This window comes from Koromonas humicola, assembly GCF_059726255.1.
Map to the genome: position 1 here is coordinate 575745 of NZ_AP040873.1, position 230686 is coordinate 806430.

The 230686-nt window shown below is 56.8% G+C and carries 200 protein-coding genes and 2 tRNA genes (2 of these 202 only partly in view); 128 read left to right on the forward strand and 74 right to left on the reverse strand.

The features are described from left to right. The 3 genes from sufC to sufT form a co-directional block, all read left to right on the forward strand. Window positions 1–761: the 3' portion of a Fe-S cluster assembly ATPase SufC gene (sufC, locus tag AC6IZD_RS02565; protein WP_497786114.1), read on the forward strand. Its footprint begins 4 nt before the window's first position; only the last 761 of its 765 coding nucleotides appear in the window; the start codon falls outside the window, past its left edge; it ends in the stop codon at window positions 759–761. A gap of 156 nt (window positions 762–917) precedes the next feature. Beyond that, on the forward strand, window positions 918–2270 hold the full coding sequence (gene sufD / locus AC6IZD_RS02570) for a Fe-S cluster assembly protein SufD (RefSeq protein ID WP_497786115.1): 1353 nt from the start codon (window positions 918–920) through the stop codon (window positions 2268–2270). Window positions 2271–2274: 4 nt separating this feature from the next. Beyond that, complete coding sequence (gene sufT, locus AC6IZD_RS02575) at window positions 2275–2859, forward strand: putative Fe-S cluster assembly protein SufT (protein ID WP_497786116.1); 585 nt, start codon at window positions 2275–2277, stop codon at window positions 2857–2859. Window positions 2860–3095: 236 nt separating this feature from the next. Here sufT and AC6IZD_RS02580 read toward each other — a convergent pair whose 3' ends face one another. The 6 genes from AC6IZD_RS02580 to AC6IZD_RS02605 all read right to left on the reverse strand — a co-directional run bounded on the left by AC6IZD_RS02580 (window position 3096) and on the right by AC6IZD_RS02605 (window position 8498). Continuing rightward, window positions 3096–3518 (reverse strand): hypothetical protein, encoded by a 423-nt coding sequence (locus AC6IZD_RS02580; protein WP_497786117.1) that lies wholly within the window; start codon window positions 3516–3518, stop codon window positions 3096–3098. Window positions 3519–3636: 118 nt separating this feature from the next. Then, complete coding sequence (locus AC6IZD_RS02585) at window positions 3637–4089, reverse strand: SufE family protein (RefSeq protein ID WP_497786118.1); 453 nt, start codon at window positions 4087–4089, stop codon at window positions 3637–3639. Continuing rightward, window positions 4073–4972: a sulfurtransferase gene (locus AC6IZD_RS02590; RefSeq protein WP_497786119.1), complete on the reverse strand. Its 900-nt coding sequence runs from the start codon at window positions 4970–4972 to the stop codon at window positions 4073–4075. The genes AC6IZD_RS02585 and AC6IZD_RS02590 overlap by 17 nt, the downstream gene beginning before the upstream one ends. Window positions 4973–5129: 157 nt before the next feature. Beyond that, the gene (locus AC6IZD_RS02595) at window positions 5130–6767 is read right to left on the reverse strand and encodes a tetratricopeptide repeat protein (RefSeq protein ID WP_497786120.1); all 1638 of its coding nucleotides are present in this window, start codon (window positions 6765–6767) and stop codon (window positions 5130–5132) included. A gap of 122 nt (window positions 6768–6889) precedes the next feature. Then, window positions 6890–7357, reverse strand: a complete 468-nt coding sequence (locus AC6IZD_RS02600; RefSeq protein ID WP_497786121.1) for a hypothetical protein — start codon at window positions 7355–7357, stop codon at window positions 6890–6892. A gap of 178 nt (window positions 7358–7535) precedes the next feature. Further along, a complete protein-coding gene (locus AC6IZD_RS02605; protein WP_497786122.1) occupies window positions 7536–8498 on the reverse strand; it encodes a LysR family transcriptional regulator in 963 nt (320 codons plus the stop codon). 111 nt (window positions 8499–8609) lie between these two features. Between AC6IZD_RS02605 and AC6IZD_RS02610 the strand changes: the two genes are divergently transcribed. Genes AC6IZD_RS02610 through leuD form a run of 4 tightly spaced genes read left to right on the forward strand, consistent with a single transcriptional unit; the run spans window position 8610 to window position 13006 of the window. Continuing rightward, on the forward strand, window positions 8610–9821 hold the full coding sequence (locus AC6IZD_RS02610; protein ID WP_497786123.1) for a 2-isopropylmalate synthase: 1212 nt from the start codon (window positions 8610–8612) through the stop codon (window positions 9819–9821). Next, window positions 9818–10966, forward strand: coding sequence for a 3-isopropylmalate dehydrogenase (leuB, locus tag AC6IZD_RS02615; RefSeq protein ID WP_497786124.1), 1149 nt, complete (start codon window positions 9818–9820; stop codon window positions 10964–10966). Before AC6IZD_RS02610 ends, leuB begins: the two co-directional genes overlap by 4 nt. Before the next feature lie 10 nt (window positions 10967–10976). Then, complete coding sequence (leuC, locus tag AC6IZD_RS02620) at window positions 10977–12407, forward strand: 3-isopropylmalate dehydratase large subunit (protein ID WP_497786125.1); 1431 nt, start codon at window positions 10977–10979, stop codon at window positions 12405–12407. 14 nt (window positions 12408–12421) lie between these two features. Further along, the gene (gene leuD / locus AC6IZD_RS02625) at window positions 12422–13006 is read left to right on the forward strand and encodes a 3-isopropylmalate dehydratase small subunit (protein WP_497786126.1); all 585 of its coding nucleotides are present in this window, start codon (window positions 12422–12424) and stop codon (window positions 13004–13006) included. A gap of 355 nt (window positions 13007–13361) precedes the next feature. Here leuD and AC6IZD_RS02630 read toward each other — a convergent pair whose 3' ends face one another. After that, window positions 13362–15869, reverse strand: coding sequence for a glycoside hydrolase family 3 C-terminal domain-containing protein (locus AC6IZD_RS02630; protein ID WP_497786127.1), 2508 nt, complete (start codon window positions 15867–15869; stop codon window positions 13362–13364). A gap of 229 nt (window positions 15870–16098) precedes the next feature. Here AC6IZD_RS02630 and AC6IZD_RS02635 point away from each other — a divergent pair, with 229 nt between their 5' ends. After that, window positions 16099–18327, forward strand: coding sequence for a winged helix-turn-helix domain-containing protein (locus AC6IZD_RS02635; protein ID WP_497786128.1), 2229 nt, complete (start codon window positions 16099–16101; stop codon window positions 18325–18327). 215 nt (window positions 18328–18542) lie between these two features. Here AC6IZD_RS02635 and AC6IZD_RS02640 read toward each other — a convergent pair whose 3' ends face one another. The 3 genes from AC6IZD_RS02640 to AC6IZD_RS02650 form a co-directional block, all read right to left on the reverse strand. After that, complete coding sequence (locus AC6IZD_RS02640) at window positions 18543–19466, reverse strand: hypothetical protein (protein WP_497786129.1); 924 nt, start codon at window positions 19464–19466, stop codon at window positions 18543–18545. 70 nt (window positions 19467–19536) lie between these two features. After that, entirely contained in the window at window positions 19537–21231 is a 1695-nt protein-coding gene (locus AC6IZD_RS02645; RefSeq protein WP_497786130.1) for an AMP-binding protein, read from the reverse strand. A 173-nt stretch (window positions 21232–21404) separates the two neighbouring features. Continuing rightward, complete coding sequence (locus AC6IZD_RS02650; protein ID WP_497786131.1) at window positions 21405–21839, reverse strand: DoxX family protein; 435 nt, start codon at window positions 21837–21839, stop codon at window positions 21405–21407. 35 nt (window positions 21840–21874) lie between these two features. Between AC6IZD_RS02650 and AC6IZD_RS02655 the strand changes: the two genes are divergently transcribed. Further along, window positions 21875–23107: a BaiN/RdsA family NAD(P)/FAD-dependent oxidoreductase gene (locus AC6IZD_RS02655; protein WP_497786132.1), complete on the forward strand. Its 1233-nt coding sequence runs from the start codon at window positions 21875–21877 to the stop codon at window positions 23105–23107. Here the strand turns inward: AC6IZD_RS02655 and AC6IZD_RS02660 are convergent. Beyond that, a complete protein-coding gene (locus AC6IZD_RS02660) occupies window positions 23104–23502 on the reverse strand; it encodes a vitamin K epoxide reductase family protein (RefSeq protein ID WP_497786133.1) in 399 nt (132 codons plus the stop codon). The genes AC6IZD_RS02655 and AC6IZD_RS02660 overlap by 4 nt on opposite strands. Before the next feature lie 379 nt (window positions 23503–23881). On the opposite strand from AC6IZD_RS02660, the gene trxA reads away from it, so the two are divergent. Both trxA and AC6IZD_RS02670 read left to right on the forward strand, forming a co-directional pair. Beyond that, on the forward strand, window positions 23882–24211 hold the full coding sequence (gene trxA, locus AC6IZD_RS02665) for a thioredoxin (protein WP_497786134.1): 330 nt from the start codon (window positions 23882–23884) through the stop codon (window positions 24209–24211). 150 nt (window positions 24212–24361) lie between these two features. Further along, window positions 24362–27061: a PAS domain S-box protein gene (locus AC6IZD_RS02670; protein WP_497786135.1), complete on the forward strand. Its 2700-nt coding sequence runs from the start codon at window positions 24362–24364 to the stop codon at window positions 27059–27061. 7 nt (window positions 27062–27068) lie between these two features. Here the strand turns inward: AC6IZD_RS02670 and lexA are convergent, their stop codons facing one another. Next, window positions 27069–27692: a transcriptional repressor LexA gene (gene lexA, locus AC6IZD_RS02675; protein WP_497786136.1), complete on the reverse strand. Its 624-nt coding sequence runs from the start codon at window positions 27690–27692 to the stop codon at window positions 27069–27071. Window positions 27693–27857: 165 nt separating this feature from the next. Here lexA and AC6IZD_RS02680 point away from each other — a divergent pair, with 165 nt between their 5' ends. The 4 genes from AC6IZD_RS02680 to AC6IZD_RS02695 all read left to right on the forward strand — a co-directional run bounded on the left by AC6IZD_RS02680 (window position 27858) and on the right by AC6IZD_RS02695 (window position 32775). Then, window positions 27858–30323 (forward strand): tetratricopeptide repeat protein, encoded by a 2466-nt coding sequence (locus tag AC6IZD_RS02680; RefSeq protein ID WP_497786137.1) that lies wholly within the window; start codon window positions 27858–27860, stop codon window positions 30321–30323. An 80-nt stretch (window positions 30324–30403) separates the two neighbouring features. Next, window positions 30404–31858, forward strand: coding sequence for a class I adenylate-forming enzyme family protein (locus AC6IZD_RS02685; protein WP_497786138.1), 1455 nt, complete (start codon window positions 30404–30406; stop codon window positions 31856–31858). 123 nt (window positions 31859–31981) lie between these two features. After that, a complete protein-coding gene (locus tag AC6IZD_RS02690) occupies window positions 31982–32182 on the forward strand; it encodes a hypothetical protein (RefSeq protein WP_497786139.1) in 201 nt (66 codons plus the stop codon). 182 nt (window positions 32183–32364) lie between these two features. Beyond that, window positions 32365–32775 carry an Ig-like domain-containing protein gene (locus AC6IZD_RS02695; protein ID WP_497786140.1) on the forward strand — a complete coding sequence of 137 codons (411 nt, stop codon included), beginning with the start codon at window positions 32365–32367 and terminating at the stop codon, window positions 32773–32775. 65 nt (window positions 32776–32840) lie between these two features. Here the strand turns inward: AC6IZD_RS02695 and uvrA are convergent, their stop codons facing one another. Beyond that, window positions 32841–35633: an excinuclease ABC subunit UvrA gene (gene uvrA / locus AC6IZD_RS02700; RefSeq protein ID WP_497786141.1), complete on the reverse strand. Its 2793-nt coding sequence runs from the start codon at window positions 35631–35633 to the stop codon at window positions 32841–32843. A 364-nt stretch (window positions 35634–35997) separates the two neighbouring features. On the opposite strand from uvrA, the gene AC6IZD_RS02705 reads away from it, so the two are divergent. Further along, entirely contained in the window at window positions 35998–36171 is a 174-nt protein-coding gene (locus AC6IZD_RS02705) for a hypothetical protein (RefSeq protein WP_497786142.1), read from the forward strand. Window positions 36172–36262: 91 nt separating this feature from the next. Here the strand turns inward: AC6IZD_RS02705 and AC6IZD_RS02710 are convergent, their stop codons facing one another. Then, the gene (locus AC6IZD_RS02710; RefSeq protein WP_497786143.1) at window positions 36263–37108 is read right to left on the reverse strand and encodes a hypothetical protein; all 846 of its coding nucleotides are present in this window, start codon (window positions 37106–37108) and stop codon (window positions 36263–36265) included. Between the two features lie 259 nt (window positions 37109–37367). On the opposite strand from AC6IZD_RS02710, the gene AC6IZD_RS02715 reads away from it, so the two are divergent. From AC6IZD_RS02715 to AC6IZD_RS02730, 4 genes are all read left to right on the forward strand, one after another. Continuing rightward, window positions 37368–38375 carry a hypothetical protein gene (locus AC6IZD_RS02715; RefSeq protein ID WP_497786144.1) on the forward strand — a complete coding sequence of 336 codons (1008 nt, stop codon included), beginning with the start codon at window positions 37368–37370 and terminating at the stop codon, window positions 38373–38375. A 175-nt stretch (window positions 38376–38550) separates the two neighbouring features. Continuing rightward, entirely contained in the window at window positions 38551–38700 is a 150-nt protein-coding gene (locus tag AC6IZD_RS02720; RefSeq protein WP_497786145.1) for a hypothetical protein, read from the forward strand. A gap of 141 nt (window positions 38701–38841) precedes the next feature. After that, window positions 38842–39228, forward strand: coding sequence for a response regulator (locus AC6IZD_RS02725; RefSeq protein ID WP_497786146.1), 387 nt, complete (start codon window positions 38842–38844; stop codon window positions 39226–39228). Window positions 39229–39395: 167 nt separating this feature from the next. After that, window positions 39396–40532 (forward strand): helix-turn-helix transcriptional regulator, encoded by a 1137-nt coding sequence (locus AC6IZD_RS02730; RefSeq protein WP_497786147.1) that lies wholly within the window; start codon window positions 39396–39398, stop codon window positions 40530–40532. Window positions 40533–40705: 173 nt separating this feature from the next. On the opposite strand, the gene tsaD is transcribed toward AC6IZD_RS02730, so the two are convergent. After that, on the reverse strand, window positions 40706–41848 hold the full coding sequence (tsaD, locus tag AC6IZD_RS02735; protein WP_497786148.1) for a tRNA (adenosine(37)-N6)-threonylcarbamoyltransferase complex transferase subunit TsaD: 1143 nt from the start codon (window positions 41846–41848) through the stop codon (window positions 40706–40708). Here tsaD and AC6IZD_RS02740 point away from each other — a divergent pair. The 4 genes from AC6IZD_RS02740 (at window position 41848) to AC6IZD_RS02755 (ending at window position 45366) form a co-directional block, all read left to right on the forward strand. After that, complete coding sequence (locus tag AC6IZD_RS02740; RefSeq protein ID WP_497786149.1) at window positions 41848–43257, forward strand: CCA tRNA nucleotidyltransferase; 1410 nt, start codon at window positions 41848–41850, stop codon at window positions 43255–43257. The two genes, tsaD and AC6IZD_RS02740, sit on opposite strands and share 1 nt — an antisense overlap. Before the next feature lie 123 nt (window positions 43258–43380). Further along, window positions 43381–43545, forward strand: coding sequence for a hypothetical protein (locus AC6IZD_RS02745; RefSeq protein WP_497786150.1), 165 nt, complete (start codon window positions 43381–43383; stop codon window positions 43543–43545). Window positions 43546–43718: 173 nt separating this feature from the next. After that, a complete protein-coding gene (locus tag AC6IZD_RS02750; protein WP_497786151.1) occupies window positions 43719–44126 on the forward strand; it encodes a hypothetical protein in 408 nt (135 codons plus the stop codon). Window positions 44127–44571: 445 nt separating this feature from the next. Continuing rightward, window positions 44572–45366 (forward strand): ABC transporter ATP-binding protein, encoded by a 795-nt coding sequence (locus AC6IZD_RS02755; RefSeq protein WP_497786152.1) that lies wholly within the window; start codon window positions 44572–44574, stop codon window positions 45364–45366. Here AC6IZD_RS02755 and AC6IZD_RS02760 read toward each other — a convergent pair whose 3' ends face one another. Continuing rightward, on the reverse strand, window positions 45367–46089 hold the full coding sequence (locus tag AC6IZD_RS02760; protein ID WP_497786153.1) for a hypothetical protein: 723 nt from the start codon (window positions 46087–46089) through the stop codon (window positions 45367–45369). A 149-nt stretch (window positions 46090–46238) separates the two neighbouring features. Here AC6IZD_RS02760 and AC6IZD_RS02765 point away from each other — a divergent pair, with 149 nt between their 5' ends. From AC6IZD_RS02765 to gatA, 3 genes are read left to right on the forward strand one after another with little or no spacing between them, the layout of a single operon-like run. Beyond that, the gene (locus AC6IZD_RS02765) at window positions 46239–46502 is read left to right on the forward strand and encodes a DciA family protein (RefSeq protein WP_497786154.1); all 264 of its coding nucleotides are present in this window, start codon (window positions 46239–46241) and stop codon (window positions 46500–46502) included. Next, window positions 46499–46825, forward strand: coding sequence for an Asp-tRNA(Asn)/Glu-tRNA(Gln) amidotransferase subunit GatC (gene gatC / locus AC6IZD_RS02770; RefSeq protein WP_497786155.1), 327 nt, complete (start codon window positions 46499–46501; stop codon window positions 46823–46825). The genes AC6IZD_RS02765 and gatC overlap by 4 nt, the downstream gene beginning before the upstream one ends. 12 nt (window positions 46826–46837) lie before the next feature. After that, window positions 46838–48271: an Asp-tRNA(Asn)/Glu-tRNA(Gln) amidotransferase subunit GatA gene (gene gatA / locus AC6IZD_RS02775; RefSeq protein WP_497786156.1), complete on the forward strand. Its 1434-nt coding sequence runs from the start codon at window positions 46838–46840 to the stop codon at window positions 48269–48271. A gap of 47 nt (window positions 48272–48318) precedes the next feature. Here gatA and AC6IZD_RS02780 read toward each other — a convergent pair whose 3' ends face one another. The 3 genes from AC6IZD_RS02780 to AC6IZD_RS02790 all read right to left on the reverse strand — a co-directional run bounded on the left by AC6IZD_RS02780 (window position 48319) and on the right by AC6IZD_RS02790 (window position 52864). Next, window positions 48319–49887: a DHA2 family efflux MFS transporter permease subunit gene (locus AC6IZD_RS02780; RefSeq protein ID WP_497786157.1), complete on the reverse strand. Its 1569-nt coding sequence runs from the start codon at window positions 49885–49887 to the stop codon at window positions 48319–48321. A gap of 91 nt (window positions 49888–49978) precedes the next feature. Next, on the reverse strand, window positions 49979–52057 hold the full coding sequence (locus AC6IZD_RS02785; RefSeq protein ID WP_497786158.1) for a mechanosensitive ion channel family protein: 2079 nt from the start codon (window positions 52055–52057) through the stop codon (window positions 49979–49981). Between the two features lie 162 nt (window positions 52058–52219). Further along, window positions 52220–52864 (reverse strand): trimeric intracellular cation channel family protein, encoded by a 645-nt coding sequence (locus AC6IZD_RS02790; RefSeq protein WP_497786159.1) that lies wholly within the window; start codon window positions 52862–52864, stop codon window positions 52220–52222. Between the two features lie 119 nt (window positions 52865–52983). On the opposite strand from AC6IZD_RS02790, the gene cysE reads away from it, so the two are divergent. From cysE to AC6IZD_RS02810, 4 genes are all read left to right on the forward strand, one after another. Next, entirely contained in the window at window positions 52984–53739 is a 756-nt protein-coding gene (cysE, locus tag AC6IZD_RS02795) for a serine O-acetyltransferase (RefSeq protein WP_497786160.1), read from the forward strand. A 58-nt stretch (window positions 53740–53797) separates the two neighbouring features. Further along, window positions 53798–53871, forward strand: a tRNA-Cys gene (locus AC6IZD_RS02800). Between the two features lie 21 nt (window positions 53872–53892). Next, the gene (locus AC6IZD_RS02805; protein WP_497786161.1) at window positions 53893–54948 is read left to right on the forward strand and encodes a family 1 glycosylhydrolase; all 1056 of its coding nucleotides are present in this window, start codon (window positions 53893–53895) and stop codon (window positions 54946–54948) included. Next, complete coding sequence (locus AC6IZD_RS02810) at window positions 54912–55226, forward strand: family 1 glycosylhydrolase (RefSeq protein ID WP_497786162.1); 315 nt, start codon at window positions 54912–54914, stop codon at window positions 55224–55226. Before AC6IZD_RS02805 ends, AC6IZD_RS02810 begins: the two co-directional genes overlap by 37 nt. A 6-nt stretch (window positions 55227–55232) precedes the next feature. On the opposite strand, the gene AC6IZD_RS02815 is transcribed toward AC6IZD_RS02810, so the two are convergent. Further along, window positions 55233–55940, reverse strand: coding sequence for a glycosyltransferase (locus AC6IZD_RS02815; RefSeq protein ID WP_497787550.1), 708 nt, complete (start codon window positions 55938–55940; stop codon window positions 55233–55235). After that, a complete protein-coding gene (locus AC6IZD_RS02820) occupies window positions 55828–56637 on the reverse strand; it encodes a UDP-2,3-diacylglucosamine diphosphatase (protein WP_497786163.1) in 810 nt (269 codons plus the stop codon). The genes AC6IZD_RS02815 and AC6IZD_RS02820 overlap by 113 nt, the downstream gene beginning before the upstream one ends. A gap of 44 nt (window positions 56638–56681) precedes the next feature. Between AC6IZD_RS02820 and AC6IZD_RS02825 the strand changes: the two genes are divergently transcribed. The 14 genes from AC6IZD_RS02825 (at window position 56682) to AC6IZD_RS02890 (ending at window position 71316) form a co-directional block, all read left to right on the forward strand. Continuing rightward, window positions 56682–57629 (forward strand): LysR family transcriptional regulator, encoded by a 948-nt coding sequence (locus AC6IZD_RS02825; RefSeq protein WP_497786164.1) that lies wholly within the window; start codon window positions 56682–56684, stop codon window positions 57627–57629. 8 nt (window positions 57630–57637) lie between these two features. After that, a complete protein-coding gene (locus AC6IZD_RS02830; protein WP_497786165.1) occupies window positions 57638–58027 on the forward strand; it encodes a c-type cytochrome in 390 nt (129 codons plus the stop codon). Window positions 58028–58198: 171 nt separating this feature from the next. Continuing rightward, a complete protein-coding gene (gene trpD, locus AC6IZD_RS02835; RefSeq protein WP_497786166.1) occupies window positions 58199–59341 on the forward strand; it encodes an anthranilate phosphoribosyltransferase in 1143 nt (380 codons plus the stop codon). Then, complete coding sequence (gene trpC, locus AC6IZD_RS02840; protein ID WP_497786167.1) at window positions 59338–60153, forward strand: indole-3-glycerol phosphate synthase TrpC; 816 nt, start codon at window positions 59338–59340, stop codon at window positions 60151–60153. The genes trpD and trpC overlap by 4 nt, the downstream gene beginning before the upstream one ends. Further along, complete coding sequence (locus tag AC6IZD_RS02845; protein ID WP_497786168.1) at window positions 60150–60803, forward strand: phosphoribosylanthranilate isomerase; 654 nt, start codon at window positions 60150–60152, stop codon at window positions 60801–60803. Before trpC ends, AC6IZD_RS02845 begins: the two co-directional genes overlap by 4 nt. Then, window positions 60800–62020 (forward strand): tryptophan synthase subunit beta, encoded by a 1221-nt coding sequence (gene trpB, locus AC6IZD_RS02850; protein WP_497786169.1) that lies wholly within the window; start codon window positions 60800–60802, stop codon window positions 62018–62020. Before AC6IZD_RS02845 ends, trpB begins: the two co-directional genes overlap by 4 nt. Beyond that, window positions 62017–62820 (forward strand): tryptophan synthase subunit alpha, encoded by an 804-nt coding sequence (gene trpA / locus AC6IZD_RS02855; RefSeq protein WP_497786170.1) that lies wholly within the window; start codon window positions 62017–62019, stop codon window positions 62818–62820. Before trpB ends, trpA begins: the two co-directional genes overlap by 4 nt. 4 nt (window positions 62821–62824) lie before the next feature. After that, the gene (aroF, locus tag AC6IZD_RS02860) at window positions 62825–63889 is read left to right on the forward strand and encodes a 3-deoxy-7-phosphoheptulonate synthase (RefSeq protein ID WP_497786171.1); all 1065 of its coding nucleotides are present in this window, start codon (window positions 62825–62827) and stop codon (window positions 63887–63889) included. Next, window positions 63886–65394, forward strand: a complete 1509-nt coding sequence (locus tag AC6IZD_RS02865; protein ID WP_497786172.1) for an anthranilate synthase component I family protein — start codon at window positions 63886–63888, stop codon at window positions 65392–65394. The genes aroF and AC6IZD_RS02865 overlap by 4 nt, the downstream gene beginning before the upstream one ends. 12 nt (window positions 65395–65406) lie before the next feature. Further along, window positions 65407–65994: an anthranilate synthase component II gene (locus tag AC6IZD_RS02870; protein WP_497786173.1), complete on the forward strand. Its 588-nt coding sequence runs from the start codon at window positions 65407–65409 to the stop codon at window positions 65992–65994. A gap of 66 nt (window positions 65995–66060) precedes the next feature. Further along, window positions 66061–66684: a BON domain-containing protein gene (locus AC6IZD_RS02875; RefSeq protein WP_497786174.1), complete on the forward strand. Its 624-nt coding sequence runs from the start codon at window positions 66061–66063 to the stop codon at window positions 66682–66684. A gap of 304 nt (window positions 66685–66988) precedes the next feature. Continuing rightward, window positions 66989–68809: a bifunctional lysophospholipid acyltransferase family protein/GNAT family N-acetyltransferase gene (locus AC6IZD_RS02880; protein ID WP_497786175.1), complete on the forward strand. Its 1821-nt coding sequence runs from the start codon at window positions 66989–66991 to the stop codon at window positions 68807–68809. A 132-nt stretch (window positions 68810–68941) separates the two neighbouring features. Then, window positions 68942–69802, forward strand: coding sequence for a CHAD domain-containing protein (locus tag AC6IZD_RS02885; RefSeq protein WP_497786176.1), 861 nt, complete (start codon window positions 68942–68944; stop codon window positions 69800–69802). Further along, on the forward strand, window positions 69802–71316 hold the full coding sequence (locus AC6IZD_RS02890) for a Ppx/GppA phosphatase family protein (protein ID WP_497786177.1): 1515 nt from the start codon (window positions 69802–69804) through the stop codon (window positions 71314–71316). The genes AC6IZD_RS02885 and AC6IZD_RS02890 overlap by 1 nt, the downstream gene beginning before the upstream one ends. Here the strand turns inward: AC6IZD_RS02890 and sixA are convergent. Together sixA and ppk1 are read right to left on the reverse strand one after the other, a co-directional pair. Then, window positions 71274–71798, reverse strand: coding sequence for a phosphohistidine phosphatase SixA (gene sixA, locus AC6IZD_RS02895; RefSeq protein WP_497786178.1), 525 nt, complete (start codon window positions 71796–71798; stop codon window positions 71274–71276). The two genes, AC6IZD_RS02890 and sixA, sit on opposite strands and share 43 nt — an antisense overlap. Before the next feature lie 26 nt (window positions 71799–71824). After that, entirely contained in the window at window positions 71825–73978 is a 2154-nt protein-coding gene (gene ppk1, locus AC6IZD_RS02900; protein WP_497786179.1) for a polyphosphate kinase 1, read from the reverse strand. Window positions 73979–74213: 235 nt separating this feature from the next. On the opposite strand from ppk1, the gene AC6IZD_RS02905 reads away from it, so the two are divergent. The 3 genes from AC6IZD_RS02905 to AC6IZD_RS02915 all read left to right on the forward strand — a co-directional run bounded on the left by AC6IZD_RS02905 (window position 74214) and on the right by AC6IZD_RS02915 (window position 77625). After that, window positions 74214–74540 (forward strand): hypothetical protein, encoded by a 327-nt coding sequence (locus AC6IZD_RS02905; protein WP_497786180.1) that lies wholly within the window; start codon window positions 74214–74216, stop codon window positions 74538–74540. A 167-nt stretch (window positions 74541–74707) separates the two neighbouring features. Continuing rightward, complete coding sequence (locus AC6IZD_RS02910; RefSeq protein WP_497786181.1) at window positions 74708–77215, forward strand: carboxypeptidase regulatory-like domain-containing protein; 2508 nt, start codon at window positions 74708–74710, stop codon at window positions 77213–77215. Between the two features lie 92 nt (window positions 77216–77307). Continuing rightward, window positions 77308–77625 carry a helix-turn-helix domain-containing protein gene (locus AC6IZD_RS02915; protein ID WP_497786182.1) on the forward strand — a complete coding sequence of 106 codons (318 nt, stop codon included), beginning with the start codon at window positions 77308–77310 and terminating at the stop codon, window positions 77623–77625. 26 nt (window positions 77626–77651) lie between these two features. Here the strand turns inward: AC6IZD_RS02915 and AC6IZD_RS02920 are convergent, their stop codons facing one another. The 3 genes from AC6IZD_RS02920 to cbiM are packed head-to-tail and all read right to left on the reverse strand — an operon-like array spanning window position 77652 to window position 80421. Next, window positions 77652–78503, reverse strand: a complete 852-nt coding sequence (locus tag AC6IZD_RS02920) for an energy-coupling factor ABC transporter ATP-binding protein (RefSeq protein ID WP_497786183.1) — start codon at window positions 78501–78503, stop codon at window positions 77652–77654. A gap of 2 nt (window positions 78504–78505) precedes the next feature. Further along, window positions 78506–79315, reverse strand: a complete 810-nt coding sequence (gene cbiQ / locus AC6IZD_RS02925; protein ID WP_497786184.1) for a cobalt ECF transporter T component CbiQ — start codon at window positions 79313–79315, stop codon at window positions 78506–78508. Continuing rightward, window positions 79312–80421, reverse strand: a complete 1110-nt coding sequence (cbiM, locus tag AC6IZD_RS02930) for a cobalt transporter CbiM (RefSeq protein WP_497786185.1) — start codon at window positions 80419–80421, stop codon at window positions 79312–79314. The genes cbiQ and cbiM overlap by 4 nt, the downstream gene beginning before the upstream one ends. Window positions 80422–80498: 77 nt before the next feature. Here cbiM and AC6IZD_RS02935 point away from each other — a divergent pair, with 77 nt between their 5' ends. Beyond that, the gene (locus AC6IZD_RS02935; protein WP_497786186.1) at window positions 80499–80795 is read left to right on the forward strand and encodes a hypothetical protein; all 297 of its coding nucleotides are present in this window, start codon (window positions 80499–80501) and stop codon (window positions 80793–80795) included. A 108-nt stretch (window positions 80796–80903) separates the two neighbouring features. On the opposite strand, the gene AC6IZD_RS02940 is transcribed toward AC6IZD_RS02935, so the two are convergent. Both AC6IZD_RS02940 and AC6IZD_RS02945 read right to left on the reverse strand, forming a co-directional pair. Further along, entirely contained in the window at window positions 80904–81485 is a 582-nt protein-coding gene (locus AC6IZD_RS02940) for a hemerythrin domain-containing protein (RefSeq protein ID WP_497786187.1), read from the reverse strand. 122 nt (window positions 81486–81607) lie between these two features. Then, the gene (locus AC6IZD_RS02945) at window positions 81608–81958 is read right to left on the reverse strand and encodes a cupin domain-containing protein (protein WP_497786188.1); all 351 of its coding nucleotides are present in this window, start codon (window positions 81956–81958) and stop codon (window positions 81608–81610) included. A gap of 724 nt (window positions 81959–82682) precedes the next feature. Between AC6IZD_RS02945 and AC6IZD_RS02950 the strand changes: the two genes are divergently transcribed. The 3 genes from AC6IZD_RS02950 to AC6IZD_RS02960 all read left to right on the forward strand — a co-directional run bounded on the left by AC6IZD_RS02950 (window position 82683) and on the right by AC6IZD_RS02960 (window position 84673). Further along, entirely contained in the window at window positions 82683–83042 is a 360-nt protein-coding gene (locus AC6IZD_RS02950) for a hypothetical protein (protein ID WP_497786189.1), read from the forward strand. Beyond that, window positions 83006–83470 carry a hypothetical protein gene (locus AC6IZD_RS02955; RefSeq protein ID WP_497786190.1) on the forward strand — a complete coding sequence of 155 codons (465 nt, stop codon included), beginning with the start codon at window positions 83006–83008 and terminating at the stop codon, window positions 83468–83470. Before AC6IZD_RS02950 ends, AC6IZD_RS02955 begins: the two co-directional genes overlap by 37 nt. A gap of 105 nt (window positions 83471–83575) precedes the next feature. Continuing rightward, window positions 83576–84673 (forward strand): pyridoxal phosphate-dependent aminotransferase, encoded by a 1098-nt coding sequence (locus AC6IZD_RS02960; protein ID WP_497786191.1) that lies wholly within the window; start codon window positions 83576–83578, stop codon window positions 84671–84673. 58 nt (window positions 84674–84731) lie between these two features. Here the strand turns inward: AC6IZD_RS02960 and AC6IZD_RS02965 are convergent, their stop codons facing one another. The 3 genes from AC6IZD_RS02965 to AC6IZD_RS02975 all read right to left on the reverse strand — a co-directional run bounded on the left by AC6IZD_RS02965 (window position 84732) and on the right by AC6IZD_RS02975 (window position 86681). Beyond that, the gene (locus tag AC6IZD_RS02965) at window positions 84732–84950 is read right to left on the reverse strand and encodes a hypothetical protein (protein WP_497786192.1); all 219 of its coding nucleotides are present in this window, start codon (window positions 84948–84950) and stop codon (window positions 84732–84734) included. Between the two features lie 160 nt (window positions 84951–85110). After that, complete coding sequence (locus AC6IZD_RS02970) at window positions 85111–85488, reverse strand: response regulator (protein ID WP_497786193.1); 378 nt, start codon at window positions 85486–85488, stop codon at window positions 85111–85113. Window positions 85489–85973: 485 nt separating this feature from the next. Further along, the gene (locus tag AC6IZD_RS02975) at window positions 85974–86681 is read right to left on the reverse strand and encodes a DUF4410 domain-containing protein (RefSeq protein ID WP_497786194.1); all 708 of its coding nucleotides are present in this window, start codon (window positions 86679–86681) and stop codon (window positions 85974–85976) included. A gap of 408 nt (window positions 86682–87089) precedes the next feature. Here AC6IZD_RS02975 and AC6IZD_RS02980 point away from each other — a divergent pair, with 408 nt between their 5' ends. From AC6IZD_RS02980 to AC6IZD_RS02995, 4 genes are all read left to right on the forward strand, one after another. Then, window positions 87090–88439, forward strand: a complete 1350-nt coding sequence (locus AC6IZD_RS02980) for an amidohydrolase family protein (protein ID WP_497786195.1) — start codon at window positions 87090–87092, stop codon at window positions 88437–88439. A gap of 215 nt (window positions 88440–88654) precedes the next feature. Then, window positions 88655–89014, forward strand: a complete 360-nt coding sequence (locus AC6IZD_RS02985) for an STAS domain-containing protein (RefSeq protein WP_497786196.1) — start codon at window positions 88655–88657, stop codon at window positions 89012–89014. Window positions 89015–89305: 291 nt separating this feature from the next. Beyond that, window positions 89306–90121, forward strand: a complete 816-nt coding sequence (locus AC6IZD_RS02990) for an MBL fold metallo-hydrolase (RefSeq protein WP_497786197.1) — start codon at window positions 89306–89308, stop codon at window positions 90119–90121. Window positions 90122–90127: 6 nt separating this feature from the next. Further along, window positions 90128–90568 carry a hypothetical protein gene (locus AC6IZD_RS02995; protein WP_497786198.1) on the forward strand — a complete coding sequence of 147 codons (441 nt, stop codon included), beginning with the start codon at window positions 90128–90130 and terminating at the stop codon, window positions 90566–90568. 146 nt (window positions 90569–90714) lie between these two features. Here AC6IZD_RS02995 and AC6IZD_RS03000 read toward each other — a convergent pair whose 3' ends face one another. Further along, window positions 90715–91770 (reverse strand): dihydroorotate dehydrogenase, encoded by a 1056-nt coding sequence (locus tag AC6IZD_RS03000; protein WP_497786199.1) that lies wholly within the window; start codon window positions 91768–91770, stop codon window positions 90715–90717. 9 nt (window positions 91771–91779) lie between these two features. Continuing rightward, complete coding sequence (locus AC6IZD_RS03005; RefSeq protein WP_497786200.1) at window positions 91780–93420, reverse strand: alkaline phosphatase family protein; 1641 nt, start codon at window positions 93418–93420, stop codon at window positions 91780–91782. A gap of 84 nt (window positions 93421–93504) precedes the next feature. Here AC6IZD_RS03005 and AC6IZD_RS03010 point away from each other — a divergent pair, with 84 nt between their 5' ends. From AC6IZD_RS03010 to AC6IZD_RS03030, 5 genes are all read left to right on the forward strand, one after another. Continuing rightward, a complete protein-coding gene (locus tag AC6IZD_RS03010; RefSeq protein ID WP_497786201.1) occupies window positions 93505–93951 on the forward strand; it encodes a DinB family protein in 447 nt (148 codons plus the stop codon). A gap of 203 nt (window positions 93952–94154) precedes the next feature. Further along, window positions 94155–95510, forward strand: coding sequence for a serine--tRNA ligase (gene serS, locus AC6IZD_RS03015; RefSeq protein ID WP_497786202.1), 1356 nt, complete (start codon window positions 94155–94157; stop codon window positions 95508–95510). A gap of 37 nt (window positions 95511–95547) precedes the next feature. Next, entirely contained in the window at window positions 95548–95919 is a 372-nt protein-coding gene (locus AC6IZD_RS03020) for a hypothetical protein (protein ID WP_497786203.1), read from the forward strand. 12 nt (window positions 95920–95931) lie between these two features. After that, window positions 95932–96621, forward strand: coding sequence for a LolA family protein (locus AC6IZD_RS03025; RefSeq protein WP_497786204.1), 690 nt, complete (start codon window positions 95932–95934; stop codon window positions 96619–96621). A gap of 170 nt (window positions 96622–96791) precedes the next feature. Then, window positions 96792–97022: a hypothetical protein gene (locus AC6IZD_RS03030; RefSeq protein ID WP_497786205.1), complete on the forward strand. Its 231-nt coding sequence runs from the start codon at window positions 96792–96794 to the stop codon at window positions 97020–97022. A 19-nt stretch (window positions 97023–97041) separates the two neighbouring features. Here AC6IZD_RS03030 and AC6IZD_RS03035 read toward each other — a convergent pair whose 3' ends face one another. Further along, on the reverse strand, window positions 97042–98454 hold the full coding sequence (locus AC6IZD_RS03035) for an ArnT family glycosyltransferase (protein WP_497786206.1): 1413 nt from the start codon (window positions 98452–98454) through the stop codon (window positions 97042–97044). Window positions 98455–98575: 121 nt separating this feature from the next. Here AC6IZD_RS03035 and AC6IZD_RS03040 point away from each other — a divergent pair, with 121 nt between their 5' ends. The 3 genes from AC6IZD_RS03040 to AC6IZD_RS03050 all read left to right on the forward strand — a co-directional run bounded on the left by AC6IZD_RS03040 (window position 98576) and on the right by AC6IZD_RS03050 (window position 103617). Beyond that, window positions 98576–102034, forward strand: a complete 3459-nt coding sequence (locus AC6IZD_RS03040) for a trifunctional glycoside hydrolase family 18/polysaccharide deacetylase/glycosyltransferase family 2 protein (protein ID WP_497786207.1) — start codon at window positions 98576–98578, stop codon at window positions 102032–102034. A 102-nt stretch (window positions 102035–102136) separates the two neighbouring features. Then, window positions 102137–102883, forward strand: coding sequence for a ribonuclease HII (gene rnhB, locus AC6IZD_RS03045; protein WP_497786208.1), 747 nt, complete (start codon window positions 102137–102139; stop codon window positions 102881–102883). Continuing rightward, the gene (locus AC6IZD_RS03050) at window positions 102877–103617 is read left to right on the forward strand and encodes a PIG-L deacetylase family protein (protein ID WP_497786209.1); all 741 of its coding nucleotides are present in this window, start codon (window positions 102877–102879) and stop codon (window positions 103615–103617) included. The genes rnhB and AC6IZD_RS03050 overlap by 7 nt, the downstream gene beginning before the upstream one ends. Before the next feature lie 11 nt (window positions 103618–103628). Here the strand turns inward: AC6IZD_RS03050 and AC6IZD_RS03055 are convergent, their stop codons facing one another. The 4 genes from AC6IZD_RS03055 to AC6IZD_RS03070 form a co-directional block, all read right to left on the reverse strand. Next, on the reverse strand, window positions 103629–104435 hold the full coding sequence (locus AC6IZD_RS03055; protein ID WP_497786210.1) for a hypothetical protein: 807 nt from the start codon (window positions 104433–104435) through the stop codon (window positions 103629–103631). A gap of 103 nt (window positions 104436–104538) precedes the next feature. Continuing rightward, window positions 104539–105897 (reverse strand): signal recognition particle protein, encoded by a 1359-nt coding sequence (gene ffh / locus AC6IZD_RS03060; RefSeq protein ID WP_497786211.1) that lies wholly within the window; start codon window positions 105895–105897, stop codon window positions 104539–104541. An 89-nt stretch (window positions 105898–105986) separates the two neighbouring features. Then, the gene (locus tag AC6IZD_RS03065) at window positions 105987–106409 is read right to left on the reverse strand and encodes a hypothetical protein (RefSeq protein WP_497786212.1); all 423 of its coding nucleotides are present in this window, start codon (window positions 106407–106409) and stop codon (window positions 105987–105989) included. A gap of 245 nt (window positions 106410–106654) precedes the next feature. Then, entirely contained in the window at window positions 106655–107665 is a 1011-nt protein-coding gene (locus AC6IZD_RS03070) for a histone deacetylase family protein (RefSeq protein ID WP_497786213.1), read from the reverse strand. Window positions 107666–108151: 486 nt separating this feature from the next. Here AC6IZD_RS03070 and AC6IZD_RS03075 point away from each other — a divergent pair, with 486 nt between their 5' ends. From AC6IZD_RS03075 to AC6IZD_RS03100, 6 genes are all read left to right on the forward strand, one after another. Continuing rightward, window positions 108152–109237: an efflux RND transporter periplasmic adaptor subunit gene (locus AC6IZD_RS03075; RefSeq protein WP_497786214.1), complete on the forward strand. Its 1086-nt coding sequence runs from the start codon at window positions 108152–108154 to the stop codon at window positions 109235–109237. Between the two features lie 14 nt (window positions 109238–109251). Further along, the gene (locus tag AC6IZD_RS03080; RefSeq protein WP_497786215.1) at window positions 109252–112383 is read left to right on the forward strand and encodes an efflux RND transporter permease subunit; all 3132 of its coding nucleotides are present in this window, start codon (window positions 109252–109254) and stop codon (window positions 112381–112383) included. Window positions 112384–112518: 135 nt separating this feature from the next. Continuing rightward, complete coding sequence (locus AC6IZD_RS03085) at window positions 112519–113364, forward strand: hypothetical protein (protein ID WP_497786216.1); 846 nt, start codon at window positions 112519–112521, stop codon at window positions 113362–113364. Window positions 113365–113417: 53 nt separating this feature from the next. Then, window positions 113418–113494 (forward strand) — tRNA-Pro (locus tag AC6IZD_RS03090). 157 nt (window positions 113495–113651) lie between these two features. Next, window positions 113652–115136 (forward strand): methyl-accepting chemotaxis protein, encoded by a 1485-nt coding sequence (locus AC6IZD_RS03095; protein ID WP_497786217.1) that lies wholly within the window; start codon window positions 113652–113654, stop codon window positions 115134–115136. Between the two features lie 157 nt (window positions 115137–115293). Then, on the forward strand, window positions 115294–115878 hold the full coding sequence (locus tag AC6IZD_RS03100) for a DinB family protein (protein WP_497786218.1): 585 nt from the start codon (window positions 115294–115296) through the stop codon (window positions 115876–115878). A 12-nt stretch (window positions 115879–115890) separates the two neighbouring features. Here the strand turns inward: AC6IZD_RS03100 and AC6IZD_RS03105 are convergent, their stop codons facing one another. Next, a complete protein-coding gene (locus tag AC6IZD_RS03105; protein WP_497786219.1) occupies window positions 115891–116847 on the reverse strand; it encodes a HEAT repeat domain-containing protein in 957 nt (318 codons plus the stop codon). A 317-nt stretch (window positions 116848–117164) separates the two neighbouring features. On the opposite strand from AC6IZD_RS03105, the gene AC6IZD_RS03110 reads away from it, so the two are divergent. Then, window positions 117165–119513 carry a PAS domain S-box protein gene (locus AC6IZD_RS03110; protein ID WP_497786220.1) on the forward strand — a complete coding sequence of 783 codons (2349 nt, stop codon included), beginning with the start codon at window positions 117165–117167 and terminating at the stop codon, window positions 119511–119513. 15 nt (window positions 119514–119528) lie between these two features. On the opposite strand, the gene AC6IZD_RS03115 is transcribed toward AC6IZD_RS03110, so the two are convergent. Next, window positions 119529–120059, reverse strand: a complete 531-nt coding sequence (locus tag AC6IZD_RS03115; RefSeq protein WP_497786221.1) for a peroxiredoxin — start codon at window positions 120057–120059, stop codon at window positions 119529–119531. A 159-nt stretch (window positions 120060–120218) separates the two neighbouring features. Between AC6IZD_RS03115 and AC6IZD_RS03120 the strand changes: the two genes are divergently transcribed. The 4 genes from AC6IZD_RS03120 (at window position 120219) to AC6IZD_RS03135 (ending at window position 124898) form a co-directional block, all read left to right on the forward strand. After that, entirely contained in the window at window positions 120219–121424 is a 1206-nt protein-coding gene (locus AC6IZD_RS03120) for a glycoside hydrolase family 5 protein (protein WP_497786222.1), read from the forward strand. A gap of 350 nt (window positions 121425–121774) precedes the next feature. Continuing rightward, window positions 121775–123040, forward strand: a complete 1266-nt coding sequence (locus AC6IZD_RS03125; RefSeq protein WP_497786223.1) for an ornithine cyclodeaminase, nickel-pincer nucleotide-dependent — start codon at window positions 121775–121777, stop codon at window positions 123038–123040. Between the two features lie 92 nt (window positions 123041–123132). Beyond that, window positions 123133–123378 carry a hypothetical protein gene (locus AC6IZD_RS03130; RefSeq protein ID WP_497786224.1) on the forward strand — a complete coding sequence of 82 codons (246 nt, stop codon included), beginning with the start codon at window positions 123133–123135 and terminating at the stop codon, window positions 123376–123378. A 260-nt stretch (window positions 123379–123638) separates the two neighbouring features. Next, window positions 123639–124898 (forward strand): Kelch repeat-containing protein, encoded by a 1260-nt coding sequence (locus AC6IZD_RS03135; RefSeq protein ID WP_497786225.1) that lies wholly within the window; start codon window positions 123639–123641, stop codon window positions 124896–124898. A 51-nt stretch (window positions 124899–124949) separates the two neighbouring features. Here AC6IZD_RS03135 and AC6IZD_RS03140 read toward each other — a convergent pair whose 3' ends face one another. Together AC6IZD_RS03140 and AC6IZD_RS03145 are read right to left on the reverse strand one after the other, a co-directional pair. Next, window positions 124950–125675: an LrgB family protein gene (locus tag AC6IZD_RS03140; RefSeq protein WP_497786226.1), complete on the reverse strand. Its 726-nt coding sequence runs from the start codon at window positions 125673–125675 to the stop codon at window positions 124950–124952. After that, a complete protein-coding gene (locus tag AC6IZD_RS03145; RefSeq protein ID WP_497786227.1) occupies window positions 125668–126018 on the reverse strand; it encodes a CidA/LrgA family protein in 351 nt (116 codons plus the stop codon). Before AC6IZD_RS03145 ends, AC6IZD_RS03140 begins: the two co-directional genes overlap by 8 nt. Before the next feature lie 166 nt (window positions 126019–126184). Between AC6IZD_RS03145 and AC6IZD_RS03150 the strand changes: the two genes are divergently transcribed. Then, window positions 126185–127126, forward strand: a complete 942-nt coding sequence (locus tag AC6IZD_RS03150) for a branched-chain amino acid transaminase (protein ID WP_497786228.1) — start codon at window positions 126185–126187, stop codon at window positions 127124–127126. A gap of 51 nt (window positions 127127–127177) precedes the next feature. Here the strand turns inward: AC6IZD_RS03150 and AC6IZD_RS03155 are convergent, their stop codons facing one another. Together AC6IZD_RS03155 and AC6IZD_RS03160 are read right to left on the reverse strand one after the other, a co-directional pair. Beyond that, window positions 127178–128647, reverse strand: a complete 1470-nt coding sequence (locus tag AC6IZD_RS03155; RefSeq protein WP_497786229.1) for a cytochrome P450 — start codon at window positions 128645–128647, stop codon at window positions 127178–127180. 28 nt (window positions 128648–128675) lie between these two features. Next, a complete protein-coding gene (locus AC6IZD_RS03160; RefSeq protein ID WP_497786230.1) occupies window positions 128676–129053 on the reverse strand; it encodes a hypothetical protein in 378 nt (125 codons plus the stop codon). A gap of 234 nt (window positions 129054–129287) precedes the next feature. Here AC6IZD_RS03160 and AC6IZD_RS03165 point away from each other — a divergent pair, with 234 nt between their 5' ends. The 4 genes from AC6IZD_RS03165 (at window position 129288) to AC6IZD_RS03180 (ending at window position 132421) form a co-directional block, all read left to right on the forward strand. Further along, window positions 129288–130409 carry a type IV pilus twitching motility protein PilT gene (locus AC6IZD_RS03165; RefSeq protein WP_497786231.1) on the forward strand — a complete coding sequence of 374 codons (1122 nt, stop codon included), beginning with the start codon at window positions 129288–129290 and terminating at the stop codon, window positions 130407–130409. A gap of 130 nt (window positions 130410–130539) precedes the next feature. After that, on the forward strand, window positions 130540–131019 hold the full coding sequence (locus AC6IZD_RS03170) for an outer membrane beta-barrel protein (RefSeq protein ID WP_497786232.1): 480 nt from the start codon (window positions 130540–130542) through the stop codon (window positions 131017–131019). A gap of 95 nt (window positions 131020–131114) precedes the next feature. After that, window positions 131115–131687 (forward strand): regulatory protein RecX, encoded by a 573-nt coding sequence (locus tag AC6IZD_RS03175; RefSeq protein WP_497786233.1) that lies wholly within the window; start codon window positions 131115–131117, stop codon window positions 131685–131687. Further along, window positions 131684–132421: a DNA-3-methyladenine glycosylase family protein gene (locus AC6IZD_RS03180; RefSeq protein WP_497786234.1), complete on the forward strand. Its 738-nt coding sequence runs from the start codon at window positions 131684–131686 to the stop codon at window positions 132419–132421. The genes AC6IZD_RS03175 and AC6IZD_RS03180 overlap by 4 nt, the downstream gene beginning before the upstream one ends. A 16-nt stretch (window positions 132422–132437) precedes the next feature. Here AC6IZD_RS03180 and AC6IZD_RS03185 read toward each other — a convergent pair whose 3' ends face one another. Then, window positions 132438–132833, reverse strand: coding sequence for a hypothetical protein (locus tag AC6IZD_RS03185; protein ID WP_497786235.1), 396 nt, complete (start codon window positions 132831–132833; stop codon window positions 132438–132440). Window positions 132834–132857: 24 nt separating this feature from the next. Next, entirely contained in the window at window positions 132858–133694 is an 837-nt protein-coding gene (locus AC6IZD_RS03190) for a PilZ domain-containing protein (RefSeq protein WP_497786236.1), read from the reverse strand. A gap of 243 nt (window positions 133695–133937) precedes the next feature. Here AC6IZD_RS03190 and alaS point away from each other — a divergent pair, with 243 nt between their 5' ends. The 3 genes from alaS to AC6IZD_RS03205 all read left to right on the forward strand — a co-directional run bounded on the left by alaS (window position 133938) and on the right by AC6IZD_RS03205 (window position 140151). After that, window positions 133938–136640, forward strand: a complete 2703-nt coding sequence (alaS, locus tag AC6IZD_RS03195; RefSeq protein WP_497786237.1) for an alanine--tRNA ligase — start codon at window positions 133938–133940, stop codon at window positions 136638–136640. 299 nt (window positions 136641–136939) lie between these two features. Next, window positions 136940–137854, forward strand: coding sequence for a lytic transglycosylase domain-containing protein (locus AC6IZD_RS03200; RefSeq protein WP_497786238.1), 915 nt, complete (start codon window positions 136940–136942; stop codon window positions 137852–137854). 38 nt (window positions 137855–137892) lie between these two features. Next, window positions 137893–140151, forward strand: a complete 2259-nt coding sequence (locus tag AC6IZD_RS03205; RefSeq protein WP_497786239.1) for an N-acetylmuramoyl-L-alanine amidase — start codon at window positions 137893–137895, stop codon at window positions 140149–140151. Window positions 140152–140221: 70 nt separating this feature from the next. Here AC6IZD_RS03205 and rpsU read toward each other — a convergent pair whose 3' ends face one another. Continuing rightward, on the reverse strand, window positions 140222–140422 hold the full coding sequence (gene rpsU, locus AC6IZD_RS03210; protein ID WP_497786240.1) for a 30S ribosomal protein S21: 201 nt from the start codon (window positions 140420–140422) through the stop codon (window positions 140222–140224). A 242-nt stretch (window positions 140423–140664) separates the two neighbouring features. Here rpsU and AC6IZD_RS03215 point away from each other — a divergent pair, with 242 nt between their 5' ends. Next, entirely contained in the window at window positions 140665–142071 is a 1407-nt protein-coding gene (locus tag AC6IZD_RS03215; RefSeq protein WP_497786241.1) for a 3-hydroxybutyrate oligomer hydrolase family protein, read from the forward strand. 330 nt (window positions 142072–142401) lie between these two features. Here AC6IZD_RS03215 and AC6IZD_RS03220 read toward each other — a convergent pair whose 3' ends face one another. Continuing rightward, window positions 142402–143490 (reverse strand): DUF6599 family protein, encoded by a 1089-nt coding sequence (locus tag AC6IZD_RS03220; RefSeq protein WP_497786242.1) that lies wholly within the window; start codon window positions 143488–143490, stop codon window positions 142402–142404. A 192-nt stretch (window positions 143491–143682) separates the two neighbouring features. Here AC6IZD_RS03220 and AC6IZD_RS03225 point away from each other — a divergent pair, with 192 nt between their 5' ends. From AC6IZD_RS03225 to AC6IZD_RS03255, 7 genes are all read left to right on the forward strand, one after another. Next, a complete protein-coding gene (locus AC6IZD_RS03225; RefSeq protein WP_497786243.1) occupies window positions 143683–145311 on the forward strand; it encodes an ABC-F family ATP-binding cassette domain-containing protein in 1629 nt (542 codons plus the stop codon). Between the two features lie 251 nt (window positions 145312–145562). Continuing rightward, on the forward strand, window positions 145563–149381 hold the full coding sequence (locus AC6IZD_RS03230; protein WP_497786244.1) for an alpha-amylase family protein: 3819 nt from the start codon (window positions 145563–145565) through the stop codon (window positions 149379–149381). A gap of 222 nt (window positions 149382–149603) precedes the next feature. Further along, on the forward strand, window positions 149604–151331 hold the full coding sequence (locus AC6IZD_RS03235) for a succinate dehydrogenase/fumarate reductase flavoprotein subunit (protein ID WP_497786245.1): 1728 nt from the start codon (window positions 149604–149606) through the stop codon (window positions 151329–151331). Window positions 151332–151367: 36 nt separating this feature from the next. Continuing rightward, window positions 151368–151805 carry a succinate dehydrogenase/fumarate reductase transmembrane subunit gene (locus AC6IZD_RS03240; protein WP_497786246.1) on the forward strand — a complete coding sequence of 146 codons (438 nt, stop codon included), beginning with the start codon at window positions 151368–151370 and terminating at the stop codon, window positions 151803–151805. Window positions 151806–151817: 12 nt separating this feature from the next. Beyond that, entirely contained in the window at window positions 151818–152213 is a 396-nt protein-coding gene (locus AC6IZD_RS03245; RefSeq protein ID WP_497786247.1) for a succinate dehydrogenase/fumarate reductase transmembrane subunit, read from the forward strand. A gap of 2 nt (window positions 152214–152215) precedes the next feature. Then, entirely contained in the window at window positions 152216–153070 is an 855-nt protein-coding gene (locus tag AC6IZD_RS03250; protein WP_497786248.1) for a succinate dehydrogenase/fumarate reductase iron-sulfur subunit, read from the forward strand. Window positions 153071–153160: 90 nt separating this feature from the next. Then, window positions 153161–153655, forward strand: coding sequence for a MogA/MoaB family molybdenum cofactor biosynthesis protein (locus AC6IZD_RS03255; protein ID WP_497786249.1), 495 nt, complete (start codon window positions 153161–153163; stop codon window positions 153653–153655). A 26-nt stretch (window positions 153656–153681) separates the two neighbouring features. Here the strand turns inward: AC6IZD_RS03255 and AC6IZD_RS03260 are convergent, their stop codons facing one another. Together AC6IZD_RS03260 and AC6IZD_RS03265 are read right to left on the reverse strand one after the other, a co-directional pair. After that, complete coding sequence (locus tag AC6IZD_RS03260; protein WP_497786250.1) at window positions 153682–154569, reverse strand: hypothetical protein; 888 nt, start codon at window positions 154567–154569, stop codon at window positions 153682–153684. 26 nt (window positions 154570–154595) lie between these two features. After that, the gene (locus AC6IZD_RS03265; protein ID WP_497786251.1) at window positions 154596–156527 is read right to left on the reverse strand and encodes a M1 family metallopeptidase; all 1932 of its coding nucleotides are present in this window, start codon (window positions 156525–156527) and stop codon (window positions 154596–154598) included. An 85-nt stretch (window positions 156528–156612) separates the two neighbouring features. Here AC6IZD_RS03265 and ruvC point away from each other — a divergent pair, with 85 nt between their 5' ends. From ruvC to AC6IZD_RS03280, 3 genes are all read left to right on the forward strand, one after another. Then, window positions 156613–157116 (forward strand): crossover junction endodeoxyribonuclease RuvC, encoded by a 504-nt coding sequence (gene ruvC, locus AC6IZD_RS03270; RefSeq protein ID WP_497786252.1) that lies wholly within the window; start codon window positions 156613–156615, stop codon window positions 157114–157116. Continuing rightward, on the forward strand, window positions 157109–157804 hold the full coding sequence (locus tag AC6IZD_RS03275) for a hypothetical protein (RefSeq protein ID WP_497786253.1): 696 nt from the start codon (window positions 157109–157111) through the stop codon (window positions 157802–157804). The genes ruvC and AC6IZD_RS03275 overlap by 8 nt, the downstream gene beginning before the upstream one ends. Window positions 157805–157872: 68 nt before the next feature. After that, complete coding sequence (locus AC6IZD_RS03280; protein ID WP_497786254.1) at window positions 157873–159579, forward strand: DUF6600 domain-containing protein; 1707 nt, start codon at window positions 157873–157875, stop codon at window positions 159577–159579. A 73-nt stretch (window positions 159580–159652) separates the two neighbouring features. Here AC6IZD_RS03280 and amrB read toward each other — a convergent pair whose 3' ends face one another. Both amrB and rsmA read right to left on the reverse strand, forming a co-directional pair. Continuing rightward, entirely contained in the window at window positions 159653–160465 is an 813-nt protein-coding gene (gene amrB, locus AC6IZD_RS03285; protein WP_497786255.1) for an AmmeMemoRadiSam system protein B, read from the reverse strand. Window positions 160466–160476: 11 nt separating this feature from the next. After that, complete coding sequence (rsmA, locus tag AC6IZD_RS03290; RefSeq protein ID WP_497787551.1) at window positions 160477–161364, reverse strand: 16S rRNA (adenine(1518)-N(6)/adenine(1519)-N(6))-dimethyltransferase RsmA; 888 nt, start codon at window positions 161362–161364, stop codon at window positions 160477–160479. 67 nt (window positions 161365–161431) lie between these two features. Between rsmA and glgA the strand changes: the two genes are divergently transcribed. Next, window positions 161432–162886 (forward strand): glycogen synthase GlgA, encoded by a 1455-nt coding sequence (gene glgA / locus AC6IZD_RS03295; RefSeq protein ID WP_497786256.1) that lies wholly within the window; start codon window positions 161432–161434, stop codon window positions 162884–162886. A gap of 169 nt (window positions 162887–163055) precedes the next feature. Here the strand turns inward: glgA and AC6IZD_RS03300 are convergent, their stop codons facing one another. Together AC6IZD_RS03300 and AC6IZD_RS03305 are read right to left on the reverse strand one after the other, a co-directional pair. After that, window positions 163056–163445: a hypothetical protein gene (locus AC6IZD_RS03300; RefSeq protein ID WP_497786257.1), complete on the reverse strand. Its 390-nt coding sequence runs from the start codon at window positions 163443–163445 to the stop codon at window positions 163056–163058. A gap of 204 nt (window positions 163446–163649) precedes the next feature. Further along, window positions 163650–165011: an APC family permease gene (locus AC6IZD_RS03305; protein ID WP_497786258.1), complete on the reverse strand. Its 1362-nt coding sequence runs from the start codon at window positions 165009–165011 to the stop codon at window positions 163650–163652. Window positions 165012–165066: 55 nt separating this feature from the next. On the opposite strand from AC6IZD_RS03305, the gene AC6IZD_RS03310 reads away from it, so the two are divergent. Beyond that, the gene (locus tag AC6IZD_RS03310; RefSeq protein ID WP_497786259.1) at window positions 165067–165996 is read left to right on the forward strand and encodes an N-acetylglucosamine kinase; all 930 of its coding nucleotides are present in this window, start codon (window positions 165067–165069) and stop codon (window positions 165994–165996) included. A 148-nt stretch (window positions 165997–166144) separates the two neighbouring features. Here the strand turns inward: AC6IZD_RS03310 and AC6IZD_RS03315 are convergent, their stop codons facing one another. From AC6IZD_RS03315 to uvrC, 3 genes are all read right to left on the reverse strand, one after another. Continuing rightward, a complete protein-coding gene (locus tag AC6IZD_RS03315; protein WP_497786260.1) occupies window positions 166145–166639 on the reverse strand; it encodes a zinc ribbon domain-containing protein in 495 nt (164 codons plus the stop codon). 505 nt (window positions 166640–167144) lie between these two features. Continuing rightward, window positions 167145–167741, reverse strand: a complete 597-nt coding sequence (locus tag AC6IZD_RS03320) for an RNA polymerase sigma factor (RefSeq protein WP_497786261.1) — start codon at window positions 167739–167741, stop codon at window positions 167145–167147. 174 nt (window positions 167742–167915) lie between these two features. After that, complete coding sequence (uvrC, locus tag AC6IZD_RS03325; protein WP_497786262.1) at window positions 167916–169736, reverse strand: excinuclease ABC subunit UvrC; 1821 nt, start codon at window positions 169734–169736, stop codon at window positions 167916–167918. 242 nt (window positions 169737–169978) lie between these two features. Here uvrC and AC6IZD_RS03330 point away from each other — a divergent pair, with 242 nt between their 5' ends. After that, window positions 169979–170752 (forward strand): OmpA family protein, encoded by a 774-nt coding sequence (locus AC6IZD_RS03330; RefSeq protein WP_497786263.1) that lies wholly within the window; start codon window positions 169979–169981, stop codon window positions 170750–170752. Window positions 170753–170899: 147 nt separating this feature from the next. Here AC6IZD_RS03330 and thiS read toward each other — a convergent pair whose 3' ends face one another. Further along, window positions 170900–171103, reverse strand: a complete 204-nt coding sequence (gene thiS / locus AC6IZD_RS03335; protein ID WP_497786264.1) for a sulfur carrier protein ThiS — start codon at window positions 171101–171103, stop codon at window positions 170900–170902. Window positions 171104–171294: 191 nt separating this feature from the next. On the opposite strand from thiS, the gene AC6IZD_RS03340 reads away from it, so the two are divergent. From AC6IZD_RS03340 to AC6IZD_RS03350, 3 genes are all read left to right on the forward strand, one after another. Continuing rightward, entirely contained in the window at window positions 171295–171858 is a 564-nt protein-coding gene (locus AC6IZD_RS03340) for a MerR family transcriptional regulator (RefSeq protein WP_497786265.1), read from the forward strand. A gap of 38 nt (window positions 171859–171896) precedes the next feature. Next, window positions 171897–172160 carry a hypothetical protein gene (locus tag AC6IZD_RS03345; RefSeq protein ID WP_497786266.1) on the forward strand — a complete coding sequence of 88 codons (264 nt, stop codon included), beginning with the start codon at window positions 171897–171899 and terminating at the stop codon, window positions 172158–172160. Between the two features lie 219 nt (window positions 172161–172379). Beyond that, entirely contained in the window at window positions 172380–174218 is a 1839-nt protein-coding gene (locus AC6IZD_RS03350; RefSeq protein ID WP_497786267.1) for an amidase, read from the forward strand. A gap of 222 nt (window positions 174219–174440) precedes the next feature. Here AC6IZD_RS03350 and AC6IZD_RS03355 read toward each other — a convergent pair whose 3' ends face one another. After that, entirely contained in the window at window positions 174441–175013 is a 573-nt protein-coding gene (locus tag AC6IZD_RS03355) for a DUF2911 domain-containing protein (RefSeq protein ID WP_497786268.1), read from the reverse strand. Window positions 175014–175265: 252 nt separating this feature from the next. Between AC6IZD_RS03355 and AC6IZD_RS03360 the strand changes: the two genes are divergently transcribed. Genes AC6IZD_RS03360 through AC6IZD_RS03390 form a run of 7 tightly spaced genes read left to right on the forward strand, consistent with a single transcriptional unit; the run spans window position 175266 to window position 190396 of the window. Further along, complete coding sequence (locus tag AC6IZD_RS03360) at window positions 175266–177194, forward strand: hypothetical protein (RefSeq protein ID WP_497786269.1); 1929 nt, start codon at window positions 175266–175268, stop codon at window positions 177192–177194. Beyond that, window positions 177191–179554 (forward strand): VIT domain-containing protein, encoded by a 2364-nt coding sequence (locus AC6IZD_RS03365; RefSeq protein ID WP_497786270.1) that lies wholly within the window; start codon window positions 177191–177193, stop codon window positions 179552–179554. Before AC6IZD_RS03360 ends, AC6IZD_RS03365 begins: the two co-directional genes overlap by 4 nt. Further along, a complete protein-coding gene (locus AC6IZD_RS03370) occupies window positions 179538–181232 on the forward strand; it encodes a tetratricopeptide repeat protein (protein WP_497786271.1) in 1695 nt (564 codons plus the stop codon). Before AC6IZD_RS03365 ends, AC6IZD_RS03370 begins: the two co-directional genes overlap by 17 nt. Next, window positions 181208–186805: a tetratricopeptide repeat protein gene (locus AC6IZD_RS03375; protein WP_497786272.1), complete on the forward strand. Its 5598-nt coding sequence runs from the start codon at window positions 181208–181210 to the stop codon at window positions 186803–186805. The genes AC6IZD_RS03370 and AC6IZD_RS03375 overlap by 25 nt, the downstream gene beginning before the upstream one ends. Further along, the gene (locus AC6IZD_RS03380; RefSeq protein ID WP_497786273.1) at window positions 186802–188508 is read left to right on the forward strand and encodes a hypothetical protein; all 1707 of its coding nucleotides are present in this window, start codon (window positions 186802–186804) and stop codon (window positions 188506–188508) included. Before AC6IZD_RS03375 ends, AC6IZD_RS03380 begins: the two co-directional genes overlap by 4 nt. After that, the gene (locus AC6IZD_RS03385; RefSeq protein ID WP_497786274.1) at window positions 188505–189344 is read left to right on the forward strand and encodes a penicillin-binding transpeptidase domain-containing protein; all 840 of its coding nucleotides are present in this window, start codon (window positions 188505–188507) and stop codon (window positions 189342–189344) included. The genes AC6IZD_RS03380 and AC6IZD_RS03385 overlap by 4 nt, the downstream gene beginning before the upstream one ends. Continuing rightward, a complete protein-coding gene (locus AC6IZD_RS03390) occupies window positions 189341–190396 on the forward strand; it encodes a SpoIID/LytB domain-containing protein (RefSeq protein WP_497786275.1) in 1056 nt (351 codons plus the stop codon). Before AC6IZD_RS03385 ends, AC6IZD_RS03390 begins: the two co-directional genes overlap by 4 nt. A 60-nt stretch (window positions 190397–190456) precedes the next feature. Here the strand turns inward: AC6IZD_RS03390 and AC6IZD_RS03395 are convergent, their stop codons facing one another. After that, window positions 190457–193147, reverse strand: a complete 2691-nt coding sequence (locus tag AC6IZD_RS03395) for a S9 family peptidase (RefSeq protein WP_497786276.1) — start codon at window positions 193145–193147, stop codon at window positions 190457–190459. A 231-nt stretch (window positions 193148–193378) separates the two neighbouring features. Here AC6IZD_RS03395 and AC6IZD_RS03400 point away from each other — a divergent pair, with 231 nt between their 5' ends. The 4 genes from AC6IZD_RS03400 (at window position 193379) to mgrA (ending at window position 196619) form a co-directional block, all read left to right on the forward strand. Further along, window positions 193379–194170, forward strand: a complete 792-nt coding sequence (locus AC6IZD_RS03400; RefSeq protein WP_497786277.1) for a TPM domain-containing protein — start codon at window positions 193379–193381, stop codon at window positions 194168–194170. A 13-nt stretch (window positions 194171–194183) separates the two neighbouring features. Beyond that, window positions 194184–194921: a hypothetical protein gene (locus tag AC6IZD_RS03405; protein ID WP_497786278.1), complete on the forward strand. Its 738-nt coding sequence runs from the start codon at window positions 194184–194186 to the stop codon at window positions 194919–194921. 33 nt (window positions 194922–194954) lie between these two features. After that, a complete protein-coding gene (locus AC6IZD_RS03410) occupies window positions 194955–195560 on the forward strand; it encodes a LemA family protein (RefSeq protein WP_497786279.1) in 606 nt (201 codons plus the stop codon). Window positions 195561–195632: 72 nt separating this feature from the next. Further along, window positions 195633–196619 carry an L-glyceraldehyde 3-phosphate reductase gene (gene mgrA, locus AC6IZD_RS03415; RefSeq protein ID WP_497786280.1) on the forward strand — a complete coding sequence of 329 codons (987 nt, stop codon included), beginning with the start codon at window positions 195633–195635 and terminating at the stop codon, window positions 196617–196619. A 5-nt stretch (window positions 196620–196624) separates the two neighbouring features. Here the strand turns inward: mgrA and AC6IZD_RS03420 are convergent, their stop codons facing one another. Further along, window positions 196625–199207 carry an AMP-binding protein gene (locus tag AC6IZD_RS03420; RefSeq protein ID WP_497786281.1) on the reverse strand — a complete coding sequence of 861 codons (2583 nt, stop codon included), beginning with the start codon at window positions 199205–199207 and terminating at the stop codon, window positions 196625–196627. A 35-nt stretch (window positions 199208–199242) separates the two neighbouring features. Further along, a complete protein-coding gene (locus AC6IZD_RS03425) occupies window positions 199243–199827 on the reverse strand; it encodes an alpha-ketoglutarate-dependent dioxygenase AlkB (protein WP_497786282.1) in 585 nt (194 codons plus the stop codon). Between the two features lie 119 nt (window positions 199828–199946). Here AC6IZD_RS03425 and AC6IZD_RS03430 point away from each other — a divergent pair, with 119 nt between their 5' ends. From AC6IZD_RS03430 to AC6IZD_RS03490, 13 genes are all read left to right on the forward strand, one after another. Continuing rightward, a complete protein-coding gene (locus AC6IZD_RS03430) occupies window positions 199947–200501 on the forward strand; it encodes a hypothetical protein (protein ID WP_497786283.1) in 555 nt (184 codons plus the stop codon). A 36-nt stretch (window positions 200502–200537) separates the two neighbouring features. Further along, complete coding sequence (locus tag AC6IZD_RS03435) at window positions 200538–200840, forward strand: hypothetical protein (RefSeq protein ID WP_497786284.1); 303 nt, start codon at window positions 200538–200540, stop codon at window positions 200838–200840. A gap of 124 nt (window positions 200841–200964) precedes the next feature. After that, entirely contained in the window at window positions 200965–201762 is a 798-nt protein-coding gene (locus tag AC6IZD_RS03440) for an SDR family NAD(P)-dependent oxidoreductase (RefSeq protein WP_497786285.1), read from the forward strand. 108 nt (window positions 201763–201870) lie between these two features. After that, window positions 201871–202695, forward strand: coding sequence for an SIR2 family protein (locus AC6IZD_RS03445; RefSeq protein WP_497786286.1), 825 nt, complete (start codon window positions 201871–201873; stop codon window positions 202693–202695). A gap of 135 nt (window positions 202696–202830) precedes the next feature. Next, complete coding sequence (locus tag AC6IZD_RS03450; protein ID WP_497786287.1) at window positions 202831–204678, forward strand: methanol/ethanol family PQQ-dependent dehydrogenase; 1848 nt, start codon at window positions 202831–202833, stop codon at window positions 204676–204678. Then, on the forward strand, window positions 204659–205459 hold the full coding sequence (locus tag AC6IZD_RS03455; RefSeq protein ID WP_497786288.1) for a quinoprotein dehydrogenase-associated putative ABC transporter substrate-binding protein: 801 nt from the start codon (window positions 204659–204661) through the stop codon (window positions 205457–205459). Before AC6IZD_RS03450 ends, AC6IZD_RS03455 begins: the two co-directional genes overlap by 20 nt. Continuing rightward, window positions 205459–206016, forward strand: coding sequence for a c-type cytochrome (locus tag AC6IZD_RS03460; protein ID WP_497786289.1), 558 nt, complete (start codon window positions 205459–205461; stop codon window positions 206014–206016). Before AC6IZD_RS03455 ends, AC6IZD_RS03460 begins: the two co-directional genes overlap by 1 nt. A gap of 5 nt (window positions 206017–206021) precedes the next feature. Continuing rightward, entirely contained in the window at window positions 206022–207056 is a 1035-nt protein-coding gene (gene coxB, locus AC6IZD_RS03465; RefSeq protein WP_497786290.1) for a cytochrome c oxidase subunit II, read from the forward strand. A 19-nt stretch (window positions 207057–207075) separates the two neighbouring features. After that, a complete protein-coding gene (gene ctaD / locus AC6IZD_RS03470) occupies window positions 207076–208989 on the forward strand; it encodes a cytochrome c oxidase subunit I (RefSeq protein ID WP_497787552.1) in 1914 nt (637 codons plus the stop codon). Between the two features lie 11 nt (window positions 208990–209000). Continuing rightward, window positions 209001–209603 carry a cytochrome c oxidase subunit 3 gene (locus AC6IZD_RS03475; RefSeq protein ID WP_497786291.1) on the forward strand — a complete coding sequence of 201 codons (603 nt, stop codon included), beginning with the start codon at window positions 209001–209003 and terminating at the stop codon, window positions 209601–209603. An 11-nt stretch (window positions 209604–209614) separates the two neighbouring features. Continuing rightward, window positions 209615–209977, forward strand: a complete 363-nt coding sequence (locus AC6IZD_RS03480) for a hypothetical protein (protein WP_497786292.1) — start codon at window positions 209615–209617, stop codon at window positions 209975–209977. After that, on the forward strand, window positions 209977–210912 hold the full coding sequence (locus AC6IZD_RS03485) for a cytochrome c oxidase assembly protein (RefSeq protein WP_497786293.1): 936 nt from the start codon (window positions 209977–209979) through the stop codon (window positions 210910–210912). Before AC6IZD_RS03480 ends, AC6IZD_RS03485 begins: the two co-directional genes overlap by 1 nt. Next, window positions 210905–211291, forward strand: a complete 387-nt coding sequence (locus AC6IZD_RS03490) for a c-type cytochrome (protein ID WP_497786294.1) — start codon at window positions 210905–210907, stop codon at window positions 211289–211291. Before AC6IZD_RS03485 ends, AC6IZD_RS03490 begins: the two co-directional genes overlap by 8 nt. On the opposite strand, the gene AC6IZD_RS03495 is transcribed toward AC6IZD_RS03490, so the two are convergent. The 4 genes from AC6IZD_RS03495 to AC6IZD_RS03510 form a co-directional block, all read right to left on the reverse strand. Continuing rightward, complete coding sequence (locus tag AC6IZD_RS03495; RefSeq protein ID WP_497786295.1) at window positions 211288–211944, reverse strand: outer membrane beta-barrel protein; 657 nt, start codon at window positions 211942–211944, stop codon at window positions 211288–211290. The two genes, AC6IZD_RS03490 and AC6IZD_RS03495, sit on opposite strands and share 4 nt — an antisense overlap. Window positions 211945–211977: 33 nt before the next feature. Next, window positions 211978–212400: a hypothetical protein gene (locus tag AC6IZD_RS03500; protein WP_497786296.1), complete on the reverse strand. Its 423-nt coding sequence runs from the start codon at window positions 212398–212400 to the stop codon at window positions 211978–211980. Window positions 212401–212505: 105 nt separating this feature from the next. After that, entirely contained in the window at window positions 212506–213588 is a 1083-nt protein-coding gene (locus AC6IZD_RS03505) for a PHP domain-containing protein (RefSeq protein WP_497786297.1), read from the reverse strand. A 102-nt stretch (window positions 213589–213690) separates the two neighbouring features. Further along, window positions 213691–215343: a glycoside hydrolase family 2 TIM barrel-domain containing protein gene (locus AC6IZD_RS03510; RefSeq protein ID WP_497786298.1), complete on the reverse strand. Its 1653-nt coding sequence runs from the start codon at window positions 215341–215343 to the stop codon at window positions 213691–213693. Window positions 215344–215604: 261 nt separating this feature from the next. On the opposite strand from AC6IZD_RS03510, the gene AC6IZD_RS03515 reads away from it, so the two are divergent. Next, window positions 215605–218130 (forward strand): beta-glucosidase H, encoded by a 2526-nt coding sequence (locus AC6IZD_RS03515; RefSeq protein ID WP_497786299.1) that lies wholly within the window; start codon window positions 215605–215607, stop codon window positions 218128–218130. A gap of 61 nt (window positions 218131–218191) precedes the next feature. Here the strand turns inward: AC6IZD_RS03515 and AC6IZD_RS03520 are convergent, their stop codons facing one another. Then, complete coding sequence (locus AC6IZD_RS03520) at window positions 218192–220414, reverse strand: beta-glucosidase (RefSeq protein WP_497786300.1); 2223 nt, start codon at window positions 220412–220414, stop codon at window positions 218192–218194. A 153-nt stretch (window positions 220415–220567) separates the two neighbouring features. On the opposite strand from AC6IZD_RS03520, the gene AC6IZD_RS03525 reads away from it, so the two are divergent. Then, a complete protein-coding gene (locus AC6IZD_RS03525; RefSeq protein WP_497786301.1) occupies window positions 220568–221602 on the forward strand; it encodes a Gfo/Idh/MocA family protein in 1035 nt (344 codons plus the stop codon). A gap of 206 nt (window positions 221603–221808) precedes the next feature. Further along, entirely contained in the window at window positions 221809–222564 is a 756-nt protein-coding gene (locus AC6IZD_RS03530) for an energy transducer TonB (RefSeq protein WP_497786302.1), read from the forward strand. A 168-nt stretch (window positions 222565–222732) separates the two neighbouring features. Here AC6IZD_RS03530 and AC6IZD_RS03535 read toward each other — a convergent pair whose 3' ends face one another. From AC6IZD_RS03535 to AC6IZD_RS03565, 7 genes are read right to left on the reverse strand one after another with little or no spacing between them, the layout of a single operon-like run. Beyond that, window positions 222733–222996: a DUF362 domain-containing protein gene (locus AC6IZD_RS03535; protein ID WP_497786303.1), complete on the reverse strand. Its 264-nt coding sequence runs from the start codon at window positions 222994–222996 to the stop codon at window positions 222733–222735. A gap of 55 nt (window positions 222997–223051) precedes the next feature. After that, window positions 223052–224134, reverse strand: a complete 1083-nt coding sequence (locus AC6IZD_RS03540; protein ID WP_497786304.1) for a hydrogenase large subunit — start codon at window positions 224132–224134, stop codon at window positions 223052–223054. Continuing rightward, window positions 224131–224538, reverse strand: coding sequence for an NADH-quinone oxidoreductase subunit C (locus AC6IZD_RS03545; RefSeq protein ID WP_497786305.1), 408 nt, complete (start codon window positions 224536–224538; stop codon window positions 224131–224133). The genes AC6IZD_RS03540 and AC6IZD_RS03545 overlap by 4 nt, the downstream gene beginning before the upstream one ends. Further along, window positions 224535–224921, reverse strand: coding sequence for a 4Fe-4S binding protein (locus AC6IZD_RS03550; RefSeq protein ID WP_497786306.1), 387 nt, complete (start codon window positions 224919–224921; stop codon window positions 224535–224537). Before AC6IZD_RS03550 ends, AC6IZD_RS03545 begins: the two co-directional genes overlap by 4 nt. Next, window positions 224918–225832 (reverse strand): NADH-quinone oxidoreductase subunit H, encoded by a 915-nt coding sequence (locus AC6IZD_RS03555; RefSeq protein ID WP_497786307.1) that lies wholly within the window; start codon window positions 225830–225832, stop codon window positions 224918–224920. The genes AC6IZD_RS03550 and AC6IZD_RS03555 overlap by 4 nt, the downstream gene beginning before the upstream one ends. Then, window positions 225829–226311 (reverse strand): NADH-quinone oxidoreductase subunit B family protein, encoded by a 483-nt coding sequence (locus AC6IZD_RS03560; RefSeq protein WP_497786308.1) that lies wholly within the window; start codon window positions 226309–226311, stop codon window positions 225829–225831. The genes AC6IZD_RS03555 and AC6IZD_RS03560 overlap by 4 nt, the downstream gene beginning before the upstream one ends. Before the next feature lie 23 nt (window positions 226312–226334). Then, complete coding sequence (locus AC6IZD_RS03565; RefSeq protein WP_497786309.1) at window positions 226335–229223, reverse strand: proton-conducting transporter transmembrane domain-containing protein; 2889 nt, start codon at window positions 229221–229223, stop codon at window positions 226335–226337. Between the two features lie 299 nt (window positions 229224–229522). Between AC6IZD_RS03565 and AC6IZD_RS03570 the strand changes: the two genes are divergently transcribed. Next, a protein-coding gene (locus AC6IZD_RS03570; protein WP_497786310.1) for a sigma-54-dependent Fis family transcriptional regulator crosses the window boundary here: on the forward strand, window positions 229523–230686 show its 5' portion. The gene runs 864 nt beyond the window's last position; the window shows 1164 of its 2028 coding nt (coding positions 1–1164); its start codon is at window positions 229523–229525; its stop codon lies beyond the right edge, outside the window.

A 230686-nucleotide genomic window follows, 5' to 3' on the forward strand; every position in this document is an offset into this window, starting at 1 on the left:
CACCACTGCTCGAAATTAAGGACCTGCACGTCAGCGTCGACAATCACGAAATATTGAAGGGTATCAATCTAACGATCAACCCTGGCGAAGTGCACTCCATCATGGGCCCCAACGGCTCCGGAAAGAGCACTCTTGCTCAGGTGCTCTCGCGCCGTGATGCCTACGAGGTCACCTCTGGCGAAGTTCTGCTCAACGGCAAGGACCTGCTCGCCATGAAACCCGAGGAAGCTGCATGGGAAGGCGTCTTCATGGCCTTCCAGTATCCCGTCGAAATTCCCGGCATCAGCAACGCATATTTCCTGCGCTCTGCCGTCAACGCCGTGCGCAAAGCTCGCGGCCAGCAGGAAATGTCTGCCATGGAATTCATTCCCATGTTTCGCGAAAAGCTCGCTCTGCTTGAGATGGACGATCGCCTCATGAATCGTTCTGTCAACGAAGGCTTCTCCGGCGGCGAAAAGAAGCGCAACGAAATTCTCCAAATGGCTGTTCTCGAACCCCGCCTCGCAATCCTCGACGAGACCGACTCCGGACTCGACATCGACGCCCTGCGCATTGTCGCTAAGGGTGTAAATGCAATGCGTGGTGGCGAGCGTTCCATGATCGTCGTCACTCACTACCAGCGCCTGCTCAACTACATCGTCCCCGACTTCGTTCACGTCCTCATGGATGGACGCATCGTTCGCTCCGGTGGTAAGGAACTCGCGCTTGAACTTGAAGAGACCGGCTATGGCTCCATCGAACCCAGCCACTCCGCCGCCTAGAGCGGTTTCGGGTGCCCACCTTCGACGCGCGTTTTGCGTTGCAACGGTGGGAGAAAGCCAACGCGGGTGCCCCACCTTCGGCGCGCGGTTTGAGCGCGGCTAAGGTGGGAGAGCAAATAGAGAGCAAAAAGCTGAACCGCTGTAGAAAGGATCGACTTGAGCACAGCACTACAAACGCCACAGAGATATCTGGCTGCATTCAGCGAGTTTGAAAACCGCGCCGCCAGCCACGACCAGTCGTGGCTGCGCCAACTTCGCCGCGAGGCCTTCGCCCGATTCTGCGAAAAAGGGTTTCCGACCACGCATGATGAGGACTGGCGTTTCACCGACGTGTCGCCAGTCTCCAACTCAGAGTTCATTCTCGCTGCTCCTCACGCTGGTGCGGAAGTCAATTTCTCTCCGCACTCCTACCGAGTCCCCGGCGCCGGATGCCAGCTCGTTTTCGTCGATGGATATTTTGCCCCCGAACTATCTCTAATTAGCGAGTCCATTCGCGGCGTTACGGTCCTCGGCCTTGCGAGTGCGTTGCACCGCAAGGAAAAGGCCCTTGTTGAGCAGCACCTCGGCCAATATCTCAATCAGGAGCGCGACAGCTTCTCCGCCCTCAACACCGCGTTCGGAGCCGATGGAGCTTATGTTCACATTGCCCGCGGCGTCGTGGTCGAAGCGCCTATTGCATTGCTCTTCGTCTCCACCCGCCAAACGCCGGGAGTGATGAATCATCCGCGCAACCTCGTTCTTATCGACGAAGACAGCCAAGCCACCATCGTCGAGGAGTACGTCTCCATCGGCAATGGCACCGCATTCTGCAACTCCGTCACCGAGGTCGTCGCCGAAGACAACGCCGTGCTTTCGCACTATCGCATCGAGCGCGAGCAGGCCGGCACTTACAACATCTCGACCCTTCGCTTGCAGCAGGCCCGCAGCGCCAACGTGGATTCCCACTCCGTTCTGCTCGGTGGCGCGCTTGTGCGCAACAACGTGCATCCTGTGCTTGCCGGTGAAGGCGGAGAGTGCCTCATCAACGGCCTGTTCCTCGGAACCGCTACGCAGCATCTCGACAACTACATGCTCGTCGAGCACGACAAGCCGCACTGTGCCAGCCGCCAGTTCTACAACGGCATTCTCGATGACCGCGCCCACGGCGTATTTCACGGACGCATCATCGTGCACAAGGATGCTCAGAAGACCGACGCCAAGCAGACCAATCGCAACCTTCTGCTTTCTGATGATGCGCAGATCGACACCAAGCCTCAGCTTGAAATCTACGCCGACGACGTCAAGTGTACGCACGGCGCCACCATCGGACAGATCGACGAAGAAGCGCTCTTCTACCTTCGTTCACGCGGCGTTGCCGAAACCACGGCGCGCAACCTGCTCCTGCTGGCCTTTGCCGGTGAATGCCTCGATCGCATGAAGGAAGGCCCCGCGCGCGAACACGTTGAGAGACTTGTTAACAAGTACGTGGAGGACATGACCAACCGCGCCAAGCCGGTTCTCGTGAAGTAGTTCTATGTCCACAGAAAATATCAAACTCGCACGCGACACCGAGGCACTGGAAATCCCCAGTGGCGCGCGTCGCGTGCTTCCTTCTGGAATGCTCGTTCGCCTCACGCAGTCGCTCGGCGACAGCTACACCATAGAAGCCGGATACGGTCAGCTATTTCGTGTCGATGGCGAGGACGCGGACGCCCTCGGCATCACACCGCAGCAGCGCACGCAAGATGCGCAGGTCGAGTTCAGCGAAAAAGCTGTCTGGGACACTCTCCGCACCATCTTCGATCCTGAGATTCCGGTCAATGTCGCCGACCTCGGACTCATCTACGCTTGCGACATCACGCCGCTTGGCGATAATCAAAATCGCGTTGACATCAAGATGACGCTCACTGCTCCCGGTTGTGGAATGGCCGATGTTCTTAAGGCCGATGTCGAACGCAAAGTCTCAGCTTTACACGGAGCCAAGGAAGTAAAAGTGGAAGTTGTGTTCGATCCTCCATGGGATCCGAGCCGCATGTCCGACGCTGCCAAGCTTCAGCTCGGATTCGATCTCGACTACTCTCCGCCGCCTTCGCTCCCTATCGTCAATCGCCCCCGATAGCATCGCGCGAACTTTGGGTGCCCCACCTTCAACTCGTTCCTTTCGAGTTTAAGGTGGGGTAGTTGCTCTTGCTCTTGTAGTTGCTTGCTCTTACAGTTTGCTCTTGCTTTTGCAGTTGTTCTTGCGTTTGTCTTTGCTCCTGAGGTGTCATCCTGAACGAAGTGAAGGATGCCCGCACAGCTCAAATATCAACCGCCGTTCACAGTTCCTACCACCTCGTGCGTTGCTTCGCATGACTACTGAGCGTTACTGCACCCCGCTGCCACATGCTTAAAGCTCGACACCGCGAACGATGGCTGCGACCCCGCAGAAGAACTCATCGACCCCGCCTGTCCTGAGGAAGTTCCGCTCGCGGCACTCGAGCCCGAGGCAAGCGTCCCCGTTACTTGGATCGTATGTCCCACGTGAGCCTGCAGACCCGCTGTATCCCCCGTCAAATGCACGGTGCCTGAGCGGTCTGTAAGCGTATAGTTTCCCTCAGATCCAGAGAGGCATCCCTGAACTGTCTTCAGGTCAGAGCTTGTGTTTTCGGTTCTCGTCGTCGTTGTGGTGGTTGAGCTTTGTGAGCTGGTCGAGGCGTTAGGCTGGTTTTGGTCCTGAGCAAATGCCCACATGGCTGAAAGCAGCAGAAGTGAGCAGAGTAGAAGGGTTCGCTTCATCGTCATTCTCCTGAATTAGCGGCGCACTAATCACAGTGGCGACAAAGAACAACGGGGTTGCACCGAACCACATGATTCGGCACAACCCCGCATTCGACTCTGCGACTTGGATTGCGTGTTACTTTGCTGCTGTACTCTGAATCTGCTTCAGTGCGGCCACCCTTACCATGTTCACCATGCCCATCAGTCCGAGCGACTTGCCCATCGAGAGCTCTCGCCCAAAGATCCTGTAGATCACATCGGCCGGGACGGTCGCTATCTCTTCCAACTGCGCGCCGTTCAACGTTTCGCCGAGAATCGCTGCCAGTGCCATCGCCGAAATCCCCTGCGGGTTCTCCACGGCGAAGTCGAACTTTATCGTGTCGGCCGTCGTTCCCGACTCGGCCCACACATATGCTTCCGACTCGCAGCCCGGCACGCGGTTTTCCGCAGGGAACGGCCTCTGCGCAACGTTGGGTGGCACAGGTTTAAATTGCCCAGCTATGTCGATCAGCATCTGAATGCGATCTTGCCGGTCGAGGCTTTCAAGAGTTGAAACCAATCTTTCCAGTTTGTCAGGCCGCAGCTTCATCCCTCGCCTCGGCACTGGGATTTTCTACCGGAACACCCACCAGGTTGCCCCACTCCGTCCAGCTTCCATCGTAGTTCCGCACTTTATTGAATCCGAGCAGATAGCTCAACACAAACCACGTATGGCTGCTACGTTCGCCGATGCGGCAATACGCGATCACGTCGTCATCCGGTCGCAACTTGTTGTCTTCTACGTAGAGCTTGCGCAGTTCCGTTGCGTCCTTAAACGTGCCATCCTCAGTGTTTACTGCGCGGCCCCACGGAATGTTCAGCGCTCCCGGGATATGTCCTCCGCGTAACGCGCCTTCGTTCGGATACTCCGGCATATGCAGCCGTTCTCCGCGGAATTCCTCCGGGCTGCGCACATCCACCATCGGCAAATGCTTCTTCAAGTGTTCCAACGTCTCATCGCGGAAAGCCCTGATCTTTTTGTCATCGCGCTCCTGAGCCGTGTAGTTGCTGCCCGCATACTTCGGAATCTCACGCGTCACCGGACGGCCTTCCTTGATCCATTTCAACCGCCCACCGTCCATAACCTTCGCGTTCGTATGACCAAACAGTTGCAGAACCCAAAACGCGTATGTCGCCCACCAGTTGTTCTTGTCGCCATACAGCACGATCGTCGTATCGCGAGTCGCGCCCATGCGGCGCATCAGTTTTTCGAATGCAGGGCGGCCCAGGTAGTCGCGGCGCACCGGGTCATTCAGGTCGCGTGTCCAGTCGATTTCCACCGCACCCGGTATATGGTCGGAAGCATACAGAAGCGGATCTTCGTTCGATTCAGCCAGACGAATATTGGGATCTTTCAGATGTTGCTCGACCCATTCAGTGGAGACCAGTACATCAGGCTTCGTATATCCGCGCGCTTCAATGTCTTTGCTCATGCCTAACCTCAGAACCGAGTTGAATCCGGTTAAGGTTTGGATGCTCCAACAGGGCCGCAGGAATCAAGTAGCAGGGCCAAGAACCTTTAATTTGTGCACCAATTTGCAAACCTTACGCCTGGAGTTGAGCCGCTAGGCACGTGAGCCCAGTCACCGCTTAGAGAAGGCTGCTGAGGCGTGCTATTACAGATTGCCAGTCATTGGGCTGACGCTGGCGGAAGAGTTTCATCGTGGGATACCACGGGCTGTCATCGCGATCGAGCAACCAGCGCCAGTCCGCCGAGCTGGGCAACAAAAGCCACACAGGAATTCCCAGCGCTCCTGCGAGGTGAGCCGTGGAGTTGTCAATCGTGATGACCAGATCCATCGCAGCCACCTGCGCGGCAAACAAATCCATGTCGCGTAGCTGATCGACTTCGCGATCAACGCAGACCGGAGCTCCTGCCTGCTCTATCTGCGCTTCCAACTCAGCATGATCTCCGTATTGCAGGCTTATCCAGCGAACCCCCTCATGCGCAAACAGAGGTGCCAACACTTGTAGGGCCACCGAGCGGCGGCGTCCTGTTTTCTTGCCCCGAGTCTGCCACGCAATCCCAATTACCCGACGACCATCAGCGTACCTGCTCCGAAAGCTTGCTCTTTTGGCCGCCTCCGCAAAAAGATATGGCGAAGTCGTATTGGCGAAGGATTCCTCCGTGGGTCGAAACAAGCGCGGAAGACTGCCCGTGGGCAGGTGGGCCTCGAAATCGCAGACCACACTCGAGCTGTTCCTAGCAACAATTTCCGCCCCCGCAAAAGATCGCGAGAACAATGGTCGCAAGCGTGAATCGCACTCCACAACGCACCGGTTTCCACCGCGAAGCACCTCTGGAATAAGTCCGGCGAACATGATTTCGTCGCCCACGCCTTGCTCGCCCCACAGAAACAGCTTCCCGTCGAGCTTTTCGCCCGTCCACAAAGGTTGCCGATAGTTGCGGCTGGGAGTTTCATGCGCTTCGCTATTCCAGCGCTTCTCGTACTTCTGCCACCCGCTGGCAAACTTGCCCATGCGCAATTCAGCAAGTCCCATAGAGAACTCCGAATCGTGATAGTCAGGAGCAATTCGCAGGGCAGTAGCAAACTCGTGCAGCGCCACTTCCAGATCGCCTCGATCCGACATCAGATTGCCCAGATTATGGTGAGACGTGGCGTGCAGCGGATTCAGAGACAACGCGTGACGGTAACAGGCTTCGGCCTCGATCTCCTGATCCGTCTCTTGGTAGGCATTGCCGAGGTTGTTGTATGTTTCGGGGTTCGTCGCACAGATTGCGAGAGAACGCTGATAGCTCTCGATAGCTTCGGCGTGCCTCCCCTTGCTTCGAAGGACATTTCCGAGGTTAACCAAGGCCCCAAATGACCCCGGATCCAGAGCGATCGATTGGCGATAAGCATCAATCGCCTCATCCGTTTTTCTGAGCGCGCGGAGTGCATTCCCAAGGTTCAGATAGTACGACGCCCCCGCAGAATATGTGGCAATTGCCTTTCGGATGAGCTCAACCGCTTCCGCATGCCTTCCGCGCTGATGGGCGATCACTCCCAGCAGATGAAGACAGTCGGCGTGACTATCATCGATTTCCAAAATCTTCCGGTAAATGGCTTCTGCCGCTACGACCTGGCCCTGACGATGATGCTCCATTGCTGCGGCCAGCAAGGGCCTGATGAGCGCGGCACACTGCTCTCGCCCGAGGATGCGACCTAAGGCAACACCTAAACTGCTCGTCGATAAATCCGCCGGGGCAGACAAATTCTCGTGCACTCTCTCGAGGCTCCCTGGGCCATTTATGAGATTTCCGTTGGAAATCTAAAACCCGCCACTCTGAATTGCACGGCATATGCCAACGCGCGAGGGTGCCCCATCCTAAACTCGTCTTTTCGAGTTTAGGGTGGGGTTGTTGATTTTGCCTTTCCCGCCGAAGACGAGCGTAGCGATCGCCAGCGTTTGGGCCACTCGCGTTCTAGCTCGTCCAATGCATCTTCAAATCTTGGCCCAGGTTGATAGACATTCTTCTTAGAATCGAATTGATATTTCTGGTACTTCACGCATCGGCTGAGAGCTTGCTGGATGTTGGTGATTTCGTTTTGTGGAAGCGTCACTCGCCCATCTCGGCGGACAGCGTGCAGAAGTTCATCAAATGTGGCTTCTCCGTGATCCCTCAAATGTTCGGTCATCACGTAGTGAACACGGTTCTTAGGTGCCGTACCGATCAACTGTTGGATCTCGCTACGCATTTGCTCGATCTTTTTGCTTGCACGTTCCATCGTCGCCGAGTATTCGTCGATGAACTGGCGCCGTAAGTCTACGAGTTGCTCAACGCTTCGTGGATCTTCTATTTTCTCGTGTGGCATAAGAGTACTTAGACGTGTAACCCAAAGAATCTATCGCACATAGCCCTTCTGCGGCTATCTCGTAACTCCTTCGGCAGTTGCCCTGCCCTAACTCGTAGAATTTCGAGTTTTAGGGCGGATGGTTGTTTTCGCGATACGTGCTAACAGGTTCAGCACTCCAGGTTTCCACCGTCGACGTCTACTTCGCCACGCTCTTTGCCTTAGTCCTGCGCTTTGGTGTGTCCAAATTTTCTGGCTCAAACACGCAACGGTGTTTCGGATCGGCCGCCATCGTGCGACAAACATTCATGAATGCCAAGCCCGCATGCGAAAGCGTTGCCCCCTTTCGAGTCACCAGACGCAGCGTGCGCTCCAGCCTCAATTCGTTCACCGAAACCGCCACCAGTTCGCCGCGTTGCAGTTCGCCCTCGACGCTCATTCTCGGAACTAGTGCCACGCCGTTGCCCATGCGCACAAATTCCTTCACGCTCGACAGGGTCGGAAGCTCCACATCCATGTGCAGTGTCGTCCGTGTGCGCTTGAAAGCATCAATCACTTTCACCCTCAGCGGAGATGGCACATTGTGAGCCACAAACGACTCCGCCCCCAAATCGTGAATGCTCACCTTGTCCGCGTGCGCCAGCGAGTGCCCCGGATACACAACAAACACCAGATCATCTCTATAGAACACCGTCGAGCTGAGTTGTTCGTCCTCGGGCTTGAACGAGAGCACGCCAAACTCCACCTGGTGCATCAGCACGTGCCGTGGGATCTCCGAAGCCAGCGTGCGTTGTACCTGAATCTTGATCGTCGGGTGCATTCGATGGAAGATGTGCAGCGCTGGCAGCAGGCACAACGATGTGAACTCGTTTGCAGCCACCGTCAGCTTGCCTTCGTGCAAGCTTCTCAGCTCTGAGATTGCATCCCGCGCCCGTTCTCTAAGGTTCAGCAACTCCTCGGCATATTCCAGCAGGACTTTTCCTGCGGCGGTCAGTGTGCCGTCTCTCGACGAGCGCTCGAAGACCTTCTCGCCAATCTGCTCTTCAAGTTTTCCTATAGTTTGACTCACGGCCGACTGCGTTCTATGCAGACGCAGTGCTGCTCGCGAGAAACTGCATTCCTGGGCAACGGCTACAAAGGCTTCCAACTGATACAGGTCCATGATTAGGCATCCCGGATGCAAGATAAGTTGTGCTTATTAAATCACAGCTCCTTATGGGGGCGAAAAGAAAAGTAGTTTGACTAATGGCGTTCCGGTGTCAGAAGGTTAGATATGGATCCTGACGTAGTTCCCCCGACCGATCGAATTCTCATATTTGACACGACACTGAGAGACGGAGAACAGTCTCCCGGCTGCAGCATGAACACGGACGAAAAGCTCACCGTGGCTCATCAGCTTGCCCGCCTGGGGGTGGACATCATTGAGAGCGGCTTCCCGGTTGCCTCCCGTGGAGATTTCGAAGCCGTTCAGCGTATCTCCCGCGAAGTCGAAGGCCCGCGCATCGCCGCCCTCGCCCGCTGCAGTCGTAACGACATCGAGGTAGCAGCCGAAGCCCTGAAAGGCGCAGCCAGTTCACGTATCCATACATTTCTCGCCACCAGCGACATTCACCTAACTTACAAACTGAAGATGTCGCGTGCCGACGCCCTGCGCACCGCTCGCGATTGCGTGGCTCAAGCCCGCGAGCTTTGTGAAGACGTGGAGTTCTCGCCCGAGGACGCCACCCGCTCCGATCCTGACTTCATGTGCGAAGTCCTTCAGGCTGCGGTGGATTCCGGCGCAACAACTCTGAACATCCCCGACACGGTCGGCTACACCATGCCAGAAGAATACGGTCGCCTTATCCGCAAGATTCGCGAGACGGTTCAGGGCAACTACATCATTTCCTGCCACTGCCACAACGATCTCGGTATGGGTGTTGCCAACTCTCTTGCTGCCGTGGCCGCCGGAGCGCGCCAAGTCGAATGCACCATCAACGGCATCGGCGAGCGCGCCGGAAACGCTGCCCTTGAAGAGATTGTCATGGCCCTGCACGTCCGCTCAGACGTCCACGGTGTTGACTCAGGCATAGATCGAACCCAGCTCTACCCTGCGAGCCAATTGCTTTCACGCACGCTTGGCTTTGCCGTGCAGCCCAATAAAGCCATCGTGGGCCGCAACGCTTTTGCCCACGAAGCTGGAATCCACCAGCACGGCGTACTGAGCAATCCACTTTGCTACGAGATCATGACGCCCGAGTCCGTGGGCATGCCACCGGATCGCCTTGTCCTGGGCAAGCATTCCGGACGTCACGCGCTCATGCATCGATTTAAGGAACTTGGCCTTGAGGTCACGCCTGCAGAGCTCGATTCGCTCTATACAAGGTTCACTCATCTGGCCGATCGCAAGAAAAAGGTTTACGATCAGGACTTAATCTCGATGGTGTTAACCCATCGTGGCCCGGTGAACCAATCCCGGGATCTAATGGCGGCACAACAACAATGAAACTGAATATTGCAGTTCTTCCCGGGGATGGAGTCGGACCGGAGGTCACAAGCGAAGCTGTACGCGTCCTCCGAGCTGTGTCCGACTTCTGTGGGTACGAGTTCAAGTTTGAGGAAGCTCCCATCGGAGGCGGTGCCGCTGTAGAGTTCGGCTCGCCCTTTCCGGAGCAGACTCGGGAGCGCTGTCTAACCGCCAACGCTGTCCTTCTTGGCGCAGTAGGCGGGCCGCAGTTTGATTCGCTTCCGAACGATCGACGTCCGGAAGCTGGCCTTCTTGCGCTTCGTCGGGACCTAGGCTGTTTCGCCAATCTACGTCCTGCCGTGGCGATTGAATCCATTGCCGACTGCTCGCCTCTTCGCGCCGACCGCATCAAGGGCGCGAACCTGATGATCGTGCGCGAACTGCTCGGCGGGCTTTATTTCGGCGAACCTCGGGCGCTCGATACTGCAAGCAAAAGTGCATACAACACCATGCGCTACAGCGAACAGGAAATCGAACGCGTTGCCCGCATTGCCTTCAAGTTAGCCGAGAACCGCAATAAAAAGGTCACCTCAGTCGATAAGGCCAACGTACTTGAGACCTCGCGTCTCTGGCGTCAGGTTGTCACCCGCGTTGCTACCGAATTCCCCGAAGTCACACTTGAGCACGCACTGGTTGACTCCTTCGCCATGAACGTCATCACTGCGCCGACGCGCTACGACGTTGTGCTTACCGAAAATCTCTTTGGCGACATTCTCTCCGACGAAACCGCTGTCATCGCCGGATCGCTTGGTATGCTGCCTTCTGCCAGCATCGGAGGCAAGGTCGATCTCTACGAGCCCATCCACGGCTCCGCCCCTGACATCGCTGGCAAGGGAATCGCGAACCCCATTGGAGCCATTGCGTCGGTTGCGATGCTTCTTCGCCATACGGCCAAGCTGCATGCCGAAGCCGATTGCGTGGAACTCGCCATCGAACAGGTGCTGAAGTCCGGCATGCGCACTGCCGACCTGCTGCCGCGCGCCGAGAAAGCTCCAGCCACCAGCACCGGAGGCCGCACAGTCGTGAAGGGGAACGTCGCCGCCAGCACCACCGAGATTGGAAAGCGCATCGCCGAACTGACCGTCGAAGCGCTGAATTCACGCATGGCATATTTTGCTGTTTAAGGAATCTGAGTTGAGCACGCAAGCTGCATCACCTAAGAGCCTGTTTGACAAATTGTGGGCCTCGCACGTCGTCTGGCATGAAGAGCCGCAGCCCGCACTTCTATACATCGACTTGCATCTCGTGCACGAAGTCACCTCTCCGCAGGCATTCGAGGGACTTCGCCTCGCGGGACGCAAAGTCCGCCGCACCGATCTCACCTTCGGCACCGTGGATCACAACGTCCCCACAACCAAGGACGAGCGCTTTAACATCCTCGATCCCATCGCCGCGCAGCAAATCAACACCCTGCGCAAGAATTGCGCCGACTTCGGAGTCACTCTTGCCGACGTGGGGTCAGCCGAGCAGGGAATTGTTCACGTCATCGGCCCCGAACTCGGACTCACGCTCCCCGGCAAGACCATCGTCTGCGGCGATAGCCACACCAGCACTCACGGAGCTTTCGGCGCTCTCGCTTTCGGCATCGGCACCAGCGAAGTTGAGCACGTGCTCGCCACGCAAACCCTCCAGCAGAAGCGTCCTAAATCGATGCTTGTGAATGTTAAGGGCGCATTGCCTCCCGGCGTCACCGCCAAGGATCTCGCGCTCGGCATCATTCACCAGATCGGTACCGACGGCGGCACCGGGTACGCCATCGAGTACGCTGGCGAAGCCATCCGCGCGCTCTCCATGGAAGGCCGCATGACGCTCTGCAACATGAGCATCGAGAGCGGAGCCCGCGCCGGAATGGTCGCTCCCGACGAAACAACCTTTGCATATATAAAAGGACGCAAGTACGCACCTACGGGCGACCGCTGGGAGAAAGCCGTCGCCTACTGGCGCACCCTTCCCAGCGACCCCGGAGCCAAATTCGATCGCGGCGTCGACTTCGACGCCTCCACTCTTCAACCGTGGGTCACCTGGGGCACTTCGCCCGGAATGTCGGTCCCCGTCGGCGGCACCGCGCCTCGCCCCGAAGACGGCAAGAGCGAGATCGAAAAGACCGCCATCACCCGCGCTCTCGATTACATGGGAATCAACCCTGGCCAGCCGCTCACCGCTCTTCCCATCGACCGCGTTTTTGTCGGCTCCTGCACCAACGGACGCCTCGACGACCTTCGCGCCGCCGCCAAGGTCATCAAAGGATACAAGGTCAACCCCAACGTTCTCATGATGGTCGTCCCCGGCTCCGAGCAAGTTAAAAAACTCGCCGAGCAGGAAGGCCTCGACCGCATCTTCCGCGAAGCCGGAGCCGAGTGGCGGGAACCCGGTTGCTCCATGTGCCTCGGCATGAACCCCGACATTCTGCAGCCCGGCCAGCGTTGCGCCTCGACCAGCAATCGCAACTTCGAAGGCCGCCAAGGACGTGGCGGACGCACCCATCTCGTCTCGCCTGCCATGGCCGCTGCCGCAGCCGTCACCGGACACTTCACGGACATTCGCGACTGGGATTTCAAGGAGTAAGCAAGATGCAGCCAATGCGCATCCATCGCGGACAGGTCATTCCACTCGACCGCGCGAACATCGACACCGATCAAATCATCCCGAAGCAGTTTCTAAAGCGCATCGAGCGCACCGGCTACGGCCCATTTCTGTTCAATGACTGGCGTTATGAGCAAGACGGGAGCCCGCGCCCCGATTTCATCCTCAACCAGGAACCCTACAAGCGTGGCTCGATCCTGCTGGCCGGAAAGAATTTCGGCTGCGGCTCCTCCCGCGAGCACGCCGCTTGGGCACTGAGCAACTTTGGCATCGCCGTCGTCATCGCGCCCTCGTTCGCCGACATCTTCCATTCCAACGCCGCCAACAACGGACTGCTCACTGTCGCTCTTCCGGAAAGCGCCATGGCCGAGCTCTTCGCCCGCGCCTCCGCGAACCCTAAGTACGAGCTGACGGTAAACGTCGAAACCCTCACCGTTTCCGACGGCAGCGGCTGGAGCCATACCTTCCCGTTAGACTCCTTCCGCCAGCACTGCCTGCTCAACGGTCTCGACCAGATCGGCATCACCGAGCAGAAATCGCAATTCATCCGCGACTACGAAGCTCGCCCCACCCCTTACTAACCAAGAAGAAGTCTCCAGGGCGCCCCCACATCTGCCGTAGTTAGCAGATGTGGGGCTTTTGCTTTTTGCTACCGTGTATAAATCGGGTGCCCCATTCAAGCTCCGCTTGAGTGGGGTAGTTGTTTTTCCTTTTGCTGTTGTAAGTCATCCTGAGCCGAAGGCGAAGGATCCCGGCCACCGCTTAAACCTCAAAAGCTATCTCAGGTCACCTACCCGCCCAACCGGGAGCGCTTTTGACGTAGCTTTTGGTCATGGTTTCGTCCCCAAAAAATACGGCCTGCGATGTTCTGCAGGCCGTGACTCATACATTTCGGATATGAGCCGCAGGGATCAGGAGATTGTTTCCAGCACGTGCTTACTCGCCAAAATTCGTTTCACCTCTGAGCTCGATCTTTTCCGCTGAGCTTCCCACCAGAATGTCGAACTTGCCCGGAGCCACTGTCCATGCCTTCGAGTTCACGTCATAGTAGGAGAAAGCTCGGCGATCCAGTTCCACCTTAACCGTCTTGCTTTCGCCAGCTTTCAGCTCGGTTCGCGCGAAGCCTTTGAGCTCCTTCACCGGACGCTCGACTTTTGCGTGTCCATCGCCCACGTAGATCTGCGCCACTTCCGCTCCATCGCGCTTTCCAATGTTCGTCAGCCTGAAGCTCACCGCCACCCGATCCTTGTCCATCGGCGTCACTTTCAGATCGTCATACTTGAAGCTTGTGTACGACAGTCCATACCCGAAGGGGAACAGCGGCTTGGTCTTCGAGCGGTCGTAATAGCGATACCCGAGGAAGATGCCTTCCTTGTACGCGACTTTCATGCTGTGGTCTTTGTCGTAATAGCTGTCGTGTACGGGATTGTCTTCCCAGCGGCGTTCAAACGACGCAGGCAACTTGCCCGAGGGATTCACTTTTCCGGCAATAACCTCGGCCGTTGCTGTGCCGCTTTCCTGTCCGGCATACCAGCCGTGCAGGATCGCCGAAGCCTTATCGACGAAGGGCGTCATATCCACGTTGCCGCCCGCGTTCACCACGACAATCACGTGCTTGTTGACCGCCATCACTTTTTCGATCAGCTCCCGCTGCTCTGGGCTTAGTTCAAACGGACGATCCGAGCCTTCACCTTCACTCGTTCTGTTAAAGCCAACGCTCAGAATTACCGCATCAGCCGCCTTTGCGGTAGCAACTGCCTTTTCCAGAGAGGCTTTGGCATTTGAAGCAATACCGAACCCAATCTTCGCCGACCCATCGCCTTCGAAGTATTCGACCCGAATCTTGTAGTGGTGTCCGGCTTCGAGTTGCACATCCTTCTTCTTCAGCGTCTCGCCCTGATAGAACCACTGCTCGACCACCAGCTTGTCATCCACGAAGAGTCGGAACCCGTCGTCGCCCTGAATCTGGAACGTGTAGGTTCCATTCGTTTTCGGCGTGAAGTATGTGATCCACCGGGCAGAGAAGTTATCCACCGGCTGCGACTGCGCATAACTACCCTCACCCCAGTCAAAGGCAATCTTCGAATCGATTCTCGTAACTGTGGGTTCGCCCTTCAGTTGCGCGTTGTTGAAGTACGTTCCCGTCGCGCCCGGCTTCTTGCCCTCTGGATCGACCGTCAAGGGCGTTTGCGCAAATACCTCGTCCGTCAACTCGAGTCCGGATGCGTAACTGATCTTTACCTGCTTGCCCATCACCTCGCGCACGCCATCGATCAGGCTCACCGCTTTGAACGGCGTCACCAGTGAGCTACCGCCGCCACCCGTCACTGCCGGATTCGCGTTCGGTCCAATGACGGCAATCGTCTTGTACTTGTTCAACTGCAAGGGCAGGATGCCATCGTTCTTCAGCAGCACGACAGACTCTTCCGCCGCCTTCAGCATCACAGGCTTGGCGTCAACGTTGTTGAGGGGAATCGAGGTATCTTTCTGTGCACGTTCAAAGAAGCCGAATGCCAGCGCCGTCCGCAGAATTCGCAGCACCTTCTCGTCGATCGTGGCCTGAGTGACTTTCCCATTGGCCAGAGCTTCCGTCAGCACCTGCTTATTCATGAACTTGGCGCCAGGCATTTCTATATCCATGCCGCTGTTCGCTGCCGCCACTCCGTCGGTCACGGCGTTCCAGTCGCTCATCACGATTCCCTGGAACCCCCATTGCTTGCGCAGAACTTCTGTGTTCAGGTACGGGTTCTCGGTCGCGTGCAGGCCATTCACCAGGTTGTAGGAATCCATCACGGCGCCAACGTGCGCTTCTTTCACCGAAGCTTCGAAGGCGGGCAGGTAGATCTCGTGCATCGTCCGCTCGTCAATATCCGAGCTGACCTTATACCGTTCCCACTCCTGATTGTTGCCCATGTAGTGCTTGGCCGTGGCGACCACGCCCTGGCTCTGAATTCCTTGAACGGCGGCAACCGCCATCCGTGAAGCGAGGTAGGGGTCTTCACCGAAGTACTCGAAGTTTCTTCCGCACATTGGGGCACGGTAAATGTTCATACCCGGTCCGAGCAGGAAGTGAACGCCTCTAGCTCTGGAGTCCTTGCCCATCATCGCGCCAATCTGCTTTTCCAGCTCCGGATCCCAAGTGGCAGCCACGGCGATCCCCGAAGGATACGCGTTCGCATGGCCGTCGTTGCGCAGGCCCAGCGGGCCGTCGCTCATCTTCAGTTCCGGAACCCCGAGGCGCGGGATGGCCCGGATGTAAAAGTCGTTGAGTCCCCCGATGTAGTCGAGTTTCTCGTCTAAGGTCATCTGCGACAGAATCTTCTGCGCCCGCTGTTCCACCTCCGGCGAGGCAGGTAGTCCTCTTTGTGCAAATGCCACGGAGCCCAGGACGGCTGCCAGGGCGAGTATCGCCAAAGCGAGTGCAGGATAGTTACGTCTTCTCATTTTCAAAATTCCCCTGTGGAGCTGTCCTCATTGAGCGGACATAAATGTCTTTAGGGCTATGCCCATGTTATGAACGTAAATGAGGTGCCGTCCGAAGTCTCTGGAAAGAGCCAAAAGCTTTGCTGATGGTTTCCTGATGTCCCTTTGGCGGTTCCTTAACACTATGTTTTCAGAGCCAAATATCCGGGTATAATGGCCTGCACAGCAAAAGCAGGAAAGAGGGTCCGCCGTGAAGGGCGATTTCCACATCGCAGACTGGGAAGTTCAGCCTCAGTTGAACTGCATCCGGCGTGGGGACCAGATTCACCATCTGGAACCCAAGGTCATGCAGGTCCTGGTCTATCTCGCGGCTCATTCCAATGAGGTGCTGTCCAAGGATCGGCTGATGAGCGCCGTCTGGCCCGACACTTTTGTCGGCGACGACGTTCTCACCCGCAGCATCAGCGAAATTCGCCGTGCCTTTGCCGATGACGCCCGCGCTCCCCGATTTATTCAAACCATTCCCAAAGCTGGATACCGCCTGATAGCTCCAGTGGACATGGCCAGTCAAGCTCCTGTTCCAAACAGTGAAGCTGTCGTGGCTGCCGCCTCAGGTAATGGAACAGCCGCTCCTACTTCGGACACCGTGAGTACCGGTCCGGGCGTATCTGCTTCAACGGCAGCGGGTCCAGGAACAGTGACTCCTAAGGCGCAAAATACTCCGGGTTCCATTCTGTTAAAGAAATACCGCACCGCCGGAATATGGGCGGGGGTACTTGCAGCAGCGGTGTTGGCCGGCGGCGTGGGGTGGCAGATTCTGGCCCCGCATGCGACTCCGCACACTCCAAGTGTGCTGCGCACGATTCCTTTTACCTCATATCCCGGATCTCAGACTCAGCCCGCTTTCTCCCCCGACGGCAATCAAATCGCATTTGTTTGGAACGGGAGCGGCCGAGACAATCTGGACATATATGTAAAGGTTGTTGGAGCCGAAACTCCTCTTCGGCTCACCACCAGTCCTGCTGCCGAGTTCAGCCCCGCGTGGTCGCCCGACGGACGCTACATCGCCTTCATGCGTTATTCCAACAGCGACAAGGGGATATACCTCATCCCCGCGTTGGGCGGAGCCGAACGCAAGCTTTACACGCCGGTCGGAGCCATCGAGTGGGAGCGGGGCTCGCTCTCCTGGTCGCCTGACGGCAAGCGTCTCGTCTTTCCTGATGGCAAGTCGGCGAGTTCTCCGTCTGAAATCTACGTGCTGTCGCTAGAGTCACAGCAGGCCCAAAGAATCTCCGCGCCTCCCGATCACTGGGACGGCGATACCAAGCCGGTGTTTTCGCCAGATGGCAAACACATCGCATTCGTACGTGCCATCGAAGCTGCCATCCGTGACATTTACGTAATGGATCGCGATGGTGCGGACGTGCGCCGAATCACCTTCGACAATCGCGACATCGAGAGCCTCGCCTGGGATGCGAAAGGTGATTCCATCATCTTCTCCTCTGATCGTGGTGGACGTCCTGCCTTGTGGAGAGTCGGAGTGCAGAAGGGTGCGACCCCCGAACGCATCGAAGTTGGCGGAGAAGATGCGAACGGTCCGGCCATCGACCGCAAAGGCCATCGCCTTGCCTACTCGCAGGGCAAATACAACTGGAGCATCATGCGCGTGAACCTTCGCGCGAAAAGCGGAGTCGCCAAGTTGACTCCGCTGCTCTCAAGTACATTGCAGGATTCCTCGCCGCACTACTCTCCCGATGGCAGCCGCATCGCGTTTCAGTCCTGGCGCTCAGGTTTTCAGGAAATCTGGGTCTGCAGCGGGGATGGCACATCGCCAGTAAAGCTCACAAGCTTCGATGGTCCACTCACCGGCAGTCCAAGCTGGTCGCCCGATGGTTCGCGCATCACATTCGACGGTCGGCCTGAAGGCCACAGCCACATCTTCTACATGAGCACCGAAGGCTCGTTGCCCAAGCCATTGACCACCGGCGATGCCAACGACATCGTTCCGAGCTGGTCTTCCGATGGTCGGTGGATCTACTTCGGTTCCAACCGCAGCGGGGCGTGGCAGATCTGGAAGGTGTCGCCCAATGGCGGTGATCCGCAGCAAGTAACGCAAGGCGGAGGCTTCATCGCCAACGAATCGCCTGATGGTCGCTGGGTGTACTACACCAAAACCGATTTGGCCGGACTATGGCGCATTCCTGCGAATGGCGGTCCCGAAGAGAAAGTACTCGACGCTCCCCGACTAGGCTACTGGGGTTATTGGACCCTGACCTCCGATGGCGTCTACTACCTCGACGACAGCAATGCCTTCGTCTTCAAGAATCTGAAGTCGGGAACCACGACGCGCATTCAGCAACTCGACCACGTCCCGCCACCCTTCGCGGGAATCACGATCTCGCCCGATGGCTCGTCACTCCTGTTCACTGACATGACCGAGGCCTCGAGCAACATCACCCTCGTCGAGAATTTCAAGTAACGATCGGCCTTCTCTCCCTTAAAAATCATCCTGAGCGAAGCGAAGGATCCCTGCAATGTGTCTTTCACCACAACCGCTGAAGGTCACGTGCCACGAAATTACCAAGCGCCATCGATGGATTAACCGTCTAGTCACCGACCAACCCGCACAGCGTTACTCACGAGCCAATCCCAGCAAACCATTGCCTTTGGGTTAAAGAAAGGTTCACATGACCATTATCTTTCGAGTGAATGCCTGAGCCGCCCTTGCCGATGCTTCCAGTAGGTGTAAGCGGACGCACAAGCCACCAGTGTTCCGAGCGCGCCCTGCACAAAATCAACTTTCGCGTGATCCGTCGCTAAATGAATCGCCCACAAAACAGGCACCTGCCACAGCTCAACCACTCGCGTGTAGAACGCGCCCAGCAATGACATAGCGGTGTTCATGTAGAAGTAGCCAGTCAGTCCAACCATCGCAACGACCAGCATCACGGCCCACATGGCAGGAGACAGCGTCTGTACGCCACCACGTCCAAGCCCAAGGAATACGCCGCCCAGTGCGCCCCCAACCAGCGCCGGAGCAATCAACCAGAACAGATGCTCCTGCCGTCCCTGTGCGCGCTCCCACACTTTATATGTCGCCGCGCGAGAGCCTAGCGCAATCAGCAAGAACAATATTCCGCGCCCCGCATTCACGACTGTTCCCGGTTCACGTACAGCCTCGGCAGCGAACAACAAGAGCGCTCCTGCCAACACTAGCAGCGTGCGCCGCTCGTAACTGCGGTGCTCGCCGCGTACATAGGCAAGTATCAATGAATCAAGCAGCAGAACTGCCTGGGTGACTCTACCACTCAACATTCCGATCGCACCAAACCATCCAACGAAAGTCAGTCCGCCGGTCACCACCCGCAACATCGCCAACGGCAACGACCGTGGAATCCACTGCTCTCGCCGCGGACGCACAATCAACACCAGCAACGCCAATGCCAGCAGCGAGCGATAGACCAGGATCGTCGCCAGCATCAGGTGCGCTCGCCGCGCCAGCAACTCGATCGACACCGTGATGGCTACTTCGGACGCGACCATGCCGGCCAGGGGAGCATAGCTCCAGAACGCTGGCTTCGTGTTGATTGCCTTATCGATGCGTGTTGCTTCGCTCACACTACGATTCTATCTTGCACAACAAAAATGAGGCGCCGCGGCGCCTCAGAGTAACGTCGTTTGGGAACTGTTATACGGGAATCAATTCCTCGGTGGCGATCTGTCGCATTACGAACTTTTGTACCTTGCCTGTGACCGTCGTCGGGAAAGAATCCACAAACTTGATGTACTTGGGAACCTTGAATCTCGCGATCTTTTCGCGACAGAATGCCTGAATCGCCTCGGCGTCCAGCGTCACTCCCTCGTGCGGAATAATCCATGCCATCACTTCTTCGCCATACTTCTGGCTCGGCACGCCGATCACCTGCACGTCCTTGATTCCCGGATAGGAATAGAGGAACTCCTCAATTTCGCGCGGATAAATGTTCTCTCCGCCGCGAATGATCATCTCCTTCAACCGTCCCGTGATCTTCACGTATCCGTTTTCATCCATGCTGGCCATATCGCCCGAATGCAGCCAGCCGTCCGATTCGATCGTTGCCGCCGTGTTCACCGGATCGTTGTGATAGCCATTCATGACCAGGTATCCGCGAGTGCAGAGTTCGCCATTCTCTCCGAGTGGGACATCTTCTCCCGTGTTCGGATCGATGATCTTCACTTCGGTGTGTGGCAGTGCACGCCCGACGGTTGTGACTTTGCGCTCCAGAGTGTCATCGGTTGTTGTCTGCGTGATGACGGGCGAAGCTTCAGTGAGGCCGTAGCAGATCGTCAACTCCGAGCAGTGCATTTCGCGAATCACTCGCCGCATCAACTCAATAGGGCAGAGCGATCCGGCCATGATTCCCGTGCGGAGCGAGGTGAAGTCGAATTCTTTGAAACGCGGATGCGCGAACTCCGCGATGAACATGGTCGGCACGCCATATAGTCCCGTGCAGCGTTCCTCATGCACAGCCTGCATGGTTGCAAGCGGATCGAAGAAATCAGACGGAATCACCATCGCTGAGCCGTGAGTCAGGCATGCCATGTTGCCCAACACCATGCCGAAGCAGTGGTAGAAGGGAACCGGAATGCAAACTTTGTCGCGATGCGTCAGCTTCATCGAATCACCGATGAACCGGCCGTTATTCGCTACGTTATAGTGGCTCAGTTCTGCGCCTTTGGGCGTGCCGGTTGTCCCGCTGGTGTACTGGATGTTGATGGTGTCATGAGGATCGAGTTCTCGTTCGCGCGCGCGCAGATCAGCGTGGCTCACGCGATCGGCTTGCAACATCATCGTCTTCCAGTTCAGCATTCCTCCCGGAGTGTCTTCTCCGATGAAGACCACTTGCCGAAGGTGTGGCAGTCGCGCCGAGCGCAACTCTCCGGGAGCGCTGAAATCGAGTTCCGGCGCGAGATTCCGAAGGGTTTCGACATAATCGCATTCGCGGAATCCTGCCTGCATTACCAGGCCCTTGCAACTCGACTGCTTCAACACATACTCAAGTTCATGTGCACGGAAGCGAAGATTCATGTTCACTAGCACGACGCCTGCGCGCGCGGTGGCGAACTGCATCAGCACCCATTGAGAAACGTTCGTCGCCCAAATGCCAACCCGATCGCCTTTGCCGAAACCAAGCGCCATCAATCCACGGGCTGTACGCTCGACCTCGGCTTGCAATTCGAACCATGTAAAGCGCAGATTCTCCTGCCGCAGAATGAGCGCCGGAGAATCAGGGTAGTGTTCTGCCATCTGATCGAGGATCTGTCCAATGCAGAGATCCATCAGCGGAGGATAGTCCGGGCCCTTGGAGTAGCTGGTGGTCCGTTGAAGCACAGCTTGAGTCATACATAACTCCGTTTCCCGTATATTTCAGGTACGCATCGCTAATGGTAAACGGAAAGTTCATTCGTGCCGCTTATACTGCCGTGAGTTTTTGAAATACAAACAGAGACCACACTGGTGAAAGTGCGACAGAGTGGATGACCCCATACGTGCTTTTCTTCTGGTCTTAGAGTTGATTACGCGGCGACCTGATCTTCTTCGGACATGAACTCCTTGCTGCTTCCGAGTCGGATGCTTGCTGGCCATGGTTCTTCAACTCCAGCCAGTGCGAGTGCGCCTCCGAGCAGTGCAGCGTTCTTCATGAAATTGATCATGTTGGCCTGTTTGGCTTCCGGAGCTTCGTCGTTCCAGAAGTCGTGCATAACCGGTGAAACCCCAGCAAGGAAAGCAATCACGGCAGCAGCACCCCACTTCGGACGCACTCCAAGCAGCAGACTCACGCCTCCGGCTGTCAGCAATGCTCCCGACCCCAGCACCGCGACCTCAGCCATGGGAACCTTCTTCGATGCAGCATATCCGGCGAGGTTCTTGTACTGTATGAAGTGGTTGATTCCGTTGTAGAAAAAGAATCCTCCATAGATAAGGCGACCTAACGTGAAGGGCAATTTCATGAGTGTTTTCCTCTTCGCGATAGGATTCGTCTCCAATGCCATTTGTTGCAGTCGAGGACGAAAGTGAGATCAGCAGTGCAGAATTTCAGAAAGCTCTTCGTATGAAATACCATTCAGACGTTCTGATCATCGGTGCCGGAGCGGCTGGCCTCATGTGCGCTATCGAAGCCGGTAAACGTGGCCGTTCGGTGACGGTGCTGGAGAACTCGAATCGAGCAGGTCAGAAAATCCTGATCTCAGGCGGAGGGCGCTGCAACTTCACGAATCGTGACGCGACCGCGGCGAACTACCTTTCGACGAATCCTCATTTTGCGAAGTCAGCTCTTGCCCGCTACACGCCGCAGGATTTCATTTCCATGGTGGAGCGACATGGAATTGCATGGCACGAGAAGAAGTTGGGCCAGCTATTCTGCGATCGCAGCGCGCAGGACATTCTTTCCATGCTTGAGTCTGAATGTGTGCGAGTTGGAGTTCGCGTGAAGCTCGCGACAAAGCCCGCAGAGATAGTTCACGACGGCAAGTTCACAGTCGGCAGTTCCGAACATCAGTTCTCGGCCAATGCACTGGTCATTGCCACTGGTGGGCTCTCGATTCCGAAGATGGGAGCCACTCCGTATGGTTATGAAGTGGCGCAGCGCTTTGGAGTCAACGTGATCGAGCCACGTCCAGCATTGGTTGCATTCACCTTGAACGCGCAGGATGCAAAGTGCTTTTGCGACTTGACCGGAGTATCTACCGAAGTGATCGCAAGCGTTGGAAAAGCGCACTTCCGCGAGAAGATGCTCATCACGCATCACGGCTTCAGCGGCCCAGCGATGCTTCAGGCTTCTTCTTACTGGAAGCCGGGCGAGAAAGTTGCAATCGATCTTGCTCCGGGGCAGCAGGTCTTTGCTCATCTGCTCGCCGCAGGAGCAAGGCGAGACGAGACCGCTGCTCTAGCGGCTCTGAAAGGAGTGCTGCCGATCCGATTGGCTGAGCGGTGGCTTGAACTGCATCCTTTCAGTCGTTGGACGAACGCCGCATTCGAAGAAGCCGAGCGGCTGCTGCATCACTTTGATTTCATTCCCGCGGGAACAGAAGGATTCGCAAAGGCCGAGGTCACCGCTGGCGGTGTTGACACGAATGAGCTCTCGGCCAAGACGATGGAGAGTCGCAAGATTACCGGACTCTACTTCGTCGGAGAGGTGGTTGACGTTACAGGCCAGCTAGGAGGCTACAACTTCCAGTGGGCCTGGGCATCGGGATACAGCGCCGGGCAAGCCGTTTAGGCTACCCGGCGTGAACGCACTGCTGCGATGATGGTTGCAATCTCTGTCACGCCAATGATGCAGGCCGAGGTCACACACCAAATGCAGTATGTCTCCAGTACTTTTGCCTCGATGTACGTGAGGTAAATCGAGAATCCGACTGCGCCGGTAGTGAGGACGAGCACGATCCACCAGCGTCGAAGCAAAGCGAACAACGCGATCGCGGCGTAACCCACAATGCCAATGGCTGCCACGGGAACACCTGCAACTTCGGCAAAGGGGCTGTGGTTAACCGCTCCGCAATCCCAGCGATCGTTGATGCTGCAGGGAGAGGGCTCGGTGCGGTAGTGCTCGCGGAGGGCAAAACAAGACACTATGAGTCCAGCGATGGCGAGAATGGCTATGAGGTAACGCATACCCCATTGTAAGCAGAGGGCTTTGCTGGAGGCCAGCTCAAGAATCGGCTACAAAGGTTGCCTGTGGATTTTCGAAACTCGGAGTATCGTTAGTCACCATTAGTCATCGCCAAAGCCCGTTACGGACGATACTTGTCTTCCGTGTTTTTTCAGCAGACAATCACAATGTATTTGAAGAGGTAGCTCCTCGGGGGAGGGGACCTACCAAGGGCGTTCCGGGTTCCGGAGCGCCTCTTCAGTTTCAGGGCGAAAATTCCTGCCTCTCGGGCTTCTGCGTCCAATCCACCGGTCGAGCATCGAATTGAAGTGTTACGATGAACTTTTGGCTGTACTTGCCCCGTACGGCAGAAAGCTTTCGTAAGAGAAACCTGGAGGAACAATGGCAAGCAATGCGATCGTAGAGGTAACCGACACAAATTTCGATCAGGAAGTTCTTAAAAGCGACCAGCCCGTCCTGATTGATTTCTGGGCCACTTGGTGTGGTCCCTGCCGCGCTCTGGCCCCCGTCGTTGATGAGATCGCGAAGTCGTACTTGGGCAAAGTCAAGGTTGCAAAGATGGACGTTGACCGCAACACTGCTACCCCGCAGCGTTATGGCGTGCGCGGAATTCCGACGCTTCTTGTGTTCAAGGGCGGACAGGTGCAGGAACAGATTGTAGGTTACGTTCCAAAGGAAACAATCGAGAAAGCACTCGAAAAGCTTGCCTAGCAGCATTTGCTTTCGTTTCAAGCCCGGCCATGCGCCGGGCTTTCTCGTGTCTGAGTGTTTTGCCTAACAATCTAAGGTGCACATTCGCCTTGTAACTCTCTGGGATCGAATGTACTTTGTATCTATTCTTTTGCTTGGAAATGAAGTCCCATGGCTGTGGACCCTTTTGTGGCAATAAGCAGCGCACCTGTTTTCGGGCTGGACGCTGGAACCCTTTTGGAATCTATGCCTGGTCCCGCATGGGTGGTTGACTGCTCATCGTTCCAGGTAAAGCAACGCAACGCTCAGGCCCTTGCACTTTCGCCCTCCGATGAGTTCCTCTCGGTTTTCCCCGCTGGATTGGATTATGGTCTTATGGGCCGCCTGCGCTCCTCGCAGACGTGCGTGAGCTTCCATTCAGTGCTCGCCGGGGAGCGCGCGAGCCATATCTTCTCCGCCACATTGGTCTCGGGAAGTAACTCAGTTGAACGGCTGGTGCTCGCGCAGGCATCCGCACTGTTTGACGTTCCGTTCCAGTTGACCTTCGATGAACTGCTGGATTCCGCCTTCGATGCGTTGGCGATCCTTGATTGCAATCGGCGGTTCGCACAGGTGAGTCTTAGGTTCCGGGAGCTGTTTGGCTACACAGCCGAGGAAGTCCGTGGCAAGACTCCGGAGATGTTGGTTCCGTCTGGAAGAGAGCACGAGTTCAGGTCGGCGAACGAAATGCTCGATCGTGGTGGCGTGCATCGCCTCGAAACGAAGAGAGTGCGCAAGGATGGCACTCATGTAGAGGTTCTCGTAATCTCACAGCCGATTACGACTGGACGCTTCCGCGGGGGCTTGGTTGTGGTTTACCGCGATTTAACGGAGGTCAACCGCAACACCCGTTACCGCAACCTTCGGTGGGAAGTCACGCGAACACTGGCGAATGCCACATCAGTACAGGAAGCGGCACACGAACTACTCCCCGCACTGAGCCAGACACTTAGTTGGGAAGTTGTCCGTCTGTGGACGTTGCACGATGATGGCTTGAAATGCGTCGATGGATACTCAACGTCCGGTTACTACTGCAGAAAAGAGTTTCCGGTACCAAGGTCCAAATGTGAACTCCGGGCGGAACGAGTGGCTCGAGGAAGGCAGCCGATGTGGCTGGTCGATTCTCAGCCACTTCCATCCTGTACCGCGCGAGAGGCGTGCAGGTTAGGGAATGGCTCGATAGCCTCATTTCCAATCTTTGATAGTCACAACCAGATACTAGGCGTATTCGAGTTGTTATCCCCTGAAATCGTGCATCCTGAACCGGGGTTGCGCGAACTACTAGAAGGTATTTGCGCGAACCTGGGGCAGTTCATTACACGCTGCAAAGCGGAAGCGGCATTGGCTGAAAACGAGGCAAAGTTTCGAACTCTGGCCGAGGTGGCTCCCACCGCGATTTTCATCCACATTGATGGCGACATCGCTTACGCCAACGCAGCATTTGAGTCGCTTACCGGATTTACGCGCAATGAGGTTCTGAATAGCTCGGTATGGCCGCTGTTTCATCCGGAAGACCGCGAAGTGGTGCAGGAGCGCGGCAGGCGAAGGAAACTCGGGTTGGAACCCCAGAAGCACTGGCAGGCGCGCATCGTTCGCAAGGATGGTGAAGTGCGCTGGACTGATTATGCGGCCGCGAGAATCATGCTCGACAATCATCCGGCAGTGCTATGCGCCGTGACGGACGTTACCGAGCAACGAGCACTTGAAATGCAGCTTCGCCAGACCCAGAAGATGGAAGCCATTGGGCGGATGGCCGGAGGAATCGCGCACGACTTCAACAATCTGCTGATGGTGATCGGTTGCTGCAGTGAACTCATCATGCAAGCGCAGGATCTGCCTGATGACGTTCGGAAAGGCGTGGGGGAAATCAATAATGCCTCCGAACGTGCTGCGGCGCTCACTCGCCAGCTCTTAGCGTTTAGTCGCCATCACGTACTCGAACCGCGCATTCTCGATTTGAATGAGACTCTCACCGGTACGGAACTGATTCTTCGTCGTGCAATGGGTGACGACATTCAACTGCACTTCGATCTCGATCCCAGTCTCGGACTGATCCTTGCAGACCCAAGCCAGATCGAACAGGTCGCGATGAACCTCGCTGTGAACGCTCGCGATGCCATGCCCGACGGCGGTCACCTGTACCTCAGGACCTACAGTGTGCATCTTGAACACTCGGTTCCGCAGGCAGGAGACTACGCCGTACTTGCCGTGCAAGATACCGGCATCGGCATGAATCAGGAAATTCAGCAGCACATCTTTGAGCCGTTCTTCACCACAAAGAGCGAGAGCAAGGGTACTGGGCTAGGACTCTCGACCGTGTACGGCATCGCAAAGCAGTCCGGTGGATTTATCACCGTTGACAGTCAGCCGAATTGCGGCGCGACATTCAAGGTATTCTTCCCAATCGCCGCTGGATTGGCGCTTCCGACTAAAGCTCGCGACCAGCATGATGTGCTGCGTCCTCGCTCCGCCACCGTGCTGCTGGTGGAGGATCAGGACGATGTGCGTGCAGTGCTGCATAGCAGTCTCGTCCGCGATGGCTATCTCGTAATGCAAGCCAGCGGCGGGCAGCAGGCGCTGGAGATCAGCGCGGCGTGTGACGGCGAGATCGATTTGCTCGTTACCGATGTTGTGATGTCCGGAATGTCGGGGCGCGAACTGGCCGATGTGCTTACTCAATCTCGGCCGGGGCTCAAGGTGCTATACGTTTCGGGATACAACGAGGACAAGATACTGCAGAAAGGTGTTGTCGAAGGTCAGGCGGAGTTTCTGCAAAAGCCATTCACTCCATCCGTCCTTTGCCGCAAAGTTCGGGAGATCCTTTCGAAGTAGCTGGTCGCTAGTACTTTCTCAAGACTGCGACAACTCTCCCTTGTACCCGGACAGCTTCGGCCGGAACCATTATGGGCTGCATGGTTGCATTCGAAGGCTGAAGCCGAATCTGATCTCCAGCGTGATAGATGCGCTTCAAGGTGGTTTCCGAGCCATTGACGAGCGCCACTACAATCTCGCCTTCGCGTGCCGTCTGCGTCTTCTCGACCAGCACGTAGTCGCCATTCATGATGTGTTCATCCTGCATGCTGTCGCCAGTCACCTGCAGTACGAAAACATCTTTTGCGCGAGTGAAATCCGTGAGTGAGATCGTCTCCGGAGTCTCGACCTGCTCGATTGGGCGGCCTGCGGCGATGCGTCCCACCAACGGCAACTCAACTGGGCTCAGGGCTACCGACTGACGTTCGACGAGAGCTTCGGGCAGGGGCAGCACATCGATGGAGCGGCTGCGATTGAAGTCGCGACGCAGCAGCTTTTTGCTTTCGAGGTTGTTGATGTGCTTGTGCACAGTTGCCAGGGAACTGAGTCCCAGCGCCGCACCGATTTCCTCAAACGACGGAGAGTAGCCGTTGTTCTGTACGAATTCAGCGATGAAGTCGTACATCTGACGCTGTCGCTTGGTTAATGCCATAATCGCAACCTCTCGTGTGCCCACCCACGCAGTCCAATCATTCTGGCGAATAAAAGGCGAAGTGTCAAACGGTCGCCCATGTCTAGTTGGATACCCCTATTTCTTACTATTTCTAAACTAAGGAGATGTGCAGCTATATAGGTTGCAGAATAGAATCGCAAAAAGATGAACGATTCCGCCAAACGCATTGAGCGCGCCGAGAAACTGCTGGAGAAGGGCAAGCCGGAGCTTGCGCTGGCGGAGTATCGCCTCGCCGTCGAACTTGAGCCCGATAACCTTCCCCTGTTACAGAAGGCTGCCGACCTCAGCATCTCACTCGGACAGCTTGGGCTCGCATCCGACATGCTGCGTCGTCTGTTCGCGCAGTTTGTCGAGGGCAAGCAACTCAACAATGCGGCACTGACTTTCCGCAGACTGCAGCGCATGAAGGCTCTGGATCCCGAGATGGTGATCCGATATGCCGAGCTGTGTGTTGCCACCAGCCGAAAAGATGCAGCAGAGGCGTATCGCATCGCGTTCGAGGAATTCCAGCGCTTGGGCGATCCACGTCGCGCTCTGCATTGCATGACGCGCTCTCTCGATCTCGATCCCCGCATGGAGGATTACCGCGAGCACGCCCGTATCTGCGAGGCACTACACGAGCCGGTAATGGCGGCTGATTCGCTGGTGCAGCTCGGCACCATGCTTGAAAAGGCGGGTCAGGACGCATCCGAAATTTACGCCCGGGCGTTCGCCAACAATCCTGAAAACATAGTTGCGCGGCTGGGGCATGGCCGTGCATTGATCGCTCAGAATCGTCCGGCAGAAGCTGTGGCATTGCTGCGCTCGATTGCAACCGTTCCGTCGAGTCCTGAAGAGATTCGCGAATGTTACGCGCTCGCACTGCTCGCAATGGGGCGCGTTGAAGAGGCAGAGCCATTTGCCTGGCGACTGTTCGAGCGCAACCCACAGAAGAACCGGCAAGCTTTTCTCTCGGTCATTGGCGGGCTGGTAGATCTCGACTTTGTTGACCGTGCACTCGCGCTCGCGCGACGTCTCGAGGATTACGAGCGCAAGCAAGGGCAGCTCAGCGAATTCATGAGGAGCCTTGCGCAGCTTGCTGCCGAGCGCAAGCCTCGCATTCGCTTCTTCGAATACCTTGCCGAACTCTACAACAGTGCTAACCGCGAGCTTGATTACTCCCAGATGCTCGCACGACTGTTCGATTTGTATTTCGAGGCAGGGAATTACTCCAAGGCACTTGATGCGTTGGACCGCGCAGTTGACATCGATCCCTACGAAGCCGCGCACAAAGACCGCATGCAGCGCCTCGCAGGACACGCTTCGGAGGAGCGTCTGCAGACTGTGGCGAAGCGTCTCGGTGTTGATCCGCCGGAACTCGTAGCACCTGTTCCGCTGAAAGAAGAAGTTTCTGCTGATGCACCGGCCCCCAAGATTCTCGAAGACATTCTTTTGCAGGCAGAGATATTTCTGCAGTATGGAATGCGCGACAAGGCTGTGCAGAAGATCGAGCAGATCAAGGTGTCATTTCCGGTTGAGACGGAAACGGATCCTCGTATTCGCGAATTATTCGTCAGCGCAGGCTTATCAGCGCCAGCGCCAGCGCCGCGCGAGGAAGCGGTCGAGCAGAGTCGTCCAGCTGATGGAATGGTTCGCGCCGCTGAGGTCAGCCGCATCATTGCTCGCCAGGGCGACCCCCGCTCCGTGCTGGTGACAGCGGTGAATCAGATTGGCGCCAAGTGGCAGTACAGCCGCTGCCTTGCTGCGCTGGCCGTGCCCGGAAAGCCTCCGTCGCTCGTGGTGGAATACTGCTCTCCGGAAGTGGCGAAATCGGAACGCGCAGCAATGGTTCGTTTGCTCGCGATGAGCCAGCGGCTCACGTCCATCGACCCGGTGTTTTCTGCTGCGGACGTGCAAGTGTCAGAGCCGCTTTCGCCAATTCGCAAGGAGCTTGCACGACTCAACATTCATTCGTTCGTGGCTCTCGCGCTGCTCAGTGACGATCAGCCAATCGGTCTCTTGATTGTGCAGCAGTGTGGTGCACGGCGCCGCTGGTCTGTCGACGATCTCGCGCTGCTCCGCTCACTGGCTGATCAGGTTGCGCTTGCCGTGCACGGAGCGCGACTGCGTTCGCTGGTTTCCACCCTCGGCGTTGCCGAAGAAAAAACAGGCCTGCTGAAGCGCTCGTCCTACATTGACGCCGTTGTTGCCGAACTAGGTCGGCAGCGCAGCACAGGTCGTGAATTCTTAAGTACGCTGGCACTGCTTCAGATCACGTCACTCAGTTCCGCAGACAGTGAGCAAACGTTAAACGAGGTGGTCCGCACGTTGCACTCGATCGCGCAGGACCAAGCGATGTTATTCCGCTACGAGAACGACACGATTGCCATGCTGCTGCCTCATCTTGAATTGACGGAAACGGAGTCGCTGCTCAGGCAGTTGCGTGAAGCGTTGGAGCCGGTCGGAATCACGATCACCGCGGGAATTGCCAAGGCTGGACCGTATATGGGCTACGAAGCCGAGGACGCCGCGACGGAGTGGATCAACCGCGTTGCTCGCGCGCTGACTCAGGCCGCAACTCTGCCTGAGCGAACATGCATTCTGCCACCGCAAGCAGCGTTGCTCGCATAAGCACTGTAGTCGCCCGTTCGCTGCGTGCTACACTTACAGCGCGAAACGCCAAGTACTCTGATTTGAAATGAGCAAAAGCAATGCAGACTAGCGCCATTCTCGAGCGCTTCCTTTCCGCTGTTCGCCAATTTCCAGATCGGCCAGCCATCATCGGAACTGAGTATTCGATCACGTTCTCCGAACTGGAGCGGCGTGCAGCGAGCGTCGCGCGTCGCATCACAGAGCGCGTGACGGGGCCGACCCTGGGTATCTTGTACGGCAACACTCCTGAGTTTGCTCCACTGTTCCTCGGCGCACTATGGGCTGGCAAAAGAGTCGCCGTGCTGCCGACGCTAGCTCCTCCACCGCTCCTGAAGATGATGGCGATGGAAACCGGCATCGAGTTGGTGATCACCACCGAAGAGTTTGTGCCGCACCTGATGGGAGTCGGCTTGCAATGCTGGATTGGCGACACTTCGGAGGACATCGAGTCCAGCCAGTTTCCGAAGCAGCCGCATCCCTCCAGTCCAGCCGTTTTTCTTTACACCTCGGGAACCACGGGACGCCCAAAGGCTGTCGCACTCAGCGAAGAAAACATCATCGCCAACATGGATGGCTGCAAACAGGCGACCGGCTTCAATGCCGACCAGGTGATGCTAGCGGTGCTGCCGCTGTTTCACGCCTATGGGCTGACGATCACGACTCTGCTGCCGCTCACAGAGGGCGCTACGGTGGTTGTGCCCGAGCGGTTTATCCCGCGACAGATTTTGCAGTTGATCGAGAAGCACCGCGTCTCTTGCCTGATCGCAGTGCCGGGGCAGTATCGCGTGTTGACCAAGGAACCCACTCCGATCGATGCCAGCTCGCTTTGGCTTTGCATCGCTGGTGCCGAACGTCTCCCGGATCGAGTAGCGCAGGAATTCCATGAACGCTTCGGACACATCCTGGCGCAGGGCTACGGCACGACCGAGCTTTCGCCAGTGGTTTCGTTCAGTCCTCCTGAAAACTATTGCCCCGGTTCAGTCGGAAGGCCCCTGCCGAACATTCAGGTCACGATTCGCGATGAGAATGATGCAGTGCTGCCTGCAGGAGAGGTCGGCGAAGTCTGCGTCGCTGGTCCTTCCGTGATGATGGGCTATCTCGGAGATACGGATGCAACGGCGCGGAAGATTCGAGATGGCGTCCTTCACACGAGCGACAAGGGGTATCTGAACAAGGACGGTTTCCTGTTCCTGATGGGACGCGCCGACGACCTGGTGAAAGTTTCGGGTGAGAAGGTGTATCCGTCAGAGGTCGAGAACGCGCTGGAGACAATCGAAGGCGTGGAAGAAGCAGCAGTCGTCGCGTTTCCGGATGAGAAACACGGATCGCGTCTGCATGCATTCGTACAGCTTCGTCCCGATGCTGCGCTCACCGACGCCGCTCTGCGTGCCGCCTGTCGCAATCTGATGGAGCAGTACAAGATTCCGCGTGCTTTCACCTTTGTCCAACAGATGCCGCGCACGCTTTCCGGCAAGACTGACAAGCGTGCGCTAGCTTCTTCGACCGCAAGTTAGCGACAACTGACTGTTACCAAGGCGCGGACTCGATTCCGCGCCTTAGTTTTGCGATTAGCCCGACCGGCTCCGTGGAACCACTAGCTGTCTGCTTTCGTATAGGTTGCAAGAGGGGCGCTCGCAATGACTTTCTTCCTCTGGCTCATCGTTCTGTTTTTCTGCTGGCCGCTGGCACTGCTGGCTCTCGTGCTATATCCGATTGTTTGGCTGCTCTTGCTACCCTTTCGCATTGTGGGCATTGCCGTTGAAGGCGTTCTTGAACTGATCCGAGCCATCATCTTTCTGCCTGCGCGAGTGCTCGGCGGAGGTCCGCGCCGCTACTGAGATTTTCGGTACTCGCTTTTGTATTGACATCGAGTGCTGATTCAGAGATGCTGATCAGCCGTCAGGGTGCTCCCCCTTCCTTCCACCTCGACAAATCCCAATCGGGTCGGGTTCCTTCAGCTGAAGTTGCAGTCGGTGACTCTTGTTTTTCTGTGTCTTACAGGTTCAGGAGAGGCGCTGCTATGAAGAAAGTTGGGCTGATTTGCTCCTTGGCAATCTTGGTCTTCGCTGTGAGCTGCGGTCATCCTATGACGCTGGTTTCCATCACCGTCTTACCGACATCGGAAACAATTACGGGTACAGGATCGGCTCTTGCCACATTGCCTGTTCAATTCAAGGCCTACGGGAACTTTATTCACCCGCAAGAGGTGGTCGACATCACCAATCAGGTCACGTGGAGCAGTTCAGCTTCAACTGTAGCCACCGTTGATAATGCTGGACTGGTCAGGGCGACCGGGAATGGCAGTTGCGGAACTGTGCTCATCACAGCCACAGCGAATAAAGGTCTGGTTGGTCCCGGAACTTCCGACGTGATCGTGTATGGAACCGCCACGTTCATCGTGAACGATACCAGCAACCCGAACTGCAAATAGGAATCAGCCCTGCGATGGGCGTACCTGTGCGTACGCCCTTTTAAGGCAGAGTGCGTTCTCTGGTCTCAGTGTACTGATGTCGCGGCGAGTGCCTGTCCGGTATAGCTGCGCTTGACCTTGGCGACCTGTTCGGGAGTTCCCTGAGCCACGACTTTGCCGCCGTCCTCGCCGCCATCTGGCCCGAGATCGATGATCCAGTCAGCGTTGCGGATCACGTCGAGATTGTGCTCGATGATCACGATGCTGTTGCCTAGATCGGTGAGTCGATGCAGAACTTCGAGCAGCCGATTTACGTCCTCAAAGTGCAAGCCCGTAGTAGGTTCATCCAGCAGATAGATCGTGCGTCCTGTCTGACGTTTGCTCAGTTCGCGTGCAAGCTTGATGCGCTGTGCCTCGCCGCCGCTTAGCGTGACCGAAGACTGTCCGAGGTGGATGTATCCCAGACCAACATCGACGAGTGTCTGTAGCTTCTGCCGCGCTTGAGGGAAGTTCTCAAGCACGTTCAGCGCGTCCGTGATCGGGGTGTCGAGCAGGTCCGCGATGCTGTAGCCCTTGTACTGCACGGCGAGCGTTTCGCGGTTGTAGCGCTTACCTCCGCACACTTCGCAAAGCACGTACACATCGGGCAGGAAGTTCATTTCGATGCGACGCTCGCCTTCGCCCTGGCATGCCTCGCAGCGTCCGCCTGAAACATTGAACGAGAAGCGCCCAGCCTTGTACCCGCGTTCGCGCGATTCGGGAAGCATGGCGTACAACTCGCGCATTTGTGTGAACACTCCGGTGTAGGTCGCCGGATTGGAGCGTGGAGTGCGACCAATTGGAGACTGGTCGATACGGATCACCTTGTCGACATGCTCTGTACCGCTGATGGTGCGATGTGCGCCGGGTTCCTGTCGTGACTTGTAAAGCTTCTGCGCCAGCGCGGCGTACAGAATGTCATTCACAAGTGTCGATTTACCAGAACCGGAGACACCTGTGACAACGGTCATCACGCCGAGCGGGAAGCTCACGTCGATGTTCTTCAAATTGTGTTCGCGTGCGCCAAGGACTTCAATTACGTGTCCGTTGATTTTGCGGCGCTCAAGGCGAGCGGGAATCACTCTGCGTCCCGAGATGTACTGGCCCGTCAGCGAGTCATCAGCGGTCGCGATCTCTTTTGGAGTTCCTGCGGCGACGAGCTCTCCGCCGAGTTTGCCAGCGCCGGGCCCGAGATCAATGACGTAATCTGCGCGACGAATCGTTTCTTCATCGTGCTCCACGACGAGAACCGTGTTGCCAAGATCGCGCAGTGATTCCAGCGATTGCAGCAGCTTTTCGTTGTCCCGCGCGTGCAAGCCTATGGAAGGCTCGTCGAGTACGTAGAGCACACCGCGCAGCTTTGAACCGATCTGTGTTGCCAGACGGATGCGCTGTCCTTCGCCGCCACTGAGTGTCGAGGCAGAACGGTCGAGCGAAAGATAGCCGAGGCCGACATGGTTCAGGAAGCCGAGTCGTTCGCGAATCTCACCCATGATGCGCCCAGCGATCTTCTGGTCGCGTGCATTCAATTCGATCTTTTCGGCAGCGTCGAGCGCACGACTCACTGGCAGCGAGGTGAAATCGGCGATACTCATGCCGTTCACCTTTACAGCAAGGCTTTCTGGACGCAGTCTTCGACCCTGGCACACTGGGCAAGGCGTGGCTGACATGTACTGCATCAGATACTCGCGGTAGCCCTCGGTAGTAACTTCATCTAGCGTCTGCCTGTGAAACGCGAGAATGCCTTTGAATCCCGAGCGCAGGCGCTTGCCCTGATCGCCATAAAGCAGAAATTGCTGGTGTTCCTCCGGAAGTTGCTCCACGGGAGTGCCAAGGTCGATGCCTTTATCTTCTGCGGCTCGCTTCACCATGGCACGCAATGCCACCGAACTTCCACCGGGCCCGAGGCCGCCGTCAAACAGCGGTTTCGACCAGTCCACGATGACCTTCGCAGGATCAAAATCGAACTTTGAGCCGAGTCCGTTGCATTCTGGGCAGGCACCGTACACGCTATTGAAGCTGAAAGAACGCGGTTCGAGTTGCGCGACGTTTACTCCGCACTCCGGGCATGCCATACGCGAGGAATACAGATGTTCCTCGCCGCCAACTACGCTGACAATCAGCAGTCCCGAGCCGAGCTTCATGGCGACCTCAACCGAATTTGCCAGACGCTTCTCGATTCCTTCCTTTACTAGCAGGCGGTCGACCACAACTTCGATGGTGTGATTGCGGCGCTTGTCGAGCTTGATTTCTTCTTCTGTCGAGCGCAGCTCGCCATCGATACGGGCCCGGGTGAAGCCGTGTTCGGCCAGCTTTTCCAGTTCCTTCGTGAATTCGCCTTTGCGGCCGCGCACGATTGGTGCCAGGAGCATTACTCGCGGCTCCGATCCAGGCTTCGCTCCCTCGGCAAGCTCCATTACCCTCGCCGCGATCTGGTCGGCCGACTGGCGCGTAATCTCCCGTCCGCAATTGGGGCAATGGGGTATACCTACGGAGCTATATAGCAGGCGTAAATAGTCGTAAATCTCGGTAATTGTCCCGATTGTGGATCGCGGGCTGCGGGAGGTAGTCTTTTGTTCAATGGAGATCGCGGGGCTCAGTCCATCGATTGAGTCCACATCCGGTCTTTCCATTTGATCGAGGAACTGCCGGGCGTAGGCAGAGAGAGTCTCGACATAGCGCCGCTGCCCCTCCGCGTAGATCGTGTCAAAGGCCAGCGACGACTTGCCCGAACCGCTAAGCCCGGTAATCACCGTCAGCGTATTGCGTGGAATCTCTACGTTGATGTTTTTCAGATTGTGCTGACGCGCGCCGCGCACGCTGATATTGCGGATTGCCATGATGGTTCCTGCTGAACCCTTCCGCCAGGCCAGCCAGCGCTGCGTTTGGTACAAGGCCCGCCGTAATTGGACGCGGCCACACAGTAGCGCTAAAACCTGTATGCAGATAGTTCGACTCAGGTATCTTATTTGCCAATAGCGCTTCGGGTCAAACCGAGCGCATATTGAACTCTGGATTTCGGCAGCGGAAACCGTCGCTCACTGGAATCCCATTCGAGAACGGCCGATCGTGAATTCGGGTACTTTACGTGTTCAAGATCACAAGCGATCGATTGCAAGAGAGTTAACATTGAATCGTTGGACTACGATTTTCGGTGTTCGCATCTCAAGCAGCTAGTCCAGCATCAACGTTGAAAGGTTCATTGTGTTTTCCTTAATGTCGCTCGTGATGGTCGCCGTAATTGCTCTGTCTGTAGCTGCCGGGGTTGGCCTCGGCTACGCGATCATATTCGGCATCCTCAATGCATTTGATCGAAGCCGCCAGATGGTCAAGGCTGCTCCCGCACAAGTTCTTACTACTAGCTCCGGTAACGACTAACGCGCTCCGACACACGCCGTACACGTATCAGTCGATGGAAAGAAAAGCTCCGCTAACAGGCGGAGCGTTTCCTTTTGGGCCTTAACTCGGCTTATCTCTGCTGATTTCTCTGCTGTTCCAATTGCTGCAATTCCTTGAACAACTGTTCAGGAGTCTTTGGCTGGTTCGGATCCTGCTGCTGTTGTTGCTGCTGCTCCTGTTGCTGAATCTGCGGCTGTTGCGACTGGTCCTGTTGCTGCTGCTGAGGTTGCTGTTGCAGTCCCGGAAACTGCTGCGGTTGCGCCTGGGGCGGTTGTGGCTGCCCCTGCTGGTTCTGGTCGGGATTCTCATCCGGATTTTGCTGCGCGCCGCCATCTTCGAAGCGATCGGGCATACCTTCGTCCGGTTGTTCCTGTGCCGAGTTTGCCGCAGCAGGCGGTGGCTGCGCAGGTGGATTCGCTTCGGCGGTTGTGGTCTGCGGCGTCAGCATCACCTTCGTGATTGAATTGGGCTTTTCTGGAGATCCGAGGATTACGTATCCGTACGGAGTTCCATGCAGCAGGGCAGCAATCACCTGCTCCGGATTTCCTGGGCCCAGTTTCACGGCTACCCGCTCAGTAGGGGAAATGCCTTCAATCGATGCACCCGTAGCGCGGTGAATGCCGTTTAGGACGTCGCTCAGGGTAGAGTTCGGGGCATCAATCGTGAGTAGGCCATCGGCCATGGTGACCGTAGGCCGCACCGGAGCGCTGTTCATCAGGGTTGCAGGAACGGGCGGACTTACTTGTGCGGGTACTTGGGCCGGAGCGGGGCTGGCGGCACTCGGTTTCCGCTTCTTTGCCATTTTCGCCGTGGTTTTCCTTACCTGCGGGGTTGCCTGTGCCGGCGCGGGCTGCTGAGCCCACACGAATCCAGAGAACATCGCAAGTACGCTCGCTAGTGCCAGGGCCTTCTTCATACGACACTCGCTTTCAAGGGGCAAACCTCCCGCCGATTCTACAGCCTTCTCTATTCTGGATGCATCTCGCGGCCTGTTCCCCCTTGCGGAATCGTTTCGTAGGTTCCGGATTCATATTTCACTCAGGCCTGCTGGACTGGGCCGAACATCTGCCCAAGGCACCGGGGCATCTATTCTGCTTAGCTTAAGGCCGTGCTCGCCGATAATATTTTTGTAAGCCGGTACGAGAATAGCTCTAATGCTTGGAAGCGGAGTAAACATGGTTCGCAAATACCTCTCGGGTCTTCTATTCTGCATCGCGGTGTCTCTGCTGTTTTCCAGCGCTGCGTTGGCGCAGGAGTGTTCGCAAGCCAGCGAGATTGAGCCCAAACTGCGCTCATCAATCGATAATGCTGGAATCCAGTTCATTCAGTTCGCTGCCCACGGAGATGTGCAAAGCTTGCGGCAGTACTCGATTCCGTCTTTGGCCGCCGCCTTCGATGGCGTGCAGCAGGCGGTTACGCATGACAAGGGGCAGATCGGAGATCAGGTTTCGATTCGCCGCGAGTATTACCTCGACGCCTCAAAGGCGACAGGACGCCTGCAGCGCGCGGAATTCTTCTGCGGTGTTTATGGCGAAAATGGCCACACCAACTCCAGCGCGAGCTTCGTCATTCCCAATCTCGACCCGGGGCAATATGCTTTCGTGTTGACCAATGTCACCGGCGGCAAAATTCCTTACATGGTCAGCGTGGTCTTGCAGAATGTGCAGGGACAATGGAAACTCGCTGGCTACTATCCAAAACCAGGTATCGTCGCTGGACACGATGCCGTGTGGTATGTGCTGCAAGCGCGTCAATACAAGAAGCAAGGCGAGTTATTGAATGCTTGGTTCTATTACGTTCTGGGATGGGAAATCTATGCGCCGGTGGACTTCATGAGCAGTCTACAACTGGATAAAACTTCGAATGAAATCCAGGCTGCGCGCCCAGCGGGTGTGCCGGTGAATGAACCCGTTCCACTGCAAGGACCGAATGGGAAGACATACATGCTGACGCAGGCATTTGCTGCTCCCGACGACCATGGCGAGCTTTCGCTGGTGGTGAAATATCAGGAACCAGATGTAAGCAATACCGCGCTGGCGTTTCAGGACAACAACGCCGTAATCAAAGCACTCGTTACCAAATACCCCGAACTGCGACATGCTTTTAGCGGAATCGTTGCTCGTGCCACCGCCCCAAGCGGACAGGATTATGGAACGTTGCTCGCCATGAAAGACATCCACTAAATGCCGTTTGGCCGGCATATTCCCAGTGCCGGCCAGATGTACTTTTTCTTGTCTTTCCCCTCTTGACTTCCCATTGGGCCAAGCTAAAATACCCCAACCTACCGCTACGGCGGAGTTTTCCCTTATGCCTCAACCAGAATCGCAGCGCAATGACTTTCAGTCTATGAGTGGTCCCATGAATCAGAAGTGTCGCCATCCTCGCGTGCAAATCGTGGCTCGCGAAGAGGATTCTGAATTTGTCGAGTGCCTTGAATGCCGCGAAGTTTTTGAGAGTAGCGAGTTCAAGGACATGGCAATCGAAGATTCCGCATCTTTTGACGCCTAGTTCCCGGTCTGGAACACTTCCATTTTGGAAAAGGGCCGTTGTGTGTTCCTGCAAGTCCGTGCGCAAAGATTGCAGCGCAAGTATCAAGAAAGTGTTATACATAGACTGCAACCAGGGGGAAGTACCTCTGGTTTGACAGCTATGTCTGCCCAGTCGCCCATCCCGAAGACTGCCTTGGTCGTGGATGACTCCATGCTCATCCGGCACACCGTGTGTCGTTTTCTTGAAGAGCGTGGTTTCATCGTCGAGTCTGCCACCAACGGCGTTGAGGCGCTGGAAGTTCTGAATAATTTCGTGCCTGACATCATCATTACCGACCTTTCTATGCCCCGCATGGGCGGCGCTGAACTGGTCTCGCGAATCAGGCAACTTGACGTGTTTTCGGACACCCCAATCATCGTCCTTGCAGCTAAACGAAGTGCAGGTGAACTGGCGGCTGATATGCCGTCAGGCACCGCTGCGGTTATATTCAAGGATATTGACATTGAGGAGCAGCTAGGCAACGCACTCGATACCACGATCGCTTGATGGCTAAATAGGCGTTCCCCCCAACGCCAAGGCCAGCATTGAGCAGTCTTTTTGCAAGACAGCTGTAGATCGTTTCCGATTGCATATCGGCGTAAGGGCAGTCGTGTTTAAATTTCCTGTACTTGTAGTCACAGCGGTTCTAGGCAGGAGACATTCGGAGTAGCAAGGTGGAAAGTAAAACTTCAGATGTCCCAGAAGTGCTGCTGGATTCTCTGTATGAAGCTTCAAATCGGCCGGAGTTGTGGGAGACGTTTCTCCAACGTGCCATGGAAGTATTCCGCGCCGATACGGCCGCTATCATCTTCCACGACCCGGCAAGTGCGCGGACGGGGATCAAGGTCCACATCGGCATCACGGACGAGATGCGCAGCGATCTTGAACAACTCATGAAGTTCAGTCCATGGATGCGCGAGATCCGCAAATATCAGAGAGAAGGCTGGTATAGCGGCACACCCGAAGATGTTATCTCCATGGAGTCCTTCCGCGAGTCTGCATTCTTCAAAGACATTTTCCGCAAGCACCATATCGAGTGGACGGGGGCGGCGTTCGTCTTCGGTCCAAACGGTTCACTGCGTGGCATGGCTGTCTCCCGGCGTGACCGGCAGTCGCCCTTCAATCAGCATGAAAAGCAAATCCTAAAATCTCTGGTTCCTCATCTGAGACGAGTGTTCAACGTACAGAGGGATGTTAGCTCTCTTCAGGAGCGCAGCACTGCTGCGAATCGTGCACTGGATCTGATTGGGGCCGCCTGCATCACGATGAATGGAAAGCGGCACGTGATGTCCGCGAACCGGCGTGCTCAGGTTCTTCTTTCACGTGGGGATGTTATTAGCGTGAAGGATGGACGGTTGCTTGCAGCCAATTCGGAACAGCAGAACATCCTTGATGCGTGCATCGTACAGGCTTGTTCGATGACAGGTTCAGATAGTACACCATGTGCCGTGACGCTTCCTCGCAAAGATGGAACCTCGTTGTACGTCTCCATCCTTCCGTATCATCCCAGAACATCATTTCTGGAAGATCTGGAGGATACGCCGTCTGCTCTCATCTTCATCACGACGCCGGAGGAGCAGACGGAAGGTGAACATCGGCTCTGGCAGGATATGTTTGGACTTTCTCCGGCAGAGTGCCGCGTCGCCGAAATGATGAAGCAGGGTGCAGAAGTCGGTGAGATCTCGGACGTCCTGAATATCAGGATCAATACGGTGCGCTATTACCAGAAGAGCATCTATCGCAAGACCGGCGTGCCCGGTCAGGCGTTACTGATACGCCTGCTGACTAGACTCCCGTCCAGTGACGCATAAACTGTAGTACCTCCCATTTGGGTGGTATTGGTGTCACCACTTTCGTCCTATATTCATTTTCAGGGCTCATAGGTCTGGCCCACCTCCGGGGGGAGGAGATAGGGTCAGAATGTGTAGATTCCGAGCGGAGGCAGCCGTAAAAAGCTGCCTCCATTCTTTTTGTCCGGAATCTCCTATCGAAGTTGCAGGTTTGCTTCAGCAGATATGTTCAGCGCCGCAAAGTCCTTGGCAAGCCACTTCGGATACGCGGCCGCCGCGATCATCGCTGCATTGTCGGTTGACATAATGCGCGAAGGGAAGTGCACATTCACTCGGTTACGTGCCGCGCGCTGTTCAAAACTCGCCCGCAACGCGCTGTTGGCTGCCACGCCTCCAGTCACCAGCAGAGTCCGCACGCCGTATTCCTCACAAGCTGCCATCGTTCGGTTGGTAAGGTCGCCGACCATTGCGGCCTGAAAACTCGCTATCACGTCGAGTGTCTGCTGATCGCACACGCTACGATAATCCTCATCCGTCGGCTTCGGGATGTTTAGCAACGCAAGCCGCCGTGCCTCGACTGCTTCAAACATGTTGTGCGTTTCTACATATCGCAGGACGGCTGTCTTGATTCCGCTGTAGCTGAAGTCGAATCGCTTGCGATCGTGCTCGACTCGGCCAGCTCGTTTAGACTCATGCCGCGCCTCGTGCTTCAGTTGCGCAAAGGTGAACTTTACCGCCTTGCTGTCGCCCATTTTGGCAAGCCGATCGACGACAGGCCCGCCTGGATATCCCAACCCGAGCAACTTGGCCGTTTTGTCGAACGCCTCTCCGGCGGCATCGTCCCGCGTGTGACCGACGTTTTCGTAGCTCCAGCTATCGCCATGCTGCTCGGCAAGGAACAGATGGGTGTGTCCGCCGCTAACAACCAGTGCAAGCACCGGAAACTTGAGTTCCCCCTGGCCCTTCTGCCGCTGTTCAAGCAGTACGGCGTGAATGTGACCCTCAATGTGGTTCACTGCCACGAGAGGCTTGTCGAGTGCCCACGCCAGTGCCTTGGCGAAGCTCACCCCAGTGAGCAGCGCGCCGGCCAGCCCCGGACCCTTGGTTACGGCGATGGCGTTTATGTCAGCATAGGTTAGCCCCGCCTTTTCCAGTGCCGCGCGGGTCACCGGGACGAGATTGCGCAGGTGCTCGCGGCTTGCCAACTCCGGCACCACGCCGCCGTATGCTGCGTGGATCGGAATCTGCGATGCCACCACGCTTGATACAAGTTCTTCCCCGCCGCGCACAATGGCCGCAGCCGTCTCATCACAGCTACTTTCGATCCCCAGAATCAATGCACTGTTATCCACATCTAAAAGCATACAGAATCACGATCTACAATGTCCTCATGCACCGTCGAGCCGCCCTCGAAGCGATCCGCACTCTCCGCAATCATGGCCACCAGGCACTCTGGGTTGGGGGATGCGTGCGCGATTTGCTGCTGGGCCGCGATCCTGCCGACTATGACGTCGCCACTTCGGCCACCCCGCGCGAGGTGATGCGCATTTTCCCCGAAACCTATGCTGTCGGAGCCCAGTTTGGGGTAGTGCTGGTTCCGCTCAAGGTTCTTGGCGAAAAGGACGGACACGGGCACATCGAAGTCGCTACTTTCCGTTCCGATGGCGCTTATCTCGATGGTCGCCATCCCGACTCGGTGCGCTATACGACTTCTCCGCAGCATGATGTCGAGCGTCGCGATTTCACGATCAACGGATTGCTCCTCGACCCGCTATCGACTGATGCCAACACGCCGCACGGCGAGGTTCTGGACTACGTAGAAGGGCGACGCGACCTTGAGCGCCAGCTTGTAAGAACCATCGGAGATCCTCTGCGACGGTTCACCGAAGACAAACTTCGCATGCTGCGCGCCGTGCGCTTCGCCGCCCGCTTCGGATATGCGATCGAGAAGCCTACGGCTGACGCCATCCGCCAACTCGCTCCGCAGATTCACTCCGTCTCCAGCGAACGCATTCGCGACGAATTGACCAAGATGCTGACTGAGGGCTGCGCTCGACAGGCGTTCCTCATGCTGGACGAAACCGGCTTGCTGCGCGAAGTCCTGCCCGAAGTGACAAGGATGAAAGGAGTTGAGCAGCCGCCGCAATACCATCCTGAGGGCGACGTTTTCGTGCACACCCTATTGCTGCTCGAAGGTCTTCCTGCCAGATGCCCACTGACGCTGGCTTGGGGCGCTCTGCTGCATGACGTGGGTAAGCCTGCCACCTTCCGCCGCGCTCCTGACCGCATTCGCTTCGACGGACACGTCGAAATCGGCGTCCGCATTGCCGACGAGTTGCTCAGCCGCTTGCGCTTCAGCAATCGGGACCGCGAGCAGATTCTTGCGCTGGTCAACAACCACATGCGCTTCGCCGACGTTCGCAAGATGAAGGATTCCACCTTCAAGCGATTCGTCCGCCTCGAAGATTTCGACGAGCACCTGGCGCTGCATCGTCTCGACTGCCTTGCCAGCCACAAGAATCTCGAACTCTATGAGTACACGAAGGAGCGACTCGCTTCGATTCCCGCTGGAGACGTGCGCCCCACGCCGCTCATCAACGGCCACGACCTGATTGCCGCCGGATACCGCCCCGGCCCGCGCTTCGCCGAAATTCTCGCCGCAGTTGAGGACTCGCAACTCGAAGGAACGATCACCACGCGGGAGGATGCGCTGGGGTTGGTGGCGAGTAACTTCCCGCCCGCTTAGCATTCGGCGCTCGAATGGCGTCTGTGAGGTTTTGCAGTTAACCTTGGCCGGTTGAGATGACAGCACTTTACGCGCAGTTTGCGCACACGTCCACGGGGTAGTTGATGATTGCCGAAGATGCTGATGCAGGAGAAGCCTGGGAGACTACTGCTCTCAACTATCGATGTACCGTTATCGCCGTTCACGGAGCCGTGGCGAGTGCTCTACGACATGGAAGGCGAAGAGATAATGTGGTTTGGAGCCGAGATTAAACCGACCGGGGAGATCAACGCCTCCGCAGAGGATTAGCAGGTTGAAGTCTGCTGTCCTCTCTGATTGTTGTTTATATATCGCCATATATCGAAGTATCTCGTGACGGGATACTCGGAGCGAAAGCCCCGTTTTAGTTGACAACGGCTCAACCGATTCTTCATTGTGTGTATTTCTACGAATTTTTACGATGCGCAACGGAGCCAGAACCAATGGAGCCAATCATCTCAATCAGAACAGACCTTTTCGAGCACCGGGAGGTTAGATCCGAGTTCATCAATCCATCCTGCTTCGGCGAAGACTTTGCAGCTTGGCTCAAGCAGAAGTTAGACGGATTACACAGCCGAGGCTTTACGTTCTCCGATTCGATCCAAGAGGATTATGGGTGGGGTTTTTGTGCATCGCACGGTAAGGACCAGTTCTGGGTTGCACTGTCGTATGTCGGTGATGGACCGCAAGAAGAACCTGCGGAGTGGGGCATCACTGTGGCTCGGCCTAGCCTCATTTCTCGGCTACTTCGTGGAGAGGCTTCTCACGCCGCATGGAAGGAACTGCATCGGCATGTAACGGAAATCCTCGAAGCGGAAAACGGCATAGAGATTCTGGAAACACCACGTTAGTTAGCGATTGTTGCTTATATATCGCCAAGTAGCTCACAATCTCGAAACAACGCAGGCGCATCCCAAAACGCATGCGCTCGCTGGCTTTTTACATTGGTGTCGCGCTGTGAGTCTCCGTGTTCGGCTCCACATTCCGCTTCGTCAAGATCCTGGCTGAGGCCGCGCAATCTGGTCAAACTGCGTCCTTCCGGTAGGCCACCGCGTCATGAAATCCGCATCATCTCCTCTAACCCTAAATAGACTAAATGCCACGACTCGTGGCAATTGTCGGACGGATTCCTGTTCAAATATCGCGCAGTAACTCGCTATCCCGTTCTGGTCGCTTGAAGACCAGGAGAGCGTCCGAGGCAAGATTTGCCAAACGGCAAAACTCGGTTTCAAGGTCAGCGCGGCTTCTTCCGGGCGTGAGCCGAGCAGATCACGTTTACAATTGAAATAACCAGAAATGATGACCAACGCCGCTCCTCCCCTCATCGAGCTTCGCAACATCTCGGTCGTCCGCAACGGACGCACGGTATTGCACGATCTCAACCTGAGCATCGGCGATGGCGAGCATGTGGCCATGATGGGACCCAACGGCTCGGGCAAATCGACGCTCATCAAGACCATCACTCGCGAGCTGTACCCGCTCTACGATCCGCAGTCGTCGATAAAGCTCTTCGGACAGGATCGGTGGGACGTTTCCAAGCTGCGTTTTATGCTCGGAATTGTCAGCAACTATGTGGATCCGTTCTACAACCGCTCAGTCACCGGACGCGAAGCCGTCCTGTCGGGATTTTTCAGCAGCGTAGGCATTTCGCGACAACAGACCGTCGAGCCCGAGATGGAGCAGAAGACGGATGAGCTGCTGACATGGCTTGAAATCGCGCATCTCGCCGATCGTGAAGTGAGTCAGATGTCTTCCGGCGAAGTCCGTCGCGTCATGGTCGCCCGCTCGCTCGTGCACAATCCGCGTGCGCTGCTGTTCGATGAACCAAGCAACAGTCTCGACGTTTTCGCGCAAATTGAGCTGCGCCACACAATGAGCAAGCTGGCGCAATCAGGCATCGCACTGCTGCTGATCACGCACTACCTTCCCGACGTAGTGCCGGAAATCGAGCGTGTCATCTTCATGCGTGAGGGCCGGATCATTGCCGACGGTAACAAGGAGGAGCTACTCAATTCCGAACGCATCGGCGAACTTTTTGGCTGTCCGGTGCATGTCACGCGGCAGGACGGGTTCTATCATCTCGTCTCGTAGCTACTCGGCAACAATCATCTCTCCTGGCAGTATCGGACGCGTTCTCGGCAGCGCACCACGATTCGCCGCCATCCCCATCACCAGCAACGTTCCGGCAAATACAACCAGCTTCAGCGCGTTCGTGCCTCGTGTTTGAGGCAGTGTCTGCCACAGCACCAGAAGCAGCGTCTGCGCTGCGGTCACAGCCCACACTGAGCCGTAGAAATATCTGCGCTCGGTGCCCTCTCCCTTTGTTGAAGGCCCAACTCGCGGCAATTTTCCCATGAAGCCCAGCAGCAGAATCGTTGCGCACAGCGGAGCGTAAGCGTAGTGGTAGATCTGCTTCATGTACCACACGCCGGTTGCCACCGAGACGAGGAGGGCAGCGATGTTCAGCAGCGCAAAGCTCAACATGGCGTTCCACGCGAAGGTGTAGCAAACTCGCCGATAGAGCGGGTTCGGCTTGTCTTCATCAAAACGCAGAATGTACGGACGCGGTTCGACTCCCGGCAGCTTTCCGCGTATTCCGGCAATTCCCGTCCCGACCAGCACCGCGATCAGCCAAAGCAGATTCCCGCGCCCAAACCCGCGCGCAAAGAGCGAGAACGTCAACGGCCCGGGCGCAAGGAAGAACACCCAAATCCAAATGGGCCAGTGCGCCAGCCGATAACTCTTCTTGTTGCGCTCACGAATCTTGCGTTGGCCGCAATACTCCACTTTGCCGTGATACTTCATACGCGCCATGCTCGCAGGAGGTCGTTGCGTGCGTCTACCATGGACAATTCGATTCCGAAGCTCAAGCCTTGGGTGCATCACCGAGTGATGCGCGTCAGCATTTTGTTCTCCGCTATAATCAGTAGATGGAGCGGGCTTCCAACACATTGAAGAGCATCATGGTCAAGGCGTTAACGCGTCTGCCCGCTGCCCAATTGCCAGCAGCAGCTTGGGATTTTTCAGCCGGAAACGCCGTTTCGGCCCGCACCCGGGTTCTCGGCTGCGAAAACAAGACGCTCACGGTTGAAGTTCCAGACGCGACCTGGCGATCGCAACTTTACGCGATGACACCGCAGTTCTTGGCGCAACTCAATCAGTTCCTTCCCGTCGAGCGCATTGAATTCAAACTTGCACGCCCGCAGGACGAAAAAAGGAAATCATGAAGGTCACAGATAAAGACGTAGCCTACGTGGCCGATCTGGCCAATCTCGAACTCACTCCCGACGAGAGCACGCGCATGGTCGCCGACCTGAACTCCATCCTGACCTATATCGACAAGCTCAACGAACTCGACACCAGCAACGTCGAGCCCCTTGCCGAAGTGGTTTCGGCCTTCGCTCCGGCTCAACGTGCGGGCAGCGACCGTTTCGCCTACGCACAGCGCGCCGATGTGGTTGTGCCCGGATTGAGCCGCGAAGCCGCGCTCTCCAATGCGCCCGACACAGATGGAACCTGCTTCCGCGTTCCCAAGGTCATTGAGCGCTAAGGGAGAAGATCGATGAATATCAATACACTCACTATCGATGAAGTGCGCTCACTTGTTCAGAGCCGCGAAATTTCTGCCCATGCCCTTGCCGAAGCTCATTACGCTCAGATCGAAAGCCATGACGGGACGATTGGTTCCTTCCTTACGCTGACAAAAGAACGCGCCTTCGCGCAGGCCGAGCACATCGACCAACTCGCTGCAAAGGGTGATCCACTTCCGCCGCTTGCTGGGGTTCCCGTTGGCATCAAGGATGTTCTGATGACTCGCGGCGAGCGCACGACTGCTGGTTCGCGCTTCCTCGACAAGTTCATAGCGCCTTACGATGCCACCGCCGTTGCTAAGCTCGAGGCCGCTGGAGCCGTTTGTCTGGGCAAGCTCAATTGCGACGAATTTGCGATGGGCTCCTCGAATGAAAATTCAGCCTTCCATCCCGTGCGCAATCCGCGAGACACAACTCGCGTCCCAGGAGGCTCTTCGGGTGGTTCCGCGGCAGCCGTTGCAGCCGGGTTTGCCGTTGCAACGCTTGGCTCCGATACTGGTGGGTCCATCCGCCAGCCAGCGGCGTTCTGTGGAGTTGTTGGCCTGTTGCCGACCTACGGACGCGTATCCCGCTACGGCCTTATTGCCTTCGCCAGTTCGCTCGATCACGTTGGCCCATTTGCACGCACGGTGAAGGATTCGGCGACTCTTCTGGACGTCATTGCCGGACGCGATCCGCACGACTCGACATCAGCAGAAGTTCCCGTTCCGAACACGGCGAGCGAGTGTGGCCGCGAAGTGAAGGGGCTGCGTATCGGTATTCCGAAGGAGTATTTCGGCGAAGGGCTCGATCCTGAGATTCGTCAGGCAATTGAGCGCCGCATCGATGGTCTGCGCGCTGCGGGATGCGAGATCGTCAACGTTTCACTGCCGCACACCGAATACGCAATTCCGGTGTACTACATCGTCGCTACCGCCGAAGCCTCGGCCAACCTCGCCCGCTTCGATGGTGTACGCTACACGACGCGTTCGCCGCAAGCCAAGACACTGGCTGATATGTATCGCCGCAGTCGCGATGGAGGCTTCGGAGCCGAGGTCAAGCGTCGCATCCTGCTTGGTACGTACGCCCTGAGTGCAGGCTACTACGATGCCTACTACCTCAAGGCACAGCAGGTTCGCACGCTGTTGACCCGCGACTTCCAGAATGTATTTACAAGTGTCGATGCGATTGTCACCCCGGTGACGCCGACAGTGGCATTCAAGCTGGGAGAGAAGGTCAATGATCCGGTTTCGATGTATCTAAATGACATCTACACGGTGACCGCCAATCTCGTCGGCATTCCTGGAATCTCATTGCCGTGCGGTACCAATCACGAGGGCTTGCCCATCGGAATCCAGATTCTAGGACGTCATTTCGACGAGCCGACGGTTATCCGACTTGCTCATGCCGTGGAGCAACAGCAATAAAAAAGCTCCACACTTTTTAGATGTGGAGCTCTCGATGGTTCAGGCGGTCAGTGTGCAGCACTGACCGCTCCCTTTCTCGCAACAGCTTTCTTCAGGAAGAAAACCAACGGCACACAGGCAAAGCAGACAAAAGCGATGTACTCAAAATCATCGACGTACGCCTGCAATCTCGCCTGCTGCGCTAGAATCCCGTTCACCAGCGCGTAGGCTTTCAGCGGCGATGCACCGATCCTGCCGGTTAGAGACAGGGCCCCATTCAGCAGTTGTTGGAAGGCCGCGCTGGCCGGATCCAGGTGCTTCGAAAGTTCTACCCGATGTAGCTGTTCGTGGCGGGCGACAATCGTGTTTACGACCGAGATTCCAATGGACCCGCCGATGTTGCGCATCAGGTTGAATAGTCCAGCAGCGTTTCCAATTTCCTCGTTGGGCAAACTCGCCATGCTTGTTGACGCCAGCGGCACAAACACCATGCTCGCTCCAAAGCCGCTGAGAACAATCGGCCACAAGAAGCTCCATTGCGAAATGTCGAGGTTCACCTTGGCAAACCATAGGCCGCAACCGCCGAACAGCGCGAAACCAAACGCCAGCAAGTATCGATTGTCGATTCGACTACTGATAAATCCGATCAGCGGCATTGCAACCAGAGAACCCAGTCCTCGCGGACTCACCGCCATTCCGGCGTCGAGAGCGTTGTAGCCCAAGAGCTCCTGGTAGAGCAGTGGAAGCAATGTGATCATGCCGTAGATCACACCGCCAAATAAACCTATGAGCGTCGAGCCGAGCATGAAGTTGCGGTTTGTGAACACGCTCAACTTCACCAGCGGATCGGGTCTCTGCAACTCCCATACGAGGAAGCTGACAAAGCAAATCACAAGAACCGTAACGGCCCAGCGGATCCAGACAGCGCCGAACCAGTCGTCCTCCTGTCCCTTGTCGAGCACAATCTGCAGCGCACCTAACCAAATGGAGAGCAGCCCAAATCCGATCGCGTCGAATCTCCCCGGCTTGGCATTTCGGATGTATTCGGGGTCATGCACGTAACGCATGATCATGTATATGGCAAAAATGCCGACTGGGATGTTGATATAGAAAGCCCACCGCCACGAGTAGGTTTCCGTCAGCCACCCGCCAACCGTCGGCCCCAGCACTGGAGCCACTACGACGCCTAGTCCAAATAGGGCCATTGCCTGCCCGCGCTGGTGTGGAGGGAAGCTTTCGAGCAAGATTGCTTGCGAGAGCGGTTGCAGTGCTCCTCCACCTGCGCCTTGTACGGCGCGCGCTATCAGGATCACCAGCAGACTGTCCGCAGCGCCACAAGCAAAGGAGGAGATCGTAAAGATCACGATGCAAGTGATCAGGAACCGCTTGCGTCCAAAACGCCGCGAAAACCATGAACTTGTCGGCAAGATGATCGCGTTTGCTACCAGATAGCTGGTCAGCACCCAAGTCGCTTCGTCGTTGGTGGCCGAGACCGACCCCGCGATGTAGGGAAGTGCTACGGCTGCGATGGACGTATCCAGCACTTCCATGAACGTGGCCAGCATAACGGCGACTGCCACCAGCCAAGGATTCGAAGCCGGAGTTTCTGGCGTCGGATTCTGAGGACTATCACTCATCTATCTGTTTACTCGATACTTTCTTCGGAATATGGATCAGTGGTAGTGATTAGGCACACCTCGATTCGATCACTCGATTCCCAACCTCGATTCACTTTTGCGCCGGAGCAGGTGTGGCCGGAGTTGCGTCGACGGGCTTGATCGCCGTAAGCCCGCCGCCTACGAGCCGCAGTCTGGGATCTCCTTGGATCGCCTCCAGCAGCGCATGCGTCATGCGGTCGTCAATTTGCGCAGCCTGTGACAGCACTACTGGATAGAGGATCACTATTTCCAGCCCCGTCTCTTCTAACCGCAACCTCACCTGCGGTTCCGTGCTTGCGATGTGAACGGCCAGCGAGCTCTCAAGCACTCGATGCTGCCGGTCCAACTCAGACTTGTATGTCGCATGAACGTGGGACACGGCATCAGAGATGCGCTTTTGCGCCACCGCGTAGTCAACATCGGCGGCCAGTGTCAGCGAAATCTTGCGCCATGCGAAGTTTGAACCTGGTAGCTGTTTGAAGAAATTAGACGTCGGCTGGAACACCACTGAATTCGAGAATACAACAATCCGTCCTGTGGGCCGCGCCTCGCCAGAGGAAGTGTCCAACTCCACGAGATGCAGTCGAATGAGGCCAATGTCCACCACGTCGCCCGTCACCGAGCTGATCTGCACGCGGTCGCCTACCCGAATGCCATACCGTCCGATGAGGAAGAAATACGCTGCCACGCTCAGGATCACGTTTTGTAAAGCCACGGCAATGCCGGCCGTCAGGAATCCTGCAAAGGTCGCCAGAGACCCAATCTCGGTCGAAAGTCCGAAGACCACGATCAGCGTGATGATGAGCGTGACCACAATCCGCCGCAGCAGCAGAAACTGATTGCGTCTCCTCTGCTCCCGGATGTAGCGGAAAATCGCTCGCCGCCAGAGTTCCGATGCAATCCCCACGACGATAATCGCGATCCCGAGAACGCTGACACGGAACAGCAACGCGCGAGCCTCAGCCGTGTACGTCCGCTGTGTCTCACTCCGCCACTCGGCCAGATTGTTGCTTGTGGCGTCGAGCAGAATGTTTGCCTTTCCCAACGGAAGCACGATTGTGGAGAGATGCTTAAAGTCACTGGTCAAAGCATCGATCTCCTTGCGTCGGTCGGCGAGCACCTCGGGGTCGGTTGTTTGGGGCTGCGCCGCCAGTTCATCGCCCTTCTGTATCGTCGCCCTCAACTGCTGCCTGAGCGGCTGGCGAATTCGGTCGAGCGAAGCCCGCAGTTGGTTCGTCGCATTGATCGCATCGCGCTGTGCGTTCAGCTTGCTGGTAAGCGACAGCAGATCGCTCGCCAGCGACACGATACCGGTTTCGGGCTGCCTTGGTTGCTGCTGGGTCGCCTGTGCGGCGACCGGTACGGGAGCAAATGGCATCACTACGGTCGAGTTCGAGTCGTTATCGGCGTTGCTTGCCGTGCCGCTCGGCTTTGTTCCGTCGCCTGTGGTTGCAGGGGCGGCGGATGAACTCGTGGCCCCCGTGCCATTGCTTCGGGGCGCCTGCGATGTACGCGCCGCTCTTTCGAGGGTTCGTTCAGGAGTGCGGTCCATGCGAGCTTCTGGCACATTTCGCTCAAGCTCGTTGATCTTTCCCATGAGCCCGGCGGATGCTCCTGCGGTGGCGAACGCGCTCATGTTCTGCAGAGCTTCAAGCCGCGCTTGTGCGAGTTCCACTTCGCTCTTTTGTTCTGCGATCTGGCTTTGGAGTGTCAGCAGCTTCTTTCCCGTGGCTACTGCAGCTTGTTTCTGAAGCGCGTCGAGGTCGCTAGTGGCTTGCTTGTACCTGTCCTGCGCCTTGGCTACCAGTTGCGGAAGGTTCCGCGAGGCCTGCGTGTTGTCCGTAGGCGTGGTTGCGTCCTTAGGGTTCGCGGCCTGAATTTCCTGCGCTTGGTTGCGAGCGAACTGAAAAATCAGAGAAATGGCCTGCAAACTTGAGCTCTTGTTATAGCTCGTGTAAATCGAGTCGGCAGGATCCTTTGCAATCTGGCCGGGAATCTGCACGCGGCGATACCATTCAATTGACTGATTCAGAAAACTTATAAGAGCTTCACCCGGATCCTGCTGCTGCGCGATTGCAAATCCGATTCCGACTGATAGCAAGGTAAGTGCAGCGATGCGTCTTAGATTTTTCGGTTGGATTATGGGCATGATTGCTTAGCTTTTGACACACTCCGCCTCGAATGAAGATTAACTACGGCGCGAGTTCAATAGTGGCTCACTTGGTTAGATGATCAGAACTGTGAGCCGGTTGTCGTGCTGCTGGTTCGTGCACCCATAGATAGGTTACAGAAGTGTCCATAGATGCGTGCATTAATCCGCACTTCCCATGGGCCGCGTGCGCCAGTCAAATCGTATCGAGAGAATCCGCAGCAGGAAACATGACGTCGTCCCCACAACGGTGCTTGCCGTACGTCCCAAGCCCGTGGCATTGCACAACAAGAATGCCGCGCTGCCAGCCAGCGCCGCGATTGCGTAGAACTGACCGCGTTCGAAGACGCGTGGCGTGCGGCCGCCAAGCACGTCGCGTAGCGAGCCTCCGCCCACGGCTGTCACGAGTCCTAACAGAATGCTCGGCACAACCAGCAGTCCATCGTTCAACGCACGTGTCGTTCCAGCGATTGCAAACAATCCCAGTGCCGCCGCGTCCGTGAAGTCGATGGCTCGGTCCATGCCCGGCCCCATGCGATGTTCAAATGCAGCGGCCACCGCTGCTCCCAGCATTGCGATGGCAATGTAGTAGATCCCCTGAAAAGCCAGCGGAGGACCGTGCTGCAGTATTACGTCGCGTGTGATTCCGCCGCCGAGCGCTGTAACAAATGCGAGTCCGAAGACCCCAATCAGGTCGTACTTGTACCGGGTATCGCGGATTGCCGTAAGCCCACCGCTCAGTGCGCCCACGAATACCCCCAGAAATTCGACCACGAAAAATAGCGTGCCAAGATGCAACAACTTCATACAACTTCTATTATGCAAGACGAGAGTTCCGGAAGCAGAAGTAGACAGTCAGGCCAAAGCCGTAGTTACATAGAATTAGTCAATTAGTTACCAGGCTCTACTGCAACATTGAGGCGCACGTGCTGCGAACCATTCGGGAAGACATTCAATCGGTTCTAGACCGCGATCCGGCGGCGACCGGGGCAATCTCGGTCCTTATGAACTATCCCGGACTGCATGCCGTCTGGATGCACCGAGTGAATCATTTTCTGTGGCGACGAGGCTTCCGCTTCCTAGCGCGTTGTTTTTCTCAGGTCGCTCGCTTCTGGACCGGCATTGAGATCCATCCCGGAGCCACAATCGGCCACCGGTTGTTTATCGATCACGGCATGGGCGTCGTCATTGGCGAAACCTCAATCGTCGGCGACGATGTAACCCTCTACCACGGCGTGACGCTCGGCGGCACCAGCCTTGAGAAGAAGAAGCGACACCCGACCATCGGCAATGGCGTGGTTATTGGTAACACGTCAAGCGTCCTCGGCAACATCGTCATCGGAGATAACTCCCGGGTCGGTGCGGGCTCGGTCGTTCTGCGCGATGTGCCACCCAACTCAACTGTAGTTGGCGTCCCGGCCCACCTCGTTTATCGCGACGGCAAGCGCGTGCTCATCACCGATCCTCACGAGATCCAGGACCCGCTCAGCAATGCTCTAATCGCCTTGGCCAAGGATGTAACCGAACTTCGCGCACGCGTAGATCGCCTTGGAAACATTGCCGAGACTCCGGAGTTTGTGGACGGTTGTGTCGCAGGATTGACTCACGAAGACGCTGAGCGCCAAGAATACCGTAGCGAGTTCGAAAAGAGCGGATTCGCCGATTTTGGCGCAGGCATTTAGGCGCGATTGCGCAGAACCTCCGCTCAAGGTACCATCGAACAATCCTGCCATTGTATGAGGCGCGGTAGCCAAGTGGTAAGGCAGAGGTCTGCAAAACCTCCATCACCGGTTCGACTCCGGTCCGCGCCTCCAATTCTGTGTTCTCATTGATCGATGCTGACGTTTCCTGACGGTTTCCTCTGGGGAGTCTCCACCTCGGCTCATCAGTTTGAGGGCTGCAACGGCCACAACCAGTGGCATGCGTGGGAGCAGGAGGGAAGGATCCGTTCCGGCCACACATGCATTCCCGCCTGCAATTGGTGGAGCAGCGCTGTGCCGGATCTCGATCTCTGCTGCGACCTCGGACTCAACGCCATTCGCATCTCGCTCGATTGGGGACAGCTTGAGCCCGAGCAGGGCCAATGGAACGCCGAGGCCATCAAACGCTATTGCACCCTTCTCCAGCAGATTCGTGCTCGCGGAATGCGTCCCTTTGTCACGCTGCATCACTTCACGCACCCATTGTGGTTCGAGCAACAGGGAGGGTTTGCGGGTAGTGCCAGCATCCTGCCGTTTGTGTCCTATTGCGAGCGCGCCACAAGCGAGTTGGGTGATCTCTGTTCGGATTGGCTTACCTTCAACGAGCCCAACGTTTACGCCATCTTCGGATACATCTTCGGAGAGTTCCCGCCCGGGCTTCGCAATCGGCTTCGGACTGCGGCCTTCGTGCTCTCCAACATGCATCGCGCCCACGCCGAAGCCTACGAGGTCATACGTCGAATCCAGCCCCAAGCTTCAGTCGGAATCACCATTAACTGGACCGAGTTTCAGGCCGCAACCGCCTCGCCAACGGACCGACTGCTTGCCTACGTGTACGACGGCATTTTCAATCGCTCCACGCTGCAATACCTTCTCAACGGCTCTCCGGATTTCCCCTTCGGAACAATCGCGCCCAACGTGCCCGAGGTCATTGGTCGGACTGATCGGCGTCAACGTTTACAACCGTCTTCACGTTTCGCGCGCCATTCGATCAGGCCTCGCTGCGCACTGGAGGAATCTTCGTCCCGCCTGAAGTTCCGCAGGGCGATCCCGGAGTCGAGCTGCCTTACGGTGAAGCCTACCCCGAAGCCATTCTCAGCGCCGCTCGCGAATACTCGAAGCTGCGGGTTCCAATCTATGTCATGGAAAATGGTGTGCCCGACCGTGCTGACCGTATCCGTCCGTGGGTGATCGTGAACACCCTCAAACATATGCATCAGCTCATCTCCGAGGGCGTGGACATCCGTGGGTATTTGCACTGGAGCATCGTGGACAATTTTGAGTGGAATGAAGGATGGGTGTTGCGCTTCGGCCTTTACGAACTCGATCCCGCGACCCAGCTTCGGACACCGCGTCTTAGCGCATCGCTGTATCGAGAAATAGTGCGTGCAAATGGACTCAGCGACGAACAGCTCAGCAGGTTCTCTGAGCCTTCGTCGCCGTCAGCGAGTGCCACACTCCCCTCGTAGCCTTCGCTAAACCTCTTCGGTCCAATAATTCTGATCGCGCAAGAAGTACTGCGGGTTCCAGGTGTTCAGCGCCGTCTTGCAGAACATCTTGGCAATCTGAAAGTGCCCCATCTTCTTGAATCGCCGATTCGATGTATAGATTCGTCCCGGCACAATGCCAAATCTCAGCGGCGATACCTGCTTACTGAGCAGATAATCCTCCGCATACAGCGCACGTTCATCGAATCCGCCCAGCCGATCAAACGTGGCCTTCTCGAACAACATGAACATGCCAGTCGCAAATGGCTTCGTCCACGACGCAACGCGCTGCACCAGGTCGTTCCCGATGTACAACGCTTGATCTAGAATCCCGCCGCCCGAGCACCAAATGTTCGTCGTCGCGCACTGCAACTTGCGACGCTTCATGGTCTCCATTGCACGCCGGAGCAGGGTAGTGTCGCGCAACTCGATATCAGCATCCAGAAAGAGCACATAAGGAGTCGTCGCCAACCTCGCCCCTGCATTCCTGCCCATCGCGGGAAGGCCGCCCGGAATCACCACAATCCGCAGTAGGTCGGCGAACGCCAATGCAGCCGTTTCGGTGCCGTCTGTCGAGTTCGCATCAGCAACGTACACTTTCGTACACGCCAAGAGCGGGTAGTCCTGGTTGCTCAGCGTAAACAGCAGGTTGGGCAAGTTGCGGAATTCGTTCTTGGCTGGGATGACGATCGTCAACTCTGCATTCGTACTCATGGATGCGAACTCCTTCGCTGTCGACCGTGACGTAGGTCGCGTTCGGATTGATCCAGGCCCCTGTGTTGTAGTATTCGACTCCGTCCTGCTTGCACTCTCGCGCAACGTGCGTGTGTCCGCAGAAGACGCGGTCTATTCGCCCCTGCTTCGCATACGCAATCGCTCCGTACGAAACCTTCGTGCACAGCTGCAGCCATCGTGTGTTCATGCGGTCAAGAAAGCGCGAGAAAGCCTTCTGCTCTCCATCGAACTTCTGAATCGCGTAATACAGGTACTCGCCGATTCGGCTCAGCAGCAGGTTGCGCGAAATGAAACGATCGAACTGATGTCCGTGAATTGCCAAGTGCCGCTTTCCCTCGTACTCCCACACGTATCGCTGGTACACGGGAATTCCCACCAGGTGCGACATCACGTTCGACAATCCCTGATCGTGATTTCCTTCGACCCACACGACTTCGGTTTTTCGCTTCGGATTCGACAGCTTTCGGATGTAGGAGAGAAACCGCCAGTGCTCGCCCGTCAGCCGCCGGAAATTCAGATCGGAAAAGATATCGCCCAGCAGGATCAACCGCCGAAACGAGAGCGATTGGATCAGCTCAAGTGCATCCTGCGCCCGGCTTACTTCGGACCCGAGGTGAACATCGGAGATCAGCACCGTGTCGAGCATCTGGATCGACATGGTCTGATTCTGCGCAACTCCGGTTACACCCTGATGAACCGAAGATGAATATCTCGAGAACTTGCCTGGCGCAAAACCGCTGCGAGATCGAGCCGCATGATGTACATTCAACATGTCCCATGCACCGGCTCAACTACCATCACCTGCTCTACTTCTACACCGTGGCACACGAAGGATCGATTGCGCGCGCCAGTTCGCGACTTGGATTGAAGCAGCCCACCGTCAGTGCACAAATTCACGAACTCGAAAAGAAGCTCGGCTGCCAATTGCTTGAGCGCAACGGACGCGGAATTCGCGTTACCACGGCCGGTCGCACCGTCCTGCGCTATGCCGAAAGCATTTTCGCGCTTGGGGATGAACTGCTCGCAAATATCAATGGCCAGCCTGCCCAAACAGTCAAACTCAACGTTGGCGTCAGCTCCTCGCTGCCGCAATCATTGGTTTCGCAGCTCTTGAAGCCTCTGCTTGTTCTCAAGCCGATGCCTGCACTGACCATCACGGAAGGTGCATCCGAAGCACTCGCCTCGCAGCTCTCGTCGCAGTCATTGCAGTTCTTCCTCGACGACTGCCCGCCGCCATCTTCCAGTTCTTTGCACTGTCGTGTTCTGTTGCAGAGCCCTATTGCGGTGTTTGCACCAGCAGCGCTCGCTGCAATGTTGCGCAAGAGCTTCCCGAAGCGGCTCGCGGACGTCCAAACACTTATGTCTTCGAGCGAACCTTTGCGCCGCGAAGCTGAACATTGGCTGGTCACGCGCAAACAGTCGATCAACAAACTTGCCGAGATGCCGCATCCTGAAGAGTTTGCTGCAGAGGCCAATGCTGCCATCTTCGCCCCGGCCGTTCTTGGCGAATCATTGAAGAAATCGCATGCCCTCGTGTCTGTGACTGAGCTTTCCGGCACGCACTGGCGTCTCTACGCAATTACGGAATCCGCAGGCTTCCGACATCCGGCGCTCGCAGCCATCACTCGTGTCGCCAAGGCCCTACATTGAGGAGCGAAATGCGAAAGCTCGGTCTGCATTCATTTGTCTTCGCCACTCTGCTTGCGTCCTTGGTCTCCTGCAAAAGCGGCAACAAAAAAGCCCTGGCCGAAGCGCGCCAGCAAGTAGGCGGCGATCCTACTCGGGGCTCGTTCCTTATCCAGCGCTACGGATGCGGCGGCTGTCATCGCATTCCGGGTGTCATAGGAGCCGCGGGCAAAGCTGCTCCGTCGCTCGAACATCTTTCCAACGAGCCGTACATTTCCGGCAACCTGCCCACCACTCCCGAAAACGTGATGCGCTGGATCGAGTCGCCCCACTCCATTTTGCCGAGAACGAAGATGCCCGAAACCGGAATGAGCCATGCCGATGCTCGCGACATCACGACTTATCTGTGGTCGCTTCGCTAGGGCAAAAGGATTTTTCATTTGACCTCGGCCGTCATCCGTCGTACTCTTTTTTCGTGAGCAAGGTTTCTCCATCCTTCTTTGGTTGCTCCTCCCGTCGATGGTGGTCCTACACCGTCGTGTGCCTCTAGTCCGGGCACTTCTTTTTCTGCTCCTCAAAATTCAAAGCAACTAATGCAGCAACGCATTTGCGTATTGCGCAACCTCTTTAGGACGAACTACATGCAAGCAGGCACATCCAATTTATCGGCCACCCCGGCAATGGCTACTCACTCCGGAGACTTTAGTTCCATCGCGCAGTTGCTCCCCACTCTGCTGGCCTCGCGTGACCTCACCCGCTCCCAGGCCGCGCAACTCGTCAATGCAATGCTGGCCGCCGAAACTCCCGATGCGCAAATCGCCGCAGCCTTCGCCCTCCTGGTCGCCAAAGGCGAAACCTCTGATGAGCTAGCTGGATTTGCCGACGCCCTCTACCAACGCGTGCAGCCCATTGCCATCTCAGCCGATGTGCTCGACACAGCTGGAACTGGCGCGAGTCCGGTAAAGACCTTTAACGTTTCCAGCGCCGCATCGTTCGTCATCGCTGCCGCCGGATGCGAGATCGCCAAGCACGGAGCGCGAGCTTCCACCAGCAAATGCGGCAGCGCTGATGTGCTCACCGCCTTGGGCGTGCGAATCGATTGCGCAACGGCCATCGCCGAGCGATGTTTGCGCGAGTTGGGAATCTGCTTCCTGTTCGCGCCGAAATATCACCCTGCGCTCGCCCGTGTTGCTCCCATCCGCCGTGCTATCGGAATTCGCACTACCTTCAATCTTGTCGGTCCCATGGTCAGTCCCGGACGTGCTCAATATCGCCTGCTCGGCGTAGCCGATGAAGCGCGCATGCCGGTCGTTGCCGGAGCTCTCGCCCGCATCGGCGTTACCCGCGCGTGGGTTCTGCGCGGAGGCGATGGACTCGATGAGATCACCACTGCCTGCCCGACGCGCGTTCTCGAAGTTCATGATGGCCTCATTCGCGAGCTGACTTTCTCGCCCGAAGATTTCGGCATCACCTCGCGCCCAACGAGTGAAGCCAAAGCTGCCACCGTCGAGCAGAACGCCGCTACGGTTCGCGCCATTCTCTCTGGACAGCGCCGCGATGTTGCGCGCGACCTCGTTGTGCTCAATGCCGCTGCCGCTCTGCATGTTCGCACCGGAGACGGTCTCCGCGAATGCGCGGAACGCGCCAAACGTGCAATCGACGACGGCTCCGCCTTGCACAAGCTCGAAGCGCTTGTAGCGATGTCTCAATCCTCCTCGGAAGGGGCCGCCCAGTGAGCGCCGAATTCCTCGAACGCGTGATGGACTCCAAGCGCCGCGAGCTCAGCCTGCTCGGCGACGACATTCGCGAGCAGGTCCGCGAAGAAGCCATAGTTACCCGCCGCGACCATACCCCGCGTTTCCGCCGCGAGCTTCTTGCACACCCCACGGCAATCATCGCCGAGTTCAAGCGCCGCTCGCCTTCAGCCGGAGACATTCAGGCCAGCGCCGATCCGGTTGCCGTGGCAGAAATGTACGAACAGGGCGGGGCGGCAGCGATGTCGGTCCTCACCGAGCCCGATCACTTCCACGGCTCACTTGAAGACCTTCGCCGCGTTGCATCCGCCGTATCGCTTCCGCTACTTCGCAAGGATTTCGCCGTCGATCGCCATCAGGTATTTGAAGCTGCCATCGCCGGGGCCGAAGCCATTCTCGTGATCATCGCAGGGCTTTCCGATACCGAAGCGCTGAAGTTGATGGATGCCGCACACTTTGTCCATCTCGATGCGCTCGTCGAAGTTCACACCGCCACGGAATTCCGCCGCGCTGTCGCTCTCGGAGCCACGCTGATCGGAGTGAACAATCGCAATCTCAAGACGCTCACGGTCGATCTCGATACCTCACTCGAACTAGCTGCGCTCGCACCCGCCGACGTGACATTGGTAGCTGAAAGCGGACTTCGCACTCGCGCCGATATCGAACGACTCCAGGCTGCCGGATACAAGGCGTTCCTCATTGGTGAGACGCTCATGCGTTCTGGCGATACGCTTTCGACCCTTCGCCAATTGCAAGGAACGAAGCCACAGGGAATGGAGCAGCAAGCACGATGACTCCAGTCGAGATCAAAATATGCGGCATTACCCGCGTTGATCATACGCTCGAAGCTGTTTCGCTCGGCGCGTCGATGATCGGGCTGAATTTCTATCCGCACAGTCCTCGCTCGATCACCCTCAAGCAGGCGCAGTACATCGCACGCAGCGTGGACGGGCGCGCCAAGCTCGTTGGCGTATTTGTAGACATGAATACATTGGACGTGCTCGACATCGCTCGCGCGGTGCCGCTCGATGCCGTTCAACTTCATGGCAATGAGTCGCCCGCCTGTTGCGAAGCCATCGCCCGTGAGTTTCCGGTGATTCGCGCCCTCAAGGTCGGACGCACGTTCGACGAAAACAGCGCTGCGCAATATTCCGTCTGTCGGGGTCTGCTGCTCGACACTCCCAGTGCTGGGCACGGTGGATCAGGCGAGAACTTCGATTGGAAGCTTGTCCCCTGGGCAAGCCTGCGCGATATTTCAGGTACCAAAAAGTTATTTTTGGCCGGGGGGCTACACGCCGAGAACGTGGCCCAGGCCATTGCCATTGCACAACCCGATGTAGTCGATGTGTGCAGCGGCGTCGAGTCTTCACGAGGAATCAAGAGCATCAGCAGAATGCGCGAATTTGTTGCGGCCGTCCGCGCCGCAGAGAGGCAACAGCAATGAACGATCACGCAGTGTTGGAGAGCCTGCTAGGCACCTCCGGCGAAGGCTACTTCGGGCCCTATGGCGGCCGCTTTGTAGCGGAAACGCTCATCGAACCACTCGATGAACTCACCGCCTCCTTTTCCGAAGCGCGCCGCGACTCCAGCTTTCAGAACGAATTGAGCAGCCTGCTCGCCGAGTTCAGTGGCCGCCCCACGCCGCTTTATTTCGCCGAGCGCCTCACGAAATATGCTGATGGCGCGCGCATCTTGCTCAAGCGCGAAGATCTCTCGCACACTGGTTCGCACAAGATCAACAATGCGCTCGGACAGGTGCTGCTCGCTCGACGCATGGGCAAGCGCCGCATCATTGCCGAGACCGGCGCTGGCCAGCACGGAGTTGCAACGGCCACGGTCTGCGCGCGGTTTGGCCTTGAGTGCATCGTGTACATGGGTGCCGAAGACATGAAGCGACAGGCCCTCAACGTCTTCCGCATGCGCCTGATGGGTGCCGAAGTTCGCGGGGTCGAAGCCGGTTCGAAGACGTTGAAAGATGCCATCAACGAAGCTCTCCGCGATTGGGTCACCAACGTTCGCGACACTTACTACCTGCTCGGCTCCGCTCTCGGCCCGCATCCCTATCCAACAATGGTGCGCGAGTTCCAACGTGTGATCGGCGACGAAGCCCGTGCACAGGTGCTTGATCGTGAAGGTCGTCTCCCCGATGCGGTCGTGGCCTGCGTCGGCGGCGGATCGAACGCCATCGGTGCTTTCACCGCCTTCGTTCAGGACAAAGACGTTCGCCTCATCGGCGTCGAAGCCGGAGGTCGCGGCGAATCCCTCGGCGATCACGCAGCCCGCTTCCACGGCGGACTTCCTGGCGTTCTTCAGGGAACCTACAGCTACGTTCTTCAGGACGAAGACGGCCAGATCGCTGCAACGCACTCGGTCTCTGCCGGACTCGACTATGCCTCGGTCGGTCCCGAGCACGCGCACCTTCGCGAACTGGGCCGCGCCGAATATGTTTCGCAGAATGACCGCGAAGCTCTCGAAGCCTTCGATCTTCTTTCTCGTCAGGAGGGCATCATTCCTGCCCTCGAATCCTCACACGCCGTCGCTTACGCGGTGAAACTCGCCCGCGAGCTCGGTAAGGATAAATTGATGATTGTGAATCTTTCAGGACGCGGCGACAAAGATGTCGATACAGTCGCCAAGCTCAAGGAAGCTGGTGCCGAATGACGACTCGCTTGCAGCAGGCATTCAAGACCCTTCGTGACAGCGGTCGCAAGGGCGTGATCCCTTACATTACCGCCGGAGATCCCGACCTCGACACCACATACGAGTTGCTCGTTTCAATGGCGCGAGGCGGAGCGCCGGCCATCGAACTCGGCGTGCCCTTCAGCGATCCTGCTGCCGACGGCCCCGTCATCCAGCGTGCCTGTGAGCGCGCCCTCGCCCGTGGGGTTAAGCTGCGCGATGTCATCGAAGTCGCCGCCCGTGCGACTCGAGATTCCGGCGTGCCCATCGTGCTCTTCAGCTATCTGAATCCGTTGCTTCGTCACGGCCTCTCTCAAATGGTAGAAGACTGCGCCAACGCCGGATTGGCCGGAGTGCTTGTCACCGATCTTCCAGCCGAGGTCGCACAGGGATTCTCCCAAGGCTTGCAGCATCGCGGACTCGATCTCGTTTCGCTCGTCGCTCCCACCTCGACCACCGAACGCATCGCGCAAATCGCGCAACACGCTACTGGTTTCCTCTACGCCATTTCGGTTACCGGAGTGACCGGGACGCGCCAGCAGTTGAGCGCCGATGCCTCGGCTCTGCTAGGACGAATCCGTAGCGTGACTGATCTTCCGGTTGCGGTTGGCTTTGGTATCAGCAATCCCGAGCAGGCCCGCGAAGCATGGGCGCAGGGCGCGGACGCCGTAATCGTTGGCTCAGCCATCGTTCGCAAAGTTGAAGAATTCGGAGCTCGCGCTCCTCAGGAAGTCGAACGCTTCGTGCGCGAATTACTTGCTGCACAAGCGGTGGAGGCATAGTCTCATGCTTGTATTGATGAATGTAAATGCGACCGAAGAGCAGACACTGGCAGTCTGCAAGAAAGTCGAACAGCTTGGCTATCGTCCGCACCCGCTGCCCGGAGCCACGCGTTGCGCCATCGGGATCACCGGCAACAAAGGCGCGGTCGAGGCAGATGCGCTCAGCGAACTGCCCGGCGTAGCCGAAGTCATCGCCGTGTCGAAGCCCTACAAGCTTGTCAGCCGCGACATGAAGGCCGAAGACACCATCGTTCGCTTTCCGGATTCCGACGCCACCGTAGGCGGCCCCGAAGTCGCCGTTATGGCTGGCCCCTGTTCGGTTGAAAATCGCGATCAGCTCTTCCGTGTTGCTGAAGCGGTGGCCAAGTCCGGCGCTCGCTTCCTGCGCGGAGGCGCATTCAAGCCGCGCACTTCGCCTTATGCTTTCCAGGGAATGGGCGAAGCAGGACTCGAACTGATGGCCGCCGCCCGGGAAGAGTTCGGCTTGCTCGTTGTCACCGAGGCCGTCGATCCCGAATCGCTCGCGCTCGTTGACCAGTATGCCGACATGATTCAGATTGGCGCACGCAACATGCAGAACTTCGCGCTGCTTAAGCTCGCCGGACGCGCTTCCAAGCCCGTGCTGCTCAAGCGCGGCATGGCCGCCACTCTCGACGAGTTGCTGATGGCCGCCGAATACATCATGAGCGAAGGCAACTACAACGTCGTACTTTGCGAGCGCGGCATCCGCACCTTTGCCGACCACACACGCAACACGCTCGATCTCAGCATCATCCCTGCCGCGCGCAAACTCACGCACCTGCCCATCATCGTCGATCCCAGCCACGCCGCCGGTAAGCGCGACAAGGTTGCACCGCTCGCCCGCGCCGGAGTCGCCGTCGGAGCTGACGGTCTCATCGTCGAAGTCCACTGCGAGCCCGAGAAGGCTCTCTCCGACGGTGCGCAGTCACTCTATCCCGATCAGTTCGCCACGATGGTCGCCGACCTTCGCCGCATCGCCGAAGTCGTCGGACGCACCATGTACGATCCTTTGCACGTCGAAGCATCAGCCGAGGTAGCAGTCCGGTGAGCGCCGTCATTTCTGATTTCGCGGATTTCTGCCGACTTGCCGCCTCAGGCGGATTGGTCGCCGTTACCGAAACGGTTTCGGCTGACTTGCTGACGCCGCTATCGGCCTACCTGCGCATTGCGCAATCCGCCGAGCGCTCGTTCCTTCTCGAGTCCGTCGAAGGTGGCGAGCACCTTGCGCGCTACTCCTTCCTCGGAGCCGGTCCGGCGATGGTTGTTCGAACTTGCAATGGCGTAACCACAGTAGAAGACGCGAACGGCAGCCGCCAGGAATCCGGCACTGCGGTCGATGTCCTTCGCCGCGAGTTTGCCAACGGCCATCTCGCTGCCGCCGAAAGCACTGCGCCCATGGCGGGAGGCTGCGTCGGCTATCTCGGCTATGCTGCCTCTGCTTGGTTCGACGGAGCCATGCAGGCGATTCCCGGATCGGGCGACGAGGCGTGCTTCCTTATCTTCCGCACGGTTCTCGCGTTCGATCACGCACGGCAGCAGATCCAGATTCGTACTCTTGCCGAGGTCGCACCCGGCGCGTCCGAATCGGAGCTTCGCGAAAGGTTCAACGAGGCCACGGCTAAAAATCGCGAAGTCGTTCGCAAGCTCAGCGCTGCGGTCGAAATGCCGCTCAAGACTCTCGCCGTCGCTGGTGCGGGGGAAGCCGACTTCCAGTCCAACTTCGCACGCGTTGAGTTTGAGCGCGCCGTCGCCGAAGGCAAAGAATTGATCTTCGCAGGCGAGTGCTTTCAAATCGTGTTGTCGCAGCGGTTTCACCGCAAGACTCGTGCCAACGCCGTTGCACTCTACCGCGCATTGCGTGCCACCAATCCTTCGCCATACATGTTCCTTCTGAATTTCGGACGCTCACCGCAGGGAGGCGAACGCGCTCTCATCGGAGCTTCGCCCGAAATGCTTGTCCGCTGCCGTGATCGCGAACTCACTTATCGGCCCATCGCTGGCACGCGCGTGCGTGGAATCAATGCTGAAGAGGACGCCTCGCTGGCAGAAGAACTTCTCGCCGACGAGAAGGAGCGAGCCGAACACATGATGCTTGTCGACCTCGGACGCAACGATCTTGGCCGAGTCGCGAGCTATGGGACGGTCAAGGTCAATCGCCTCATGACGGTCGAAAAGTATTCGCATGTCCAGCATCTAGTCACCGAACTGAAAGCCGAACTTCGTCCCGAACTCGATCGCTTCGATGCCCTCGGTGCATGTTTTCCCGCCGGAACCGTCACCGGAGCGCCGAAGATCCGAGCCATGCAGGGCATCGCCGATCTCGAACGCGGGCCACGCGAAGCTTATTCGGGAGCAGTGCTCTACGCTGATTATGCCAACAACCTCGATTCCTGCATCACCATCCGTACCATCGAGCTCTCAGGCGATGAAATCAGCGTGCAGGCCGGTGCCGGAATCGTTGCCGACTCGGTTCCCGCCATGGAATGGGAAGAAACCATCAACAAGTCACGTGCGCTGCGCCGTGCCGTAGCCCTGGCTGAAGTCAACGGCTAGCGGAGAGCTTTTATGTTGCTTGTCATCGACAACTACGATTCGTTCACTTACAACTTGGTCCAGTTCCTTGGCGAACTTGGAGCCGAACCTGTCGTTCGGCGCAACGACCAGATTTCGGTCGAGGAAGTCGCCAATGGCGGCTATCGGGGAGTGGTTATATCTCCTGGCCCCGGCGTGCCTGCCGACGCCGGTATTTCGCTTGATGTAATCCGGCAGCTCGGAGGACGGCTGCCCATTCTAGGTGTCTGCCTCGGGCATCAGGCCATCGGAGAGGCTTTCGGAGGCCGCATCGTTCGCGCTCCGCAGCCCATTCACGGAAAGAGCAGCCGAGTAAAACATGATGGCCGTGGCATATTTGCCGGAGTTCAGGACCGCCTTGAGGTTGCACGTTATCACTCGCTTGTCATCGAGCCCGAAACCTGCCCCTCCGAGCTTGAAATCACAGCCCAAACCTCCGAGGGCATCATCATGGGCGTGCGTCACCGCTCGTTGCCCATTGAGGGCGTGCAGTTCCATCCCGAATCTGTCCTCACCAGCAATGGCATGCAGATTCTTTCCAATTTCGTACAGTTATGCGGTCGTGCCCCCGTTTTGGCATGAATTGATACATCTTTCCTCATTGAATAGCGTTCTATCTAGCAGGGTAAGAAGGAGATAGAACGCTATATGAACAACGGAAAGCTGTGTTTCCTCGCTGTTGCGCTCATGCTGGCAATTCCGGCCTTTGCTGGCCAGCACAAGGATGCAGCGCCCGCCGATGTCACTCCTCAGACTTCGGCGCAGAGCTCGGATGCCATTCCAGCCTTACCGATACACAAGCCTAAAAATCAGCCTGCAAATGAAGAGGACCGCATCGCGCGCGAAGTCCGTCATGAACTGGTCATGCAGCCGTACTACACCATTTGGGACTGGCTCGCCTTCCGCGTGAACGGCAACACCGTTGAGCTGCTCGGCGATGCGAATAGCAACGGGCTTCATGGCGACGCCGTCAGCAGTGTGAAGCACATCGAAGGCGTCGAGAAGGTCGTAGACCACATTCGCGACCTGCCGCCTTCTCCAATGGACGACCGCATCCGTCGCGATGTCGCACGTTCGATATTCGGTTTTGCTGATTTGTCGCGCTATAGCTGGTCGGCTGTGCCTAGCATCCACATTGTTGTGGACGGCGGACGGGTTCGCCTTGAAGGAGTGGTTGACAGCGAACAGGACAGAAATGCTGTCGGTTTGCGTGCCAACCAGGTTCCGGGCGTATTCCAAGTCACCAACAATCTCCGAGTGGTGAAAAGCTAAACTCACTCGAGTGACACTGCTCTAAGCCCCACGTCCCCGTGGGGCTTTTTGTGTGTAATCACATCAGGACCGCTTCAGTTTTTGCCCTCGGATCTCTTCGCCGATCGTCCCTGTCCCAACGTGGAACTCATAAGTGCTGCGACTCCTTGCGTATCCAGTGTTTTCGGGCTAAGGTCGTTGCCGGTCAGGGTTACAGAGCAACACTTTGGGAATGAAGCTCTTTGCCCTACTGTGAACTGATTCACCAAAGATTTACACTGGATTTATAACCCAGCAAGAGATTGGGCGCAGTATTCAACTCAACATGTATCGCGGCACAATGACTGAAACTACTTCGACACCGTTTGCAAACCTCGGGAAGAAAATCCCATGGGCGCGTCCGTTTCTCCCTCTTCGTCGTCTCGATCGCATCTATGCCGGAGCGCTTGCGCGCCCTGATGGCACGCTTTTCGATAACATCCTGCGCGAGATGCAGGTCGAGTACACCGTTAATGATGCAGACCTTAAGCGCGTGCCGACCTCAGGTCCGGCCGTCGTCTTTGCCAATCATCCTTATGGCATGCTCGATGGCCTGCTGATGGGTTCGCTGTTTTTGCGAATCCGCCCTGATGTCAAGATTCTTGCCAATCAGCTCCTTGGGTGCCTCGAAGGACTAGCGCCGCACTTCATCATGGTTGATAACATGATGGGCGAAGGCCACGATTCCGCCAATCGCCGCGGCATCCGCGAAGCGCTCGACTGGCTCCGCCAGGGGCACATGCTGGTTGTCTTTCCCGCCGGAGAAGTCGCTTCCTGGAGCCGTCACCATCGTCGCGTGCTTGACCCACAGTGGAACCGCAACATGGCACGTATCGCGCGCATGGCCAATGCCACGAGTGTTCCGTGCTACATCTCCGGCAAGAACAGCGTAGGCTTCCACCTCGCTGGCATGATCAACCCGCGCCTGCGCACTCTTTTCCTGCCTCACGAGTTGATCAACAAGCGAGGGCGTCGCGTCGAAATCCGTCTTGGCGCACCGGTCGAGGCCGAAACGCTGAAGGCCGTTCACGACGATGACAAAGCCATCGACCTGTTGCGTTGGAACAATTCATTGCTCTCCCTTCGCGACCGCATTGGCTCGCCGCGAACACGCTTCTTCCCGCCACGTTGGCAGCCAAAGCACGCTGTAGCTCCTGCGCAGGACCCGGAAGTGCTTCGACGCGAACTGGCCTCGCTTCCGGCGGAGTCCCTGCTCGTAAGTGCAGGCAAGATGAGTGTTTATGCCCTCAGCTCTCGTCAGGCCCCGCATATCGTTCGCGAACTCGGACGCCTGCGCGAACTCACATTCCGCGCTTCGGGTGAGGGAACGGGCAAGTCGCGCGACCTCGATCGTTTCGACGTCTACTACACTCACCTCGTTCTCTGGAACGAAGAGCGGCAGGAAATCGCCGGAGCCTATCGCATCTGCAACGTGCAGGACGTTGTCCGCCGTTACGGAATGCGTGGCCTCTACACGGCAACTTTGTTCCGTTTCAAGCCGCAGTTTTTCGCCAAAGTCGGACCCGCCATGGAGCTTGGACGCTCATTCGTAGCGCTCGACTACCAGCGCCAGTACGCGCCGCTGCTCATTCTCTGGAAGGGCATCGGTTCCTGGGTCGTTCGTCATCCTGAGACCCCGATTTTGTTCGGAGCTGTCAGCATCAGCGCCGACTACACTCCAGCCTCGCGTGAAGTGCTCACCAGCTATCTGAGCGCGCATTCAGTCGATGCGGAGCTGCTCAAGATGTTGCGGCCCAAGAATCCGCCGCGTTCTGCTGCTGAAGACGTGCACGAGCCAGAAATGTTCGCCCGCGTCTACTCTCTCGACGACATTTCCGACTGGGTCAGCATGTTTGAAAGCGACGGCAAGGGCGTTCCGATTCTCATCAAGCACTACATGAAGCTCGGCGGCAAATTCCTCGGCTTCAACGTCGACGCCAAGTTCTCCAACGTCCTCGACGGATTGCTCATGGTGGATCTGCGCCACGCGAAGCCCGACCTCCTGGCTCGATACTTCGGCAAGGAAGGGTCCGTTGAGTTCCTGCGCATTCACAACGCGCTTCCCGAGCAGAAAGCTGAGGAGCCGGAGCCAGCGCTGGTTCAATAAGTTCTTGCTTTTCTGTGGTACTGTCAGGGCCCATGTTCGCCGCCAGAAATACTCGCGCGGCTGGCATGGGATCTTTTTTGCCCGCCGCTGACGTTGCCGCCGTCCATCGGATTGCGGTATCGTTTTCTCCCTATGGCGGCGAAAGGCGCGACCCAGTTGACTCCCGCTGCACTCTCGGTCGGGCTGCTCACCTTGCTCGACAAAGTCCCTGACCGTGCGAGCGTCAAGAATGTTCATCGCCTCCGCACCACCGTGCGTCGCCTGGAAGCGCAGCTCGAGAACTGCCCCAAGAAAGTCGCCAAAACACTGAAAACTCTGCGCAAGAAAGCCGGGAAGGTACGCGACATTGACGTGCATCTCGGCATACTCGAAACCCCGCTCCTGCCCAAAAAGCAAAGCCGCAATGCGCACAGCGCCAACTCCGATCACGATTTGAAGCTGCAGCAGAAGCTTTGTCGAGTTCTCACTTCAGATCGCAAGCGCCAGTCCCGCTCGTTGCGCCAGCATGTTTTCGACTCTGCGCAATTGATGCGTAAGAAGCTCCCTTCGCTGGCCGATAAAGCCTCGCAGAATGAGCCCACTTTGCAGAATGCTCAGCAACTCTGCGCACGTGCACGGAAGCAATTCCTTCAGTGGACGCATACTGTTCCCAGCGATGAAGCTCGTCTTCACCGACTTCGCATCAATACAAAGATGTTGCGATATTCGCTGGAACCCATGGAGCAGTTCGAAGAGGCATCTGAACTGGCGGAGAAATTCAAACAGGTGCAGGATGCAATCGGCGTGTGGCACGACTGGTCCACACTTCAGCAGATCGCCGCACAGGAGCTGAAGAAATCCGCCGATTCAGAACGTCTCCACGCAGCGCTTCAAGCTGGCACCCGCCGCGAATACCGCAAGGCTCTGCGGGTGACTGAGCACCTGCATGCAGAGCTAGCTCGTCCGGCGCAGCCCGCAGCTCGAACCCTCAAACTAGTGCGTAAGGCGAGCTGATGGCGATCCTGGCCGCCGTAGATATCGGCGCAAACTCCGTTCGTCTCAAGATCGCACGCGTCGTGCGCAAGCACCTCCAGGTGCTGCACGAGGATCGTGAAGTCGTCCGTCTTGGTGAAGCAGTGTTCCGCGGCGGAGCCCTGGACCCTGCGGCTATGGAACAGACCGTGCGCGTTCTCCGCCGCTTCCGCAAAGCTACACAATCCCACGGAGCCACCCAGGTGCGAGTGGTCGCCACCAGCGCCCTTCGCGACGCCAATAACGGACAGGCATTTATTCAGTGGGTTCGCGCCGCAACCGGGTGGCGCGTCGAGGTTGTGAGTGGTGTTGAAGAAGGACGCCTGATTCACCTCGGCGTCATGGCCAACACCCGAATCAGTTCCGGACGCGTTCTGCTCATTGATCTTGGCGGCGGTAGCTGCGAACTCATCGTCTCCTACAAGGGCCAGATCGAGCACATCTACAGCCTGCCCCTCGGAGCCGTGCGCCTCACGCGCGAATTTCTCAAGCACGATCCTCCGACAGAAACCGAACTCGATCAGATGCGAAGCTACATCGGCGAAGAGGTGCGTCGTGTTTGCCACATTCTCACCGAGCACAAGATCAATACGACAATCGCCACCTCCGGCACGCCTGCCGCGTTAAGCGACTTGTGGGCAGCCAGCGAAGGTTCCGCAACCAGTGCCGTGCCGCGCGCGGGTTTGTTGCGCCTCACCAAGAAACTCTCGGCCTTGGATGTCGAGAGGCGCCGCGCTTTGAAGGGCATTGGCATTCGCCGAGCTGAGATTATCGTAGCCGGAGCCCACGTCTTCTCCGAACTGTTCACGCAACTCGATCTCACCAGCTTCCGCTATCTGCCCTATGGATTACGCGATGGCGTCCTCGCCCAAATGGCGGCAGAGGTCGAAGACATCGGGCTCAGCAAGCAAATGGAAAGTGAACGTCAGAACTCGATCATGAATTTTGCCGCTCATTACCAGATCGATCTTCGCTTTGCTCAACACGTTGCTGAGCACGTGCAGCGCTTCTTCAAGGTTCTTGCGCCTGTCCACCACCTGCCGCCCGAATATGCAAGCCTGGTCAACGCCGCGGCTATGCTGCACGAGGTTGGCTCCTTTATCAGCCGCGCAGGACGCCGCCGACACGCGTTCTATATCCTGAGCCATTCCGAACTCCTGGGCTTCACCGTGCGCCAACGACGCTTCATCGCAGCGATTGCGCGGTTTCTCGGCAAATCCAAAATCACGCCGACCAGTCCTGCCGTGCGCGTGCTTGCGCCTGTCGATCGGCTGCTACTTCCTCAAGCTGTGATGTTGTTGCGTTTGGCTCGCGCGGTAGAGCAGGGAAGACGTTCCGCCGTTGTAAGCTTTCGTGCACGCATCGAACCGAAGACAGTACGGCTCACACTTATCACCCGCGCCACCGGAGCCGAGTTGGAACTGTGGGCCTTAGAGCGCGAAGCCAACCAGTTTCAGGAAGCCTTTGGCCGCGCATTGGTCTGCGTAGAACTGTAGGCGGCTTTTAGCAGGCGCGGTGTCACTATCCAGCTCAGCACGCTGCGCTTCGGACCCATCTCCACCCGGGCGACGCTGCCTTTTTTCATTTCGATCGCTTTCTGGTTCGTGCCATTCGTCACCAAAAGCGACAGAAATTGGCTGAAGTTCGGATTGTGTCCCACCACCATCACGGCTTCCAGATCCCTGATCTGCATCAGCAATTGCCGAAAGCGATCGAAGTCTGCTGCAGGCGACAGCGCCGGAGTTCGCTCGATTCGCTGGTCGTAATAAATCTCGTTTCCTACAAATGCTGCCGTCTGCATCGCGCGCTTCAGCGGACTCGACAGTATCAGGTCCACATGCGTATCCAGCGCACTCAGGAACCGCCCTACGTACCTGCACTGCTCGATGCCTTCTTTGTCGAGTGGGCGTTTCGAGTCCTGTACTGGATTCGTGCGCTTCTGTCCTGCATTTGCGTGACGCAAAAAATAGACAATCATCGATCTATCCCAGCCTGTCCTGTTTTTTAACGATGCACGACCCTAGCCCGTGGTCTCGAGATTCTTCGAGGCGGTCTCACCGGAACGTTGGGGATTGCCGAGAGGTCGCGCTTACCTTCAGCCACATCAATCAAGAAATCTTGCGCGCTGAACGGTGCAGCCTTAGTCTTTGGATGCAGTTGTTCGTAGCTTCCCCCGCGCTGCAGAATCCGTGCCTTTACGTTGTCTGCCAGGTACGCCTCCAGAATTTCATGGCGCACTCGGTCTCGCAGCAGTGGATCGCGAAGCGGAAAGACGACCTCGACGCGCTCGTACAAGTTTCGCGGCATCCAGTCGGCGCTCCCAAGATAGATCTCTTCCTCACCGCCGTTCTGAAAGTAATAGATGCGGCTGTGTTCCAGGAAGCGGCCTACGATGCTGCGAACCCTGATGCGATCGCTTACTCCGCGAATCCCTGGGTTCAGCGAACAGATGCCGCGCACGATCAAATCGATCTGTACGCCCGCCTGCGATGCCCGATACAACTCCTGCACTACGCTTTTGTCGAGCAGCGAATTGACCTTCGCGATGATCCTCGCCGGTTTTCCCGCCTTCGCATTGTCGGCTTCGCGTGCAATTAGGTTCGCCACCCTTTCGGCCAAATCCACTGGAGCCACCAGCAGCGGGTTGTAGTTTGGTTGTTCCGAGTAAGCCGTCAGGAAGTTGAAAACATTGTGCACGGCAAACGTGATGTCCGGACTAGCCGTCATCAGACTCATGTCCGTGTAGAACGCCGCTGTCGTTGGGTTGTAGTTCCCCGTCCCCAAATGGCAGTACCGCCGCATCACGCCATCTGGATCCTTACGTACAACCAGCGTCAACTTGCAGTGCGTCTTCAGCCCTACGAGGCCGTGAAATACTTGCACGCCCGCATCTTCCAGTTCGCGCGCCCACTTGATGTTCGAGGCTTCATCGAACCGCGCTTTCACCTCGACTACAGTAGTCACTTCCTTCGTAGCAGCCGCCCTAATCAGCGCTTCGATGATGGGCGAGTTCGAATTCGTGCGATACAGCGTCTGTTTTATCGAGAGCACCGCAGGGTCTTCGGCCGCTGCTTCGATAAACGAAACCACCGTGTCGTAGTTGTCGAAAGGATGATGCAGCAGCACATCTCTTTGTCGCAGTGCACCCCAGATGTCTCGCGTTCCTTTGGGCAGCGACCATTCTTTCGGCTGGAACGGCTTGAACTTCAGATCCGGGCGATTCACGCTCGTGTATAGGTCCATCAGGCGCGACAGATTCACCGGCCCCGGTGTGCGATATACCTGCCAGTCTTGCAACTCAAACACTGTCTGCAATCTCGAAACGATATCCGCACTTGCATCCGAGTCAATCTCCAGCCGTACAGCGTCTCCCTTGCGCCGGTTGTGCAACTCCGTGCGCACCGACTCCAGCACCGATCTCGATTCCTCTTCCTGCAAGTACAGATTGCTGTTGCGCGTAATGCGGAACGCACCTTCGCTCAGAATCTCGTATCCCCTGTACATGCGTCCGGCGTGCAACGCAACCAGATCGGCAAGCGGAATAAAAGAATCGCCACGCGAATCCGGCAGTCGCACCAGTCGCGGCAAACTTCGTGGCACTGTGACTACGCCCATGTAGTTCGGAGCATTTGCCCGTGAGCGGCGTCTGCGTCTCAGCAGCAATGCTTGGCACAGCGCTTTGTGAATCACACGTGGGAAAGGATGCGCCGGATCGACCGTCACTGGCGTTAGCAGGGCGTCCAGTTCGTTCCGGCAGTACTCATCTACGGCATCGCGTTGCGTGTCGTTCAGGTCGCCCAGTGAATGGACCCGGATGCGATTTTCGGCCAGTGCCGGAAGCAGTTTCTCATTCCAGCACTCATACTGTTCGCGTACAAAATCGTGGGTCGCCCCCACCAAGAGCTGCTGCTCGTCTGCCGGAGTTAACCCGTCCGGACCGGGCTCGACCAGCCCCTCTTCCAAGTGTTGCAGCAATCCTGCAATGCGAATTTCGAAGAATTCGTCCAGGTTGCTGGCCGTGATTGCCAGGAACTTAAGGCGTTCCAGCAGGGGATTGCTTTCGTCCTCAGCTTCGGCCAGTACGCGCCGATTAAAGGCGAGCCATGACAAGCTCCGATTCAGGTAAAACTCCGGATTCGCGAGCGAACGGGGCGGCATAGCCAATCAGTGTACTGCGTTCCCGCCAACCGAATGGAGGGCGGCAGCCAATTGTAACCTTCTATTCACATTTCCTAGGGCGCTCATCTGCATCCAACCTGCTCAGGTCCTGCCGTGCTTTCGCCTAAATGAGCCCGGTGCGCTTGGATAGAGTGCCCAAATCTTCAATTTCGCAAATTTCGAAAGCCGCGGTCCGTTTTACAGGTACGGTCGTCTGATCGCATACTTGAACTGTATGGTTCGTCTCTGGCGGTGGAAGTCCGGATTGGCGCTGGTGCTCTTATTGCACCTGCTCGTGCATCCGGTGGTTCACGACCAGCGCGTTCCCGAACTGCTTTCTGCGACCACCTCAGACCATAGCCTGATACGCGAAGAAGCCTCTGGTCCTTATGATGTCTGCTCGCTCTGTCGAGTGGCTAATGCGCTGCATGCTCCAGCGCCGATGCCTGCCGAAGGACAACCGCTTCTCGAGGTCGCGCACCAGGTCGCGTATAATCCCCAGGCACCGCGCCGTGTTGCGCTCTTGCAACACACCTCCCGCGCTCCGCCTTCATTCGCCTGATAAACGCCACCGGCGCCCACGGGCTTACGCAAGCCGTGATGATCTGAACTGAAAAGCAATGCTCGTGTTGATCCCTCATAAAAGGGGCGTTCGATTTTGCTTCCGCAAATCGGCGCGACTTCGTCGTTTCTGACGCGTCCTCGAGCAACATTGGAGTTTACGAAAGTATGAAGGTTTCGTCAGTTATTGCATTGGCGGTTCTCGCCATCGTTTTATCCAGCGTTCTCGCCGCTCAGACCTCTGGCTCCTCTGGAGCCATCCAGGGCTTCGTAGCCGATCCCACCGGGGCCGTGATTCCTGGTGCCACCGTGCACATCGAGAACCGCGTCACCAACTACAACGCCTCGGCCACGACCGATTCCAACGGGCAGTTCTTTTTCCGCAACGTTCCCTTCAATCACTACCACCTCAACATCACCGCTCCCGGGTTCGCCCCTGTGGACCGTGACGCGGATGTGAACTCGTCGGTAGTCGTCGCCCTCAAACTCACACTCAACGTCGCTGCTTCGCAGACCGTCGTTGAGGTTCATGGTGGAGAAACCGAACTGGTCGAAACCGATCCCGTCGCGCACGTCGATGTCGGCAGTGGCCTCATCGATCGCCTCCCTGTAACGGGAACCTCCGGGCTCAGTTCGGTCGTGCAGCAGACCGCTCCCGGCGTCGTCAGCGATTCCAACGGCCTCTTCCACCCGCTGGGCGAGCACTCTGATACATCGTTCGTCATCGACAATCAGCCTGTGAGCGATCAGCAGAGTCGTACTTTCTCGAACCAGATTGCCACCAGCACTATCGATTCCATGGAAGTCGTCAGTGGTGTCGCGCCCGCTGAGTTTGGAGACAAGGCTAGCCTTGTCGTCCGCACCTCAACCAAGAGCGGCCTTGGCACCAATGGCGTCCATGGCGGCATCAATGGGCAGTACGCTTCCTTCGGCACCGCATCGACTTCGCTCAATTTCAGCGTTGGCAACGAACGGTGGGGAAACTTCACCGCCATCGACGGACTCAACTCCGGACGATTCCTCGACACCCCTGAGTTCCGCCCGCTCCACGCCCACGGAAACTCCGAAAACATCTTCAACCGTTCCGACTTGCAGCTCACGCCCAGCGACACGGTGCACCTCGATCTTTCCGCTTCGCGCTCGTGGTTCCAGCAGCCGAACACCTACGATCAGCAGGCTGCCGGACAGGATCAGCGACAGCAGGTGCGCAGCTTCAACATCGCGCCGGGCTTAAATCACCAGTTCAGCCCCAGCACCTTGCTCAGCACCAACGCCTGGGTCCGTCAGGATCGCGTCGGATACTTTCCCAGTGCCGACCCCTTTGCCGACCTGCCTGCAACACTTCGGCAGCAGCGCCGACTCACCAGCACTGGCCTCAAGAGCGATCTTTCCATTGTGAAAGGACGCCACAACTTCAAGGCCGGAGTGCAGTGGCAGCACACATTCCTATCCGAGTTCTTCCAACTCGGCATTACCGATCCTGCGTTCAACGACCCGACCGGCCCCCAGTTCGTCCCCGGCCTCGTGGCTTACGATCTCACCCGTGGTGGCTCCCTGTTCGCCTTCCGCGGCCGTACCGACGTCAAGGAAGAGTCCGTGTACGCGCAGGACTCCATCAAACTCAAGAACCTCACCTTGATGGGTGGCGTTCGCGCCGATGTTTACAACGGACTCAGCAGCGATCATGCCGTCCAGCCTCGCCTCGGAGCCAGCTACCTCATTTCCAAAACTGGCACCGTCCTGCGGCTCTCCTACGGACGCCTGATGCTGACCCCGTACAACGAGAACCTCGTGCTTTCCAGTTCCACGGGCACCGGCGGACTCAGCGCCAATGTCTTCGGAGCGCAGGAGGATCGCCCGCTAACCACCGCACACCGCAACGAGTTCGAAACGGGACTCCAGCAGGGATTCGGCAAGTACTTGCGGCTCGACGCAGGCTACTTCTGGAAATACACCAACGGGGACTTCGACTTCGACACGCTGTTCAACACGCCTTTGGCTTTTCCAATTCAGTGGCGCAAGTCCAAGATCGACGGCGTGGCCGTCCGTCTCAACATGCCTGAAATCCACGGATGGACTGCCTATTCGGTCTTCGGACACACCCGCTCGCGTTTCTTCGGACCCGAAACCGGAGGTGTTATCTTCAACTCGCCCATCGATGCCATAGTCTTCCGCATCGACCACGATCAGGCCTTCCAGCAGAACACTCACCTGCAGTACCAGTTCGGCAAGAACCTCCCCTGGATCGGCTTCTCTTGGGATTATGAAAGCGGCATGGTCGCCGGAAACGTCCCTGACTATGCGACAGCTCTCGGCTTCACGGCCGATCAGCAGGCGGCCATTGGCCTGTTCTGCGGATCGACCACCGCCACCCTCAACTCGCCGATTCGTTCCTGCGCTCCGGGACTTGCACAAGGTTCCAATCGCATCCGCATCCCCGCCCCGGGAACCGAGAATGATGATCGCAACCCGCCCCGCATCGCCCCGCGGCACGTCTTTGACTTGGCTCTAGGTGATGACAACCTGTTCCGCGCCGATAAGCGCAAAGTGTCCGTACGCTTCACGGTCAGTAATCTCGGCAACAAGGTGGCTCTCTACAATTTCCTCTCCACCTTCAGCGGAACTCACTTCCTCGCTCCGAGAACCTACGCCGCACAAGTCGGCTATAGCTTCTAAGCGGGAGCGCAGCAATACAAAAAGCCTGCCACCGCGGCAGGCTTTTCTGTTTTCCTACGAGTCGCAATGGTACGTTAGTAGTTGGGACCAACATGACGGACGTGGCGCAGGCATTGCAGACTGCAACCCAGCAAATCGCAACCGAAACGAGTGCCGAATCGCACAATGTCTCGTACAAAGTGCAGGTACTCGACCGCGCCGTCGCCATCCTCGATCTGCTTTCAGCCTCCGACCGCGGTGAAATGAGCCTTGCCGAACTAACGGCCGCCATCGGACTGCACAAGAGCACAGTCCATCGCTTGTTGCAGGTCTTGGAATCGCATCACTTGGTCAGCAAGACCGCCCAGCACGGCCATTACCGCCTCGGTACAAAACTGCTCGAACTCGCCGCCCGCGCAACATTCAAATAAGTGTGACCCTCAAGAGTAGGAAACGCTCAGTGCTTGTGCTCGTGTCTCAGATAGGGCGAAGGATGCTTATGCGCCATTCCTTCATGCACATGCCGGTGCGAGTGAATCAGGTTCGCCGACTCCAGCAGTTCCGTATTTGCCAGCACATCTGAAGGCGACGCATCGGCCACCACCGCGCCATGCTGCAACACGACTGCTCGATTCGAAATCTCGCTCAGCACTTCCAGTTGATGCGTTGCGGTAATGATCGTTTTCTGTCCATCGTTCCACGATTCCAGCAACTCGATCACCTGGCTCTGGCTTCTCGGATCGAGCGATGCCGTCGGTTCATCCAGTAGCAGAACATCCGGATCGAACACAATCACCGATGCAATCGCCACGCGTTTTTTCTCGCCGCCCGACAGTCGGTACGGAGCGCGATCCTTCAAGTGCGCTGCCCCAATCCACTCCAGCACGCCGTGCACGCGGTCGAGAATCTCCTCACGCGGCCATCCCAATTGCAAAGGCCCAAATGCCACTTCATCAAACACCGTGGGATTGAAAAGCTGAATATCCGGATTCTGAAACACCAGCCCAACGCGCCGCCGGAAGTTCATCGCAAACGCATCGTCTTCCATCGCTGCTTCCGTCAACTCCGCGCCCCGAAACCTCAGCTTGCCGCCGGATGCAAAGTACAGCCCATCGAGCAATCGCAGCAGAGTACTCTTGCCACTGCCGTTCGCTCCTAGCAACGCGATGCGCTCTCCTGCTTTGACACGCAACGAAAGCCCTTGCAGTGCAGCGAAACGCTCATACTGGTAGCGCACTTCCTCGGCTTCAAACTCCAGTGCCGTCACTGCGTTGGTCGTCGATTCATCCGTAAGCGTATTGCTCGCCATTCTTATCTTCCCGCGACCACTGTGGCCGCCACGGCCACCGCAAATCCACACAGCGCGACGTAGTCCAACGCACGCATCTGGAACTCAGTCAGCAGCCGCACTTCACCGCGAAACCCTCTTGCCTGCATCGCCAGAAATACTTGGTTCCCCATTTCCAGCGTCTTCGACATCAGCACGCCGCCAGTGTTCACCATCAGCCTGCGTTGCTCGCGCCCATCCAGCGTGCCCACCATGCGGCTTTGTCGCGACTCAAACATCGCATTCGCCGTTTCCATCAGCAGCACCACATACCGATGCGTCATCGCCAGCAGCGCGATTACTTCTGTCGGAACCCACAGCGTTCGCAGTGCCTTAAGCAAATGCATCCACGGAGTCGTCAGCACCAGCAGCGTGCTCAGCGTCACCGCCGTCTCTACTCGCGCAATCAGCATCATTGCTGCGCGCAACCCCTGTGCCGTAATCGCCAGCGGCCCAATCCCGTACACAGCCTGCCCCGGCGTTAAGAATAGCGCTGGCAACGCAATCATTGACGTGAATCCCAGCACAACAATCCACACCCGCTTCGCCAACGACCACACACTCAGCCGCGAAGCGAAGGCCAGCACAATTGCCAACGCAAACAGGGCGCCCATCACCGCAAGCTTGCGCGATAACGCTGCCGCCACTACCAGTGCCAGCAATCCCGCGAGCTTCACCCGCGGATCCAGCGCCTGTAGCAGTCCTCGCTCCTGTGTCGCGTTCTCCAGTACCAGAGTCTTTTCCAGCGCACGGGTGAAACCGCGAACTGTCTTCGCCAACACGCCCGTGCTCATGGCTTGCTCCGTTGCGAAACGCCTTCCCGTGCGCTCTCCAGCCCTGCCAGTTCATTTGCGGCGTCGTGTTCGTCCATGGCCTGCGAGCCCAATCCCAACCTCTGCGCTAGCCACACAACTGCAACGATCAGTCCCACGCCGAACATCGCCGACAACATGTATCCAAATGCCGCGCTTTTCACAAACCGTGGAGCATAATCGGGCATCGGAGCCGTCCACACATTCGACAGCCTCGCCAGTCCTGTCGGAGCCGCCGTCGGAGCTTCCACTCGCCCGCTCGCCGCCGAAATCTCCGCCCGCGCCGCGGCATCGCTAAAGTCCTTCGGGGCCCACTCGCCCCACGCAGCACCACTTGCCAGAATCCCCAGCGGGGTCAGCATCAGCACCAAGGCCAGCACGCCCCACAGCTTCACAGGACGCGCCGTTTCCATACTGGATAGACCAACCAGCGCCGGTTCGTTCCGCCGCAAATAGCTGAACAGCCCCGCGCTCATCACCGCCTCAGCGGCTCCTGCAATCGTGAGGTGTCCCGCCATCATCGCCGGAATCGCCACTCCGAGCGAATACGGAGCATACAGCGGTGCGCCGCTCGCGTCTCTAAACAGCATTGGCTGAATCCCAAACTCAATCGCCGCCAGCAGCGCGGAAACATTGATCGCGCCATACCCAGCCAGCGCCGCAGCCACCACTCTCCGCCGCGAATCCGCCGCCGCCCCAACGCTCACAATCTGATAGATCACCCACGCAGCAAACGACCCGGCAATCGCCATGTTGAAGCAGTTCGCGCCTAGCGTGGTGATGCCGCCATCGCCAAAGAACAGCGCCTGGATTGCCAGCGCCAGCGAAATCGCCAGCAACGAACCCCACGGCCCCAGCACAATGGCTGCAATCCCCACTCCCACTGCATGCCCCGTCGTACCACCTGGCAGCGGCAGGTTGAACATCATCGTTACAAACGAGAACGCCGCAAATAGAGCCAGTCTCGGCAATGTGCGACCAAACAGCTTTCGGCGCGTTTTCCGCAGCGCCGCCCACCAGCACGGACCACTGGCCGCATACATAGCGGCACAAGTCGAAGGGCTCAGATATCCGTCTGGAATATGCACTTTGGGCTCCCAGTCTAGTTTACTGGATTAACTTCAAGGCTGCCCATGAGGTGAAGCCCCAATCGGTCTCAACGCGTATGGCACGACGCCGCATCCCAGTATTCGTGGTCATGCGTGATTCAGAGCAGTTGATTCTTGGCTGGTCGAGGGATTTTAGCGCGGATGAACTTACCGTCGAAGACGTGCAGGACCGCTTCGCCTCGCTCGAACCCACGGGCGATCTGCTCCCCACAGTTCGCAAGCGCCTCCTCGAAGCCAAGCAGGAACTCGACTCCATTCGCTTCGGAATGTGCGAGCGAGGCCAGCGCGGCGAAATCGAGCGCATCTTCCGCGAACTCAAAATACTAATTACGGACAAACAGATGAATGAATAGCGAGGAACTGCCCAATCAGCAACATCCCTCCGGGTGCCGGGTGCCCCATCCTGCACTCGCGCTCTTGCGAGTTTAGGATGGGGTGGTTGCTCTAGGTACTATCAGTGTTTATGTAGCCTCATTCGAACACTGAGGACATTCTCCTACTCGCTCCATCAGATCGTCGGCCAAGGCCTCGTAAGTGCTGTGTGCCCCCGACCCAAGACCTGACTCTGCGACCGCGAATTGCTGCATCAGCAGCTCGTCGTCCTCTCCAGACAAGATCTTTCCCGTCATTGGAAACAGCAGGTATTCTTCCTTCCAGATATGTGCCGGATATAGAGCAATAAGACCCTGCAAAGACTCCATCAGTCTGAGGCGTCCACCTGCCGGATTAGCGATGTACGAAGCAATTGCCTCAGCGAATTCATCCGTCGATTGTCGCCCTTTGACATGCTCTCCCTTCAGCGCGGCCAGTGGACACCCCGTCGACGGAACGCCCCTGCTCTCCAGCAGCGGAAAGAGATAGCTCTCCTCTTTACCGTGGTGGCATTGATCGCCGAACTCTCTCATAAACCGCACGAGCTCCCGCAAGATATCGGCATCAATCGAGTGCTTCAACTCCAGTTGTTCGAGAATTCGTGCCATCACGGCGACCGCTTTCTGAATCACTTGATGTTCACGTTCGAGAGCTTCTGTTGCTTTCCCCAAAGCATGCTCCTTTCGTGTCACTTTGCATTGATGATAGTGAGATATGTGAGCTGAAGCGAACCGAACGCCGCCCCTTCGCCCGCACGAAAGCCGACTGCGGTTGTCGCGCCGATGAACGTGCCTCAGGGCCGCAATGCGTGCGTCACCAGCAAAACACTCTCCTGGTCAGCAGAAACGGCGTGCGGAACTCCAGCCGCGACGGGAAGCATGTTCCCGGCCGGCAGTGCGAATGGGTGACCATCTACCGTGAGCACCGCATTGCCGAGCAAGGTGTGCACCGTGATCGCTCCTGTTACTTGATGCACGGGCACCTTCCCGTCAGCCCGAACGTACAGTAGAAACACCTGCAGCCCCGGAGGGGAAGGAATCGTCTTCTTCTTGCGTTCAACCGCACCAGCCACCTCGGCTGCGAAATCGCGAGCTGCCTGCGACAGATCAATGGCGGCGAACGCCGCAATCTGCTCAGATCCCATACGTATCACCTCTCCATCCATGCAACAGTTCATACTCGATCAAGCAAAACCGCCCCGCTATGACTTTCGTCGCATTTGTCCTAAGCATCCATGCTACTGTTTGATGCCTGGCTATACCTTCCCAACCGGAAGTATTGGCAAACACAACTGATCCGCGGACAGCCAATAGGAACGAAGGAGCGAGAAAGTGGGTGCCGGGTGCCCCAGGTTCGCAACGCGCCCTTTGCGGCGCTAACCTGGGAAGCAGACTGCCCGCCTCTGGCATCGCCGGGTGCCCATTGAAGCCATCTTCTGGCTTGAGTGGGGTGTTCGACTTGCTGTCCAATCATTCGGTTCGGACTGAGAATCGTGGAACTCTCAGTCGTTTCGGCGTAAAGTGCTGCGCGTGACGTGGTGAGGTATCGAGGGGAGAGATATGCACTTCCAAACTCGGGAGTCTCTACTCTGCGTTGGATTTGTGTTCCTCATTGCAGCTTGTACGTTCAGCTCAGCTCAGCGTCCTAACCCCGGCAACGTTTCTTGGCGGAGCTACAGAAACGACGTCTACGCTGTAGAACTTCGAATCCCTTCGGAATGGCAAAAGGAGTCCGGTGAGGAAGCACGATTCAGAGGCGAAGATGGATACCTCTTCTTGGACGCAGGCGGGGGCTATGAACCCAGCGAGGTCTGTCGCTCACAAGCAAATCATAAGCTTCTGCCTTTTGGTTCGAATCCACAGATCCAGATGATGACGGTTGCAGGACAGCGGGCTTGTGTCGTGTGGCCGTCCGAGGATCAGCAGTCAGTCGTTTCCAGATTTGATGACGCAATGTTGGTCGTGCAATATCCGGCCCCGGTGAAGATTCAAGGTAAGTTCTATTGGCAATTTGAGATGTACGGAGACAAAGATCACATCGTTACAATCGCGGACACGCTGCAATTTACTGGAAAGCGGGTGCCGATGCAGCCTCTGTCTCACGGTTCTTTCCTGTGGGAGCAACTCTGGGGAGTCAGATTGATCTTGATTTCGAAAATGACGGCATCCCCGAGGTCGCATTCCAGTACTCTATGCAAGATCCGACTGATCCAGCACATCCACTTCTGACGACCAACGTACTGAAGTTCACCCCAGGGCAGGGATGGTCCAAAGTCTACGAGCACACGATGCACGGACTAAGGGCCTATTTCCCTCTTTTTGCATCTGTGACAAGCGCCAACGGGGAAGATGGCTTGCTGGTTACGACATCTACGATCAGCCCGAGAGTCGTATCGTCATGGTTCGTAGTCGCTTCAGTTGAAAAGAAACTCGTTACACTTGACCCAATGCCGGAGAGGACTGAAGCACTGAGAATCCACGGCTATGCCAATCAGCTCGCACAGGCCGTTGCGCCGAAAGATGATTTCATCGTGGATGAGTTTGCCGGCTCTACCGAGGGGAAAATTCTAGATCACTGGAAAAAGCCAACCCTGGTACTACAGTTTCGGTTCACGGGCTCAGCACTTCATCTTGCATCAGCAAAACAAGATCCCTAGCTTGCAAAGGACGTAACATCTCGATTTGTGTGGGGCGGCTGTTTTCGGGAGTCCCTCAACCTGTTCCATAGATTTCGAAATTCCTCCGCAGTGACATAATTCTTTATGCACTACGCCGCCCGATCCTCGATCCACTCCCCCTACACACACGCCGCGAAACTCGCCTCTCCTGTTCGATTCGACCTTCGTTCTAGCGCCGTCCGCGCAGTCTCAATTGATGAACTCCCCATCGGCCCCGAAGACCTCGCACTCGGCCCCGCAGCCTCCTACGGCGACCCGTTGCTGATCGAGCGCCTTGCCCAGCGCACCGGAGTTGCCGCGGAATGCGTTATCCCCACCATCGGCACCTCGCTCGGCAATCATCTTGCCTTTTCTGCGCTCTTTGATCCCGGCGATGAGGTCCTCATCGAGCAGCCGACCTACGACCCTCTGCTCCACACAGCGCGCCTCCTCGGAGCCAACATCCGTCGATTTCCCCGCCGCCCCGAGAACGCCTTCGCCATCGACCCCGAAGATGTTCGCCGTGCCATCACTCCGCGCACGCGCGTCATCGCCCTCTGCAACCTGCATAATCCAACCAGCGCTGCCGTGCCCGATGACACCCTCCGAGCCATCGGAGAAATCGCTGCGACCTACGGCGCTCACGTCCTAGTCGATGAGGTTTATCGCGAATGCATCTGGGGAGCCGCCCATCAGCACGCGCTCTCCCTCGGCCCGCAGTTCGTAGTCACCACTAGCCTCACAAAGGCTTACGGCCTCGGCACTCTTCGCTGTGGATGGATCCTCGCCGCCCCTGAACTCGCCTCCCGCATGCGCCTAATGCAGGATCTCTTCACCGGCAACGCCCCGCACATCTCCGAACACATCTCGGCCATTGCTCTCGGTTATATCAACCAACTCGAATCCCGCGCCCGCCTCGCCCTCGATGCCAATCGCGCTGCCGCCCGAGAAATTCTCTCCCAACGCACCGACCTAGACGTCAACATCCCGTGTTACGGCACGGTCATTGCTCCGAGCCTGCTCTCCGGCCCGGTTGAGGATTTCTGCGAACTCCTACTTCGAAAATACGAAGTCGCTGTCGTTCCCGGCTCCTGGTTTGAAATGCCCAGCTACTTCCGCGTTGGCTTCGGAGGCGATCCCGCAATGACCCGCGAAGCTCTCCAGCGACTCGCATGTGCCCTCGACGATTTTTCGCGCAGATAGCACCCAAAAGAAAACGCTCCCATTCGCGGGAGCGCTTTCAGTACGAATTTGACTCGGGTTATGCCACGTCCTCTTCTTCCGGATCTGGAATCGTCGAGGGCGGATCGCTTGTCGGAAACGAATCCGCCAGTGTCTTGTCGTGTGCTCTCTCGCGCGCTTCGTGCTCATGCTTGTCATGCGTCGAACGTTCTTCCGGATCGCGTCGCGAGCCAACGTGTTCAGGCTCATTTGGAGTGATCTGGGGCGCGCCCTTCCTCTTTTGCGTGTCTCCTGCCATGTCTCCTCTTGTCGGAATTCGGACATGCCGAATCCCTTCGTCCCAATTGCGTGTCAACTCTCCGAATTTCACGTGCTAGCGATTGGATGCCCCCGTGAGGAGCGGGGCTCAGATCAATCGAGTGTGGCAGGGGACATCGTCAGGGCCAAACTGGCTGGAGCTATCCGTGTGCCGCCAGTGCCTTTCGAACTTTCTTAATCACTTCGTCCGGATGCACCGGTTTCAGCATGATTTCGAAGTGGAAGCCTTTCTGCTCGGCTTCCCGCAGCAACTCCACCGTGGCCGCCTGCCCCGAAAACAGCAGCACTTCCACATTCGGCATGGTCGTTCGAATCTCCATGGCCATCGCCACACCATCGAGTCCCGGCATAACCACGTCGCTCAGCACAAGGTTCGGAGCGATCGTTCGTGCCGCATCCAGCCCGAGTTGTCCGTTATAGGCCGTGTAGGTCTCAAACCCCGCGTGGCGGAATATGACCGAGAGTGTGTCGGCAATTGTGCGTTCGTCGTCAACAATCAGGATCCGAGCCGCGGACATGTTGCACATTTTATCCAGTTTCTCTCGTCAGAGATGTAAATCGTTGGTAAGAATTAGGACAATGTGTAGTCACACACTCCTGATTACCAAATGGGCATTACTTACCTGCCATCTCCAAATCCTGCTACCCACTCCTGCTTCTGCCCATTCCCTGCGTCCAAGCGTTCGCCTGCAGAATCGCCCGTTCTCTCACAGTCGAGCAAGTGACTCAACAAAATTGACTATCAAGTAACTAGTTCAACCGAATTCCGGGTGCCCCACCCTAAACTCGTTCTTTGAGTTTAGGGTGGGGTAGTTGACGTTGTTCTTGTTCTTGGGCCGTTGCTCTTGCTTCGGACTGTCATCCTGAACGCAGTGAAGGATCCCAACACCGTTCAAATATCCACCGATACCCAAAAGGCCCCTCGGCCACCAGACTCTGTCCCTAAAGGACCGGGTAAATGAAACGGGCGCTCCGCAGAGCGCCCACACCCAACTCTTCCTCTCTACTTCGAAACCTTCTTTAACTCCTCCATAAACTTCTTCGCCACTCCTTCCGGCAGTTCCGATCTTTCTGCTGCCGATGAAGTCGTGCCATTGAACCAGAACGAAGCGGTTGACTTCACAACTTTCGTCCACAGAACCTCTCCGGTCGCGGCATCTTTCAGCGTGAACTGGAAACCCGCATGCGCGCGGCCCGTACCGAATCCCACCATGAGTCTTTTCGCAGCGCTTCCCTGTTCGAAATCCACCAGGCTCGCTTCCAGCACCACCGTTCTTTCCGCTTTCGGCGTTTCGGTCTTCGTAGCCGTTACCAGCTTCGCTTCTTCGAGTTTCGGTTTCGATTCGGCTGCCTTCGTATCGGCCGCCATTGCCGCCGGAACACTTTGCGCCGGCTTCGCAGTTTCTCCTTCAACGGTCGCCGTCAAGCCAGTCGGAGCGTTCGGTGCCGAAGGTTGTTGTGCCGGAGTCGCTTTCTCTCCCGCCGTAATCACTTCTTTGAACAGCGCGCTTTCTTTCAGCGCTTGCGTCACGGCATCCTGTGTAGCCGAAGGCAGTCCATACGCGCCTTTCACCGTTGTCTCAAACGGCCTGATCACCACTGCCTTGTAATCGCTGAGATTGAGTTTTTTCTCGATGGCCTGCACCGTGGACACGGCGCAGAAAAAGAACATCATGACAAGACCCAGGACAATCCATCCATTGCGTCGCATTTCGAGTGCCCCTCTCTTTGCGAAGATGAGAACCTCAGGGCCCGGGGGACCGTCAGTCATCTTGCAGCCGAGGTCGGCCCCAAAAAGCGCACGAAGTATACTGCTGAACTCTCTTGAGAGCTGCTGAAAAGCACGCCATTCACGATTCGCCGCGCCACTTCAGTCCAAGTTTCGCAATCGAAATCACAAGTGCAAACTGAAACCCAATGGGTGCCCAGATAACCTGCGAGAGTGCAGCAGGTGCGATCGAATCCCGAATTGGATATGATGTGCTCCATTTCAGGCTGCATTGGCTTCTGAATGAAAATGCGCTACAGGGGGCAAGGGTTCCGGGTTTCTCGTCCCACTGTTATTTGTGTTGTTTTTGTCCTCGCCACAATCCGAGAGAATCCTTACTAGGAGACGCGAGTGAGAAACTTCTTATCGGCTGCGATAAGTGCTCTGCTCCTGATGGGCTATGCGGCCACTACATGTTTTGCTAGTGATGCATCGGAACAGGCTACGGTCTTCATTCACGTCAATGTGATTCCGATGGATGCGGAACGTGTACTGACTGATCAAACCGTCATCGTGAGAGGCGGCTCCATCAGGACGGTGGCGAGTTCCGCGCCTATTCCGGAAGGCGCTCGCATCGTCGATGGTGGCGGCAAGATGTTCCTTTCGCCGGGACTTGCCGACATGCACACGCACTCGCAATCCCGCACCGACTTGGCTATTTATCTCGCGAACGGAGTTACGTCCATACTGAACATGGGTGGCGCATCCAGCGAATTCCTTACGCATACAAGGACGGCGGCCAACGAAGGAAGAATCCCTGGTCCACATGTGTATATAGCTTTTCGCGTGGATGGCACGCCCCAGTATGGCGAATTCATCGTAACGACTCGGGACGAGGCTCGAGCGCTGGTGCGTTTTGCCAAGACGAATGGCTACGACTTCATCAAGGTTTACAACAATCTATCTCCGCAGTGCTTCGATGCGCTGGTCGAGGAAGGGCGAAGGGAACACATCGCCATCGTCGGCCACGGTGTCACCCGCGTCGGGCTGAAACGCCAGATCTCGGTTGGGCAGGTGATGGTCGCGCACACGGAAGAACTCCTATACACCGTGTTCTCGGAGAAGTTGGATCCGGCGGACATTCCTGCGGTCGTCGATTTCCTGAAAAAGCACAAGACCTATGTGACGGCCGACCTGAATACGTACGCGACCATCGCAAGGCAATGGGGAAAACCAGAGGTCTTGAAGCAAATGTTGGCCGCTCCGGAGACAAAGTTCATCAGCCCCGATAATCGATTGCTGTGGAAGCGCGAACATTATGTCAGCCGTTCAGGATCGAGAGATGCTCAACTAGCGTTCTTAGCGAAGTTCACGAAGTCGATGGCCGATGCCGGAGTGTCGTTGATCGCAGGAACGGATGCTCCGTCGATCCCAGGCCTAGTGCCCGGATACTCGTTGCACGATGACCTTGCTTCGCTGCAGCGCGCCGGCCTGTCGCGGTATCAAGCGCTTGCCACGGCGACGCGAGTCCCCGGCGAATTCATCCGAGCGAACGTCGAGGGGGCAGAGCCGTTCGGCACGGTGACGCCGGGCAGCGAGGCCGATCTCATCCTTTCGGAAGAGAATCCACTCGATAACCTGAGTACGTTACGGAATCCCGTGGCCGTGATGGTACGTGGAACATGGTACTCGAGAGCGGACCTTCAGAAACTTCAGTCGAAGGTGACGAAGGACTACGAAGAGGCGTGCACGGGTCACTGAGGGCAGGAGAACTCTGACCGAGTCGACGGGAATCAAAGTTAGATCGGGTGAACACGATCCAGACGCTATCTTCACTTCATCGACGGCTACACATGGCTGCATAGCAACATCTCGGAGTGAGGCGGCATCACTTGGTTCACTGCACGCCAGCCTCGGCGATTCAAGGTTTGATCGCCCGCTACCTTGGTTTCGTGTGGCGTAGTGAGGAGGTTCAGGTGGCTACGAATCCAATTCCGCGCGATCAGGAATTAAGTTTTCAAGTTGAGAGTGATGGCGATGAGTGCACGTTTCATTGCTTCGGCAGATTGACTTCCCAGACCGTTGATTTGTTGAAGTCCGAGGTGAAGCCGGCTATACCGCGCTTCCGCGCTATCGTGCTCGATTTGTCGAATGTGAGCTACATGGATAGCTCCGGGCTGGGCACAATTGTGGGATTGTATGTTTCAGCGAAAGCGTCTGATTGCCTATTGAAGGTGACAAATCTGAATAAACGATTGAAGGAGCTATTCAGCTTGACGCGGCTGGGAGAAGTGTTGACATCGGGGCGCGATCCGAACTATCTGAATCTGCCGTAGTGGAGCGAGGCGAACTCTACCACTGAAATGTGAAGAGCAAAGCAGCCAACCGGTGCACCTCTGCGGATTGGGACAACATCAGGCTTTGTTGGCAGCCAGTTGGCATTGTGGTGTCGCAGATCGTGGAAATTGCTCGTCAACAAATGTCGCATGCGAATGCGAGGCTCTCAATGCCACATGTCCGCGATCAAGCTCTGATTCTCTCCACAGAATCTCTGAATCCGTAAATCTCTAAACCTTAAACTCGCATTGGTTCCAAGTTTTGTATCCCCAAGCTGGGCGAATGCGGCTATGCTGTACATCGTGGCGGTCTCGATTACAGTTTTAGCCTCAGGGAGCCGCGGCAACAGCACGGTTGTCGCGACCTCGCAAACACGAGTTCTCGTTGATTGCGGTCTTTCCTGCCGTGAAACCTGTCGCCGTCTTGCCGCGCAGGGTGTCGCGCCCGAGTCTCTCTCAGCCATTCTTGTCACGCACGAACACGCCGATCACGTTGCTGGCGTGAACGTTATGGCCAAGAAGTTCAAGCTTCCCGTTTACATGACTGTTGCCACACATGGTGCCTGGCAGCGCCAGTTCAAGGACTCGGCGGGCAACCGCGTTCAGGCTGAGCGCCTCGAACTGTTCACTTCAGGTAAGGTCTTCTGCGTGGGAGACATCGAGATAACGCCGTTCACCATTCCTCACGATGCGGCCGATCCCGTGGGTTTCCGTTTTGTTGCTGAAGGTGTACGAATGGCCATTGCAACCGATCTCGGATTCATGCCACAGAACATCAAGCACCAACTGCGTGGCTGCGATGGACTGATGCTCGAGTCCAACCACGATCTCGAGATGCTGCGCGTTGGTCCTTATCCGTGGTCCGTTAAACAGCGTGTTATGTCCCGCGTCGGGCACCTGTCCAACGAAGCGCTCGCGGAATTCCTTACAACAGATTATGATGGAGGGGCAGCATTCCTTATTCTGGCTCACTTGTCTGAGCAGAACAATCACCCCGACCTGGCACGAGTCACCGCCGAGCGGGCACTTGGAATGCGACAGGGGCTGTGGGGCAACCGGCTGGTTCTGGCTTCGCAGGACGAACCTCTGGAGACCCTCACGCTATAAATTCATATGAGTAAATGTATCGATCCATTCGTCGGTCACATCCTCGCTGGATGGCGCTACGACATCACCGGCCTCGCGCCGGAGATGAGCGGCGACTACGAGGCGCATCTCGCCGAATGCGATCACTGCCGTTCGCGGCAGAAGCTCCATCGCACGATCGACATCACACTGATCACGCTGGCAACGGTCTCGGCGATCGTGTTTGTTTTCGCCTTCGCTGTGATCCATCACTTCAGTCCGCCGCATGCCATCCTCTTTGAAATCGGATCGCTCTGCGGATTCGCTTTCTCCGCACTTGTCTGGCTGATCGTCGCAGTAGCCACTCCGGCACCGCTGGTCGTTAAAGACGCCGCTCTCGTTGGAGCGCGTAACCTTCACGACCGTCTTCCGGAAAATCTCCGCGACCGCCTTCCCGAGGAACTGAGGCTGAAACTTTCCGGACACTAAGTCCCGGCATATACCAAATAGGAAACCCCTCCGGCTCGGAGGGGTTATTCATTTCTAAATCGTTGGCTAGCTTTCGGAATCTATTAACTACCTTCTAAACTTTGCTCGACCGAGGCATTAACCATCAGGTTAATGCGCTGGAATCGTCAGCCGAGTATCACTCCGCCACGCAAACCCGCAACGCTCTCAACGTGCTGCTCCAAACACCAGCGTTCCAACTGCTTGACGAGCCGCTCGCATGCCCGCGGATCCCAGAAGTTCGCCGTACCCACTTCGACCGCTGTTGCACCCGCGAGCAGGAACTCAACCACGTCCTCGGGTGTGCTGATGCCACCCATGCCGATCACAGGAATTCTCACTGCCTGCGCAACTTCGTACACCATGCGAACTGCGATGGGCTTGATGGCTGGGCCGCTCAGTCCGGCTGTCACGTTCGAGATGCGAGGGCGCCGCGTAACAGGATCTATGGCCATGGCGAGGAACGTGTTCACCAGTGAGACAGCGTCCGCACCCGCGTCTTCAGCAGTCCGTGCCATCTTCGCAATGTCGGTGACGTTGGGCGACAGCTTCACAATCAGAGGTCGCCGCGATACCGCACGTGCTGCGGCCACTACGTCTGCCAGCAACGATGCGTCCTGTCCGAAGGTGATTCCGCCATGGCGTACATTGGGACACGAGACGTTCAGCTCGTAAGCGGCAATTCCTTCGCCTTCATTCAGAATGCGAATCGTGTGCTGGTACTCTTCCGAACTGTAGCCGTAAACATTGGCGATTACGACAGCGTCTTTGATCTTCTGCAGCCGTGGCAACTTCTCTTCGACAAATGCGCGCGCGCCGATATTCTGTAAGCCAATCGCATTCAGCATTCCTGCGGCGGTTTCAAACAATCGCGGCGGAGGATTGCCAGCCATCGCTTCGCGTGAAAGGCCTTTCACCACAAAGCCACCGAGACGTTCGAGCGAGACGATGTCTTCGAACTCGATGCCATAGCCAAACGTGCCCGACGCTGCAATGATCGGGTTCTTCAGATGGATGCCAGCGACCTCGACGGACATATCAACCGTGAGCGGCGCAGGCTTGGCCTTGCCCGACACTGGTCGGGCGGGAGCGGGCGTGGACTCGACGGCAGCCGCCTCTGCTGTCTCCTGCTTCGAGGCTTTCACGGCGGTGTTGGCTGACTGCTTCGGAGTCTTTTTGCTCATGCCTTTATTCTACTTCGAGGATTTTGCCGGAGCGACTGCGACGCCAGCAGGATTGTCAATGAATGCCTCGTTCAGCGTGCGGCCTACGGCACTTGCGGGTTTGTTGATACGTAGCAGCGAACTGACAGTCGCAGCCAGGTCAACTGGTTCAACGCTCTCACGATAGACGCCGGGACGGAATGCTGATCCATAGAAGGCCAGCGGCACATGCGCGTCATAGCTGTAGGGAAGAGCGTGCGTCGTTCCCGTCGGATAGCCAATCCAGAACGGACCAAGGAATCCCATGACGTACCAGCCGGGCAGGGGTGAGTATGCATTGAGAATCTGCTGCCGGAACACGCCTGCATTTCCAACCTCGCCGGCACGCAATTGTGTCTTCGTGTAGTAATTGCGGAATCCGTGCGTGAGCATCAACTCACCAACCGCCTGTTCAGCATCGGCTTCGCTGAGGTTGACGGAGTTGAAAGCCTGCTCATCGAGATAAAGGTTGGCGTAGTCAACAAACACCACGTATTTTGCGTCTTTGCCGTACTTGTCTTTCAGCGACTCGTTAATTTCTTTCTGCAGCTCGAGGCCTTTAATGCCTCCGGCAGGAATGCGCAACTTCTTCGCAACTTCAGGCATGGGCGCGATTCCGTGATCGGCGCTGAATGCGATGGCCCAGTTTCCTTTTCCGACTTTGGCGTCGAGATAGTTGAAAAATCCAGCCAGAGTGCGGTCGAGCGCAACGAGCATCGCCTTATGTTCTGGCGAATCTGGGCCGACTTTGTGTCCGAGCATGTCAGGTGAAGAGAAACTGACGGAGATCATATCGGTCACGTTTCCAGTGCCGAGCTTTTCATTCTCGATGATCTGTTTTGCAAGATCGACGGTGTAGTCGTTGCCGAACGGAGTCGGGCCGATGAGTTCATAGAACGAGACATCGTGTCCGAGTGCATCTTTCTTGGGAGCCGTCGAGCGCACCACTTCTCCGGTAGCGTCCTTTACCTCGCGGTTGTAGTAGCTTTCACGCGTCTTGCTGGCGTTGAACTGCGTAAGCCACGCCGGAGCTTGCTGCATGTAATAAGACGAGGTAACGAATGCACCGGACTGAGGATCAATGAAGAATGCTCCGTCGGCCGAGTAGCCCGATGGCAGAATCGCTGCGCGATCTTTGAGCGCCACGCCGAATACCTTCGCGCGCCCGCCAGTTGCGAGCTTCAGTTCATCGCCGATCGTATCGGTCTGCAGATTGTGCGGTGATGCACTCCACTTCTCGCCCGATGCGCCTGCAGGCAGGCCAATCGGCTTGGTGCTCTCATCTTCCACACTAGTTACAATGCGACGCAGCTTCGGGTCCCACCATTCATTGCCGACAATGCCGTGGCCAAGCGTATAGGTTCCCGTGCCCAGGGTAGAGTGACCCGGTGCGGTCTTGGTGGCGGCGTAATTGTAGTAGCACGATGCGAACCACGCACCATGATCCATGAGCAGGCGGAATCCGCCTTCGCCGAAGTCGTCGTGATAACGCTCCAGCAGATCGCCGCGCAACTGGTCCACGACAACGATCACCATGAGCTTGGGTTGAGCGTTATAGGCACTGCCAAAAGACGCAACAGCGCACAGGACGAGCAGTATGAGGGCGATGCAGCTACGGGCTTGTCGTTGCATGCACTTAGTGTAGTCCAGAGAAGGCTCGGTCGACCACGCTGGCGCAAGAAGGCAAGTGCGTATAACCTACCGTGGCCGGAGGAGATGATGAATCGCGAGTTCGTTGATGAAAATCGCAAAGCGACCGAGGCGTTGAAGAATCTCGTCGCGGGTTTGAGCGAAGCCGAGTTGGAGACTAAGGTCGGATCGGGATGGACGCTTGCTACTCTGCTGTGCCACATTGCGCTGTGGGATGGTCGGGCGGCGTACACGCTGGAGGAATGGCAGCGTTCCGGACAGACGCCTTCGAGCGTTCCCACCGACGCTACGGATTTCATCAATCAAGCTGCACGCGATGTATTTGCGGCAATGCCTGCACGTGCCGCAGCCGATCTCGCGATAAAGCGCGCCGAAAGCCTCGATTCTTGGCTGGAAAAACTGGACGACTCATTTTGTGACAAGGTCATTGCGGCTGGACATGAGCGAATGTTGCGGAGGTCACTGCATCGAGTGTCGCACTTAAAGCAGATGCGGGAAGCACTGGGGATGTGAATTTGTTCAGATAGTGCGCGGCACGATCTCCCAGAGTTGGAAAGGCGCCAACTCTGGGCCACCTGACGACTACGAACTATAACGGGGCTTTCGTTCAACTAATTCCGCTTTCGAGGCGAGGCAGCAGCCAGTTGCGCCTCGTAGAGACGTCTTTCAGCAGCGCGTTCGCACTCCTGTTCCTGTTCTTGGTATCCTGTGTACTTATGCTTGATCTTGCATTTGTACGTCAAAATCTCTCAGTCGTTGAAGATAAGCTGCGCAGCCGTGGTGCCAATCCTGAACAAGTGCTGGGCAACTTCCGCGAAATCGAGACCCGGCGTCGCGCCCTGACGCATGAGTTGGAAACTGCGTTAGCGCGCCGCAACGAACTCGGTCGAAAGAGCGGGGAAGTCATCGCACTCTTGAATTCATTGTTGAAGCAGAAAGTGCCAGATAGAGCGAGAGAGGAAAAGATATTTCTTCTGCAGCGCGACCGCGAAATACTAAGCTCTGAAGCCAAGAGTATCAAGGAGCGCATTCCCGCGCTCGAAGAGCAGGCCAAGGCGGCAGATGCTGAGTTGTACGGCATTTTGGCGACAATTCCGAACCTGCCACACGAGTCGGTTCCGGTGGGAAAGGACGAGACTGGGAATGTGGAGGTCAAGCGCTGGGGAAAATTGCCGGAATTTGACTTCACGCCGAAGCCGCACTGGGAACTCGGTGAACAGCTTGGCATTCTCGATTTGGAGCGTGCGACGAAGCTGACAGGAGCCCGTTTCGCTCTGTACTGGGATCTGGGCGCGAAGCTTGAGCGCGCGCTGATGAATTTCATGCTCGATCTGCATACGCGCGAGCATGGCTACACCGAAGTGCTTCCACCGTACATGGTCAACTCGGATTCGATGTACGGCACTGGCCAGCTGCCGAAGTTCGAGCAGGACCTGTTCAAAGTCCCGCATGGCGAACGCGACTTGTGGCTGATTCCTACGGCTGAAGTTCCGGTGACGAACATCTATCGGAATGAGACGCTCGATGCGGCACAGTTGCCAATCTCACTCACGGCCTTCACTCCGTGCTGGCGCAGCGAAGCTGGTTCGTACGGCAAAGACGTTCGCGGCATCATTCGGCAGCATCAGTTCCAGAAGGTGGAACTGGTGAAGTTCACGAAGCCGGAAGAGAGCTACGAAGAACATGAGAAGCTGACGCGTGCTGCTGAAGAGGTTCTGGAGCGGTTGGGGCTGCCATATCGCCGCATGCTGCTATGCACGGGAGACATGGGTTTCAGCTCGGCGAAGACTTACGATCTGGAAGTCTGGCTGCCGGGACAGGGCTTGTTCCGCGAAATCTCTTCCTGCTCGAACTTCGAGAGCTTCCAGGCGCGGAGGGCGAATATTCGCTACCGTCCGGAAGGGAAGAAGGGGAGCGAGTTGGTGCACACGCTGAATGGCAGTGGGTTGGCTATTGGACGCACCTGGGTAGCGATTGTCGAAAATTACCAGCAGAAAGACGGCAGCGTGATCATTCCTGAGGCTCTGCGTCCCTATGTGGGAGCGGAGAAGATCGAACCTCGCAAGATGTAGGCTTGTCTATATGCGATGAACTAGACTGGACTTGTATATGAAGAACTTGTGGGCAACATTGAAGAGCTATTTCTGGTGGACGCATGAACGCGGATCGTTCCACTACGACGTGATGGTTACGCTGATTCTGCTGTTCATCTTTGTGAGCCCGCTGTTTATCAATTACAAGGACAAACCGGCTGAGCGACTTCCGCGTCCAAAGAGCGTACTGGTCATTCCGGATGGCGAAAAAGGATTCATTTTCCGGGTGGATGCTCGTGACGTTCCGGGTCGGACTGAGTCGGAGCAGCGAGCGCAAATTTTGCAGGTTATTGAGCCGATTGTCGGCTACGTGAAGCTGGACCACTGGGCACCGGAGCAGGACAACAAGGGAATGCTTGTTGGTTATCACGTGTGGGTCCGGCGGTAAGAGAGAGTTCTAATGAGCAAGTGGATTGTTGCAATGTGCATGGCGGTTGCGATGGCCATGCCCGCAGCAGGTCAGGCAAGACAAGCGAGCGTTGAGCAGGTGCTGAACCTGCTCGACAAATCGAGCGCAACGTTCAAATCGCTGCAAACCGATTTCGTCTGGGATCAGTATCAGAAAGTCGTAGACGAGCACTACATGCAGCAGGGTGTGATGTACTTCCGCCGATCAGGTGCCAATGTAGAAATGGCAGCAGATATACAGAAGCCGGATCGGAAGTATGTGCTGTTCACTGGCCAGACTCTGCAGGTGTATCTGCCCAAGGCTGACCAAGTCACGAAGTACGCGGCAGGGAAGAACAAGCAGGATTTTGAGACCTACTTGGTGCTTGGCTTCGGTGGCCGCGGGCACGAACTGCCGAAGAGCTTCGATATTCGTTACGCTGGAACGGAAGCAATCGGTGGCACGCAAACCTATAAATTGGAACTGGTTCCCAAGGCACAGAAGGTTCGTGCAATGTTCCGCCTGATCACGCTGTGGATCGATCAGCAATCAGGTATGAGCGTGCAGCAGAAATTCCAGGAGAATGGCGACGATTATCGCCTAGCGAAATACACGAACATACGCCTGAATCAGAAGATCTCAGACGGTGCATTCAAGTTGAAAACAACCGGCAAGACGAAGTACATCACACCGAATAGTTAAGTTTCGGAGGTGCCTCGCGAAAGCGGGGCACGCTCGTCTCCGTAGTAACCTGTGCCCCTGGATTTTCGCTCCGATCTGCAAGGTATCCGAGATAGAATCCGCAAAGCTGATTTGCCTTAGCTGTGCAACCGAAGGCTGCTCACACGCGTCCTATTCGGGAAGGGGAAATCATGAGTAAACCCAAGGTAGTCATCATTCCCGCGCGGCCTGACCCGAGTGCCCGCGACCGCGAACGGCACGATGATCCGCGATACATCGACGGACAACGTTTGCTTGTGAACGCGATGAAATACCTTCTGCAGACAGATCGAGACGGCAATCGTGAAGCGACCGAATTGCTGAGTGAACACGTGCGAACGATGTTCCGGATGAGCGATTCCCCGTTGCAAAGCCTTCGGTAAGTTAGGCTGGGGGTTGGTATCAGAAGCCGGGGCTAAGGCTCCGGCTTTCGTGTGCTCCAACGGCGGCGGCATCTCGTCGTGTTTGCCACCAGGTTAAGAATCCTGCTGCAAGCACAAGCACAAATGGGAAGCACTCCAACGTGTAGCGATCCTCGGATGCTCCGGTCATGGCAAGAAAGACGGAGCGAACGATGGGGTAGGTCAGCAGCAGTGAGAGGTATCGAATGCGTCGACGCAGGATCCATGCTCCGGCAATTGCAGCGGCGACGTAGGCGAAGTTGATGAGCGCGAGCGCGATGTCGCATAGAGAATCGTGCGGATCCTCTACGATCTCCCAAAAATGCGTGTCCAGCGGCATCATCTCGCTGCGCGGACGGAACCACATGTCGAGCATGCGAGCCGTAGGCAGCAGCAGATAGTATCGGATCGGGTGCAGGCGAATGTTCTCCGCTGCCATTGCCGCAAACTGGCGGTCGAGATCGGGCGTCATCTGATGGTGCACGTTGTATTGATCAAGTAACTGGTGCACGAGGACGCGCTGCTGCTCCGAGGTGTAGGCCCGGTCGGGAATGTCGCCCACATCGATGGGTTCGCCCGGAACCTTGAAGCCGACGTCCTCTACGCTGGCGTAGTCAATGAGCCATGTTTTGAACCAGCGTTCCCAGCCTGTCGGCAGGTACTCTCCGGGATCGCTGGCGTGGGTTGTGACCAGCGGTTGGAAAACATGGAACACACGCCAGTTGCGGATAGCCCAAGGCACCAGCGGGGCCAGTGACACTACTCCAAGCAAAATGAGTCCGGCGAGCAACTCGCGCCGCCGTTGCGTGTTTTTATACAGCAGCAGGGCCATCGGTATTCCGATGCAGCCCAAGATCATGCCTCCATCGGGGCGAAGCAGGATGGCTCCGGCACACGCGACGCCGCAAACAGCCCACCAGCTAAGTTTGCGTCGGTCGAAGGCAATTACGGCGAAATCGACGGCGGCCGAGATGAAGAAGATCTCAAGGCATTCGGTGAGTGGGGTAGCTACATAGTTGATAAGAAATGGGCAAAATGCCGTTAGTACAAAGGCCCAGCGTGCAGCACGCTCTGAAAGCATGCGGCGGGCGATGTCTGCGACCAAGTAACAGGTCAGAATGTCGAAGACCAGCTGAAACAGCATCGCGCCAAAGTAGTGGTCCTGCCCGAAGATGAGGAATGTTAGGGCGAGGAAAAATGGGTATCCGGGAAGGCGAATGAGGGTAGGCTCCCAGCCGGAGACCTTTTCCATCCCAAACATGTGATTGTTAATCAGGGACTTAGCGATGTCGCCATATATGAGCGAATCCCCGGCGATCACTGGCATTTTCAGCACGAAGTACAGCCGTACCATGACGGCTGCGAAGGTGGCGGCCAGAAACCACCAGCGATGCCGATTGATCAACGTGAGCACGAACCCAACATAGCAGAAGCTTGTAGCAGCTGGCGAGTATGGTCGATGCCCTCGCTATGCCCGGAGGACTCGGAAGGTTCATTGACGCATTGAGGAGTGAACCATACGATAAATAGTAATAATGTCCAAGCCTATATTTTTTGATCCTGAACGACGCCGCTGGAAACGAATTCGCAAGACTCTCGACGTATCGGTTGTGGTACTGAGCCTGCTGATCGTGTTTTTCGCCCTGACTGTCGTTCGCAAGATCAACGTTCCTACCGTACTGCTCGCTGACCAGAAGAAGAACTACCGCGCCCTCAAGCTCAAGGAACCCAAGAAGCCGCAGAAGAGAGGCACTCATCGCAAGACACTGATACCGCCTTCGCAGGTCGTCTTGAACTCTGGGGAAGGTATCAATGGCGCGTTCTATGTGACCTGGGACGCGGCCAGCTACAGTTCATTGCGTGAGTACATCCACCAACTGGACTTTGTGTTTCCCGAGTGGCTGCATGTCATTTCGGCCGATGGCCATCTGCAGGCCGTGAATGAGAACAACACGCTGTACAACGTGATGAACAATGGGCACGTAGCCACGGTTGACGTGAAGCTGATGCCGCTCATCAAGAGCAGCAACGCGCAGGTGGACGTGCTGCCACTGGTCAACAACTTTGACCCCATTGAGAACGTCTGGCGCACGGACATTGCGCAGATGTTGAAGTCCCCGGATGCGCGTAGCCGGTTCCGCCATGAGATTGGGCTCTTTCTGGGCAGCGACAACTATAAGGGATTAACGCTCGACATTGAAGGATTCGAACAAGATGCTCAACCCGGCTATCGCGAGTTGATCTCGGAGCTTGCTGCCGACCTGCATCAGCGTCATCAGAAGCTATATCTCAGCGTGCCGGCCAGCAATCCCGACTTCGATTATGTGCTGATGTCGAAGCTGGCAGATGGCTTGATCCTGATGAACTATGACCAGCACTATCCGGGCGGAGAGCCGGGACCGATTGCCGGTCAGGATTGGTTTGTTCAGAACCTGGTCAAGGCGTTGAAGGTAATTCCTCGCGAGAAGATCATTTGTGCCATCGGCAATTATGGTTACGACTGGACGACCGCTAAGGGCGGGAAGCCTGGAATGGCTGGTGTGCACAACGTCAGCGTGCAAGAGGCGTGGCTAGAGGCGCGGGACTCGGAAACGGACATCGACTTCGACTACGACATGCTGAATCCGCACTTCACCTATCTCGACGGTGATAACAGCCGGCATGACGTGTGGTATCTGGATGGCGTCACCGCGCTTAACGAGATGCGCGCGGCACGCCAGTTGGGAATTTCTACCTTTGCATTGTGGCGGCTTGGTTCTGAAGACCGAGCGCTGTGGAAGGTGTGGGATACGCCGAATGCGTCGGACGCGGCGGAAAAGTTGAAGGTGGTTGATCCGGGGCAGGATGTGGACATCGAAGGCGAAGGCGACATTCTGCGGATTGCCAGTCGGCCTCTTCCTGGGACCCGCGATATCACCATGGACCCCAGTGGGTTGGTGACGGACGAGATTTTCCGCGAACTTCCGAGCCCGTATCGAATCGATGCTTACGGAGCGCCGAGCAAGCGCGTCGCTCTGACATTTGACGACGGCCCCGATCCTGAATGGACCCCGAAGATTCTTGATGTGCTCAAGAAGTACAACGTCAAGGCGACGTTCTTCACCATCGGGCTTGAGGCGGAGAAGTATCCTGCGCTGCTGAAGCGCTACTATCGCGAAGGTCACGAAATCGGAAATCACACCTTCACTCATCCGGATATCAGCAACATCAGTTCGCAGTATGCTCGGGTGGAGTTGAACCTTACGGAACGCCTGCTTGCAGCCAAGCTCGGCATCAAGCCTGTGCTGTTCCGACCGCCGTACTCCATCGACCAAGAACCGGATACTGCCGATGAAGTGCGTCCGCTCGAGCTGACGCAGAACATGGGTTACATCACGGTGGGCGACAAGATTGACCCCGATGATTGGCGCGATGACCCTCGGCCAACGCCAGAGCAGATCACACAGTCGGTCCTGAACCAACTTGGAAGAGGATCGGTGATCCTCCTGCATGATGGTGGCGGCAATCGCTCGAACACGCTGAAAGCTCTGCCGATGATCATCACGGCACTACGCGCGCGTGGGTACGAGATAGTCCCGGTGCACGAGTTGCTGGGGAAGACCTATGCGGACGTGATGCCTCCCATTTCGAAGAATGAGCAGTTCTGGGCGATGGTGGACTCGGCGGGATTCCTGATCTTCGGGGCCGTGAACAGCTTCATCGTGTTCGTGTTCTTCGTGGGTGACATCCTGATGAGCGGACGCCTGGTGTTCGTGGGCGCTACGGCGATCTTCGATCGTCTGCGGCGACACGGAACCGACAAGGCGACGGGAGACTCTGCGTATCAGCCCGGCGTTGCGGTATTGATTCCGGCTTACAACGAAGAGAAGGTGATTGATCGCACGATTCGAAGCGTCCTCAGCTCTTCGTACCCGAACTTGCACGTGGTAGTGATCGACGATGGCTCGAAGGATCATACCTACGATGTAGCGAGGGAGAAATTCGCAGATGAAATCGCGAGTGGACGAGTCACCGTGCTGCGACAGGAGAATGGCGGCAAAGCCAAAGCTCTCAACTACGGGTTGCAGTTTGTAGCCGAGGACATCTTCGTCGGTATCGACGCCGATACGCTGATTGCAAGCGATGCCATCAGCTATCTGGTGCCACACTTCCAAGATCAGCGGATTGGTGCGATTGCTGGAAACGCTAAAGTCGGCAACCGCGTGAACCTATGGACGCGTTGGCAGGCGCTGGAATACATCACGAGCCAGAACTTCGACCGCCGTGCCTTGAACACGTTCAGCGCGGTTTGCGTCGTTCCAGGTGCGATTGGAGCATGGCGCACGGAGGCTGTTCGTGCTGCGGGAGGATACAAGACGGATACCGTAGCGGAGGATGCCGATCTGACGATGGCTCTTCTGCAGATCGGTTACAAGGTCGAGTACGAAGATCGCGCGCTGGCCTACACCGAAGCTCCGACGACGGCCAATGGGCTTATGCGGCAACGATTCCGCTGGTCATTTGGAATCTTGCAGGCAGTGTGGAAGCATCGTTCGGCGTTCGCACGCAAGGGAGCTCTTGGTTTCCTTGCGTTGCCGAACATTGTGATCTTCCAGATCCTGTTGCCGCTGGTGTCGCCGTTTATCGACATCATGTTCCTGTTCGGCACGTTGAAGTATCTGATCTGGGATAAACACTTCCATCCGGAAACGGCAGATCCAGCGAGCTTCCAGCAGTTGGTGCTGTTCTTCATGATGTTCCTGGTGATCGACTTCATTGCCTCGGTGATCGCGTTCTCTCTCGAACGCCGTCATGGGCGTGATCGTCGAGACTGGTGGCTGCTGGGACACGTTTGGCTGCAACGGTTCGCCTATCGCCAACTGTTCTCGGTCGTGCTGATCAAGACTCTGCGCCGCGCAATCGATGGGCGCCACTTCTCCTGGGACAAACTGGAGAGGACAGCAACGGTCACCGAACCTCCCGAGCGGCGCCGTACGCTTGAGAGTCAGCCGTAAGCACGAGTCGGAACACTAGAAACGTTCATCTAAACCAGAGCGGTCGCCATGCGGCCGCTCTACTACTTGCGTTCCGCGTAATCGCGGTGAGAACCTTACAGCGTGCCCCGGCAAAAGCAACTCGAAAACAAAGATCCTGAAGCACTGTCTCCCTCAGCGCTGAAACTGCGGCTGCTCAAGAGCCTGAAATGTACAACTAAGTTCGAGAAATTGGCGTGGGAGAGCGGAGCAAAGTTTGTTGCCGGAGTCGATGAGGTTGGTCGCGGATCACTGTTTGGCTGCGTCGTGGCAGCGGCATGCGTTCTCAATCCGGAGGACCGGATTCGGGGACTGCGCGACTCGAAGCTGCTCACGGAAGAAGAGCGAGACAAACTTTCGGAGCGCATTCGTCAGCGCGCGATCGCTTGGGCAGTCGCAGAAGTTGATGTGAGCCAGATTGAGCAGATCAACATCTACCACGCGAGCCTGTTGGCGATGAAGATGGCCGTCGAAAGACTGAGTCCTAGACCGGATTATCTGCTGGTTGATGCTGCGAGGGTCGATTTCGATTGCGCGCAAAAGAAGATCATCCACGGTGATGCACTGTCGGCTTCGATTGCAGCGGCGTCCATACTTGCGAAGGTGCATCGCGACGCTATATTGCGGGCGTGGGACCCTGTATATCCGCAGTATGGATTGGCAAGCAATAAGGGCTACTCGACTCCGTTTCACAAGCGTGCGCTGCGCGAGTTCGGACCCACTCCGCTGCATAGGCAGGCATATGCGCCGGTAGCCGCAGCGGGAGAGGATTGGCAGCAGGCATTGGAGTTTGAAGGCGTGGAGTTAGTGAACGAGGAAAGTGAATGTTAAGGCTGCTGGTTGTTACCGCCCATCCTGATGATGAGGCGGGTTGCTTTGGTGGAGTTCTTTCCAAGTATTCTGAAGCCGGGGTTGAGTGCTCGGTCGTTTGTCTGACGGCAGGTGAACGCGCTACGAACCGTGGCGGACTCGTAGAAGACGAAGCGCTGAAGGAGAGGCGTCGCCTGGAGTTCCAAGACGCGTGCCGGCATCTTGGTGTCACGCACTGCAAGGTGCTGAACTACACGGATGGTGCGCTGGACCGTGAGGATTTCAACGATGTGACGGAGTCTCTGGTACGCATCGTTCGCGAGTTGCGCCCGCACGTGATCGCTACTTTTGGCTCGGACGGTTTTGTCACGGCCCACCCAGATCATGGAATGGCGGGGTTATTCACTACCGCAGCTTTCCAGTTCGCATCGCGCAAAACAAGGTACACCGCACACTTCGATGAAGGGCTCGAACCGTGGCAGACGCGAAAGCTGTATTACGTCACAACCGTATTCTCGCTGCCGGAGCGGCCCACGGTTTCGCTGGCACCGGTCACGGCGCGAATCGGGGTGGCGCCGTACATCACGCGCAAGGTCGAGGCTTTCGCGAAGCATACGACTCAGCTTCCGCTGCTGCCAATCTTTGAGAACGCGCAACGGCAGGTTGGAGAAGATGAGTTGTTTCATCTGGTGGCGACGGCTCGCGTGACGCCGATGGGGATGGAGACGGATCTATTTGCAGGCGTGCAGGATTAGTCGCGCGCCTGTCATTTGGGTTCCGGTACGCCAACCTTCGGTTCGGGGACGTTCTCTTCGTGCCTGCTTGTGGGCAGAAGGAGCTGCAAACCTAGATAACCCACGTAGTGCGCACCTTCATGCAGTTCGTGCACGCCTTGACCGGCCATAAACAGCAGTACAAGATGTTCGCGAAGTTTGTAGCGCCCGCCAATGCCGAGGGTCGAAGAGCGTTCGCTCTGGTCGACTTTGCCGCTGTTGTAGAACTCGCCAAGCAGCTCAAATCGGTTCGTGATTTCGCGGCCTATAGCGAGGCCGGCGAGCCACTCATTTGAACCGTATTGGACGACAGAAAGTCCGATCTCGGTGTTCACATTGATCGGGCCGACTCGCTTCGTGATTTCGAGAGGCATAAGGAATCGCGAGCCTTTGGCCACGAGGTCTTTGTCGGCAGAGGCTCCGGAATTGTTCAATTCGAGCTGCGGGTAGGTAGAGACGGCGAACTTGCGGGCTTCGTTTTCGTAGAATCTCCACTTCACGCCAAGCAGGGTATTGCCGATCCCATTCTTCAGGGATTCAACATCTGTATCGCGATAGACCCAAGGAATCTCGAGTTTTAACTGCAGTCGATCGCCAACTCCATAGTTGATGTCGGCCAAGGGAGCCTCATACACGCGCTCGCCTGGGTGGCGATCCATCGTGGTGGCAAGGTTGATTTCCCAGTTGCCATTGCCGGGAGTCCCGGGATCGTCGGTAAGCAGCGGAGGACCGCCTTGAGCAACACAAGCCCACGTTCCTGAGAGCAGGAATAAGAAAACGGAAAGCCACTTGTAAGTCATTCTTTCTTATTCTGTTCTACAAACCATGGTGAAGCAAGAACTCACCAAAACAGCACAGCCCTGAGACGGCTCAGGGCTGCGGAAACAGTGCGTTTATTCCTGATTACATTCCGGGCATTTTCATTCCGGCCAATCGTTTCGCAAAGCTGGGCTTCGACATCGACTTGAACATCTTGCGCATTTGCGCGTACTGGCGAAGCAAGTTGTTCACTTCGGGGACGCTGGTGCCGGAACCACGGGCAATACGCTTCCGGCGTGAGCCGTTGATCGACTCATGATGCTCGCGCTCATAGGACGTCATCGAGTTGATGATCGCCTCGACGCGTACAAGCTGCTTCTCGTCTACCTTGTCGCTGACCTGGTGCATCTGGGCGAAGGGGCCTATCTTGGGCAGCATGCCGATGATCGACTGCAACGAACCCAGCTTCTTCACCTGGCGCAACTGATCTCGGAAATCTTCGAGTGAGAAACCATCGCCGCTCAGAGCCTTCTTGGCAAACTCTTCCGACTTCTTCTTGTCGAGTTTGTCCTCGGCCTTTTCGATCAGCGAGAGGATGTCGCCCATTCCGAGGATGCGACCGACGACGCGGTCGGGATGGAACGGCTCGATGGCATCATACTTTTCGCCAACACCAAGGAACTTTATGGGCTGTCCGGTGACGGCGCGAATTGAAAGCGCAGCACCGCCGCGCGCGTCGCCATCCATCTTTGTGAGCACCACGCCGGTGAGAGTCAGCTTGTCGTGGAACTCCTTGGCGGAGTTGACGGCGTCCTGACCGGTCATGGCATCGGCGACGAAGAGGACTTCCTGCGGATTGAGCAGCCCCTTCAGGGACTGCATTTCCTCCATCAACTGCTCGTCAATGTGCAGACGTCCGGCGGTATCGACAACGAGCACGTCGCAGCCGTTGATGACGGCTTCGCGGCGGGCTTCTTTGGCAAGCCGCACAACGCTTTCAGTATTGCTCTGGACGTCTTTGCCCTCGTAAATGTGGGCACCGACGGCTTGCGCAACTACTTTCAACTGCTCGCGCGCAGCAGGACGGTAAACGTCCACCGAAACCAGCATGGGGCGGTGTCCGCCCTTTTTGAACCAGCCAGCCAGCTTGCCGGAGGTCGTGGTTTTACCGGAACCTTGCAATCCGGCCATCAGCACGACAGTAGGGGGCTGCGATGCAAACTTGAACTTAGCCGTGTCGCGTCCAAGCGTCTCGACCAGCTCGTCGCGCACCACCTTGATGACCATCTCGGCAGGAGACAGCGCCGTCATTACCTCGGTGCCGACGGCTTTTGCCCGGATCTGGTCGATCAGGTCTTTGACAACCTTAAAGTTGACGTCCGCCTCAAGCAGGGCGAGACGAATCTCCTTCAAGGCTTCTTCCATGTTTTCCGCTGTCAGGGATCCCTGGCCACGGAGGTTTTTGAACGCGCGCTGAAGTTTGTCTGTAAGATTCTCGAACATCGGATAAGTCCGGCTGAGACGCGCAAGGCGCCCCGCGTGAAGTTATTCTGCTAAATCCTAACGGGGAACGCCCGTGAAGCCTCAGAATATCACGCCACGGCAGATGCGTGTCCGGGGCCGGGGAATGGGCTGATGCAACGGCAGACCATCATCGCCCCGACCTGCCGACCTTTGCCGTCGTGGACGGGGAAAGCCGTTGTCTCCAAAGGAGAACAGCATTCGCCTTGCCGGAGCAGCAGGTGGGTTCGAACTACCTTTCCTTCAAAGGCGGCTTGCGCCAGCGGCATTTCCTGCGAGAGGAGAGTGCGCTCACCTTCGGTGTCAAAGACGGCCAGCAACTGACGGCAGTCGTCCAGATTTGTGTCTTCTTCCAGGTCCAATTCGTTGAAAAGGTGCTTCGCAGCCAAATTGGCGTAAACCATCTGCCCGCGCGTGTCGCAGGCGATGACTGAGTCGGTCATCAAGGCGGTGACTTTCAGCAGACGATCAAGCTCACGGGGGACCCTATGCACGCTACCCTCCGCAACACGTTTGTGTGTTCAGGCGCAACTTCTATTAAGTGCTTCCCCCAACCTCGATCTTTTTAGGTACGTGTGTTCAAAAATATTACCGAGGTTCAATAGCAACTCACTTACAAGCCCGCCGATTGAATAGAAGATGCACGTAGTGCATTGAGCGCTGCATTTAAATATGAAATCCAGAGCTGGATTGCTCAGAATTTAAATTGGATCCGGACTGTATCAATATTATGCATGCGTCATTGAGCATGCGTTCTGCCAAAAGCTTCCTTCGCTGCCAGAACCGTATTCGTGTGGATCGTGACCGTGTCTGCTGGATCCTGTGAATAACCACCAGCAAAGGTTGTCATGATTGGATACCCATGGTCGCGTGCGAAGTTGAATACCATGGTGTCGCGTTGTTTCAGTCCATCGATGGTTAGAGCGAGTCCTCCGAGTTGGTCATCTTCATACGGATCAGCCCCCGCGATGTAGCAAACCAATTCAGGTTCAAACTGTTCTCGCGCCTGCTTCAACGCCTTATCAAGCCACATGAGGTATTCCGCGTCGTTGATTCCATCCGGAAGATTTACATCGATGGATGAAGGCGGCTTCCAATTCGGATAGTTGCTTTCCTGGTGCAGCGAAATTGTGTACACATCGCGAGCTGTACTGGTTTTCATGTGAGCTTCGCGACGGTGTGCAACCAGGCTTGGCACCCAACCTGAGCCCATTGGGAACGCCTCTGGATCTCCGTTACCGAATATTGCGGCGGTTCCGTTTCCCTGGTGAACATCGCAGTCAATCACCATTGCACGTGCAATGTGCCCATCGCGCTGCATGCGGCGAATGGCAATTGCTACATCATTTATCAGACAGAAGCCTTCGCCATGATCGGCGAACGCATGGTGAAATCCACCTCCGATGTGAACGCTGCAATTGTGACGGAGTGCTTGTTCTGCGGCAGCAATCGAACCTCCGGTAACATGCCAGAACGCATCGACCAGTTCTTTGCTGTAGGGAACTTCCAATTCCAGTTCTTCGCGGGTGCTTAGGGTCCCGGTCTTTAGCTTCTCGACCCACAAGTTCGTATGCACAAGCAACACATCTTCATCACGACAACGGGGAGCAAGAATGAAATCCGACTCGCAACATGCGCCAGACTTCAGCAGAAGTTCGCGTACGCCGCGGTATTTGCTTGAGTGGAATACGTGAGGGCCGATCGGCAGTGTTGCCTCGGAATAGACCAGCCGTATCGGGAAATGATCCATCGTCTTCTACTCTCTCGTAGCGCCGCGAACCTGATGCTGCCGCAAATCGAACCTATTTACGATAGTCCCTGCCGTGACTCCCGGCTAGCGCATCGCAATTAGATCGATATGAAGCGTAAACCGGAACCCGGAAATCGTGAACATAGCAATTGTGTATCAAGTCATCCGGAACTTGACGCCGTCATTGAGATTCCAGAGTCCGCCTCCCAGACGGACCCTCCTCTTCCAGAAGCCGATCCGGCCCGAAAACCCATTATTTCGATCAATGGGCATGACGTAGAAGAACTTCCCAACAGCAATTTCCTCCCAAAACGGAAGCGCGCAGCCTAATCTTGTATTGAGCGGGTTGGCCCAGAAGCATGGGGCTCGCATGACTTTTAAGTCAACTGATACAATACTCATGTTGCTGCTATTCTCACCTGAGCGGCTCCAGTGACACTGGAGCGCTGAAACAATCGAGGCTTCAATCTGCCTGTGCGGAATTCAATGAATCTATCGTTTCGTCCCGTGTTGCTCTCCTTAGTCGCGAGCCTGCTCTGCTTCCCCGTGTCCTGCAAGAAGCAGGCCAAGGCTCCGGCCGCTATGCCGGCTTTTCCGGTTCAGGTTAAGAACGTGGCTCTCCAGCAGGTTGGAGACTCGTCTGAGTTCCTGGCGACGTTGCAATCGCGCAACTCCGCCGTCCTTCAGCCCGAAGTGGAAGGACAGATCACGCGTATCTTCGTCAGCGCGGGCGCGCACGTCAGCGCCGGTCAGCCGATCATGGAGATCGACCCGCGCCGCCAGCAGGCTACAGTGAATCAGCAGGTTGCGACCAAGCAGTCGCAGCAGGCTACGCTGGCCTACAACAAGGCGGAGCTGGAGCGTTCAAAGAAGCTTTTCGAGGCTGGAGTCATCAGCCGACAGGCTTACGACAACGCTGTGAGCGCGTACGACGCTTCGAAGGCCAATGTAGAAGCTACCGAAGCCAACATCAACCAGCAGCGTGTTCAACTGCACTACTTCACTGTGCGTGCTCCGGCTGCAGGAACCATCGGGGATATCCCGGTTCGCGTCGGCGACCGCGTGGTGAACACCACGGTCCTGACGACGCTCGACCGCGGTGGCGAACTGGAAGCCTACATCAATATTCCTTCAGAACGCGCCGGAGATGTACGCCAGGGAACCCAGGTCGATCTGCTGAATGTGGACGGCACACCTGCGGTGACGACCAAGGTGAATTTCATTTCGCCACGCGTCGATACCACCAACCAACTGCTGCTCATCAAGGCACCCGTGCCGAACGGAGACCATCGGTTCCGAAACGACCAGGTGCTTCACGCGCGTGTTGTATGGCGGGAGGTGAGCAAGCCCACGATTCCTGTCACTGCCATGACGAGGCTCGGGGGACAGTCGTTTGTCTTTGTTGTGGGGAAAGGCCCTGCCGGGACATCGGCCCTACAGCGTCCGGTCAAGCTGGGAACGCTGATTGGCAACAACTATGTGATTGAAGAGGGCTTGAACCCCGGAGATACCGTGATTGTCGGGGGAACTCAGAACTTGATTGATGGCATGCCGGTCATTCCCCAGGCATAAGCGCGGAGGACACTTTGTTCGTTGATTTCTTTATTCGCCGTCCGGTGTTTGCCACCGTGTGCTCGTTGCTGATCATTCTGGCCGGCGCTATTGCAATTCCTACACTGCCCATCGCGCAGTTTCCGGTACTAGCGCCGCCGCAGGTTTCGGTGAGCGCCTTCTACACCGGAGCCAACGCGCAGGCGGTTGAGAGCGGAGTAACGACGCTGTTGGAGCAGGCAATCAACGGCGCCGAAGGCATGCGCTACATGTCTTCGACCAGCGGCAATGACGGATCGTCTTCCATTACTGCTACCTTCAAGCTTGACCGCAGTCTTGATATTGCAGCGGTTGACGTGCAGAACCGTGCGTCAACGGCGCAGGGTCGTCTGCCATCAAGCGTTCAGCAAACGGGCGTCACGATCAACAAGAACTCCGGCTCGTTTGTTCTGGCGTTCGGTTTCTACTCGCTGGACAATCGCTATGACCCGCTGTTCATTTCCAACTATCTGGACGTCTATGTTCGCGACGCATTGAAGCGCGTTCCCGGCGTAGGCGAAGTAATGATTTTTGGCGAGCGCAAGTATGCGATGCGCTTGTGGCTCGATCCCGTTCGTCTGGCGAAGCGCGGCCTTACGGCTTCGGACGTGACCGGCGCTCTTGCAGAGCAGAACGTGCAGGTGGCTGCCGGACAGATCGGCCAATCACCGGCCGTTGCCGGACAGATGTATAACCTCAGCGTGCGTGCTGCAGGACGTCTGGTCGATCCCAAGGAATTTGAGAGCATCGTTGTCAAGCAGTCGAAGGACGGCTCGATCGTACAGCTTAGGGATGTTGGTCGCGCGGAACTTGGCGCAGAAGACTACTCATCCAATTTGACCTTCAGCGGATACCCGGCGATCGGCATCGGCGTCCAGCAACTCTCGAACGCGAATGCGCTCGATGTGGAAGCCGGCGTGAAGGCCGAAATGGCACGCCTGTCCAAGACGTTTCCGGCAGGACTGAAGTACCAGGAAGCTTTCAACACGACGACAGCGGTTCGTGAGTCGATCAAGGAAGTTCTTAAAACCTTGGCCGAAGCGATTCTGATCGTTATCGTGGTCATCTTCTTCTTCCTGCAGACGTGGCGCAGCACCCTGATCCCGGCAGTTACGATTCCAGTGTCGCTGGTCGGAGCGTTCGCGTTCGTCAAGCTGTTCAACTTCTCGATTAACACCCTGACGTTATTTGGAATCACGCTGGCAACGGGCCTCGTAGTTGACGACGCGATCGTGGTGATCGAAAACGTGGAGCGCCACCTCGAAGAAGGCATTCACGATGCGCGCCGCGCTACTTCGGTAGCTATGAGCGAAGTGACATCGGCAGTTATCGCGACGTCGATCGTGCTTATCGCCGTGTTCGTCCCGGTTTCATTGTTCCCAGGAACTACGGGGCGGTTGTACCAGCAGTTCGCGTTGACGATTGCATTTTCGATTGCGTTGTCGGCGTTTAATGCGCTGACTCTTACGCCTGCATTGTCGGCATTGCTGCTGCGCCATACAGATCGACAAGCGAATCCGATCTTCAGGACGTTTAATCGCGGAGTTGCATCTGTCACGGAAGGCTACCGCCGACTGCTCACGCGAATGGAACACACGAAGACTCTAGTCGTGATTCTGTTCCTGGCCGGCCTTGCGCTAACGGCGTGGGTTTACAAATCTGTTCCGACGAGCTTCGTGCCTGAAGAAGATCAGGGATACTTCATCGTCCTGGTGCAGGCACCGGATGCGGCTTCGCTGGAGTACACCTCGAAGGTGGCTGCACGCGCGAATTCCGCAATCATGAGCAATTCTGATGTGGCGGGAGTCTTCGCCGTGCCAGGATTCAGCTTCTCCGGAGCGGCTCCGAATCGTGGCCTCATCTTCGTGAACCTGAAGCCGATTTCGGAACGTAAGGGCGGGCAACATTCGCTGGAGGCGGTCATCAATTCGCTTCGGCGTCCACTCGGATCGATCACGGAAGCAACGGTTATTCCGTTTGCGCCTCCGGCCATTCAAGGTTTGAGCGCATTCGGCGGATTCACGTTCGAGTTGCAGCAAACGGGCTTCAGCACTCCTGAGGACCTGGAAGCGAATCTGCAAAAATTCGTGGGCACCGCTCGTCAGCGCCAGGAAATTTCTCCGCAGTCCGTTTACTCGAGCTATACGGCGCGCACGCCGCAGGTGCTGGTTGAGATCGACCGCGAGAAGGCCAAGAGCCTTGGCGTGCCGTTCTCGCAGATCAACACGACGTTGCAGACCTACATGGGCTCGAGCTACGTGAACGACTTCGACTTCAACAATCGTTCGTACCGCGTCTATGTGCAGGCCGACAAGGAATTCCGCATGAACCCGGCGAACCTCACCCAGTTCTATGTGCGTTCCGACAACGGCACCATGGTCCCGTTGTCCAACCTTGTAACGCTGAAGGACACGGCTGGACCGAGCATTATCAGCCACTACAATCTGTTCCGCTCGGCTGAAATCAACGGTTCCGCGGCTCCCGGATTCAGCTCCGGTCAGGCGTTGAATGCTATGGAGGACGTCGCCCACAAGGCGCTGCCAAACGGCTACTCGTTTGAGTGGACCGGAATTGCGCTAGAGGAAATTCAGTCGGGTAAGCAGGCTTTCTTGTTATTCGGGCTCGGATTGCTGGTCGTTTACCTGGTGCTTTCGGCGCAGTATGAGAGCTTCGTTCTGCCGTTCATCATTCTGCTCTCGGTGCCAATGGCTGTGCTGGGTGCACTCGGAGCGCAGTCGCTACGCGGTCTGCAAAACGACGTGTACTGCCAGATCGGCTTGGTGATGCTGATCGGATTGGCCAGCAAGAACGGCATTCTGATCGTCGAGTTTGCCGAGCAATTGCAGCGCAATGGAATGGAACTGTTCGGAGCGACGGTCGAGGCAGCCCGCCTCCGCCTTCGTCCAATTCTCATGACGTCGGTTGCGTTCATTCTTGGCGTTCTGCCGCTAGTCTTCGCCACTGGCGCAGGCAGTGCGGGACGTCACTCGGTGGGTACGACGGTCTTCGGCGGAATGATCGTCTCGACCATTCTCAATCTGTTCCTCATCCCGATCCTCTACGTCATCGTGCGCAGTTTGATCCCGATGCCGAAGGTTGCGGAGTCCGAACCGGAAGCCGCACAGTAGAGCAGAAGAACGCAAATGTCACGAGGGCGCGGATCAGTCCGCGTCCTTTTGCATTTCTGCTCAAAAGTCGCGCACGAGTATACTTTCGGCGTGCAGCACACTCCCGCCACGTCATCCGGCATAAACGCACCGAGCATGAGTTCGAGACGTCCTGAAGGCATTGGGATCACGGCGCTGCTCATGTCCTTGTTTCTTGCAATCGACTACATCAGCAGTCTCATTGAGATATCCGGAGGTTCACTCGCCGGGCTTTTTACCCATGCGCACGCGTACAGATTGATTGGCGGGCCTCTGGTTGTCGCGGTGGTGTACTTCGTGATCTGGAGCTACTACCAGGGCGAGAACTGGAGCCGAATCCTGGTGCTGGGCTGGTCAGCCCTAATCGCGATAGAGGGTGTTTCCATCGTCTCGGAGCACGGCGGAAGTCTCACCTCAGCGATGGTGCACCCGATCCTGTTCCTCAAGTGCGTACTAGCGGGATTTCTGCTGTACTGGCTGAACACGCGGCAAGTGCGGGCATTTTTTCAGGGAACACCCACGGCTATCGAGCAGTTGGGGCGGCACCTTTCCGGCAGGCTCTGTACCTCGGTTGAGAGTTATGCTTCGGCTCCAGACAGCGCGGGATGGCGACTCGCTTTTGAGCACGATGCGGAGCTGTTTCTCGACTGCCCGTGGCGAATCGTGGTGGATGGCAATCTGAGCTGGGCGTCGAACGCCGGTGCGGAGGTTACGCCAGAGATTCATCCGCGCCAACTGCTGCAGAACGTCAGGGTAGCGAGTGTCCGTGTGGCTCCGCGTACGTCCGACTTGGTCGTTGCGTTTGAGATGGGGATCGAACTGCAAACCTGGAGTGTCGATTCGAATGCGCCGCAGTGGAAGTACTCTGACCCTGGGCTGACGGTGGCCGCGCAGGGCGCATCGCTGAAATCAGATGCAATTGTGCGTGAAGTTTCGGGCGAAAGTACGGGCGATCACGACTAAGCAGCTCCGCGTATGCTAGGATTTGTAAGTGCGGCATCTTCTGCCGACGGAGTCGGGGCGTAGCGCAGCCTGGTAGCGCACCTGCCTTGGGCGCAGGGGGTCGCTGGTTCGAATCCAGTCGCCCCGACCATTCCTTTCCTATCACTTACAATGCGGCAACCGTTCCACCTAGAGCGGCTTGGCCGCGTCTTTGTAGATCAGAAATTCGGAGTTCTGGGTTTAGTTCTGAAGAAATCTTGGATTGAGCCGATATGGACACTTTCTTCTAACTCTCGAAAGGAGATCTAGTGTCTCGTTGGAGTCTATCGGCACGATTGGGATTTCTGTTCACAATAATTATTGGCGGCGCAGCAATAGGAACGGTCATTTCGAGCTTCAATATGCTGGCGGCTTCGCACCGCTCAGAGACGATCAACAGCGTCTATTTGCCTCTGGTAGATCATGCATCCACCGTTCAGGCCGAGATTCTCACCGCGCGAATCAATTTCATTTACTACGTCACAATTCAAAAGCCTGGCTCACTTGAGAAGGCCGAGGCAAGCTATCGAGCTGCTCTGGAAGATCTGGGGCTGCTGAGAACGCAACTGTCCGAGCACCCGGAACTCGAAGAATGCCGTGCCGACGTGGAGAACCTGTCATCGCTAGTGGAACGCTACGATGTGGCGGTGAAGAGAATCGTGGTACTGGTCCAGAATGGCGTGAGGCAGGGCGGCGAATACGAACTGGCGCTAAGTGAGTTTGGTGCGAGAGGGCTGGATGTTCGCACGGGCGCGAAGAAACTTCAGACTCATGGGATGAAGCTCGCAGAGAGCGCAGGAGTAACTTCGGCCGCCGATCTTCGGAGATCCGTGTGGTTGTCGACCTTAGTTCCGGCCTTCGGATTCCTGGTATCGATCATCATCGCGATAGTGTTCACACGTGGTCTCACTGATCAGATCAATTCAGCAACAGATCAGTTGAAGCAAGGCACAGAGCAGTTAGCATCGGCTTCTTCGCAGATCTCGGGATCTTCGCAAGCACTAGCGCAGGGAACATCGGAGCAGGCTGCTTCGCTACAAGAAACCTCGGCGGCCACGAATGAGGTGAGCGCTAAGACGGACCAAAATGCAGGACATGTGACCGAGGCAAGCCGAATCCTCGATGGCGCTGTGGAGCACACGGAGACGGCCAGTGTTACGTTGGAAACGCTCGTGAGTTCGATGAAGCATTTGTCCGATTCCAGCTCCAAGGTTGCAGGCATCGTGAAGTCGATTGATGAGATCGCGTTCCAGACGAATATCCTGGCACTGAACGCAGCAGTTGAGGCGGCTCGGGCGGGGAGTGCGGGAGCGGGCTTTGGCGTAGTGGCTGAGGAAGTGCGCACGCTTGCGCAGCGTTGTGCTGCGGCGGCGCGGGAGACTGCGGAGTTGATTGAATCGTCACAAGAACGAACTCGCGACAGTCTTGCTGCGGTTGAAGGTGTGGCCTCAGCGGTGACGATGGTTGTTGATGACACAACGCGGTTGAAACAGATTATGGATGAGGTGGCCACCAGTTCTCAGGAGCAATCGCGCGCGCTGCATCAGATTGCATCGGCGATTCTCGAGATGGACAAGGTCACTCAGAATACGGCGACGCAGGCGGAAGAGAGTTCCGCATCATCGGAGGAGATGAATGAACTTGCACGAAGCCTGCAAACGCTCATTGGCAATCTGGAGGGAGTCGCGCATGGCAGCGAAGCCGTGACGAGTGACAATCGGACGCTTAGTGCCGCGGCTTATTCGGAGGCCTGATCGCAACTGACTCATAAACAAGGACACTACCGGCGCTGAACAGATGCGCCGGTTCTTTTTTGTCTGCTAAGATCTCGCATTCAGACTGAGAGGTCGAGACATCTCTTCGTCAGAAACTCGCATAGCAAATAGAGGTATCTACTGGAGAAGACCTGCGATGTCGATGTCTTATGAATTCACTGCGCTGCCAGACTCTGCCGTTCCACGCGCCGCTGTGCCCGTTTTTCAACATCTGCTCGACACTTACGCTAGCGAGACCAACAAGGTCATATCTGTGTGGCGCAGCTTCGACCCGGCTGACATGACGTTTTCTCCTGATCCGCGCTCACGGACTGTCCTCGACATCATGAAGCACCAGCTTCTCTCGGAACGTCGCTTCTTCGACGAGTTCATGGGAGTTCCCGAGCCTCCAGCCGACCAGATTTTGCCTGCCGGAAATCACCCGAGGCAGTATTGGGTGCGTATGCAGGAACTGTGTCAGCCGCGACTCAGTCATCTCGCGCCCCAGACTGAACACTGGTGGCTTGAACATGTTCCGTTCTTTGATGTCACCCGCGAGCGAATATGGGTCTTCTGGCGGCGAGTGCTCCACACCTGCCATCACCGTGCGCAGTTATCGATGTATTTGCGAGCGTTGAACAAGCCTGTGCCACCTGATTACGGTCCTACGGCTGACGTCTCATGGGAGGGAGCCGATCCTACGCAGACGGTCGAAGCTGCCAAGCGACGCAGCAAGCCGTGAGACGACAATGAACTAACGGCGCCGGGTACCGTGTTTCTGGTGTGAAGCGGAGACTCGCTGTAATCGCAAGGCTGCGGCTGCAGCCGTGAAGCGCACAGTGTCCTTTTCGTCGTCGAGCGAGCCGAAGGCAGCGGCAAGCAACTTGGGATCATCTCGTCGAGCAATGGCATCGAGCGCGGCGGCTCTCACGATCCAGCTTTTGTCCAGTGTGGCTTCACGTAGAGCTTTCGCGCTGCGCGGATCGGGATCGTGTGCGAGTGCCTTGGCTGCCGCTGCCCGCACGGGCGAAGTGTCGTCCTTGGTCAAGGTCTTCAGCGCTGTGTAGCCGAGGCTTCCGAAGGGAACGAACCCGACGCCCTCTTCGACACCAAACATCATCATCCTCTTCGGATCCTTCAGCATTTTTTCCTGATCTTCCAGCAATCCCTTTCCGGTCTTCCGCTGTCCTGTGAGCACGGCGTAGTAAACCTGATAAGCGGCTGGGTCATGCATCGTTCTCAAGGCATTGGCTGCAGCTAGTACAACCGAGATGTCTTTGTCCTCCAGAGCAGCCCGCAATTCGCGAATGGAGACCCTTGCGCCCATTTCGCCCAATGCTGCTGCCGCTGCGGCGCGAACCTCGGCACGTTCGTCAGCCAGAGCTTTTTGTGCCAGGGCAAGGGCCGCAGGGTTATTGGGCAACAGCCCAAGGACTCGAATTGCCTCAGCCCGCTTTTCGTGGCTGTGTTCCTGCGTGCCTTCTTTCAGCACCTGCCAAGCCCGCGCTGGCGTGTCCTGCTTGGAGCGGGTAATCTTGGGCTGATTCGCGGGCTGTTCTGCGGGTTTGGCCTCCTCAGAGGTGGTTTCAGGTGTCTGCTGTGGCGGTTGCTGGGCTGGTTCTGAGTTTTGTTGGTTGGTGGGGGGCTGCTCTGGTTGCTGCACCGTATCGTGCGACGGAGTCGGGGCTGGCGCTGAAGATCCTGATTGCAAATTGGGAGCTTCAGTTTGTTGTTGACTGGCTACAGAGCATAAGGGGAGAGTCAGCATCATTATTAGGGAAAGGCGCAATGCCGTTTTCTGGCGCTGGAAGACCATTATTGAACTCCCGAGTGATGCACAGACTGAATTCATGTATTCCAAGATGCTTGGCGGTTCTAATTTGCGATTTTCAGAACGAAGCGGTGATTTCCGTTTTACGCAAATTCAACTCATGCGTAAGATGCTGATCTGAGCGGCTGGTTTTGCTTTCAGTTCCTTACGCCGGTGCTTATTGGTTCATTTGGTAAGCTCACTGTAGCTGCCTCTCTATGGTGGAATTAAAACAAAGCGTCCTGGATCGTTCTCCCTCCGTTCGGTTGGTCATTGCGGCTGCGATGGTTGCGAGCGTGTCGCTGGCGCGCATGCTCCTGCTCCGGTTCTTCGGTTTAGAACTTCCGCCGCTGATCACGTTCTGTCCGGTGGTGATGGTCGTCGCTCTTCTTGCCGGGCTGTGGGCAGGAATTTTGGCCACGGTTTTGGCGGTGTTCTTCGCGAGCGACTGGCTGTTTGACCCCTTGGGCAGCTATACGGTGAGCTCGCGCAGTTCTGGGCACCTCGCCTTGTTTGTGTTTCTGTTGATGGGAGTCTTCGTCAGCGTCGTGGCCGAGCGATACCGTCGTAAAGCCTTGCAGATTGCGGATTACGAGCGCGAGCGCGAACTGTGGATGGCGCAGGAAAAGCTTCGACAAAGTGAAGAACAGATAGAGTCACTTGAAGACGAGCAGCGCAAAACCGAGCAAGGACTTCGCAAAATTGAGGCTAAGCTGCAGGCCGTGATTGCATCCGCGATGGACGCGGTTGTGTCGGTGGATGAGCAACAGCGTATTGTGGTGTTTAACCGTGCCGCTGAAGCGGTGTTTAAGTGCTCTGCCGCCGAAGCGATCGGATCCCCGATCAACCGTTTCATCCCAGCGGCGTTTCGCGATGCTCACGCAGAATACATTCGACGATTTGCGCTGGAGCGCGCCACTGCCCGCACAATGAACTCTCCTGGAATACTCACTGCCCTGCGATCCACGGGAGAAGAGTTTCCGATTGAAGCCACGATCTCCCAAATAGAAGCGGAAGGCGAACATCTCTACACCGTCATTCTGCGCGACATCACGGAGCGCAAGAGAGCCGAAGAAGCGTTGCGTCAAAGCGAAGCGCAGTTCCGTACGCTCGCAGACGCCATTCCACAGCTATGCTGGATGGCCAGGGCGGATGGCTCGATCTTCTGGTACAACGAGCGCTGGTACGAGTACACAGGCACGATCCCGGAATTGATGAAAGGTTGGGGATGGCAGGCGGTACATGATCCTGCAACACTGCCCTTTGTCATGGAGCGCTGGCAGTACTGTCTCTCTACGGGAGAACCGCTCGACATGGTCTTCCCGCTGCGTGGTGCCGATGGAGTGTTTCGCCCCTTCCTCACACGAGTCATGCCACTGAAGGACGCGGCAGGGAAGGTCGTTCGCTGGTTTGGAACCAATACCGATATCAGCGAGCAGAAGCAGATTGAACAAGAGTTGCGGAAGAGCAACACGCGGCTCGACCTTGCGGTTGAAGTTGCGAGCCTCGGCGAGTGGGAAATCGATCTTGCTAAGGGAATCGGATTCCGGTCCTCGCGCCACGCCGAGATTTTTGGATATCCACTAGACGACCACGAGTGGAGCTTTGAACGTTTTTCAAGCCATCTGCTTCCGGAGCAGCGAGCCGACGTCATATCGCTGATTAATTCGGCTCAAAAAGCTGGTAAAACGTGGGACTTCGAAACGCAAATTCGGCGCATGGATGGAGAAGTGCGATGGGTCTGGGTTCGCGGCCGCATGCTGCTGGATGAATTCGGCAATCCTGCCCGCGCTCTCGGCACGGTAACGGACATCACTGATCGCAAGCTGGCTGAGCAGGCACTGTTGCGCAGCGAGAAACTTGCGTCGGTCGGACGAATGGCTGCCAGCATCGCGCACGAAATCAATAATCCGCTTGAGGCAACAACTAACGCTCTCTACATCGCGTTGACGGCAAAAGACCTGCCGCCGACTACGCGCGAATATCTAGAGATGGCCGATGCGGAGTTGAAAAGAATCGCCCACATTACCCGCCAATCGCTCGGGTTCTATCGCGAGTCGAATGCACCGGCGCTCGTTGCGGTCGATTCTGTGCTCGACTCAGCTGTCGATCTGCTGAAGAGCAAGATCAACAAGAAGCGGGCAGTAATCGAAAAGAAGTCTCAGGAGAGAGTAGAGATTGTCGCCATTGCCGGAGAACTGCGACAAGTCTTTTCAAACCTTGTGGCCAACAGTCTCGACGCGATGCCGGAAGGCGGCAAGGTGCTATTGCGGGTAAAGGCCAGTCGAGCAATCAAGGGCGATGGCCGCCACTGGGTTCGAGTCACTATTGCCGATACCGGTGCAGGCGTGCCAGCCGGTGCCAGGCCCCATCTTTTCGAGCCCTTCTACACAACGAAGGGCGCTGTTGGAACCGGCCTCGGGTTGTGGGTCAGCAAGCAGATCATCGACAAGCACGACGGCACAATTCGCGTTCGCTCCTGTACGACAGGAACGAAAACCGGCACGGTTTTCTCGATAATGCTTCCGGCAGAGCCCATGGCCCATAGCACAAGCTCAGCAGGGTAGCGTTCCTGTTGCAGCTTACTTCTTCGCTTCCAAATCGTTCAGAGCTGCCAGAACCTGCGCGCTATGTTCTGAGGGTTTCACATCTTCAAATACTCGCGCCACTTTGCCATCCGGGGAAATAAGGAAAGTGTTGCGGGCGGCGTGCGTAAAGACCATGTTGCTAAGAGTTCCGTATTGTTTGGAAACAGTGTGCTCGGTGTCGGACAGCAGCTTGAAACTCAATCCCTCCTTCACACAAAACTGCTTGTGCGAGTTCGGATCATCCACGCTCACGCCTACGATCACAGCGTTGCGCTTTTCGTATTGCGCAAGGTCGCGCTGGAAATTGTGAGCCTCCAACGTGCAGCCGCTAGTGAAATCCTTCGGATAGAAATAGAGCACGACCCATTTGCCGCGAAAATCGCTCAGACTCACCGGAGTGCCATCCTGCGACTTCAGTGTGAACTGCGGAGCTGCAGATCCGGGCGTTGGATGAGCCGCGAACAGCAGCACCGGTACCAATACGGCTGCAGCGCATAAAAGTGACAGGGAAGCTTTGTTCAGCATCGATCTCCTCCACGCAAAGCCGTGCGAAATCGCCCGGCTCGTGCTCGGGTTGTTGGATGCCGGATGGGGCTCACGGGTGACAACTTACGTTCCAGTACTCACCCGCACGTACTATGATTGGAAAGTTTCTCGACTCTTGAATTGTTCGGAGACCTATCCGTGCGACGACTTGTAATGCTGCTCTCCTTCGTCTTGTTATCGCTTCCACTCTGCGCTCAGTCACGCTTCGTTCATACACAAGGCAAATACCTTGTAACGCCTGACGGCCAGAAACTCATTCTCCGCGGCACAAACCTTGGAAACTGGCTCGTGCCTGAAGGCTACATGTTCCACTTCGACCGCGGACCGCAATCGCCTCGCGAGATCGAGACGCTGGTGACCCAACTCATCGGCCCCGAGGACGCCGCAAAATTCTGGCACGAGTACCGCGACCAGTACGTTACTGAAGCCGATATCAAGTACCTGAAATCGCTTGGCTTCAACTCTGTTCGGATTCCTATTCACTACAAGTTCTTCACGCCTGGAAATGAAGAAGGTTTCGCGTTGCTCGATCGCGTGATCGACTGGAGCCAGAAAGCAGGGCTGTACGTCATCATCGATCTGCATGCCGCGCCCGGCGGACAGACCGGCACGAACATTGACGACAGTTGGGGATACCCCTGGCTGTACGAGAGTGCCGAAGCGCAGCAGGAAACCATTGACGTCTGGCAGCGCATTGCGAAGCACTATCGCGATAACCCAACTGTCATTGGATACGATCTGCTGAACGAGCCCATCCCGCACTTTCCGCAATTGGCGAAGTACAACTCCGCACTCGAGCCGTTGTACCGTCGCATTGTCGCTGCAATTCGTACAGTCGATCAGAACCACGTTGTCATTCTTGGTGGTGCGCAGTGGGACAGCAATTTCAAGGTGTTCGGTGCGCCGTTTGATAAGAATGTGATGTACACGTTCCACAAGTACTGGACAGCTCCCACCAAGGATGTGATCCAGGAGTATCTCGACTATCGCGACAAGTACAACGTGCCGCTTTGGTGTGGAGAATCTGGCGAGAACAAAGATGAGTGGATCGCTCAATTCACGAAGACGCTGAACGATAATGAAGTGAACTGGAGCTTCTGGCCTTACAAGAAGATGGACGCAACATCTTCAATCGTCAGCTTCTCGCGCCCTGAGCACTGGGACGCGATTGTCACCTTTGCTCAGCAACCCCGCAATATCGGCCAGGCTGAGAAGATGATCGCCACGCGTCCCTCAATTGAGGACTCGCGCGCGGCGTTGAAAGACCTTCTGCAGAAAGTTCGTTTCGAAAACACCCGCCCGAATCGCGGTTATATTGAAGCACTGGGAGCAAAGCTCCCGTAAAACGCGGGTCCGGCGCTAGTCTATGCGTGATTAGCGCCGGATTTCGTGTTGACAATCCAGCTCGGTTCCAGCATTATCTACAGATAATGAATCTCCTGAGCACAACTCCGCAACCGCTCCCGCGACCGTCGGTCGAGGGCTCGTGTGCTTGGAGGAGTAATAGGTAATTTATAAAGCACTCATCTCCAAGCCCGCAGCCAACAACTGCGGGCTTTTTTCTATACCCGTAAGTTTGTATATCCATAACACGCACTCAACAATATGCATTGAACGATTTGTAGTTAATGACTGGCAGCACAGATTCAGGTTTTTCGTTTGACCTTGGCCAGCTGTGCGGATGAAAAGGACTCATGACATCATTCACCGAAGAAGTCACTCTTGAAGGTCACATCATCGATTCGTGGACGCTTCCACGCGCCTTCGACACCATCATGGACATGGGCGGAACCTTTGATGTTGAGGAGATTCAAGTTGGCCGCGCCAAGGACGAAGTCTCCTTCGCACGCCTCAAGGTTCACGCCGGCAGCGAGAAGAAGCTCGAAGCCATCCTGCTGGCGCTGCAGACGTATGGTGCCGTGCTCGCCTCACGTGCCGACGTTTCCTCCAAGCCTGCTCCTGCGGATGGCATCCTGCCGCCAGACTTTTACTCCACAACGCACTTGCCCACGCAGGTTCGCCTCAATGGGCGCTGGATCAACGTGCAGAACACGGAGATGGATCTCGCCATCGTTGTCAGCCCGGCGTATTCCGAAGCGCGCATGATTCCCGCCTCCGCAATATGCAAAGGCGAACTTGTCGTGGTTGGCCACGAAGGCATCCGCGTGCTGCCGCCTGAGCGTTCGCGCGATCGCGAAGTGTTCAGCTTCATGGGAAGCAACGTTTCGTCTGAGCATCCGAAGCGTCTTGTCATCGAAGAGATCGCGAAGCAAATGCGTGAAACCCGCGCCAAGGGCGGCAAGATTCTGATCGTTGCTGGACCTGCGATTGTGCACAGTGGCGCAGGCCCGCACCTTGCCAAGTTGATACGTGACGGTTTCGTGCAGGTTCTTTTTGGAGGCAATGCCATTGCGACGCACGATGTAGAGAGCGTGTTGTTCGGCACCTCACTCGGCGTCTGCCTGCGCAATGGCCGCCCTGTGCCGGGCGGACATCGCAATCACATGGCTGCGATCAATGCTGTACGCGCCGTTGGATCGCTTCGCGACGCGGTCGAGAGTGGCGTTCTCAAAGAAGGCATCATGTACGAGTGCGTTAAGAATAACGTCGAACTCGTGCTCGCCGGATCGGTTCGCGATGACGGCCCGATGCCCGACGTGATCACTGACACGGCGAAGGCTCAAGTCAAGATGCGCAAGGCGATCGAAGGTGTGGACATGGTGCTAATGATTGCCACCATGCTTCACTCGATTGCGACCGGGAACATGTTGAAAGCGGCGGTGAAGGTAGTCGCTGTTGACATCAATCCTGCAGTAGTGACGAAGCTCGCTGATCGCGGAACGTTCCAGGCGCTAGGACTGGTTACCGATGCTGAGTTGTTCGTTCGCGAGTTGGCCAACGCAATCGAAGCGCAGGAGAAGCAGGAAACGCCCGAGTTGTTGGAAACCGAAACGCTGTAGAGGAGACTCGCTGTCAGCAGCAACGCCCCCGGTGCTTGGGGGCGTTTTCTGTTGGAGGATTGAGCTCATGCCAGCTAATTGCGCCGGAGAGAATGGTTCGATACAGTCTTGTGATGGCTGGCTTGGTCGACGTGTTGGGAAACGTAGTACGCGTGCGCTGGTTCGCCAGTTCGTTCGTGCTCATGGCGACTACTCTCGCCCTTCTGGTGTGGGCGCCCGGAATTGAATGGCGATGGACACGCCTCTTTGTCCGCGTCGTCGGAGCACTGCTCATCGTGTTCGTGGTTATCATCGTCGGCTTCGGAATGCTGTTCGGGCATGGCCCTTCGATGAGGTAAATTGACATTCCCCTGATGGGAGCTGAATATGTGTCCGTCTGCTCTCAGGGGGCTTTATGCAAGCATTGCGGCCTTGCTTCAGAGACGTGCCGAAACGACCAGCAATATTTCACGCCTTAGCTGTCCTGTTTCTCCTTCTTACTTGTGCTTGTGGTGGCGGTTCATTCACGGTTACGACAAATCCCTCCAACTCTGTCTCTTGGACCTGGATAGGTGGCAGTACTACGCCGAACGCTCAGGGTGTGTACGGTGTAAAAGGCGTGGCTGGGGCAAATAACTTTCCGGGTGCACGCGACTGTTCCCTAAGCTGGGCCGATTCGAGTGGCAATCTCTGGATGTTCGGTGGTGCTGCTGCCGATGCGTCCACTGGGTTGCAAGCCTTGCTAAATGACCTCTGGAAGTACAATCCCGCCTTGAACGCGTGGACTTGGGTCAGCGGGAGCAATGTGCCCGGCGCGCTAGGAATGTACGGAACACGGAACGTGCCGAACGCGAATAATGCTCCGGGGGCACGTGCTTGCGCGGTTGGGTGGACCGACTCCGCAGGACGCTTTTGGTTGTTCGGCGGACTTGCAGTGGATTCCGCGGGTGGTGCCGCCGCTTCTTTGAATGATCTCTGGCAATTTGATCCGGCGACGAAGAACTGGACATGGATAGCTGGCAGCAATATGGCTTCCGCAGCAGGGGATTATGGAACGAACGGAATTGCCTCCCCCTCCAACGTTCCAGGTGCGCGCTCGGGCGCTGTAGGTTGGACTGATGCGGCTGGGAATTTCTGGTTGTTCGGAGGTCATGGCGTGGATGCCAGCGGAGCAAGTGGCGACCTGAATGACCTCTGGGAGTTTAGCCCCACTACCAAGATGTGGACGTGGATTAGCGGAAGCTCCGTCGCATATTCGCAAGGCACGTTTGGGACAAAGGGCGTTCCCGGGACAGCGAATGTTCCGCCTCCACGATATTTGGCCAGCGGTTGGGGCGATTCCGATGGAAACATTTGGATATTTGGCGGCGCAAGTACAACCAGCGACACCTCACCACTTGTGCCTATGAATGACCTTTGGAGATTCAACCCCACCTCAAAATCGTGGACTTGGATGAGCGGTAGCAACCTACACAATGCGCCCGGAGTGTATGGCACCAAGGGCTTCTCTGCAGATTCCAATGTCCCCGGCGCACGTTCAGGCGCGGCAGCCTGGACTGACAGTAGCGGGAACTTTTGGATGTTCGGAGGCTCGGGATTCGATTCGACTGGGACGAACACGGTAATGAACGATGTTTGGAAGTACTCTCGGGTCAACAATACGTGGACGTGGGTGAGCGGTAGCAATGTTGGGCTCAGCGCGGCAGTTTATGGTACGAAGGGTGTTGCGAGCATAAGCAATGCTCCTGCGGCCACGACCAGCCCTGCGACTTGGGTCGATACAAGTGGCAAGTTCTGGATGTGCGGTGGCGTTTCTTTCGTAGGTAATGGACAGGGTTCGGGACTGAACAACCTGCTATGGAATTTCAATCCTGAGTAATCAAAAGCCCCACTCACTGAGTGGGGCCATGTGTTTCTGCTGGTCGTGCTTCTAGATGGCGTGAATGCCGTGCCAGTTGTGTCCTGACATCATTCTGAGGAACCATGGCACAAACATTGCCAGCGCCGAAACGGTCATACCAGCAACGGCCATGGCAAGCGAAGCTGTCGAGGCTTGCAGTTCGTGCTCTTTTAGCAAACGCGCTGTACCAAAGCCATGCGATGAGGTTCCCATTGCGGCGCCCATAGCGAGATCGTGTTTTACTCCGAAGAAGCGCAGAATCTCCGGCCCCATCAGGTTTCCAATCACTCCCGTCACCAGCGCCATGGCTGCTGCAATCTCAGGCAGCCCGTGCAACTCCCGCGCAATGTCCATCGCGATAGGCGTTGTCACCGACTTCGGCACTGCGCTCGCGATGAATTCCTTTGGCGCGCCCATCAGAGCGGCGCAGATCGCAGCGGTAAGCATGCCCACGGCAGAGCCCACGCCGATAGCCAACGAAAGCGGCACGGCGGATTCTTTAAGCTTTTTGCCATTCTTGTACACAGGCACGCCAAGTGCGACGACGGCCGGGCCGAGCAGATAGGTGATCATGTCGCCGCCGACTGCATAGTTCTCGACCGGAACATGCATCAGTTTCACGGTCAGCATCAGGCCTACGCAGGTGGTCACCAGCGGATGAGCCCACGTCAATTTCTTATGGAGCAGCAGTCCTGCTGCGTAGAGCAGAATCGTGAGGCCCGCACCGAAGACGGGGGAGGCTGTAAATTCATTCATTTGCCGGTGCGCTCTTTCTGTGTAGCAGGAAATCTGCCACGACACCCGTAGTCACCATAACGGCCAGCGTGCTCACTAGGATGCTCACTGCCAGCGCTGCCCAATTTGCCTTAATGATTGGAGCCAGTCGCATGGTCAGCACCGTCATTGGCACGAAGAACAGCAACATATGCTTCAGCAACAAGTTCGTGGTCGATTCCACCCACTCGACCTTGATCCATCCCAAAAAGAGGGAGGCCGTAAACATCAACAACCCCAACACGGCCCCCGGCATGGGAACGCCGAGCGCGTGAACGACCGTGCCGGCAAATTGAAACGCAGTAAGTATTGCAAAACCCCGCATGACTACTATGCTAACGCGCTATATACGTCACCTCTCATTAGTAATTCCTATAGGTGCTATGAAGAATTTCGACACTTAGCCCGAAGCGGCAATCTGATGGGCACATCGGCCTTCACCCTGTTCTATAATTGGATCCATTCGTTGCACTATTGAGGAGCGCGCACAAATGCCCATGAAACCTACTGAAAAGATCTGGCACAACGGCAAGCTGATCAATTGGGATGACGCAAAGATTCATGTCATGGCCCACGTTGTGAATTATGGGTCTTCTGTTTTTGAGGGCGTACGTTGCTATGAACTGCCGAGTGGTCCCGCTATTTTCCGCGCGCAGGAACACATGCAGCGCCTGCTCGACTCGGCCAAAATCTACCGCATTCCGGTGTCCTTCACCTGCCAGCAGTTGATTGATGGCATGATCGAAACCATCTCTGCCAATGGCGTTTGGCCCTGCTACATCCGTCCGCTCATCGTTCGTGGCTACGGCGAAATCGGCGTCAATCCGATCGGCGTACCGACGGAGTGCTACATCGCTAACTATCCTTGGGGCAAGTACCTGGGCGGCACAGAGGACGTGGGCGTAGATGTCTGCGTTTCTTCGTGGACGCGTCTTGCGCCGAATACCTTGCCCGCAATGGCCAAGGCTGGCGCAAACTACATGAATTCGCAGTTGATCAAGATGGAAGCGGTGCTCAACGGCTATGTCGAAGGCATCGCGCTCGATGCAAATGGCTACGTCAGCGAAGGATCCGGCGAAAACCTGTTCCTCGTCCGCAATGGAAAGCTGATCACGCCTCCGCTCGGCAACTCGGTACTTGCGGGCATCACGCGTGACTCGATTCTGCGCATTGCCGAAGACCTCAAGATTCCCGCTGTCGAGCAGCAGATTCCGCGCGAACTGCTGTACGTTGCGGACGAAGTCTTCTTCACTGGAACGGCCGCAGAGATCACTCCGATTCGCTCGGTGGACAAGATCACGGTCGCCGATGGTCAGGTTGGCCCGATCACGAAGGCGATCCGCAGCGAACTGTTCAGCATCTTCAATGGAACCAAGCCCGATCGCTACAACTGGCTTACTCCGGTACCGGTTCGGCAGAAGGTCGGCGCATAATCTGCGTTACAAAAGAAACGAAGGCCCCACTTGCTGGGGCCTTTGATTTTGCTAACGAGATTGCACTGTCATGGGCATCCCTCCTCGGGGCCTCAGTGTAAACAGCGCTTCCGGAACAACCTCATGCCGATCGTCATGTCGCAGTTTCCAGCGCTGTGCCAGAGTGGCAACTACCAGCACCCCTTCCATCCAGGCGAGTGACTCGCCAATGCATTGCCGGGGTCCCGTGCCAAACGGAAAATACGTTCCCCTCACTCTCGCAGCTTTTGCCGCCACATTGTGGCGCTCGGGGTCGAACCTCAGTGGGTCAGGGAAGTACCGGGCATCTCGATGCATGATGAATTGGCTGGCCAGCACGGTGGTTCCTGCAGGCAGCTTGTACTCGCCCAACTCAAATTCACTTAAGGCCTGACGACCCATTGCCCAGGCGGGAGGATACAGCCGCATGGATTCTGCCAGCACCATCTCCGTGTACCGCAATTGCGCGACGTCTTCGAACACGGGGAGCCGTCCTCCGAGCACGCGATCGATCTCCTCGTGCATCTTTGACTCGGCGTCGGGGTTTTGCGATAGCAGGTACCACGTCCACGTCAGCGCAATGGCCACGGTTTCGTATCCGGCGAGTATGACGGTCATTACCTGGTCGCGCACCTGCTCGTCGCTCCAGCGGTTTGTTTTCTGAGTGTCCAGCAACATCGACAGCAGATCCGTTCCGGTTGCGTCGCGATCACGCAATCGATGTTCGGAGATCAGTCGATCGATGGCCTGGTGCAGCTTCGCGCGCGCATGTACAAACTTCCGAAGCGGAGTGAATGGAATGTGCAGCAGAAAACGTATTCCCGGCAGAAGGACGACGGCGTTATACACGTCCATGATGTCGGCCATGGCGCGGTTGAGTGCGTGTACTTCGTCTCCAAGATCGGTGCGGAACACCGTTGCGCCCACGATGCCCAACGCCAATGTCATCATCTCTCGATGCAGGTCGTGCTGTTCACCATCGTGCCAGCTATCTCGTAGCTGCACCGCTCGACGCACGATTTCAGCGGCATGTGTCGTGATCTTCTGCCGATGAAATGCCGGAGCCGATGCCTGCCGCTCCTGCTTGTGAGTAGCTCCATCGGCAGTGATCATGCCTTCGCCGAGCAGCAACTTGGCCCGTTGCTGAGTGCGCTCTTTGACAAAGTTCGCATGTTGCACGATGAAGACTTCGCGGATGTATTCCGGATGATTGAGAAAAACGATGTGTCGCCGTCCCAGCTTGTAATGCGCAATATCGCCGTATTTCGCTGCGAGGTTCTTGAAATGCGCGATGGGGTCGACCCAGCGCTTTTGCTTGAGTACGGAACTCAGCAGGTTGACGCCCGGTCCGGGAGGCAGTCGCAGTTCTGAGTTCTGCGCCTGCTTTCCTTTCACCACATCTTGGATATTCGTAGCCATCAGCCATATAGATGCGGCAGTTGGATCTGTTGTCTCAGCCGCTTCGGCCTGAGCCGAATGCAGAAAGCCCTCCTGTACACGCAACAGGACTCTCAATCAAAACTATTGAGCGCTATTCGCGTCTGGGCTGCATTTCCTTGGGCAGGATTTCTTTCAGCGCCCAGTCCACTCTTTCGAACGCGTCCGAGGTGCCTCGCCGACACTTCGGACAAAGCATCTGCGTGTTGATGATCACCTGCATAGAGTTCCGCACATGATGGTTGAGTTCATCCACCGCCGCTTTCAGCTTAGCTTCATAGCGACGTCTGAACGCCCCATGGATCCAGACCACTACAAATCCCATCACCAGGCCGAGCAGGAACTCATCGAACAGAGTTGCCTCAAGGTTGATCCCGGCGGTTCGTATCAATGGCCGGAGTAGGGCGCCTTCTGCAACATTCATCACCGTGACTGCTGCTACTATCGCCAGCCGTATTCCCCACAAGCGCATGCACACAGCCTATCGCGTTCCCACTTCTTCTGTGGCGCGAAAACGCGCCTGAAGGCCCTACTTTGCCTTACTTCTAATACGCGCCAACTCCGCGGAACCCCTTACTCGACGTGGCTGCAGATGAGGCATCTCGCTCATATCCCGGGCATTGCGGTCTAGGTCCTATAGTTCATTGCACGTGTTTGTTCAACGTGTTAAGTTTCGATGTACTCTCGTTCCAGAAGAGATGATTCCATGACGATCGATGACCTTTTGCGCATAGCCGTCGAGAGGAAGGCGAGTGACCTTCACCTCAAGGTTGGCAACTATCCTCATGTGCGCGTCGATGGTGAACTGGTTCCCCTTACCGAGCAGCCTCGCATCACCGGCGAAGACATGCTGAACATGGCGTTCAGCATGATGTCGAACCGCCAGAAGCAGAAATTTAAGGAGTGCGCCGAAATCGACCTTGCTTACGGCGCCGCAGGCCTCGGACGCTTTCGTGTGAACGTGTTCCAGCAGCGTGGCAATGTCGGTATTGTGCTCCGCGTGATCCCCACCAAGATTCGAGCCCTTGAAGAGCTTTACCTGCCTGCGGTTACCGAGCGCATCTGTGAAGAAGCTCGCGGGCTGGTGCTGGTAACCGGAGTTACCGGTTCCGGCAAATCGACTACGCTCGCGGCCATGGTGGATCGCATCAACTCTTCGCGTCCCGAGCACATCATTACCATCGAGGACCCGATCGAGTTCCTGCATCGCGACAAGAAGGGCTTTGTCAATCAACGCGAAGTCGAAGTGGACACTCCCTCGTTCGGCAGCGCGCTCCGCGCCAGCCTTCGTCAGGATCCAGACGTCATCCTCGTCGGCGAAATGCGCGACCTTGAGACAATTTCAACGGCTCTGCACGCCGCCGAAACCGGCCACATGGTATTCAGCACTCTGCATACGCTAGATGCTGTTGAAACTATCAACCGCATTATTGCTGTCTTCCCTCCTCCCGAGCAGAAGCAGATTCGTCTGCAACTTGCGGCCACGTTGCGCGCCATCATCAGCCAGCGTCTCGTCAAGCGCTGCGACGGAGCTGGCCGCGTGCCCGCGTGTGAGGTGCTGATCTCCACGGCTTATATTCGCGAGTGCATCACCGTTCCCGAAAAGACTCGTCAAATCAAGGAAGCTTTGCAGCAGGGCACTTCGCAATACGGAATGCAGACCTTCGATCAATCGCTTTACGATCTGTTGCAAAAGGGGCTCATCTCTTACGAAACCGCAATCGAGAACGCGAGCAATCCGGATGATTTCAAGCTGCGCGTGCAAGGCATCTCTGGTACGGCGGAATCCACTCGCGACCAACTCTCGCAGCAGATAGGCCGCTTCTAGCCGAGTTCAATGTTTTTCTTGCAGTGTTGTCTCCTTTGAGGCTCTCGGCCTCAAAGGAAGGCAGCCTCGCGTCACGAATCTCCTTCTTAGTGCACAAGCCCCGAAGCACGGGAGAGATAGGAGATTCGAAATGCGCAAGCTGGCATTTCTGTTCGTGTGTGTTGCTATGTTCGCGGTTACGGCACATGCACAAGACGCTAGAGGCCCCGAAGCCTACTTTGGCTATTCACATTTCACATCTGGCAAGAATGGATGGAACGGCATGCTCGGTTACCACATCGACAGGAACTTCGATCTGGATGCCGATTTTGGCGGCTACTACAGCCATGAGAACAGCATTCATTCCTTTATGTTCGGCCCCAAGTTTCAGGCGACGCGTCGTCGGCGTGGTTTCGAGCCATGGGGGCACATTCTGGTGGGAGGCTCGCACGTTAGCAATCTGAGCGGCGCCTCCGACACGGCGTTTTCCTGGGCGGTAGGCGGAGGATTAGACAGCAAGACCCGCAACGGACTTGGATTGCGTCTTTCCGCCGACGCCTTTCACACCCATTTCTACGACAATGGAGACTGGCATCTGCGCATTGGCGCCGGTGTGTTTTATCGCTTCTAAGGTCGGCCTGGGCTGGCTTCGCCTCTGAGGTCAGCCACGGTCCCTTCCTTAGCCGCTTGATAATTTCCCGCCGCGAGCCGACACTGTTTCTTGCGATGGCGTGGAAGAAGAGCGCGGTCAAGAAGCAATACACCGAGGAGAGCCTCTACGAGTACGCGGTCGGCGCGTTAGCGCGTCGCATGCGCACGGTCGCGGAACTGAAGCGCCTGATGCGCACTCGCGCTGGGCATCAGCCTGACGTGGAAGCGCTGGTCGAAGCCGTCACCGAGCGCCTGAAGCAGCAGCGCTACCTCAACGACACCAGCTATGCTTCATCGTACTCGGCCATTCGGCGAGACACCGAGAAGTTCGGACGTCTCCGGGTCATCCAGGATCTCCGTGTCAAGGGCGTCCACCCAGACGTGATCGAGAAAACTGTTGGCGAGACCTACAGCGAAATCGACGAACGCACGTTAGCTCAGCAATTCATCGAGCGGAAGCGCCTGAAGCAGCCAACCGACCAGAAATCCGCAGCTCGCATTTTTCGCATGATGGTCCGCGCTGGGTTTTCTTCCCGCGCCATCATTCACCTGTTACGCAACTGGAAAGTTGAAGACGAAACCCTCTCCGCCCTTGAGCAGGAGCGCGAGAGCGCCGAGTCCGCTCCACTTACCGAGGATGAACTGTGAGTTCGAAAGCGAATTCTGATTGGAACGAGGCACTCGAACATCTTTCTGCTGCTGACCCTAAACTTGCCGCACTCATCGCGCAGGTTGGGCCCTGCACGTTGGAGATACCGCACCACTTCAGCATTTTTTATTCGTTAGCTCGCTCCATCATCTATCAGCAACTCGCCGGAGCCGCTGCCTCGGCCATCATGGGACGCGTCGAAGCCCTGTTCCCAAAAGACGGAATGACTCCCGAAGCGCTGCTGGCCAAGGATGACGCCAAGTTGCGTGCCGCAGGACTGTCGCAGAACAAACTCCTGGCCTTGCGCGACCTCGCTGCCAAGTGTCTTGATGGCACTGTCCCGGACAAGCACGACTTAGCGGAAATGAGTGACGACGAAATCATAGAGAGGGTATCGCAGGTTCGAGGCATCGGCCGATGGACAGTCGAAATGATGCTGATATTCCGCCTCGGGCGTCCGAACGTGCTGCCGGTCGATGACTACGGCGTGCGCAAGGGCATGCAACGTCTTTACAAAATGCGCGAGTTGCCGACGAAGGAAGCCATGCGGCGTCGTGCGCGCAAGTGGCACCCCTGGTGTTCCATCGCAAGCTGGTACATGTGGCGTTGTGCCGAACTCCCCGGTCCCAAGCCGCGGAAAGCCGCGAAGAAATCGGCAATGAAGAAAGCGGCGACAAAAAAGGCTGCAACAAAGAAAGCGGCCCGCAAACGGGCCGCGAAGAAAACTAGTTAGAGCTAACCCATGCGAGTTACTTCAACACCACATCGAAAGTCGCTCTGCACTTCACATCCGGCTGAAACTCAACATTCGCCCACTTATCGTCTTTGCTGACGTAGATGTAGATCGGCTTTTTCGGAACTTCAGGCAGCTTCACAATTTTTGCCTGCCCGTTGACGCTGGTGTAGGTTTCCAAATCGAGCTTTTTAACCCCAAGAGCCCCGTACCGTATACGCGTGCTCACTTTGGCGTTAGACACTGGCTTGCCATCAGCTCCGGTGACATTGATTTGAGCCGAGCAGGTCCCCAGATCGGCGGAAATCTCGGTAGGAGGAATCTGAGCCGCGGTGTTTTGGGCAAAGCTGCTGATCGAACCACACACAACGAGACTAAACAGGGCTACGGCGGACAAAAATGAATTGCGCATGAAGTTAGCCTAACCCAGCTCTGCTTATCGCTGCACACTTTTCAGCACGGTAGCCAGATTCTCTTGTGCTTCGTTGAGCAGCGCGACCATCTGGGCGTCCACGAGAGTCCTGTCAATATCTAACCGCTCTCGCAATGCCACCACGAGTTGATGAATCTTCTCCATTTGGCCCTGAGCCCGGTGTTTCAGCGAGTTCGCATCTGTGTGATTCACCGCCAGCAGACGCAGGAGCCTATGCAGCTTTGCCTGACCGTCAAAGCCAAGATCGCACCACAGAAGTCCCATGCCCACCGCTGCCCGAGAGGAACGCACTTCGGCCACGGCATCAAACTGCACGCCGTTGATCGTGAATTGACCGCTAACGATGTCTCCCACGGGAGCCACATTCACGGTCTGGACGTAGCAGCCGCCCGCACCGATGTCGCGAACCGTGCCCCAGATGGGAGTCGGGAAAGCTGCCGAACGTAGAGAGACCGAACCGCCACAAGGGTATCGGTCATCGGATCGACGATCGCCAGTCGCCTCTTTGTGCATCTGGTCGCGCCACGGGCTCTTGCCCTTTTCGACGCAATGCAAGCCAGCCTGATATGTGCCATCGCGATTCGGCAGTGTCCATGCGACCTTGAATCGGCACTTGTCTCCGCCGCTTTGTAATCCCACGATGTCGCCAGGAGCAAGTTCTGCAGCGAGTCCAGTGACTCGCGCCCCGGACAGACTGATATCCAGTGTCATCGCCGCTTGGTGAAATGGCTTACCCTTGGCATCGATACCTAGTAAACGTATGTTTAGTGCCGCGGGCAGCCGATTTTCTCGGCGCTTCGGGGCAACGGCCTGACTACTGACTCCGACCGTAAGATCCATGACTGCCTCGCTATTTGCCTCAATTATCCGATTCGAGATAAAGATTGTCCCAAGAAATTGATGTTTCAGAAATCAGTGTTTTCTCTTGGCTGGTTACGAACGGCACAGTTTCCCAATCTGAAAGCGCAAGCATGGCAGGAATTTGGGGATGTTAAAATCATGTTTTCGTCTCCCTCCAAGCGTCTGCCGCGCATTTCTGCTAACGGCTTTGCGGCGCCCCGGGATTAATCGAAAGTGAAATAAATGCCTACCGGAAACGAAGTTCGAAGCATGTTCCTGGACTTTTTTGTCCAGAAGGGCCATCGCCAGGTGCACAGTTCCTCGCTGGTCCCCGCCAACGACCCCACCCTGCTGTTCACCAACGCGGGAATGAACCAGTTCAAGGACGTCTTCCTTGGTGCCGAAAAGCGCGACTATACGCGAGCGACCACCTCGCAAAAGTGCGTCCGTGCAGGCGGCAAGCACAACGATCTTGAAAACGTCGGCTTTACCAATCGTCACCACACATTCTTCGAAATGCTCGGCAATTTCAGCTTTGGCGACTATTTCAAGAAGGACGCAATCGCCTACGCGTGGGAACTGGTGACTTCGCCGAAGTGGTTCGGCATGTCGCCCGATAAGCTCTACGTCACCATCTTCAAGGGTGAGAACGGCGTTGCGCGCGACAGTGAAGCTTACGACTACTGGGTCAACGTTGGTGTGCGTCCCGAACGCATTTTCGAACTTGGCATGAAGGAAAATTTCTGGCAGATGGGCGATACCGGCCCCTGCGGTCCCTGTTCGGAGATCCACTATGATATGGGCATCGCTTCCAGCGACAAGCATCTGCCCGAGTGCGCCGCGGGTGAGTGCAAGTTCCCGTGCGAATGTGGCCGTTATGTCGAAATCTGGAACCTGGTCTTCATGCAGTTTGACCGTAGCTCCGAGGGTGTGCTGACGCCGCTGCCTAAGCCTTCCATTGACACCGGAGCTGGACTCGAACGCGTTACCGCCGTTCTGCAGAATGTCGTCAGCAACTACGACACCGACCTTTTCATTCCGCTGATCAAGCGCGCCGATGAACTTACCGCGACTGGCAACAAGAAGAGCAGGGAAGCGGGCGCCAATAGCGCCGCTTCGCTCCGTGTCATCGCCGACCACAGCCGCGCTGCCACATTCCTTATCAGTGATGGCATCGTTCCTGCCAATGAAGGACGCGGATACGTGCTGCGCAAAATTATTCGCCGTGCCATCCGGCACGGAAGACTTCTTGGGCAGACACAGCCGTTCCTGTACAAAATGGTGGACGCGGTCGTTGAAGAAATGAAGGGCGCATATCCGGAAATCGTTGAATCGGCGCCGCGCGTTGCCAAGGTCATCGAGACCGAAGAGACCCGCTTCGCCTCGACCGTCGCAATCGGACTCTCGAAATTGCAAGACCTGCTCGATCAGGCTGAGAACAATACCCTTTCGGGCAAAGAGGCATTCAAGCTCTACGACACGTTCGGTCTGCCACTCGACTTTATGTTTGACGCCGCTCGCGATCAGGGCATTACCTTTGATCAAGCTGGCTTCGACGCGGCAATGGAAGAGCAGCGCACAACGGCCCGAGCCAGTTGGAAGGGCGGTTCTCAGAAAACAGCCTCGCCAGTTTTCGCCTCACTTCCACAGACCGTGTTCGAGGGATATCGGCAGGAGCAGTCTCCGAATTGCGAAGTGGTAGCTCTGGTCGTCGACGGAAATGGCGTGCAACAGGTTGCTCCCGGTGAGCAAGCTGAGCTCGTCTTCGACCACACGCCGTTCTACGCTGAAAGCGGCGGACAGGTCGGCGATAAGGGCTGGCTCTATTCGGCGGATCGTACTGTGGTTGTCGCCGAAGTCGAGGGAGTTCACTCCCCGGTCCAAGGAGTGCGCGCGCATAAGATCACGGCACGCCAGCCGATCACTGTCGGCGATAAGCTGGTAGCCGTCGTTGATTCCGAACTGCGCTCGGCCACTCGTCGCCATCACACCGCGACGCACCTGCTGCACGCTGCGCTGCGCCAGGTTCTCGGAACTCACGTCAAGCAGGCGGGCTCGCTGGTTTCACCCAACTACCTACGCTTCGATTTCTCCCACTTCTCGTCGGTTTCTGATGAGGAGTTGCAGGAAATTGAGGACATCGCAAACCGCGAAGTGCTTCTTAATGTCCCGGTAAATACTCTGGAAGACGTGCCTATCGACGATGCGGTTCAGAAGTACAAGGCCATGGCGCTCTTCGGCGAAAAGTATGGCGAGCGCGTGCGCGTGCTGAAGATTGCCGACTTCTCGACCGAACTCTGCGGCGGCACTCATGTCTCCTCAACGGGCGAGATCGGCCTCATCAAGATCCTCAAGGAGGGAAGCGTCTCCAGCGGCGTGCGTCGTATCGAAGCCGTTGCCGGAGAGCAGTCCCTGCGTCATTTCCGTCAGGATCACGAACTAGAAGGCATGGTGTCCACCCTTGTCGGACGCAGCGATGTAAGTCCTGCCGTCGCTCTTAAGCAGGAACTTGATCGCCGCGAGGAAGAACTCAAGAAGCTGCGCAAGGAACTCGACCAAATACGCATGAAGTCCGCGGCTTCGGCTGTTGCCAGCGCCGATGACAACGTGAAGGAAGTGAAGGGCGTGAAGGTTCTGGCGCACCGTGCCGACAACCTCGATCGTCCCCAACTCCGCACGTTGGTCGATAACTTCCGCAACAAGATCGGCTCCGGCGTTGTCATCATCGGCTCAGTTACGGAAGGCAAGGTCGCTGTGATCGTCGGAGTGACAAAGGACTTAACCGCGAAGCTTCAGGCTGGCAAGATCGTGGGCCAAGTGGCAAAGAAGGTGGGTGGCTCCGGCGGTGGGCGTCCCGATATGGCCGAAGCCGGCGGAAAGAATCCAGAAGCACTCGATGAGGCGTTGAAAGACAGTTACGCCACAGTCGAATCGTTCATCAGCTAACAATGAACCATTCCGCGACACCACCTCTGCGCGAGAATCGCAGAGGTGGTGTTTTTATCTCAGTTCGAGTGCGTCTTGACAATGTCTCTGAACTGGCAGCTGCCCGTTAGCTTGCTCCGTCAGCACATGACCCGCCGTAACCCTCGCTTTTAGCTTTGTACGTGTTTTACCCCGTTCACTTCCTCGATTCCCTATGTCTCAATGATTGCTGTTGGCAACAGCGAGACTTATAATCCAGTCACTCTGGGTAAAGACTTTTTATTCGCGACCACCGCATCAGCACCGGTCTGATCCGGGTTATGACAGTGATGAGAATCGACGTGTGGACATCCCGAGTCATGGCGCGCCATCGCGTTCGTTCTATTGCAATGGCTTTTGCGCTAATGCCCTTGTCCACACTGCTCTCGGCGCAAGCCATCCAGTCCACATCCGAACATGGGCGTACGGTCTACACCAACGATGGCCCGGTAGAGCATAAGAGCACCGCTTCGAGTGCGTCCTCTTCTCACGCGACCGTGCGGCGCAAAACTACGTTGCTCTCCTATTGGAGCGATACAGAGCAGCGCTACAAAGTGATCCGATCCGCCACTCCAGCCGCCATGCGCTCCGCCCGAGTCGTCGCCGGAGAGGTTTCCAGCTTCATCGAGTCGCGACCTAAGCTCAACGGTTCAGCTCATGTCAGCGGTAAGCTGGCCGAGCAGGATCCAAACTATTCAGTCGCTGCCGATAATCGCCGTGTCACGGCGGCCGAAATTGATCGATATATTAACGACGCGGCTGCGCGCCATCGCATTGATCCTAATCTCGTTCGCGCGCTCATTAAGGTTGAGTCCAACTTTAATCCGCGTGCCCTCTCCAACAAAGGAGCGATGGGGTTGATGCAGTTGATGCCTGCGACGGCGCGCATGTATGACCTTCGCAATCCCTTTGACGCGGCTCAAAACGTCGATGCTGGAGTCCGGCATTTGAAGGGGCTACTGCAGAATTTCAATGGCAATGTTTCTTTATCGCTTGCGGCCTATAACGCAGGGCAGGGTGCTGTCGAGCGCAATGGAGGAATTCCGCCCTACACGGAAACTCGTAACTATGTGAAGCGCATCACCAATCTGATGGGCGGCGGTATCAGTACTGAAGTTCGCTACACAAGTTTGCAAATACCCATTCGCGTAACCCGCGACGAACGTGGCAAACTGTTTATCAGCAACACCGATTAATTCAACGTGTGTCAGTTGTGAAGGAAAACTTGCAGTCGATGACGGGACAAACCTACAGGTGGCATTCAAAGCGCTGGATTGCAGCGCTTTTCGTGCTGTGCTTGCTCGTCGCTCCCGTTTTCTCCGCCGTCCCCGTACCGCAGAAGAAGCAACAGGCCCGCTCGCAGTTTGAGGTTGCCGAGCGGATGCGAGAAGAACTGAACGGTCTCCCGCAGCGTGAGCGCAGCCGTCGCGCATACCAGCGAGTGATCGATGCTTATCGCGCTGTTTATTATGAGGCACCCACAAGCAGCAAGGCGGATGCAAGCGTAGTCGCCGTAGCCGAACTTCTGGCCGAGAGCGGGCGCTCTTTCAACGACCCCAAAACACTTCGCGCCGCAATCGCGCAGTATGAGTTCCTTCGCCGTGAGTATCCCGGCAGCAAATATCGTCTCGACGCGCTGTTCACCATCGGACAGATATACAAAGACGATCTCGAGGAATATGACAAGGCGCGCGAGACCTTCCAGGAAGTAATCCGGCGCTATCCGCATGTGCAGAAACTTGCCGCCGAAGCCCGCGAAGCCATTGCGGAACTCGATCACCAGGCTCAGCATAAACGCACTCGCAAGTCGCTGGACTCAAACCGCGAGAGCAAGCCCGTTGCCGAATCTCGAGCGCCAGAAGCGAAGCCGCAGGAGACGAAGGCTCCGGACATAAAGCCTCAGGATGCCGCGAGCGAAGCTACGTCCCACGCCCAGCTTCCTCTCGTTACGGGAATTCGCCACTGGTCCACGCCTGATTACACTCGCGTTGCCATCGATCTTGAGCAGGAAGTGAAGTACGAAGCGGGACGCGTTCCGCATCCCGATCGCATCTTCTTTGACCTGCACGACACAAAGCTTGCCTCTACGCTCGTTGGCAAGTCGTTCGATGTCTCCGATGGATTCTTGCGCCGAGTTCGCATTGCTCAGTTCCAGAAGGGAATGGTTCGCGTAGTTCTCGAAGTCGATGATGTCTCCGACTACTCGGCGTTCCTGTTACCGAATCCGTATCGCCTCATCATTGACATTCATGGCCGCAAGCCGGGCACGCAGCCTCAGACTCTGGTCGCACAGGCGCAACAGCAGGAGGAGAGCAAGTCCTCAACTCCTGCAACTCCGCCGCCGACCAAGCCTGAAAGGCCCGCAGCGGCGCCGTTCTCCGCGACTCTGCCTTCCAGTGTGCCGACCACGGCTGAATCCAAGCCCGGTCCTGCGGCTCAGCCTCCTACCAAGCCCACAGTCGAGTATGGTCCGCGCATGGCGGATGGCAGCTTTGTGTCCACCCCATCGGCCCCTGAAGTCACTGAAGCGTCCTCAAACTCGGCACCTGCTACATCTGCCGAGTCCAATACCTCTGAACTTGCGAACCTTAAGGGCTCAGAGCTGAAAGCAACCGATAAGCCAACGTCGCAGCCCACGGTTCAGGTTGTGGCTCCGAGAGAAACCAAGAAGAAGCCGCTTAGCGCGGGGAAGAAATCGCAACGTTATCCTGAGATTCGTCAGGCCCAGCCCAGTGCCGACGGCCAGACCTCGCTTATTCGTGCCCTCGGTCTGAAGGTGGGACGCATTGTGATCGACGCCGGACACGGCGGGCACGATACGGGAACGATTGGCCCCAACGGCCTTCTGGAGAAGGATCTCGTTCTCGACGTCTCGCTTCGCCTTGGAAAGCTGCTCAAGACGAAGATGGGAGCCGACGTCATCTTCACACGCGACGATGACACGTTCATCCCTCTCGAGACGCGTACAGCCATTGCAAATCAGCATCAGGCCGATCTGTTTGTTTCGGTACACGCGAATTCCAGCCGTGATCCGAATGCACGTGGCGTAGAGACCTACTACTTGAACTTCAATCCTTCTCCCGACGCTCTGGAAGTTGCCGCCCGCGAGAATGCTGTCAGCGAAAAATCGGTCCATGAACTCGGCGACTTGGTGAAGAAGATCACGCTGAAGGAAAAAGTTGACGAGTCACGAGAGTTCGCGGCGGATGTGCAGCACTCCCTTTACCAGGGACTAGCAGGCAAGGAGAAAACAACGCTCCGAGATCGCGGCGTGAAGAAGGCTCCTTTCATCGTGCTCATTGGCGCGAATATGCCCTCGATCCTGGCCGAAATTTCGTTCGTTTCCAATCCCGGCGATGAACGCCGCCTGCAGACGCCTGAGTACCGCCAGCGCATTGCCGAATCGCTTTACCGTGGTATCGCCCGCTACATCAACGGTCTTAGCGGACTGAAGGTGGCTAGCAAGTCTGGTGGAAACGAAGGCGAACAGTAATCGCTCGATATTGTTGCAGAAATGGAAAAGGCCGCTACCTTTTGGTAGCGGCCTTTTAAGTTCCAGGAAACTAGTCCTTGGGTTCTTTGCGAATCTTCTTCTGTGCCCGCTTGCGAGCCAGAGCCTGCTTCACGCGCATCTTCGCACCCGGCTTCAGATAGTAGGAGTGACGCTTCACTTCCTTGATGATGTCTTCGGTCTGAACCTTGCGCTTAAAGCGACGCAGGGCGCTTTCAATGCTCTCGCCCTCTTGCAGTCGAATTTCTGCCAACTAGATCACCACCCAACTCAGGCCTGATTGGCCAACGGATTAAGTCTAACACATCCCACATTTCATTCTGTCCGCAGCGGCACAGATCTTGTGCTCATACAGTTTCTCCGTCCCGAAAGCCGACATGCGCTACTCACTTTGCATCTCAAGTGCTGCCTCTCATTCAGAGCGGCCCAACGCCAATCATTGAGGAACCAGAGAAAATGCGTGGAAGACTCTTTAGCCTAGGAGTGATGTTAACCATGCTGCTGCCCATCTCGGGACAGGCGCAAACATCGTGTCAAGCGATACTGAAAGCGCTGGGCGATACTGCCAAAGGCGTCACCTGCTTCGTCAGTCCTGACCTGACCACTGCGAATCCATCCACGACTCCGCCAAACAACAGTCTCGCTGGCTGGCCCGCGGGGGCCTACACGCCGGTGACGGACCGCAGCGTCATCTCTCCGGCAACGAATCCTACTACTATCACGAAGGCCGTACCTGGCGTTCAGGTAGAGGGCTACTTCGCTGACGATGCCACTGGCGAAGCTCGTTTCCTGTTGCGCTTCCCTAATGATTGGAATGGCAAGCTGGTTGTCGGCGGAGCCTCCGGCACTCGCAGCGAGCACAACGGCGACTACGCGTGGAGCGACTACGTTCTGCAGAAGGGGTATGCCTACGCGTCGCAGAACAAAGGCATTCTGAACCTGTACATCAGCACGGCATCCGACCCTCTGGCGTGTCGGCTCAATCCACAGGCGGGTGCCAACACATGGGTTCATTTCTATGACAACGACCCGGCCAAGCCTTTCACCCTGTGGACTCGATACATCATCGAGGCCACTGTGCTGGCGAAGAAGGCCGTACAGCATCACTATGGCAAACAGGCGAAGTACACATACGTCGTTGGTACCTCGAACGGTGGGTATCAGGTGCGCCGCGCAATCGAGGTAGCTCCAGAGCTTTACGATGGCGGTGTCGATTGGGAAGGGACGTTCATCGATCCACGCGGTCCCAATCTGCTCATCGATTTGCCTCCGACCCTCGCGAACTTCTCCTCATACGTTGCAGCGAACTATGATCCCAACAGCCAGGCTGCCAAGAACATCGAAGCTGCAGGCTATCCGCCCGACATCGTCTCCGGCAACAGCTCCATGTGGGGCATGTATAACGCTTCTTTCTGGGAAGTGACGATGTGCCAATGGCAGAAGCGACTCGACCCGACCTATGACACGTATGGAGCAGGCCTGGCAAACTACAACTACTTCCAGCGAGTCTTCGCCACCCACGGTCAGGTATTCAAGAACCTCGATCAGATCGCAACAACCGGGGAGATTCGCAAGCCGCTCATCACAGTTGCGGGAACGATGGATGCACTGCTCCCCATCGAGCGCAATGCGCGTCAGTATGAGGACCGCGTTCTTGAGCAGAAGCACCATGCGCCCTATCGTCTGTACGAAATTCAGAATGGGAACCACATCGACGCATATGCGGCAGTGTTCCCGCAGCTACAGGTGATTCAACCTCATGCACAGAAGGCATTCGATCTTCTCGTGGACCACGTAGAGAAGGATGCTCCATTGCCTGAGAGCCAATGTGTTGCTCGTGGAGCATCGATCTCAACCACGCCGGCTCAATCTGGTCGATGCCCGAACCTCTTTGTCCCGTAACACGAAGCTCACAAATCGCGGATCTCTTCCATGCGTCAGTGTTCAATCGCTGGCGCATTTTCTTTGGCACACAAACGAAAAGGCCGCCCGGCAACTGGGCGACCTTTTCTTCAAGGGAGAATAGTTCCAACGGAGGCTAGACCGTCAAAACTTTCTGAAGAAATACTATGAGCCTGTAAAACAGGGTGTCAAGCGAATTCTCGGAATTAAATGTCTTTAAAATCAATCACTTAGCTTTTTGGCCCAATATTACACACGTGACAAAATTTGTCACTTTTGCGGCCATTTTCCCCTAAATCATTCGCCATAGGCAGCTTAGGGGAGTTTCGCTCAGTGCAGGTCCAACCGGATCATTTCGCCGTCGTCCCTGGGCTGTCCAGCCTTTCCCGACCTGAAACGGGGCAGGTACACCCTTGAAAACCCGAAAACCGCGCCAGCTCCGACCGAGATCAGGAACAAAATTGCCGCGAGACTCAGAGCTGCGATCACGACATTACCGATATTGTCGCGTTTGCTCTGTCCCGCGTTCTCGTTCCAGGTAACGTTCGCGTCGTAGTTGATGCTGGCGAGCATGCGATTCGCATCGCCGCGTGAGATGTCCCCCCGCACGAGGGCGATGATTGGCCCTGTGCGCTTGGCCATGCTCGTCGCTGAAGGTGACGAAGCTGGCAATTGCTCATAACCGGCCAGCTTGTCCATCGCGATATGCGGCGTGGGATAGGCGACCAGAAGAACTTCCGCTGATCCCGGAGCTTCGCCGTTCATGCGTGCCCAAAGTACCTGGGGACTCTTGCTGAAATCGATGAGTTCGGGGCTGATATTGATATTCAAAGCTGAATAAGCCGCAGGGCCAATCAGGTATCGCGCCGTTTCTGGCACAAGCTGCTTGCGTGGCAGGTGATTCGGCAGAGTGGGCAGCACTGCGACGTTGCCCTTTGCCTCGGGCAAAGCCTTCGCCAATTCACGAAGCTGAGCTCCACTCATTCCGGTTACGTGATCGAAGTTGGCGTCCACCAGTATATTGCCGGAGAAGAAGAGGACACGATCGTTCAGCGAAGCTGCAAGCGCTCCTACATCTTCCTGCCGCATCAGCGGCTGTCGGTAGAAGGTGAACGCCGCATAGGCGCCTTCCGCGTCCTGAAAACGCGCAGCCTTAACCGTCAGTGTGCGGTCCTCGCGCTTGTAGGTAGCTACCTCAAAGTCGGTGAAGCGATCTTCGCTGAGCACGCTTGAGGATGCGTTATCGACCGCGCGAGGATCGGTGCCCGTCTTGGGAGTGCCGCTCAGTTCCCATCCAGCAAAGACTTCCGGCAGCATTCTTGGAGCTTGCGCGCTGGCTTTCGCGGGAGCACACACTGCAGGCACAGCAGCGACCAGGGCCATGAGCGCGACGCAGAAGAAGTGAGACAAAGATTTCATGAGTTCGGAACAGTCCTTCTAGTTATTAGACCACGATGGCGGCAAAGAAGTTTCGGTGGTGATTGCAGGTCATCGAAGACGCGCAGCGCGCTCCTGCTTTGGGTAGATCGATCCAACCCTCGCCCGCAGCATGCTATCCTACTAGTACGCAGTGCACCCCGCCTCCTGGCTCCAGCACTCACCCAGAAAATCATGATTTCAGTTTCCAGCGTTTCGATGCGCTACGGCGCAAAAGTATTGTTTGAAGAAGTCTCCACCGCGTTCACGCCGGGACGGCGTTACGGTCTAACCGGCCCTAATGGCGCTGGCAAGTCCACGTTTATGAAGCTTTTGACGGGCGAGCTCGAACCGCAGAAGGGAACTGTCGTGCGCCCGAAGAAGTTCGGTGTGCTCCGGCAGGACCAGTTTGCCTTCGACTCCTATCGCGTCATCGACACCGTGATCATGGGCAACAAGCGCCTGTGGCAGGCAATGGAAGAGCGCGAAGTTATCTATGCCAAGCCCGAGTTGACCAATGAAGACGGCATGCGTCTAGGCGAACTCGAAGGCATTGTGGGCGAGGAGGACGGCTACTCTGCTGAGACCGATGCGGCATTGTTGTTGCAAGGCCTCGATCTCCCTGATGAACTCCACGAGAGGAAGATGGGCGAGCTACAAGGCGGACAAAAGGTTCGCGTACTGCTCGCGCAGGCACTATTCGGACATCCGATGGCCCTGCTGCTCGATGAGCCTACGAACCACCTCGATCTCGATTCCATCCATTGGCTTCAGGAGTTCCTGAACAACTACGATGGCACCCTGATCGTGATTTCGCACGACCGGCACTTCCTAAACAGCGTTTGCACCCACATTGCCGACATCGATTACGAGACCATCATCACCTACACCGGCAACTACGACGAGATGGTGCTGGCAAAGACACAGGTACGTTCGCAGTTGGAGGCGCAAAACCTCCAACGCGAGAAGAAGATTGCGCAGCTCAACGACTTCATCGCCCGATTCTCGGCCGGAACCCGTTCCAGCCAAGTGCAGTCGCGCCGCAAAGAAGTCGAGCGCCTTCAGGTGACGGAACTTGCCAAGTCCAACATTCAGCGCCCGTTCATCAAGTTCGAACAGAAGCGTCCATCCGGTAAGCACATCCTCGAGATCGAAGGACTCACGAAGTTCTACGACGACGTCGAGGTTCTTCGCGGGTTCACCGCCAGCCTCACTCGTGGAGAGAAGGTCGGCCTGATGGGGCGCAACGGTGCTGGTAAAACGACGCTGATCAACGCAATTCTTGCCAATTCGCCAACCACGCCGATGCAGGAGCTTCGCGCAACCAGCGGGTACGATGGAGAATTCGTCAGCGCAGGCAAGGTGATTTGGGGACATGAGGCGGCGGTGGGCTACTTTGCCCAGGACCACCGTGCTCTGATTAGCAACGGCATGACGGTTTTCGACTGGCTGCACCAGTTTGATCCGGGAGCTGCCGATGAAGAAATCCGAGGACTGTTGGGCCAGATGATGTTTGCCCGTGACGAGGGCAACAAGCGCACCGATGTGCTCTCCGGTGGTGAAGTGGCCCGGCTGCTTTTCTGTAAGCTCATGTTGCAGAAGCCTAACGTGCTTGTTCTCGATGAACCTACGAACCACCTCGATCTAGAGTCGATTAATGCTCTCAACATCTCCCTTCAGCGCTATCAGGGGACGGTGATTCTTGCCACTCACGATCACGATCTCATTGATGAGGTCGCAACGCGCATCTGGCACGTGGAGAGTGATCACAGCATCACGGACTTCAAGGGAAGCTACGCAGAATTCCAGGGAGTTCCTGCTTAATCCAGACCGGCGGACATGGACGCGGTTCAAGTTCGCCGGATCAGCTCTTCGCTTCTGCTTTTGGTTCCCCATGACCGCAAAGCATCTCTAATTCTGTGCAATCTTTCTCATCCTGCTCCTCTGTTTCTGCCCGATCCGTACGTTATTGGCATTTTTCTCTGCCAGAGACTAACCTTCCTGCATGGCCGGGTGTCGATATTCCTTTCATCTGGCATCATGTTTAGCGTGGCTTCATCCAGGACGAATCGCAGATGATGGAATTTCACATCTCCAGAGCTGTTCGCAATCGCTATCAGTTTCCGGATACTCTCTTTTCCTTCACCGGCAACGTTGTTTTCGCCAACATAGGAGCGAGCAGGCAGCTCGCCCATCGCATGAACCTTGTTCGCGATGCGAAGAAACATCCTGAGCGCACGGTAAATGCCGGAGCCCTGTTTGCCATGGGCCTCATTGACGAGGCCAGCCACGCTGTTATGGCTCGCTATCGAGAGCAGTTCGATCCCAATTGCATGGTCGACGCTCTTTACTTCTTCACCGAGCAGATTGGGCCCGAACAACTTGAAAAGATGCTGCTGACCTTTGTCGAGCAGTTTCCTGGAACCAGTGTCTATCGTGGAGAGCAGACTGCTCGCGAGTGGCTCTCGGGTTCGACTGGCGGCATACCGCATCGTGCGGCAGCGTTCGAAGAAATGATGCTGCTCTGGATGGCCAATCGCAACGAGGCCTTCCGTCCATTCGAAGAACTTTTTCATGATGCCGATTTGTCGGCGAAGACGGCTTACCGGCAGGTTGCAATGCAGCTTCCAGCCTATTTCGCCACTCGGCCGCTGATTCCGATTGAAGGCGCGGCACCGGTGAATCTTTATGATTTGCTGCGCGCTCCCGTCATCGGCTCGCCAGCATCGCTCAGTGAGCAGCTTTCACTTATTCGCAAAAAATGGAAGACGCTCATTGGAGACAGCCTCGATCGCCTGCTTCTCATCGGGGGCGAAATCCTGCAAGAAGAGGATCTTGCTATTTGGGCGATGTTCAACCCGCCCAATCCGGAATCCGAAGCTGCCGCCCGTGCCGCTGCAGCCCGAGCTGCCGAAGAAGCCGCACGCCGCCGTCGCGAGCTCGGTTTGCAGCAATGGCCCGGCATGAGCGGACACTCCGATGTGCCGACGTTTGGCGATCCGGCCAACGAGTACGAGAAATTCAGCGCCGACGTTGCATGGATGCCTACGGCTGTTCTTGTCGCAAAAAGCACCTACGTTTGGCTAGCGCAGCTTTCGCGCAAATACTCACGCGACATCAGCCGCCTCGATCAGATTCCAGACGAAGATCTCGACGAACTTGCGCGTCGGGGCCTGAACTCCCTGTGGCTCATCGGCATATGGGAGCGTAGCCGCGCTTCGAAGACAATCAAGCAACTCTGCGGCAATCAGGACGCCGTCGCCTCAGCCTACTCGCTCTACGACTATCGAATCGCGGACGATCTTGGCGGAGAGGCCGCCTACATTTCACTGCGCGACCGCTGCTTCCAGCGTGGTATTCGACTTGCCAGCGACATGGTGCCCAATCACATGGGCATCGACTCGCCGTGGGTGGTCGAACATCCCGAGTGGTTCATCTCGCGCCAGGATGCGCCCTACCCGGCCTACAACTTCGATGGCCCCGATCTCTCGTCCGACCCGCGTGTCGAAATAAAGATCGAGCGCCATTACTATGAGCAGACTGACGCGGCGGTGGTCTTCATGCGCCGTGACCGCTACACAGGCGAGACACGCTACATCTATCACGGCAATGACGGCACGAGTTTTCCCTGGAACGACACAGCACAGCTCGACTACTTGAATCCCGCTGTTCGCGAGCAGGTTATCCAGACTATCCTGCACGTTGCACGACTGTTCCCGGTGATCCGCTTTGATGCAGCCATGACTTTGGCCAAGCGGCACTTCCAGCGTCTGTGGTTCCCCAACCCGGGTAGCAGTGGAGCGATTCCATCTCGCGCTGAATACGGCATGACGACCGAAGAGTTCAATCGCATCATGCCAAACGAGTTTTGGCGTGAAGTTGTTGACCGCGTCGCCGCCGAGGTTCCCGGCACGCTTCTGCTGGCCGAAGCCTTCTGGCTCATGGAAGGCTACTTTGTTCGCACCCTTGGCATGCACCGCGTGTATAACAGCGCGTTCATGAACATGATGCGCGACGAAGATAACGCTAAGTATCGCTCAGTCATCAAGAACACGCTCGAGTTCGATCCCGACATCATGAAACGCTACGTCAATTTCATGAGCAATCCGGACGAGCGCACCGCGATCGATCAGTTCGGCAAGGGAGATAAGTGCTTCGGCGTGGCAACGGTCATGTCCACCCTCCCGGGGCTGCCTATGTTTGGGCATGGACAAATCGAGGGATTTACCGAGAAGTACGGAATGGAGTATCGCTGGCCGCGATACCAGGAAGACCCCGACCCGTGGCTCGTTTCACGTCACGAACGTCAGATCGCGCCGCTGCTCCACAACCGCGCCCTGTTTGCCGAGAGCACCAATTTTCTTCTGTACGATTTCTATCGCTCCGACGGCACGGTGGACGAAAACATTTTTGCCTACTCCAACCGCCGAGGCAATGAGCGAGCGCTGGTCCTCTATCACAACAAGTACGCCACCACGCGCGGCACTATCGACCATTCAGCGGCATTTGCAGACAAGCAAGCCGGGCATCTACGCCAGCGTCGTCTGAAAGAAGGACTCGATCTCCACCCCGATCCTTCCGTGGTACTGGCATTTCGTGACGAGCTCACCGGCCTCGAGTACCTGCGGCGTTCAGTTAACGTAGCTGAGCACGGTTTCACCATCGAGTTGCACGCTTACCAGTGCCACGTCTTCCTCGATTGGCGCGAACTGCGCGCAACGGCCGAAAAACCATGGGACCGCCTGTGTGACTACCTCGGTGGGCGAGGCGTGGCCAACCTTGAGGACGAACTCATAATGCTCGAACTCGAACCGGCTCACAATTCGGTGCGTCGGTTGCTCGAGCCTGCTGTTGTGGGCGCTGTTGCTGATTACACCGAACGCGCGCCTCTCGGTTTCGAAGAGGTTGCTGTCGACAAGCTTCCGCCCGAAAAGAAGGAATCTATCCGTGCCGGCTTTGAAGATGTTCTCGAGAGCACCTGGCGCCGCACACGCGACTTCCTGCGGGAATCGCAACTGTTCTACCGGACGCACAATGGACATCACGAGGCGACGGACATCGCCAACCCTGTCGCGATGGAGCCTGCTTTCCGCGACCGCACCATCGCTGCAATGCGGGTCTCATCGCTCGAAAGCCTCTTCCCGGAGCCTTGGCCTGCCGCAGCGCGCCGGGTTCTTCCGAGTCACAGCCCTCAGAAGATCGCGACCTCGATGTGGGGACCGGTCCTCGGCTGGAATGCACTAGAGCTTCTGGCGGAATCGATAAATAAGGATGAAGCCCCTCGTACTGCGCTTGAACTCTTCGATCGCCTGCGCCTGCGCCAACCGCTCGGGCAGGCATTCGGTGCCCTCGGCTTCGAAGACGAGGAATGCTGGCGCGTGGCGGCCCGGATCAAAGTGTCGCTTTTGATCGAGGCGAAGGTCTTTACCTCTCAAGAGTTAGTCGAGCCCTCAACGTCCCCTGCGGAACTTACGCGCATCAACGTTGAGCGGACGGCTGCTTCCGAGGCGACCGACGCGATTGGCGACTCGATACCGGAAACCATCGAGGCGGCTCCCGTCGAGGTTCCGATCTTCTCGCCATCGTTCTGGCAGGATCCGGACGTCCGCTGGCTGACCGGGGCCCACGAAGACAAGGGCGTCACCTACTTCGTGCAGGAGTCGTTTGAAGAGCTCATGTGGTGGCTCCAGTTGCCAGCTCTGCGCCAGCTCGCAGCACAGGCGCAGCCTTCGCGCGAAACCATTGCGGCCATTGTGACGACGATTGCCGCCTATTCAAAGGCGGCCGAGGATGCCGAGTACAGGTTGGACGAACTGTTGGCCAAAGCTCCGCAACCCGAGCCAATTGCAGCACCTGAACCCGAAGAAGAGCCCGTTACCGAACCAGACGAATAAGTGACGCGAATCCAAGCCCCACTTCCCCGGACTCTCCAGAGGCCGGAAGTGGGGCTTTTTTAGGCATTTTCGTTCTATCCGGATTGATCTCCATAAACTTTTTCTTCAGCTCACCTAAAAAAGAGACGTACCTCACAGCCAGACCTCTTTTTGGTGAAATACGATGTTTTGTTCTCTACTTAATAGCCTTTGACCCCCGTCTGTACCACTCCGGGGAGTGGTGTGAAAGGAAGCATGCAGGAAATCATTCACGACGTACTCATATTAGGAACCGGCCTCGCGGGACTTCGCGCGGCGGTCGAAATCAGCATTCAAACCAAGGGCAAGGCCGATATTGGCATCATTTCCAAGGTCCAGGTGATGCGTGCGCACTCGGTCTGCGCTGAAGGCGGTACAGGCGCCGTCATGCGTCCTGAGGAAGGCGACAGTTTCGAGCTCCACGAGTGGGACACCGTCAAGGGCTCCGACTTCCTCGCTGATCAGGATGTTGTCGAGCGCTTTGTTAAGACATCGCCTGACGAAATTCGCCTTCTCGAACACTGGGGCGTGCCGTGGTCGCGTCGCGATGATGGTCGCATCATGCAGCGTCCGTTTGGCGGACACACCTTCCCGCGCGCCTGCATGGCTGCCGACAAGACCGGCTTCTTCGAGATGCAGGCTCTCTACGACACGTTGGTGAAGTACAACAACTTCACTCGCTACGATGAAGGCTTCGTCACCTCCATTCTGGTCGAGAATGGTGTTTTTGCCGGACTCACGCTGTACCATGCTCCAACCGGAGAGTTCCAGGTAATTCGCGGCAAGGCTTTGCTGCTCGCTTCTGGCGGTCTCGGCACCCTGTACGGATTCACCACCTACTCGCAGACCGTGACGGGCGATGGACAGGCAATCGCATTCCGCGCCGGTCTCCCGCTGGAAGACCCCGAGTTCCTTCAGTTCCATCCCACCGGCCTCGTTCCCTCGGGCATTCTGATGACCGAAGGCTGCCGTGGTGAAGGCGGCTACCTGCGCAACAGCAAGGGCGAGCGCTTCATGGAGAAGTACGCCCCCAAGATGATGGAACTCGCTCCGCGCGACATCGTTTCCCGCTCCGAGATGACCGAAATTCTCGAAGGCCGCGGATTCAAAGGCCCCGATGGACTCGACTACGTTCATCTGGACCTCACGCACCTCGGTGCCGATGTCATCAACAAGCGTTTGCCGCTGATTCGCGAAGTCTGCATCAAGTTCCTCGGCCTTGATCCGATCACCCAGCAGATTCCGATTCGTCCTGTGGCGCACTATTCCATGGGCGGTGTTGAAGCCGACATCAACGGCCGCACCAAGATCGAGAACATCTGGGCTGCTGGCGAAGTCGCTTGCCACTCCATGCACGGAGCCAATCGTCTGGGCTGCAACTCCACCGCTGAATGCCTCGTTTGGGGCGGCATCACTGGCGGCGAGATTGCCAAGTATCTCGGCACCAATCCCGGACTGGCCGAAGTTCCGCAGGATAAGGCTTGCGAAGAGCAGAAGCGCATCTTCATGGGCCTGCTCCAGCAGCGTGGCACCGAAAGCCCGGCGGCAATTCGCCGCGAGCTTCGCTCCGTTATGGATCAGCACGCCGGTGTGTATCGCAACGGCGAGTCCATGCAGAAGGGCCTCGACAAGATTCACGAGTTGCGCGAGCGCTTCAAGGGCATCCGCATCGAGGACAAGAGCCGCGTTTACAACACAAATCTCATCCAGACGCTTGAAACCGAAAACATGCTGGAGCTCGCCGAAGTGCTTATGATGGCTGCTCTCGCCCGCAAGGAATCGCGTGGCGGACACGCCCGCACTGACTATCCGGTGCGCGATGATCAGAATTTCCTCGCTCACTCCATGGTCCATTACACCGGCTCCACGCCGCGCCTCGAATACAAATCGGTCACCATCAACAAATGGAAGCCTGTCGAGCGCAAATACTAACTTCATTTATTCGAAGGAATTCATACGGAGTACGAAATGTCTGAACTTAAGCGGCACGACAATCGGTTGGGCGTTTGGGGATGGCTCGGAGGCGGACGCTGGGGCGTCGAACGTTATGCCTACATCCTTCATCGTCTCACCGGACTCGCAATTCTCGTTTACTTGCTCATGCACACAGTGGTCACCAGCCTGCGTGTGAAGGGAATCTATCTCTGGACTGAAGGCCAGTTCTTTCACCAGCCAATCTTTAAACTGGGCGAGTTTGCGGTCGTTGCGGCGTTTGCTTTCCACGCTTTCAATGGCCTCAGGCTTGTGCTGGTCGAACTCGGCTTCGCTGTCGGCAAGCCGATCGAGCCGATCTATCCCTATAAAACCTCCGTCGGCGTGCAGCGCCCATTGCTCATCGTGGTGATGGCGGTTGCGTTCGTCTTCCTGCTGATCGGTGGTTACAACTTCCTGGGCTTGGCAAAGTAGAAGGGATTTGAAATGAGCAACGGAACAAAATATTGGACTTGGCACATGGCCGCCGGAGTAGTTCTTCTCGTGCTGCTCGGCCTGCACATGGTCATCATGCACATGGGTGGCACTGCCCACCTCTTCGCACCTCACGGCTCTGACTCGGTTTCCATGCAGAACGTGCAATGGCGCGACAGCAAAATCTGCTTCACGATCACATACGTCATTCTTCTCGGCGTTGGCCTGTACCACGGACTCTATGGTCTTCGCACAATTCTGCTGGAACTCACGCTGAAGCCCGCAGTTGAAAAAGCAACCACGGCAGTTCTCTTTATCCTCGGCGTCGGACTCTTCGCGCTCGGCACTTGGGCTGCCTTTGCTGCTCACGCTGCAGCACAGACCGTAGCACTTGCAGGAGGTCGATAGTCATGGCCGATTCCAAAGTTATCAAGACCATCAACTTCCACGTAACGCGTTTCAACCCTGAGAAGGACACCAAGCCCTACGTACAGTCCTACAAGGTCGAAGTCGCCGAAGGCATGACTGTCCTCGATGGCCTGCACTGGATCAAGGAAAACCTCGATCCGACGCTGGTGTGGCGCTACTCCTGCCGCATGGGCATTTGCGGATCCTGCGGCATGCTCATCAACGGCACGCCGACGCTTGCCTGCAACACGCAGATCCTGCACATCACGGATCACGATGTGACCGTCGGCCCGCTGCCGAACTTCGAAATCATTCGCGACCTCGTGCCCGATCTGGTTTCCATGTTCGATAAGCACGCCGCTGTCCAGCCCAACATCATCCGTGATGAGGCCGAGCTGAACAGTCCGAAGGGCGAGTTCTACCAGTCGCCCGAGGAACTCGAGGCCTATCTGCAGTTCACCTATTGCATTAAGTGCGGATGCTGCATGGGAGCCTGCCCGACTCTGGCTACCGACGTTCGCTATCTTGGACCGATGCCTCTTACCGCGTTGCAGCGCTATAACTCAGACACCCGCGACGAAGGCTTCAAGGTTCGCGCCAAAGTTGCTGGCGGCGATGGCGGTGCTTTTAGCTGCCACTATGCTGGCGAATGCTCGCGCGTCTGCCCGAAAGGTGTTGACCCCGGTAAAGCGATTCAGCTTCTCAAGCGCAAACTCGTGCTGGATTATCTCCATCTCGCACGCGCAAAGCAGCCTTGCAAAAAGTTGGAAGGCCCCGGACAGGGCAAGCTGCTTCCCAACATGACGCCTCCTGCTCGTACGATTCATCAGGATGAGCCGGCGGAAACCCGCAAGTAACAAAAGGAAGCTTCATTGGCGGAGGCCACATGGCCTCCGCTTATTTGCTGCCCGGATTACAATGACTTTGCTGGAAAGGTCGGATTCATCATGAAAGCAGCAATACTCACGGTAAGCGACAAAGGTTCACGCGGTGAGCGCACGGACCAGAGTGGTCCAGCGCTCGCAGAATGGCTCAGCGCGCATCAGGTTGAAATAGTCTCGACCGGAATCGTCCCTGACGAACAGGACCTGATTGCGCAAATGTTGATGCGCTGGTCGGAACAGACATTTTCCGATCTCATCGTCACCACCGGAGGAACCGGCGTCTCACCGCGCGATGTAACTCCCGAAGCCACGGCGAAGGTTATTGATCGCACCATTCCCGGAATCGCCGAAGCCATGCGTGCATCGAGCATGGCCAAAACTCCTCACGCGATGATCTCCCGCGCGATATGCGGAATTCGGCAACGAACTCTGATCTTGAACCTGCCTGGCAGCCCGAAAGCCGCTATCGAAAACCTCGAAGCGATTTGGCCCGCCATTCCTCACACAATTCGCAAACTGCAGGGCGATCCGCAAGACTGTGCTACGGCAAAGTCCTAGCGAATCCAAAACTTGCGGCCTCGCGTTTATTCTGCCACCGGGGATTGCTGCACTGTTTCCGGTTCCATGGGTAGAGGCACCACGATTGCATCCACGCCTACCCATCTTGCGCTCGCCGCTTTCATCCAGAGCCGTGACGCAATCTGCGCCAAAGTAATCAGCTCCAAAATCAAGAAGCTCAGTGCTGTTGCCGAGTGGGGCACATGCACCCACGCCCAAGTACCGAGGGCAAAACTCAGTAGCGCAAACGCCGCTATCCCTAAGTACTGCGCGTAGAGCTTGCCCCAGTGAAACGCCATGTTCAAACTTCGCAGCACCACGCGCAAAACTTGACGATCGTTATCGCGAACAACATGCACCTGCGCGATGTCGAACCACATGCGTACGAAAATCGCGATCATCAAAATGACCAGCATCCCAGCTACTGCGACGTAGAAACCCGTGAGGTCGCCCGCCGCGTCTTCCGCAAGTTGGCCAGCCCACTTTTGTAATCCACTCTGCGCTGCTGCGAGCACTCCGAAAGGAATCAACGAAAGAAGCGCCAGCCGCACCATCCTCCAGAAGTAGAGCCCGGCATTCTCGAAGAACTCTGCCTTGCTCAGCTTTCTGTCTTCGAGATAAACCGTGAGCACGCCACCATCGATGAACAGCAGATAGACCAAAAAGATCAATACCGCGCCCACAGCACTTGGTGCCATCAGCTTCATCGAAACATCGGGCCGCTCCATCATCAGCACAAACGATTCGAAATCGAAGCCCGTCACCAGCTTTGCTGACTGCAAACTGCGGTCGAGCACGGAGCTCAACACAGCGCGAGCCGGAAGCGAGCCAATCCACGCCAGCAACAGGTTCACCGCAAAGACCCACCAGACTAGTTGCTGATGCCGCCATAGTAAGCTCGCTGCATTTTTCATGCTTGCCCTCATCGTTCGCTCCTGTTCTATGCCAGCCAACTCAGCAACTGTTCCATCCATTGCGTGAACACTGTCCAGTAGCCAGCGACTTTGCCGCTCGCCCTGCGATCCATCTTCGCCGTCCAACTGTTGTTAAATGGATCGCGATCTATGACGTGCACGTGGTCGGGGTCGATCTCCGCGGAAACCAGCTTTGCCTTTCCATCCCAAGCAAATCTGTGCCAGCGATCCTTGCCATCCCACCACTCCCGCCTCGTCGTGCCATCATCGAACTTCACTTGCAGCACAACGGGCAGGTCAAAATCGCCGCGACGGTGTACGATCACCTCGCTGTGATACACCGTGGAACCCTTCTTCTCGTCCTGCTTGCTCCACCAATCCACCCGGTCAGAACTCGCACTTAGAATCCGATCATCCAGCGTCTGCGTGCCGTAGATTGCCTGCTTCCAATACCAATCCAGATTCTGCCCCGCCGTTTCATTCATGGTTGCCGTGAAATCTTCCGGTCTCGGATGCTTGAATTTATAGCGATCGAAGTAAGTTCGCAGTCCGCGCATCACTGTCTCTTCGCCAATCACGCCTTCGAGGGTCAGCATCATCAACGCCGTCTTCGAATACGTGGTCGCGCCATACGCTCCCATGTTTTCGAACTTCCACGCCGGACGCGACAGCGGATCGCGATCGGCTCGTGGCACATAGGCGATCCTGTCCTGCCCGCGCTCGCCCAGTTTCCCCAGACGCGAATTCACATTCGACGTCGCCTTTCCATAGAGCGCATCCATCACCTTCGCTTCTACGTACTGATTGATCCCCTCGTCCATCCAGGCATTCTCGAACTCGTTCGTCGCCACCATGCCGTACCAGTACTGGTGTCCGAACTCATGTTCGACGACGACCTCAGGTTCGAGCAGCGATTTCGGCATCCACCAAGTCGTGTCGGCTGTGATCAGCGTCGGATATTCCATTCCCCCGGCAGCGCCGCCGCCGTGAGGAGGATCAACAACCGCGATCTGGGGATATGGATACGGACCAATCCACGCGTCGAACTTCCGCATGGTCTCTTTCAGTGCTTCCAGATAGCGCGGAGTCGTTGCCATGTGTCCCGGCTGCATGAGCATGCGAATCTTCACCGTGCCCTGACGCAGTCTTACGGAGTCTTCGACAATCTTCGTTGTTGGGTCTGCGGTCCAAGCGAAGTCATGCACGTCTTCAGCATGAAATGTCACTGTCTGTGTACCGTTGCCGTTGTCTTTGGCCGAGGTCTGCAGTCCACTTGCACCGACATTCCACTTCGCGGGCAGTGTCAGCTTTACGTCGTAGGTTCCAAAGTCTGCGAAGAACTCCGTCGTAGCGTGAAACTGATGACAGTTCCACGATCCATTCCACCACACCCCCACCTTCGGAAACCATTGCCCAGCCATTAGAAAATCGCGCTTGTAACCTGTTCTCGCCACCACCTCAGGGAACTTCGCAACAAAATGGATGCGAAACTGCACGCTCTGCCCAGGGGACAATGGCTTCGGCAACGTGACCTCAAACACTGTTCGGTCGTCAGGATTCCGATCATCGGGCGCAACAAACTTCATCTGCTTCGTCAGGTCGCCGATGCCCAATACTTCGAGAGATTTCACCTCGTTTGAACCGTAGTGCTTGTCTTCCCAACCCGCACCTTCCTCGGTGTCGCGCTGTCCTCCGCGATGTGCTTCCGTCATCCACGTCGACTTTGGCTGAAACGCATTGAGATAAAGATGGAAAGGGAATTTCGTCAGCGTTGTGCCAGTCTTGTTCGTGTAGGTCAGTAGCTCTGTCGCATCCAGAGTGTGAGCCTTCGCGTTGTATGAGCCTTCGATCTGATACGCAACCACGCGATCGCTCAGCGGAGCACTCTCTGCGATGCAAGTTCCTATCGCCAGAAGCAGTGTCGCCATAACCAACACACATCGATGATGAATTCCCATCTCGTCTCCTTGCGCCAACAGCATACCAGCGAATTGTCGCCCCTCCGCTTTGCCCTGTGTTTCGTTTTCAGGCTACACTTCCAGCATGCGTGTTCTTGGGGTCGATTGCGGAGGCGAATATACCGGCTACGGAGTCGTCGAGGGCGATGGGCGCACTCTCACCTCGCTCGACATGGGTGCCATCTGCCTCTCGCCGCGCGAGGCGCTAGAGATCCGTCTTAAGAAGGTTTTCGAAGGGCTCTCGTCCCAGATTGTTAAGTATCAGCCTGAGATCGTTGCCATCGAAGACGTTTTCTACTCTGTGAACGCCAAGAGCGCACTCAAACTCGGTCATGTCCGCGGCGTTGCGATGATGACCGCCGCCCAGCACGGACTCAGAGTTGTTGCTTATGCTCCGCTGGCTATCAAGTCTGCCGTTGTCGGCTATGGAAGGGCGGAGAAGTCCCAGGTACAAGTGATGGTTGCGCGATTGCTGCATCTTGATGTGCTACCCCAGCCCGCCGACGCCGCCGACGCTCTTGCGATCGCCATTTGCCACATTAATACTTCGGCTACTTTGCTGCGCCAGTCTGCAACCTCAAATGCCTGACCCACGAACGATGAAATCTCTCGCCCTCACACTTGTTCTCCTCGCAGCTTCCACCCTTTTCGCTCAGGAAACAGCTTCGTCCACAGTCACTTTCTCGCAGCGCTGGCCCAATCGTGACCCGCAGTTCTATGAGCTGGTTGTACATGTTGACGGCAGTACCGATTACCGTTCGTTGCCGTTGCCGGACAAGAACTCTGGTTCGAGCGATTCACCGGAGCCTTATGAATTCAGCTTTAAGCTCTCTCCCGAATCCCGTAACCTGATTTTCTCGGTTGCATCACGCGCTCGCGACTTCCAAAATTCTCTAGACAAGGTGAAAGTTGCATTTACCGGGACTAAGACACTGAAGTACGACAGCGGATCTGGTGCTCCCGCCAGCATATCCTACAATTACAGTTCCTCGCCTGAACTCGCACGGCTCACCCTGTTGATGCAGAACATCTCATCGACTATCGAACTGTCCCAGAGTCTTCAGTTCCAGCTCCGGTTCGCGAAACTTTCGCTCGACGATGCCTTGCGGCGGACTGAAGAGCTGGCCACCACCGGCCAGCTTGCCGAACTGGAGCTCCTGCATCCCGTGCTCACGAAAATTGCCGGAGATCCATCTGTTCTAAACATTGCCCGCCAGCGCGCTCGGCGTATCCTGCAGCTTCCGGCTCCGAAAAACAGCGACACAAAACTTAAATAATCTTTACGGCTTGGCGAATCTTTCTGCGTTGCAACGAGTTCATACTGTTAATGGCAGGAGTGTAATCCATGACCACCCAAAGAGTTCGGCTGTTTAGCTTAGCTGTCGTACTCTTCCTTCTCTCGGCTATTCCGGCCTTTGCTGCAAACAACATCCGCATCGTTCGTCTCAGTCTCGTTCAGGGCGACGTGCAAATTGACCGCAACGCAGGCGATGGTTGGGAGCAGGCAATCAACAACATGCCCGTAATCGCGGGAGCTCGCATCTACGCTGCTGAAAACTCCAAGGCTGAGCTGGAATTTGAAGATGGAAGCAGCGTTCGCCTTGTTGGCCCAGCGCAGATCACAATGCTCGCTCTCTCGGCCAACGACAATGGCTCGAAGGTTAACCAGATTCAGGTTGATTCCGGCCAGGTCTACGTGAACGCGCACCTTCGTCATCACGACGACTTTCGCGTGCTCGCGCGCACAGGCGAAGTGTTCGCCATCTCCAAGCCCTCACGTTTGCGGTTCACCGTTGACGAACAAACTGCTTCGGTCGCCGTGCTCTCCGGAGAAGTTTCCGTACTGGAAGGTCCCAAGGAAGCCAAGCTTCACAGCGGTGAGACTTACAGCTACGTCCTCGGCCAGCCCGAAAGCGCAGCTCGTCAGGACTCCATTCCTCCTCAGCCCGCCGACTCTTGGAATCAGCAGAGAGAGGAATATCAAGAGCAGAATACCCAGGCCGCTGCACAGTACACCGGAGACAACTCGTATGCGCCTGGCGACGCCGATCTCACCTACTACGGCCAGTACGTGACGATGCCCGGCTACGGCCCAGTCTGGCAACCTTATGGTGTTGGGCCGTATTGGAATCCTTACGACTACGGTGCCTGGAGCTACTATCCATCTTGGGGATGGACCTTTGTTTCTGCTTACCCTTGGGGATGGGCGCCGTTCTACTACGGTGATTGGTGCTACATCAATGGACGCGGGTGGTGGTGGCGTCCCGGCCATCGTCCGGGGCATGGAGGCGGATGGCATCCGAGACCTCGATACAACGGAGAACCGAGCCGTGCGTGGAATGCTCCTCACCCGCCCCCTCGCGTGACTCGCGGCACAGTAGCCGTCGCAGGATCGCACGTCGTAGTGGGCCCGATCACGAGCACGCACTCCGTACCCGGTCAGCATGGGTTCGTTGACGTAACACACGGCACTGCTCCTCAGGGAACCGTTCCTTCTGTGAGACCCAGGATCGGACCTACCGGTGTAAACGCTGGAGCCACGGTAGGCAATCGAATTCACGTCTCCGATGCAGGGCCGGTTGTTCGCGGAACTTCGACACTCAATCCTGGACTGCAGCACGGCAACAACACGCCTCTGTCGGGCCAGCGTGGAGCGTATTCTCTGTCCGGAGATGCCGCACGTACTGGCGTCAACTCTGGACGCAACGGGATCGAAGTCCGTCGACCACCTGTTAGTTTGGTTCCGAGTACTCCGGGAGTCACGATCCAGCGGCCCGCAGTAGCGCCACCTGCGGTTGCACCTGCAACACCGCGTGTTGCAGGACCGCCTCCGGTCGTAGCTCCATCGACCCCACGTGTTGCCGGACCACCACCGGTTAGCGCACCTCCGCACGTCACCGTAGCTCCGGCAGCGCCAGCCGCGCCGCATTTTACTAGCCCGCCAGTGTCCCACGGCTCAATGCCGTCGGCACCAGCCGCTCCTGCCGGGGGAGGGCATGTTGGAGGAGCAGTTAGCGGTGGGCACGCTGGGGGTGGTGGCGGTCATCGCTAAACAGCGGCTAAGAATGAAGAATGCCCCACTTTCGAGTGGGGCATTCTGTTGCGTAACCGGGTTCAGAGTTCGTCTAGCTCACTGCTACTCCGGCATAACCCACGACGTGTTCCCTGTCGCCTGAAACATCTCCGGAAGTCGCGTACTTAATCAGTTCAGCCGATTTCGCCCCGAGTTTCAGTGCTGCTGTTAACATTGCAACCGCCGGACCATATCCACACATAGAAATGTTTTGTTCCCGAACGGTCTGGAACAGACCTCTTGGTTTGAGCGCCAGTACTTGCTCAATCGCCAAAGCGTCTTTCACTCGTGTTTCGGCGTCGTCCTCGTAGTGATTCATATCGCTGGAGGCCACTATCAGCACAGGCTCGCCGCTCTGGCTGATGACGTTCGCCATCACTACTCCGAGTGCCGCGAGTACCTCGAACTGGCCGGTTCCAACCGTGATCGGAACAAACGTAAGATCAGCCCGAACGGCTTGCAGGAACGGCAACTGCACTTCAACCGCGTGCTCGCGTATCTGCGATGTGCGGTCTTCGTGAAGCAGGGGGAACCCTGCTTTCAGTGCTTCGGCCATTGTCGTTTCAATTGGTACTTCGCCCAGAGGGGTGCGAAAACTTCCTTCGCTGATAATCGCCAACGGCTCACCAATACCCGTGTGGTTAGGGCAGAGCACAATGACCCTGCGCGGAACCTCGATCTTGGAATACACTGCTCCCGCAACCGCTCCCGAATACATGTAGCCTGCGTGCGGTGCAATGATGCCCAACGCCCGGATTTTGTTGTTGGACGTACCTAAGTAGCCCTGCACGTCTTGCAGTAGTTCTGACTTCGAGCCCGGATAGAACTGTCCGGCGACTGCCGGTTCGCGCACTACGCTGCTCATGGTCTTCACCCCTAATTCTTTAACTCGCGATAGAGCCGCGCCATTTCCTCCAGCGACATTGTCTCGGCCCGCACCGAGCCACTGATTTCCGCCGCCGCGAGAGCTGTGTTTGCAGCGGCCTTCTCGTAAGCGAGCTTCAAGTTGTTGCTCAAGGTTTTGCGCTTCTGAGCAAAGATGATCTTCAGGAACGAAATGAAGCCCGACTCGTCTACGCCAAGCTCGGAAAAGCGCGGCTCCATCTTCATCCGGAAGACTGCCGAGCGAACATTGGGCGGCGGATCGAAAGACTCGGGTCCCAGTTCAAATAGCTTTTCTACCTTGCCGTACATCTGAGCCGTCGCAGAGAGCAGTCCGTAGTCGCGGCTGCCCGGTGCCGCAACCACGCGATCGGCAACTTCTTTTTGGACCATCAGAACGAGGTTTTCTACACGGTCGCCTGCGGCAAATAACTTCAGCAGAATGTCGCTGGTTATGTAGTACGGCAGGTTCCCGACCACTTGGGTCTTGAAGAGTCCGGTGGGGCGCAGGTCGCGAAGGGGGCCCGGAGTTGAACCCAACACGGTTCCCAAATCCACCTGCAGAATGTCTGCCTCCAAAATCTCCACGTTGGTCAGTGGCGTAAAACGCATCCGCAGTTGTGCGGCCAGTACGCGATCCAGTTCTACAGCGATCAGCCGTCCTGCGCGCTTTGCCAGCAGTTCAGTCAGAGCTGCTTCCCCAGGACCGATTTCGATCACCGTTGTCTGCCGCACATCTCCTAGAGCGTCTACGATACGTTGCATCGCATCAACGTCCACCAGGAAGTTTTGTCCCAGCTTTGGCTTCCTACTGCTCTCTACTCGATTCGGCAAAACCTTCGCCAAGTTTGACCGCCTTTCCTTCCGACCGTTAGACTTCACGGTTGCGTGTATTCCAATACTCAATCAAGCGCATCCAACTGCTGTTTGTGCGTTAGCGGAGGCATTTGTGCACGTCCTGTTTGCCGCATCCGAGTGTGTGCCGTACTCCAAAACGGGAGGGCTTGCTGACGTTGTAGGGGCATTACCACGCGCCCTCGCTGCACTCGGTCACCGGGTCACCGTCTATCTTCCTTTATATCGGCAGACCCATCTGCAGTATCCCAAGACAGTCATCTCCAGCATTACCGTACCATTCGACGATCGCTATCGTTTCTGCTCCGTGCTCGACGCAGGTAAGCAGCACGGCGTGCAATTCTACTTTATCGATTATCCTCCCTTTTACGACCGCGATGCTTTGTACGGAACACCGCTGGGCGACTATCACGATAATCCAGAACGATTTGCCCTCTACTGCCGGGCCGTGCTCGAAGCGTCGAAGATCCTCGGTGTGCCGGATGTGTTTCATTGCCATGATTGGCAGACTGCACTTATACCAGTTCTCCTGCGCACGCTCTACGACGAAGACCCGTCGCTTACGGGAGTCCCTACGGTCTTCACGATTCACAACGTTGGCTATCAAGGACTTTTTTCGCCAGATACGCTGCCGCTGCTGATGCTTCCTTGGGATTTATTCACCATCACGAAGCTGGAGTTTTTCGGAAAGATCAACTTCCTGAAAGGCGCGCTAGTCTACTCCGACTTCATCACGACCGTGAGCAGAAAGTACGCGCAGGAAATTCAAACGTCGGAATATGGGTTTGGTCTGGAAGGCGTTCTTCGCAGTCGGAATTCATCACTCGCCGGAATACTGAACGGCGTGGACTACGAAGAATGGAACCCCGCAACGGATCGCTTTATCGCGGAGCACTACACTCCTGATGCACTTGAAGGAAAGCAGCAGAGCCGCCGCGATCTTTTATCAAGCTTCGGGTTGGATCCTGAGACGACCACGCCGGTGATCGGAATTGTGTCGAGGTTTGCGGCGCAAAAGGGATTCGATCTGATCTCGCTCGCAGCCGATCGGTTGGCACGCGAGAACGTTATGGTAGTCACGCTCGGTGCGGGAGACAAGGATTTTGAGGATGTCTTCCGGCGCTTGGTGCGGCAGTATCCGGGGAAGTTTGCGGTGAAGGTCGGGTACGACAATGAGCTTGCGCACAAGATCGAAGCGGGCTCTGATATGTTCCTGATGCCTTCACGTTATGAGCCGTGCGGGCTGAACCAAATCTATTCGCTGAAGTATGGGACGGTTCCCATTGTCCGTGCTACGGGCGGGTTGGATGACACGATTGAGCCGTGGGATGCGAAGACAGGGAAGGGAACGGGGTTCAAGTTCCACGAGTATTCGGCGGAGGCGCTGCTGTCTACAATACGGACGGCATTGGCAACATTTGCGAAGCCGGAAGAATGGCGAAAACTGATGCTGAACGGCATGGCTCGCGACTTCTCGTGGACGGTGGCAGCGCGCGAATACATCAAGATTTACGAGCGTGCGCGCACGTCACGGCAGGTTGCGGTATAGATCAGGCATTCACTTTTGAGGAAATAGCTGAAACGGCAGAGCATTGCAAAGTAGGCAATCGTTTGTTGTTCTGGAGTGAAGGCTAACCAGATTGTCACTAGGTAATGAATCGGTTGCACTACTAAGCAATGGTTCCGCTCGCGTTTCTTTTGCGTGGTTGATCAGGCAGTTATCTGGCCGAGTTATTGCGTAGTGAATGGTCCATGCCTTCGGGGTAGCAGTATTGGTATTCGCCTGGGCGTTCGGTGCCGATCGGTTGGGTAGCATCGAGCGGCATGAGGACGATCCGATTGCGGTCGGCGTGCTGGAACAGGCCTTTGTATTCCCAGTAGTGATAGTCGCCACTGCGGAATTCTATGGTGGAGGTTGTGGGGGCGAAGGTATATTCGCCGCCTCCGCCGTGACGATAGCTTTCATAGTGGCCATTTGCAGAAAGCGTCAAGGTTCCAGCGGGGAGATGGGCGAAGCCTCCGGACCAGCAGCGGTAAAGGCCTGCAGGCGGTGCGGACTGGGACAGCAAGGGCGCGGCAAGCAGAAGGATGAGAGCAGCGGTTCGCACTCTGGTTGAGATGCGGGAGGACAGCGCCGGTTTGTAGGGCCAACACACAGGCGATAGCTGAGTCGTAATCCGCAGTATCCAATTCTCAAGGCATCCGTCGATTCAAAAGCAAAAAAGCAACGGTCAACTGCCCCACTCAAGCCAATAGAAGGCTTGAATGGGGCACCAACGTTTGTAAATGCCACCGGTAGTTTTCAATGGGATTTAAGCAAGGCGCTTGCGCGCGAAGTGCAGATAGATTGGAATGCCTGTGAGGATGACGATGACGCCGCCGATGGATAGGCGCAGGTTGTCCACGAACGAGTAGTAGAGCAGGACGGCTGAGGCCAGTACGAACACAGCAGGTACGAGCGGGTAGCCGAAGACTCGGTATGGGCGCGTGGCGTCCGGTTCGCGGTGGCGGAAGATGAATATCGTGCTGGCGGCGATCATGTAGAAGAGCCATTCGGCGAAGATCGCGAGGGAGAAGAGTTCCCGGAATTTTCCCGAGACCAGAAGCAGAGCCACCGCGAGAACGCACTGCACGATGATGGCGACGGCTGGCGTGCGGAAGCGTGGATGTACTTCGGCCATGGCCGGGAAAAGATAACCATCGCGGGCCACGGCATAGGGAACGCGAGCACCGGTCATGATGGTTCCATTCAAGGTGACCAGCATGGAAAGCGCCATGCCGATGGCGACGAGCGCGGCTCCTGAGGTTCCCGCCGCAATGCGCATCGCGTCGCTTGCGGCGTGTTCGGAAGCTGCGACCGATGCCGCGGGCAGGACGTACTGCACGGCGGCATTGGTCAGCATGTAAAGCACGGCAACGATTCCGACTCCGGCAATGAGGGCACGCGGGATAGCTTTTTCTGGATGTCTCACTTCTCCGGCAACCATGTTCAGATCGTTCCAGCCGTCATAGGCCCAGAGAGCGGCGATTAAGGCTGCCATGAATCCAGCGACGCCGTGTTGGGCGTTGGCGACTTCTCCAGCGAAGTTGCGCCAAGTTCCTCCCGAATACATGAAGCACAGGCTGGCGATGGCGACGACTAATGCGATCTTCACAATAGTGAAGATGAGTTGGAAGTTGGCGGCGCGCTGCACTCCGAAATAATTGAGGGCGGAGATGGCGATAGTGAGGACAATGGCTAGCACCTGTCCCCAGGTGACGAGGTGCCAGGCAGAGTGCGATAGGAATTCGAGTCCGCTGAAGGTGCCAAGTACGCGCACTATTCCGGCGGTGATGCTGGCGATGGAGGCGGGCTTGGCGATGATGAACCAAGTCCATGCGTAGAGAAATGATGCCAACGAGCCGTATGCATCGCGGATGAATATGTATTCGCCGCCAGCTTGCGGTTTCATCGCGCCGAGTTCGGCGTAGGTCAGAGCGCCGAAGAATGACAGGATGCCTCCGACGATCCAAACGGCGTACACCATTCGGGCGGAGCCGACGGCTTGCATCATCTCGGCGGGCACAAGAAAAATGCCGCTTCCGATGATGGTGCCGACGACAACAGCCGTCGCATGCCACACGTTAAGGCGTCGTATTAGTTCTGGTCGTGCAGTGATCTCTCCAGTTGCCATCTATCAGCATTCTTCCACAGCCGGGCGCATGGGACTATGTAACAATGAGGACGCCATGCCTTTTTTCCTGGGAATTGATGGGGGTGGGAGCAAGACCACCGCAGCCGTTTCAGATGGCACGTCCATTTTGGGCAAGCATACGAAGGGCGGATGCAATCTAAACACGGTTTCCAGGGAGCAAGCACGGGCAGCATTGCGAGAGGCCATCGAAGGCTCAATATCGGGTGCTGGTATATCCCTGAACGACATTGCTTCGGTATGCGCAGGAGTTGCAGGGACAGCAGTGGCGGCGAATGCAGCCGCAATCTCCGATGTCCTTTCGGAAATCGTGCCCGATGCCCCTATCCAGGTTGTGGGCGACACGGTGATTGCACTCGAATCGTATTTCCCGGGGCGAGCAGGAATTGTATGTATCGCCGGAACGGGATCGATTGCGTTTGGCCGCAATGAACGCGGTGAGGTGGCACGCGCCGGAGGATGGGGAAAGCTGGTTTCGGACGAGGGTTCGGGCCACTGGATCGGGCAGCGGGCGATTGCGCAATGCATTCGCGCGCTGGACATGGGACGAAGCAGCAATCTCGTGACCTCCATCATGGAGCACTGGGGCATCGTGACACGCGACGCACTGGTGGAACGCTGCAATCAGGAAATTGTGCCAAGTTTTTCCGAACTGTTTCCGGTAGTGCTGGACACGGCCGAGGCCGGCGATGCGATGGCCAGCGAGCTGCTTACTGCAGCCGGACTTGAGTTGGCGCGAATCGCTCAGATCGTATTGCGGCGGTTGTGGGTTGGGCGCGCTCCGGTGGAGATCGCAATGACCGGCGGAGTGTTTGCAAACTCTGCTCGGGTACGACAAGTATTCAGCAACATCATCCGCACAGATCGTCCCGAGGTGCACATTCGAATTACCGAACGGCAGCCGTTTGAAGGCGCGTTGTACCTCGCGGAAAAAGCGGTCGAGGGTGATGAGTCAAAGGCGGGGTAGTGGGTTGCGTTGACATTGTTACTGTGCTCGACCCTTCGCTTTTGCTCCGGATGACTTTTCAGAGTCGAAAGCAAAAAAGAACCCATCCTAAACTCCAGAAGGCAAGCTTAAGATGGGGCTTAGAAACATTAAGTAGTACGCCTGCGCATCATTCCGAAACTTTCAAGTTCGCACCGCAGTAAGGACAGAACTTGTCCTCAACGCTCACGCTGTGCTGGCAGTGCGGGCACAACAAAGCAAGTCTGTGTCGGCATTGAGGACAAAAGCCAAATCCGGCTTGGAGGAGAGCCCCGCATCGAGGACAGTTCTCCAGACGTGGTTTCCGGAGAATGAAGTACAAGACAATACCGAGCGCGTTTGGAATGATGATGGCGAGTAATGTCCAGAGTGCCCGGCTCATGCCGCGACGGCCAGCATCCTCGTTCACGTACCCGACGAGCAAAATGTAGAGCGCAAGCACCGTGCCGCCGACGAGCCCCATGGCGCTCATAATCCAAAAAGGACTCCCGAAACGCGACAGAGACAGCTCGACAAATATGGCCAGCACTGATGCAAAAGCGAGGACAGCAATAACTCGGGCCCACGTCGGTATCATGCTGATCTCGTCTGTGAAGCGAGTCTGAGTTTTTTCGTTCACTGGCATTGCAGATCTCCTGAGTCTGAGTAAGTTGCACCAGATCTCGAGCGTGTATCTGAATTCCCCAAATAGGTGCCGCTAGCGAGTAACAGAATTGCTATCAAGATGGCAGGAAAGAAGCCGATCACCACAAAAATCAGTCCTCGTTCAGGCTCCGAGAAACGTGCTGTCTCTCCGAGCCACTGAATCCCCTGCCACAATCCGGCAATGTTCAATGAGCTGGACAGGGTGACGGCCGCGCAACAAACCGAGATCACCCACCTACGCTCGTTTTCGCGCTGCAGTTGGAGTGCCCGCTGTCGCACGCGCATCTGAGTCGCTGACACAAGTCTTTCATTAGCCATCATCGGAATTGAGCGCAGCAGGTTGATCGTCCCTCGCACCTCTTCCGCGAACTCTCGACACGACGAACATGAGGACAAGTGCTCGTCCAACTCGGCTTCTTCATATTGCGAAAGAGCTTCTGGTCCTGAGCAAGAAACCAACTGTTTTGCGTGATCATGCGGATCGGTCACAGGTGAACTCCTTTCAACCATGGTTGTAGGGCTGCCAATCCGCGATATATCCGAGACTTCACCGTACCCAGAGGCGCGTGGGTCACGTTGCCGATTTCTTCTAGTGACAGTCCCTCCTGAAAACGAAGTGTCAGGGCCTCGCGATACTCTGCGGGAAGTTGCTGCATAGCGGCTTGGATTTGGTCCTGCTGCTCGCCGCGAATGGTCAATTCGAGTGCGGAAGGCTGCGTGACATCCTCAACATCTAGATGAGCGCCCTGATCATCGCTTGCGGGAGTGTCAAGACTCAGGGGAGCCTTCGACCGCAAGCGATCAACCGCTAAATTGTGGGCAACCGCAAAAAGCCACGTGCTGAATGCATGGCGACCGTCGTATCGTTGGCCACGCTCAAGCACTCGAATCCATGTTTCCTGGAATAGATCCTCTGCAAGATCGCGTCGGCCGGTAAGACAAATGAGGTAACGCAACAGCCGATGTTGATATCTCTCGATGAGGTAATCAAGAACATCAGGATCGCGATCTCGCAGTCCTCGAACAATGTCTGAACCTTCGTCAGCCATCACAATCCCGAAATAGCAACTGGTCGTGTCCATGCTACGTATTAATACGAGCGTAAGCCAGAAAAAGACGCATGCCGTGGATGACAATGCCAACAGCGTGAAAAGAAAACACCAAACGAGTCCCTAGTCCGGGCAAGGCCTAGCGTAGCTAGGACGGGGCACCCTCGAGTTGTCTCTGATCAAGCGCGGGTTTAGCGGGTATTTACTTCAGCCCTGCTTTTCGCGGAAGAACTCGAGGATGGCTTCGGCCTGCTTGTTGTTCACTACTGAGGTGAGGGCGGCGTAGTTCGCCTGTTTGACAGCGTGCAGGGAGCCGAAGTGCTGCAGCAGGCGGCGCGTGGTGAGTTCGCCGATGCCGGGGACGTCACGGAGTTCGGTGGCGCGGTCACGCATCTGGCGGCGCTTACGGTGGAATGTGATCGCAAAACGGTGTGCCTCGTCGCGAATCTGCTGGATCAGGAGCAGCACAGGCGAGTGGCGGTCGAGGACTATGGGTTCGTCTTCCTGTCCGTAGAGGTAGAGGATTTCTTCACGCTTCGCGATAGATACGACTGACTGCGAGGCGAGGCCGAGTTCTTCGAGTGCGCGGGCGGCAGCGTGTAGCTGACCGAGTCCGCCATCAATGAGGACGAGCGAAGGCATGGGCTTGTTTTCTTCCTGCAAGCGCTTGTAACGGCGAGTGACGACTTCGTGCATGGACTTGAAGTCGTCGATGCCTTCGACGGTGCGAATGATGAACTTGCGGTACTCGGAGTTGCGCATGTTGCCGTCTTCCCAGACGACCATGGACGCGACGGTTTCGGCTCCCTGAATGTGGGAGATGTCGAAGCACTCGATGCGCTTGGGTTCTTCGGGCAGCAGGAATGTGTCTTGCAGGACACTCTTCATGACATCGGTGCGCGGTTTCATAACACGGAAGCGCTGGTCGTAGGACTGCTTGGCGTTGTTGCCCACGAGGTCGATGAGAGAACGTTTGTCGCCACGCTGCGGAACATCGATGTACACGCGAGAGCCGCGCTTTTCGCTGAGAAGGTCCTGCAGAGCTTCTCGGTCTTCGAACTCGACGGGAATGTAGATGGTGCGCGGAACGTAAGGCGCATCGACGTAAAGCTGCTTGAGAAGCGTGCTGAAGAACTCTCCGACCTCGAAACGGTGATCGGACTCTAGTTCGCCGAGGTCCTCCCAGAAGAATTCGCGACGATCTAGGACCTTTCCGGCGCGCATGTGGAACAGGTTCACGGCTAGCAGGTGGTTCTCGTAGTGGTAGCTGATGACGTCCACATCGTCGCCTTCGGCGGAGGCCATGCGCTGCTTTTCATTGAGTTGCTCGACGGTGACGATGAGGTCGCGGTACTTGGCTGCGAGTTCGAACTGCATGTTTTCGGCAGCGCTCTCCATGCGTTCGCGAAGGGATCGGGAGAGTTCGGAGGGCTTGCCGTCGAGCAGCATACGAACGTCGTGGACGGCTTCAGAGTAGGCTTCCGGCGTGGTGAGCCCTGCGACGCAGGGACCGAGGCAGCGCTTGATGTAGTACTGCAGACAGGGGCGCGCGTGCTCGCGGGTGAGATCGATTTTGCAAGACGGAATCAGAAAGTGCCGATGGATCAGGTCCACGATCCGGTAGGCAAGATTGGCAGGGAAGTAGGGGCCGAAGTAGCTGCCGCCGTCCTTGCGTAGCTTGCGCGTGACGTAGACGCGAGGGAAGCGCTCGGCGGTGATTTTGACGTAAGGGTAGGTTTTGTCGTCGCGCAGAAGGATGTTGAAGCGGGGCTTCTTCTGCTTGATGAGATTGTTTTCGAGCGCGAGCGCCTCGTGCTCGTTGCCGACGACGATGTACTCGATATCAACGGCTTCGCGGAGGAGGCTGCCGGTTTTCGCGTTGTCGCTGGCACCTTCGACAAAGTAGGAGCGCACGCGGGCGCGCAGGTTCTTCGCCTTGCCGACGTAGATGACCTCACCCTCGGCGTTTTTGTAAAGGTAAACGCCGGGATCGGTTGGAACCGTTTTGATCTTCTGATGTAAATCCATACTTCTTCTGGGTCAGCGATTCTGGCTTCCAGCTGGCGGGCGACCTTAGAATCGGGCTGCTATGAAAATTCTACTCGTTCGGGCAGGAAACTCCGACCGATTGCCCTAGGTTTGGCGGTAAGTTGTTGAATCGGTGTTGGATCTGCGTGGCATCGCACGTGCTCTAAATGTCATCGACTGTAGCAGGGCATCAACCTTTCGGGTTGCCTTCAATTCAGCAATCCCAGGTCTAAGGAGCTTCTATGAAACGCTATCTCCCCATTCTTGTAGTCGGTGCAATGGCCCTCTCAGTGGGTTGCGCCACCAAGAAGAATGTGGCGCAGCAGGTAAACCCGATTATCAACAAGATCGATGAATTGGATGATCGTACAGCCCAGACGACTCGCGGCATTCGCGACACCGACGCTCGCGCGCAGCAGGGAATCAAGGGAGTGGACGCTAAAGCCAGCGCCGCAGACCAGAAGGCGCTTGCCGCCGGTCAGCAGGCCGATCAAGCTCAGCAACTCGCCGCCAAGGCCAACACTGGCGTGAACGATCTGACCAACCAGGTGGTTAACTTCGATAACTATCATCCTGTGACCGAAGCTGCCGTGCACTTTGGCTTCGACAAGGCGGACCTGACGAAAAAAGACAGGGAACAACTGGACGAAATCGGACAGCAGATCCCGAACGTGAAGGGTTACATCGTTCAGATCGAGGGGCGCACGGACTCGGTGGGTGATGCGAACTACAACTATCAGCTCAGCCAACGTCGCGCCGCCGCAGTGACGCAGTATCTGGCTTCGAAGTACAACGTGCCCGCGCACAAGGTGTTTGTGATCGGTCTAGGCAAGGACGCTCCCGTGGAGAAGAACTCTACATCTCGCGGCAGGGCGGAAAACCGCAGGGTGGACGTTCGCCTGATGACAAATAATGTGAACCAGCAGGCAAATGCTCCGATGAGCGGACAGGCACAGCCACAACAGCAGCAGCCTCAGCAGCAGACGCCTCCGGCAGCAGCAAGCCAGCAGCGCTAGTTTATACACCGCGTGCATCGTGGGGGTGCACACATTGAGATGGCCGCTCGTGAGGGCGGCCTTTTCGTTTGCGTGTTCGGTCTGATCTGAGTGCTTACGTCTGTGTTCCCAGAGTTGGAAAAACGCCAACTCTGGGCCACCCTCGATTTAACGGAGGCCGCCGCCGACGAAATGAACGATTTCGAGGCGGTCGCCGTCGTGGAGTTCGGTGGCAGACCAGTTGGCGCGGGGCACGATGTCGCGATTGAGTTCCACGGCGACGCGGTCGCCTTTCATTCCGAGTTCTTCGATGAGCGAGTCCAATGTTGTCGCTTGCAGATTGCGTTCTTCACCGTTGATAACCAGGCGCATAGAAACAACATAGCAGATTGGGGCGCGGCAGGCGGTGCACCTGAAGCTATGCTGGCGGCAGCAGTTCGAACTGATTGTCTGCTTGACTTCCGAAAAAGCGGGGCTAATATGAGTGCAACATTTTCGCGCAATTATGTTTCAAACAAATTGCGCACCATTGTTCCTTGCAAGTTAGGTAGGCGGCGGCGGACATGAACCAGAGTTTCACATCCAGCCAAGTCTCCGAACGAACCGGCCTCACGCCACGTCAGTTGCAGTGGTGGGATGAGCAGGGGATCGTAGTGCCCGCGCGCCAAGGACATCGTCGAATTTATTCCTCCAAAGATTTAGCCGAGCTTGCCGTGCTGTGCGATTTGCGGCGGCGAGGATTCAGCTTGCAACGTATTCGCAAGATGCTGGCGCTGCTGCGACGCGAGTTTGGGCATTCGTTGGCAGAGTTGGTGTCGCGTGGGCCGGGGCTGCATCTGTTGACGGATGGAGAAAGCATTTATCTGCGCGACTCGGAACACGGTGTGATTGATTTGCTGAGGAACTCGCAGCAGCCGCTGCTCGCGATCTCGATTGGTCCGATGCTGGAGCGAGTGCTGGCTTCGGAGGAGATTCAAGAGCCACAGGCGAAGGTGGTTCCGAAGAAGGGGTCTCATAAGGTGCGAGCAGAAAGTCAATTTTCCCACTCCGAACCCGAGAAGCACGAGTTTGAGGGCGGGGCACCCGTGAAACGCAGGGCTGCTGCTCGCGGAATGGCACGGCGATAACAAGCAGGCAGTCGAATCAGAGACTGCGGAGGTGACACATGATCGTTGAGATTAATTATCTCCCTCAGTGGATCCCCGAACAGATGAGTCCCGGAACCGTATTTGTCCTCGACAATGCCGGCGAGGACGGAGACGAGAACGATCCGTATTGGGCTGTGCTTGCATGTCCTTCGTGTGCCACCCTGGGCCTGATTACGCGGAAGCAGATGGCAGGGATTGTGCCGATCATATGTGGGTCGGATAAGTGCTCGGCGCAGTTCCATATTCATGGGGACGAGATTGTTCCGAGGCCGGTTTGCTAGGGGACGATTGGTTTCGCGAGTAGCCCTCCCGGGTGGGAGGGCTTTTGCGTTGGTGGTTGGTGACCTAGAGCGACGGCGGAGAGTGGAGCGGGGGTAGGGATCCTTCGCTGCGCTCAGGATGACACCTCTAAAGGCAAGACAAGGAGGTGGAGACTGTGAAGTCTGGGGTATAGTGTCTGGTTGTTTTTGAGACAACTAGATTCTGTAGCACGGAGCATCATGTCAGCTTCACGTCGCGACTTTCTTGCACTCTCCGCACTGACCTTGCTTAGCGCTGCTGCACGCGGCGAAGACGCTCCGCAAGCGGGCACGCAGCAGATACCCAGCACAACACAGACGACAACGCCTCCAACGACTCAGCCGCCGGGAGCACCGCCGGCGTTTGGAACCGCGCCGCCGTTTGGGCCGGAGGTTTCGGCGCAGAACTTCGCTGAGGCGGAGAAGTTGGTGAACTTTACGCTGACGGATGGCGAGCGCACGCAGGCGGCGCGAAACTGGCGGACTTCGCTGGCTCCGTATTATGAGCGCCGGGTAGGGCCACGGAAGGTCGCGATTGAGGAGAGCGTGGCTCCGTGGTCGGAGTGGAATCCGGTGTTGCCGGGGCAGGCGGCGGGGCCGAAGCAGGATCGCTTTGTGCGCACGTCGGGTGACGCGGGGCCGCTGCCAACGAACGACGAGGAGATTGCGTATGCGCCGGTGCACAAGCTTTCGCGATGGATTCAAACGCGAAAGCTGACATCGGAGCGGCTGACGAACATCTATCTTGACCGCATTGAACGCTACGATCCGAAGTTGAGGGCGGTGATCACGCTCACGCGTGAGCATGCTCTGCAGCAGGCGCGGCAGGCGGATAAGGAAATCGCTGCGGGACATTATCGCGGACCTCTGCATGGGATTCCGTGGGGAGCGAAGGATCTGCTGGACACGGCGGGGATTGCGACGACTTATGGCGCGGAGCCCTATCGGGACCGTGTGCCGAAGGAGGACGCGGCGGTCACGAAGCGGTTGAACGATGCGGGTGCAGTGCTGATTGCGAAGCTTTCGCTAGGAGCGCTGGCGCTGAATGATGTTTGGTTCGGTGGGCAGACGATGAATCCGTGGCTGCCGGAAGAGGGTTCGTCGGGGTCTTCGGCAGGACCGGGATCGGCGACGGCGGCGGGGTTGGTTGCGTTCTCGATTGGCAGCGAAACAGAAGGCAGCATTGTGAGTCCGTCGATGCGGTGCGGTGTGACGGGGCTACGTCCGACCTATGGGCGGGTGCCGAGAACGGGGGCGATGACGTTGAGCTGGTCGCTGGACAAACTGGGGCCGATGGCGCGTTCAGTGGAAGACACGATGCTGGTGCTGAAGGCGATCTCGGGACCGGATGCAGGAGACTTGAACAGCGTTGCGAGCCACTTGGATTTCGACGCGACGGCTTCGGTGAAGGGGCTGAAGCTGGGGTACTTTCCGAAGTGGCTGAATGAGCCTCCGGCAACGGAGGTGGACCGCAAGGCGCTGGAGACTGCGAAGAACTTGGGTTTTACGCCGGCGGAGGTTTCGCTGCCGGATTGGCCGTATGGGTCGCTGAACATTCTGTTGTTTGCGGAGGCGGCCGCGGCGTTTGAGGATTTGACGCTGGCGGGCGGGTTGAATCAGCTGCACTCGCAGACAGATGACTCGTGGCCGAACTCGTTCAGGCAGGCTCGGTTCTTGTCGGCGGTGGATTTCGTGCAGACGGATCGCTTTCGGCGGAAGGTCGCGATGGAGATGGCGAGGATCTTCTCGCAGGTGGATTTGCTGCTGGTGCCGGGGCTGCGCGACGAGATGCTGACGATCAGCAATTTCACCGGGCATCCGTCGCTAACGTTGCGGGCGGGATTCGTCGAGGTTTCGGAGGCGAGGAGCGACTGGGCTCCGGACCCGGCGCATCCACTGCCGAAGTTCGATCCTCCGCGCAGGGTTCCGCATGGTGTAACGCTGGTGGGACCATTGTTTGGTGAAGGATTGCTGGGACGGGCGGGCATCGCGCTGGAGCGGGCTTTTGCAGTGGCGGATCAGCGGCCTGTGGGGTTCTAGGGCTGTATTGGTTGGGTGCGTTCGCAGGTTGGAATTAGATGTAGGTGACCTGGGGCGGAGGTGGAGGAATGCAGCGGTGCGGGGATCCTTTCGCCTGCGGCTCAGGATGACAGCGTAGAGGCAAGAGCAAAGCAGGGTCAACTACCCCACCCTAAACTCGTACACCGAGTTTAGGATGGGGCACCCTGAAGTGCGCCTTCTAATATTTCTTCATATCTCTTCCTATTTTCTCACGGCGATCGGTGCGGAGAACTGTGTGGTCTCCCACGAGAGTTTGAGGACTCCTCCTCCGCCGCTAGTCTTGGGTTCAATGGAAATCGTGAACTGATCTACCTCTTGCGGGAGAGTGTCCTTCTTGAGGTCGATGCGAGCGACGTCGTTCGCTTCATCGTAGGTCTGCTTCGGGTCCTTTGGACTGATGCCCCATTGGCCAATTTGCTTGTTCACGATGAGCGTGGTTTTGTCGGCGGAGGGGAGGATCCAGAGTGTGTAGGCTCCGGCAGGTATGTTTGCGTTGCCGAGCTGGATGGGCTTTTGCGTGATGAGGAGCGTGGCTTCGTCGGCACCGGTGCGCCAGATCTTTCCGTAGGGAACGAGTCCGCCCCAGATCTTGCGCGGCTCACTGGTCTTCGGATCGCGGGTGTAGGGGCGTCCGTAGACGACAGTGATGCGGTTGCCGTCGATCACGGCGCTGACGGTTTCGTGAGGGCTGATGCGTTTTTGCTGCGCTGCCGCGGGGAGGACGAAGGCGATGGCGGCAGCAAGGAGAACGAGCGTGCATCGGAGAGTTTTCATTGCAAACATAATAGCCGTTGCGCGCAGATTGCGCGGGCGGTTGTGTCGCCGTGTGTGACTGAACACGGGGCGTGTCCGACGTGACACGAGCACGGGGGGGCGAATGGTCCGTAACTGCTGAGAAATACAAGGCGTGAAGGTTGGCAGGCGAAGTGCCATATCGGAGGTGACGTCCGGCGGGAGGAAAGTTTCTGCTGAGAGCTGGATGGGGGGACGTATATAGTTGGGAGCACAATTTCGGAGCGCGAAAAAATGACCAGCTTACTGAACTCACGCAGGCGGTGGTTGCTGAGGGTGTTGGGTCTCGCGGCGGCCGCTGTTGCTGTGCTTGGAGTGGTCGGCTGGAGGGCGAGCGTGGCTTTGCGATCGGCGAAGGACGCAGAGAGCGCCGACTCGAGTTACAGGTTTGTGGTGCGGCAGTTGATGCCCGCGGTGGACAGCGGTTTCGAATGGGTGAGCGCGCCGACGACCTTCACCGAGGCGGCGGAATTCAATGGAAAGTTGTATGTGGCAGGTTCGGCTGGGCTGTTTGAGTATGACAGCACAGGAAAGCCGCTGCGCGATTTTCGCGTGGGGAGAGAACTGCCTCCGGCACCGCTAGTGAGGGTTGCTCGGGCTGTGTTGGCTGGGTCGCGCGAACAGGAATTGTTGATTGCCACGGATGGCGCGGGCGTGCTGGCATTCAATGGCTCGGCGTTTAGGCAGATACTTCCGGAAGATCGCGAGCTGAGGCACGTGACGGCGATTCTGCCGGTAGCGTCGGGACACCTTCTTATTGGTACGGCGAAACGAGGGCTGTTGCTTTTTGACGGACAGCGGTTGGTACCGCTCCATTCAACACTGAAACAGATATATGTGACAGCACTGGCGGGCAGTGAGGCTGATCTTTGGATTGGCACGCTCGATCGTGGAGTTGCGCACTGGCATGGTGGAAGCACGGAGTGGTTCACGGACACGAATGGAATGCCCGATCCGCGGGCGTATGCCATCGCGCTGAATGGAACGCGCACGTATGTTGGAGGCCCGGCGGGTATAGCAGAATTCGATGCGGGAAGATTTGTGCGCACGGTGGTGGCGGGGACGTTTGTGAGGAGTTTGCTGGTGCAGGATAAGAGCCTGCTGGCAGGAACGATGGACGACGGAGTGTTGGAGATTCCGTTTGAGCGTACGCTGCGGGATGTGCATGAGTACTCCACGGTTGGCGAATTTGCGGAGGTCGGGCAGTTGTTCCGAACGGACGAACCGACGCTGTATGCGGTATCGCAGTCGGGAGTTTATGCGCGAGCGAAGAGTGGTGGATGGAAGCGCGTATTGGAGCCCTCGGGAGGATTGCTGACGGATCGCAACATCTCGGCACTGGGAGTGGATGGAGCAGGACGGCTGTGGGTCGGGTATTTCGATCGCGGGTTGGATGTTGTCGAGGGCGAGGATGCAAGGCATGTCGAGGATGACCACGTTTTCTGCGTGAACCGGATTCGTCCGAACGTATTGCGGGGCGCAACTGCGGTTGGGACGGCAAACGGTTTGGTGTTGTTTGACGCTGGAGGGAACCGCAGGCAGGTAATGACCAAGCAGGCGGGGTTGATCGCGGATCACGTGACGGATGTTGTGCCGTATCGAGATGGCGTGGTGGTGGCGACTCCGGCTGGATTGACATATATCGATGGAGATGGAGTGCGGAGCTTGTATGCATTCCATGGGCTGGTGAACAACCACGTTTACACGGTCGCGGCGAATGGGACGAATGTGCTGGCGGGAACCTTGGGAGGCGTGAGCCTGCTGGAAGGCGACAGGATTCGCGCGAACTACACGACCGCGACTTCGGCGCTGAAGCATAACTGGATTACGGCGGCGGTTCCGGTCGGCAATGAGTGGTGGCTTGGGACTTATGGCGCGGGTGTGATGAGGATGGATGCGGCAGGGAAGTTTGAAGCGAGCGATGGGGCGAGCGGAAACCTGGTGATCAATCCGAACGCGATGCTCGTGACGGATCGCATGGTGCTGGCCGGGAGTGCGGGACAGGGTTTGTATGTGATGGACCGCAGGTCGGGCAGGTGGTCGGCGGTCACGGAAGGATTGCCTTCGCTGAACGTGACGGCGCTGGCGGCGGCAAATGATGTGGTCTACGTGGGAACGGACAATGGGCTGTCGAGGATTCCTGAACAAAGGTTGGAACGATGAGACGCCTACTGCAAGTGTGGTTGGTGGTCGTGTGTTCGGCGATGGCGGCGTGGGGCGATGCGGGAGTGCTGATTCCGCGCGATAAGAGCCAGCCTGATGCGGCGATTCTGTCGCTGGACGAGATGGAGATTCGCGTCGTGATTGACAACGGCGTGGCAAGGGTCGATGTGAAGCAGATCTTCGGCAATCACACGGCCTCGATCGAAGAGGGCAACTACATCTTTGCGCTGCCAAGCCGAGCGACGGTGAGCGACTTTGCGGTGTGGGATGGGCCGACGCGGATTCCAGCGGTGATTCTGGAGCGCAAGCGGGCAAGCGAGATTTATGCGCAGGCAAAGGCGCAGGCGATTGATCCGGGATTGCTGCAGATGGGCGAGCGCGGAGTAGAAGAAGCGCGGCGGAGTGCGGCGTTCAGTGCGCGGATTGTGCCGATTGCTCCGTGGGGCACGAAGCGGCTGGAGTTCCAGTATCACGAGAATATTCCGGTAGAGAATCTGAAGTCGTTCTTTGCGATTCCGATTCATCCCGATGCTTACCAGGTGCAGGCGGCGGGCAGGCTGAAGATCGAGTTTGAGTTGCGTTCGGCGCATGAGCTTACGAATTTTCAATTTGTTGGTAATGCGTATGCGATGAAGGTGACGCAACGCGATGCGCATCAGGTGAAGGCTGCGTATGAGGGAAGGAACATCACGCTGAGCGAGGACTTCGCGCTGACGTATCAGTTCAACCCGAAGCGCATAGACACGCTGGATGTAATTGCGTATCGGAATCCGGACACGCCGCATCCAGATGCGGCGGAGAAGAATCCGGTGCGTGGACATGATGAGCCAGGATTCTTTGAGGCGCAGGCGTTGGTTGGAACGGGTCAACAAGCCGCGAGCAATGGTGGCGCGCCGAGGATGGTTGTGATTTTGTTCGACAACTCGCTCTCGATGCAGTGGGACAAGCTGGAGCGCAGTTATAGCGCGATGGAGACCGTCTTGCGGGCGCTGCGTCCGGAAGATCGATTCAATCTGCTGCTGTTCAACAACAAGGTAGGGGCGTTTCAGACACAATTGGTTCCGGCGCAGCGGGAGAACATTCAACGGGCGCTGGAGTTTGTGAGAGCAAGCCGGTTGCGAGGTGGAACCGATCTGCAGCAGGCGCTGGGTGCGGGGTTGGCGCAGTTTGCGAATGTGCATGGCAACGGATACCTCGTTCTGCTAAGTGATGGCGGGGCCACGCGGGGCGTGATCAGGACAGGAACGCTGGCGAAGTGGTATGGCGAGCGCTGGAAGCAGTTGCCGGAAGCGGAGCGGCCACGGACATACATTTTCGCTGTGGGGGATGATGCGAACTTGCCGCTGTTACGCATGCTGGCGAGGAATGAGGGCGAGCTGGAAAACGTGCTTTCGACGGAGCCGGTGGAATTCAAACTGAATGCGTTTGTATCGAAGATTGGGCGTACGCCGGTGGCGCAGCTTGGGTTGAGAGTGGAGCCAGAGTCGGCGGTGCAGATGGTGTATCCGCTGCAGGACAGCACGTTTGGTGGATCGATAGCGAACTGGGTGGGTCAGTATGACAAGGCGGCGCGGGTGCAAATGACGGTTCGCGGCGTGCGCGATGGAAATGTTGTGGAGATGAAGAGCGCGGCGTCGCTGCCTGAGAAATCTCTGGAGCATGAGCAGTTACCACGGCTTTGGGCGAGAGCGCGAGTGGATGCCTTGTTGGAGAAGATTGAGCGCGAAGGCGAAGACGCGAAGAGTATCGAAGAGATTATCAGGTTGTCGCGCAGGTATAAGTTCGTCACTCCGTACACATCTTTTCTCGCGGTGCCGAGAGCGCTGCTCAGGCCGAGAGTAATTCGTCCGGGTGACCCGGTGCTGAGGGTGCATACGGATGAGTCGATCAAGTCGGTGGTGGCGATCTTCCCATTTGGGCTGACGAAGAGGTTGCGACATCTCGGCGATGAGGACGTGTGGCAGACGAGATTCGTGGCTCCGGACGACATGCAGGACGGAACGTACTCGGTGGGTTTGGTGCTTCGGGACAAGAATGGGCACACGTATCGCGAAGCAAAGACATTTGTGATCGCGAGCAAGCCACCGGTGGTGAATGTGCATTTGAACAGCAATCGGTATCACAGAGGCGGGACGATTCCGCTGAAGGTGAGTGCGACGGCGAGCACGCGCACGCTGACGGCGAGGTTGGAAGGTGCGGCTCCGATCGCACTGCGGTGGAATGCAAAAGCGGGAGCGAACACAGGGGATTTGCAGATTCCAGCGGATCTTCCGGCGGGGACTTACGGACTGACGGTAATCGCAGAGGATGTTGCTCACAACATCGGAACACAGGAGGTGCGCATTGAAGTACTTCCTTGAAGTTTCATCGAAACAAGTGGCGAGGGTTTTGTTGCCATGCTGCGCGGGCGTGCTGGTGTTGGGCGCTGTGGTGAGCGGCGCGCGGGCGACAGAGGTTTGGAGAAACGCAGAGGCCGGTTCGGCAATTGAAGCTGTGCTGTATCGCTGGATGCCAATGCCAGTGAGCAAGGTTCTTGGTCTGCGTCCGCCGAAGGAGGCAACACCGCTGCTAAGTGAGTTGATAAAGCGGCAGCCCACGCCGGAATTGTATTCGCTGCGGGCGTTGAATGAAGAAGCGTCGCTCGATTTTGCCGCAGCCGAAGCGGACTGGAAGAAGTATGTCGAGAGTTCGCAGGATCACGGGCAGTCGCAATGGGCGCTGGCAGATTTCTACCATCGCAGGTTGCGTGCGGCGGATGAGATCGCGGCGTTGGCGGAAATTGGGCGGGCGCAGGATGATGCGGCAGAGAAGCACACGGACGTGGAGCAGAGGCGGTCATGGCAGGCGTTTGAGCGCATCTTCAAAGTGATTGGCGAGAATGCGATGGGTGCGGACGTGTCTTCGCGTTACTACCGCGAGTGGATTGAACGCGATCCAGCGCAGGCCGCGGTTTATGCGAGGTACTTCCAGTTTCTGCTCGACCAGAAGCAGTTCGCCGAAGCGGAGAAGTTGATTGCGCAGTATCGGCAGGCTGTGCCCACTGACGAGATCCTTCCGGTGAAGCAGCGGGCGCTGCTCGAGTACAGACGGGGATCAATACAGCAAGGACTCGCGGTTTACGACCAGCATTTCCAGCCACTGTGGCCGCAGGAGTTGATCGATAGCTATTTCTCGCTGATGAAGGAAACGCGAACAACACGGAGGTTTCTCGATCAAGCGAGAGCAGCGTTGGAGCGCGATCCAGGAAATCTGAGTGCGGCGGCGCGGGTCTTCTATTACTACCAACGGCAGGGAAGAACGGATGCGGCGCAGCAGACGATTACTCAATATCGCCTGAGTAATGAGAAGCGCAATGCGAAGTGGAACTCGCAGGAACTTTATACGTTGGCAAAGCTGAATGAGGGCATTCGGAATTGTCCGGAGGCGGCGCGTTACTACTACGCCCTCTACAACACGAAGGATCGTCCGGATGCGCAGGAGCAGGCACTTGCGGGACTGGTCAATGTGTTGCTGGACGCTCCGGAACAGGGCGTGCGGATTGGAAGTGGCGAGTTGTCGATGTATCGCGATATTGGAACGATGGATCGCGGGCCGGGGTTCCTGAATGGAATCCTGTCGCTGATATTGAACGGTACATCTCCGGCTTATGCGTATGCGGAAGAAGAGCGGCGGGCAGTTCCGTATTTTCACCGGGCAGAAGCGGCGGAACTGACGAGGTTCTTCGAATCGCGCTTTCCAAATTCACAAGCGAGGGCGGGGCTGCGCTCCCGGCTGATCGAAACCTATGCTGCATACGGCGAGAGCGGTGCGGTGATCCGCGATGGCAAGCAGTTTCTGCAAACGTTTCCGAATGATCCGGAGCGGGAGCGAGTGGGCCTGCTGTTGGCAGATGGGTATGCAAGGGAGAACCGGACGCAGGAGGAATTTGCTCTTTACGATGCGGAGAGAGCGAATACGGAGACGGGGCGAGCGAGCGTCGAGAGCCTGAGCAGAACAGGGCGTTCTCCACGCAGGTGTCGAGTCCTCAACGTGCGGTGAAGAGCGCGCAATCGTGGTATTCGGATTACCTTGAGCGCTACTTGTCGCGGCTGGCGTCGATGCAGCAGCTACCGCAAGCGTTGGCGGTGCTGCGAAGAGAGGTGGATCGAAATCCGAACGATCCCGGATTGTATGAACGCCTGGCTCAATTCCTGGAACAGAACAGGCTAGGGCAACAGCAAGAAGAGGTGTATCAGAGAGCGATCCAGCAGTTCCCAGATCGCTCGTGGTATCACAAGCTGGCGCGATTCTATTTGCGGAATAAGAGGGATGCTGATTTCGCGCGCTTGAGCGAGCAAGTGGTGAAGATCTTCTCGGGAACAGAGCTGGAGAGCTATTTCTCGGACGTGGTGAATGGGCGTGATTACTACGTGCGACTGAATGAGTTTGCGAACAAAAGGTTCCCGCACGATCTGCAGTTTGTGAGGAATCTGCTGAATGCATATCGAAAGCCACAGCCGCAAATGTGGGAGAGCTTGCTCCGGCAGCACTGGTGGGAAGCGGAAGACCTGAGGAATCAGTATTTCGAGTACCTGTCGCGCACAGGAAAGTTGGACGCGGAACTGGCGCAGTTGCGCACAGCGGAGTCGGCTGTGCCGCAACTGCGGTGGAATGAGTTGGCGAGTGCGAATCCGGTGGCGGCGCGATTTGTGGGAGAGGCGAAGTTCTGGAGTTCGCACTTCGAGGAAGCGGCTCCAGTGATGAGCGCGCTGGCGGAGTTGTATCCGGCAGATGCGGAGTTGGGGCGAAGAGCTTCGGCGGTGAACAGGTCACTTGCGGCGTTTGATCCGCGGCGAACGGAAGTGGCGGTGAAGATCGAGGAGAACCTGTACAACGCCGATCCGGGCAATCGCGATGGACTGGCGCGGATTGGAGACGTGCTGGCCGATCGAGAACTGTTTGAGCGTGCAGCACCGTACTGGAACCGGATAGCGCAGGTGAGGGCGGGAGAGCCGCAGGCGTATCTGGATGCAGCGACGATCTATTGGGACTATTTCGATTTTGATACAGCACTGAAGCTGCTGAATGAGGGAAGGACGAAGCTGAATGATCCCGCGCTCTATGCGTACGAAGTGGGCGCGATCTATGAGAGCAAGCATGAGTATTCGCAGGCCATTCGGGAGTATGTGAAAGGGGCGCTGAAGGAGCATCAGGGTTCGCGTCCTTATAACCGGCTACTCGACTTGGCAAGAAGAAAAGCGTTGAGAGATGAAACGGATCGAGCGACGGCGCAACTGGCTGAAGGCAGCGCTCTGAGTATTGATGCGCTGAAACTGCGGATGGCGGTGCTGGATGCGCAGAATCGCCAGAAGGACGTTGGGTTATTGCTGGCATCGATTGGCGAGCGGACAGACTCGCTTGAGCTTCTGGAGTGGCTGGAAGAAACGGCGAAGCAGCGATCACTGGAGTCGGTGCAGGAGAAGGTGCTGGAAAAACAGGCTGCCGTCACGACTGATCCTGTGCGCAAGTTGGAATTGAGGTATTCGTTGGTTCGCTTCTACGAAGCGAAGAAGGATGTAGCGCAGGCGCAGCGCAATGTGGAGGCGTTGTACCGAGAGAATTCGAAGGTGTTGGGCGTGGTGCGTTCAACTGTGGACTTCTACTGGAACAACAAGGAGAAGGCACGCGCGATAGAGGTTCTGCTGCAAGCGGCAAACGACTCGTATCCGGAGTTGAGGACGCAGTTCAGGTTGGAGGCGGCGCAGAAAGCGAACGAAGCTGGGCAGTTTGATGTTGCGCGTCGGGTGCTGACGCAATTGCTGGGCGAGTCGCCTTATGACGAGCGGTACCTGGCCGCGATGGCGGATAGCTATTCGCGTGCGAACGATGATCAGGGACTGAAGCAGTTCTCTCTCGACAAGATCGAGATGTTGCGCAAAACGCCGTTGACGCAGGATGTGCGCACGCGGCAGATTGCAGCTCTGCGTCGCGGACTGATTCCGGCACTCACGCGAATGAAGGATTATGCGGGCGCGGTAGATCAGTATGTCGAGATCATCAATCACTATCCCGAAGATGAGGGGCTGTTATCGGAAGCGGCGCTGTACGCGCAACGAAATGGCCGCAAGGAGCAGTTGCTAGCGTACTACCGCAATGCTGTGAAGCAGTCGCCAAAGGATTATCGCTGGCCAATGGCGCTGGCAAAGATTGAAACGCAGATGGAGGATTATCCGGCGGCCGTTGACGCGTATGGGATCGCGATGAACATTCGTCCCGACCGCGTGGATCTGCGGACGTCGCGAGCGGAGTTGCTGGAGCGGTTGATGCGTTTCGATGAGGCCGCAGCGGAGTACCAAAGACTGTTCGATCTGAATTATCACGACGCGAAATGGATGGAGAAAGTTGCGGAGTTGCGTGCGCGACAGGGGAAGACGGCGGATGCCGTTGCAGCACTCCGTACAGCACTCATCGACAATCGTCCGGAGAAGGCTTCGAACTTCTACGAGGCCGCGAAGCGACTTGAAAGCTGGGGCATGCTGGAGCAGGCTCGGGAGTTTGCGCAGAAGGGAGTCGATACGGCGGGCAGAGACCTGCTTGCAGTTTCGGAGAATCACGACGGCGCGCGGGTGTATGTCGAGATCATGACGAGGCTTCGCCAGCAGGATGCAGCTTATGCGCGATTACAGCGTGGCGTGGCCGATGCGAATTCGCTTGTGGCGCAGATGGCGGTCACGGTGAAGCAGGTCGAAAAGAATGGAGTGATGGCGGCCGTTACGGACCAGCAATGGCGCAATCGTGAATTGGAGATGCGACGCGCCACGGCGTTTGCGGGAATGCAGGCTTCTATGCAAGCGATGGGACAGGCCGCGGGAAAGTACTTCACTCCCGAAGAGAAGCTGCAGTTTGCGGCGTGGCTGGAGAAGAATGCGGCCAGCAGTTCGAACCAGGAGGTGGCGGGTGTATTCGTGCCTCTAGCGAAAGCGGCAGGGCTGTCGGATTTGCAGGCACGCTGGTTGCGAAAGTTGATGATTGGCTCCACGAATGGAGGCGTGTACAAGCCTGAACTCGTTGACTTGCAATCGCGAAGGATGCGGTGGGAGGAACTCGGGTCGGCTCTGGAGGAGTATGCACAACGCTTATCGCCGCAGACAGGCCGGATTGGCGTGTTGCAGGAGGCGGCTAGTGTGTATCGCTCGGGCGCACTGACGGATGCGGAGTTCAGGGTCCTGCGCGATATAGCGGTTCAATCCGGAGGTGCGGTGCAGCAGAACTATTTCGAACTGCTATTGCAGCGGAACCCGCAGGAGTTGGTGCAGATGGCTGGAAGCACTCGGGCAGGATTGGGCGACGCGCTATGCCAGTACTTGATTGCACATGGCTCGGCGGCACAGGCGCAGGAAGCTCTTGCGATACGGGCAAGGTCGCTGGATCCGGTGTGGGGCAAAGCGTATGCAGGACTGACAGGGCTGTACTTTGCGGATCATAATTCGGCGATTGATGTGGCATTCCGCGATGCGCTGGGCGATGGCACGATTGGCGAGCGCCTTGGGAAACCAGTTGATCGCTCGCGGCAGATGGCGGGCAATCCGTGGTTCTATTACGGCGCGCGGTATGGCGAGTGGCTAGGCGTGACTCGCATGGGTGATCCAGAGGAGTTTCTTCCGGCGCAACTGGAACAGTCTCCTGCGAGTGCATCGGGATATATCGCGATTGCGGAGTATTACGCGAACGCGGGCAAGCTGGATCGAGCGGTGGAGGACTATAGGCGGACGCTGGAGCTGGCACCGTCGCGGGCCGATATGCATGACCGCATAGCTGTGCTGTATTGGCGTCAGCAGAAACGCGCAGACGCCGTTGCGGAGTGGAAGGCCGCGCTGGAGTTGTTGGACGCACAGGTGCATCAACGCGTGGTGCCTCCGGATTTTTGGCCGACATTTAACTATACGATGAATCACATCGGAAATCGGCACGTAGTGGGCGAGTTGCGTCCGCAGTGGGAGGCGGTGTTGCGCGACTATGTGCGACAAAACGGAACGTACCAGGCGGATGGGATGCTGCGTTCGGCGTATGTCGCAATGGGAGAGCCGCAAGCAGGTGTGAACTTCATGTTGGAACTGGCGTCGATCTCGCCTGAGCCGCATGGAATGCTGCAACTGCTGATCGGCGCCACGTGGATTCTGGAGAACCAGAAGAGCCCGATGTACGAACAGATGATTGCGCGATTACGTGATGGACTGTCGAGCAATTCAGAAGCGATGTCGCGTGAGTACGCGCAGGAGAACCTGAGGTCGTGGCAAGACAAGTACGCGTTGCATCTCGTTGAGAGGAAGGAATTCGGACAAGCGGCGTCAGCATTACCTGCGGAACAGGATCCGAACGCGACAGAGCTTCAGGTGAGATATTGGATCGCACTGGCAAATGGGCAATTCGATTCCATCGTGGAGCACTATCGCGCAGATCCGGAGAAGGCTCCGCAGGCAGAGAAATTGCGGGATGTGGCGATTTCGTTGCAAGGATTGGGGCAGCGAAAGGCAGCACGCAAACTGTTGGAGTTTGTGTTTGAGCAAGAGATTGCTCGGCATGAATTGAATTCAGCAAATATGCTGGGGCTGGCTGAGATCCGATTGCAGGATGGAGATGATGCGGGCGCGATGGATGTGTTGCGCAGGCTCACTCTGGTCGTGGGGCAGCCATTCGACAACCTGGAGCCCTCGGCGACGTTGCTGGCGAAGAATGGAAGGCATGCTGAGGCAATTGAGTTCCTGTCGCAATTGGTGAGAGCAAAGCCCTGGGATCGAAATGCGCAACTAGAGTTGGCGCAGGAGCAGATTGCGGCTGGACAGGACGTGGTCGGGGCGCAGGCGCGAGCGGCCGCATTGGCGCGCGATCCTGAGGCGGAATACGCGAACAGGCTTTCGGCGGCTGCGGTGTTGAAGGGAAGCACGGCGGAACTCGGAAGCGCGGAACTGAACTATATGGCTCGGGCCTCGGGCGAGGCTGACAAGCCGTACTTCACAACGGCGCGCATGGCAGCCGCGAAGCATGCGGGAGATGCGGCGATGTCAGCGAGATTGCTTTTGAATGCGGTATCGGATGAGCCGGGCAACAATGCCGTGCATGTGGAGTTGTTCAAGGTGCTCGCGGCGATGAAGCGGGATCGGTTGGCGCTTGCGAGCATTGAGCTGGTGCTTCGAGGCAGGTTCATGGATGGAGTCTCCGCAAACTACAACAATCGATACTCGGGGAGCGGAGAAGACGACGAGGCTGAGGCGGAGGATACGAATGCATCCGCTGCTGTTATGGCGGATGATGTGGAGGCCGCACAGAAAGACTACGAACGGGTGGGGATCATTCTGGCAGTTGCGAAATCGTATGCCAATGTGAATGCGCTCGAGAACTCACTTCGCTATTACCGCATGGCACTGAACTACAAGACAGTGGCGAGCACAAAAGCTGAAGCCGTAAGGCAGATGAAGTCGGTGCGAGCCGCGATAGACAGAAACAAGACAAACCTGCGTCGCATGCCAACGATTCACAAGCAGCTTGAGCAAGAGCACATGGTGCACGCGAGGTTGGTGGCGGTCACGAAGGTGCCGCCTGCCGCGAGTGGAAAGGGAGGGCGCGCGCAATGAAGCGAATCGCGGCTGTAATCATCACGGGAGTGTTGGTGGTTGCGGGGTGGGCGATGTATCAGGATGTTGCGCGTGGGCCGGAGAGGTCGCTGGCCAGCCTGATGCCGCAGAATGCGGTACTGTTTGTGGAGGCGAAGGACTTTGGCTCGATGCTGCGGGAGTGGAACGCGTCTCCGGAGAAGAAGGCGTGGGTTACAACCGATAACTATGAGGTGTTCAGCCGCTCTCGGCTGTTTCTGCGACTGCATGATGCACAGTCGGAGTTTGCGGAGGCGGCAGGTCTGAAGCCAGATATGTCGTTCCTTGGCGATGTTGCAGGCGGCCAGAGTGCACTCGCGGTGTATGACATTGGCAAGCTCGAGATTCTCTACATCACTCGAATTGCGGGCGACAGTGCAGCGAAGTCGGGAATATGGCAGCAGAGAGGAAAGTTTGAGGCGCGCGAGGTGGAGGGACGCAAGTTCTACGTGCGCACGGATGCGAAATCGGAGCGTGTGGCGGCCTTCGCAATTGATGGTGACTACATGATCCTTGGCACGAGAGAGGATCTGGTTGCGGGAGCGCTGACGTTGCTGGCGGGTAAGAAGCAAGCTGCGCTGGGCGAGCAGGGGTGGTTCGTGGATGCGATAAAGGCGGCCAAGAATGCGGGAGATTTGCGACTGGTCGTGCATTTGGCAGAGGTGACGCGCACTCCGCAGTTCCGGACATACTGGGTGCAACAAAACATCACGGAGTTGCGGCAGTATGAGTCTTCGGTGAGCGACCTATTCCGGTCGGCGGGAGAGTATCGCGAGGAACGAGTGTTGCTGATGAAGAACGCGCAAGATGCTGCTGCGGCTGGGGACAGCGCTTTGCAAACTGCGCAACTAATGCGACTCGTTCCGCTGGGTACGGGATTCTATCGCGCATGGGCAGCGCCTTCCGTGGAGGAATCGGTGGCGCTGGTCGAGGAGAAGGTGCTAACTCCGAGGCTCGGGCCTGCTCCAGTTTCGAAGATTGCGCCGGTGGTTTCAAGTGGAGATCAGGGGCCGGGGAGTGCGTCGAATTTGGATGTGCGGATCGATGTGTCTCCTGCTGCGGATCAGAAAACGCATGGAACTGCGGGCGATGATTCGATGAAGGAATTGATGAAGCAGACGAACGTGCAGGCTGCGCTGGAGATACACGATTCAGAAGCTGCGCAGGACGGGGTGTTTGTGCGACTGCACTCAACGGTGGTGCTGAGGGCGGCAAATGACTGGAACGAGAAGTCGGTTTTGGAGGTGTTTCAGCGCACCGTTTCGCCAGGATTGACAGCGTCGAGTCTGGGAGTGGAGTGGAAGAAGGCCGCTCAGGGATATTCCGAGTTGGATGGGCTGGCAAAGATCGGCGTGGCTGTGCGGGGTAAGGAACTCTTCGTCAGCAATGATGGCGCGGCGCTGGCAACGGTGCTTGGGCGTGTGTCGCAATCAGCGACCGTCGAACCCGCGATCTACTTTGCAGGATTCGATCACAGCCGGGAGCGGCAGAATTTTGCGCGTCTTACATCCGTGGTGGACAGACCCAATCGGAACGTGTGGGGAAACTATCGGACTCCGCAGTTCTTCTCGGAAAACATTGGAAGCCTGAGCAGGACCCTCGAAGGAGTGAAGTCGGAGACAGTGGTGGCACGGCGCAATGGCACGGTGGAAACGCAGAGCGTGCGTTACGAACGGGCGCGATGACAAGGTGGCGACTTGCGGTAGGCGTGGTGACGGCAGCGGCACTGATTGCTGGGAGCGATTCGCATGCGGCAGCGACAGAGGAGATGTCATCGCAAACGATCTCGAGGCGACTCGCAACTGAATTCTCTTCGTCAGATGTTTCGTACATTCTGCTCGATGTGCGAGAGAACCGCACGTTGGCGAAGCATTGGGTTGGAGGGGAGGAGGCTGTTCCGGTTGGATCTCTGTTGAAACCCTTTACCGCGCTGGCGTATGCGGAAAGTCATGGATATGGGTTTCCGCGTTACGTGTGTGAGGGAGGAAAGAGCTGCTGGTTGCCGAAGGCTCACGGCAGTTTGCAATTGGCTGGGGCGGTTGCGTTCTCGTGCAATGCGTACTTTGTGGAGATGGCGAGGCGCACCGGGGGCGCTCAGGTAACTTCAGTTGCGCGGCGTTATGGGCTGAACGGGCCTGGCGTGAATGCTTCGCCGGAAGCAATGGCGGGTGAGTTTGGCGTGTGGCGTGAGTCTCCGGACGCGTTGTTGCGGGCCTATGCAATGCTGCTGCGCAGAAGATCACAGCCGGGGATTCGCGAGATCGTGGATGGAATGGCGCTGTCGGCGCAGGAAGGAACGGCGGCGGGATTGGGGCGGCAACGGCAGCGATTGCTGGCAAAGACTGGCACGACTCAATGCATTCATGTCCGACATCACGCGCCGGGTGACGGGTTTGTAGTGGTCGCGTGGCCTGCGGAGATGCCGCGATATGTGATGTTGGTTCGGGAGCATGGGACGACAGGAGCGCAGACTGCAACGCTGGCGGGGAAGATGCTAAGGGAGTTGGAGGGCGCGAATTGAAAAGGCGGGCCGCAGTGCTGGCGTTTTTGCTCGCGGTATTCGCATCGGCATCAGCGGAGCACCGGGTACGCGTTGGAGTGCTCGGGTTGTTTCATCCGAAACAGCTTGTGGTTGAATCGCTACCAATGTTACCGCTAACGGTGAGTGCTGACGGAAAACAAATGTCATTAGGCGGAGATGCACAAGAACAAGGCCTCTTGAGCTTAGAGGGAAATCGCGTCGTGTTGCAGTGGGCTCGGATGAAAGTTGCGAGCAGGGAACTGATCTTCAGCGCTCGAGATGGCGGCGAGTCGGAGTTCGTTTTTGCTGTGCCGGGGAAGTTGCAGAGGCGGTATCGGGGAAAGCTGTCGATCATGGCGGCTGGAGGTGAGCTACTGGCGACCGTCGAAATTGATTTGGAAACGGCGGTGGCGTCGGTGGTGGCTGCGGAACTGCCAGCGGATACGCCAATGGAGGCATTGAAGGCGCAGGCCGTTGTGTCGCGCTCGTATTTGCTCAAAGGCGGGCCGCGACATGCAAATGCGGAGTTCTGCGACACGACGCATTGTCAGTTCTTGCGACAGCCTCCGGCGGAGAATAGCCGAGTGGCGATTGCCACTCGCGAGACAACGGGGCAGGTGCTGGCGTGGAGAGGACAGTCGTTTGCGGCGATGTATTCGGCAAGTTGCGGAGGACGAACGCACTCGCTGGCGGATCTGAATGCTCCGGTGAGGGACTATCCGTATTTCGCGGTGGAGTGTGCATATTGCCGGAGGTCGCCGGAGAAGTGGTCCTCAGCGATCAGTGGTAAAGCCGCCGACACGCTGGTCGCAGGCAACGAAGGGGCGCGCATCAAAGCGGCGCGGAAAATGGGGTGGAACTCGGTGCCGAGTAGTAATTTCAGCAAAGCACAGGGCGAGCATGGCGCAGTATTGAGCGGAGTGGGGCGCGGGCATGGAATTGGATTGTGCCAGCGCGGGGCGGCAACAATGGCGCGCGAAGGAAAAGACTACAGGGCGATTCTCGCGCACTATTATCCGAACACAATGGTGCAGGTTGTCGATACACACTGAAGCTGCGAGCAAATGAAAGCCGCGTCCGAGGGCGCGGCTTTTGGATACATATGCAGGTTGCTATTGCAGAAGTTCCTGCGTGATTGTCGCGCCTCCGGCAGAAGCGAGGACAGCGCTGCGCTTCACAACTTTGTGCGTGTCCTTTGCGACCCAGAGGGTTTCTTTGTCGGCTCCGCCGTCTGCAGAAGAGAGTTCGACGCGGAAGGAATCGAAGGTCCCGGCCGGAACGACGATCTGCTCACTGCCCGCAACTTTTAGCTGGACGAGCTTGACCTTTTGCCGCTGGACGTCGAAGTTGCGGAAAGTGGTGCTGTAGTTGTCGGCAAGGGGAAGGCAGGCGATCACCTGCGACGAGCCGGCGGCATCGGCGAAGAGAGAGCCTCCGAGATCAGCGGCGACGGGACGCTCCTGACCGTTGAAGCTCATTTTGCCAGTGGCTTTGTCATCTTTGAAATCCAGATCGATTGCGACTGGACCCTGCTTGACGCTGCGCTTGCGAACGATGAGCGTTCCCTTTTCGAGGGAGGCTACATCGGTGGCGGATCCCTGTGGCGTGTCCATGACGTCAGTGACGGTCCATGCACCATTTTCTTCCGCGATGGTGGTGGAGAGTTTCAACGCAAGGTGCTGACCGCCGGCGTCGAGGCTGGCCTGGTACTTGTAGGCTCCGGGTTGCAGGTCGGTTGCGGGCTTTGGCGTGCCAATCTTGCTGGCATCAACCTTTGGGGCGAGTACGACCGTCTTGGGATCGACGGTAATTTCCTTGAGGCGCGCCGTGACCTCGGGTGTGCCGTCGGCCTGATAGCGTCCACCGAGATGCAAGGCGAGGAACTTCTCGGAGGCCATGAACATCGCCATGTTGTTTACTGGACGAGCGAAGCCGTGACCTTCATCGGGCGCGAGCAGGTACTCTACTGGGAAGCCGCGATCGCGGAGTGCGATGACGATCTGTTCGGCTTCGCGGCGATTGACGCGAGGATCATTCGCGCCCTGAACGACAAGCAGCGGTGTGGTGATCTTATTGGCGGAGGTCAGAGGCGAACGCTCGGTGAGCATTGCTTTGCCTTCCGGTGTATTCGGATCTCCCATGCGTTCGTAGAACAGCTTGCGGATCGGCTCCCAGTAGGGCGGAATCGAGTCGAGCAGGGTGATGAGGTTCGAGGGGCCAACGATATCGACGGCAGCGGCGTAGAGATCGGGAGTAAACGTCACACCGGCGAGCGTGGCGTAGCCTCCGTAGGAGCCGCCGAGAATGCCGAGGCGCTTGGGATCGGCGATGCCCTGAGCGACAAGGTATTTCGCGCCCCAGGTCACGTCATCCTGCATCTTGCGTCCCCACTCCTTGTTGCCAGCGTCGAGGAACTTCTTGCCATACCCCGTGGAACCGCGGAAGTTTGGCATGAGGACGGCGTAGCCACGATTGGCAAAGAACTGCGCGATGGGGTTGTAGCCCCAGGTGTCGCGTCCCCATGGGCCGCCGTGCGGAACGATGAGAGCTGGCAGGTTCTTGCCGGGTACGCCCTTGGGCAGAGTGAGGTAAGCGGGAATTTCGAGGCCGTCGGAGGACTTGTACTTGATGGGCTTCATCTCGGCCAATGATTCGCGGGGCAGACGCTCACGACCCTTGTACTGCAGCGTCAAAGTCTTCTTTTGCCGGTCGAAGAGGTAGATTGCGCCGGGCTCGGTGTCGCTGTTCGCCACGACAATCCAAAAACGTTCGTCGAGCGAGCGGTCGCCCAAGGTGGCTTGGTAGCGTGAAAGCTGCTTGCTGACCCACTCGTAATCCTTGGCGAAACTTGCGTCCTCGAAGTGGTATTCCTCGCGATCGCGATAGAAGGAATAACCCGCCAGCTTATCGGTGACCTCGGAGAAGATTACGGCGCCGAAGTCCACTTCATGCTTTGGATCAGATCGAAGTATCTCGATGTTGCCGCTGTTCGGGTCCAGAAGCGCTAGTGCGGTGAAATTAAGTTCGGCACCCTTGTTCGTCTCGATGTAAACGCGGTCATTTCCGGCCTGAAAACGGACCGGGCCACAGGATTCGAAGACTGAACAGGAGTAAATCTTGGTGAACTTGTCGGGATCAACACGCAGAATTTCGGTGTCGCCGTTTTCCGCACTGCGGGTGGCAAGGCGGAGTTGGCCTTTGAGGTCAAAGTTCCATCCGGTGATACGTTCCGTGTTCTTGCGAATCAGCGACTTCTCGCCAGTGGAGATTTTGAGTTTGTAAAGATCGTGCCAAGCTTTGTCGCGATCATTGAGGCCGATGTAAACGGTGTCGGGATCGGTTTTGGGAAGTTCGTAAAGTGCGACACGAACACCCTTAAGGCCGGTGAGATCGCGCGAGATCGGAGCCTCTGCGCCGGGTGCCGGTTTCGCGGCGGGATCGACGGCGTACACGTTGTAATTTTCGTCGCCATCATTGTCCTTGGCGTAGAGGATGTACTTGCTGTCACGCGTCCAGAAATATCCAGCGACAGGGCGCTTGGTTTCTGTTGTCAGCAGGCGAGCGGCGCTGAACGGTTCGCTCACGGCTTTGACGTAGATGTTGCGAGTATTCTTCCAAGGCTTGAGGAATGCGACGTAATGACCGTCGGGCGAGAGGTGTTCGCCAGCGATTTCTGGATCGCCGAATATGAGTTCGCGGTCGATGAGTGGCGGCATGCCGGTAGTGGGCTTCTTCACTGACTGGGCCCCAAGGGGAGATGCGATGAGCAGTAAGCACAGAATGCTTTGCAACATCTTCATCATAAAATGACGTTTCCTTTCACGCTTTTCCCCGGCTCTCTCGAGTCGAAGACGATTTCAGTACGTCGCGGAATCAGAGGAATAGTACGCCAAAAACAAACAATTTTCCCCAGAGACTTGCGATGGAGAAGTGGTGGGAGGCGCATGGGATTCCTTTATCGGACCTGAATAGGAGTGCTATGGGATCACTCGCTTGCAGGAGGGTTTTACAAGCGTGCTGTACAATCGGCAGCGATGAAATCCATCGTTAGATTCGGCATCTTGCAGTGGTTGGTCCTGCTGCTGGCAATTGCGGTAAATGCTGAACCCATTTCACAGCTACGTCCGACCGGGTACGTCAACGACTTTGCGAATGTGCTGCAGCCGAATACCAAGGCCCAGATGGAGCAGATCTGCCTGCAGGTGGACCAGAAGGCGCATGCGCAGATTGCAGTGGTGACGGTCAACACACTGGATGGAAGCGACGTAGAAAGCTATGCAGTTGATCTGTTCAAGCAATGGGGTATCGGGGGCAAATCTTCAAATCGTGGAGTTCTGATCCTGTATGCGATCAAGGATCATCGAGCGCGCGTTGAAGTGGGATATGGTCTGGAGCCGATTTTGCCGGATGGCAAGGTTGGCGGGTTTCAGCGTGAAGCAATTCCAATTCTGCGGGGCGGCGATTACAGCGCAGCACTGCTGCTGGTAACCAATCGCGTGTCGGCGGTGATTGCGCAGGATGCTGGCGTGACGCTTTCGAACGTTCCTCCCATGCCAGTCGTAAGGGATCGCGGGGAGGATGGTGGGCAGATCTCGGTGGGCGGCATCATTCTGATCATCTTCATCATTGCGGTTGTTTTGCTTACCCCGCTGCGCAACTTGCTGTTCTGGCTGTTTCTTTCGAATATGTTTGGGGGCCGCGGAGGCGGCGGGTATGGTGGTGGTGGCGGCTTTGGCGGCGGTGGTTTTGGAGGCGGGGGCGGAGGCGGATTCGGCGGCTTTGGAGGCGGCAGTTCCGGTGGTGGCGGAGCGAGCAGCAGTTGGTAAGGAGTGAGGCGCGATGATTCCGGAAGACAAGATTCAAGAATTCGTAAAGCGAATGCGAGAGGCAGCCGGGACGAACCTCGAGAGCGTGATTTTGTTTGGTTCGGCTGTGGCTGGAGATTTTCAGCCTGAGTTTTCAAACGTGAACCTGTTTTGTGTGCTGGCAGATGGATCGCTGGCGAAGCTGAAGGCACTGGCTCCCGTTGTGCGCTGGTGGCAAGGGCAGAAGCAGGTTGCTCCGCTGTTTATGACGCGCAGAGAGATGAACTCATCACAGGATGTTTTTGCCATCGAACTGCTGGACATGAAGCGACATCACCGGGTGCTGCATGGCGAAGACGTGCTGGAGGCATTGCAGATTCCTATGGATCTGCATCGGGTGCAAGTCGAGTATGAGTTGCGAGAGAAGCTGCTGTTGCTGAGACAACAGTTCCTGCTGAACTCAGATGATTCTCGGCGGCTCTGGGAACTGCTGGTGCGCTCAGTCTCCTCCTTCGTCACGCTGTTCAGGCACGCTCTGATCGCGCTGGGGCAGACTGCTCCGACATCCAAGAGTGAAACAGTGGAAGCGATAGCAAGTGTACTTAAGTTCGACGCGAAGGCCGTGCAGCAAGTGCTTGACGTGAGAGCGCACAAGCTGGATCCGAAGAAGCTGGATGTGAATGAGCTTTTCGCAAAGTATCTGGACGTTGTTGAGCAGGTCGCAGCAGCCGTGGACAAAGCGCTGGAGGGCGCACGTCCGCCTCGCTCGTAATCTCGTGTTGTAATCAGTTGCTCAGGAGAACTTATGAAGAACGTTTTGATTGTCGTGGTTGTGGTGCTTCTGATTGCGTTCCTTGCGTTTGGACAGTATGTGGGCGTGCGCAACACGCTGGTGCAGAAGAACGAGGCGGTGAAGAGCCAATGGTCGCAGGTGGACATTGTTTTGCAGCGACGCGCGGACTTGATTCCGAACCTGGTTGAAACCGTAAAGGGTTACGCACAGCAGGAGCAAACGGTCTTCGGCGATATCGCGAAAGCGCGTTCTGCGCTGCTTTCGGCGGGATCTCCGCAGCAGAAAATTGCAGCGAACCAGCAGTTGGACGGAGCGTTGGGACGATTGCTGCTGGTGGTGGAGAACTATCCGCAGTTGAAGTCGAATGAGAACTTCCTACGCTTGCAGGACGAGTTAGCAGGCACGGAAAATCGCATCGCCGTGGAGCGCAAGCGCTACAACGACACACTGCAGGACTACAACACGTACGTTCAGGTCTTTCCGCATAACGTGTTTGCAGGCTGGGCCGGGTTCCAGCCGAACAATGCGTATTTCGCGGCGAGCGAAGGATCACGACAGACTCCGAAAGTGAACTTTGGGACGCCGCAGGCCACGCCTCAGCCGGCACCGGCGAAATAAGGAGATTGAGCTACTCTCTCCAGTTTTGTTAACGTGGACGCACCACTACTTTCGGTAATGAGAGGCGAATTCGTGTATCAAGCACACGAAGATCGATACGCAACTATGTCATACCGGCGCTGTGGCCGTAGCGGGCTGCAGCTTCCGGCGATTTCCCTTGGGCTTTGGCACAACTTTGGCGGCGTAGACCGACTGGAGAACGCGCGCGCGATTCTGCACACGGCATTTGATCTTGGCATAACGCACTTTGACCTGGCGAATAATTACGGACCGCCACCGGGATCGGCAGAAGAGAATTGCGGACGAATTCTGCGCGAAGATTTTGCAGGGTATCGCGATGAATTGATCATCTCTTCAAAGGCCGGTTATGGGATGTGGGCAGGACCGTATGGCGAATGGGGCTCGCGCAAGTATCTGATCGCAAGTTTGGATCAGAGCCTGAAGCGTCTCGGGCTCGATTATGTGGACATCTTCTATTCGCATCGGCCCGATCCGAACACTCCGGTAGAAGAGACAATGTTGGCTCTGGACCAGATCGTGCGGTCGGGCAAGGCGTTGTATGTTGGAATCTCGAACTATTCGGCAGAACAGTCGAAGGCCGCAATCAAAGTGTTGCGTGAGTTGCGGACGCCGTTCGTGATTCATCAGGCGCGGTACTCAATGTTCGATCGTTGGGTCGAGCCGGAGTTGTTGTCGCTGCTAGATGCAGAGGGTGCGGGGTGCATAGCGTTCACACCGCTGGCGCAAGGACTGCTGACGGATCGCTACCTGCATGGGATTCCGCAGGACTCGCGCGCGGCGAGTGCGAGCGTGTTCTTGAATGCAAGCGATATCTCAGATGACAAATTGGCAAAGCTGAGAGCGCTGGACGATGTGGCGCAGAAGCGTGGTCAGTCTCTGGCGCAGCTTGCACTGGCATGGGTACTGAGAAAGCCGACAGTGGTTTCAGCGCTAATCGGTGCGAGCCGTCCGGAGCAGGTGAAGCAGAATGTCGCAGCACTCGCCAATCTGAAGTTCTCGGATGATGAGTTGCGCTGCATCGATCAGATATTGCAGTAGCTGAGTTACTGCAACATCGAAGAAATAATGGCGTGGAGGCGAACGGAGAGTTCCTCAGGCAAGAGATGAGCTTGAGGGGCGATCGGTTCGCCGACGCGAATCTCCAAAGAATGCGAACGGAACCAGCCGCGCCCGCGCTGTTTGAGTTCACCTAATCCCTTCAAAGCAATCGGAACAATGCTCGCGGCAGATTCCTCTGCAAGAAGTCCTATGCCACTGCGGAATGGCTGCAACGCGCCATCAGTCGAGCGACGACCTTCCGGAAAAACCAGTACGTGATAGCCGCGATCCATGGCTTCGCCAACGTGAACGAAGCTGCGGCGGAATCCCACGCCTTTTGGTAGCGGGAAGACATTGAATAACGTGGTCACAAGCCAGTATTCAAAAGGGGCGATGAAATTAAGGAACCAGTTGCCCTGGTTGCGCGCGTGTCGCCAGTCATCGAGCATTTCGCCGGACATGGCGATGGCGACGTGGCGACGCATTGAAGCAGGAAGAGCGTAGAGCACCAGTGCAGCATCGAAGGCCGTCACGTGATTGGCAATGAGCAACGCTGGTCGCGCAAGCGAATGTAGCCTGCTCTCGATGCGCGGAGCGGCGAGAAGCAAGACCAGCGGACGCATGATGCATTCCTGAAATGCGACACGAACGGCGTGGACAAGCGGAGACCATGTCCATTTCGGGTAAACGAATTGGCGCTCGCGGGGATGTTCGTGCGAGAGAAGTTGTGCGCTGTCCGCCGAAGGCGAAGTGGGATGATCGGACTTGAAGCCGAGGTGTTCGCGCAGGTCGCCCATGGTGGCGATGCGCTCGAACTGCTCATCGCTGATGCCGACGCCGAGGCGCTCTTCAAGTTCGGTTTGTAGTTGCACACGCGCGAGACTGTCGAGGTGGAGGTCGCGGTCGAAGCGCACGCCGTCGTCGAGGTGCTTCGGTTCGGAGCGTGTGATGGTGGCGAGCAGGCGCGAAAGGGGATCGATTGACTCTGAGGAAGGCGTCGCGGAAATATTCTTTTGCGCTGCTAGCCATTGAGTCACGAGTCGGCGGCGGATCTTGCCTGTACCTGTGCGAGGGAAGTCGAGATGCGGCCACAGTCTCCAGTCGCGTACGCGTTGGTAATCGGTGAGGCTTCGGTTGGCAGCATCGACAGCGGCCTGAGCGTGTTGCTGATCGCCTCGGAAGATGAGCACAGAAACAGGTTCGACGCCACGACGGGTTTCGAGTGGGACGACAGCGGAGGCCTCAACACCGGGTTGGCGGTTCAAAGCGGCTTCGACATCTTCGGGGTGGATGTTGAGTCCGGCGGCGGTGACGATGGTTTCGCTTTTGCGTCCGAGAAAACGAAGCTGTCCAGCATCATCTTGCTCGACGAGGTCTCCGGTGCTGAGCCACGAATCAGCGGTGGTTGTAATCTGTCCATTCTGCCATCGGCTGCTTGCAACCATCTCGCCCCGGACTTGGACTTCACCATCTGACGAGATGCGAACCTCGCGACCGGGAAGAGGCTTGCCGATGGTGCCCTGACCAACATGAAACGGGTGATTGAGCGTGATCAGCGCGGCGGTTTCGGTCATGCCGTATCCCTGGATGAGTGCGAAGCCGAGGTCGTTCCAGAAACGCTCAACGGGCGAGGCGAGCGACGCTCCGCCGCAGACAAAGGCCCAAAACTTAAATCCGAACTCGCGATGCACGTCGCGGAAGTGCCACCACTTGGTCCATACACGCTGGCCGCGAACCGCGTCGGTTCGTGAGGCGAGGTGGGGGAAACGTTCTTCGAGATGCGACTTGAGAAGATCGAGAACGCGAGGCACAGATGCGAGTACTGAGATGCGGTGATTGTGAATGAGCTGGAGGAGCCGTGGGGCTTGCAGGCGATTTTCGAAATGAACTTCGGCGGCGAACAGCGGTGGAATCCACAGGCCCATGAATTGTCCGAAGACATGGCTCAGAGGCAGCGTGTGGAGGAAGCGAAGAGGATGAAAGATGCGTTCGTACTTGAGGTACTTCTGCATCTCGCGCTCGATCGGGTCGAGGCTGGCGAGAACGTTGCGGTGAGTATGCACGACGCCCTTGGGTTCGGACGTGGTGCCGGAGGTGAAGAGAATTTGCAGCGGAGTATCTGGGCCGAGGGTGGGTTCGTGTAGATCGATGCTCGGCGGATCCGAGGCAAGAGCAGTGGAGAGCTGTTCAAACTGGAGTTGCGGAACATCACTGGAGAGGTGCGCAAGAAGAGCACTGCTGCCGACAATGAGACGGGGTTTCGTCTCGGCGATTACGCGTTGAGCAAAATCGGTTCCGCCTGAAGCATCGAGTGGGACAACAAGAACTCCGCGCAGAACGCATCCGAAAAAAGTGCCGATCCACTCAGGACCATTTTGTCCCCAAAGTACGACACGCTCGCCAACAGTGATGTTTCGTCGTTGAAGCTCGGCGGCGAAACGCTCGGCGAGAGATGCGAGATCCGCATAGGTGGAGGCGCGGCGCCGATTTCCGCTGTGCACGACAACGGCGGTCTGGTTTCCGTGGCGGCGAAAATCATCGACAAGTGTCGCCAGATGCGGTCGCACAATGCTGAAGAGTATACACACTCCAGCTCAGGCGTGATGCCACCCTGCATGGACGGCTAGCCAGCTTTGTCGAGCAGGCCCCGGCGAAGAGTGCGAAAGGTGATGGAATATCGCAAGCTCTTCACGGGCGGAATGCTGTGCTGGTATTTCCATCGAGCTGGGCCGGAGATGACATAGAGAGAACGCGGTTCGAGGGAGGCTGAGAGGATGTCGCCTTCGGCTTTGTAGGGCTTGAAGCGCATGCGGACGCTACTTAGAAGAGAGATGCCTACGATGGTTTCGAACTGGGGCACGTCTCGATGCCAGCCGATCGGAGCTCCGGGAGGATACTCCGTCACGACGGCTTCGGCGATTTCTTCCGAACTGAGTCCGATGAACTGTGCAGCACGTGAACGCAGAGAATTCAGAAATTCGGGGATGGGCACGGTGACGCTTGCTTTGCGAGAAGTGAAGTCGTAATCCCAGCCGTAGGCCACAATGCGGCGCTTCGCGACATAGCCTTGAAACTGAAACGCTTCAAACTCAAGCTCGCGAATTGAGGCAAGAATGTGCTGCTCTTCGTGCTCGCTGAGGAAGTCAGGCTCGTACAGAAAGCCTTCAGGCTCTCTCGAAATGGGGAACAGCGTTTCCTGGTAAGTCATGAGCGACTTTGAAAGCTCCTGCTCATGTGTACGACAGATTCGAAGCGTGTGTGGTTGCATGCATTGTGTGCGGAAGCAACAGTCGAACTCTGTTGCGGACTCTCAAATGCATGACCCCCGTGTGGACAATTGTTGGGCTCGTGTGTGTAGGCTCTGCCCTGTATGACATCTTTGGAACGTTGTTCCATCCGGCAGGAAGAGGAATTGCGAGTCACTTCGTGGGGCGTGTGGTCTGGATGGCGATGAGGCGCACTGCTGCCCGACGTCCCCCGGTGCTCACGCTGACAGGACCCATCGCCATTCTCAGCATCATGATCTTGTGGGTGCTGCTGGTGGTGATTGGGTTTGCGTGTATCTACGCGCCACACATGACAGCCGACTTAGTAACCCAACCCGGCGTGCCTGCCCGCAAGCTCGACTTTCTCGACGCCGTCACGCTCTCCTGGGGTGCACTGATTACGGTTGGAACTGCTTTCAGCACCAAGTCACGTCTGTTCCAATTGGCGCTGGATGTGGAGGCGACACTTGGATTCGGACTGCTTACGGCAGCAGTTTCATGGCTGCTCTCCATCTACCCGGTTCTGGAGCGGCGAAGGACGTTTGCACATCAGCTCACTTTGCTGCACAACGCAGAGTTAGAAACTGGATTGTCGATGATGGATCTTCCTTCGTAGGAAGCGCAGCAGATCCTTTGGGGGTTGGTGGAAGGTATGTCTTCGCTGCGGAACGATCTCACTCAGTTTCCAATTACGTACTACTTCCATTCGGGAGAAGAACAAACCGGTTTGGGAGGAGTGTTGCCTTACATTTCCGAAGTTGTGAGAGCGTCGGCGAAGCCGGGACTCGATCCCGGAGTGCGAATAGCGGCAGTGGCGCTGGGCGGAGCGACAAACGACTTCATGGAATATGTTGCACGCGAGTTTCTGCACATATCGGTGGAAGACAAGGTGGAGATCATGAAACGATTTGCAGACGAGCAGATGCGCCGCCCGATGCACTGGAAGGCCGCATAGAACTGGTCGATTCGCCTGTGCGACGAGGTGCAACTGTGGTCGATTGCCTGTCCTTTATCACCTGAGTGACCAAATGCATCTGACGGTGCAGACAACAGTTGCAAATCGATGGAGGGACTACAGGGTGAGCAATCAACTCGCGATAGTGACAGGTGCGACGAGCGGCATAGGCTTCAGTCTGGCCAAGGTTTTTGCCGAGAATGGTTTCGATTTGGTGATTGTTTCGAACGCAGGGCGCATCGAAGCTGCCGCTGAAGAACTGAGGTCACATGGAGTTCAGGTAACGCCAGTGGAGGCGGACCTGGCAACGTATGACAGCGTAATGCAGTTCTGGAACGAAGTTCAGCAATTGGGACGCCCTCTGGATGCGGCTGCACTGAATGCTGGAGTCGGAGTTGGCGGGAAATTTGCGGAGACCGATCTCGATGCCGAGATCAACATGATCCGGCTGAACGTGGAAGGAACAGTGCACCTAGCCAAGCACGTAGTGCAGCACATGGTAGCGCGGGGCAAAGGACGAATCCTGACTACCGCATCGATTGCAGGTGAGATGGTTGCGCCTTACGAAGCAGTGTACGCGGCCACGAAAGCATTTGATCTGTCGTTTGCAAAGACACTCGGGGCGGAACTGGACGGGACTGGCGTGACCGTGACAGCTCTGCAGCCAGGAGCGACAGACACGGAATTCTTCGACCGCGCGGGGATGCAGAACACGGACCTGGGGCAGGAAGGAAAGAAGGAGAGCGAGCCTTACGACGTCGCAAAGCAAGGCTTCGAAGCGATGATGAAGGGCGAGAAGCACGTCTACTCGGCAAGCTGGAAGACGAAGATGCAAGGCGCAATGGCGAATGTAATCCCAGACAAGGTCAAGGCTGCCATGCACGAAAAAATGGCCAAGCCGAAGGATGAGAAAGTCGCCTGATCGAGAGATATGTGGGTAGCGGTTCATCAGTGAGCAGTGCAGCAGTGAACTCCGAGGAGCGGCGTGCAAGACGGCGATGCCGCTCCTCTACTTTTTGCAGGTAGCAAGGTGAGCACAACACACGAGCATCTGACGCCGCTGGCAGAAGCGGTCCGAAAACGCGAAGTCATCCTTTTTGCCGGGGGCGGAGTATCGCAGAACTTGGGGCTGCCGAGTTTCGACGAGCTAATTGATCACGTGGCCGAGGAGATGAAGCTGAGTAGGACGGATTTTGCGGTGAGCGACTACCCGGTTCTCAGCGAGGCTTACGTGCAATGCAAGGGGGGAATGGCAGAGTTGCGCGACTGGATGAATCGCACGTGGCATCCCGAGTCGCTGGATGTGTCGCAGTCGGCAGTTCACAACCTGATTGTGGATCTGAACTTCAGGAAGATCTACACCACCAACTACGATCACTGGCTAGAGGCTGCGTACGAGAAGAGGAACATTCGATTTCGCAAAATTGCAAATATCGCGGATTTGGCGCAGCCTCCGGACGACTGCACGAAAATCATTAAGTTTCATGGGGATTTCGATGATGATGAGACCCTGGTGCTAACGGAGACCAGCTACTTCGAAAGGATGAGTTTCGAGACGCCGCTCGACATCCTGCTGAGGGCTGATAGCCTGGCCAGCCCGCTGTTATTCATCGGCTACAGCTTGCATGACGTGAACATGCGATATTTGTTGTTTCGGTTACATGAGATTTGGAAGACTTCAGAGCATCTGGAGAAACGACCGCGTTCTTACATCTTCATGCCACAGCCTGATCCCGCGCAGGAGATCGTACTGCGCAGCCGCCATGTAGAGCCGCTGGTGATGCCTGACGAAGACCCCGGAAAAGCGACACAAAGATTCCTGGAAGCTTTGCTGGAACTCGCAAAGAGTGGTTAGGGGATAGAACCTCCGGCAGAGTCAAGCCGGTACGTCTCGACAACTCGCTTGAAAACACAAGCATCTTGAACTGTCTGAATGAAACCACGTCAGGATTCGGCGACGTGCGCGAGTAAGAACGTTCAAGAGGCACGAATGCGCAACCCGAGTTGGGGGTTTCAGATACTTAGCTTGCTGACCGCAGCGACTGCGCTGTTAGTGGGAGCGAGCTGTCGCAGTTCCAAGCCCGCTTCGGCGCAAACCGCTCCGCAAGGTAGCTACGTGGCCCAGCCCTACGGGGGCAAGATGGCCAGCGACGATGGGCAGTGGGTGCGTCCGGCAAAGGACTATGCGAGCACACGCTATAGCACCCTGGACCAGATCAACACACAAACAGTTAAGAGCCTAAAAGTCGCGTGGACGTTTAACACGGGAACGGACCGTGGCGAAGAGGCCGCACCTCTCGTGGTGAACAACACGATGTACATCGTGACGCCGTGGCCCAACGTGCTCTATGCACTCGACCTCACAAAGCAGGGCGCTCCGATGAAGTGGAAATACGATCCGGGCACGGCGTCGGCGGCGAAGGGTGAGGCTTGCTGCGATTGGGTGAATCGCGGGGCTTCGTATGATGACGGGAAAATCTTTCACAACACGCTGGATGGATACGCAGTAGCCGTTGACGCGAATTCGGGACAGCAGGTGTGGAAGACGAAGTTGGCCGACATCAACCAGGGCGAAACGATCACGATGGCTCCCCTGGTGGTGAAGGGTAAAGTGCTGGTCGGTAATAGCGGCGGCGAGTTTGGAATTCATGGATGGCTCGCGGCAGTGGACGAAAAGAGCGGGAAGATTGCATGGCGAGCGTATGGGACGGGGCCTGATTCGCAAGTGCTGATTGGATCCCGATTCAAGCCGTACTATTCGCAGTACAAGGGACAGGATCTTGGTGTGAAGAGCTGGCCTCCGGATGCTTGGAAAGTGGGCGGAGGCGGAGCATGGGGATGGATCTCTTACGATCCGGAACTGAACCTCATCTACTACGGGACAGCGAACCCCGGACCATGGAACGCGGAAGATCGTCCGGGAGACAATTACTGGACTTCGGGAATCTTCGCACGCGATGCAGATACAGGCGAGGCGATCTGGTTCTATCAAACATCACCTCATGACCTGCACGACTACGACTCGATCAACGAAAACATTCTGCTCGACCTGCCGGTGAACGGACAAACGCGGAAGGTGCTGGTGCGTCCAGAACGCAATGGATACGTGTATGTGATGGATCGCACGAATGGGCAAGTGTTGTCAGCAACTCCCTTCGGATATGTGAATAGCAGCAAGGGCGTGGATCTGAACACGGGACAACTGCAGTATGCCGAAGAGAAGCACCCGAGGGTTGGAAGTGTGGTGCGGAATATCTGTCCGGCATCGCCGGGTACGAAAGACTGGCAGCCGTCAGCGTTTTCGCCGAAGACAGGGTTGATTTATATACCGCACCAGAACCTCTGCATGGACGTGGAAGAAACAGAGGCGAACTACATCGCAGGTACGCCGTATGTGGGGATGAATGCTCGTTTCTATGCGGGCCCGGGCGGTCACATGGGTGAGTTCACAGCTTGGGACCCGGTAAATGCGAAAGCAGTATGGGTGCTGAAGGACAAGTTCCCGTTCTGGAGTGGAGCTCTGGCGACGGCAGGAAATGTGGTGTTCTTCGGCACCATGGATGGCTGGTTCAAGGCCGTTGACGCCATGACAGGGCAAGAGTTGTGGGCGTTCAAGACTGGCTCGGGAATCATCGGCCAGCCAGTAACGTACAAGGGACCGGATGGCAAGCAGTACGTCGCGGTGCTATCGGGCGTAGGAGGTTGGGCCGGAGCAGTTGTTTCGGGTGGCCTGGATACGCGCGACAGCAGCGGTGCACTCGGATTTTCGAATGCGTCGAAGGAATTGCCGCAATACACGAACAAAGGAGGCTTGCTCTATGTGTTCTCGCTTCCTTAGTACGGTGACGCTCATGTTCGTCTTGGTAATAGCGACCGATCTGAGCGCGACGACATTGCGCGTGTGTGCTGACCCGGAGAGTCTTCCTTCGTCCAACCGCAGGCAGCAAGGTTACGAGAACCGCATTGCTGAACTCATCGCTCGGGACATGAACGCCGACGTGGAGTATGTGTGGCAGAGGTTGGGGCGCGGTTTCGTTCGCGATGTGCTGAACAAGCAACAGTGCGATGTGCTGCTTGGTGTGCCGGAGAAGTTTCGAGGCGTGATGACGACCGAACCTTATTACCGCTCAACGTATGTCTTCGTCACGCGACGCGACCGACATCTGCATTTGCAAACTTTGGATGATGCCTCGCTGCGCAGAATGAAAATTGCTGTGCAGGTAGTGAGCGAAGAATATGCACCGCCGGGAAGAGCGCTGGGACAGCGTGGGATGGTGGGCAACATCGTTGCATACGAGACGCCCGGAGTTCCGGTGAGTTCGATCATTGACGCGGTGCTCAAACGCAAGGTCGATGTGGCGATTCTTTGGGGGCCGCAGGCAGGGTACTACGCGCGCGAGCATCACACGGAGCTGGCACTCAGACCGACTCCGGAAAGAGATGGCCCGTCGCTGCCATTCGCATTTTCAATTTGCATGGGTGTGAGGAAGAACGATGTGGCGCTCCGGGATCGGCTGAACATGGCGCTGGAGAAACACAGGGCGAAGATCGACGCCATCTTGCGCAGCTATGGAGTGCCGCTTGTTGTCGATGGTGCTCGTGAGAAAGGAGCAGAGTGATGCGATCGAGTATGGCTCTCGTGACACTGTGCTTCCTGACGCTGGCAATGTCGAGTTGTGAGCGAGAGCGGCGCGATCTACATCAGAAGCCGAGTTCGGCAGCGGCCGCGGACGAAGGTGTCGAGTTGAGTCCACTGCACCCCGGTGGCCAGCCAGGATTGAAGCCGGGGGAGACGGAATCGGCTGCGAACGCCGGGCCTGGGCCTTATCAGTACAACGCTTACGCGGTGTCCGAGGGACAGAAGCTCTTCGAGGCTTACAACTGCGCAGGATGTCATGCGCACGGGGGCGGCGGAATTGGACCTCCGCTGATGGATGCGAAGTGGATCTACGGCGGGCAGCCACAGAACATTCACGACGCGATTGTCGAGGGTAGACCGAATGGAATGCCTTCGTTCCGACGAAAGATTCCTGAGTATCAAGTCTGGGAAATTGTTGCGTACGTGCGTTCGATGAGCGGGCAATTGTCGCCGACCGTCGCGCCTTCGCGTTCGGATGAAATGAATTTCAAGAAGCCCGAGAACGTTACGCCGGGACAGAAGCCACAACAACGTTGAGAAGAATGAAATGGCCCACCCAATTCGCACTCGCCACGATGATGCCGCTGCTATGCATGTTGGCGAGTTGCGGTGGGCAGCAGAATCAACAGACGATGTTGAAACCTGCTGGGCCGATGTCAGGGCGCATCGAAAGCCTGTGGTGGTTCATCTTCGGCATCACTGTCGTGGTGTTCGTGGTGGTCATCGCTTTTCTTGCGTCGGCGGCAGTGAAGCGGCGGACGAGCATGCAAGTCGCTCCCGACCTGAATCTTGATCCGATGCTGGAGCAGCGGCGAGTTCGCATGGTAATTGCCGCCACAACCATCACGGTGGTCATTTTGTTTTCGGTACTGGGCTATTCGGTCGTGACCGGGAAGTATATGAACTCGCTCACATCGAAGAATCCTGTGAGCATTCAAGTGATCGGACACCAGTGGTGGTGGGAGGTGCAGTATCCGAACACGGACGCGAGTCAATGGGTAGTGACTGCCAACGAAATTCATATTCCGACGGGCGTTCCGGTCGTGCTGGAGACAAGTTCGCGTGATGTGATTCATAGCTTCTGGGCGCCAAACATTCAGGGCAAGCGCGATCTGATTCCGGGGTACGACAACGCGATCTGGTTTCAAGCAGACAAGGAGGGAACTTATCGAGGACAGTGTGCGGAGTTCTGCGGACATCAACATGCGCACATGGCCTTCTACATCGTGGCGGAAAGCCCTGCGAAGTTTCAGGCATGGCTCGAGCAGCAGAAGAAGCCCGCGCCTGATCCTAATAGCGATATGTTGAAACGTGGGCAGTTCGTGTTTCTGAACAGTACCTGTGTCATGTGCCACACGATTCGCGGGACGTCGGCAGGTTCGAGAGTCGGACCCGACCTGACTCATGTAGGCAGCAGGATCAGCATAGGAGCGGCGACACTGCCGAACACTCCGGGATCGCTCGGAGGTTGGATTGCCGATCCTCAGGCGATTAAACCCGGCGTGCGCGTGCCGCCCAATCCGCTGCCGTCAGAAGATTTGCAGGCGGTGGTGATGTACTTGAGCAGTTTGAAGTAGGAGCGAGACATTGGCCGTGATGACTACGACCGGAGCAGACCTGGCACGCCAGACGAGGTTGCTGCGCACATGGGGCGATCCGCCGGGAATCATTGGGTGGTTCTGCACGGTCGATCACAAGAGGATCGGTAAGCGATTTATTGTGACGGCATTTGTGTTCTTTGCTCTGGCCGGAATTCTCGCACTGCTGATGCGCACGCAACTGGCACTGCCCGATAATCACTTCCTCGGACCTGACAAGTACAACCAGTTTTTCACGATGCATGGCAGCACGATGATGTTTCTGTTTGCCGTGCCAATGATGTTTGAGGCGCTTAGCGTTTATCTTGTGCCACTGATGGTTGGGGCACGGGCAATCGCGTTTCCGCGATTGAATGCGTTCAGCTACTACATCTATGTCGCTGGCGGAATCATGCTGTGGGTAGCGTTCTTCTGGAACACGGGGCCGGATGTGGGATGGTTCGCCTACGTGCCGCTATCAGGACCAGAATACACGCCCGGCAAGCGCGCGGACTTCTGGGCGCAGATGATCACGTTCACCGAACTTTCGGCTCTAGCGGTGGCGGTGGAAGTCGTGGTCACGGTTTTCAAGATGCGCGCGCCGGGGATGTCGCTGAACAGATTGCCTCTGTTCTGCTGGTCGCAGGTGGTAACGGCCTTCATGGTTATCTTCGCCATGCCGTCGATCATGATCTCAAGCACGATGCTTATCATGGATCGATTGGTGGGTACGCATTTCTTTAACCCTGCAGAGGGAGGAGATGCTCTGCTGTATCAGCATCTGTTCTGGTTCTTTGGGCACCCGGAGGTTTACATCATCTTCCTGCCCGGTACGGGGATTGTATCCACGATCATCGTGGCGTTTTCCAGGCGCAAAGCATTTGGTTATCTGGCACTGGTGCTGGCCACGGTGTCCACCGGATTCATCGGATTTGGCGTTTGGGTTCACCACATGTTTGCGACAGGTTTGCCGCAAATGAGCGAGAGCTTTTTCACGGCGGCAAGCCTGATGATTGTGGTTCCAACCGGAGTTCAGTTTTTCTGCTGGATCGCAACGTTGTGGAGCGGACATCTGCGGTTCGAGCTTCCTATGTTATGGGTTGCGGGGTACTTTTTCGTATTTCTGATTGGCGGACTAACAGGACTGATGCTGGCTGCTGTCCCGGTAGATTGGCAGGTGCATGACACGTACTTCGTCGTGGCGCACTTCCATTATGTGCTCATAGGCGGAGCGGTGTTTCCGCTGTTTGGGGCGATCTATTACTGGTTCCCGAAGATCACTGGTCGCATGTTGGGCGACGCTCTCGGCAAGTGGCACTTCTGGCTATTCTTCCTGGGATTCAATCTGACGTTCTTCCCGATGCACATCCTCGGACTGTACGGGATGCCACGGCGCGTTTACACCTATCCGGTCGAGATGCACTGGGGACGGCTGAACGGAATTCAATCGATCGGGGCCATGCTGATGGGAGCGGCGGTTGTTGCATTCGCGGCAAATGCATTCGCGAGCTACCGAATGGGGAAGTTGGCAGGAAACGATCCGTGGCAAGCGGGAACGCTGGAGTGGGCGACAACATCGCCGCCACCAAAGTACAACTTTGTGGATCTTCCGAGTGTCAGCGGGCGCGAACCACTTTGGGAGGACCCTCCGGATCAACCGGTAGTTACGGGCGTTCGCGAAGACATTCGCGAAGTGTTGGTCACGAGACCACTCGATGCCAGCCCGGAGCACCTGACCGAGTTTCCCTCGCCGAGCATATGGCCATTTCTGGCCTCACTGGCGGTCACGGGGTTGTTCATTGGAAGCATCTTTACGCCATGGGCAATCACGTATGGAGCGATTCCATTGGCGATCACGCTCACTGGATGGTTCTGGCCAAAACGTAAAGAAAGTGAACGGCGACGCAAGATGGAAGTCTGGGAGAACCGGTAGTGCAGAATGCGGTGAAAACTCGTCGATCACTGAATGTGGCAGGTCTCCCGACTGTGGTGTTTGGAGGGCGCAGCCTGATTTGGTGGGGCACGATTGGCATGATGGCAATCGAGGGCACAATGTTTGCCCTCGTAGTCGTGAGCTACTTCTTTCTGCGCACTCGTACCAGCGACTGGCCTCCGGGACTGCAGCCACCATCGCTGATGTATGGAGTGCTGAATACCGCATTGTTCTTGATCAGCATTGTTCCTAACCAATGGACGAAGAAGGTTGCTCAGAGTGGGGACTTGGGCAAAGTGCGCACAGGACTTTTAATCATGACGGCAATCGGCATCGTCAACATGATCCTGCGCGTGTTCGAGTTTCGGGCCCTCAACTGTCAGTGGGATGCGAATGCATACGCCTCGGTGACGTGGACCATTCTCGGACTGCACACGGTTCATCTGGTTACAGATTGGTTCGACACGCTGGTGCTGACGGTTCTGTTTTTCACTGGGCCTATTGACGGCAAGCGGTACATGGACGCTTCCGAGAATAGCGATTACTGGTACTTCGTTGTTTTCGCATGGCTTCCGATTTGGGCCGTGATTTATCTCGCGCCAAGATTTCTGTAAGGGAGGGATGAGTGTCTCAAGGATTGGACAGTTCTCGCGCGTCAACAGCACCTCAAGTGTTACGAGGACTCGTGGGCCCTGTCGCATTTGGGTTTGATCTGACGGTGCGCTATGCACTCGTTCACCATGCTTGTTCTACAGGGCACTACTACGTACTTCATGTGATCAGCGCGGCGTGTCTGCTGATTACAATGGCTGCGGCTCTCATGGCATGGGGTGACTATCGCCGCCTGCGATCCGCGAATGACGAGGGAGATTCACTCGTAGATCGATCGTATTTCACCGCGCAGTTTGGACTTCTTTCGAACCTGTGGTTTGCCGTGGTGATCATCGCAAATGCTGTCCCAACTTTCATCTTGAGTCCGTGCGACTAATGTCTAGGAATGCAATCACAAAGCTCGGTCCCGTGATCCTGCTGCTTGCACTTGCGGCGCAGGCCTATGCGCATACGGCAGAAGAAGCACGCGAGGCGGGCGCGAGTTGGTGGACATTCGAGCCGGGAGTGGTGATTCCGCTGCTCCTTACGGCTGGGTCGTTTGTGGCCGGCGCGGCGCGGAGACGAAACCGGCCAGGGTGGTCAAAGCTGGAGGTGATGTATTTCGTTGCGGGTTGGTTGACGCTGGTGGTGGCGCTTGTGTCGCCAGTGCATAAGTTGGGCCGCGAATTGTTCTCGGTGCACATGAGCCAGCATGAATTGCTGATGATTGTTGCGGCTCCGCTGCTGGTACTGTCGCACCCTTTGCTCTGGATGATGTGGGCGATGCCGCAAGATTGGCGCTCAGCAGCAGGTAGGATGATGAAGCAGCCGAGAGTGGCTGCGATTTGGGAAGCAATGACGGCTCCGCTCTTTGCTTGGCTGCTGCATGGCGCAACGTTGTGGGCCTGGCACATCCCTTCGTTGTACGAAGCGAGCATTGTTCATGAATGGGTACACTCGCTGCAGCACCTGACGTTTTTGTGTACGGCACTGCTGTTCTGGTGGACGCTCTTCCATGGCCGACAAGGGCGTTTCAGTTATGGACTCGCGGTTGTGTACTGCTTCACTACGGCACTGCATACGAGTGTTCTCGGTGCTCTGATGACCTTTGCGCGGCAAGTCTGGTACCCGATTTACGAGGGCCGGACGGCAGCCTTCAACCTGAGTCCGATTGAGGATCAGCAACTCGGCGGACTCATCATGTGGGTGCCTGCAGGAGTGATCTACATTGTCCTAGGCCTCTGGCTGATGAGCGCGTGGATTCGGCACTCGGAGCAGCGGGTGTTGTATACAGAAGCTGAGCAGCTCACGAACGGAGATCGATATGTTTAGGCTGGCTGGCGCAATGCTGCTGGTCTCGACAGCGCTATGCGTGCTAGCGTGCGATCCGGCGCGGCCGGATTACATGGCTGAGGTGAGGCGGATGACGGGAGGGAATCCAAATTTGGGCAAAGAGAAGATCCGAAATTATGGGTGCTACTCGTGCCACACGATTCCAGGCATTGCAGGGGCGAACGCGTTGGTGGGGCCTCCGCTGACGCATTGGTCGCGGCGGGTGTACATTGCCGGTCAATTGCAAAACACTCCGGACAACCTGGAAAAATGGATCCAGCACCCGCCGCAGATTCATCCCAAGACCGCTATGCCGGAGATGGGCGTCTCCGAGCAAGACAGTCGTGATATTTCGGCCTACCTTTATTCACTGCGCTAAAAATGCACACCGACCGTCACTGGCACGAGCGTGAAGTCGGGTCCAAAGCTGGTGAACATGCGGTGATAACGAGCTTCCACAAAGAACTTCGGCCCACGGCGTCGGCCGCCAATGTCGAAGCCTCCCCCGGCATTCCATCCACCCTTGTAAGTGGTGTTGGAAGCCACTGTCTCATTTACGCCAACGGTGGCGGGGTAACAGAATCCGAAGAATGGATCGCACACATATCCAGTGGTTAGCGCCGGGGCAGTAAGCGTCAGGTTGCGGCTATAGAGGCCGAACCCAGCAGTTATGTACGGCTGTACTGCTTCGCGGTGCGACGCCATTTTCACAACGGGGTTAAACGTTAGCGACCAAGTGGACATGTGGCCATCGGGTTCGCCGAAAGACGCCAACGTCGCATCGTTAAGCCGAGATCGCTGGTAGGTGAAGTCAAGATCGAGGGCGACATTTGGCTGGACGTTGTAACCGCCCCGGAGGTTGAGATTCCAGCCTGTGTTAAGAATGTCGCCCGCTCTTTCGGTTGGAACGGTAACTCCGGCACCACCTCCGAAGTTGAAGCGGTTGAAGTCATGACGACGATAGATCTGGGCTGAGCATAAGCAGGTGGAAATGCAAAGTAGAACTACAACTGCTCTGAACTTGCCGAACACGGTCAGTCTCCTTCACTGGTATTGAACCCAGGACTAGCTGGCTTGTTGCCATTGCTGTTGATTTTCAGCAGGAGCATCCCAGTCCGTCGTCGAAATTACGGCTACTTCGTTCAGGGCTTGTAACTGGAAGGGAGTGGCGGCAGCATCAGCGCCGAACCCCATGAGCATAGGAAGACCCGACGCCATTGAAGCTTGCGCAACGTCGATCTTGCCGTGTGTCTCGAATGGGATGATGCGCCGGAGCGCTCCCGGATAGTCCGTAAACATTGAGGCACCCATTACAGCGAAGGCGTTTATCAATGCAGTGGCTGCCGCGCGCCGGTGGTTTCCCCAGAAATAACCAGCCAGGCAGAAGAAGTATCCCGTGGTGAGGTAATCAAGAGCCGCATGCGTGCGGCGATCGAATACTCGCGGAGTAGTGCGCGAGTGCAGCAGAAATCTGAGTAACTGGCCCATTTTGTCTCCTTGCCGAAGAAAGATGCATGCGCGCAAAGGCCAGATGCTAAATGAATTGGTGTTCGAGAGCGCCAGATGTGTGGGTGAGACGAGCAGTAAACAAAACTATGCGGCTCGTTTCGCGGTGCTCCGCACGCTTCGTGCCCACGTTACAAGACTGTTTCGCGACATAAAGTTGAGAATGCGGTCCTTACTTATGCCGGCAACAATCGCCGACGCCAATGCAAAGTCCATGAAGCGAAGTTGCGAGGGGCCGTGGGAGTCGGTGCCGAGAGAGATTCGGCATCCGGCCTTTTTTGCGAGGAGAAGCAGGTCGGGGCTGAGGTCCTGACGGTCAGGATAGGCGTCGATCTCAACAGCTTTATCGAGTTCGGCTGCAAGTGCGAAGACGCGGGACCAGTCGGCGGTGAGACCGAGACGGTAGTTGTAAACCCGGCCACGCGGGTGTCCAAGAATCTGAATGCTGGGATTTCGTAAAGCTGCCAAGTAGCGCTCGGTCTGGTCTGCCTTGGTGCGAAGAGAAGAATGAAAGCAGCCAAGCACGATGTCGAGCTCATCGAGAGCATCTTCGCTCATGTCGCCTTCGCCGGTGGGGCTGATGTTCAACTCGATTGAGCGCAGGAGCTGAATGCTGCTCTTGGATTGACGCAGGGAGTCGTTCAACTCTTCGATAACCTGTCGTTGCTGTCGAAGCTGAGATTCATCGATTCCTCCGGCAATCTTCAGCCCCTTGGAATGATCGGTGATGGAGATGTACTCGTAGCTCCGTTGTGCGCCAGCTAAGGCCATGTCTTCTATCGTCCCTTCGCCGTCGCTCCAGTTCGTGTGCATCTGGAGATCGCCCTTGAGATTTGCCGACCAATCCGGGTTCTCCTGAACGATTGCTCGGGCTTCAGTCATCGTTCTGAAGCCGCTGCGAATGTCTGGTGGCGCGGTAAGCGCGGGAGGATTTTCGATCCAGCGCAGAATTCTCTTTTCAATGGAAGGCCCGATGGATTTGAGTTCGGTGAGTGAACCACCTTGTTGCGCTATGTCACTGGCCTCCTCCGGCCAGAGAATCGCGGATCGGGACGCAGTACGCAAAGCACGCTGCAAAGGAGGCTGTGAGTTTTCTGACTCTAGCGCCAGCAGTTCGGCAATCTGCGAATTGCGGAGATAGTCAGGTCTGGAGCTTCGCTGTGCTCGCACGTGAGATTTGATGCAAGAGAAGAACGGGGAGGGAAAGATGAGGGGAAGCTCCCACTGGTCTGATGTCGCGAGTACATGATCAGACCAGTGGGTTTGAGGAATCTATTTCGCTCTAATCGGGTCGGCCCAATTTCCACGGAACAGGTACTTCTGATCGTAGATGGTCTTGGTAAACTTGCCGTAACGAATGTCGGCTCCAGCATACAATCCGAGCAGAACAGCCTCGGAAGGAAGCTTGTAGCTGTCTTTCACGGCCTGCTCTTTCTGGGCAGAATCGATTTTCGCACGGTGAGTTTCGCCGCCTTCCCAGCCTTTGTGAGGCGCGAACACGTAGCGCACTTCGTTGCCGAGAGTGAAGACGGAGCCGTTCTTCACGACGAGTTCCACGGGAACGTCTGTCACACCGGTAAGGTCAGAAACGCTGGTGCGCACTTCAACGGTCGGCCACTGGATCGGCTCTTTTCCGGTGAGGACGATGATGGTTTCGGCCTTGAGTAGATTCCCGCGCGCATCGTAGCTCTCGAATGTGAGTTCGCGATCCTTCAGGTCCTGTCCTGCGAAGGAGAGCTTTCCAGCATAGTAGCCGTTCGCGTCCGGCGCCGCTTCGAGCAGAACGCCGTCCTGATAAATGACGCGGAACTTCTTTACATCAGGCTGGAAGAAAGCTTCGACTGGAACTTCGTTTAGATAGAACTGCTGATTCTTCGGGGAGGAGACCAGCGCTTCGTTGTACTGGCGAACCGCATACCAGACTGGACGAGGGTATCCGACCTTGTCATTGACGTCCTTGAAGCCCCAGAAACCGAACCACTCTTCAGAGGTGTCGTTGTGTACGGAAGCGTCGCCGCCCTTCCACCATCCGTCGGCGTAGTAGAACGGGCAGAGCCCGGTCGCACCTGCATCAAGCAGATCGCGATAATCGTGAGTGAGCGCGCGCGCCTGCTCCTCGAGGGTGTTTCCACCATACTGGCCTGCTCCGGCACCCTGACGCGAAACGGAGCGTCCGAACTCAGTTACGAGAGAAGGCTTCTTGGAGCCATTAATCTCAGAGACGTAACGATTGGTGTTGGAGAAACCGTGGGTGAAGTTCGCGCCCTCGGTGTTGTAGTCGTACATGTTGTGACCGTACGTGTCAAAGATGTTCAGATCGAGCCATCCGGTGATTGCCGAATTGCCGGAGATGGTAACGGGAACGCCCGGGTGTTCCTGATGAATAAGGTCACGAACCTTGGACCACAGGTTGGCCGTCGCCTGTCCTCCCGCCTTTTGCAGAACGGCGGGCATGGGCTCATTCATGATGAGGTAGGTGATGATGCAGTCGTACTTCTTGGTGTAGGAAAGCGTTTGCTTTACCTGCGCGAGATCGCGCTCGACGACCTTGGGATCGCTGAAATCCTCGTCAGGCTTCAACCAGAGTCCGAAGACGATCTTCAGTCCGGATTCCTGCACGAGTTGCAGCTCGGGCTCTGACATTTCGGCCCAAGTACGAATGCCATTGAATCCCGCAGCCTTTATGTTCTTGAGGTCCTGGCGAATTTGGGGAAGGTTGGAGACTCGCTGCTTGTAAGGATCTTCGCCGGGACGGGCGCCGGGTTCGTATCCGATTGCATTGACGAAGAACTTATGGCCGTTGATGTAGTACCAGCCGTCTTTAATCTCTACTTTTGTTTTCTGAGCCGGTGCCGCGACTGCAAGGGCCGAGCACAAACCGATCATTACCAATACAACCGAAACACGACGAAACAGGCAATTCATCGAACCATCCTTGCGCACGTCTGGTGGCGTACGCCGCTATGAATGAGTTGTAAACAGTGCAACTCTACAATACAGAGTGGCGCGACTGCTTTCATCAGAAAAGTGCGTACTAAAGCGATTGAATTTCGCTACGGAACGGCTTATTACTGGAGAGCGAGCTGAAACTTCTAAACCTTAAATGCCATGACGGACACGTGCCGGTCATGGCAATGCACTTGCCGAACTCTTAGCGTTTATTCATCGGAGGAAACTATGGTTCACATGACGCGAACGCAGCCGATGTGTGCCTTGATTATGGTCATCGCGCTGTTCGCCTCATCCGCTTTTTCGCAATCGGTCAACAGTACTGACGCGGCAAGCCGCGCCGAGTCCATCCTGAAGCAGATGACTTTGCAGGAAAAGATCGATTACATTGGCGGAACAGACGGGTTCTTCATCCGCGAAATTCCGCGATTGGGTGTACCGCGACTGAAGATGGCGGATGGTCCAATTGGTGTTCGTAACTTCGGCCCAGCGACGACGATGGCTGGTGGAATTGCATTGGCCGCGACGTGGAATCCTGCACTGGCGACCCGAGTTGGAACGGAACTCGGCAGAGATTCGCGAGCGAAGGGTGTGCACTTTCTGTTGGGCCCGGCAGTGAACATCTATGTGGCGCCGATGAATGGGAGGAACTTCGAGTACTTCGGCGAAGATCCGTTCCTGGCATCGCGAATGGCCGTGGGCTATATCAAGGGCGTGCAGTCGCAGGGCGTAAGCGCCACGATCAAGCATTTCATGGCCAACAGCTCGGAGTTTGACCGTCACAATGTCGATGCGAAGATCGACGAGCGCACGATGCGCGAGATCTACCTGCCTGCATTCGAAGCCGGCGTGAAAGAGGCGAAGGTGGGAGCCATCATGGATTCCTACAACCTCGTGAACGGCGAGCACATGACGCAGAACGGGTACCTGAACACGACTGTGGTGCGCAAGCAGTGGGGATTCAGCGGCATCATGATGTCCGACTGGACAGCAACATATGACGCGGTGGCTGCTGCGAACGGTGGACTCGACCTCGAAATGCCGTTTGGGCTGATGATGAACCGCAAGAATCTTGAACCTGCCATTCAGCAGGGAGCGGTCAGCGTAGCGACCATCGATGAGAAGGTGCGGCGGATTCTGCGTACGGCAATTGAGTTTGGCTGGCTGGATCGCGATCAAACTGATTTGTCGGTTCCACGTCTCAATGAGCAGGGAGGGGCGGTGGCGCTGCAAGCGGCCCGGGAATCGATCGTGCTGCTCAAGAATGAGGGCTCGCTACTGCCGCTGAAACGTGAACAGATCAAGAAGGTCGCGGTGATTGGTCCGGATGCTTATCCGGCAGTGCCAGTGGGTGGTGGAAGTGCTCGCGTCGAACCATTTGGCTCGGTGAGCATTCTGCAGGGCGTCGCGAAGGTTGCGGGCGACGATGTGACCACGTACTTCCAGCGTGGAATTCCAACCCGTACCGAACTGGCCGAAAGAACCAACTTCAGGACGGATGAAACCGGGAACACTCCCGGGCTGAAGCTTGAGGTGTTCGATAACCCGGAGTTGTCCGGCAAGGCGGTATCGACTCGGACGGAATCCCACTTCGGTCGAGATTTCGGGTTCGATGCCGCGAGCGTTGCTGGCAATAAGGGATTCTCTCTTCGCTGGAGTGGAGTTTACATTCCTGGGCGCGAAGGCAATCACTACGTCTTCGTACAAGGGCCAGGAGAGGGCGGTGGATATCGCCTGTTCGTCGACGATAAGGCCGTGATCGACAATTGGCGCGGCTCGTATGCACTCGTTGGGCAGGCCACAGTTGCGCTGTCCGCGGGGCCGCACAAGATCGTGCTTGAGCAGTACCGTACGCGGAAGTTCGATCGCGCGCGGTTGAGAATGGGCATTGTTCGTGAAGGGACGCTGGTCGATCCGGCGGCGAAGGAAGTGGCGGCAAAGTCAGACGCTGTGGTTGTTGCCGTAGGCTTTGATCCGGAGTCTGAGAGCGAAGGCGCCGATCGCACGTTTGCTCTGCCGTTTGGGCAGGAGGAGCTGATTCGCGAGATCGCCACGGTGAATAAGAACGTTGTGGTCGTGGTGACCTCGGGCGGTGGAATGGACGTCATCAAGTTCATCGATCGGGTGCCTGCGTTGGTTCAGGCGTGGTATCCGGGGCAAGAGGGAGGGACCGCGCTGGCGGAAATTCTCTTTGGCGATGTGAATCCTTCGGGACGATTGCCGATCAGCATCGAACGCAAGTGGGAAGACAACCCGGCACACGACAGCTACTATCCGGAGTCTGGCAGTCTCAAGGTGAATTATGCGAACGGAGTCTTCGTTGGCTATCGCGGGTATGAGCACAACAAGGTTGCTCCCGCATTCCCGTTCGGGTTCGGACTATCGTACACAACCTTCAAGTACGATCACCTTGAAGTAAAGCCGGCGAGCAAAGCTGGATCGCTGTTCGAAGTGTCCTTTGATGTGACAAACACGGGAAACGTGGCGGGTGCGGAAGTCGCGCAACTGTATGTCGGCGACAAGCAGTCGAAGGTGGCGCGTCCGGAGAAGGAGCTGAAGGGATTCGCCAAAGTATCACTTCGTCCCGGTGAGACCCAGAGGATAACGCTTCCGCTGGATGCGCGTTCCTTCGCCTACTATGATGTGCAGGCGAAGAAGTGGCACGCCGAAGCGGGCGATTTCGATCTGCTGATTGGTCATTCGAGCGCAGAGATCGAACTCAAAGGGAGCGTGAAACTGCAGAAGTCGATCGAGACAGAGTAAGTCCACTTAGAGCAAGAAAAGAGGGGCGGCCAAGTGCCGCCCCTTGTTCGTACGAGTGGGATTACATCTTTACGGAGCTACGCAAGGGCAGATCGGCCGAGGAGCCTCCGACCAACACACGGTAATCGCCCGGAACCAACCGCCAAGCTCCGGAGTTGGTGTCCCAGATGGAGAGCAGGAACTTATCTACCTGAACCGAAACTTCGCGGGATTCGCCAGGCTGTAACAGAACCTTTGTCCAGGCTACGAGCCGCTTCGGCGGTTCACCGGTAGTGTCAGGAAGGGAGGCGTACACTTCGGCGACTTCTTCGCCAGCGAGTTTGCCGGTGTTGCTGAGCCGGAAGCGAACAGTCCATCCATTGGCATTTGATTCAAGCTTCAGGCCGCTGTATTGGAATGTGGTGTACGACAAGCCAAAGCCGAAGGGGAACCGTACCTTCACATTGCTAGAGTCATACCACTTGTAGCCGACTTTCAAGGCTTCGTCGTACGTAACCTGGAAAGGCGGAAGACCCTTTTCGTTTTGTGTTCTGGCGTTGGGGCCATAGAAGGCTTCGGTCGACTCCGCAGGCGGTTGCACGACTTTATCGTGGGGAAGATCGGCATCGCTTATCGGGAAAGTGATCGGAAGCTTGCCGCTGGGGTTCACGTTGCCGAGCAGCACGTTCGCAACGGCATCAGCGCCCTTGCTGCCGCCGAACCAAGCTTCCACAACACCGGAAACCTGATCGATCCACGGCGTGGTGACGGCAGATCCGGTCTCAAGGACGACAATGGTATTCGGATTGGCGGCAGCGACCTTGGAAATCAGCTCGTTCTGGCGTCCCGGAAGATCGAGCGAGAGCTGGTCCATAGCTTCGCTCGCCCACTGATAGGCGAAGACGATGGCAACGTCGGCCCCACGCGCAGATGCGGCGGCCTTCTCGGGATCAGTACCTGGGTCGAACGATACGTCGGCGTGAGGCAGTTTCTCGCGAAGCGCCTTCACTGGCGAGGTGGGGAACCAAATTTGCTTCATCCATCCAGGGCCGCCCTGTCCCGGAGGCATGATCGCATTACCCATAGGCGGATCAACCTGTGCCGAGCCAGCACCCGAGATCATGCCTACATCTGCATGTCCACCAATGACTGCGACGTGGCGTAAACGGTCCGCTCGCAAGGGAAGTTGACCATGAGCATTCTTCAGAAGAACGATGCTTTGCTCTTCGATGTTTTGGGCAGTGCGGAGACCGGCCTCCACGTCAGGGACGCTGTGCTCGACTGGGTCGTCGACAATGCCGGCGATGAACTCAGCGCGAAGGACGCGGAGCACGTGATCATCCAACTCGCTTTGAGGGACCGTGCCAGCAAGAACCGCCTGCTTGAGTGTGTCTCCAAAGTAGATGTACTGGGGCTGTTCCTGATCAAGACCAGCGGCGGAGGCTTTCTCTGCGCTGTGTGTGGCAGACCAGTCGGAGACGACGAAGCCCTGGAATCCCCAGTCGCGCTTCAAGACGTCGGTGATCAAGTGGTGGTTTTCGCACGCGAAGTCGCCGTTTACGCGATTGTAGGAACACATGACTGCGGCGGCCTTGGAGCGCTCGAGCGCGATCTGGAAGGCGAGGAGATCGGTTTCGCGCATTGAGCGCTCGTCGATATTTATGTTCACTGCGCCTCGGCCGCTTTCCTGATCGTTCACAGCGAAGTGCTTGATGTCGCCGATGACGTGCTGCGCCTGCAACGACTTTACCTGCTCGCCCACAATGGTTCCGGCAAGAACGGGGTCTTCACCACCGTATTCGAAGTTGCGCCCATTGCGCAGTTCCCGCGCAATGTTCACTCCGCCACCGAGTGCCATGTTGTAGCCTTGGGCGCGAAGTTCGCGACCAATGAGTTCACCGTATTGGGCCGCAGCCTTGGTGCTCCAGGAGGCGGCTAGCGCGATATTGCTGGGCAGCGCGGTAGAAAAGCGTCCGCTGCCAGCGCCCCGGGTCACACCGTACGCGGCATCAGCCATCTGAATCCCAGGAATTCCGAGGCGCGGGATTCCGACAACATATCCTGCTCCGCCATTGGAATCCTTGCTTTCGGGGAGCATCGGACCGAAGGCTTCGTGGCCAGTTCCATGGAGGAGTGCGATCTTCTCATCGAGCGTCATTTGCTGAAGTACCAAGTGCGCTCGAGCGTCTGGGGAAAGAGATTTGTCCATCCATGGGTGTTGAGGTGCAGGGTGTGACGGCTGAGAGAAGGACAATGAAGACAAGATAACGGCTAGAACGACAGAAAAGACAAAACGTCTGGACATATAGAGTAATTCCGTTCTTCAGACCTAATTCGTTTTGTGATCGAGGATCACGCGTATTGTACAACTCCGGAATTGTGAATCGCGGTCAAGTGCACCGGGTGGAGTAAAAGACCGAGCCTACGAAAAGTGTTTGTCACAGACGCGTGCTGGTCTATGATTTTTGGCAATATGATCCGCTATGGAATTGCAGGATTTGGACTACATGCAGCAAAGCGCCTGATGCCCGGCTTTGCTGGCGCGCAGAACTCGAAGGTAGTGGCGTTATCACGTCGCAATTTTGCGCAGGCACAACAGGACGCTGCAGAATTTGGCATTGAACACGCGTATGCAAGCACACGCGAACTTTGCGAAAGTCCGGATGTCGATGCGGTCTTTGTCGCCAGCCCGAACTCAATTCATCTTGAAGACGTGTTGACGGCCATTGAACACGGTAAGCATGTGCTCTGTGAAAAGCCGATCGCGATGAATGCGGGCGAAGCCAAGATGATGCTGGAAGCAGCGCGGAAGAAGGGTGTAGTTTTCGGAGTGGCGCAGTGCTTCCGTTTCTGCGAGAGTGTGATCCGGATTCGGGAGATGGTGCAAAGCCAGGAGATTGGACGGATCATCAGCATCCGGGTTGATTTCAGCTTCCAGGGTCTCGGATCTGCCCGGCGTTGGCTGTATGACTCAGTGCTTGCCGGAGGCGGTCCAACCGCTGATGTGGGAGTGCACTGCATCGATGCAATGCGTTACATCCTGATGGATGAGCCAATCAGTTGCTCGTCGATCTCGACGAATGACGAGCAGTCCGGGACAGTTGAGGCATCGGCGATGCTTTCTCTGCGGTTCGCACAGGGGGCGCTGGGAAGTAGCTTCGTGTCATTTAGAGCGCCCTACCGAACCATCATCGATGTGCTCGGAACCGAGGGCGGCATTGTCGCTGAGGCCGGGTTGAATGTGGACCGTCCGGTGACGATTGAGGTTTCGAAGGCAGACAGCAAGCGAACCTTCGAGGTCTCAAACAAGGATGCCTATATACGGCAGGTGGATGCGTTCTCAGCGGCAATCGAGCAGGGAATTCAATTTGCTGCAACGGGTGAGGATGGTATGCAGAATCAGAGGATTCTTGATGCTCTGTACTGCAGCGCAAGCAGCCGGAAAGAGGTGCCTATCGAACCCCGGAACGCAGTGGGTGTCCGCACTTCCTGACCCAGCAATATACAGTCGTGCAGATTGAAGCCCCGAGAACATCCGGGGCTTTTTCGTTATTCATTCTGCTCGCACTGGGAACAAATGAGGTTGGCGGGGTGTCAGATAGCGTATCAGGTTGTTGACTGAGCGCTGTGAGTCTGCAGTCCGCTGCAGAGGGCGCTGACGTGTGTTCTTTGGAATCTTTGAAAAGGAGGAAGAGCGCAATGTTTGAGGACAGCTTGTTGGATTCCGGCGGTAAACGTCTAAAGCTGCGGCGTTCCAGTGCATGGGCATCTCTGGCATCGTTCACGATAGAGGGCGCCATTGTGGGTGTGCTGTTGCTGGTTCCTCTGATCTACACGGAAGCGCTTCCGAAACTGTCGCTGAACAGCTTCCTCGTTGCTCCGGCGCCGCCGTCCGGGCCAACGGTGATTCCTCTACTTGCTTCATCGCCAATGCGAGGCAGCGCCGGGCCAGCGATTGGAAGGATTCTGGTCGCGCCGGGGTATGTTCCGAAGAACAACCACGCTGGAATGGATGACTCGCCTACGCTGCCGATCATCGGAGCGGATTTTGGTGCGAGCGCGGACTCGATGCTCGGAAATCCCATTGGGATTCCGGGCGGACTTCCCGACACGATTGCGCGAATGGCTCCGATGAGTTTGCCGACTGTTGCACACAAGAAGGACAGGCTTCATGTCTCGTCTGGCGTGACGGAGGGTTTGCTGGTGCACAAGGTCCGGCCGAACTATCCTGCGCTGGCGGTTCAGGCGCATGTGAGCGGCGAAGTGCTGCTGCAGGCCGTAATTGGTAAGGATGGAGTTGTTCAGAATTTGCGGGTGGTTCAGGGGCATCCGCTGCTCGTTAAGAGCGCGATCGATGCTGTTAAGCAATGGAAGTATCGACCGTACTTACTCAACGGAGATCCGGTGGAAGTAGAAACCGTGATCACCGTGAAGTTCTCATTAGCGTCGAGCTAGTTTCAGGATTGGTGTAGCGGTAGGCGTTGTGCTCTCCCACCTTAGCCGCGCACCAAGCCCGCATCGAAGGTGGGGCACCCGAGTCGGAGCTAGATGAACCCGCTGTCGGACAGGGCACGCAAAAAGTGAGCCATCACCGACGATGGCTCACAAGGGGAGTGGGGGAGACTACTTCTTCTTGAAGTAAGCTGCGTTGATCGCAGCGAAGTGTTGCAATTCTGGCGGAAGCTCTTCGATGGAAAAGATGGCCTTGTATTCGCAGACCGCGATGCAATCGCCGCAGCTCAGGCACTTCTTGGGATTTATGTAGAGCTGTGGCACAGTGTCGGCCCCTGGCTCATCTTTCTTGGGGTGAATGGCCTTGCGCTGGCAAACGGTGACGCATTTGAAGTCTTTCTGGCATTTGTCGGTAATGACGCTATAACTGGGCATTATTTCTGACTCCTGGTTCCATAGATTGAGCGTGTCGGTGCATTGCAATGCTTCTCTACCGATCAGTGCACGAATAGCAGGGATCGATAGAAGCTTGAATCAAAGGTGTATCAGCCAGGCGTGCGCCCTTCACCATGTAGCGTACGGAAGGCATGTTGATGTAAGTCGGCGTGCGTACGTGAACGCGACTGGGCATGTCATTGTCTTCTTCCCAACTCACGCTGTAGAACACTTCGCCACGCGGTGCTTCCACTCGGCTGAATCCGCGGCCGGTTGGAAACTCGAACTCTTCGTTTCCGGTGTTGATCTCTCCGGGAGGAAGCTTCTGAAGCGCCTGTCGGAGAATGCGGCAACTTTCAATTACTTCGAGTGCGCGAACCAGCAGACGTGCGCGGACGTCGCCCGCGTTTTCCACGGGAACCTCAAACTGCATCTCGGCATAGGCAGCATAGGGAGCAGCACGACGAATATCCTGCGCGACACCGGAGGCGCGAGCCGTTGGGCCTACAACACCGCAGGCCAGAGCCTGTTCGTGTGTGAGCACACCAATTCCGGCACAACGCGAGAGTGCAGTGCGGCTGGTGGTGAAGATCGGGATGATGCTCTTCATCATGTCGCGCTCGAGTGCCTGGACCATCTTGAGAATCATGTCGGGGTCGGTGATGTCACGATTGACGCCGCCGACACGGTTCATGGCGTAATTCACGCGATTGCCGGAGATAGTCTGCAGCACGTCCATGATTTGTTCGCGAACGGCGAAGCAGGTCATGAACATGGTTTTGAAGCCCATCAGTTTCCCGGCCACTCCTGCCCACAGCACGTGCGAGTGCAGGCGTTCGAGTTCGGACATGATGACGCGTATGTACTGCGCGCGAGGCGGCGGCGTGAGATCGAGGATCTGTTCCATCGCCTGGCAGATCGAAAGCGTGTGGATGTTGGAACAAATTCCGCAGACACGCTCCATGAGCGCAACAATCTGGATGAAGTTGCGCATCTCGGCCAATTGCTCGATGCCGCGGAAGTTGAAGCCGATGTTCAGCTTCGCATCGCGAACGATTTCGCCTTCGCAGGCGAGATCGAGCTTATATGGCTCCTCGAGTGCCGGGTGGTAAGGCCCCATGGGAATTCGGTAGCTCATTCGTCCTCCTCGCGCAGGTTCACTCCGAGTTTGTCGCCGGCTCGCATCAGCAACGGTTCGTATTCGCGTCCGGTAAACTCCATGCCATAGTGCTCGTGGATTTCGCGTTCGATCCAGTCGGCGGCTTCGCACAGATCGAAGATGCTGTCGATCTGGTTGTCGGTGACAGGAATCTCGAAGGTGAGTAACTGGCCATCGAGGTCCCAGTGGTAGTCGAGCATGAAGCCTTCATCGTCGGACAACTGTATGGCGGTCACAGTGATGAAGCGCGCCTGGTGCTTGCGCATGACTTCAGCCAATTTGCGCACGTTGATTGCGGGAGAGGCAATCCACTTGGAACTGCCTTGCTGCTCCCACGACTCCTCAACACCAAGCTCGGTGGGGATGCTTTCGAGAGCGGTCATTGTGCTCCTCCCGTTGCGTCAGCAACCGGTCTGGGTTTTTCCTTGCGCGGTGACGTCTGCGTGAACTTCAATTCGTCACGATTGACGTAGATCGGCGGACACTCCGGGCTTTGCGTGAGGGCATGACCTTCACAGCCATCGACACAACGTCCACAATAGGTGCACTGTCCGGGATCGTAGCTCCATGTGTATGCAACACGCGTGTTGCGGAAAGTGATCGCCCGCGACGTACAGCGATAGGCACACATGCCGCAGCCGGTACAGAGTTCAGAGTTATACACCACAAGGCCGCGATATCCAGAGGTCATCGGAGGGCGCTCGGGGAATGGCACCGTCACAGGGGAATGAGAAAGATTGCTGAGTAATAAAGTCACAATGTTCATAGCGTCATCCTCATCAGCAGCGCCGCAGAAACTCCAAGCACAATGAAGATCACCGCGCAGTTGGCGTAGAAGCGCACCGAGGAATCAATTGCTAGGCGCGCTGTTCCGGCAGCGACCATGGACAGCAGGAAAACTATTGCGAGGGAGACGACCACGAAGGCGATGGCGGCGAGCCATGCATTCCCGATTGCAGGAAGCATCAGCACGGCTGCAAGGCCGGTGGCGCCTACCCATTCCAAACCGTGTGCAAGTTCAAACATCGCCAGTTCGGCACCCACGTATTCGGTGGTTGGACCGGCATAAATCTCCTGCTCGGCATTGGTCAGGGAGAATGGATTCATGTGAAGCTTTGCCGGCAGGCAGACAAGCATCGCGATCACACCAAGCCATCGTAGAGGTGTTGCCGTTGACTGCGCGAGGGCCTGCAGGCTGAACGTGTGCTGCGAGGCAGCGATGCCGACGATGGACATCAGGAATACGACGTTATAGGCAACGCTCATCGAGGCCTCACGAGCGGAGCCCAACTCTCCCCAAAGAGAACGAGTTGAGAATCCTGCCGCAATGAGGAACATGGAAGGTAACTCAAGAAGCGATAGCAGAAGGATGAGATCGCCATTGAATCCTGTCGCGCCGGGCAGCACGGGGAGAAGCCCCACGGCTCCGGCGGCAGCGGCGACCGAGAGGATCGGCCACAACTTCATGATGAAGCCAGTGAAGCCGACGCGCGGCGGAACATCCTTGCCCATGAGCTTCAGGAAATCGAACCAGGGCTGCATGAACGGTGGTCCAATTCGCTGTTGCATGCGGGCCATTGCCTTGCGCTCCAGCCACAGATAGAACCACGCGGCGGGAATGGCGAAGATGAGTCCGGGAAAGACAATAAACCGGAAGAAGATCATGCTGAGGTTCACTGTGCTTGCACCTCCTGTGCCGTTTTCTCCTCCTCGGATACGTTCATTTCTTCTGTCGCTTTCTGCTCATTGCGGCGTTCAGCTACGATCTGCGCTGCCTTTGCGACGCCTTGCAGAATCGCGTCAGGTCGAGGTGGACAACCAGGAACATAGACGTCAACTGGAATGTGTTTGTCGAGAGGTCCCTCAAGCACTCGCGAATCGATGAAAACGTTAGTAGAGGCTGGGCAGGAGCCGATAGCGACTACAGCTTTCGGGGTGCAGACCTGTCCGTAAACGGTTTTCAAAGCCTGCAATGAAGTGTGCGTAACGGGGCCGGAGATGCAGACGATGTCGGCATGTCGCGGACTGCCTTCAAGTTTCACCCCGAGCTGCTCGGCATCGTATCGAGGCGTGAGTGCGGCGATGATCTCGATATCGCAGCCATTACAACTGCCGGAATTCATGTGAAACAGCCATGGGCTCTTTCGTCGTCCCATGCACACCAGCTTCTTCCAGAGATTCATCGCACACCCCCAAGAACGTTCTGCATCAGACCAGGCCAAGCACCACATGCGAGTATGACCGCAACGAGCAGAACAATCGTCAGCTTCACCATCACGGGTTCACGACCTGGTTGTGTTCCCTCAGGAACTTCGCCCCACCAGACGCGTGTAAGCGCCAGGATGTAGGCGATGAGAGCCAATGCGGAAGCAACCGCGAACGTAGTCAGTGTCCACGGGTTGAAATGAGCGGCCGTTGCATACAATCTCCAACGGCCCAAGTAGCCCATAGTTGGAGGGACACCGAGAACGGCCAGCATGCCGAAAACAAACCCGAAGCCGCTGACGGGGAAGCGAGAGGCGAGCCCTTGGGCGTCGGCAGTTAGTGCACCTTCAGCTTCCGGAGTGCTGAGCGAAATAAAGAGCAGCGCCTTGGCTATCGAATGGGCTGCCGCACCCAGCAAGGCGCCGCTCGCTCCTAATGCATCGGCGGAGGTCAAGCCGAGCATGAGGAAACCTATGTCTTCCACGGTCGAGAGCACGAGAATGCGTTTCAACTCGCGCTGCAACACCATTAGCAAGCCGCTGAGCAGCGCGGAGGCTGCAGCAATGCCGAGCCACAATCCCGTCGGAGTTGCCATCCAGGGCATCAGCTCAATGTGAGCTAATAACTCGGTGAACGCAGCGATATCAACCACGGCGATGATCAGGCCTAATACTGGTGAAGGAAGTTCGTCGGCCAGTTTCAGTAGCCAGATGAAAAGTGGTACCGCGGCGAGCTTCACAAATGCGCTTGTGATTAGCAGAGCTCGTGCGGTGTTCGCATCGCCGCGCGCGAGCAATAGGTCGCTTCCGATTAAGGTCGCAGCAGAGATGACTACGACAGCAAGGTATGTAACCTTGGCAGAAAGTTTTGTCGATGCTTGCCACACGAGCATTAACGCGAGCAGCGCACCTAATTCAAGCAATGCTGTGCGCTGTAAAGCGTTGGGAAGCGAGAGACCCGCTACGGTGGCAACCACTGAGGCTGCGGTTAAAGTGGCAAATCGGCGCCAAGACTTGGTCGCCAGTGTGACCAGCAGGATAGCTACTCCCGACATTGCGCATGCCGCAATCAGCAGATGAGGAATATGCTCTTCGCCAGTATTTGCGGAGGGACTGGCAGCAGGTGCGAAGACTCGGACTGCGGAGAAGACAACGGCGGCAAGCACGACCGTCCACAACGCAGCTTGCTTCTCAAAGAAGGAAACGATGCTTTGCAGTGCAGAGGAAACGGCCTGCAGACCACGCCATACTCCGAGGTAGTACTGGTCCACATTCGAGATGCGGAAGAATCCAGCCCAGTTTTGCGAGAACAGGTAGGAGAAGTCGTGTGCGGGTAAACGTCCCTCGCCGGAAAGAGGTTCGCCGCCCGTGAAGACGCCGGTGCCGCCAGTTTGTACGAGTGCTCCACCGCTTACAGCGGCTTCGCGATTCAGTCCTGCCATGGCATAAATCAATGCGCCGAAGACAACCGACACAACTGCAAGCACCAGGCCCCAGGTGGTGAACCAACTGCCTGCCGTCGCGGTCATGCCGAACCACGAGACCTGAACTCCTGTGCCGAGTCCGAAGGCTTCGAGGATCGGGTTCAGGAAGTAATGCACTGCTAACTGCGGAGCGACGCCGAGGACGATGCTTCCGGTGGCGATGAGGCCGAGGCCGATCTGCATAGAGAGAGGAGCCTCATGCGCCTCCTCGGTGTTCTTCGTCGTTGCGCCGAGGAACACCGAGTCGGTTGCTTTCACGCAGGAGAAAACCGTGCCGAGACTGACTACCCATGCGGCCAGAGCAGGAACAACCCATCCGGCCTGCAATGCCGCAGTGTAGAGAAGCCACTTACTGGCGAATCCGCTCATCAGCGGAATGCCCATCATACTGCCGACGCTGATCATCCACGCAGCAGTGGTGCGAGGCATGCGTCCGGCAACGCCGCCGAGTAGATTCATGTCGCGGGTGCCGGTGGAGTGCTGCACGCTTCCGGCGGAGAGGAAGAGTCCACCTTTGAAGAATCCGTGATTGAGGCAATGCAACAAGCCTGCGGTAATGCCGAGGGGTGTGCCAATGCCAATGCCGGTGATCATGTAGCCGATCTGGCTGACGGTGTGGAATGCCAGCATTCGCTTCAAATCGGTCTGCACCATGGCGTACATGACGCCGATCACCATCGTGATAGTGCCAACCCAGACGATTACCGCGCTCCAGTGAACAGGCAGTGTTCCAAAGCTATAAAGACGCGCCGCAAGATAGACACCAGCCTTCACATAGCAGGCGGCGTGAAGCAGTGCGCTGACCGGAGTTGGTGCGGCCATTGCTTCGGGAATCCATGTATGCAGCGGGAACTGGACGGACTTTGCAATGATTGAAACCAGCGTCAACAGGAACAGGCCACCGGTGAACGAGCGAGCGACGGCAGGGTCAGTCCACAGAACGCTTCCTGTGCGGTGGTAGATAACAATGATGGTGGCAAGAAGACCATAACCCGCAAGGTGGGTCATGAGTAGAACTTTGCGGGCGCCAGCAACTGCTTCCTTATTCTTGTACCAGAAGCCAACGAGCGAGAAAGAGCAGAGTCCTACGACCTCCCAGAAGAGATAAAGAAGGAAAAGATTGGCGCTGAATACGAGTCCGACGAAGCCCCCGACGAAAACCATCATGATTGCGTAAAAGCGGGTGGAGGCAGGGTCCTTAGCCATGTAGCCGATCGAGTACAGCAACACAATGGCTCCAAGCAGTGTTCCCATGAAAGCGAACAGGATGCTAAGAGCATCGACGTGGAGCGTAAGAGATAGCGGTCCATCCCATGGCATCAACGTCAGATCCACGGACCTGCCGCCTGTCACCTGCGGAATGGTGAGAATCACCGCCATCAAAGCCGGCACACAACACAGGGTTGCGAGCACTCCCTTGCCCCGGGAGGGGAGCATGGGGGCCAGCAAGAGCTGTAGCGCGGCTCCTACAAGGAGTGAGCAAGGCGCGAGTACCAACAGCGATGCGGGTGTCATGCCCAAGGAAGAAGCAAGCGAGTGGCCAAATATGGCAATTGGGCTGCAAGATGTAAGTTGAAGCCATGCAAAGGTGAAAAATTTGAAGCCAGCGGACCTGCAGCCGTAGTATGCTTGCTCCGCTTATCTACGTACGGGCTTATCAAATACCAGCGAGATCGTGTATGCCGCAACATCTACTGACGCTCGGGAAGAAAGCCTGGGAACTCTTTCTGAGAGAAGAGATTCTCGACAAAAGGCTTGTGCGGCTTACGGTCGGAGAGTCGTGGCAACGATGTCGCGGCTATCACGTAGATCCCCAACATGCCAATCAGGATGATGTTTCGAGTCACACTCTGGAAGAGCAGTTTTACCAAAAGAAACAACTGATTCGCATTGCCCGCCCGTTCATGGAAGACCTTCACCGTTTCTTTAGCGGATCGGAATTTCAGGTCGTCCTAACAGATGAAAATGGATTGTTGCTTGAAGTAGTTGGAGATCGCGACATAGTCACGCGAACCCGTGAAGTTCACCTTTGCCCCGGAGCCAACTGGAGCGAGCAGGTGATGGGCACGAACGCGATCGGAACTTCGCTGGTGGAACAAGCGCCGGTGCAGATCTACGCTTGGGAACATTTCTGTGAACGAAACCAGTTCCTGACGTGTTCCGCGGCTCCTATCTGCGACCCCGACGGCAACATTATCGGCTGCATAGATATCAGTGGCGATCATCGCGAAGCTAACCCTCACACCATGGCCATGGTGGTCGCTGCAGTAAGGGCCATTGAGTATCAGCTAAGGCTTGAGCAGACGACGCATAAGCTGTACATCGCGTCGCGATTTTCGAGTGCGGTATCACACGGCATTACTGAAGGCCTGATTGCCGTGGACCGCGACGGTATCGTCACGGATATCAACGCGCGCGGTGGAGAGATCTTTGGGGTGAATCCCGCTGTAGTAAAAGGCAGCGCCTTTTCTACGGTTTGCCCCGGAAACTCACCTCTATTGCATGTGTTGAAGGACGGCAGAGAGTACGACAATCAAGAGATTGTGCTCGACCGCATTGGCAAACGCATCCGGAGTTCGGCATCGCCACTTCGGGATGAAAATGGCGGGATCATCGGCGCCGTAGCATTCTTCCAGGAGATTACGGAGCGCGGCATTAAACCAGCAGCTCCAATGGTTTTCAGCCGTCGGCATACGCTCGACGACATTTGCGGTAATAGCCCGGGGATGAAGGTCGCCAAAGAATGGGCCACACTCGCCTCTACCTGTAGTTCGACAGTGCTGATCACAGGCGAAAGCGGCACAGGTAAAGAACTCTTTGCCAACGCGATTCATAATGCGAGT

Excerpts from the sequence above, each read along its gene's own strand:
- sufT (WP_497786116.1), top strand. The coding sequence starts at position 2,275 with ATGTCCACAGAAAATATCAAACTCGCACGCGACACCGAGGCACTGGAA.
- AC6IZD_RS02580 (WP_497786117.1), bottom strand. The coding sequence starts at position 3,518 with ATGAAGCGAACCCTTCTACTCTGCTCACTTCTGCTGCTTTCAGCCATG.
- AC6IZD_RS02585 (WP_497786118.1), bottom strand. The coding sequence starts at position 4,089 with ATGAAGCTGCGGCCTGACAAACTGGAAAGATTGGTTTCAACTCTTGAA.
- AC6IZD_RS02590 (WP_497786119.1), bottom strand. The coding sequence starts at position 4,972 with ATGAGCAAAGACATTGAAGCGCGCGGATATACGAAGCCTGATGTACTG.
- AC6IZD_RS02600 (WP_497786121.1), bottom strand. The coding sequence starts at position 7,357 with ATGCCACACGAGAAAATAGAAGATCCACGAAGCGTTGAGCAACTCGTA.
- AC6IZD_RS02605 (WP_497786122.1), bottom strand. The coding sequence starts at position 8,498 with ATGGACCTGTATCAGTTGGAAGCCTTTGTAGCCGTTGCCCAGGAATGC.
- AC6IZD_RS02610 (WP_497786123.1), top strand. The coding sequence starts at position 8,610 with ATGGATCCTGACGTAGTTCCCCCGACCGATCGAATTCTCATATTTGAC.
- leuB (WP_497786124.1), top strand. The coding sequence starts at position 9,818 with ATGAAACTGAATATTGCAGTTCTTCCCGGGGATGGAGTCGGACCGGAG.
- leuD (WP_497786126.1), top strand. The coding sequence starts at position 12,422 with ATGCGCATCCATCGCGGACAGGTCATTCCACTCGACCGCGCGAACATC.
- AC6IZD_RS02630 (WP_497786127.1), bottom strand. The coding sequence starts at position 15,869 with ATGAGAAGACGTAACTATCCTGCACTCGCTTTGGCGATACTCGCCCTG.
- AC6IZD_RS02645 (WP_497786130.1), bottom strand. The coding sequence starts at position 21,231 with ATGACTCAAGCTGTGCTTCAACGGACCACCAGCTACTCCAAGGGCCCG.
- AC6IZD_RS02650 (WP_497786131.1), bottom strand. The coding sequence starts at position 21,839 with ATGAAATTGCCCTTCACGTTAGGTCGCCTTATCTATGGAGGATTCTTT.
- AC6IZD_RS02655 (WP_497786132.1), top strand. The coding sequence starts at position 21,875 with ATGCCATTTGTTGCAGTCGAGGACGAAAGTGAGATCAGCAGTGCAGAA.
- AC6IZD_RS02660 (WP_497786133.1), bottom strand. The coding sequence starts at position 23,502 with ATGCGTTACCTCATAGCCATTCTCGCCATCGCTGGACTCATAGTGTCT.
- trxA (WP_497786134.1), top strand. The coding sequence starts at position 23,882 with ATGGCAAGCAATGCGATCGTAGAGGTAACCGACACAAATTTCGATCAG.
- AC6IZD_RS02670 (WP_497786135.1), top strand. The coding sequence starts at position 24,362 with ATGGCTGTGGACCCTTTTGTGGCAATAAGCAGCGCACCTGTTTTCGGG.
- lexA (WP_497786136.1), bottom strand. The coding sequence starts at position 27,692 with ATGGCATTAACCAAGCGACAGCGTCAGATGTACGACTTCATCGCTGAA.
- AC6IZD_RS02680 (WP_497786137.1), top strand. The coding sequence starts at position 27,858 with ATGAACGATTCCGCCAAACGCATTGAGCGCGCCGAGAAACTGCTGGAG.
- AC6IZD_RS02685 (WP_497786138.1), top strand. The coding sequence starts at position 30,404 with ATGCAGACTAGCGCCATTCTCGAGCGCTTCCTTTCCGCTGTTCGCCAA.
- AC6IZD_RS02690 (WP_497786139.1), top strand. The coding sequence starts at position 31,982 with ATGACTTTCTTCCTCTGGCTCATCGTTCTGTTTTTCTGCTGGCCGCTG.
- AC6IZD_RS02695 (WP_497786140.1), top strand. The coding sequence starts at position 32,365 with ATGAAGAAAGTTGGGCTGATTTGCTCCTTGGCAATCTTGGTCTTCGCT.
- uvrA (WP_497786141.1), bottom strand. The coding sequence starts at position 35,633 with ATGGCAATCCGCAATATCAGCGTGCGCGGCGCGCGTCAGCACAATCTG.
- AC6IZD_RS02710 (WP_497786143.1), bottom strand. The coding sequence starts at position 37,108 with ATGAAGAAGGCCCTGGCACTAGCGAGCGTACTTGCGATGTTCTCTGGA.
- AC6IZD_RS02715 (WP_497786144.1), top strand. The coding sequence starts at position 37,368 with ATGGTTCGCAAATACCTCTCGGGTCTTCTATTCTGCATCGCGGTGTCT.
- AC6IZD_RS02720 (WP_497786145.1), top strand. The coding sequence starts at position 38,551 with ATGAATCAGAAGTGTCGCCATCCTCGCGTGCAAATCGTGGCTCGCGAA.
- AC6IZD_RS02725 (WP_497786146.1), top strand. The coding sequence starts at position 38,842 with ATGTCTGCCCAGTCGCCCATCCCGAAGACTGCCTTGGTCGTGGATGAC.
- AC6IZD_RS02740 (WP_497786149.1), top strand. The coding sequence starts at position 41,848 with ATGCACTGTTATCCACATCTAAAAGCATACAGAATCACGATCTACAAT.
- AC6IZD_RS02745 (WP_497786150.1), top strand. The coding sequence starts at position 43,381 with ATGCAGGAGAAGCCTGGGAGACTACTGCTCTCAACTATCGATGTACCG.
- AC6IZD_RS02750 (WP_497786151.1), top strand. The coding sequence starts at position 43,719 with ATGGAGCCAATCATCTCAATCAGAACAGACCTTTTCGAGCACCGGGAG.
- AC6IZD_RS02755 (WP_497786152.1), top strand. The coding sequence starts at position 44,572 with ATGATGACCAACGCCGCTCCTCCCCTCATCGAGCTTCGCAACATCTCG.
- AC6IZD_RS02760 (WP_497786153.1), bottom strand. The coding sequence starts at position 46,089 with ATGGCGCGTATGAAGTATCACGGCAAAGTGGAGTATTGCGGCCAACGC.
- AC6IZD_RS02765 (WP_497786154.1), top strand. The coding sequence starts at position 46,239 with ATGGTCAAGGCGTTAACGCGTCTGCCCGCTGCCCAATTGCCAGCAGCA.
- gatC (WP_497786155.1), top strand. The coding sequence starts at position 46,499 with ATGAAGGTCACAGATAAAGACGTAGCCTACGTGGCCGATCTGGCCAAT.
- gatA (WP_497786156.1), top strand. The coding sequence starts at position 46,838 with ATGAATATCAATACACTCACTATCGATGAAGTGCGCTCACTTGTTCAG.
- AC6IZD_RS02780 (WP_497786157.1), bottom strand. The coding sequence starts at position 49,887 with ATGAGTGATAGTCCTCAGAATCCGACGCCAGAAACTCCGGCTTCGAAT.
- AC6IZD_RS02785 (WP_497786158.1), bottom strand. The coding sequence starts at position 52,057 with ATGCCCATAATCCAACCGAAAAATCTAAGACGCATCGCTGCACTTACC.
- AC6IZD_RS02790 (WP_497786159.1), bottom strand. The coding sequence starts at position 52,864 with ATGAAGTTGTTGCATCTTGGCACGCTATTTTTCGTGGTCGAATTTCTG.
- AC6IZD_RS02805 (WP_497786161.1), top strand. The coding sequence starts at position 53,893 with ATGCTGACGTTTCCTGACGGTTTCCTCTGGGGAGTCTCCACCTCGGCT.
- AC6IZD_RS02820 (WP_497786163.1), bottom strand. The coding sequence starts at position 56,637 with ATGTCGATCCAGATGCTCGACACGGTGCTGATCTCCGATGTTCACCTC.
- AC6IZD_RS02825 (WP_497786164.1), top strand. The coding sequence starts at position 56,682 with ATGAATATCTCGAGAACTTGCCTGGCGCAAAACCGCTGCGAGATCGAG.
- AC6IZD_RS02830 (WP_497786165.1), top strand. The coding sequence starts at position 57,638 with ATGCGAAAGCTCGGTCTGCATTCATTTGTCTTCGCCACTCTGCTTGCG.
- trpD (WP_497786166.1), top strand. The coding sequence starts at position 58,199 with ATGCAGCAACGCATTTGCGTATTGCGCAACCTCTTTAGGACGAACTAC.
- AC6IZD_RS02845 (WP_497786168.1), top strand. The coding sequence starts at position 60,150 with ATGACTCCAGTCGAGATCAAAATATGCGGCATTACCCGCGTTGATCAT.
- trpB (WP_497786169.1), top strand. The coding sequence starts at position 60,800 with ATGAACGATCACGCAGTGTTGGAGAGCCTGCTAGGCACCTCCGGCGAA.
- trpA (WP_497786170.1), top strand. The coding sequence starts at position 62,017 with ATGACGACTCGCTTGCAGCAGGCATTCAAGACCCTTCGTGACAGCGGT.
- aroF (WP_497786171.1), top strand. The coding sequence starts at position 62,825 with ATGCTTGTATTGATGAATGTAAATGCGACCGAAGAGCAGACACTGGCA.
- AC6IZD_RS02870 (WP_497786173.1), top strand. The coding sequence starts at position 65,407 with ATGTTGCTTGTCATCGACAACTACGATTCGTTCACTTACAACTTGGTC.
- AC6IZD_RS02875 (WP_497786174.1), top strand. The coding sequence starts at position 66,061 with ATGAACAACGGAAAGCTGTGTTTCCTCGCTGTTGCGCTCATGCTGGCA.
- AC6IZD_RS02880 (WP_497786175.1), top strand. The coding sequence starts at position 66,989 with ATGTATCGCGGCACAATGACTGAAACTACTTCGACACCGTTTGCAAAC.
- AC6IZD_RS02885 (WP_497786176.1), top strand. The coding sequence starts at position 68,942 with ATGGCGGCGAAAGGCGCGACCCAGTTGACTCCCGCTGCACTCTCGGTC.
- AC6IZD_RS02890 (WP_497786177.1), top strand. The coding sequence starts at position 69,802 with ATGGCGATCCTGGCCGCCGTAGATATCGGCGCAAACTCCGTTCGTCTC.
- sixA (WP_497786178.1), bottom strand. The coding sequence starts at position 71,798 with ATGATTGTCTATTTTTTGCGTCACGCAAATGCAGGACAGAAGCGCACG.
- ppk1 (WP_497786179.1), bottom strand. The coding sequence starts at position 73,978 with ATGCCGCCCCGTTCGCTCGCGAATCCGGAGTTTTACCTGAATCGGAGC.
- AC6IZD_RS02905 (WP_497786180.1), top strand. The coding sequence starts at position 74,214 with ATGGTTCGTCTCTGGCGGTGGAAGTCCGGATTGGCGCTGGTGCTCTTA.
- AC6IZD_RS02910 (WP_497786181.1), top strand. The coding sequence starts at position 74,708 with ATGAAGGTTTCGTCAGTTATTGCATTGGCGGTTCTCGCCATCGTTTTA.
- AC6IZD_RS02915 (WP_497786182.1), top strand. The coding sequence starts at position 77,308 with ATGACGGACGTGGCGCAGGCATTGCAGACTGCAACCCAGCAAATCGCA.
- AC6IZD_RS02920 (WP_497786183.1), bottom strand. The coding sequence starts at position 78,503 with ATGGCGAGCAATACGCTTACGGATGAATCGACGACCAACGCAGTGACG.
- cbiQ (WP_497786184.1), bottom strand. The coding sequence starts at position 79,315 with ATGAGCACGGGCGTGTTGGCGAAGACAGTTCGCGGTTTCACCCGTGCG.
- AC6IZD_RS02935 (WP_497786186.1), top strand. The coding sequence starts at position 80,499 with ATGGCACGACGCCGCATCCCAGTATTCGTGGTCATGCGTGATTCAGAG.
- AC6IZD_RS02945 (WP_497786188.1), bottom strand. The coding sequence starts at position 81,958 with ATGGGATCTGAGCAGATTGCGGCGTTCGCCGCCATTGATCTGTCGCAG.
- AC6IZD_RS02950 (WP_497786189.1), top strand. The coding sequence starts at position 82,683 with ATGATGACGGTTGCAGGACAGCGGGCTTGTGTCGTGTGGCCGTCCGAG.
- AC6IZD_RS02955 (WP_497786190.1), top strand. The coding sequence starts at position 83,006 with ATGCAAGATCCGACTGATCCAGCACATCCACTTCTGACGACCAACGTA.
- AC6IZD_RS02960 (WP_497786191.1), top strand. The coding sequence starts at position 83,576 with ATGCACTACGCCGCCCGATCCTCGATCCACTCCCCCTACACACACGCC.
- AC6IZD_RS02965 (WP_497786192.1), bottom strand. The coding sequence starts at position 84,950 with ATGGCAGGAGACACGCAAAAGAGGAAGGGCGCGCCCCAGATCACTCCA.
- AC6IZD_RS02970 (WP_497786193.1), bottom strand. The coding sequence starts at position 85,488 with ATGTCCGCGGCTCGGATCCTGATTGTTGACGACGAACGCACAATTGCC.
- AC6IZD_RS02975 (WP_497786194.1), bottom strand. The coding sequence starts at position 86,681 with ATGCGACGCAATGGATGGATTGTCCTGGGTCTTGTCATGATGTTCTTT.
- AC6IZD_RS02990 (WP_497786197.1), top strand. The coding sequence starts at position 89,306 with ATGCTGTACATCGTGGCGGTCTCGATTACAGTTTTAGCCTCAGGGAGC.
- AC6IZD_RS02995 (WP_497786198.1), top strand. The coding sequence starts at position 90,128 with ATGAGTAAATGTATCGATCCATTCGTCGGTCACATCCTCGCTGGATGG.
- AC6IZD_RS03000 (WP_497786199.1), bottom strand. The coding sequence starts at position 91,770 with ATGAGCAAAAAGACTCCGAAGCAGTCAGCCAACACCGCCGTGAAAGCC.
- AC6IZD_RS03005 (WP_497786200.1), bottom strand. The coding sequence starts at position 93,420 with ATGCAACGACAAGCCCGTAGCTGCATCGCCCTCATACTGCTCGTCCTG.
- AC6IZD_RS03010 (WP_497786201.1), top strand. The coding sequence starts at position 93,505 with ATGATGAATCGCGAGTTCGTTGATGAAAATCGCAAAGCGACCGAGGCG.
- serS (WP_497786202.1), top strand. The coding sequence starts at position 94,155 with ATGCTTGATCTTGCATTTGTACGTCAAAATCTCTCAGTCGTTGAAGAT.
- AC6IZD_RS03020 (WP_497786203.1), top strand. The coding sequence starts at position 95,548 with ATGAAGAACTTGTGGGCAACATTGAAGAGCTATTTCTGGTGGACGCAT.
- AC6IZD_RS03025 (WP_497786204.1), top strand. The coding sequence starts at position 95,932 with ATGAGCAAGTGGATTGTTGCAATGTGCATGGCGGTTGCGATGGCCATG.
- AC6IZD_RS03030 (WP_497786205.1), top strand. The coding sequence starts at position 96,792 with ATGAGTAAACCCAAGGTAGTCATCATTCCCGCGCGGCCTGACCCGAGT.
- AC6IZD_RS03040 (WP_497786207.1), top strand. The coding sequence starts at position 98,576 with ATGTCCAAGCCTATATTTTTTGATCCTGAACGACGCCGCTGGAAACGA.
- AC6IZD_RS03050 (WP_497786209.1), top strand. The coding sequence starts at position 102,877 with ATGTTAAGGCTGCTGGTTGTTACCGCCCATCCTGATGATGAGGCGGGT.
- AC6IZD_RS03055 (WP_497786210.1), bottom strand. The coding sequence starts at position 104,435 with ATGACTTACAAGTGGCTTTCCGTTTTCTTATTCCTGCTCTCAGGAACG.
- ffh (WP_497786211.1), bottom strand. The coding sequence starts at position 105,897 with ATGTTCGAGAATCTTACAGACAAACTTCAGCGCGCGTTCAAAAACCTC.
- AC6IZD_RS03070 (WP_497786213.1), bottom strand. The coding sequence starts at position 107,665 with ATGGATCATTTCCCGATACGGCTGGTCTATTCCGAGGCAACACTGCCG.
- AC6IZD_RS03075 (WP_497786214.1), top strand. The coding sequence starts at position 108,152 with ATGAATCTATCGTTTCGTCCCGTGTTGCTCTCCTTAGTCGCGAGCCTG.
- AC6IZD_RS03085 (WP_497786216.1), top strand. The coding sequence starts at position 112,519 with ATGAGTTCGAGACGTCCTGAAGGCATTGGGATCACGGCGCTGCTCATG.
- AC6IZD_RS03100 (WP_497786218.1), top strand. The coding sequence starts at position 115,294 with ATGTCGATGTCTTATGAATTCACTGCGCTGCCAGACTCTGCCGTTCCA.
- AC6IZD_RS03110 (WP_497786220.1), top strand. The coding sequence starts at position 117,165 with ATGGTGGAATTAAAACAAAGCGTCCTGGATCGTTCTCCCTCCGTTCGG.
- AC6IZD_RS03115 (WP_497786221.1), bottom strand. The coding sequence starts at position 120,059 with ATGCTGAACAAAGCTTCCCTGTCACTTTTATGCGCTGCAGCCGTATTG.
- AC6IZD_RS03125 (WP_497786223.1), top strand. The coding sequence starts at position 121,775 with ATGACATCATTCACCGAAGAAGTCACTCTTGAAGGTCACATCATCGAT.
- AC6IZD_RS03130 (WP_497786224.1), top strand. The coding sequence starts at position 123,133 with ATGGTTCGATACAGTCTTGTGATGGCTGGCTTGGTCGACGTGTTGGGA.
- AC6IZD_RS03140 (WP_497786226.1), bottom strand. The coding sequence starts at position 125,675 with ATGAATGAATTTACAGCCTCCCCCGTCTTCGGTGCGGGCCTCACGATT.
- AC6IZD_RS03145 (WP_497786227.1), bottom strand. The coding sequence starts at position 126,018 with ATGCGGGGTTTTGCAATACTTACTGCGTTTCAATTTGCCGGCACGGTC.
- AC6IZD_RS03150 (WP_497786228.1), top strand. The coding sequence starts at position 126,185 with ATGCCCATGAAACCTACTGAAAAGATCTGGCACAACGGCAAGCTGATC.
- AC6IZD_RS03160 (WP_497786230.1), bottom strand. The coding sequence starts at position 129,053 with ATGCGCTTGTGGGGAATACGGCTGGCGATAGTAGCAGCAGTCACGGTG.
- AC6IZD_RS03165 (WP_497786231.1), top strand. The coding sequence starts at position 129,288 with ATGACGATCGATGACCTTTTGCGCATAGCCGTCGAGAGGAAGGCGAGT.
- AC6IZD_RS03170 (WP_497786232.1), top strand. The coding sequence starts at position 130,540 with ATGCGCAAGCTGGCATTTCTGTTCGTGTGTGTTGCTATGTTCGCGGTT.
- AC6IZD_RS03175 (WP_497786233.1), top strand. The coding sequence starts at position 131,115 with ATGGCGTGGAAGAAGAGCGCGGTCAAGAAGCAATACACCGAGGAGAGC.
- AC6IZD_RS03185 (WP_497786235.1), bottom strand. The coding sequence starts at position 132,833 with ATGCGCAATTCATTTTTGTCCGCCGTAGCCCTGTTTAGTCTCGTTGTG.
- AC6IZD_RS03190 (WP_497786236.1), bottom strand. The coding sequence starts at position 133,694 with ATGGATCTTACGGTCGGAGTCAGTAGTCAGGCCGTTGCCCCGAAGCGC.
- alaS (WP_497786237.1), top strand. The coding sequence starts at position 133,938 with ATGCCTACCGGAAACGAAGTTCGAAGCATGTTCCTGGACTTTTTTGTC.
- AC6IZD_RS03200 (WP_497786238.1), top strand. The coding sequence starts at position 136,940 with ATGACAGTGATGAGAATCGACGTGTGGACATCCCGAGTCATGGCGCGC.
- AC6IZD_RS03205 (WP_497786239.1), top strand. The coding sequence starts at position 137,893 with ATGACGGGACAAACCTACAGGTGGCATTCAAAGCGCTGGATTGCAGCG.
- AC6IZD_RS03215 (WP_497786241.1), top strand. The coding sequence starts at position 140,665 with ATGCTGCTGCCCATCTCGGGACAGGCGCAAACATCGTGTCAAGCGATA.
- AC6IZD_RS03220 (WP_497786242.1), bottom strand. The coding sequence starts at position 143,490 with ATGAAATCTTTGTCTCACTTCTTCTGCGTCGCGCTCATGGCCCTGGTC.
- AC6IZD_RS03225 (WP_497786243.1), top strand. The coding sequence starts at position 143,683 with ATGATTTCAGTTTCCAGCGTTTCGATGCGCTACGGCGCAAAAGTATTG.
- AC6IZD_RS03230 (WP_497786244.1), top strand. The coding sequence starts at position 145,563 with ATGATGGAATTTCACATCTCCAGAGCTGTTCGCAATCGCTATCAGTTT.
- AC6IZD_RS03240 (WP_497786246.1), top strand. The coding sequence starts at position 151,368 with ATGTCTGAACTTAAGCGGCACGACAATCGGTTGGGCGTTTGGGGATGG.
- AC6IZD_RS03245 (WP_497786247.1), top strand. The coding sequence starts at position 151,818 with ATGAGCAACGGAACAAAATATTGGACTTGGCACATGGCCGCCGGAGTA.
- AC6IZD_RS03250 (WP_497786248.1), top strand. The coding sequence starts at position 152,216 with ATGGCCGATTCCAAAGTTATCAAGACCATCAACTTCCACGTAACGCGT.
- AC6IZD_RS03255 (WP_497786249.1), top strand. The coding sequence starts at position 153,161 with ATGAAAGCAGCAATACTCACGGTAAGCGACAAAGGTTCACGCGGTGAG.
- AC6IZD_RS03260 (WP_497786250.1), bottom strand. The coding sequence starts at position 154,569 with ATGAAAAATGCAGCGAGCTTACTATGGCGGCATCAGCAACTAGTCTGG.
- AC6IZD_RS03265 (WP_497786251.1), bottom strand. The coding sequence starts at position 156,527 with ATGGGAATTCATCATCGATGTGTGTTGGTTATGGCGACACTGCTTCTG.
- ruvC (WP_497786252.1), top strand. The coding sequence starts at position 156,613 with ATGCGTGTTCTTGGGGTCGATTGCGGAGGCGAATATACCGGCTACGGA.
- AC6IZD_RS03275 (WP_497786253.1), top strand. The coding sequence starts at position 157,109 with ATGCCTGACCCACGAACGATGAAATCTCTCGCCCTCACACTTGTTCTC.
- AC6IZD_RS03280 (WP_497786254.1), top strand. The coding sequence starts at position 157,873 with ATGACCACCCAAAGAGTTCGGCTGTTTAGCTTAGCTGTCGTACTCTTC.
- amrB (WP_497786255.1), bottom strand. The coding sequence starts at position 160,465 with ATGAGCAGCGTAGTGCGCGAACCGGCAGTCGCCGGACAGTTCTATCCG.
- AC6IZD_RS03305 (WP_497786258.1), bottom strand. The coding sequence starts at position 165,011 with ATGGCAACTGGAGAGATCACTGCACGACCAGAACTAATACGACGCCTT.
- AC6IZD_RS03310 (WP_497786259.1), top strand. The coding sequence starts at position 165,067 with ATGCCTTTTTTCCTGGGAATTGATGGGGGTGGGAGCAAGACCACCGCA.
- AC6IZD_RS03315 (WP_497786260.1), bottom strand. The coding sequence starts at position 166,639 with ATGCCAGTGAACGAAAAAACTCAGACTCGCTTCACAGACGAGATCAGC.
- AC6IZD_RS03320 (WP_497786261.1), bottom strand. The coding sequence starts at position 167,741 with ATGGACACGACCAGTTGCTATTTCGGGATTGTGATGGCTGACGAAGGT.
- uvrC (WP_497786262.1), bottom strand. The coding sequence starts at position 169,736 with ATGGATTTACATCAGAAGATCAAAACGGTTCCAACCGATCCCGGCGTT.
- AC6IZD_RS03330 (WP_497786263.1), top strand. The coding sequence starts at position 169,979 with ATGAAACGCTATCTCCCCATTCTTGTAGTCGGTGCAATGGCCCTCTCA.
- thiS (WP_497786264.1), bottom strand. The coding sequence starts at position 171,103 with ATGCGCCTGGTTATCAACGGTGAAGAACGCAATCTGCAAGCGACAACA.
- AC6IZD_RS03340 (WP_497786265.1), top strand. The coding sequence starts at position 171,295 with ATGAACCAGAGTTTCACATCCAGCCAAGTCTCCGAACGAACCGGCCTC.
- AC6IZD_RS03345 (WP_497786266.1), top strand. The coding sequence starts at position 171,897 with ATGATCGTTGAGATTAATTATCTCCCTCAGTGGATCCCCGAACAGATG.
- AC6IZD_RS03350 (WP_497786267.1), top strand. The coding sequence starts at position 172,380 with ATGTCAGCTTCACGTCGCGACTTTCTTGCACTCTCCGCACTGACCTTG.
- AC6IZD_RS03355 (WP_497786268.1), bottom strand. The coding sequence starts at position 175,013 with ATGAAAACTCTCCGATGCACGCTCGTTCTCCTTGCTGCCGCCATCGCC.
- AC6IZD_RS03360 (WP_497786269.1), top strand. The coding sequence starts at position 175,266 with ATGACCAGCTTACTGAACTCACGCAGGCGGTGGTTGCTGAGGGTGTTG.
- AC6IZD_RS03365 (WP_497786270.1), top strand. The coding sequence starts at position 177,191 with ATGAGACGCCTACTGCAAGTGTGGTTGGTGGTCGTGTGTTCGGCGATG.
- AC6IZD_RS03380 (WP_497786273.1), top strand. The coding sequence starts at position 186,802 with ATGAAGCGAATCGCGGCTGTAATCATCACGGGAGTGTTGGTGGTTGCG.
- AC6IZD_RS03385 (WP_497786274.1), top strand. The coding sequence starts at position 188,505 with ATGACAAGGTGGCGACTTGCGGTAGGCGTGGTGACGGCAGCGGCACTG.
- AC6IZD_RS03395 (WP_497786276.1), bottom strand. The coding sequence starts at position 193,147 with ATGATGAAGATGTTGCAAAGCATTCTGTGCTTACTGCTCATCGCATCT.
- AC6IZD_RS03400 (WP_497786277.1), top strand. The coding sequence starts at position 193,379 with ATGAAATCCATCGTTAGATTCGGCATCTTGCAGTGGTTGGTCCTGCTG.
- AC6IZD_RS03405 (WP_497786278.1), top strand. The coding sequence starts at position 194,184 with ATGATTCCGGAAGACAAGATTCAAGAATTCGTAAAGCGAATGCGAGAG.
- AC6IZD_RS03410 (WP_497786279.1), top strand. The coding sequence starts at position 194,955 with ATGAAGAACGTTTTGATTGTCGTGGTTGTGGTGCTTCTGATTGCGTTC.
- AC6IZD_RS03425 (WP_497786282.1), bottom strand. The coding sequence starts at position 199,827 with ATGACTTACCAGGAAACGCTGTTCCCCATTTCGAGAGAGCCTGAAGGC.
- AC6IZD_RS03435 (WP_497786284.1), top strand. The coding sequence starts at position 200,538 with ATGTCTTCGCTGCGGAACGATCTCACTCAGTTTCCAATTACGTACTAC.
- AC6IZD_RS03450 (WP_497786287.1), top strand. The coding sequence starts at position 202,831 with ATGCGCAACCCGAGTTGGGGGTTTCAGATACTTAGCTTGCTGACCGCA.
- AC6IZD_RS03455 (WP_497786288.1), top strand. The coding sequence starts at position 204,659 with ATGTGTTCTCGCTTCCTTAGTACGGTGACGCTCATGTTCGTCTTGGTA.
- AC6IZD_RS03460 (WP_497786289.1), top strand. The coding sequence starts at position 205,459 with ATGCGATCGAGTATGGCTCTCGTGACACTGTGCTTCCTGACGCTGGCA.
- coxB (WP_497786290.1), top strand. The coding sequence starts at position 206,022 with ATGAAATGGCCCACCCAATTCGCACTCGCCACGATGATGCCGCTGCTA.
- ctaD (WP_497787552.1), top strand. The coding sequence starts at position 207,076 with ATGACTACGACCGGAGCAGACCTGGCACGCCAGACGAGGTTGCTGCGC.
- AC6IZD_RS03485 (WP_497786293.1), top strand. The coding sequence starts at position 209,977 with ATGTCTAGGAATGCAATCACAAAGCTCGGTCCCGTGATCCTGCTGCTT.
- AC6IZD_RS03490 (WP_497786294.1), top strand. The coding sequence starts at position 210,905 with ATGTTTAGGCTGGCTGGCGCAATGCTGCTGGTCTCGACAGCGCTATGC.
- AC6IZD_RS03500 (WP_497786296.1), bottom strand. The coding sequence starts at position 212,400 with ATGGGCCAGTTACTCAGATTTCTGCTGCACTCGCGCACTACTCCGCGA.
- AC6IZD_RS03510 (WP_497786298.1), bottom strand. The coding sequence starts at position 215,343 with ATGAATTGCCTGTTTCGTCGTGTTTCGGTTGTATTGGTAATGATCGGT.
- AC6IZD_RS03515 (WP_497786299.1), top strand. The coding sequence starts at position 215,605 with ATGACGCGAACGCAGCCGATGTGTGCCTTGATTATGGTCATCGCGCTG.
- AC6IZD_RS03520 (WP_497786300.1), bottom strand. The coding sequence starts at position 220,414 with ATGTCCAGACGTTTTGTCTTTTCTGTCGTTCTAGCCGTTATCTTGTCT.
- AC6IZD_RS03525 (WP_497786301.1), top strand. The coding sequence starts at position 220,568 with ATGATTTTTGGCAATATGATCCGCTATGGAATTGCAGGATTTGGACTA.
- AC6IZD_RS03530 (WP_497786302.1), top strand. The coding sequence starts at position 221,809 with ATGTTTGAGGACAGCTTGTTGGATTCCGGCGGTAAACGTCTAAAGCTG.
- AC6IZD_RS03535 (WP_497786303.1), bottom strand. The coding sequence starts at position 222,996 with ATGCCCAGTTATAGCGTCATTACCGACAAATGCCAGAAAGACTTCAAA.
- AC6IZD_RS03540 (WP_497786304.1), bottom strand. The coding sequence starts at position 224,134 with ATGAGCTACCGAATTCCCATGGGGCCTTACCACCCGGCACTCGAGGAG.
- AC6IZD_RS03545 (WP_497786305.1), bottom strand. The coding sequence starts at position 224,538 with ATGACCGCTCTCGAAAGCATCCCCACCGAGCTTGGTGTTGAGGAGTCG.
- AC6IZD_RS03550 (WP_497786306.1), bottom strand. The coding sequence starts at position 224,921 with ATGAACATTGTGACTTTATTACTCAGCAATCTTTCTCATTCCCCTGTG.
- AC6IZD_RS03560 (WP_497786308.1), bottom strand. The coding sequence starts at position 226,311 with ATGGGACGACGAAAGAGCCCATGGCTGTTTCACATGAATTCCGGCAGT.
- AC6IZD_RS03565 (WP_497786309.1), bottom strand. The coding sequence starts at position 229,223 with ATGGCGGTGATTCTCACCATTCCGCAGGTGACAGGCGGCAGGTCCGTG.